This window comes from Arthrobacter sp. NPDC080082, from assembly GCF_040686595.1.
Classification (GTDB): domain Bacteria; phylum Actinomycetota; class Actinomycetes; order Actinomycetales; family Micrococcaceae; genus Arthrobacter.
In genome coordinates, this window is the sequence record NZ_JBFBKQ010000003.1 from 111718 (window position 1) to 330277 (window position 218560).

Consider the following 218560-nt stretch of genomic DNA (forward strand, 5'->3'; position numbering starts at 1 on the left):
CCGTCATCTACAAGGTGGCCAGCGTGGAGGAAGCGATCGACCTGGCCAACGGCTCGCCCTACGGCCTCGGCGGATCGGTGTTCAGCGCCGACCCTGCGAAGGCCCAGGACGTCGCCGACCAGCTGGACACCGGCATGGTGTTCATCAACTCGGTGGCCCAGACCCAGGCTGACATGCCCTTCGGCGGCGTGAAGCGTTCCGGCGTCGGCCGCGAGCTGGGCCGCTTCGGCATGGACGAGTTCGTCAACAAGAAGCTCATCCGCACCCCGCGCTAAACGCCGACGGCGCCGCCGGCCGCCGTGCGAAAAGCTTCGGCGCGACCGGCCACTCACGGCCGCGGACGGGGCAAGTGCCTCCGTCCGCGGCCGTCGCCGTGCCCGATGCGGGCGTGGCCTAGTCTTTAACCTAGGACGACGTTCAGCACCCTTATGGTTTATGAGAGGCGATGATGGCCAAGCGCAGCAACCCGGCGATGAAGATTGCCCAGCAAGCCGCCCACAGCGCGATGTTCGACGCCGAGGGCAAGCCCAAACCCGGCGTGCACAACGTGCTCCTGCGGGCCGTGGAGATCCAGCGGCCGCTGGTCCTGGCGAACCTGCGGCGGCTGCAGAAGAAGCACCCGAACGCCAGTGCCGCGCAGCTCGCCGCGATCCTGGAACGCAACTACCTCATGGCCGTCACCGGGGGAGGTGCCCTGGTGGGCGGCTCGGCCGTCGTCCCCGGCGTCGGAACCGTGGCCGCGCTGGGGCTCTCCGCCGCCGCGACCGCCGGCTTCCTGGAGGCCACCGCCCTGTTCGCCACGTCCCTGGCCGAGCTGCACGGCGTGCGGCTGGAGGACCCGGAGCGCGCCAGCACCCTGGTCATGGCGATCATGCTCGGCGAGGAGGGCACCACGCTGCTCAGCTCCCTCAGCGGCCAGGCCGCGGGCCAAGGCAAGGGCCCCACCCAGGCGTGGGGTTCCCTGTTCGCCCGGCGCGCCCCGCTGGCCGGCTTCGGTTCGGTCCGCGAGCAGATCCAGCGGGCCTTCCTGCGTAACCTGCTCAAGCGGCAGGGCACCGCATTCCTCGGGCGGGCGCTGCCGTTCGGCGTCGGCGCCGTGGTGGGTGGCGTCGGCAACCGCATGATGGGCCGCGCCGTGATCGAGAACGCCAAGGAGGCCTTCGGCCCCATGCCGATCACCATTCCCGGCGACCTGCACTCTGCGGACCTGAACACGGGCGACCTCAACACGGGCGACGCCGGAACCGGGCTGAAAGGGGCGCACGGTGGATCTGAACGCTGACCTCGGGGAGTCGTTCGGCTCCTGGACCATGGGCGATGACGCCGCGATGTTCCCCCTGGTCACCAGCGCCAGCGTCGCCTGCGGGCAGCACGCCGGTGACCCGGTGACCATGCTGGACACCTGCCGCGCGGCCTACGAACTCGACGTCCGCGTCGGCGCCCACCTGGGTTACCCGGACCTGGGCGGCTTCGGCCTGCGCGCCATGGACATCAGCTTCGATGACCTGTTCGGCTCGGTGCTGTTCCAGCTCGGGGCGCTCGACGGCGTCGCGCACGCCGTGGGTGCCTCCGTGGACTACGTCAAGGTCCACGGCGCGCTGTACGACCGCACGGTCCACGACGAGGAGCAGGCCTCCGCCGTCGTCGCCGCCGTCCAGGCCTACGATCCGGGCCTGCCGGTCCTGGGGCTGGAGGGGTCCGCCCTGCTGCGGCTCGCCGCCGAGGCCGGCAGCCCGGTCTTCCACGAGGCCTTCGCCGACCGCGCCTACCGTCCGGACGGCACCCTGGTACCGCATCTGGAGAACGACGCCTTCATCGAGGATCCGGACGAGATCGTCCGGCGGGCGGTGCGGCTGGCGCTCAAGGGCGAGGTCGAAGCGATCGACGGGACCGTAGTGAAACGCACGCCGCACTCACTCTGCCTGCACGGCGACACCCCCGGCTCGGTGGCTGTGGCCGCCGCCGTCCGCTCCGCGCTGGAGCAGGCCGGCGTCGAGCTGGAATCCTTCGCATAAGTACGCCGTGGACTGTGTCGCCTCGGGCACGACCCCGGTCCGGACCGCCGACCTGACCTGTGCCGATGCCGCCGCTGTTGGCGGGCTGGTGGCCGCCTACCTGTTGCAGACCGAGCGGGAAAAGGCAGCCCAGCTCGGCGGAGCGCCGTTTTCCGGGGTACTTCCGGAGCGGTACCGCCGTGAGGTGGATGACCCGGCGGGAGCCTATGCCGGCGCGGAGGTCCTCCTGGCGGACGCGGGGACCGGACCGGCAGGCGTCATCACGGTTCACCGCGCCGGAACGGCCTGGGAGATCAAACGGATCTGGGTTAATCCGGCAGCCCGCGGCCTGGGGGTCGGTGCGGCATTACTCGACGCCGCGCTGGAGTTCGCCGACGGGGCCGGGCACGATCCCGTCCGGCTCACGGTGTGGGACTGGCGGGAGGACGCCATCCGGCTCTACCGGAGGCGCGGATTCGTCCCCGTCCCGTCCTGGGAAGTCAGACCCCGGCTCATCTGCATGGAGCGTTCCGCTGCACCCCGAGCTCAGCACTCGCTTGGCAGCTGCGAAGACGATTAAGAAGCCGGCCCGCGGGATCTAAACAGCGGATTCTCCGCTTGACCCCGAGGGGGTGTACCACTCCCACTCGCCGTCTTCAGTGATGCTGCCTCCCATTGCGCCGAACATCCAGGGCGTGATTCCCGTGGGATCGCCGCCGACACGGACAAACATCTCGCGTTTCGTACGGGCGCTGCTGAAGTGGGCGGGCAGATACAGGCCCACTCCGAGGCCGCATCCGAGCAGGAAAAACAGAATCGACAGAATGCCGACTGGGTGGCGGTCGGTGAGGAACACGTACGCAACCGCAGCCCCGACGCCGACCAGAAGGCCCCAAAAAACCGTCCAGAATGCCGCCCAGAACCGGAGGCTTCTATTGCTGGGCCGCTGGTTGGGATCGTTGTTGCGGTGCAGGCCGGAAGGTGTTCCCTCGGAACCGGCGTCGGACGTTCGCTTCACAGAAGCAGTCTAAACGGGCCGACTGCCCCGCCTGGTGAGGGTCCCGTGCGCCCGTTCGGCCCCGTTCCTACCCAAACACCAAACTCGCCACCGTAAAGATCGCCAGCCCGGCCAGCGCCCCCACCACGGTGCCGTTGATGCGGATGAACTGCAGGTCCTTGCCGACCTGGAGCTCGATCTTCTCCGAGGTTTCCTCCGCGTCCCAGCGCGCCACGGTGTCCGTGATGACGCCGGCAATGTCGGAACGGTAGTTGTTCACCAGGTACCCGGCGGCGTCGCCCACCCAGGCGTTGACCTTCCCGGCGAGTTCGGGGTCCACCGTGAGGCGGGTGCCGAAGTCGTGGACGGCCGCCTTGAACCGGATGGTCAGCTCGCTGTGCGGATCGTCGACGGCGGTCAGCAGCGCCGCCTTCACCGTGCCCCAGGTGCGGGAGGCGAGCTCGCGGACCTCCGGGTCGCCCAGGACCTGGGCCTTGACGCCCTCGGCCCGGGCAATCATCACCGGGTCGTGCTGCAGGTCATGCGCCAGCGACTTCAAGTAAGTGTCGATGGAGCGCCGGACCTGGTGCTGCGGGTCGGCCTGCACCGCGCGGGTGAACTTCAGGATCTCCACATACACCTTGTCGCCCACCAGGCCGTCCACGAAACTGGGCACCCAGGTGGGGGAGCGGTCCGTGACCACCCGGTTGACGGTCTCGTGGTTGTCCCGGACCCAGTCCACCGTGCGATCCACCAAGAGGTCCACCAGCGCGTGGTGGTGCCCGTCCTCGAAGATGCGCTCCGCGAGACGGCCCACCGGCGGCCCCCACGGCGGGGTCAGCAGATGCCGGCGCACCATGCCCTCGATGACGGCCTGGACGTCGTCGTCGTTCAACACCGTGAACGCGCCCCGGATCACCGCGGCGCCCTCCTTCGCCACCCGCTCGGCGCCGCCGGGGCCGGAGAGCCAGCCGCCCACCTTGCGGGCGACGTCGACGCTGGCCAGTTTCTCCTTGACCACCTGTTCGGAGAGGAAGTTGGTCTCCACGAACTCGCCCAGCGACGCCCCGATCTGGTCCTTGCGCCGGGGAATGATGGCGGTGTGCGGGATCTTCAGGCCCAGCGGGTACTTGAACAGCGCGGTCACGGCGAACCAGTCCGCCAGCGCACCCACCATGCCGCCCTCCGCCGCGGCTCGGACGTACTCCAGCGCCGGGTATTGCTTCTGCAGGGCGAACGCGACGACGAACACCACCGCCATCCCGATCAGGAGCGAGCCCGCCAGCATTTTCATCTTCCGCAGCGCGGCTGCCTTCGCGGCATCGGCAGGGGAGAGCCGGTGGTTCGCGCCCGCCGTTATGGCGCCCGCACGGGATGGTCGCTCAGAGTTCACCTGCATGTGCCCAGCCTAGCCGGGCCCCGGACCCCGGGTCCGCTAACGTGTTCGCATGACCATTGAGGAGTCCGCTGCCGCCCGCCCGCTCGTCTACGCCCACCGGGGAGCCAGCGGGGCCTTCGCGGAGCACACCCGCGCCGCCTACCTGCAGGCGATCGCCGACGGCGCCGACGGCGTCGAGTGCGACGTCCACCTGACCCGCGACCAGCACGCCGTGCTGCTGCACGACGCTACCCTGGACCGCACCTCCAACGGCACGGGCCCGGTGGCCGAACGCACCCTGGACGAACTCCGCGAGCTCGACTTCAGCTCCTGGAAGGGCGCCCGGATCCCCGAGGCGTATGGGGCGAAGTCCGAGCAGTTTCTGACCCTGCCCGAACTGCTCGACATCCTGCGCACCGCCGGCCGCGAGATCGGGCTGGCCATCGAGTTCAAGCACCCCAGCCCCTACCAGCTCAAGCTCGAGGACCGGGTGCTGGAGGTCCTCACCGCCGAGGGCTGGGACCCGGCCACCGGCATGCTGGAGAACATCCGCGTCTCATTCATGAGCTTCAACCCGGATTCCGTCCGGCACCTGCTGCAGACCGTCCCCGCCGAGGCCATCTGCCAACTGGTGGACGACGTCGACGTCGACGAAGTGCGGGAGAGGTTCAGCGTCGGCTCCATCACCGGCAACGCGATGGCCAACGTCATGAAGGCCGCCCAGCTCGAGGGCGAGGAACTGCTGGACCAGGGCGCCGTGGGCCTGGCCGGGCCCGGCATCGACTACGTCCGCGAATTCCCGGACACGGTCCGCCGCTGGCTCGAGTCCGGCCGCCGTTTCCGGGTATGGACCGTTGATGCCCCCGAGGATGTGGACCTCTGCCGGGAGGTTGGGATCCAGGAGATCACCACCAACCGCCCGGCCGAGGTCCTGGAGCGGATCTCCGTCAGCCTGTAGCGGCCGGTCCCCGTTCCACCGCCCCTAGCGGAACTGGGACAGAGAGGACAGGGCGGCGTCCACCGAGCGGTTCTCCCACGGCCGGCGCTGGCGCAGGGTTTTTCCCGGGAGGGCCTGGTCCCCCTCGGGGGTGACGGTGGCCTGGCGTGCGGTCTTGCGGGAGGTCCTCATGGTGCTGCTTTCGTTCGTAGCGGTTCTGTCAGCTCCAGTGAACAACCTCAAGTGAACTTGAGGTCAAGCCGGGCGCGTGCCAGACTGCACGGGTGCCTTCCGCCCCTGATTCCCTGCTCTCCGTCGGTGAGGTCGCGTCCCGCGCCGGGATCACCGTGCCGGCCCTGCGCTACTATGAGGACCGCGGCCTGGTGCAGTCCCAACGCACCAGCGGCAACCAGCGCCGCTACAGGCGGACCACCCTGCGCCGTCTGGCCGTGGTGGCGGCCGGCCAGCGGGTGGGGCTGAGCCTGGAGCAGATCAAAGCCGCCCTCGACGGCCTGCCCGCGGACCGGGCCCCGAACCAGGCGGACTGGACCGCCATCAGCCGGGACTGGGCGGGGCTGGTGGCGGAGCGGATCCGCGAACTGGAGGTTCTGGGGGAGTCCCTGGACAGTTGCATCGGCTGCGGCTGCCTGTCGTTGGGCCGCTGTTCCCTGATCAACCCGGGCGACGAGGCCGCCGCCGAGGGGGCCGGTTCCCGCTGGGCCCGGCGCGCCCGCCGTGCGGCCGGGGCCGACGCTGGTGCAGACAGAGGACCTGGACAGAACTAAGGCCTGGCCCGCAACCCCAGGCGAGCTTCGGCATCGGCTACGCCGCCAAGTCCCGCCGCCGCCAGCCCGCGTACCCCAGCACCGCCAGGGCCACGGCGACGGCGGTCAGCCACGCCATTGCGGGCACGGCGTCGGCGGTCACCGGCAGCAGCGGCGAATGCCGGAACGGGGAGGCATCCATCAGCCAGCCCGGGGCGTTCCAGAGCACACCGAACTCGCCCAAGGCCACGAATGCCAGCAGCAGCACCCACACCCCGGCGGCCAGCCGCGGCAGCCAGCCGAACACCGCCAGCGCCAGCCCGGCCAGCACCCAGGCGGCCGGGATCTGGGCCAGGGCCGCCACCGTGGACCGGCCCACCAGCGCCGGGTCCTGCACCGTCAGCGCCGCCCCGATGCCGATCGAGACCCCGGCCAGCACCATCAGCACGGCGGACCCGGCCAGAGCGAAGCCGAAGTGGCTGGACGCCCAGCGGGCCCGAGTCGCCGTCGTCGCCAGCAACGCCTCCGCATGGCCCGCGGACTCCTCGGCCCGCAGATGGTTCGCCGCGGAGACCGCATACGCCGCCGCCAGCAGGCCCATGATGCTGATCTCCGCGGCAAGGAAGGCGTCGCGCAGCGCGGCCGCCCCGCCCAACAGCCGGATCAGGTCCTGGGCGTTGGCCGAACTCAGCATCTCCGCGACGTTCCCGATCAGCGATCCCACCACCACCCCGAACACCACGAACGCGATCGCCCACGCCAGCCACACCTTGTACTGCAGCCGCACGGCCAGCGTCCACACCCCGGACACTGACCCCACGGCCGGCCCGGGGCGTTCGGCCCGCAACCCGGCGCCCAGGTCCCGCCGGGCCCGCAACGCGAAGGCCGCCGGAATGAGGACGGCACTGAGCAGGACCGGCAGCACCAGGACCCACCAGTGATCACCGGCGAAGGCCCGGATTTGCTGGTTCCAGCCGATGGGGGAGAGCCACGACAGGAACGAGGGTCCGGGTTCGGCCAGGTCGCCCACCGCGCGCAGTCCGTAGGTCACCGCGATCACGCCCACGCTGAATCCGTTGGCGGCCCGGGCGCCGGCCGTCAGCTGGGCGGCAACCCCGGCCACGGCGCTGAACGCGAGCCCGGTGGCGGCCCAGCCCAGCCCGAACGCCAGCGACCCCTCAGCGGGCAGCCCGCCTGCGGCCAGCCCCGCGGCGGTCAGCAACCCCACGCCCAGGCTGCCTGTGAGGGCAATGATGAGCGCGGCGGCCAGCGGGGCGTCACGGCCCAGCCGTCCGCCCCCGAGCAATTCCAGCCGTCCGCTCTCCTCGTCGGCCCGCGTGTGGCGGATGACCAGCACGGCCATCAGGACCGCCAGGATGGCCGTCATGAAAGCCGTGTACTTGATGAGGGAGAGCGCGCCGAGGGACGCCGGGTCGTAGATCCGGCCGAACATCGCCACCATCGAGGCGGTGGCGTTGAGCGCGTCCGCCGCCTCGACGCGGCTGCGCACGTCCGGGTAGAGCTCGGCGCCGGCCCGGGCCGTGGAATAGGCGACGACGGCGAAGCCCAGTACCCAGCCGGGCAGCAGCCAGCGGTCCCGCCGCAATCCCAGCCGCAGCAGCGTGCCGGTCCCCGCCAGGGTCTCAGGCATCGCCGGACCCCCGGCCGAAGGTCCCCGCACCGTAATGGCGCAGGAACAGGTCCTCCAGCGTCGGCGGCTGGCTGGTCAGGGACTTCAGGCCCGCGGCGGTCAGGGCCTGCAGGAAGGGTGCCAGTCCGGGCGGATCCACCTGCGCGCTGACCCGGTGGTTGACCACGGTGACGTCGTGGACCCCGGGCAGGCGGTCCAGTCCCGGCGGGACGGCCGCGACGTCGGCGGTGACGGCCGTCCGGGTCAGGTGCCGGAGCTTCTCCAGCGGACCGGTCTCCACCACCCGGCCGGCGCGGATGATGCTGACCCGGTCCGAGAGCGCCTCCGCCTCGCTCAGGATGTGGCTGCTCAACAGCACCGTCCGGCCCTGGTCCCGGAGCGCACGGACGCAACCGCGGAACGCCTCCTCCATCAGCGGATCCAGGCCGCTGGTGGGCTCGTCCAGCAAAAACAGCTCGGCGTCCGTGGCCAGGGCCGCCACCAGCGCCACCTTCTGCCGGTTGCCCTTGGAGTAGGCGCGGGTCTTCTTGGTGGGGTCCAGCTCGAATAATTGCAGGAGCCGGTCCCGCTCCGCCCGGTCCTGGCCGCCCTGCAGCCGGCCCAGCAGCTCGATCACCTCGCCGCCGGTGAGGTTCGGCCACAGCGAGACGTCACCGGGGACGTAGGCCAGCCGTCGGTGCAGGGACGCCACGTCCTTCCACGGGTCCAGGCCCAGCACCCGCGCCGTTCCGGCGTCGGACCGCAGCAGCCCCAGCAGGAGCCGCAGCGTGGTCGACTTGCCCGAGCCGTTCGGCCCCAGGAACCCGTGCACCTCCCCGGCGGCCACGGTGAAGTCCAGACCGTCCAGCGCCGTCACGGTTCCAAAACGCTTGACCACACCCGCCATTTCCACGACGTTGCCCATAGCAACCACGGTACTCCCGGAGGAAGCTCCCGGATCCCCTGCGGAAGGTCCCGTTTCGCGTGTCCGGCTCCCGTGCCGTGGCCATGCTCTGGCGCGGGCGCGACGCAGTCGGCGGGACCCGTTTTCGTTGGCGCCGCCGCGGTTGTGGTTGCATGGATGCATGCCTTTTCGCTGGTCCCCCGGGGCAACCCGAACCCTGTCCGCCACCGCCCTGAGCGGACTGTTGCTGGCCAGCGCCGCAAAGCACTTCCGGGATCCCGGCTTCTTCGCCCCGCTGGTCCCGTCTTACCTCTGCCGGGACGACTCCGGCGAGCACCGCAACGGCCCGCTGGCGGTCCTCTCCCGGGACGAATGGGTTGCCGCCACGGGACTGCTCGAGGGCGCCGCGGCCGCAGGCCTCCTTCTGCCCCGGACCCGCCGAATCAGCGCCGGCTGCGTCACCGCCCTGTTCACCGCGTTCCTGACCGCCCACGTTGACGCGCTCCGAACGGCCTTCGGACCGGAGGGGTCCCCGCGCGCCCGCAAAATCCACGGCATCCGGCTACCGCTGCAGGCGCCGCTGATCGCCTGGTCCTGGAGCCTGGCGAGGGCGCCCCGGCAGACACACCGGTGAGGACCGCCCTCACCCCGGCGGTCCGGATCGGGCTGTCCATCAGCGTCGCCACCGGGCTCTACGGCATCTCCTTCGGCGCCCTTTCCGTCGCCTCCGGGCTGGACTTCTGGCAGACCATGGCGCTGAGCCTGCTGCTGTTTAGCGGCGGCTCGCAGTTCGCCTTCATCGGCGTGGTGGCCGGCGGCGGCTCGGGACTGGCCGCCATGGGCGCGGCCACCCTGCTGGGCATGCGCAACGGGATTTACGGCATGCAGTTGAACGCCTTGCTGCAGCCCAAGGGCTGGCGGCGCTTCGCCGCGGCGCAGGTCACCATCGACGAATCCACGGCCACCAGCACCGGTCAGACGGATCCGGACGAGCAGCGCCGGGGGTTTTGGACCGCCGGCGTGGGGGTGTTCGTGCTGTGGAACATCTTCACCGCCGTGGGCGCGCTCGCCGGCAGCGCGCTGGGGGACCCCAAGCAGTGGGGGCTCGACGGCGCCGCGGTGGCCGCCTTCCTGGGGCTGCTCTGGCCGCGGCTGAAGGGCCGCGAACCCGTGGCGATCGCCTTCGTCTGCGCGCTTGCCACGGTGCTGGCCGTCCCGATGGTTCCCGCCGGGGTGCCCATCCTGGTGGCCGCGCTGGTGGCCGCCGTGTTCGGCTGGTTCAGTTCCGGCCCGCGTGACGAGGGCCTGGAGCCCGACGTCGACCCCTACCCCGGGCGTGAACACGGGCGCGGGCACGGCGCCGGGGCGGCCGCGGGGGAGGGCGCATGACGCTCTGGCTATGGCTGCTGCTCACCTGCGTGCTTGCCTATGCGTGGAAACTGCTGGGCTACCTGGTGCCCGCCGCCTGGCTGAAGAACCCCCGAATTTCCCGCGTGGCCGGGGTAATGACCATCGGGCTGCTCGCCTCCCTGACGGTGGTCAACGCGGTGGCCTCCGGGCAGGCGCTGGCCCTCGACGCAAGGGTGGGCGCGCTGGCCGCGGCCGCACTGGCCCTGCTGCTCAGGGCGCCGTTCCTGGTGGTGGTGCTGGCCGGCGCCGGTGCGGCGGCCGGGTTGCGGCTGCTCGGCTGGGGGTAGCGGCGCCTACTGGTGCGCGCACGCGTGCCCGGCCTTTAGCCCCTAGCCGGTGCCCGGCCGCCGGTGACAGCATCCAGTGATGACCACCAACGAGCCTGACAATGTCGCTGCCCGCGACCCGGAAGGCGCCGATCCGGAGCATTCCACCCCGGAAGGCGCCGATCCGGAGCATTCCACCCCGGAAGGGGCGCAAACGGAACCGGCACAGCCGGCGAAGGGCCACGACCGGGCGGCCGCGTCCCGCGCCGCCGGCGGGATCCCCACCGGAGCAGTGTCCACCCGCGACCTGCAGGAACTGGCGCGGCGCCGCCGCGAGGCCGAGGAGAAGCTCCAGCAGCACCTCGAGGAGGCCAAGCACAAGCCGGCCCACCACGACGGGGAGCAGCACCATGACGACGCAAGCCACTCCGGCGGGCAGCGTGACGACACCCACCACGACACCGGCGGTCCGGGCGGGGAGCCCGGGCACGGCTGAGGGCAGGCACCGGAAGACGGCACCTGCCCTCAGGTCACCCGCCCGTCCGGGCGGAAACGCTGTTACTCGCCGTCGACCGTGACGACGATCTTGCCCCGGGTGTGGCCTTCCATGTTGTCCCGGAAGGCGTCCGCGGTGCGCTCCAGCGGGTAGGTCTTGGCGACCTCCACGCGCAGGCCGCGGCTGTCCACCAGATCCGCGAGTTCCTGAAGCTGGGCGCCCACCGGGTTCACCCACATCCAGGTTCCGCCGTGCTGTTCGACCTCGGCGTCCGCGATCGAGGCGTGCTTGCCGCCCTCGGCCAGGACGGCCAGGGTGGCGTCGAGGACACCGCCGACGAAGTCGGCCACGATGTCGACGCCTTCCGGGCGGAGTGCGCGGACGCGGTCGGCAAGGCCCTCACCGTAGGTGACGGGTTCCGCGCCGAGGGAGCGGAGGAAGTCGTGGTTCTTCTCCGAGGCGGTGGCGATCACGGAGGCGCCGAGGGACTTGGCGATCTGGATGCCCAGGGAGCCGACGCCGCCGGCTCCGCCGTGGATCAGGACGGTCTTGCCTTCGCCCGTGCCGAGCCGGGTCAAGACCTGGTAGGCGGTCAGGCCGGCCAGCGGCAGGCCGGCGGACTCGTTCCAGTCCAGGGTGGCCGGCTTGCGGGCGAGGACCCGCTCCGGGAGCGCGATGTACTCGGCGAAGCTGCCGCCGTGGACGTAGTCCTTGCGGCCATAGGCGATGACCTCGTCGCCGGGCTGGTACTGCGGGGCGTCAATGCCCACGGATTCCACCACGCCGGCGACGTCCCAGCCGGGAATCGCGGGGAACTGCAGGTCCATCATGCCGTCGAGTCCGCCGGAGACGATCTTCCAGTCAACCGGGTTCACGGAGGCTGCCTTGACCTTGACCAGGACCATGCCGGGGCCCACCTTGGGCATGGGCTGGTCGGTCAGTTCGAGGACGTCGGGGGTGCCGTATTCGCTGTACGTGATTGCTTTCATGCAGGCGTCAACGGACGCATCCGGGCCGCTATTCCGCACCGCCGGGGTGAAAGCGGTCTCAGTGGGCGGCACCCATACCGGCGAGCTTCAGGATGAGCCCCAGGCCTTCGGGCGTGCCGGGCCAGTGCCGACGCACGGCGTCGGGGCCCGCCCGCTTGATCACGGAACGCAGCGCCAGGGCGACGATCACGACGTCGTCCGCGTAGCCGATCACGGGCAGGAAGTCCGGCACCAGGTCGATCGGGGAGAGCAGGTACAGCAGCAACAACACCAGCCGGACCCGCACCCCCACGGCGACGGTGCCGTCCGCGATCAGCCGTTTCACCAGCCGGAGCAGATCCGGCAGCAGCCGGAGAGCGTCCCTCATGGTCACGGTTTCGGGGTGCCGGCGCGCGTAATTCCACAGCAGGACCAGCAGCGCGGCGTAGACCAGCATCAGTCCGCCGATCACGCCGGCGAGGGTTTCCCAGCTCATGGTCTCAACGGTACGTTGCCCCCGAGGGCGACCCGAACCCCACGCCGAACGCCGTGCCGTACTGGGTCCCGGGCACCAGGGTCTGGGGCGGCAGCGGGCGGTCCGGCCGCTCGGCCCGGATGGCGTCCTCGAGCAGGGCCACCGGGCGGCGCCAGGCGTCCGAGCCGGCCTCCATGGTGTCCACCACGCCGATCAGCATGGCCAGCAGCCGGATCATGTCCGCCATGGAGATGTCGCTGCGCAGGGTGCCCTGCCCCTGGCCCCGTCCCAGCAGGATTGCGACCGACTCGATCAGGTCCCCGGTGATCCCGGTCAGCACCCCGCGGCGTCCGGCCACAGCTCCGAGGAGATTGGCCTCATCGCTGGCCACCGCCATCAGTGCTTCCACGATGCGGAACAGGCCCTCGGCGGCATCGGTCCCGGCCAGGGCATCGTCGATCACCGGGTTCACGCGCAGTTTCAGCTGCTGGTGCAACGCGGCGAGGACCAGTTCCTCCTTGTCCGCGAAGTTCCGGAACAGGGTGGCGGGGCCCACGCCGGCGGTCACGGCGATGGTCTGCAGCGGTACCTCCGGCCCGTGCTCACGGAAGCACTGGCGGGCCGCGGCAATGATCTTATTGACGTTGCGTGCAGCGTCCGCGCGGAGCGGCCTGCGGTCTACTGCCCGGTTCATTTGCTCAGGGTAGCAACGCCGGGGCGGCGCGAACCGGTTACCCGCGGGTTCACATATTTATGACGCGGAGGGCACACTGGAGCCATGCTGCTTGCCTTTTCTGTTGCCCCGTCCGGCCGTCCCCCATTCGCCCCCACCTCCGGTTCCGCTGCCGCCCCCGAGACGGCTCCCGGCGCGGACGACGCGTCGGTGCACGACGCCGTCGCCGCCGCGGTGCGGATCGTCCGCGAGTCCGGCCTCCCGAACCACACCGACGCCATGTTCACCACCATCGAGGGCGAATGGGACGAGGTGTTCGACGTCGTCAAGCGCGCCACCGAGGCGGTGGGCCGCTACGGCAGCCGCGTGTCCCTGGTGATCAAGGCGGACATCCGCCCCGGCTACACCGGCGAACTGACCGGCAAGCTGGACCGGCTGGAGCGGGCCCTGGGCGAGTAGGCCCCGCCCTAGTCTGCGTCAGGGTAGATGCTGCGACTCTCGGCGCGCTCATTCCGGGTACGGATCCACTCCGTGGGGTGGACCTTCGGGAGGACTTTCGCCAAGGCCAGGGCCGCGTACATCACGGTGTTGATGGCGACGAAGGTGGCGAGAACGGCGAACCAGTCGGTATGAAGGAGCGATTCCGGAAACAGCAGTCCCGCGGGGACGGCGGACGGGAACGAGGGACTCATGCCTGCTCCGCTTCTTCGGAGGCCCGTGCCGGCGCCGGGGTGAGGTGCTTCCACGTCGCCGTCCTGCCCAGGGCGATGTCCGCCACGCCCTTGAGGTAGACGATGTTGAGGAACATATCGAAGAACAGTTCGGGGAAGAGGGTTGCGGCCAGAAGCCGTGCCCGCCACCCGCCGGACCACACGGTGAGAACCCGCTCTGCCATGAACAGCAGGCCTAACCCGAGCCAGAAGGGGAACCAGATCCAGGCATCGAGGGCGAACACCATCAGGAAGATCAGGAGCAGGTAGGAACCCAGGGCGATCACGCCGTACCCGATTCCCAGTTGCTGGGCCCAGTACCGCATGGTTGGCGGGGTGACGCCGTAGGCTCCGATATTTTCCAGCGCACCGCGTTGCCAGCGGAGCCGCTGGGCCCACAGGGTCCGCCAACCGGGCATTAATTCGGTGACGACAGTGCACTGGGAGGGGGAAATCATCAGCCCGCCCAAGGACTTCAGCGCGATGGTTAATTCATTGTCCTCGGTCAGTGCGGCAGTGTCGTAGACGTCCCCCGGGGTGCCCGGGATCGTGACGCCGCGGCTGGCTGCCACGGTGCGCAGCGCCCGGGACCGGAAAAGCGAGGCGGTTCCGGTGAGCACGAAGACGCGTCCGCGGCGGCGGCTGATTTCGCGCCCGTAGCGCAAATATTCGTTGCGCTGGAACTGTCCGATCAGACCGTGGCCCTCCTCTCCATAGAAGAGCCCGCCGACCGCCATCAGGGCCCTGTCCGCGGTAAAACGATCCACGGCGGCCGCAAGAAAGCCGTCATCGAGCACGGTGTCGGCGTCCATGATCATGACCACGTCGTTGTCCCCGAGCCCCGGGAGCAGGCCGGCCAGGACCTGGTTCAGCGCGCCGGCCTTCTTGTGCGTGTTGCCGACCGATTCGATGACCTCCACACCGGCAGCCCGGGCCCGCTCGACGGTCCGGTCAGTGCAGTTGTCCGCGACGACGATCACCCGGTCCGGTGACCTCGACTGCTGCAGCAGGGAGGCGATGGTCTGCCCCACGGAAGCTTCCTCGTTGTGGGCGGGGATCAGGACCGTCACCGTGACCGGGCCGGCGAACTCACCGCGGGTTGCGGCCATCACCACCCGGGGAGCGAGCGGACCGGTGAGGGGGTCCAGCGACCGCCGGGAGCGGTTGACGATCCTCCGGTCAACGGTCGCAACGCCGGCCGCCAGGAGGAGGGCCATCGCCATGGCCGCCAGAAGCACGCGGGGGGCCGGGGCGTCGGTGTTGTAGAGGATGCTCCAAAAACCAAACACCAGTCCCTGGGCGGGGGATTCACTGAGCGCCGGGCCGCCGGCGGCCACGGCAAACCACAGGAGCGCCGCTGCTCCTCCGGCAATGACAGCGATGACAATCCCAACAGCTCGGTTCAGCCTTCCCGCACGCATGCGCACGATAGTACCAGTGGCCCCACCAGCAGCACCTGTCACATGGGGGGATTTGCGACTACGGTACCGGGACGCGGGAGCCCGGTCATGCAGATGGCGCCATCCCCGCCGATGGTAAGTAAGCTGAGATTCAATCGGGGGAAGGCGCAGCGGCGCTGGCCGGCTCCCCCGGAGCCAGCCACGAACCGTAAAGGACCCATGAACGCGACCCAGGACCCCCGCCCGCCCAAGGCCGTGCGGATCAGCTCCGGACCGGACGCGCTCGCCCGGCTGGATCCGTTCCTGGCCGACGTCGCGGCCGCCGTCGGGGACGTTCCCGCCCTGCTGTCCCTCACCGCGGACGCCGGATCATGGGCGCCGGCGCCCGGCGCCGGCCGCACCGCGTTCCTCTGGGAACTGCTCGCGTCCGTCACCGCCGTCGACGTCGCGGCCGGGCGCATCCTGGAACCGCACCTGGACGCGGCCGCGATCCTGCAGCAGGCCAGGGACGCGGGGGAGGCCGGCGCCTCCACGGACCTCGAGGGCACCTGGGGTGTCTTCGCCGCGGAGGCACCCGGCCTCAGCCTCACCGCCGCTGAAGAGGGCGGCCGGACTCTGCTGACCGGCGCCAAGCCCTGGTGCTCGCTGGCCGGGCAGCTGGACCGGGCCGTGCTGACCGCGCACCTGCCTGGCGGCGGCCGCGCCGCGTTCGCCGTCGACCTCCACGCTGACGGCGTGAGCGTCGCCGACCCCGGCTGGACCAGCCTGGGGCTGCGGGAAGTTCCCAGCGGCACCGTGAACTTCGACGCCGTCCCCGCCACCCCGCTCGGCGGGGGCTGGTACTACCGCCGCCCCGGCTTCGCCTGGGGCGGCATCGGCGTGGCGGCCTGCTGGCTGGGCGGCGCCGTGGCCGTGGCCCGCAGCTACCGGGACGCCCTGAAAGCCGCAGAGGACCGCGGCCGGGCCCCCGACCAAGTGGCCCTCGTGCACCTGGGCGAGATCGACCGCACCCTCGCCGGGCTCACCGCCTACCTGGCCCGCACCGCGGACCGGATCGACGCCGGTGACCTCTCCGGAAGCGGCGCCTGGCCCGAGGCGCTGCGCGTCCGCGGAGCCGTCGCCAGCGCCGTCGAACGCATCCAGGCCCTGGTCAGCCAGAACCTGGGGCCCGGACCGCTGGTCTTCGACGCCGCCTACGGCAAGCGCATGGCGGACCTCGCGCTGTACATCCGGCAGCACCACGCCATGCGCGACGACGCGCAGCTGGGCTCGTTGGTCTTCAAGGGCTTCGAGGGTGACGAGCCATGGTGAGCTTCACGCACCAGGACGCCGGCACCCCTGAAAGCGCCTGGGCCCGATCCGGCGCCGCGGCGCTGCCCGAGCTGCCGCTGAACGACGGCGAGCTCGCCGCCACCGCGTTCCTGGTGCTGGCCGCCCACCCCGACGACGAAACCCTTGGCGCCGGCGGCCTCATGGCCCGGCTGCACGCCCTGGGCGCGGACGTGCGGGTGCTGCTCTGCACCGCCGGCGAGGCCTCCCACCCGGATTCGCCCACAGTGACGCCCGAACGGCTGGCCGAGGTGCGGCTCCGCGAATTCGACGGCGCCCTGGGACACCTGCTGGGCGGACCCCGGCGCCGCTACCTGGGACTGCCCGACGGCCGGCTCGCCGAGCACCGGGCAGAGATCGCGGCGGCCATCCGGGAGGCGGCCGCGGACACCGGGAAGCCTGCCGAGCGGATTGTGCTCGTGGCGCCCTACCGGCACGACGGCCACACCGACCACGACACCCTGGGCCTGGCCGCCGCGGAAACAGCCGCCGGGCACGGCTACGGCCTGCTGGAATTTCCCATCTGGTACTGGCTCTGGGCCGCCCCGGAGGACGCGGCCTGGCAGGACTGGCAACGGTTCCCGCTGCGGCCGGAGGACCAGCAGGCCAAGGCCCGGGCGATGGCCGCCCACACCTCCCAGGTGGCCCCGCTCTCGGAGCAGCCCGGGGACGAGGTGCTGCTGCCGGCGGGCTTCCTGGCCCACTTCGAGCGGCACTGGGAAACCTTCGCCTGGCACCAGCCCCGCCCGCCCGCCGCCGGGGATGCCGCCGCCGGGGACAAGGGCGTCGCTGACGCGGCCGCCGGCTACGCCGCCGCCGACGCCGAACGGCTCTTCGACGCGGTCCACGGCCGCGACGAGGACCCCTGGGGCTACACCGGCACCTGGTATGAACAGCGCAAACGCGCCCTGACCCTTGCCGCGCTGCCGGAGCAGAACTACGAGGCCGGGCTGGAAATCGGCTGCTCGATCGGGACGCTGAGCGTTGAACTGGCCGAACGCTGCGGAACCTTCCTCGCCGTCGACGCCAGCAGCACCGCCCTGGCCCGCGCCGCCGAACGTCTGGAGCACCTGCCCGCCGCGCAGACCCGTCACCTCACCGTCCCGCACGGCTGGCCCGACGGCGGGTTCGACCTGATCGTCGTCTCCGAGGTGGGCTACTACCTCTCCCCGGACGAACTTGACGAGCTGTTCCGGCGGGTCGAAGCCTCGCTGCTGCCCGGCGGTACCCTGGTCCTCTGCCACTGGCGGCACCCGCTGGAGGGCTGGGTCCTGGACGGTGACACGGTCCACGCCACGGCCCGCGACCGGCTCCGCTGGGCCGGGGCCGGGCTCTACCGGGAACGCGACTTCGTGCTGGAAATCCTCCGGGCGCCGGAGCGGCAGCCATGACCGTCGCCATGACCGCCCGGCGGCGCCCCGCGATCGACACGGTCGCCGTCGTCCTTCCCGTCCACAACGAGGACCAGCACCTGGACCGCGCGCTGTCCGCCGTGCAGGCCGCCGCGGACCAGCTGGCCGGCGCCCGCCCGGAGGTGGTTGTCCTGGTAATGGTGGTGCTGGACTCCTGTACCGACGGGTCCGCGGAGATCGCCGGACGCTACGTTGACGCCGACCCGCGCTTCCAGGTCCTCCCCGTCGGGCTCCGCAGCGCCGGGGCCAGCCGGGCGGCGGGCATCCGCACCGCCGTGCTGGGCCGTCCGCGCCGGCATCCGGGCCAGCGCTCCACCCCCGTGCCCTGGCGCGGAAAGACCTGGCTGGCGAATACCGACGCCGACTCCCGGGTCCCGCCGCACTGGCTGGTCCGGCAACTGGAATTCGCCGACGCCGGGGCGGACGCCGTCCTGGGGTCGGTGGAACCTGACCCGGTGGGCATGGACCCGGACCTGCTGCGCCGCTGGCTGGAGCGGCACCCGTTCGAGGAGAACCACCCACACATCTACGGGGCCAACTTCGGCGTCCGGGCCTCCGCCTACCTCGCCGCCGGCGGCTTCCCCAAGCAGCAGTCGCACGAGGACCGCACCCTGGTCCAGGGCCTGCGCAGCCTGGCGTTCACCGTCCTGGCCACCGACAGCGTCCGGGTGCTCACCTCCGGGCGGACGCAGGCGCGGGCACCGCAGGGCTTCGCGGCGTACCTGCGCTCCCTGGGCCGGCAAGCGCCGCCGGCGGCCACCGGCAGCTAGGGCGGCCGGCGTCGCAGCCGGGGCCTCCAGCCCCCTCCGGAACAGCCGCGCGCCGGGGACTTTCGGCCCTAACCCACTGGGCGGGAGCGGGCGGATCGTCGAATCCATGACACGCCGGGGCGGAGCCGGATCACGGTGCTGCCGATGACGGGCTTGACCTCGGCGGAGGCGGCCCGGCGGTTGGAGCGCACCGGCCCCAACCGGCTGCCGGAGGCCCGGGCCGTGCCGGGGTGGCGGCGGCTGCTGGCAGAACTGACGCACTTCTTTGCCGTCATGCTGTGGGCGGCGGCCGTCCTGGCCTTCATCGCCGGGATGCCGCAGCTGGCCATCGCGATCGTGGTGGTGATTTTGGTCAACGGCGTCTTCGCCTACATCCAGCAGGAACGGGCCCAGCATGCCGCGGCGAAACTTCGCGAGCTGCTGCCGGCCATGGTCTCGGTGCGGCGGGACGGCCGGGTGGTCAAGGTGCACACCACGGAACTGGTCCCCGGCGACGCCGTCGTGCTGCTGGCCGGCGACCGTGTCCCCGCGGACCTGCGCCTCATCCTGGCCGCGGGCTGCTCGGTGGATGAGTCCATGCTCACCGGTGAAAGCGAACCGGTGCCCCGCGCCGCCGGGGAGGTGCTTTACGGCGGCACGTTCCTGGTGGTCGGCTCCGCCGAGGGGCTGGTGGAGGGCACCGGGGCCACCACCCGGCTGGCCGAGATCGCCTCCCTGACCGGCCGCGTCGAACCGCCGCCGAGCCCGCTGGCCCGGGAGCTGCAGCGCATTGTCCGGATCGTGGCCACCGTGGCGCTGGGGATCGGGGCGCTGTTCTTCCTGCTGTCCCTGCTGGTGGGGATCTCCTGGCGGGATGCCTTCCTCTTCGCGATCGGCGTCGCCGTGGCACTGGTCCCCGAGGGCCTCCTGCCCACGGTCACCCTCTCCCTGGCCATCGGGGCGCAGCGGATGGCCGGCCGCAACGCCCTGGTCCGGAACCTGCAGGCCGTCGAGACACTCGGCTCCACCACCTTCATCTGCACCGACAAGACCGGCACCCTCACCCAGAACCGGATGAACGCCGTGGAGGTCTGGACCCCCGCCGGGACCTTGGACGTCGCCGGCCAGGGCTACGAACCCGAGGCCCACATCAGCGCCGGCGGAGCCGCCCCCGCCGGCGAGGCGCTCCGGGCCGCGCGGCGTCTCGGCACCGCCGCGCGGGCGGCCTCCGTCGGCCGGGCCGTCCTTCACGAGGGCCGGTGGATCGCCGAGGGGGACCCGATGGAGGCGGCCATCGACGCGCTCGCCACCCGGCTGACGGGCGGTGGGATCGCCCTGACGGCCGAAGAAACGGACGGCGGCGGCGGCGCGGGCATCGGTGCAACGCCGACGCCGGACCGGCGCTTCGCCTTCGACCCCCGCCGGCTGCGCGAGTCCGCGCTCGCCGGGACCACCCTCTACGTCAAGGGCGCGCCCGAGTCCGTCCTGCCCGTCTGCCGCGGCGGCAACGGCGCATCCCGGGAACTGGTGGACCGGATGGCCTCCCGCGGACTGCGGGTCCTCGCCGTGGCCGAGCGGCGGCTGCCCCGCCCCGCCCCCGACGGCGCCACCGCCGATGAGCTGGAGCAGGACCTGGAGCTGCTGGGCCTGATCGGCCTGCACGACCCGCCCCGGGCGGAGGTCCGCGTGTCCCTGCAGGCCGCCCGCGAGGCCGGCATCAAGGTGGCCATGGTCACCGGCGACCACGCCTTCACCGCCGCCGCCATCGCGCGGGAGACCGGGCTGATCGGCTCCCCGGAACTGGTGCTGGAGGGCCACACCCTCCCGGAGGATGACGAGGTGCTCGCCGCGCTCCTGGACCGCGACGGCGTCGTGGTCAGCCGCGTCTCACCCGAGCAGAAGCTCCGCGTCGCCCGGCTGCTGCAGCGCCGCGGCCACGTCCTGGCCATGACCGGCGACGGCGTCAACGACGGGCCCGCCCTGCAGCAGGCGGACATCGGCGTCGCGATGGGACTCAGCGGCACCGACGTCGCCCGCGAGGCCGCGGACCTGGTGCTCCTCGACGACGACTTCGCCACCATCATCGCCGCCGTCGAACAGGGCCGCGCCACCTACGCCAACATCCGCCGCTTCCTGACCTACCACCTGACGGACAACGTCGCGGAGCTGACGCCGTTCGTCTTCTGGGCGCTGTCCGGCGGCCGGTTCCCCTTGGCGCTGAGTGTCCTGCAGATCCTGGCCCTGGACATCGGCACCGACCTGCTGCCCGCCCTGGCCCTGGGAAGTGAGGCCCCCAGCAAGGGCGCCCTGAAGCGGCCACCGGAGCGGCGGCACCTGATGGACCGGGCGCTGATGGTCCGGGTGTTCGGACTGCTCGGCCCGGTGGAAGCGGTTCTGGAGATGGCCGCGTACACCGCGGTGCTCCTCGGCGCCGGGTGGAGCCCCTGGACGCCGGGGGCCGTGCTGCCGCCGTCGGACGCGTTGATGGCCGCCTCAGGTGCCGCCTTCACCACCGTGGTGCTCGGTCAGTTGGCCAACGCCTTCGCCTGCCGCAGCGCCACCGTCCCGCCGTGGCGGCTGGGCTGGGCCAGCAACCGGCTGCTGCTGTGGGCGGTGCTCGCGGAGCTGGGGCTGCTCACCGTTTTCCTCTTTCTGGGCCCGGTGGCAGATCTGCTGGGCCAGGCGCCGCCGACACCGGGCGGCCTGGCCGTCGCGCTCGCCGCCATCCCCGCGGTACTACTGGCGGACTGGGCGTACAAGGCGTTCCGGCACCGCGAGTTCCGGCACCGCCGGGCCGGCGTCCGGGGGGCCCAAAGACTCTGACCCCGCGGGGCCGCCCACAGCAGGATCGGAGCATCGACGGACTACCACCGAGGAGCGACCGCATGCCCGGACACGTGTTGTGGTTTGAGGAGATCGGCATGGCCGATGTGCCCCGGGTGGGAGGCAAGAACGCGTCCCTGGGTGAGCTGATCGGGGCGCTGAAGACCCGCGGCGTGCGGGTGCCGGACGGCTTCGCCACCACGGCGGAGGCCTACCGGCTTTTCATCGACGCCAACGGCATCGAATCCGGGATGCGGGAACGCCTGGACGCCTTCCGCGCCGGGACGGCCACGCTGCGCGAGACCGGAGAGGCCATCCGCGAACTCTTCCTCGGCGGTGAATTCCCGCCGGACCTGGCCGAGGCGCTGCGCGACCATTACCGGGAGCTGGGCCGCCGCTCCGGGACGGACCGGCTCTCCGTGGCGGTCCGCTCCAGCGCCACGGCGGAGGACCTGCCGGACGCCAGCTTCGCCGGCCAGCAGGAGACCTTCCTCAATGTCGCCGGGGAGCGGGAACTGCTGGACGCCTGCCGCCGCTGCTACGCCTCCCTGTTCACGGACCGGGCCATCAGCTACCGCGAGGTGAAAGGCTTCGACCACCTCGACGTCGCCCTCTCCATCGGCGTGCAGCGGATGGTGCGCTCGGACATCGGCGCCTCCGGGGTGATGTTCTCGATCGACACGGACTCCGGCTTCCCCCGCGCAGCCGTGATCAGCGCCGCCTGGGGCCTCGGGGAAACGGTGGTGCAGGGCAGCATCAACCCGGACAAGTACCTGGTCTTCAAGCCGCTGCTGGGGGAGGCGTCCGCGGCCGCCGGCATCCGCCCGATCATCGAGAAGACCCTCGGCGCCAAGGAACGCAAGATGGTCTACAGCCGGGGCGGCCACGCCCGCACCCGCACCGTGGACACGTCCGAGGCGGAACGCCGCGCCTTTGTCCTGACGGACGAGGAGATCCTCACGCTGGGACGCTGGGCCGTGACCGTCGAGGAGCACTACGGCCGGCCGATGGACATGGAATGGGCCCGGGACGGGGAAACCGGCGAACTGTTCATGGTCCAGGCCCGGCCCGAAACCGTCCAGTCGCAGAAGACGGGGCCCCGTTTCACCCTGCACCACCTGCTGGAAACCGGCCCGGTCCTGGTCGCCGGCGCCGCGATCGGCGACTCAATCGCGCAGGGGACCGCCTGCGTGATCCGAAGCGCCGCGGACATCGAGGGCTTCCGCGACGGCGCCATCCTGGTCACCGAGATGACGGACCCTGACTGGGTGCCGATTATGAAGCGCGCCGCCGGGATCGTCACCGACCATGGCGGACCCACCAGCCACGCCGCCATCGTGAGCCGGGAACTGGGCGTGCCCGCCGTCGTCGGTACCGGGAACGCGACGGCGGTGCTCACGGAGGGTCTGGCCGTCACGCTGTCCTGCGCCGAAGGCGACCAGGGGCGTGTCTACGCCGGCAGCCTGGCGTTCGAGACCGAGGAGGTGGACCTTGGCGAGCTGCCGGCGACCCGCACCAGGGTGATGGTCAACATTGCCAGCCCCGCCGCCGCGTTCCAGTGGTGGCGGCTGCCCGCGGACGGCGTGGGCCTGGCCCGGATGGAGTTCATCATCAGCTCCCTGATCCGGGTCCACCCGATGGCGCTGGTCCACCCGGAACGGGTCACGGACCCCGGCGAGGCCGCGCAGATCCGCGAGCTCACGCGCGGGTATGCGGACCCCCGGGACTACTTCGTGGACACCCTGGCCCTGGGGATCGCCAAGATCGCCGCGCCGTACCACCCCCGGCCGGTGATCGTCCGGCTGAGCGACTTCAAAACCAACGAATACGCGCACCTGGTGGGCGGGGCGGCCTTCGAGGAGGCCGAGGAGAACCCGATGCTGGGCTTCCGCGGCGCCTCACGCTACTACGACGAGCGCTACCGCGAGGGGTTCGCCCTCGAATGCCGGGCGCTGAAACGGGTCCGGGAGCGGCTGGGCTTCGGCAACGTGATCGTCATGGTGCCGTTCTGTCGCACCCCGCAGGAGGCGGACAAGGTGCTGGCGGTGATGTCGGAGAACGGCCTGGTCCGGGGGGAGAACGGCCTGCAGGTCTACATGATGTGCGAGATCCCGTCGAATGTGGTGCTCGCCGCCCAGTTCGCCGCCCGCTTCGACGGGTTCTCCATCGGCTCCAACGACCTGACCCAGCTGGTCCTCGGCGTGGACCGGGACTCGGCGCGGCTGGCAGCGCTCTTCGACGAGCGGGACGAGGCCGTGATGGCGATGATCAGCGAGGCGATCCGCCAGGCCCACACGGCCGGAATCAAGATCGGCATCTGCGGCCAGGGCCCCAGCAACCACCCGGAGTTCGCACAGTTCCTGGTGGGGGAGGGGATCGATTCCATCTCACTGAACCCGGACAGCTATCTCAGGACCGTCCCGCTGATCGCCGAGGCGGAGCGGCGGCCCGCGGGTGGGTAGGGAGCGTTAGGCCTGGACAGGCCTACCGCGGGAGGTCGACCCCATAGGTCTCCGTCGCGATGCGGAACGCTGCCCAGGCTTTGGGCCATCCGGCGTAGAAGGCCGCGTGGGTCAGCACCTCGGCCATCTCGTCGGCCGTGACGCCGTTGGCCTTGGCGAGGCCGATGTGATGCTGGAGCGAGCTGTCCAGCACCCCGCTGGCCATCAGGGCCGTCACGGTGACGATGCTGCGGCTCCGCGGGGAGAGTTGTTCTTCGCGGGCCCAGACCTGACCGAAGAGGACGTCGTCGTTGAGCGCGGCGAACGTCGGGGCGAAATCACCGAGCACGTCCCGGCCGGCCGTTACTTTTTCAGGCATTGTGGGTCTCCTCTATTTTCCGGAGTAAACGGGGAACGCGGCGTGCTCGCCGTAGTTCTTTTCATCGAGGGTGCGGAGGGTTTCCATGTCCTCGTCCGAGATTGTGAAGGTGAGTTCGGCGTTTGACCGCATGTGGGCCGGGTTAGCGGTCTTGGGCAGCGACACGGCGCCCAGTTGCAGCGTGTAGCGGATGCACAGCTGTGGCACGCTCGCCCCGTATTTCTCGGCGATCGCCGCGATCTCCCGGTTCTTCAGGACCTGGCCGTGGGCGATCGGGGAGTAGGCCTCCACCGCGATGCCCCGCGACTGGCAGTAGTCGATCAGCTCGGTGGGGGTGTTTCCCGCGTGCACGAGGATCTGGTTGACGTGCGGGGCAACGGTTCCGTGGTTGAGGAGGTTCTCCAGATCGGCCTGCAGGAAGTTGGAGACTCCGATCGCGCGGATTTTCCCTGCCCGGTGGGCTTCCTCCAGGGCGCGCCAGGCGGCGAGGTTGCCCTCGGAGTAGTCGCCGCCACGGAAGTCGTCCCAGGGTTGCGGGGCGTGGATCAGCATCAGGTCGACATACTCAAGCCCCAGCTGCTCCAGGGACCGGTCGATGGCGGCGACGGCGCCGGGGTAGTCCTTGATTTCGGCGGCGAGCTTGGTGGAAACGAAGAGTTCGTTCCGTGCCACCCCTGAGGTGCGGACGCCGTCGCCGACTCCGCGCTCGTTTCCGTAGGCCTGGGCGGTGTCGATGTTGCGGTATCCGACCGCGATGGCCTGGCGCACGGCCTCGGCGGCCTTGTCATCGTCGATGAACCACGTGCCCAGCCCCAGGGTGGGGACCTCGACGCCGTTCGAGAGGGTAAGAGTTTCGTTCACTATGGTCATGCTGTTTCTCCGTTCTGGGACAGTCCGCCGTACACCTCGTCGGTCACCGGCTCGAGCCATTCGTTGCTGACGTCGTTGCCCGGGGTGATGAAAGCGACGTGGGAGAACCACGAGTCCGCCTTCGCTCCGTGCCAGTGTTTGGTGCCGGCGGGCACGTGGATGACCGTTCCCGGTTCCAGGCTGACGGGGTCCTCGCCGTCGGCCTGGTACCAGCCGCTGCCCGCGGTGCAGAGCAGGACCTGGTCGCCTCCACCGTCTGTGCCGTGGTGGATGTGCCAGTTGTTGCGGCATCCCGGCTCGAAAGAGACGTTGCTGACGGGGACCGGGCCCGAGGCGAGGGGCGCCAGATAACTCTGGCCGGTGAAGTACTGCGCATACGCGTCGTTCTTCTGGCCCAGCGGGAAGATCTGGCTAAATTCGGTGCCGTGCATGGTGTTTCCTTTCAGTGATGGGAATGCTCTGGAACGGGTGTTTCAGAGGACGGTCTTTCCGGGCCTGCCGGACGCGACGCACGGGGCAGCAGGACCAGGGCGGTCGCAGCTGCCAGGATGATCGCGGCGGCGGTCACCAGGCCCAGCGGGAGGATGCTGAGTGCTCCGGCGAGTCCGACCAGCGGGGCGGCGACTCCACCGAGAGCGAAGCGGGCGGCCCCAAGGAAGGACGAGGCGGCGCCGGCGATGGTCGGATAGCCGGCCAGTGCGATGGTGGTCGAGGGCGGGCTGGTGACCGCGGTCCCGCTCACCAGGAGAAGCAGGGAAACCATCACCGCGGGCAAGGGCAGGTGGATGATACCGGCGGTCAGGATTCCCCCGGCTCCGGCCGCGCACATGGCCAGGCCGACCATGAGGGTCCCGGTGATGCTCCACCGTTCGCTGGACCGGCCGGCGAGGTAGCCGAAAGCCATGAACCCCGCAGAATTCAGGCCGAAGGCCATGGCGTATTGCTGAGGCGAGAGGCCGTAGGCGCCCTGCAGGACGTAGGTGGCGCCGCTGAGATAGGCAAACAGCGCCGCATAGACAAACCCTTGAACCACGACAGCGCCGACGAACCCGCGGTCCCGGAACAAAACCCGCATATCGCGGCCCACCTGGCCGAACCCGCCCGGGGTGCGCGACCCCGCGGGCAGCGTCTCGCCAAACCCGACGACGACCCAGGCCAGAATCGCCGCACCAATGACCGCAAGGACCTGGAACAGTCCCCGCCAGTCCATCACCGCGGAGAGCGCACCGCCCACCAAGGGTCCCACGATGGCCGCAAAGCCGCCGATAACGGTCAGCCGGCCGTAAAAGCGGATCAAGCGGCCGCCGTCGTACACATCGCGGCCCGCCGCCTGGGCGATCACGATCCCTACGCCGCCGGCCACGCCCTGGACCAGCCGGGCGAGCACCAGCACCTCAACGGAGGGGCTCATCGCACACAGTGCCGACACGACGACGTACGCGGTCACCCCGATCAGGAGCGGCTTTCGCCTGCCAAAGCGGTCAGAGAGCGGGCCTGCGACCAGCTGCCCCGCCGCCAGCCCCAACAGGCACGCGGTGACCGTCAGCTGTGCCGTGGACGTCTTCGCGCCAAGCTCGGCGGTCAGGGCAGGGAGAGCCGGAAGATAGAGGTCCATGGAGATGGGTCCAAAGACCGTCAGCACCAGCAACAGCGCCGCCAACCACCGGCCATGGCGGCCCGTCTGGTTGAGGGTGGAGGAATCAGTCATGTATCCAGCAAAACCCTTATCGGCAGGCCGAAGAAGTCCCTGTCAAGAGGTGTACTGGCAGGGCATCCCTCCGCCGCGGGGATCGTCGTATCGTCATAAACATGGACAATCGAGCCGAGGTGCGCGAGTACCTCATGTCACGTCGGGCCAAACTCACCCCCGAGCTCGCCGGGATACCCTCCGGCCCGAACCGGCGAGTCAAGGGACTGCGCCGCTCGGAGGTGGCCATGCTCGCAGGCGTCAGCGTGGAGTACTACTCCAAGCTCGAACGCGGAACCATCGCAGGGGCCTCCGCCTCGGTGCTGGACGCCATCTCCGAGGCCCTGCAGCTGAACGACACGGAAAGGGCCCATCTATTTGACCTGGCCCGGGCCGCCGACGGGATTCCCACCTCGGGCCGTTCGCGGCGCCGCGGCATCACCCGGAATCCCGCCCTGCGCCCGAGCCTCCAATGGGCACTTCGTTCCATCACCGACGGTCCCGCCTTTGTCCGGAACGCGCACCAGGACATGGTGGCCACCAACGATCTGGGCCGTGCTTTCTACTCGCCCGTGATTGGCGACGGCGGACGCACACCCAACCTGGCCCGCTTCCAATTCCTGGACCCGGCCTCCAGGGACTTCTATCCCGATTGGGACCTCTTCGCCGACATGTGCGTGGCGATCATGCGGGCGGAAGCCGGCCGGGACCCGCACAACAAGCTCCTCCAGGACCTCGTCGGCGAGTTGTCCACCCGAAGCGACGTCTTCCGCCGGCTCTGGGGGGCCCATGACGTGCGCACCCACGGGTCGGGGACCAAACGCTTCACGCACCCGGTGGTCGGGGAGCTCACCCTGTCCTACGAGGAGCTCGCCGTCACGGCCGATCCCGGCCACGTGCTCCTTGTCTACTCGGCCGAACCCGGGTCACCCTCAGCGGAACGGCTGAGCCTCCTCGCCTCCTGGGCCGCCTCGCAGCCCATCGCCTGATAACCGGCGCTTTCTACGGTCCCTCCGTCCCCGTCCCCGTCCCCGTCCCCGTGCCCGTGCCCGTGCCCGTCCCCGTCCCCGGTGCCGGGTTCCGGCCCGTGCCCGTGCCGCCCGCACTCAGCGCCCGGAGCGCGTTCAGGATGGTGGCCAGGTCCACCACCTCCTGGGACAGGGCACCGGCGATCGCCGGGACGTAGCCCGCGGCGGCCGCCACCATCAGGGCCACGCTCATCGCGATGCCGATCCAAATGCTCTGCAGCGCCACCTTCACGGTGCGCTGGCCGATCCGCACCGCCGAGGCCACCTTGGACAGGTCATCCAGGATGATCACGACGTCGGCCGACTCGCCAGCCGCCGTCGAACCCCGCGCGCCCATCGCGATCCCGACGTCGGCGACGGCAAGGACGGGGGCGTCGTTGACGCCGTCGCCCACCATCATCACCGGCCGCAGCGGCAGGGACCGCACCGCCTCCACCTTGTCCGGGGGCAGGCACTCGGCCCGGACGTCCGTGAGGCCGGCCGCGTCCGCGATGTGCTCGGCGGTGGCCAGGGCGTCGCCGGTGAGCATCACGGTCTGCGTGACACCCAGGTGCTGGAGCTCGCCCAGGGTGCGGCGCGCCTCGTCCCGGAGCGGGTCGCTCATCACCAGGCAGCCGACGAATTTTCCGTCCACCCCCACGTAGATGCCCAGCTGCCCGGACACCAGTTCCGTCTCCACCACGCCCTCGGCCGATTCGGCCACAAAATTCGGTTTCCCCACCACCACGTCCCGCCCGTCCAGCCGGGCCCGGACGCCGTGCGTGGCGTACTCGGTGGCCTCGGAGGCGCTGTGGAAGCCCAGCACCCGGGCCCTCGCGGCGTCCATCACGGAGGCGGCGAGCACGTGGGAGGAGTACTGCTCCGCGGACGCGGCCAGGCGCAGCACCTCGTCCTCGTCCAGGGTGCCCGTGGTGCGGATTTCCACCAGCGCCGGCCGGCCGTAGGTCAGTGTACCGGTCTTGTCGAACGCGGCGGTGCGGATCCGGCCCAGCAGCTCCAGCACCCCGGCGTACTTGACGATGATCCCGCCGCGGGCGGCCCGGCTCATCCCCCCCAGGAACGCCACCGGCGCGGCGATCAGCAGCGGGCAGGGCGTGGCCACCACCAACACCTCGGCGAAGCGGGCGGGGCTGCCGCTGATGATCCAGCCGACGGCGCCCAGCACGTACGCCAGGCCCGTGAAGGGGACGGCGTAGCGGTCGGCCAGCCGGACCATTGGCGCCTTGCTTTCCGCGGCTTCCCGGACCAGGGCCACGATCCGGCTGTACTGGGAGTCCTCCATCCGGGCCGTGACGCGCATCCTGATGGCCGCCTCGCCGTTCAGGGATCCGCTCATCAGGTTTTCCCCGGCGGCCCGTTCCACGGGCAGGCTCTCTCCGGTGAGGGACGATTCGTCGAAGGTGCCGGAGTCGGAGAGCAGGACCCCGTCCAGCGGAACCACCTCGCCGGGGCGGACCAGCAGGATGTCGCCGATCCGTACGTCGGTGGCGGCCACATCCTCGTGCTGGCCGTCGGCCAGGCTGCCATCCCCGTGGGTGCCGTCCGCCGCCACACCGGCGCGCTCGCGGTGCGCCGTTTGCGGGACGCGTTCGAGGAGTGCGGTCAGTTCCGCCTTGGCCCGGCCCGCCGCGAAGTCCTCCAGCGCCGTGCCGCCGGCCATCATCAGCACAATGATCATGGAGGCGACGAACTCGCCCACCAGCACGGTGCTGACGATCGCGGTCACGGCCAGGATGTCGATGCCCCAGGTGCCGCCCATCAGCCGGCGGACCATGCCCACCGCCAGGTACGCGGCGACGGCCAGGGCGTAGAGGCTGGCGGTCCACCGGGCGATGCCCTCCTGGCCGGACACCAGCAGCAGGATCACGGCCAGCAGGACGGCCAGGGTGCCTGCCACCAGCGGGTACCGGAAGAGAGTTTTCACGGGGGTCCTGCCTTGCCTCAGCGCCGATTCCGGGATGTGCCTCTTCCAGCATCCTACTGCCCGGGGACGGCGGGTTTCCGGGGCCGTTGGAGGGGTCTTTGAGCCCTATCCCGGGCAGCGGATCCGGGGTCACGGTGGGGCATGTGGTCGATCCCCGTCGGCGGTCAGCGCCGGCTCCTGGCGGCGGTGCTCGCCGTCCTGCTCGTGGCGGCCGCGGTGGCCGGAGCGGTGCTGCTGGCCTCGGGGCCGCGGGGTTCGGGCCCGCAGGGCGGATCCCCGGCCACACTGTCCGTGCCGCCGTCGTCCTCCGCTTCCACGGAGTCACCGTCCGAGGCCACGACCACGGCGGCCCCGTCACCGGCCACGACGACGGCGGCCGCGCCTGAGCCGGGCGTACCGGCGCCGCCCGCCGCGGAGCCACCCGCGCCGCCCGTACCTCCCGCGCCACCGGCACCCCAGCCTTCCGCACCGCCCGAACCGGCACCTGAGCCACCGCAACCGCCCGCCCCGCCCGCGGACCCGTTTCCGGCCGCGCTCCGGGGCGCCGACGTCGAGGTCATCCCCGGCGCCGGGCCGGTGGTCGCCCTGACCTTCGACGCCGGGGCCAACTCCGCCGGGCTGCCCAGCATCCTGCAGACCCTCTCCGCGACGGGTGTGCGGGGGACGTTCTTCCTCACCGGCGCGTGGGCGTCCGGCAATCCGGCGTGGGTGGCCGCGATCGTGGCCGGAGGGCACCGGATCGGCAACCACTCGATGACCCACCCCGGCTTCACCGGCCTGACCGACGCCCAGATCGCCCAGCAGCTCGCCGGCGCGGAGGCCGCCATCAGCGCCGCCGGCGGGACCGCCCGGCCGCTGTTCCGGTTCCCTTTTGGCGAGCGGGACGCGCGCACCATCGCCGCCGTCAACGCCCTGGGCTACGTCGCGGTCCGCTGGACCGTGGACACGCTGGGCTGGAAGGGAACCAGCGGCGGCATCAGCGTCCAGACCGTGCTGGACCGGACCCTCGCCGGGCTGCGCCCCGGCGAGATTGTCCTGATGCACATCGGCTCCAACCCCGACGACGGCAGCACCCTCGACGCCGACGCCCTGCCGCAGTTGATCGCGCGGCTCCGGGCGGCGGGCTACGGCTTCACCACCCTCGGTGCCCTCCTCCGCTGACGGTGCCGATGACGTGCCCGCGGGCTGCGGTGCAGGCCTGTCGCGCGCCCGGGAAGGCTGGTACGAATAACGCATGACGGTCTCGCCCACAGTCGCCGCAGCACTGGCGCCGGTGGACGCCGTCGTCTTCGAACTCGACGGCGTGCTGCTGGATACCGCCGAACAACGCGCCGCGGCCTGGCGGATCCTGCTGGACGAGGTCCTGCGTGACCCCCGGCTGCCGCCCACCGCCCGGCGCGGCCCGCCCACCGGCGCCGACTTCACCGCCTATCTGGACGGCCGAACCCCCGCCGAGGGGGTGGCGGACTTCCTGGCCTCCCGCGGGGCGGCGCTGCCGGCCGGACACCCCGCCGACCCGCCGGGGGAGTGGACGGCGGCGGGGCTGGGCGCCAGGCAGGACCAGCTCTTCGCCGCGGCGCTGGCGGCCGACCCGCCACGGGCCTACCCCGGCTCCGTCGCCCTGCTGGAGCGGCTCCGGGCCGGCCGCGTCCCGGTGCTGCTGGCCACCTCCGCCCCGCACGCGTCGCCGCTGCTCGCCGCCGTCGGACTCGACGGCGCCTTCGACCAGATCGCCGACGGGCAGACCGCCGCGCACCGGGGCCTGCCCGGCAAACCCGCCCCCGCCCTCCCGCTGGAGGCGGTCCGGAAGCTGGACATCCCGCCCCGCCGGGCCATGGTGATCGAAGCCTCGGTGGCCGGGGTGCGGGCGGGACGCCGAGGCGGCTTCGGGCTGGTGGTCGGCATCGACCGGGACGGACGCCGCGCGGACCTGGAGGCCGCCGGCGCGGACATCGTGGTCGAAGACGTCAGCGAACTGGACATAGGCCTGGTCATCACCCACCCCTGGCTGCTGGTCTACGAGGGCTTCGATCCGGCGCACGAGGGGCACCGGGAAGCGCTGACCACCCTGGGCAACGGCTACCTGGCCACCCGCGGGACGGCCCCGGAACAGCGCGCCGGCCCCATCCACTACCCCGGGAGCTACTTGGCCGGTGTGTACAACCGGCTCACCAGCACGGTGGAGGGCCAGCGGACCACGGACGAGCACATGGTGAACATCCCGGACTGGCTGCACCTGGACCTGCGGATCGAGGACGGGCCGTGGTGGTCGGAGGGCGGGCTGCGGCTGCGCCGGGAACGGCGCACCCTGGACCTGAAACGCGCGCTGCTGACCCGGGAGGCGGAGCTGGAGGACGACGCCGGGCGGCGGCTGCGGGTGGTGCAGCGGAGGCTGGTATCGATGGCCGAACCGCACCTCGCGGCCCTGGAGACCGTTATCAGCGCGGCGGGCTGGAGCGGCCGGATCAGCATCAGCAGCGGCTGCGACACCGCGGTGCGCAACGCCAACGTCCCCGAGGACGCCGGCCTCGCCCAGCGCCACCTGACCGGGGTGCAGGCGGTGGAAAACCCCGCCAACGCACCCGGCCCGGGCGCCGTCGGCCTCGACGTGCAGGTCCGCACCAGCCGCAGCCGGATCGGGATCGCGCTGGCCTTGCGCACCGAGGCCTCCGGCCCGGCGAACACCGCCTACCACCAGTCCGCCGGCCTCTACGCCCACCGCCTGGAGGCCGCCGTGGGGGAGGGAGCCCCGGTCGCGGTCACCAAGACCGTTGCGGTGGCCACCTCCCGGGACCATGCGGTGTCCTCGCCGCTGGCGGGAGCGCAGGCGGTGCTGGCCCGCGCCGGCACCTTCGACCAGCTGCTGGCCGACCACGAGCGGGCCTGGTCCCTGCTGCTGACCCCGTTCATCATCGACTCGGATGCCCCCTCCCAGGCCCAGCTGATCCTCAACCTGCACGTCTTCCACGTGCTGCAGACCCTCACCCTGCACACCGCCGAGCTGGACGCCGGCGTCCCGGCCCGCGGCCTGCACGGGGAGGGCTACCGGGGGCACGTCTTCTGGGACGAGCTCTTCGTCCTGCCGGTGCTGAACTCGCGGCTGCCGTCCCTGGCCCGCGAGTTGCTGGACTACCGGTGGCGCCGGCTGGGGACGGCGCGGGACGCGGCCCGGTCGGCTGGCCTCTCCGGCGCCCTGTTCCCCTGGCAGAGCGGCAGCGACGGCACCGAACAGACTCCCAGCCTGCTGTACAACAGGCTGTCGGGCCACTGGCTGCCGGATTACTCCCACCGGCAGCGGCACGTGGGGCTGGCCGTGGCCTACAACGCCTGGCAGTACTTCGAGGCCACCCAGGACCGCGGCTGGCTGACCCAGCACGGCGCCGAACTGATCGTGGAGGTGGCCCGGCTGTTCGCGTCGATGGCCGAGCACGACCCCGCGGACGACCGCTTCCACCTGCGCGGCGTCATGGGCCCGGACGAGTACCACACCGGACCCCCGGAGCACCCGGACGCGGGCCTGGCGGACAACGCCTACACCAACGTCATGGCCGCCTGGGTCTTCGACCAGGCCGAATGGATTATGCGCTCGGTCAGGGGCTTTGACATGGAGGACCTGAAGGCCCGGCTGGGGATCACGACGGCGGAGATCACCCGGTGGGCGCGGCTGAGCCGGCGGATGTTCGTGCCCTTCCACGGCGAGGGCATCATCAGCCAGTTCGCCGGCTATGGCGAGCTCCGGGAGCTGGACTGGGCCGGGTACCGCCGCCGCTACCGGAACATCGAACGCCTGGACCTGATCCTCGAGGCGGAGGGGGACAGTCCCAACCGCTACCGGCTGGCCAAGCAGGCTGACGTGCTGATGCTCTTCTACGTCCTGGGCGAGGACCAGCTCACCGGGTTCCTGGCCCGGCTCGGTTACCCGGTCACCCCGGAGCAGTTGGCCGCCACCGTGGACTACTACCTGGCCCGTACCGCGCACGGCTCCACCCTCAGCCGGGTGGCGCACGCCTCGGTCCTGGCCCAGCGGGACCCTGAGCAGGCCTGGGCCACTTTCCGGGAGGCGCTCGACGCCGACCTCGACGACACCCAGGGCGGCACCACCAGCTCGGGCATCCACCTGGGTGCGATGGCGGGAACCATCGACGTCGTCCAACGCAGCTTTGCGGGCCTCCGGATCACCCGCGACGCGCTGACCTTCACGCCCCGGCTGCCGGTCGAGCTGCGCCGGCTCGGCTTCAAGGTCCGCTACCGGGACCAGCTGCTGGCCGTCCAGCTCGAACCGGGGCGGCTGGCAGTCACCGCCGCCCCGGGCGACGCCGCGCCCGTCCTGGTGCGGGTGGGGCAGCAGGAGGTGTTCCTGCAGGCCGGGCAGCGGCACGAGTTCCGGGCCGGGCCCTGACGCCGGGCACTCGGTGCGCCACGTATGAAACTCAGTCCCTCACCCGAATGACGGCGGCGCCGGTCACCCGGTCCGCGGCCAGGTCCCGGAGGGCCCGGCCGGCTTCCTCGAACGGGTAGGCGGTGGTGCTGGGCCGGAGCGGGATCTCCGCGGCGATCCGGAGGAACTCCTCCCCGTCGGCCCGGGTGTTGGCGGTGACGCTGCGCAACTGCCGTTCCTGGAAGAGCTCGGCGGCGTAGTCCAGGGCGGGGATGTCGCTGAGGTGGATGCCGGCGACGGCCAGCGTGCCGCCGCGGTCCAGCGCCCGCAGAGCCGGCGGCACCAGGGTTCCCACCGGCGCGAACAGGATGGCCGAATCGAGTGGATCCGGGGGCGGCTCGTCCGCGTCGCCGGCGAACACGGCGCCCAGCTCCAACGCCAGGGCGCGGGCCGCGGGGGAGCGGGTCATCACATAGACGCTGGCTCCCCGGTAGAGGGCCACCTGCGCGGCAAGGTGGGCGGAGGCACCGAAGCCGTAGATGCCGAGCCGGCCGCCCACGGGAAGGTCGGCCCGCAGCAGGGCCCGGTAGCCGATGATCCCGGCGCACAGCAGCGGGGCGGCCTCTTCGTCCCGGAAGGATTCGGGGAGCCGGTAGGCGAAGTCCTGGGCCACGGTCACCAGTTCCGCGTAGCCGCCGTCGCGGTCCCAGCCCGTGAAGGTGGGCGTTAGGCAGAGGTTCTCCTGCCCGCGGACGCAGAACCGGCACACCCGGCAGGTGCCCCCGAGCCAGGCGACCCCCACGCGCTCGCCGGGCTGGAACCGGTCCGCCCCGGGCCCGGACGCGACGACGTCGCCCACCACCTCATGCCCGGGCACCACGCCGGGCCGCCGCGGGGGCAGGTCCCCCTCGGCCAAGTGCAGGTCGGTCCGGCACACGCCGCAGACACGCACCCGGACCAGTACTTCGCCCCGGCCGGGGAGGGGGTCGGGCCGTTCGCCGGCCACCAGCGGACCGGTGTCCGCGGGCCCGGGGCGGCCTACCCACCAGGCGCGCATGGGTCTTTCCGGATGACGAGGACGTTGCAGGGTGCCTGCTGCAGAACCCCGGAGACGGTATTGCCCGGCCCGGTGCCGCGGCGGTGGGATCCCAGGACCAGGACGTCGGCCCCCGCCGCGGCGGCTGAGAGCTCCCGGCCCACGTGCCGCCCGGGAACCAGGGTTCCGGTGACGGCCAGTCCCGGGGCCAGCCTCCGGGCCTCCGCCACGGCGTCCGCCAGGAGCGCGGCTCCGCCCGTGGCCCGGCCTGCTCCATGCTCCGGGTCGACCGGGGCGACGTGGAGAATCTCGAGGCCGGTGCCCATCGCGGCGGCGAGGGCCGCGGCCTGGGCTACGACGGCGGTCCGTGCCGGGTCGGCGTCGACGGCGGCCGTCACCGGTTGGCCCGGCAGGGTGAGCCGCCTGACCACCATCAGTGGGCAGGGCGCGGAGGCTGCGAGGTCCGCGCAGACGGAGCCGGCGATCCGGCCCAGCACGCCGCCCAGTCCCCGGCTGCCCACCACCAGCAGTGCCGCCCCCCGGGCCGCGTCCTGCAGCACCTGGGCCGGAAGCCCCGGCAGCATCCGGGCGGTGACCGTCAGGCCGGGGGCGGCGGCTCGCGCAATGGCCGCTCCGGAGTCGCGGATGGTCTCTGCGGCGAGGCGAAGCCCGCTGCCGGAGACACCGCCGACCGGGCCCAGATTGGAGGTGAAAACCGGCCAGACCCAGGCGTGCACCACCTCGAGGCTGCGCTTCGTCGCGGCGGCGTGCCGGGCCGCCCAGCGAACGGCCAGCCGGGCGGAATCGGAGTCGTCATACCCGGCCACGACGGCGGCGCGCTGTCCTGGTGCGGCTGCCGGCATGGATCCTCCCGGGTAGGCGGACGGCACCCCAGCAGTGCGGCTTCACCCCAGTACAGGCGCCCGCCCGAGCGGAGGCTAGGGGCTTTGGTCCCCGCGCCGAGCGTCGGAAGCGTCACCGGCGCGGCGCTCCTCGCCGCGCTCCGCCGATGCGTGCCGGGCGTGCTCCTCGCGCAGCTCCCGGCCCCGGCGGATGTCCTCTTCCTCCTGGGCCTGCAGCTTGTCGCTCTTCTTGGTGTCCCGCGGCGGCAGCTGGATGGTTTCCTCGGCCTCGATCCCGGCCTGCAGTTCACGGCCGCGCTCAGTCTCGGCGTCGAACTCGGCACCGAACAGCAGCGACATGTTCAGGATCCAGAGCCAGAGCAGGGCCACGATGATGCCGCCGATCGCACCGTACGTCTTGTTGTAGCTGCTGAAGTTCGCCACGTAGAACCCGAAGGCCACCGAGACGAGCAGGAAGACCAGCAGGGCAATCGCCGACCCCATGCTCAGCCAGCGGAACTTCGGCTGCTTCACATTGGGGGTGGCGTAGTAGAGGATGGCGATCGCGACGATCAGCAGCACCAGCATGACCGGCCACTTGGCGATGTTCCACACCACCAGGAAGGCGCCACCCAGGCCGATCAGGTTACCCACGGACTCCGCCACCGGCCCGCTGAGGACCAGCATGGCGGCGATGACCACCACCAGCAGGAGGTTGACCACGGTGACGCCCAGCATGGTGCCGCGCAGCTTCAGGAACGGCCGGCCCTCGTCGGTCTCGTAGACCCGGTTCATGGCGCGGCCAAAGGCGCCCACGTAACCGGACGCGGACCAGATAGCCGTCAGGAGGCCGAGGACGAACGTCAGGCCTGCCGCGGAGGAGCTGGTCAGTTCCTGAATCAGCGGGCGGATCGTGTCCACCGTCTGCCCGGGGGCGAAGCCCTGAACGATGTCCAGCAGCGCGCCGGTGGTCTTCTGCGCGTCGCCGAAGAGCCCCAGCAGGGACACCAGCGCCAGCAGGGCCGGGAAGATCGACAGCACCGAATAGTAGGTCAGCGCCGCCGCCAGGTCCTGGCACTGGTCTTTAGTGAACTCGCGCAGGGTCTTGCGGGCGATGTACTTCCAGGACGGTTTGGTGACGTCGGTGGGGCGGTCCGGCTTGCGGGCGTCCTCCGGCGAGGGCGAGGTTCGGGCCTTGGCGGTGCTGCTGGTGGCGGTCTCGGCGTCGTCCATGGAGCCAGTGTGCGCCTGGGTGAGGTTCTTGGCCATCGGAATCTTCTTTCGTGGTTAAGCGCAGCGGCCGGCTGCCTCCGCGTCAGCGGGGGCAGCCGGCCGCCATCCGGGTCAGGCTAAGCCTGCTGGACATTGTCCTTGGCGTCGGCGGCGCGGTCCTTGACGTCGGCTACGGCCGTCTGGCCCTCGCCCTTGACGTTCTGGGCCGCGTCGGTGGCGGTGGCCTTGACGTTTTCCACGGCTGCCTGGGCGGGTTCCTTGAGACCCTCGGCCACGTGCTGTGCCGCCTGGCCCAGCTCCGTGGTGAGCGGCTCGGCTGCCGACTTCAGTGCATCGGCGGCCTCCCGTTCCTTCTGGCTGGCCGGGATCAGGGCGGAGACCAGGAGGCCGGCGCCGAAGGCGATGAGGCCTGCGGCGAGCGGGCTGCCCTGGGTCTTGGCCTTCACCTGGTGGGGTGCGTCGGAAACAGCAGAGCCGGCATCGCTGAAGTGCGCTCCGGTGCTGCTGCCGGCGTGGTCGGCTGCTCCCATGACTTTCTCCTTCGCTCCGAAGACTGCGTCTTTGACCTTGTCGGTCTGGCGCTGGACGATGTTGGACGGGGTGACCTTGTCCGCCACGGCGTCGACGTTGGTTCCGAGCCGTGCGCGGGTTGCTTCGATGTCGGCACGGATGGCATCCGGGTTCTGACTCATTGTCTTTCCTCGCTTTAGTGGCTGGGCTTGAGAGTGGGGGGAATTTCCTGGATGGTCTCGGCGGTCTGGGGAAGGCCCTTCATCGCCTTGAGCTCCTTGCGGCCCATGGAGGCCATGACGGCGCCGATGATGCCCCAGATGACGGCGACAATGACGCCGGACCATCCGAGTCCCATCAGGGTTCCGAGGCCCCACCAGAGGGCCAGGGAGAGGAACAGCAGGACAAAGTGGCCCGCCACTCCGGCGCCGGCCAGCAGGCCGCTGCCTTTCCCGGCCCGGCTGGTGGTCTGCTTCAGTTCCGCCTTCGCGAGCTCCAGTTCCTGGCGCATCAGGGTGGAAAGATCCCGGGTGACGTCCCCGAGCAAATCACCCAGGGAGGTGGTCTCCGCTTTCACGTGGGCGTCCGTGGCCTGGGCGTGGGCGCCCAGCGGCATCTCGGTGCTCATCGGCGTCCGCCGTCGAACGGGTCCTTACGGTCCGGGTCGACGCCGGGATCGACGCGGTACGGATCCGCCTCCAGCGGGTCCTCGGCCCAGCTCCCGGCGTGGGCGCCGGAGCCCTCTCCCTCCAGCGGGTTGGGCGGGTAGGTGTCCGCGTGGGCGGCCGTGGTGGCTTCCGGGTACTGCACCGGCGGCGGCGGAACCGCGACGCCGGCATCGGGCACCCGGGTGACGGGCTGCGGTGCGCGGGAGGCGGCGCCGGCGGAGCCGTTGGCGGACTGCTCCGGGGCACCGGCGCTGAGGTTGCGGCTCAGGCGTCCGGCCAGGATGCCGGCGCCGGCGGCTGCCAGCAGGAAGGCGCCGGGACGCTGGCGTGCAAAGGACTTGACCTCGGTCAGGAGCGAGCCCGGATCCCGGTTCTCGAGCCAGGTGGCGACGGAGGCGGAGCGCTCGGCGGCCTGGCGGACCAGGTCGGTGGCTACGCCGGGCTGATCAGAGGCGCGGGCCATGGTGTGGAGTTCGCTGGAGATCGAGTGCAGGCCCTGGGCTGCCTTCTGCTGCTGGTTGCCGGCCTGCTCGGTGAGGTCCGTTCGGGCCTGGTCCAGCAGGTTGCGGGCGTTGCTCTTGACCTCGGAGGCGACGTTGGCTGCCTCGGTCTTGGCGGTCTCGGCGACGTTCTGGGCCGAGTCAACGGCCTGGTCCTTGACCTCGGCGGCCTCATCCTTGGCCGCGTCGGTCTTGGACGACGTTCCGGTTCCGCCGGTGCTGTACGAGTCGGTGCTGTAGGAGTCAGTGTCGAAGGAGCCGGTGCCGGAGGACGCCTGTCCGCCAGCGTAACCGCCGGTGGTCCCTGCAGCCGGGTACTCCGTCGCGGGGTAACCCGTGCCGGCATGCTCCGTGCTGACATGCTCCGTGCCGGAGTTTGCCGCCGATGGGAACGTGGTGCGGGGGCGTAGCTCGTCCTGCGCGTCACCCGGCGTGCCGTAGGTGCCGTCCTGGGGCCATTGGTTCTCTGTCATCGTCGCTCTCTTTCCTTGAAGATCCGCTTTTAGATCTGAGGCCCGGCCGCCGTGCGGCAGCACCGGAACCCGAATAGTAAGCATGATTACTAACAAATAGTAAGCAAACTTTGCTTCCATTCACAAGGGCCGCCCGGGACTTGGTCCGGGACGGGCCGATAGGGTTGGGGCATGGGCGAGAGGGCTGACGGCTGATGGCGAAGAAGGGCAGGGCCGCCCGGCGCGGAGCCGCCGCGGCCGAGGAAACGCAGGGGCGGCAGGCCGGTTCCGGGGCCCCCGACACGGCAAGGGGGGCGGGTAAAACCGGGCCCGTGGCGGGTGTCTACACCATCGATACCGGAGACTGCGAACTCGCTCCGGACCAGGACAATTCCACCGGCTGGCTGCTGCGGATCAACGGCGTGATGAGCTCCCATATCGACCTGGCGGACCCGTTGTTCCTGGACTTCGAATACATGCGCTGGATTGCCGCCCTGGTCGAGTCCCGCTGGCCGACGGCGGCCTCGCCCCGGCTGCGTGCGCTGCACCTGGGCGGCGGGGCGTGCTCGCTGGCCCGTTACGTCCATGCCGCCTACCCGGAGGCCCGGCAGGTGGTGGTGGAGCTGGATGGCAAGCTGGCGGAATACGTCCGCGGCTGGTTCGACCTGCCCAAGGCCCCGCTGCTGCGGCTCCGGGTCGGGGAGGCCCGGGAGGTCACCGAATCGCTGACGCCCGAAACCCGGGACCTGATCATCCGGGACGTTTTCGCGGGCTCACAGACCCCGCGGCCGCTGACCACCGCCGAGTTCGTTGGCCATGCCAAGCGTCTCCTGGGCCCGGGCGGCGTCTACGTCGTTAACTCCGGGGACGCCCCTGCGCTGACCAACGCCCGCGAGGACGCGGCCGCCATCGCCGGGGCCTTCCGGCACACCGTCATCATCGCCGACCCGGCCATGCTCAAGGGGCGGCGTTACGGCAATATGATCATCGCCGGGAGCGACGAACCGCTCGGTGGGGATCCGGGCCTGGCCCGGCGGCTGCTGGGCGGCGGCGTGCCGGCTCACCTGTGGGACGACGCTCGGGTCCGCTCCTTTGCCGCCGGCGCGGCCGTCCGGCACGACGCCGCCCCCGCCTCCCTGGAGAATCCAGCCCAGCCGGAGAGCCCGGCGCAGCCCTAAGCCCGGCCCGTGCCGCGGCCCATCAGCGCGTCGTGGTGCGCGTCCGTCCCCTCGCGGAGGGCCTGGACGACGGCGGCCACCGCGGGCCGGCGGAGCGAATCGGGCCGCAGCACCATCCAGTAGGGCAGCATCTCGGCGACCTGGTCCGACACCAGCCGCACCAGGTCCGGGTGCAGGTCCGCGGCGAAGCAGGGCAGGAACCCCACCCCGGCGCCGGCCCGGGTGGCCTCGATGTGCACGAAAACGTTGGTCGAGCTGAGCCCGTCGCGCATGGTCGGCACCAGCCTGCGCGGGGCATCGAGGTCATCCACCTGCAGCATCGAGTCGACAAAGTAGACCAGCGGGTGGCTCTCCAGTTCGGCGAGCGAAGCGGGCGTTCCGTGCTCGGCCACGTAATCGCGGGAGGCGTACATCCCCAGCATGTACTCGCCCAGCCGCGAGGCCTCGGCGCGGTGCACCTGCGGTTCGCCCACCACCACCTCGATGTCCAGGCCGGAGCGCTGCTGCAGTGCCCGCCGGGTCACGGTGATGATTTCCACGCTCAGCCCGGGGTGCTGGTGGCGCAGCTTCGCCACCGCCGGGGCGGCGATGTAGGCGCTGAAGGCATCCGTCGCGGTCATCCGGACGACGCCGGTCACCGGGTCCGGCGTCTTCCCCGGTTCCTCGAGGGAGCGCACGGCGCCCTCCACCTCCTCGGCGACGGCGACGGCGGCGGCTCCCAGGTCCGTCAGCTCCCAGCCGCCCGCGGCGCGGGAGAGGACCCGCCCGCCCAGCGCCTTCTCCAGGGCGGCGATCCGGCGCGAGACCGTGGTGTGGTTCAGGCCCAGGGACTGCGCCGCCGTCGTAAATTTCGCCGAGCGGGACACGGCAAGCAGCACCAGAAGGTCGTCCGGATTGAGATTCATATCTGCAATTCTGCACACACATCGTGCCGCTTTGGCCATTGAGCGGCGGCGAATCTGCGGCGATACTCGATGAAGCCCATTTTCAGTGCCGTGCATCACAGCTGATTGCACCGCGACGGTAAGCACCACACACTGTGTCGCCGTGGACACCTAGGAGTTACTTATGAGCGTAGAACAGCGCTCCGCAACACCGCCTGCCGCCCGCAAGGGCGAGGGCCTCAAGAAAATCGTCGCCGCCTCCATGGTGGGAACGGTCGTCGAGTGGTACGAATTCTTCCTCTACGCCACCGCAGCCACCCTGGTCTTTGGCAAGTACTTCTTCCCGTCCACGGGCAACGACCTGGACGGCATCATCCAGGCCTTCCTGACCTACGCCGTCGGCTTCGTCGCCCGGCCGCTGGGCGGCATCGTCTTCGGCCAGATCGGCGACAAGCTGGGCCGCAAGCCCACCCTGCAGCTCACTATCGTCATCATCGGCGTGTCCACCTTCCTGATGGGCTGCCTCCCGGGCTTCGTCGACATCGGGTACCTCGCCCCGGCCTTGCTGGTCATCCTGCGCTTCATCCAGGGCTTCGCCCTGGGCGGTGAGTGGGGCGGCGCCGTCCTCCTGGTTGCCGAGCACAGCCCCAACGAGGGCCGCGGATTCTGGGCCAGCTGGCCGCAGGCCGCCGTGCCGGTGGGCAACCTGCTGGCCACCCTGGTGCTGTTCATCATGTCCAACACGCTCAGCGCCGCGGACTTCCTCGGCTGGGGCTGGCGCGTGGCGTTCTGGCTCTCCGCCGTGATCGTCTTCGTCGGTTACTACATCCGCACCAACGTTTCCGAGGCGCCGATCTTCCTTGAGGCCAAGGCGCAGCTGGAAGCCGAGCAGGCCGCCAGCTACGGCGTCCGCGAGGTCATCCGCAAGTACCCGAAGGGCATCCTGCAGTCCATGGGCCTGCGCTTCGCCGAGAACATCATGTACTACCTGGTGGTCAGCTTCTCGATCGTCTACCTGAAGACCGTGGACAAGTACGACACCTCGTCCCTGCTGCTGGCCCTGCTGATCGCGCACCTGGTGCACTTCCTGGTCATCCCGCAGATCGGCCGTCTGGTGGACAGCTGGGGCCGCAAGCCGGTGTACCTCGTCGGTGCCATCTCCGGCGCCACCTGGCCGTTCTTCGCCTTCCCGATGTTCGACACCAAGAACGCCGTCGTCATCGTCCTGGCCGTGACCATAGGCCTCTGCCTGCACGGCTTCATGTACGCCGGCCAGCCGGCCCTGATGGCCGAGCTGTTCCCCACCCGGATGCGTTACGCCGGCGTCTCCCTCGGCTCCCAGGTCACCTCGATCTTCGCCGGTTCGCTGGCACCGCTGCTGGCCACCGCCTGGCTGAAGGACACCAACTCCTGGCTGCCCACCGCCATCTACCTCGTGGTGGCATGTGTCATCACCGCGGCCACCGTGCTGACCCTGAAGGAAACCAAGGGCATCGCACTGGAGGACGTGGACCGGGCCGACGCCGAGCGTGAAGGCCTGGCCGTAGCCGCCGTCCGCTGACCCGGACAGCAGCACCCGCAGCACTCGTCAAATTCTGAACTGGAAGGCTGGGTATATGGAAAACTCACTCAACGGCCGCAAGGCCCTGGTCACCGGCGGAGCGAGCGGCATCGGCGCGGCTACGGTCCGCGCCCTGGCCGCCCGCGGCGCGAAGGTGGTGGTGGCCGACGTCAATGAGGCCGCCGCGACCGCCCTCGCGGACGAGGTGGGCGGCTCCGCTTGGGCCGTCGACCTGTTCGACACCGACTCTCTGCAGTCGCTCAGCCTGGACTGCGACATCCTGGTCAACAACGCCGGGATCCAGCGGATCAGCCCCATCGAGGACTTTGATCCGGCCGATTTCCGCCGGATCCTGACCCTGATGCTGGAGGCTCCGTTCCTGCTGATCCGCGCCGCGCTGCCGCACATGTATGCGAACAACTTCGGCCGGATCATCAACCTCTCATCGGTCCACGGGCTGCGGGCCTCGCCGTTCAAGAGCGCCTACGTCTCGGCCAAGCACGGCCTGGAGGGCCTGAGCAAGGTTACGGCGCTGGAGGGCGGCGCGCACGGCGTCACCTCCAACTGCGTCAACCCGGGCTACGTCCGGACCCCGCTGGTGGAGTCGCAGGTGGCGGACCAGGCCAAGGTCCACGGCATCCCCGAGTCCGAGGTGCTGGCCAAGATCATGCTGACCGAGGCGGCCGTGAAGCGGCTCGTGGAACCGGAGGAGGTCGCCTCGTTGGTGGCCTGGCTGTCCTCCGACGACGCCGGCATGGTCACCGGCGCGAGCTACACCATGGACGGCGGCTGGTCCGCCCGCTAGGGGCGGCCGGCTGACGGTTCCGAAAGAGGGAAGATCGGTGGGAATTCGTCCGGGCGCGATGCCCGGGCGGATTTCTGCCGTTAAGCGGGAGTGGGGGCGCCGGCGAGCCGGCAACCCCGCCCCGATGCCCCGCGTCCCGGGTCCCGGCGCGGGCCTCGCTAGGCTGGGCCCATGCGCAAGGATTTCAGCCCCTCGGACCTGTCCTCCGCCGAGTTCTACCGGCTGCTCACGGCCCTGGTGGTGCCGCGGCCCATCGCGTGGGTCTCCAGCACGTCCGCGGGGGGTGTGGACAACCTCGCGCCGCATTCGTTCTATACGGTGGCGTCGGTGACGCCACCCATCCTCCAGTTCACCTCGGTGGGCCGGAAGGACACGTTGCGGAACATCACGGAGCGCGGGGAGTTCGTGGTGAACTTCGCACCCGTCTCGCTCATGGCCGAGGTCAATGCCACCGGAACGAATTTTCCGGCCGACGTGAGCGAGTTCGACGCCGCCGGCCTCACCCGGGAGCCGGGCAGGACGGTCTCCGTGCCGCGTGTGGCCGAGTCGCCCGCGGCTTTCGAGTGCCGGCTTCACGCGACGCAGCCGATGGGGGATTGTGTCCTGATTTTCGGGGAGGTCACCCATGCCGTGGTGGCCGGGGACGTCCTGGCCGGTGACCATCCGCTGATCGACCGGCTAGGCCCCCTGTCCCGGCTGGGCCGGGACGAATGGGGCCTGCCGGGACCTGTTGAGGAACTCAAGCGGATCCGCCGGTCCGAGTGGCCGGGCTCTTTCCGCCGTCGCGACGAACGCGGCGCCTAGCCGGTTCTTCTGTGGTGGCGGTGAGCCGCCGTCAGCCTTCGCAATCGGTGCAGTAGGCGTGACCGTCCTTTTCGCGGGCGATCTGGGACCGGTGCCGGACCAGGAAGCAGGAGTAGCAGGTGAACTCGTCGGAGGCCTGCGGGATCACCTGGACGATCAGTTCCTCGCCCGAAAGGTCGGCGCCGGGGAGTTCGACGCCGTCGACCGTGTCGGCCTCGTCGAGTTCCAGCACGACGCTGCGGGCGTCGGGGGAGTTGGCGGACTTCAGGGCTTCGAGGGAAGCGTTGCGGGATTCGGCGACGTCGGGGCGTACTTCGTCGTAGTCGGTTGCCACGTGTGGTGTGCTCTTTTCTTTGCTGTCTGGTTGCTGGTTCAGGTACAACGCGCTCGACCCCCATTTTGTGCCCGCTCGCCGAAATCTCTTTCCCTGCCATCTCTTGGAGGCCGTCCGGGCCCATGCTCCCGGGCGCCCCCGGCCCGGATTGCCAGCGCTTGCAACATACCCCCGGGGGTATTATCGTTGTGTGTAGACCACCGGAGGATCCTCCTCCTGGACGCCAACGAAAGAGAGTCCCATGCTTATCGAGCGCATCTATGACGAAGACCTCGCCCAGGCCAGCTACTTCATTGGCTGCCAGGCAAAGGGCCGGGCCCTGGTGGTCGATCCCCGTCGTGATATCGCCGTGTACAAGAACCTGGCGGCGGCCAACGGGATGACCATCGTCGCGGTGACCGAGACCCACATCCACGCCGACTTCCTCTCCGGCACCCGCGAGCTGGCCGCCGCCACCGGCGCCACCGCGTACGTCTCCGGCGAGGGCGGGGCGGACTGGCAGTACGGCTTCGACGCCGAGCGCCTCAACGACAACGACGAGATCACCCTCGGCAACATCACCGTCAAGGCCCTCCACACCCCGGGCCACACCCCGGAACACCTCTCGTTCCTCATCACCGATGGCGCGTTCGCGGACCGGCCCGGCTACCTGCTCTCCGGTGACTTCGTGTTCTCCGGCGACCTAGGCCGCCCGGACCTCCTCGACGAGGCCGCCGGCGGCGTCGACACCCGCTTCGAGGGCGCCAAGCGGCTCTTCGCCAGCCTGCGGGACAAGTTCCTGACCTTGCCGGACCACGTCCAGGTCCACCCGGGCCACGGCGCCGGCAGCGCCTGTGGCAAGGCTCTCGGCGCCATTCCGTCTTCCACTGTGGGCTACGAGCGCCTCTACGCCTGGTGGGGCCCGTATCTGGCGGCCAACGACGAGGAAGGCTTCATCAACGAACTCCTCGACGGCCAGCCGGATGCGCACGCCTACTTCGCCCGCATGAAGCGCGAAAACCGTGAAGGCCCCGCCGTTATGGGCGAGCGTGCACCCCTGGCAGAGTTGGATACGGCCGACGTCGCCAAGGATCTCGCCGCGGACAAGGTCATCTTCGTTGACACCCGCGCCAACGCCCAGGTCCACGAGGGCACCGTCACCGGTTCGGTCAACGTCCCCGCCGGCAAGTCCACCGCAAGCTTCGGCGCCTGGGTGGTCGACCCCGAAAAGGACAAGGCCCCGCTAGTCCTGCTCGCCCCGGACCAGACCGCTGCAATGGAGATGTGGGACCACCTGGTCCGCGTCGGCATCGACAAGGTCGCCGGGTACGTCACCGGGCTCGAAGGCCTGCCGATCTCTGTGCCGCGTCTGATCCAGCCCGAGGAACTCGAGGGCTTCGAGGCCGCCATGGTGCTGGACGTCCGCAACAAGACCGAGCACGCGGCCGGCCACATCCCCGGCTCCTACCAGCTCAGCGGCGGCCGCATCATGTGGCACCTGGACGAACTCCCGGCGAAGGGCACCATCGTCTCCTACTGCCAGAGCGGCGTCCGGAACTCCGTAGCGGCCAGCGCCCTGCGCCGCGCCGGCTACGACGTCGTCGAACTCGACGGCAGCTACGCCGCCTGGGCGGCACAGCAGCAGAAGTCCGCCATCAACGCCGGCTGATCACTGCATAAATAGGGCGGCGGCCCGGGCAAAACCGGGCCGCCGCCCTTTTTGCGTGCCCGGAAACAACCCGCCCGTGGTCTTCCCTGGAGCCGCCGGGCCGGGCTTGTAGGCTTGCTGCCACTTGTCCCGTTACGGAAGGCGCCCTTCATGCACTACGTCGTTTTGCAGGTCATCCTCAAGGAAAAACTATGGGGAACCGGATCGGGAAACCTGACATCTCTCGAGAAGACCATCAATGACCAGGCGGCCAAGGGCTACCGGCTGCACACCATCACGACTGCGAGCAGCGGCAGCAAGGGACTCGCCGGCGGGGACCGGATTCAAGCGACGCTGGTGTTCGAGAGCCTGGGATAGCTTTCCGGCGGCCGGCTGAGTGGTCGGTAGAGGGGCCGGTTCAGTGGGCGGTGCCGGCTGGCTGGGCGGCGAGGCTGTCCAGCCAGGCCAGGGCTTCCGGCTCGGAGGTGAAGTAGGCGTGCGGGCAGTGGTCGTGACGGCTGAGGGCCGCCCCCATGATGGTGTCCACCACGCTGGAGCCGATCATCGCCACGGCGGAGGCGGCCTGGGCGTGGGCAAAGGCGGCCCGGGCCGGGTTGCTCAGGGTCACTCCGGCAATCTCCAGCAGCAGCGGCCGCGGGGTTGGGCTGAGGCTCCGCATCGCCTCGATGGAGGCACGGGCGTCGTCGGCGTCCACCTCGGACTCAGGGGCCCAGGCCAGGTGGAAGTATTGCCCGCGAAGGCCCAGCCGGCCCTTCCCGTCCGCGATCAGAATCTCGTTCATTTACGCCTCCTGCGCCCAACCTACCCCGGGCGGGTCACGATCAGCGGCGGGGGCACGAGAAAGCGCCGGACAACGGATTGCTGTCCGGTGCTTTCTCGGTGCTCCGATTCCGGTGATGCGGGGGATGCCCGTGTCGCCGCTAGGTGAGCAGGGCTTGGGCGGTGACGTAGGCGGCGACGGCCAGGACCAGGGTGCCGAAGCTGCGCTTGAGGATCCGGTCCGGGATGTTCGTGCCGAGCCGTCCGGCCAGCAGGGACGCGGCCATGGCGGCCATGGCGAAGGCGGCCGTGACGGCCCAGTCGATGTGCAGGTCGCCCAGGTGGGCGGCGAAGCCGGCAACCGAGTTGATCACGATGATCACCAGCGACGTCCCCACGGTGGCCGCCATCGGCAGGCCGAGGACCAGCGTCAGGGCCGGGACGATCAGGAAGCCGCCACCCACGCCCAGCAGGCCGGTCAGGAATCCCACGACGGCGCCGGTGGCGATCGCCTTGGGCAGGCAGCTGCGCCAGTGCACCCCGCCGCCGGGAAGGGCGCAGGACCCGCCGGCGGCCTTGGTCGGCATCATCATGCGGATGCCCGCGATCACCATGATGGCGGCGAACGCCAGGAGCAGGACCTCCTGGTCCAGCAGCCGGTTGACGTAGGCGCCCAGGTAGGCGGTGGCGGTACCGGCGGCGCCGATGATCACGGCCAGGCGCCAGTTCACGTTGCGGAGCCGAGGCACCACCGCGACGGCCGAGGAGGCGCCGACGACGACCAGCGAGGTCGGGATCGCCGCGGAGAGCGGGAGCCCGACGCCGTAGACCAGGGCGGGAACGGCGAGGATGGAGCCTCCGCCGCCGACCAGGCCGAGGAGGCCGCCGACGATCAGGCCGAAGGCCGCCGCGGTGATGATCATGACTTGGCGCCCAGGTTCTGCAGAGCCTGGTGGGCGGTGGGCTCGTTGGCGGAGCGGTTCCACGGCATCTTGGAGAGCATCTGGCCCATGGCGCAGCTGTTGGTCGCTGCGGAGAAGGTCAGGCCCGCGCCGATCCCGCCGGCCAGCAGGCCGAGCTTGGGGGAGAGGAGCTTGCTGCCGACGACGCCGGCGAGCACCAGCGAACCGGCCGTCATCCGGACTTGGCGTTCCAGGGCCCAGGTGTTCTTGCCCTTGACGACGGTGCCGCCGGCGGCGGCGTAGGCGGGCACGCCGCCTGTGAGGACACTGGCGCTGCCGAGGCCGACGGCGTCGAGGTGTTTGCGGGCCTGTTCCGCGCGGTTGCCGGACTGGCAGACCAGCACCACGCGGGTGCCCATCTTGGCGGCGAATTCCTCGGCATGTTCGCTCAGCAGGGGCAGCGGCACGTGGTACGAGCCCTTGATGTGCATCGAGTCGAATTCGGCGCCGCCGCGGACGTCGATCACCATCAGGTCATCGTGGTTGTCTTCCCAGGCCTTCAGCGTTGCCGCGTCGATGGACTTGGGGGCCGTGGCGGCGGGGGTGGGGACGTTCGTGGAAGTCATAATCTCTTTCGGTCTAGCAAGGGGTGGAGCGGGGTGGTGCCGACGGCGTGCCCGCGGAGGCGGGGACGACGTCGTCCGCCTGCCGGCTCCCGTGTGCGGCATGCCGGACACAGGTGGCGTGGCAGGTGGAAGCCCGGGCGGCGCAGTTGGGGGTCGGCGCCGCCCGGGCGGTCTGTGGGGATTACGCGGCCGGCAGGCCGTTGGCGGACCAGTCGAGCATGCCGCCGGTCATCGTGGACGCGGTGAAACCGGCGGCGGCGAGCTGGTCGGCGGCGGCGGCGCTGCGCCGGCCGCTGCGGCAGACGGCCACCACGGGGCGGGACTTGTCCAGTTCGGCAAGACGGGAACGCAGTTCGCCCAGGGGGATGTGCCGGGCGCCGGCGATCATACCCGCGGCGACCTCGTCGGCTTCGCGGACGTCGACGATCTGGGCGTCGCTGCCGTTGTTGATCTGGGCGTTCAGTTCGTTGGGGGTGATGTCCATGGTCTGGCCTTTCGAGGGTGCCGGGGGATTCGGGGTCAGGGGAAATTGGGGATGCGCGGGGTGTAAAAGCCCGTGCCGCGGCTCAGGTAAGGCGAAGAAAGAGTGTCTGGAGTTCCTCGAGCGTCGGCGGCGCCGCGGCGGCGGGGCCGGTGGCGTCCGTGCCGACGTCGGCGGCCATCGCGGCTGGCGGCGTCGTTCCGGTGTCGATGGCCGGGGCGAGGCAGTCGCGCATGGCGCTGGAGATGAGTTCGAAGCCGGCCTTGTCCAGGGCCCCGCGGACGGCCGCCAGCTGCGTGACGGCGGCCCGGCAGTCCGTGCCGGATTCGATCGCGTCGATCAGTGCGGTCAGCTGCCCGCGCGCCCGCTTGAGCCGGTTGACGGTCCGGTGCTGGGATGCTCCGGGTGACGGCGCGGCCACGGTGGCGGACATGCCTACCGTCCGGCCTGGTAGGTCACGGGGTGGCCGTTGCGGTACCACTCGGTGATGCCGCCCATGACGTTGACCGCGTCATACCCGGCCTCCGTAAGCGCCGCCGTCGCCCGCGAGCTCCGTCCACCGGACGCGCACATGATGTACACGGTCCGGCCGGCGGGGATGTCGCCCATGGACTGCTGGAAGCGGGAGAGCGGGACGTTCCTGGTGCCGGGCACGAAGGCCTCGGCGTACTCTTCGTTCTCGCGGACATCGATGATCGGGACGCCGGAACCCAAGGCAGCCAGGTCGTCCACGGAAATGCTCTTCATGTCCACAGTCCTTTCGTGGGGGGGGGGCGGAGGCCGCCGCGGTGGTCTCCATCTCCTTCCATGATTATACCCCCAGGGGTATAATTTAGACGCATGGCAACCATTGACATCACCGAACAGACCTTTGAGTCCACCATCTCCGGCAACGACATCGTGCTGGTCGACTTCTGGGCAGCCTGGTGTGGCCCCTGCCGCATGTTCGCCCCGACATTCGGCAAAGCCTCAGAAGCCCACCCCGACATCGTTTTCGCCAAGGTGGACACAGAGGCCGAGCCAGCCCTCTCCGCGGCGGCCCGGATCACCTCCATCCCCACCCTGATGGCGTTCCGCGAGGGCATCCTCGTCTTCTCCCAGCCCGGCGCGATGAACGCCAGCGGCCTTGAGCAGCTCATCACCGCCATCAAGGAACTCGACATGGACGACGTCCGCGCAAAGATGGCCGAGGCGCACGCCTCCTAGCGGGTTTCCTGGTTCTGCTCCTCGGCCTGCCGCTTCTCCTCGGCCTGGAGGATGCCGTCGCGGACCGCAGAGCGGACCACGCCGTGGAGGACGTAGAAGAAGATCGCCGCGAAGGTAACGGTCAGGACCAGGCCGTTCACTCGGGCGTCCCGTCGGGCCAGTAGGCCTGGGCGTCCACGGCCGCGTCGCGCAGGGCGGCCCCGTCCAGGGTGATGGAACTTTCTTCGATGCCCATCGCCGTCCACTGCGTCACGAGGCGCAGGTCTCCCGCCGGCGGCAATGGCCAGAGCCATAGTGTTCCGGTGCCGGAGAGGTCGTGGTCGCCGCCGTGGCCGCCTCCGCTCCTGAACGTGAACACCGGGCCCTCCGGTTCCTGCCCCATCGGCGGCCCCGCGTACTGGTCAACAGTCGAAATGCTGGCCCTGGTCCCGTCCGGGAGTTCGACGCCGAACAGGAAGATGTCCTTGCCCGAGACGGATGGACCCGGCGGCCCGAACCGGTTGAAAAAGCCGGCATTCATCACGGCCCATTCCTGGTCGTCCTCGTCGGTTCGGCGGATGGTCCAGGTCAGGTTGATCGTGCACCCGGTGGAATAGGCGCTGACCGACTCGACGGCGACGACGCGGCCTGCGGAGCGGTGGAGGAAACGGCCGACTGGGACGATGGCCGGCAGCTCGTAGCGCGGTGGCCCTGACCAGGGCGGCGGCACGAATTCGGGCATCCGCGGCCGTGGGGGCATGGCTGGAATGGGATAGTCCTGGAAGAAGGTCACGGGTGGTCCTTTGCGTCCGCTGGCTGTAACAGGCCGAGGGGCGCTGGGCGTGGTGGGCCCCGGATCCCCCAATCCGTCCTAGGCCGCCCAGTCTAGCCGCGGCGGTGGTAGCGGCTGCGGACCTGCCCTGCGGGAGTTGCAGCAAGTGAACCCAGCCGGAAGACTGCCGGGATGGGGCGGGAAGAAATTGCTGGCGATGAACTGCGCACCGGCATGCCGGTCAAATATCGGGCGGTGCTGGCCGTGATCGGGCTGCTGGCGGCCGCCGTCGTGACCCTGTCCACCGGTCAGGCGTGGGCGGGTGTGGCGATGCTGCTGGTCTTTGTCTCCGTGGGGAGAATGACCGCCCGCATCCGCTGCGACGGGACCGGAGTGCACCTCAAAGTCGCCGGGCTCTTCTCCACCACCGTTGCCTACGCTGACATTGTTGAGGTCACGGCCGGGCCGGAGACTGGGCTGCTCGAAGGGATGGGTCTGAGGGTCCTCCGTGGCGGCGGCACCGGCTATCTGGTGGGCGGCCCGACGCTGAGGATACGGGCCAACGGTGCCTGGGTCCTGGTTTCCTGCGCAGATCCGGACGCCGGTGTGGAACTGATCCGCGCGCGCGGCGGGCTGGCTCTTTAGCCCTGGGTGCCCTCTCCGCGCGCCACGGCTTCGAGGCGGTTGTAGTAGTTGCCCCACCAGGCCTGGTCTTCTGCGGGCAGGTTGCTGTAACCGTCCCGGTGTCCGGCGCTGCCGTCGGCCAACTCCCGCACGATATCGGCGTGCCCGGCGTGCCGGTGCGTCTCCGCCGTCACGTGCACCAGGATGCGGGCCAGGGTGACGGGATTGCTGGCTTCGCGCCACCACGGAACGAACCCGGCGGCCGTGAGCGGAAGCCGGGCGATGGTCTCGTCGGCATGGGCCCAGACGCGCCGATACAGTCCGATGATGTCCTCGCGGGTCTCACCGGGAGTGGCCCACATGTCAGCGTTCGGCTCGGCGTCGGGTGCGAGCCAGCTCAGTGTTTCCGGGAACGGCCGGTCGAACACCGAACCGAAGTACTCGGCCTCGACCCCCGCTAAATGCTTGATCAGCCCCAGCAGATTCGTGCCCGTGGGCGTGAGCGGCCGGCGGATGTCGTAGTCGGAAAGACCGTCAAGCTTCCAGACCAGTGCGTCACGGCCCTCCTGCAGGTAGCGGCACAGGTCCGCTTTCGCTCCATCGCTCATGACCGCGATCCTGTCCGCGATGCGGGGTGATTGCAAGTCAATGTCGGGCTTCAGCGCGTTTCCGGCTCCGGATCCAGCCGTGGTTCCTTCCTGAGGCGGTGTCCGAGGGCTACGGCTGCACCTATAAATGCCATTCCGGCGGTCGTCAGGAATCCCTCCCACCAGCGGTCCAACTGCTGGTCGAAGAAAATCCGCCCCGAGATGAACAGAACTCCTGCGGCGGCCACCAGCAAAATGCGTGACCTGACCCGCTTCCGCTGTGCCGGCCTCAGCGGGACGGGGGCATCCCGCTCCCTGTAGCCCTCCCGGTCGAAGAGAGTGAAGGGGATCGATGCGAACAGATTGGCGAACATCGTTTGCAGCATCATTTGGCGCGTGACTGCCCCGCCGCCGTCGTCGACGAAAGCCATGAGGTATACAAGGAGCCCGACGACCAGGGCGACCAGGAACCCGACGACGATGAGGCGCCTGCGGTCCCTGGTGAACACCAGGGCCTTGCCCTTGGAGCGGCCTCTGATCAGCCACGCCCCGCAGCAGGCCAGCGCGAACCCCCACGCGGACATCACCCACATCGAGAGTGAGTCGCCGCCGGACAGGCCGCCCACATAGCTGAGCCCCGAGATGACGCTCACCAGGCCAAGGCCCAGCGTCAGCGAACCGCAAAGAATGCGGAACGCGGCGGCTCGGCTCACACCGCGCCGGTGGCGGACTGACGGATGTATCCCTCCACCGCAGCCTGGGAGATGCGGTAGGAGCGGCCGAACCGGACGGCGGCCAGGGCGTGCGACTTGACCAGGCGGTACACGGTCATCCGGGACACGCGCATGATGTCGGCGACCTCGGCGATGGTCAGGTAGGCGGGGCGGTCGGCTGGAAGCATGGAACAGACTCCTTCTGGGACGCGGGAACGGAATATGCGGTACTCAGTCGGGCAGGCGGACATTGCGATGGTCGAAGAACACGAGCGTTCCTGCCGGCGTGCCGGGGACCCTGACACCCACATAGGGTGGCCGGATGACCGTCACCCGTCCCTCGCGGCGGCCGTTGAAGGGGTCATCCCCGATTACCACCTGGCCCACGCGGAAGCGGACCCGGGACGCGCCGAGCCGGCTAATCACGGCACGGAGACGGCGGTGTCCCTGGCCCGCGGCGGGGGCTGCCCCGCCGCGCGGTTCAGGGGGAGCGGACTGGAGGTGGCTGGCGGCGTGAACGCCCATCGGAGTGCTCCTTCCGGCGGATCGGAAACGTCTCCCCACGGTAGGCATCCGCACCCACCGTTCACACGAGTAACAGGTACCCCATCTTTCTCACGGACTACTTGCTTGCCGCCGACGGCGGAGCGCCCGCCGGGGGACGGCGGCGGCCGTGGTTCCGGTGGAGGTCTTATCTGGGATTACAGACACTGGAGAATCATGGGGTCCGCCGCTGGACTTCTGCCGATGCATTCTTAAGTACGGGATACCGGACATCCCCTGCCGAAGGACGGACATGACAACTGCACCGCACGCCCCCGCCACGCCCGCCGCCAGGGCTGCCTCCAAGGTTCCCGCCGCCGAAAACACCCTTCGGATCCTCAAACTGCTGGCCTCCAAGCGCGGGCCGATGGCGGCGTCGAACATCGCCACAGCGCTGGACCTGCCGCGCTCCAGCGTCTACCACCTCCTGGGAGTCATGGAGGCCAACGGCTTCGTGCTGCACCTGCACGAGGAACGCCGCTACGGACTGGGCATCAGCGCCTTCGAGCTCAGCTCTGCCTACTCCAGGCAGGAGCCACTCTCCCGTCTGGGCCGCCCCATGCTTGCCGCCCTGGTGGACAGGATCGGCGAAAGCGCCCACCTGGCCGTCCTGCACGGCCGCGACGTCCTCTACATCGTGGAGGAGCGCGCCAAAAACCGCCCCTCCCTGGTGACCGACGTCGGCGTCCGGCTTCCCAGCCACCTCACGGCCAGCGGCCGCGCCATCCTGGCCGCCCTGCCGAAGTCCCAGGTCCGGGCCCTCTACCCGAATGCCGCCGCGTTCAGCGTCCGGCACGAGAGTGAAACCGCTATCACCAAGTACTCGGCCCTCTCCTCGCACCTGGACCAAGTCCGGCAGCGCGGCTACGCCACCGAACACGGCGAGGTCACCCCCGGCTTCGGCTCAATCGCCGCCGCCGTCACGGACCACGCAGGCTGGCCGACGGCCGCCGTTGCCGTGACCTTCCTCGAGGACAAGCTGCCGGCCGAGCAATGGCCGGCACTGGCCGCGCGGGTCAAGAAGGCCGCCGACGATCTCTCGGTCCGGATCTACGGCCGCCCCAGCCCGACTCACTAGCGGGCCGTTGTGGGCCCTGAAAAAGGCTTTAGCTGCGAGTTGGTCAGGTCTGGTATTCCGGACAGCTCCCCCGTCAAAGCCCTGTGACCGGCGCCACCGGCAGGCTTTAGTAGATACAGAACCTCTCCCCGGAACCACCCCACACCACGAAGGAGCCCCTCATGGCACCCGCCGATTTCACCACCGGTGCCCGCCCGGTCAAGGCAGCCCGCGGCACCGAGCTCACCGCCAAAAGCTGGCAGACCGAGGCCCCGCTGCGCATGCTGATGAACAACCTGGACCCCGAGGTGGCCGAACGCCCGGACGATCTGGTGGTCTACGGCGGCACCGGCCGGGCCGTCCGGTCCTGGGCCGCCTTCGACGCCATCACCCGCACCCTGGAAACCCTCGAAAAGGATGAGACCCTGCTGGTCCAGTCCGGCAAGCCGGTGGGCGTCTTCCGCACCAACGAATGGGCCCCGCGCGTGCTGCTGGCCAACTCCAACCTGGTGGGGGACTGGGCCACCTGGCCTGAATTCCGCCGGCTCGAGGCCGAGGGGCTGATGATGTACGGCCAGATGACCGCCGGGTCCTGGATCTACATCGGTACCCAAGGCATCCTGCAGGGCACCTTCGAGACCTTCGCCGCGATTGCCCGCAAGCTCACCGGGGACGCAAACGGCACCCTCGCAGGCACCCTGACCCTCACCGGCGGCTGCGGCGGCATGGGTGGCGCGCAGCCGCTCGCCGTCACCCTCAACGACGGTGCCTGCCTGATCGTCGACGTCGACGAATCCCGGCTCCGCCGCCGTGCCGGGAAGCGCTACCTCGACGAGGTGGAAACCGACCTCGACGCCGCGATCGCCAAGGTCCTGAAGGCCAAGGAGGAGCGCCGCGGCTGGTCCGTCGGGTACGTCGGCAACGCCGCCGAGGTGTTCCCGGAGATCCTCCGCCGCCACAACGCCGGCGAACTCACCGTGGACATCGTCACGGACCAGACCTCCGCGCACGACCCCCTGAGCTACCTGCCCGAAGGGGTCAAGGTCGAGGAATGGCACCGCGAGGCTGCAGCCGATCCGGAGGGCTTCACCAAAAAAGCCCAGGCCTCCATGGCCCGCCACGTCCAAGCCATGGTCGAATTCCAGGACGCCGGCGCCGAGGTCTTCGACTACGGCAACTCCATCCGTGACGAGGCCCGCAAGGGCGGCTACGCCCGGGCCTTCGAGTTCCCCGGCTTCGTCCCCGCCTACATCCGGCCGCTGTTCTGCGAGGGCCTGGGCCCGTTCCGCTGGGTGGCGCTCTCCGGCGACCCCGAGGACATCCGCGTCACGGACGAGGCCATCAAGGAACTGTTCCCCGAGAACAAGCACCTGCACCGCTGGATCGACGCCGCCCAGGAACGGGTGGAATTCGAGGGCCTGCCCGCGCGGATCTGCTGGCTCGGCTACGGCGAACGCGCCAAGGCCGGCCTGCTGTTCAACCGGCTGGTCAAGGAAGGCAAGGTCAAGGCCCCCATCGTGATCGGCCGCGACCACCTCGATTCCGGCTCGGTTGCCTCCCCATACCGCGAGACCGAGGCAATGGCCGACGGCTCGGACGCGATCGCCGACTGGCCGCTGCTGAACGCCCTGCTCAACACCGCCTCCGGTGCCACCTGGGTCTCCCTGCACCATGGCGGCGGCGTCGGCATCGGCCGCTCTATCCACGCCGGCCAGGTCTCGGTCGCCGACGGCACCGACCTCGCCGCACAGAAGCTCGAGCGCCTCCTGACCAACGACCCCGGCATGGGCGTCATCCGCCACGCCGACGCCGGCTATGACCGCGCCGTCGAGGTCGCCAGGGAACGCGGCGTCCGCATCCCCATGCTCCCCACGGACTCCCTAGCCTCGCAAGCTCGGCCAGGGGACCCTGTCCGCGTGGGCCCAGTGTCCGCAGACTCCGCAGAAGCAACGAAGTAGGTACATCCGATGACCATTACCACCCACGAACCGCTCACCGTCACCCTCGGCGCCAGCGGAGTCACGCCCGAGGACGTCGTCGCTGTCGCCCGCCACGACGCCCGGGTGACCATCGCCCAGGACGCTCTCGACGCCGTCGAGAAGGTCCGCGCCCACATCGATGGGCTGGCCAACAGCGAGGTCCCGGCGTACGGCATCTCCACCGGCTTCGGCGCCCTGGCCAACCGGCACATCCCCGCCGAACGGCGCACCCAGCTGCAGAAATCGCTGATCCGCAGCCACGCCGCCGGCATGGGCCCGGCCGTGGAACGCGAGGTGGTTCGCGGCATCATGTTCCTGCGCGCCAAGACCCTGGCCTCCGGCCGCACGGGGGTCCGGCCCGTGGTGCTGCAGACCATGGTGGATGTCCTGAACGCCGGCATCACCCCCGTGGTCCGCGAGTTCGGCTCGCTCGGCTGCTCCGGCGACCTCGCGCCGCTGTCCCACGTGGCCCTTGTGCTGATGGGCGAGGGCGAGGCCACCGGCCCCGACGGCACCCGCTACGGCGGACGCGGCGAGGCCCCGGTCGCCGAGTTGCTGGCCGCCCACGGCATCGAACCCGTCACCTTGGCCGAGAAGGAAGGCCTGGCCCTGGTCAACGGCACCGAGGGCATGCTGGGCATGCTGCTGATGGCCATCGCGGACCTGCGGCTGCTGCTGACGACGGCGGATATCACCGCCGCGCTCAGCGTCGAGGCGCTGCTCGGCACGGACCAGGTGTTCCTGCCCGAGCTGCACGCCGCGCTCCGGCCGCATCCCGGGCAGGCAGCCTCCGCTGACAACATGCTGAGGGTCCTCTCGAACTCCCCGATCGTGGCCTCGCACCGGGTCAACGACACCAAGGTCCAGGACGCGTACTCCCTGCGCTGCGCACCCCAGGTGGCAGGCGCCGTCCGTGACACCGTGGACCACGCCGCCCTGGTGGCGTCCCGGGAGCTGGCCGCCGCCATCGACAACCCTGTGGTGCTCCCGGACGGCCGGGTCAGCTCCAACGGTAACTTCCACGGCGCCCCGGTGGCCTACGTCCTGGACTACCTGGCGATCGCGGTCGCGGACCTGAGCTCCATCGCCGAACGCCGCACGGACCGGATGCTGGACCCGGCCCGCTCGCACGGGCTGCCCGCGTTCCTGGCCTCCGACCCCGGCGTGGATTCGGGCCTGATGATCGCCCAGTACACCCAGGCCGGGCTGGTCTCGGACAACAAGCGGCTGGCCGTCCCGGCGTCGGTGGACTCGATCCCGAGCTCGGCCATGCAGGAGGACCACGTGTCCATGGGCTGGCACGCCGCGCGCAAGCTGCGGCGCGCGGTGGAGAACCTGCGCCGGGTGCTCGCGATCGAACTGGTCACCTCCGCCCGGGCACTGGACATCCGAACCCAGCTCTCCGACGGCTCCCTCGAACCCGGGCCGGCGGGCTCCGCCGTGATCGCCGCCCTCCGCGGCGTGGTGGAGGGGCCGGGAACGGACCGGTTCCTCTCGCCGGAACTGGAGGCCGCGGACCGGCTGGTGGGCTCCGGCGCCGTCCGTGACGCCGCCGAATCCGCCGTCGGAAATCTGGCCTGACGGCGCAGAAAATGCAGGGACGCCGGGCGTTTCGGGGACCCCCCGAAATGTTCGGCGCCCGGTCCGCCGAGGCGGGGCGGAATGTAGTAAAACTATGACCGGCGCCACACGGGTGCGCGCAGTGGATTCAGAGCATGGATTCACACCACAGATTCACACAGCGACAAGATCTACAAAGGGGTAGACGTTCATGAAAGCACGCGGGACGGTCCTGTCCAGGCGCTCGGCATTCGCGGCCACGGTCTCGGACTGGCGGAGCCTCACGGCGGGGGACCGGGTGGACATCCTTAAGCACGCCCAGCTGATCGCGGCCGGGTCCGTGGAAGAAGTCTCGGACAGCGGGAACGTCCTCTGGCTGGTGCCGGCGGCGCCGGGCGAGGCGCAGCTGTTCCTGAAGTCCGACGGCGTCCAGGTCCGGCGCAGCTAGCGCAGCACGCGCAGACTGCCCGGACCCGGACATGCGGAAGGCCGGTGAGGAGGTTCCTCACCGGCCTTCCGCATGTCCAGGAGTCCGCTACGCGGCGATGGCCTCGTGGCTCTCGTGGGTCTCGTGGGTCTCGCCGAAGGGCACGGTGTCATCGAGGGACACGGTGTAGGCGCCCGGCTGGTGCCGGGTGACCCGGATGCCGCAGCGTCGTTCGACGGCCGCCGAGGCGATCAGGGTGTTGACGGCGTTTTCGAGGCCGCTGTGGACTTCGCGCGCACTGTCAAACGAGAGGCTGATGGACGTGGCATCGGGGCCGACGGCCCGCATGGTGTGTGTGTTCATTACTGGTCTTTCGTTGAATCAGGCCGTTTGGCCGCCCTCTATTCTAGTCTGCGGGGCACGATGGGCCTGTCCGGAGCCGGTAGGGTGCAAGAAGCGGTACACGATTGAGGCAACGGCACCCTCCCCTGCGGGGGCCGCGCCCGGACCCCCGGCCCGGGCCCGCAATCCGGTTTCCACAGGAGGGCATGCGCATGTTTGAAGCTCCCAGCATCGTTTTTACCGCGGCCGGGATCGCCGTCTTCGTGGCCGCCATCCTGCCGAAGCTCCTGCGCAACGCGCCCCTGTCCATGCCGATGGTCTTCCTCGGCGGCGGCATGCTGGCCTTCACGCTCATCCCCTCGCTGCCGGACCCTGACCCGTTGCAGCACGGGGACTTCGTGGCCCACCTCACCGAGGTCTGCGTCATCATCTCGCTGATGGGCGCGGGCCTGGCGCTGGACCGTCCCGTCGGCCGGAAGGCGTGGTCCACCACCTGGCGGATGCTGGGCCTGGCCATGCCGCTGTGCATCGTGGGCCTGACCCTGCTGGGGCTCTGGTTCCTGGGCCTGGGACTGGGGGCGGCACTCCTGGTGGCCGCGGCCCTCGCCCCCACGGACCCCGTGCTGGCCTCCGAGGTCCAGGTGGGGGAGCCGGCGGACGAGGACGAGGAGACCGAACGCGAGGACGAGATCCGGTTCGGGCTGACCTCCGAGGCGGGGCTCAACGACGGTCTGGCCTTCCCGTTCGTGTACCTGGCCATCGCCATCAGCTTCGTCGGTGCCGCACCCTCGGCCTGGTTGGGCCACTTCCTGGCCGTGGACCTGCTGTGGCGGATCGTCATCGGCGTCCTGCTCGGCTTCGGCACGGGCAAGCTGCTGGGACGGCTCTTCTTCACCGCCCGGCACGAGACCATCCGGCTCTCCAACCACTCGGAAGGCTTCGTGGCCCTCGCGGCCACCTTCCTGGCCTACGGCGTCACCCAGCTGCTGGACGGCTACGGCTTCGTGGCAGTCTTCGTCTGCGCCCTCACCATCCGGGCGGCGGAGCGCACCCACGGCTTCCACCGGGTCATGCACTCCTACGTCGAACAGCTCGAGCGGCTGCTGACCGTGGTGATCCTGGTCCTGCTGGGCGGAGCGATTGCCCGCGGGCTGCTGGCCGGCATCGGCTGGACCGAGGTGCTGGTGGCGCTGGCGTTCCTGCTGATAGTGCGGCCGCTGGCCGGGTGGCTGGGGCTGGCGCGGGGCAAGACCGGCCCGCGGGAACGGATCGCCATCTCCTTCTTCGGCATCCGCGGCATCGGCTCGCTCTACTACCTGGCGTTTGCCGTGGCGCACGGAAACTTCGCCGCCCAGGCCCAGCAGCTCTGGGCCTTCGTCGGCCTGGTGGTGGCTATGTCGATCGTGCTGCACGGGGCCACCACGGCCCCGGTGATGAACCGGCTGGACCGGCTGCGGCAGCGCCGCGCGATCGAGGTCCACGGCGACGAGGACCACGCCCCGCACACCCCCATCTAGGCAATTCCCGGCCATCCAGGTAATTCCGGGCACCGGGCAGTGCCCCGCCCCGGCGTCAGCGGAGCAGCGTGTCGATCAGCCGCGCCGCGACCTTGGCGGTGCGCGCATCGACGTCGTACTCCGGGTTCAGCTCCGCGACGTCCACGTGGAACAGCTTTCCGCTCGCCGCCACCTGCCGGCAGACGGCCGCGATCACCGGCAGCGGCACCCCGTAGGCGGCCGGGGCGCTGACACCCGGCGCCACCGACGCGGGCAGCACGTCCAGGTCGACCGTCAGGTAGAGCGCATCCACCCGGTCCAGGAACCGTGCGACGAACGCCGCCGCGGCGTCCGCGGTGCAATCCTCGTCCAGCAGGTACTCCACACCCAGGCGATCGGCGGTGCGGAACAGGGCGGCGGTGTTGTTGGGTTCGGAGATGCCGACGACGGCGTACTCCAGTGCGCGCCCCGCGGCGGCCTCGGCGCGGGCCATCTGCAGGAACGGGGTGCCGGAACTGGGGACCGGCTCGTCCCGCAGGTCGAAGTGGGCGTCCAGGTTCAGCACCCCCACGCGCAGCCCGTCCCGGACCGCTCCGCTCCCGGCCACGCCCAGGTAGCTGGCGAAGGCGGTTTCGTGGCCGCCGCCCAGCACCACCGGCAGCGCACCGGCGTCGAGCAGGCCGCTGAGGATCCGCCCGGCCCGTACCTGGCCGGCTTCGAGTTCGTCCCCCTCGACGGTGATGTCCCCGGCGTCGTGGACGGGCCGGCCGGCGTGGAAGGCGAGGGGGCCTAGGGCGGCACGGAGGGCAGCCGGGGCCGCGGCCGCGCCGGGGCGGCCCTTGTTCCGCCGGACGCCGGCGTCGCTGGCAAATCCGAGCAGGACCGCGGCACGGGAATCCCCGGACGTGGGTGTGGGGGTGCCTCCTGCCCGGTCCGGGGAGGCTTCCGGGGAGGCCCCCGGATACGGCGTGACCGCCTGCCACCAGCGGCGGTGCTCGGCGCCGTCGCCGTCGAATCTTCCGGACCAGGGCTGGGGCGCGACGTCGGGGCCGGGGGAGATGGGAGGCATGCTCCAAGCTCACCGCAGCGGCCGGCGGAAAACCAGCGCACCCGCCGCCGTCCTGTCCGGAATCCCGGAAATCGCCCGGCGCCGGGGACAACTCGGGGCTTAAACGCCGGAGGGCACCCCGCCGCGGTGAAACACTGCGGCGGGGTGCCCTCCGGAAGAGTGACTGACTCCTAGTGGATGCCCAGCGCGGCCTCGATCGGGCCGATGCCGAAGAACAGCAGGAACGCGGCGGCCACGGCCCACATCAGCGGGTGGATTTCGCGGGCCCGGCCCTGGAAGAGGCGGATCAGCACGAAGGAGATGAATCCGGCGCCCAGGCCGTTGGCGATCGAGTAGGTGAACGGCATCAGGGTGAAGGTCAGGAAGGCCGGAATCGCGATGCCCCAGTCCTGCCAGTCGATCTTGCCCACCTGGGAGACCATCATGAAGCCCACCACCACCAGCGCGGGGGCCACGGCCTCGAACGGAACCAGGTTGATCAGCGGGGTGAAGAACATGGCCACGAGGAACAGCAGGCCGGTGACCACGGAGGCCAGGCCAGTGCGTGCGCCCTCGCCGATGCCCGCGCCCGACTCGACGTAGATCTGGTTGGAGGAGACGGACGCGCCGCCGCCCACGATCGCGCCCAGCGCGTCGATCTGCAGGACGCGGTCAACGTTGGGGATGTTGCCGTCCTTGTCGATGGTGCCGGCCTCGGTGGCCAGGCCCACCATGGTGCCCATGGCGTCGAAGAAGATGCTGAGCAGGATCACGAAGGCCAGCAGGGTGGCAGCGACGACGCCGAGGTGTTCGAAAGCGCCGAACGGGTTGGCCTTGCCGATCAGCGAAAGGTCCGGGGCGGCCCATTCGGTGAACTTCGGTGCCACCAGGGACCAGCCCTGCGGGTTGTGGGTCTTGCCGTCGAAGCTGGGGCCGATGTGCAGCGTGAATTCCAGGATCACGGAAAGGATCGTGGAGGTGATGATGCCGATCAGGATGGCGCCCTTGACCTTGCGGACCACCAGGGCGATGGTCAGGATCAGGCCGAAGACGAACACGAAGGTGGGCCAGCCGAGCAGCTTGCCGTCGAAGCCCAGGCCAACGGGAACGGTGGTGCCGGCGACGTCGGGGATGCGGCGGACGAAACCGGCGTTGACCAGGCCGATCAGGGCGATGAACAGGCCGATGCCCACCACGATCGCGGTCTTGAGGCCCTCCGGGACGGCCTTGAACACGGCGGTCCGGAAGCCGGTGAGGACCAGGATCAGCATGGTGACGCCGGAGAGCACCACCAGGCCCATCATGTCCGGCCAGGTCAGGCCCGGGTTGGTGGCGACCGTGACGGCCACGAAGGCGTTGACGCCGAGGCCCGTGGCCAGGGCGAACGGGTGCTTGGCCCAGGCGCCCATCAGGATGGTCAGGATGCCGGCCACAAAGGCCGTGACGGCGGCGACGGCGGGGAAGCCGAGGGTGCCGCCGGATGAGTCCGCGCCCGAGAGGATCAGCGGGTTGAGAACCACGATGTAGCTCATGGCGAAGAACGTGGCGAACCCGCCGCGGATTTCACGGGAGAAGTTCGACCCCCGTTCGGAAATCTTGAAATACCGGTCGAGTGCAGAGCCCTGCTTAAGCATTGGTCCTCCGGGAGGGAAAAGGGTGTTGGCTAAATCCTATTAGGAGTGACGGCGCCCACCTGCCAGATTCGCCTAGTCTGTAAGGAAGCCAACACTCAAGGAGTCGTTCCGTCATGCCTTCTTACCGCTACACTCCCGCTTCCGCCCTGGTCCGTTACCTGACCGCGGCGCTGCTCTTCGTCGCGGCCGCGCTGGGGCTGGCCGTCCTGGGGGCAGCGCCCGCGTCCGCCCATGACTCGGTGGAATCCACCAGCCCGACGGCCGACGCCAGCCTGCCCGCCCCGCCGCAAAAGGTCTCGATCACCCTGAGCAACCACCCCCTGGCGATCGGCTCGCAGATCAAGGTCAACGACGCCGGCGGCACCAACTGGGCGGACGGCGGCGTGCAGATCGTTGACAACGTCGCCTCCCAGCCGCTGAAGCCCGGCGCCCCCGCCGGTCGGTTCACGGTGCAGTGGCGCGTGGCCAGCTCCGACGGCCACCCGATCGAGGGAACCTTCGGCTTCACCGCGGCGGCCGCGGCCCCGGGGGCGGGCACGTCCGTATCCCCGGGGGCGACGCCGGCCGCGGGCGCCAACACCGTCCCGACCATGGGTACCGCCGAGCCGGGCACGACTATCGCCCCGACGCCGGTGAAGGACGCGTCCGAGCCGTTTCCGTGGAGCATCGTGATTTTCGTGGCCGTCGCCATCGGCATCCTGGTGGCACTTGGCCTGATGGCGAAGCGCCGGCTGCAGGCCGGCGACGACGACCGGCCGTAACCCGGCCTGCGTTGTCGCCTGGCGGTTCAGGCGGGCAGTGCCAGCTGGCCGCCGAGCAGGGACGGCAGGCCCTCCGGGTGAACCTTGGCCGAGATGGCCTGGCCGACGACCTTGGCCTGCCGCAGCACTTCCTTCGGCGTTGGGGTGATCAGCTCGCCCACGCCCACAAGATACATGCCGAGGGCGTGCATGGCGGCCATCAGGTTCTGGCCGACGGCGACGCCGAGCTCCACCAGCATGCGCCGCAGCTGGCTGTGCGCGCAGCGGGTGAGCACCAGGTGGTCTGCGTAGAGAATTCCGCCCGGGGTCCGGACCGCCCAGCCCTGGGCCGGCGCCACGGCGTACTCGGGGCCGGACGTTCCTGCCAGGCAGGCTGGGCCCGCGGCGGTGCCGTCGGCCATCAGCCGGTCCAGCTGCAGGGCGCGGACCGAGCCGCGGACGTCAAGGTTATGGCTGGCGGCGTAGTTGCGGAGGTGGCGGAGGATTTCGTTGCGTTCCCGCAGCGTGGCCGCGTCGGCCGCGTCGCAGCGCTGGAGGGACGAGGTGTTGGCCGGGTTGCCGGCCCCGAGAAGATCCAGGCCGTCCACCACAATGGCGCCGACGCCGCGGCGCTGCAGCTCGCTGGCCACCGCCAAACCGGACAGACCCGTTCCGATGACCACAGTGCTGGTCCGTTCGATTCCGCCGTTCACAGGCATGCTCGACACTGCAGGGTCCCTCCTCAAATAATGCCGGATCCGGGCCCGTGCCCGGACAGCTTTCCGGACCCGCCACAGGGCATCCCAGGGGGATGATCAGATCTGAAAGACGAGTCTCGGTTCAGCAATGCCTCAGAGGATACCCAACAATTCTGACCGTGAACAGACCCGCGTTAAAGACTTTGACGCAATGCCCGCGGACGGGCGTGCGGGCCGGCCGACGGCGGTCCGCGGAGGTGCGCGCCGCCGCCCCTGCGATCTGGCAGAATAGCCGCAACACAGCCACATTCGCGAGGAGGCGGACCCCATGGCCGAGGAACAGACGCACCCATACCGCGACGGCGATTCCGGCGGGGAACGCCCCGCCGTGCGCGGCATCGTCGTCGGCGTCGACGGCTCCGAGCACAGCCACTGTGCCCTCGTGTGGGCGGCCAGGGAAGCCGAACGACGGCAGGAACCGCTGCACATCGTCACCGCCTACTCGGTGCCCGTCTTCGCCGCCTCCGGACTCGACGGCGGCTACGCCACCGTGGACGACTCCGTCATCCGCGAGGGCGCCGAGGCCATCCTCAAGCAGGCCATGGACAAGGTGGCCGGCTACTCGATCGACGTGGACGCCTCGGTGGAGAACGGCGACGCCTCCGGGGTCCTGCTGGAGATGACCGAGACCGCGGACCTGCTGGTCTTCGGCACCCGGGGCCGGGGCGGATTCGTCGGCCGGCTGCTCGGGTCGGTCAGCAGTGCCCTGCCCGCCCACGCCAAGTGCCCCACCGTGACCGTGCCGCTGGTCTGCGGCGACCGGCTGGGCGAGACCACCGAGGACCGGCACGTCCGGGCGGAGCGCGAGAAGTCGGGCCACCAGCCGGTGGAGAACGTCGTGGTGGTGGGCGTCGACGGCTCCGACCAGGCCCGGGTGGCCGTCCTTGAGGCCGCCGCCGAGGCGGAGCGGCTCGCCGCGAAGCTGCGGATTGTCTGCGCCGTACCGCAGTACAGCGGCTCGCTCGCCTGGGTTCCCGCCCCGATGGACCGGGAGGCCCTGTTCGCCGACATCCGGGTCCAGCTCGACGCCGGGGTCGCCTGGGTGAAGAGCCACTTCCCCAACCTGGAGGTGGAGACCAGCCTGGTGGACGGCTCGCCGGTGGACGTCCTGGTCGAAGCCAGCCGCCACGTGGAACTGGTGGTGGTGGGCACCCGCGGCCGCGGCGGCTTCGCCGGAATGCTCCTGGGCTCCACCTCGGACGGCATCCTGCACCACACCAAGGGACCGGTCATGGTGGTCCCGGACCGGGAGGATCCGCGCCTGGCGGACCGGGCCAACTTCGGGCCGGTGCTCGGCCGCTCCTGAGCGTGATGCCCGTCACCGGCGGGCGTAGAGTTAATACATGAACTGCCATGCAGGAGCGCGGTCGTCATGACCCGCACGTGGCTGCGCTGGATGCCAGCCGCCGTCGTCCCCGCCGTGATCGCCGCCGGAGTCCTGGCGGGGTCCGTCCCGGCCAGCGCCAAGGATCCGCTGCCATCGAAGACCCCGGCCGAGGTGATCGCCCTCATGGCCGGGCAACACCAGGCCGCGTTCTCCGGCACGCTGGACCAGGCCTCCAGCCTGGGCCTTCCCCAACTGCCCACCACCGGGCCGGGAAGCTCCCCGGAGACCGCCTGGCTCGAGCTGCTGACCGGACCGCACACGGCGCGCGTCTACCGCAACGGAACCGAGAACCTCCGCGTGCAGGTGCTGGACCGGCTCGCCGAACGCGACGTCATCCGCAGCGGCAACGATCTCTGGCTCTACTCCTCCAAGGACAACTCCGCCGCCCACGCCGTCATCCCCGCCGACGCCGGACATCAGGGCATGGGCAAGGGCGCCGGATCCGGGACCGACGCCGGGGCGGTCCCCACGCCGGATGCGCTGGCAGCGAAGCTCCTGGCCGCGCTCGAACCCAGCAGCGATGTGGCCGTCGCGCCGGACGTCGACGTCGCCGGCCGCTCTGCCTACCAGCTGGTCCTCACCCCGAAGAGCCCGGACACGCTGATGGCCTCGGCGGCGATCATGGTGGACGGCCAGACGGGGCTGCCGCTGGGCGTGGAACTGAAGGCCCGCGGCCAGGCGGACCCCGCTTTCCGGGTGGCGTTCAGTGCCATCTCGCTGACCGCCCCGGAGGACGGAATCTTCCAGTTCACCCCGCCGGCCGGCGCCAGTGTCAAGGAACTTCCCGCCCGGGATCCCTCTGGGCAGGATCACTCCGGCCAGGCCGCCCACAAGCCGTCCGGAACCGGCAAGGACCCGCAGGCCGGGAAGCGCAAGGTCAGCGGCAGCGGCTGGGATTCCGTGCTGGAACTGCCCGCCGGCACCCTGACGCCCCCGGCATCCGGCGCCGCCGGTGCCACGCCGGGCAATGCGGCGGCCCTGCTCCAACAGGCCGCGGTCCCCGTGGCGGGTGGCCGGCTGTTGTCCACGGCACTTCTGAATGTCCTGATTCTCGACGACGGACGGGTGTTCCTGGGGTCCGTGCCGCTGGCGCGGCTGCAGGCCGCGGCCGGCGGCCAGTGACCGACCGCTCCGGGCGTGCCGGGAACCCCGTCTCCCCGGTGCGGGAGACGCCTCCGGGGAGTGCGGCGGCCCCGGCGCGTGTGGCCTCCCCGGGTCCCGGGCCGTCCGGCCTCAGCATCGAGACCCGCGGCCTGAGTAAACGGTTCGGCCGCCAGCTGGCGGTCGACGGCGTCGACCTGGCCGTCCCCACGGGCTCCGTCTTCGGGTTCCTCGGCCCCAACGGCTCGGGGAAGACCACCACCATCCGGATCCTGCTGGGCCTGGCCGCGGCCTCCGCCGGAACCGTCCACGTCCTGGGCGAGGAGATGCCGCGGCAGCTGCGCTCCGTGCTCCCACGAGTCGGCGCCCTGGTCGAGGGCCCCGCCTTCTACCCGTTCCTCTCGGGCACGGCCAACCTGCTGCGGTTCGACGCCGCGGACCCCGAGGCCCCGGCCCGGACCCGGCGCGCCCGGGTCCACCGGGCGCTGGAACGGGTGGGACTGACCCACGCCGCGGACAAGCCGGTCAAGGCCTACTCCCTGGGCATGAAGCAGCGGCTGGGCATCGCCAACGCGTTGCTGGCCCCGCGCGAGCTCCTGGTCCTGGACGAGCCCACCAACGGCCTGGACCCGCAGGGTACCCGCGAGGTGCGGCACCTTGTGCGGTCCCTCGCCGCGGACGGCACCACCGTCTTCGTCTCCAGCCACCTGCTGGCCGAGGTGGAACAAATCTGCACACACGCCGCAATCATGAGCGCCGGACGCGTGGTGGCCCAGGGGACGCTGGCGCAGCTCCGGCAGGACGGCCACGCCCGGGTGCGGCTGCGTACCCCCGACCCCGACGACGCCGTCCGGGTCCTCCGCGGCCTGGGCCTTGCCGCCGGGGCCGGACAGGACGGGGAAGTCACCGCGCCGCTGCCGGAAGGCCCCGCCGTGGCGCCGCAGCCCCCGCCGGAAAATCTGGTCTCCGCCCTGGTGGCCGCCGGCGTCAGGGTGCGGGGCTTCGCGGTGGAGCAGGGCAGCCTGGAGGACCGCTTCGTGGAACTGACCGGGGAGGGCTTCGATGTCGCCCGCTGAACCGGCGCCGCAGGAGACGCCTGCATCCGAATCGGGGCCTGCGGACCAATCCCGGTCCGAGCGCCAGCCCAGGACAGCGTCCCGGCCGTCGGCATCGCCCAGTCCCGCGCCGGTGCTCCGGCTGCTCGGCTCGGAACTGGCCGTGCTGTTCCGCCGCCGCCGCACCTGGGCCATGCTGCTGGCGCTCGCCGCGATCCCGGTCCTGATCGCCGTCGCCGTCCGGCTCTCCTCTGCCGTGCCGCCGGGGCGCGGCCCCGCCTTCCTGGACCGGATCAGTCAAAACGGACTGTTCGTCGGGATCACGGCCATGGTCGTGGCCGTCCCGTTGTTCCTGCCGCTGACGGTGGGAGTGGTGGCCGGGGACACCCTCGCCGGCGAGGCCGGCCAGGGCACCCTGCGGTATCTGCTGGCGGCCCCGGCCGGACGCGGCCGCCTGGTGCTGGTGAAGTACCTTGCCGCGGCGGCGTTCGCCGTGGCCGCCCCCGCCGCCGTCGCCCTGGCCGGCGCGGGGATCGGCGCCCTGCTCTTCCCGGTGGGGCCGGTGACGCTGCTCTCCGGGGACACCATCGGCGTCGCCGAGGCGGTGGGCCGGCTGCTCCTGACCGCCGCGTACCTGGCGGTGTCCCTGCTGGGGCTCTCCGCCGTCGGGCTGTTCGTTTCTTCCCTCACCGACGTGCCGGTCGGGGCGATGGCGGCCACCGTGGTCCTGGCCGTGGTCTCGCAGGTGGCGGACGCGCTGCCGCAGCTGGACTGGCTCCATCCCTGGCTGCTCAGCCACCGCTGGCTGGACTTTGCCGACCTGCTCCGGCAGCCGGTCGGCTGGGATTCGTTCGGCGCCAACGCGCTGCTTCAGGCCGGGTATGTGGCGGTGTTCGGCGCCTTGGCCTACGCCCGGTTCGCCACCAAGGACGTCCTGTCCTGACGCCCGGACCGCGTCAGTAGCGGGCCGCGTAAGGGTAGAGCTGCATGCCGGACATCGCGGCGATGTCCGTGACGGTGATCCCGGCGTCCGGGTTCAGGGCTTGGACCACCCGGCCGCCGCCCAGGTAAATGGCCACGTGGTAGAAGCCTGGGGCGGAGCCCCAGACCAGCAGGTCGCCCGGCTGGGCGGCGGAGAGCGGAACCTTCACCGGCGCCTGGGCGAACTGGTCCGCCGCGGTGCGCGGGAGGCGTTTGCCGGCGGCGGCGAAGGCGTTCTGGACCAGCCCTGAGCAGTCGAAGCCGTAGGCTCCCGTGCCGCCGTACTGGTAGAAGTAGGGCGCGCCCACCTTGGCCAGGGCCGAGGAGATCGCCACCTGGTTGGAGCCGCCGGTGGACGGCGGCAGGACCGGCGCGGGGGCCGGCTGTTCCGGGGCGGGCTGGACGGGAGCCGGCTGGACCGGTGCGGGCGCGACCGGCGCCGGCGCGGCGGCCGGCGGTGCCGGCTGGGCCGGAGCGGGTGCGGGCTGTTGAGCCGCTGGAGAGTTCAACTGGGTGTTTCCGGTGGTGTCGGCCGGCTGGTTCCCGGATTGCGGCGCGGACGGGGCGGTGCCCGCCTGTCCCGGCTGCGGGGCCCTGGCCGCCGCTGCCGTCACCGCGGCCAGCTGCGCCTCCTGGCGCTGGCGTTCCAGCCCGTCCACCCGCTCGGTCTCGAGGGCGGCGGTGGTGTTGCGGAGGGTGGCGAGCTGGCCCACCAGCACGGTCTTCTGCGCCGCGGCCTCGGTCACGGCCCGCTGTCGCTCGGTGTTGGCCCGCTCGGCGTCGGACTTGCGGGATTCCGCGGTGGCCGCGGCGTCATCGGCCGCGCGGCGGGCCTCGGCGGCGGCGTCTTTGGTGGAGGCGGCTGCCGCGGCGGCGGTTTCCGCGGCCTGGAACGCCCGGGTGCGGCTGGCCGCGACGGATTCCAGCGTGGCGGCCTGCTGCAGCGTCTCGCCGTTGCCGCCCACCAGGCTGCCCAGGCCCGGAGTCATGCCGCCGTTGCGGTACAGGTCGCCGGCGAGCTGCCCGATGACCTTGCGGGCCTTGGCCTGCTCGGCCTCCGCGGCGGAGGCCTTCGCGTCCGCGAGCGCGGCGGCATCCTTGCGGATCTGCAGCTGCACCAGCGCATCGGTGTAGGCGTTGTTGGCGGCCAGGGAGGCGGCCATGCCGGTGTCGCGGGCCACGGAGGCGTCGGCAAGGAGGCCGTCGATCCGGTCCACCTCGGCGGCGGCAGCGGCGGCGTCGGACTTCGCGGCGGCGATCTCCTCGGGGGACGGCAGCTCGGGCGAGGCGGGGACCCGCTGGACGGTGGCCGGGGCGGCGGTGGCCGCGTGCGCCGGGAGCGCGGCGGCACCCAGGAGGACGACGGCGGTACACAGGGCCGCGGCCCTGCCGCCGGTTCCGGACCAGATCATGGGAAAACCTCGCTGCAGTCAGGCTGGCGCGAGCGAGGGGAGGAGTGATGGCAACGAAAAAAGACCCTCTGCGGATCGCCCAGCAGGCTTGAGGCTACGTGCCAAAAGCCACTTTGGCAACAGAGGTCACATGAATAACATAAACAACACGAGTGTCATTCGGAAGCGATTGCTCCGGCGTGTCGCGGCGTCGGCTCAGCCCCAGCCGAGCTCATGCAGCCGCGCGTCGTCGATGCCGAAGTGGTGGGCAATCTCGTGCACCACCGTGACCGTGACCTCGTGCACCACCTCCTCGCGGGAGGCGCAGAGATCCAGGATGGGGCCGCGGTAGATGGTGATCCGGTCCGGCAGCGATCCTGCGTCCCACCAGGAGTCCCGCTCGGTCAGGGGCACGCCCTCGTAGAGGCCCAACAGGACCGTCTCCGGGTCCTCGCCGGGCTGCGGGACGTAGTCGTCTTCGATAAAGACGGCCACATTGTTCATCGTCGCGGCCAGCCGCGGGGGGATCCGGTCCAGGGCGTCAGTGACCGCCGTCTCGAAGTCGTCCGCCGACATCGCGAACCCGGCGCCGCCGTCGTCGTCGTTTCCGGCGGGTACGATCGGCAGTCCGGGCGGCAGGGACGCGGTCATGGGAAAACCCTACGCCGGGCGCGGACGTGACCGGCGGCGGGTCAGCGCGACGCCCGCCAGGCAGATCACGCCGCCCACCAGTCCCCACACGGTGGGGATCTCACCCAGCAGCAGCCAGGAAATGAGGATGGTGGTGCCCGGCACCAGGTAGGTGGTGGCGGCCAGGCGGCCGGCGTCGATCAGGGACAGCGCATAGGCCCAGGTGGTGAACGCGATGGCGGTGGGGAAGACGCCGAGGTAGACCAGCCCCAGGGTGGCCGGCAGCGGGGCGGCCTGGACCTCCGTGACGAGCTGGCCCGCGAAGGGCAGGCAGCACAGCGCGCCCACGAGGATGCCGAACCAGGTGGCCTGGGCCGCGGGGACCTTGCGCAGCACGGGTTTCTGGACGATGACGCTGACGGCGGCGAGGGCGGCGGCCAGCAGGCAGAGCAGCACGCCGGCCACGTCCCCCTTCGACTGTTGCCCGGAACCGAGCGCGATCACCGCCACGCCGCCGAAGGCCACCAGGCTGCCGATGATCAGCCAGCGCGGGAAGCCTTCCTTGAGGATGATCCCCGCCATCACCGCCACCAGGATGGGGTTGACGTTGATCAGCAGCGCGGCCGTCCCGGCGTCCAGGAGGTGCTCGGCGGCGTTGAGGGCCACGTTGTAGCCGCCGAACCACATCACCCCGTAGGCCAGGATGGGCCACCATTCACGGCCCCGCGGGATGATGCCGGTGCGGCGCAGTTGCGGCAGCACCACCACGCCGAGCGCGACGACGGCCACGGCCAGCCGGCCCAGGGTGAGGCTGCCGGGGGAGAAGCTGGGGCCGACGGCGCGGATTCCCACGAAGGCCGACGCCCACAGCAGCACGGTGACGACGACGGCGGCGATGCCGCGGCCGCTGACGGCGGGCGGCGTGCCCGGGGTGCGCGGGGGCTCAGGGAGGGCGGGATCCGCGGGTGCCGTGAGGTTGCTGTGCTGGGGGAGTCCAGTGCCGTTGCCGGCCGTTGTTGCCATAGTGCCAATCTAGCTCCCGCCGGAGCGTCCCGGCTGGCGGAAATCGGCCACGTCTCGTCGAGTTCCTGCCAGGCCGGGGTGGGACCCGCTCAGTGCAGGACGCTGGCGGCGGCCCGGATGGCGTCTGCGACCCCGGTCAGGGCGGCGGACCCCTGCCGCCACTGCTGCCAGTAGAGGGTCACGTCCACCGGGGTCCCGGGGGAGAGCAGGCCGAGGCGGCCGGACCGGAGGTCCCCGTCCAGCTCCAGGTCCGGCATCAGGCCCCAGCCCAGGCCCTGCCGGATGGCGTCGGCGAACTCCTGCGCGGCGGGGATGTAGTGCCGCGGCGGCCGGGATCCGGAGGACTGCATCGAGGCCAGCCACCGGTCCTGAAGGTCGTCCTTGCGGTCGAAGGCCATCATGGGCGCCTGGTCCAGGGCGTAAGCGGAGAATCCATCCGGGAACCAGCGGCGGGCAAAGTCCGGGGTGCAGGCCGCCAGGTACCGCATGGTCCCGAGTCGCCGGGAGGTGCAGCCGGGCACCGGTTCAGCGGTGGCGGTCACGGCCGCGGCGGCCGCCCCGGACCGGAGCAGGTCCAGCGAATGTTCCTGGTCCTCGCGCAGGATCTCCAGCCGGGCCGCGGCACCGGCCGCCACCACTCCGGGCAGTGCCCACGTGTGCAGGGAATCGCTGTTGATCACCAGTGTCAGCCGCGGGGCGGTATGGGGCCCGGCCGGCTGGAGTTCCTCGGCCAGGTCCGCGGTGAGCAGTTCCAGCCGCCGGGCGTAGCGCACCACCACGTGGCCGGCGTCGGTCAGCGCCGGCGGACGGCCCCGGGTCAGCACGGGCCGTCCGACGGCGGTCTCCAGGGCGCGGATCCGCTGGCTTACGGCGGAGGCTGTGACGGACAGCCCGTCCGCGGCCGCCTCGAAGCTCCCCTCTGCCACGATGGCCGCCAGCGTGCGGGCCTGCTCCGGCGTGATATCAATCATTAGCCCAGCTTATGTTGCCGCAGAATCATTAACTGGTTTCAATCTTCCGCGCGGCCTACGGTGGCAGGGTGATCCTTCCGCTGCTCACCGGCCTATCCGCCGGGCTCTCCCTCATTGTCGCCATCGGCGCGCAGAACGTCTTTGTCCTCCGGCAAGGCATCCAGCGCTCGCATGTGGGCTTGGTGGTGGCCGTGTGCGCCGCCTCGGATCTGGTGCTGATCCTGGCCGGCGTCGCCGGGATCGGGGTGCTGCTGGACCGGGCGCCCGCCGCCATCACCGTGATCCGGTGGGCCGGGGCCGCGTTCCTCCTTGCCTACGGGCTGATGGCGGCGCGGCGGGCATTCCGGGGCGAGCGGATGGAAATTTCCGGCGGCGGCCAGCCCCGGCCGCGGCTGGCGATCCTGGGCGCCTGCCTCGCCTTCACCTGGCTCAACCCGCACGTATATCTCGACACCGTGCTGCTGCTTGGCTCGCTCGCCGCGGCCCAGGGCGATCCCGGCCGGTGGTGGTTCGGCGCCGGCGCCGGCCTGGGAAGCATCCTCTGGTTCACCGCGCTGGGCGTCGGCGCGCGGTACCTCGCGCGGCTCTTCCGGCGCCGCGGGGCCTGGCGGGTGCTGGACGCGTGCGTCGCCGTCGTCATGGTGGCCCTGGCGGTGGCCCTCCTGGCCTGAGGTGCGGGGCGGCGGTGCGCTACCGCCCCCGCCCGGCCCACTCCAGGAGCCGCTCCACCGGCCAGGTGGTGATGATCCGGTCCGCGGGGACCCCGTTGCTCTCCGCCCGTTCCGCCCCGTACTGGAGGAAGTCCAGCTGGCCCGGGGCGTGCGCGTCGCTGTCGATGCTGAACAGGCAGCCTGCCTCGAGGGCCAGCTGGACCAGCTCGTCCGGCGGGTCCTGGCGTTCGGGGCGGGAGTTGATCTCCACGGCCACGTCGTGTTCGGCGCAGGCGGCGAAGACTGCCTTCGCGTCGAAGTCCGACGGCGGCCGCGTCCCCCGTGATCCGGAGAGCAGCCGGCCGGTGCAGTGGCCCAGGATCCGGGTGTGCGGGTCCCGGATACCCCCGAGCATCCGGGCGGTCATGGTCCGGGTGTCCGCCCGGAGCTTCGAGTGGACACTGGCCACCACCATGTCCAGCCGGCCCAGCAGTTCCGGGCTCTGGTCAAGGGTCCCGTCCTCCAGGATGTCCACCTCGATGCCGGCCAGCAGGCGGGTCCGCACCCGGCCGTCGTCGTCCTGGTCCGCCTCGATCCCCGGCAACAGGTCCAGTTGCTCACCCAGCCGCTCCGGGCTCAGGCCGTTGGCCACCTTGAGGTTCGGCGAATGGTCCGTGAGTGCTAGGTATTCCCGGCCCAGGGTGCGGGCCGCGTCCAGCATGGCCTCGATCGGGGATCCGCCGTCGGACCAGTTGCTGTGGCTGTGCAGGTCCCCGCGCAGCCGGGCCGCCAACTCGCGACCGCCCTCGGCCAGCGGAGTTGCGCCGCGTTCCCTCAAGTCGGCGAGGTAGTCGGGCACCCGGCCGTCCACCGCCTGGGCGATCACCTCGAACGTCCGGTCACCGATGCCCTTCATCCGCTTCAGCCGCCCGTCCGCACGGCGGGCCGCGAGCTCCTCGGGGGAGAGGTCCGCGACGGCGGCCGCCGCCTTACGGAAGGCCTGCACCTTGTACGTCCCGGCGAGCTCGCGCTCCAGCCAGAAAGCGATCTCGTTGAGGGCTGCGACGGCGTCCATCCGACCATCATCCACACACCCCGGCGGGCCCTGTCCAGAGCTTATTCCCGAATCGGACAACCGATTTTGGAGTTTCCGGAACTTGGCCCTATAGTTTTAGAGGTCCAGTTCGGAGGAACCCGGCGGGCGCAGGAATCACGGCTTCGGCGTGTGGCTTTTGTCCCGGCATCAATGGTTTGCCGGACGGCGTCCTGGCCCCCATCGTCTAGCGGCCTAGGACACCGCCCTTTCACGGCGGCGGCACGGGTTCGAATCCCGTTGGGGGTACGCAGGGAGCTGGTCAAACCGGGTGAAAAAGTCTGGTAAGCTAGAGTCCTTGAAAAAGTGCGGTAGCGATACGGCACGGGCAAGTAAACGCAGTAATAAGCAGTAACGCAAGGCCCTGTAGCGCAGTTGGTTAGCGCGCCGCCCTGTCACGGCGGAGGTCGCGGGTTCAAGTCCCGTCAGGGTCGCTTTGGTTGCCAGAAGAAATTCCGGCGGTCATGGTGACATGTCACCTAGGCTCTGTAGCTCAGTTGGTAGAGCGTTCGACTGAAAATCGAAAGGTCACCGGATCGACGCCGGTCGGAGCCACCACTGGGAAGCATCAGTCCGTTTCGGACTGGTGCTTTTCTTCTTTTAAGCCCCTTCCAGGGCCGGGTCGCCCGTTTGGGGACACGCCGGGACCCCGGGCTAGACTCGCACGCTGGGGAAGAACGCCAAGGCCACGGCCGGTCCTGCGGACCCCGTGGCGCAATCTCGACCAGAAGAGTGACCGTGAAGAACATCCTGCCCGCCGTTGCCCGCCCGCTGACCCTCGCCGCCGTCGTCTCCGCCCTGGCGTTGACCGCCTGCTCGGCCCCCGAAGCCTCCGCCCCGGCGTCGTCCGCTCCCGCGCCGGCCACGGCCTCTGCCACCGCAACGTCCAGCGCCACCGCCTCCTCCGGCCCGTGGGGCGACTTCCCGTCGGCCGCCGAGGCCTGCAAGACCATCTCCGAGCAGGCCACTGGCGCCTCGCTTCTGCCGATGTCCGCCGCGCAGGGCAAGACTGCCGAGCTGGAGCAGTACAAGGCGGAGCTGAGCCGGACCGCGGAGCGCGTGCCGGACAGCCTCAAGGCCGCCTTCAGCAAGCTGAACCAGGTGGCCGTGGCCGGCCTGAGCGACCAGACCGTGTACAGCAGTGGCAAATTCCAGACCGCCATGGCCCCCGTCACCGGCTGGATCGCCGCCAACTGCAAGTAGCCCGGCGGCCGGTTCCTCCCGCCTCATCCCCATCGTCGGTCCCACGGGCTAGGGTGGTGGAAAAGAGAAGGGAGTGCCCCATGGACCACCAGGATTCCCACCCGGCCGCTGCCGACGGCGCGCTGGTTCCGGCCGCGGCGTCCGCCGCCTCCGGCCGCACCGTTATTTCCGAGACCGCCGTCGCCAAGGTCGCCGGGATCGCCGCCCGCTCCGTGCCCGGCGTCTACTCGCTGGGCAGCGGCCCGTCCCGTGCCCTCGGTGCCATCCGCGACGCGGTAGGCAGCGTGGACCACGCCGCGGGCGTCCGCGCCGAGGTGGGCGAGACCCAGGTGGTCGTGGACATCGACCTGGTGGCCCTCTACGGCACGCCCCTGCACCCGCTGGCAGACCAGATCCGCGCCGCGGTATACGCGGCCGTGGAAGAACTTGTCGGCCTGCAGGTCATCGAGGTCAATGTCGAAATCCACGACGTGTTCGTCCCCGGCCCGCCCAAGCCGGCGGCCGCGGACGCCCGTCCCACGCGGGAGGTCCTGCAATGAGTCCCACCATCGCCGGTATTGCCGCCGGAGCGTTCCTGGCGTTCATGTCCTTTGCGTTCGGCGCCTGGGGCTTCCTTGGTTCCCTGCTCTTCATGGCGATCGGCGGGCTGCTGGGCCGCGCGGCGGAAGGGAAACTGGACCTTCGCGGAGTCCTCGACGCCATCACCGGCCGGCGCTCGTCCTCATGAGCGTGGCCACCGGGCGGCAGCTGGCCGGACACAACCGGATCAACACCCAGGCGCTGACGTCGGTGGCGCGCGCCGCGGCGGCCGAGGCGCTGGGCGTCCCGGCGCAGGACGTGCGCGCTGACTGGACGGACGACGACGGCCTGCTGGCCCTCTCGCTCGTCACCCCCATCGCCATCCCGTCGCTGACCAGCGTGCTGCGCGACCCGTCCCGGGTGGCGTCCTTCGGCGGACCCATCCAGGACCGTGCCGTCGCGGCCAAGGCGCAGATCCTGCGCCGGGTCACGGAGCTCAGCGGCGCGCAGCTGAGCCGCGTCGACATCCGCATCAGCGGCGCCTCCATCACCGACGGAGGGCGGGTCCGGTGACACACGCAGCGCAGCGGAACGACGTCCCCCCGGGCCCCCTGTCCGAGGGGCCCGGAAACCCCGCAACCTTTACCAATCCCGAATCCCCCGGCGAGGCCGCCAGGCAGCGGATCCTGGCCCGCGAGACCACCTCCTCCCGCGCCGGTGCCGCCGTGGTGGCGGCCATCCTGGTGATCGCCGTCTGCGGTTACGCGCTACTGGAAACGGCGGTGCGCGCCGTGGGCCAGCCGCCCTGGCTGATCGACCCGCAGACCGCGGCGGACCAGGTCACCGCCCTGCCCGCCGGGGTCCCGCCGGTCCTGCTGGGCACTGTGGGGGCCATCCTGCTGGCCGCGGGAGCGTGCTTCGTCATGGCCGCCGTCCTCCCCGGCCGCCGCGCCCGGCACGTCCTCGCCGACCCGCGCGCCGCCGTCGTCGTGGACGACGAGGTGATCGCCTCGGCCCTGGCCCGACGCGCCCGGCTGGCAGCCAATGTGACCCAGGAACAAGTCATGGTGGTGGTCTCCCGCCGCGAGGTCCAGGTCAATGTCCGGCCTACCTCCGGCGTCCTGCTGAGTGCCGGGGACGTCCAGGCCGCGGTCGAGGCCGAACTGCGCGACATGGCGCCCGAACCGATGCCCGCCGTCCGGGTCAACGTGGCCTCCTCGGGGGTGATCGGCGCATGAATGGCACTCCGCGCGTCCTGAACCGGATCCTGATCGGCGTCTTCGGCCTGGTGCTGCTGGCCGTCGGGCTGCTGCTGGTCCTGCTGGCCGCCGTGCCCGCCGTCGCCGCCTGGTGGCAGGGCTGGTCCGCTAACGTCTGGACCCACATCCGGTCCCTTTCCGAGAGCACGCGCATCCCCGGCCAGTCCGAGAGCTGGCTCTGGATCGTTATGGTCCTCCTGCTGATCGCCGTGATCGTGGCTATGGTGGCGTGGCTGGCGCAGCAGGGCAAGGGCCGGTCCAATATTCTCGTGACCGAGGACGACGCCGGCGAGGTCCCCGGCTACGTCCGGATCGGCGGCGGAGTGGCCGAGCAGGCGCTCCGAGCCGCCCTCGCAGGCCGCCCGGACCTGGCCGGCGCCACCGTGGCGACGTACGACTTCAGGGGCCGGCCCGGCCTCCGGATCCGGGTCCAGCCCCGCCAGGGCGTGGCCCCGCACCTGCTCGCGGCCGAGGTTTCGGCGCTGGTGGAAGCGCTGGACGCGGTGATCGGACGGCGGACTCCGGTGCTCATCCACATCGGTTCCGGGGCCCGCTCCAGGTTCGCCCGCGCCGAACGGGTGCGCTGACACCTGCTTCGTGTCGCGTTTGTGAAACTCTTCCGCAACTCGTGATGTAAACGCTTGCATTTTATTGGTAAGGCTGATTACTGTGATCGGTACCACATGAATGCATCACCGGTTCCACCGGTACTCAGCGAGGAGCACCTGTATGAAAACCCGTAAGTATCTACTTCCCGTGGCCGCGGCCGGTGTGCTGGCCCTCTCCCTGTCCGCCTGCGGTGGCGGCGGCAGCTCCAGCGGCGGCGGAGGCGGCAACTCGGGTGGCGGTGACGCGGCCGCAAACATGGACGGCCGGGGTCCCATCACGTACGTCCAGGGCAAGGACAACAGCAACGTCGTCCGCCCGCTGATCGAGAAGTGGAACGCGGCGCACCCGAACGAGAAGGTCACGTTCAAGGAGCAGACTGACCAGGCAGACCAGCAGCACGATGACCTGGTCCAGAACTTCCAGGCCAAGAACGCCAACTACGACGTGGTCAGCGTCGACGTCGTCTGGACCGCGGAGTTCGCCGCCAAGGGCTGGCTGCAGCCGCTCAAGGACAAGATGGCGCTGGACACCTCCGGCATGCTGAAGCCGACCCTCGACGCCGCCTCCTACAAGGGCACCCTCTACGCGGCCCCCGAATCCTCCGACGGCGGCATCCTGTACTACCGCAAGGACCTGGTCCCCACCCCGCCGAAGACCTGGGACGAGATGATGAGCATGTGCTCGATCGCCAAGTCCAACAACATGGGCTGCTACGCCGGCCAGTTCTCCAAGTACGAGGGCCTGACGGTGAACGCCTCCGAGGCGATCAACTCCGCCGGCGGTTCCGTCCTGGACAAGGACGGCAAGCCGAGCCTGACCACGGATGATGCCAAGGCCGGCCTCGGCAACCTGGCCAAGGCCTACGCAGACGGCAACATCCCGAAGGAAGCCATCACGTACAAGGAAGAGGAATCCCGCCAGGCATTCCAGGACGGCAAGCTGCTCTTCCTGCGCAACTGGCCCTACGTTTACAACCTGGCCACCACCGAAGGTTCCTCCAAGGTCAAGGACGTCCTGGGCATGACCGCCCTTCCGGGTAAGTCCGGCCCCGGTGCCTCCTCCCTCGGCGGCCACAGCGCCGGCATGAGCGTCTACTCCAAGAACAAGGCCACCGCGCTGGACTTCATGAAGTTCCTCACCACCGAAGAAACCCAGAAGTTCTTCGCCACCCAGGGTTCGCTGGCCCCGGTCCTGACCAAGCTGTACGACGACAAGGACCTGGTCGCCAAGCTGCCGTACCTGCCGGTGCTGAAGACCTCCATCGAGAACGCCGTCCCGCGCCCCGTGACCCCGTTCTACCCGGCCGTCAGCAAGGCCATCCAGGACAACGCATACTCGGCCATCAAGGGCGAGAAGGCTGTTGACGCAGCACTGTCCGACATGCAGAAGTCCATCGAAACCCAGTCAAAGTAGTCCATCATGGCAACCGAACTAGGCCCGACGCCGGTTAAGAAACCGGCGTCGGGCGGGGCCGCCCCGCAGCGGGCCCCGAAGAAGGGCGTGGGGGAGGACAACGTCATCGCGAGCCAGGGCAAGTGGGCTTCGTGGTTGCTCGCCCCCACCATCCTGGCGCTCTCCGTGGTGATCGTTTATCCGATCATCAGCGCCATCGTGATGTCCTTCCAGGCCGACGCCGGCCTGGACCCGGCCACCGGCCTCTTCACCGAGGGCGGCCCGGCCGGTTTCAGCAACTACGTCAACTGGATCGCTCAGCAGTGCTCCGCGCCCAACGGCGGAACCGTGGCCTGCCCGCCCGGTACCCTGGGCTCGCAGTTCTGGTCCGCGACCGCCACCACCTTCTTCTTCACGGTGGTGACGGTGGCCCTGGAAACCGTCCTCGGTTTCTGGATGGCCATGATCATGGCCCGCACCTTCAAGGGCCGCAGCCTGGTCCGCGCCGCCGTCCTGGTCCCGTGGGCCATCCCGACGGCCGTGACCGCCAAGCTCTGGCTGTTCATCTTCGCTTTCGAGGGCATTGCCAACAAGCTGTTCAACACCACCATCTTGTGGACCGGAAGCGAGTGGCCGGCCAAGTGGGCGGTTATCATCGCCGACGTCTGGAAGACGACGCCGTTCATGGCCCTGCTGATCCTGGCAGGCCTGCAGATGATCCCCGCCGAGGTGTACGAGGCGGCAAAGGTGGACGGTGCCACGGCGTGGCAGCGGTTCCGGATGATCACCCTGCCGCTGGTTCGCCCGGCGCTGATGGTGGCGATCTTGTTCCGCACGCTCGACGCGCTGCGCATGTTCGACCTGCCCTACATCCTCACCGGCGGCGCGAACAACACCACCACGCTGTCCATCCTGGTGATCAACCAGATCAGGCAGGGCTTCAACGTGGCGGCCGCGCTCTCCACCATCACCTTCATCATCATTTTCCTGGTTGCGTTCATCTTCGTCCGGTTCCTCGGAGCCAACGTGGTTGAGCAGCAGACCGGTGCCACGAGGGGGAAGAAATGACCGCCGCCGCCACCGAGCTGCGCGCGCAGCAGGACCGTGGGCGGCAGGCCGCCCAGAACCGGGAGAAGTGGGCACAGGGCCGTACCTACATCAGCGCGCTGGTGATCCTCATCTGGTGCCTCGCTCCGGCCTACTGGATGGTAGTGACGGCCTTCCGCGAGGTCGGGTTCACCTACGACACCTCGATCCTGCCCTCGCACGTGACGCTGGATAACTTCAATACCGCGTTCGACACCTCGTTCGGCAACCACTTCGGCCAGGCCCTGCTGAACAGCGTGTTCATCGGCGTCGTCGTCACCGTGGTGTCCCTGTTGATCGGCGTGTTCGCGGCCTACGCCCTGGCCCGGCTGAATTTCCGGTTCAAATTCCTGGTCCTGGGCTTCATCCTGGGCGCCTCGATGTTCCCCGGCGTGGCCCTCATTACCCCGCTGTTCCAGCTGTTCACCAACATCGGCTGGATGGGTACCTACCAGGCGCTGATCATCCCGAACATCTCGTTCGTGCTGCCGCTGACCGTCTACACCATGACCTCGTTCTTCCGCGAAATGCCGTGGGAGCTCGAGGAATCGGCCCGGGTGGACGGCTGCACGCAGGGACAGGCGTTCCGGAAGGTGATCATGCCGCTCGCGGCACCGGCCATCTTCACCACGGCGATCCTGGCGTTCATCTCCTCCTGGAATGAATTCCTGATCGCCAGCCAGCTCTCGTCCGACGCGACCCAGCCGGTCACCGTCGCGATCGCGAGCTTCGCCGGGGCCCAGCCGAACCAGATCCCGTACACGGCCATCATGGCCGCCGGCACCATCGTCACGATTCCGCTCGTGATCCTGGTGCTGGTGTTCCAGCGCAAGATCGTCGCCGGCCTCACCGCCGGCGCGGTCAAGTGATCCCGGGAACGGGGTCCTGATGGCAACGCCCGGAAACCAAGGTCAGGTTCGCGGCGCCAACCGCCGCGTCCGCTCCGGCGAGGACTTCGACATCATCATCGGGTTCCTTGGTTTCTGGGCCGTGGTCCTGCTGGCGGTCACCGTCTGGATGGAGGTGACCGCCCAGCCGGCCCTCGGCTGGGCGCTAGGCCTGCTGGTGACGCTGCTGGCGCTGTACGGAATGGTACGGCTGCGCCGGCGGCTGCCGGAGCGCACCGGCTCCCGCCGGCGCTGACCCCGGCGCTGACACGCAGCCGGACCCCGGACCCGGTCCGGGAGCCGCTTCAGGAGCCTGCCCGGCAGCGCGCAGGATCAAGAATTGAAACGGGCAGCCGCGAGGCTGCCCCGCCGGACGCCCGCGCGGCCGGACGACAAGGGGAAATGGTGGGACGGACAACAGACAGGGCGCAGCGCGGCGGCCATACCGGCGTCAGCATTGAGGACGTCGCGGCCGCGGCCGGCGTCTCCACCGCCACCGTCTCCCGCGCCGTCCGCGGCCTGCCCCGCGTCTCGCCCGCCACCCGGGAGAAGATCCTGGATATCGCCGAGACCCTCGGCTACGTGGCGTCGTCCTCGGCGTCGGGCCTGGCCACGGGCCGTACCCGCACCATCGGTGTCCTCGCCCCCTTCGTCAGCCGTTGGTTCTTCTCCAAGGCCATCGAGGGCGCGGACCGCGAACTCCACGGCCGGCAGTACAACCTCTCGCTGTTCAACCTTGGCGGCCACGGCAGCCGGCGCGAGCGGCTCTTCAGCAAAACCATGGTCTACAAGCAGATCGACGCGCTGCTGGTGCTCTGTATGGCGCTCAGCGAGGACGAACTGGACCATCTCCAGAAGATCGACATCCCGCTGGTGGTGGTGGGCGGCCACGTGGAGGGCTGCCCTTACATCGGGATCGACGACTACGCCGCAGCCTCCACCGCGGTGCGGCACCTGATCGACATCGGCCACCGGGATATCGCCCTGCTGCACGGCGACGACGAGACCGACCTGAACTTCGATGTCCCCCGGGTCCGCATCCGGGCCTTCCACGACGTCATGGCCGAGGCCGGCCTGCCGGTCCGGTCCGAATGGGACGAATGGGGTGACTTCACCGTCCGCAGCGGCCAGGAAGCCTTCCAGCGGCTGTGGCACCGCCCCGGCCCCAAGCCCACCGCCGTCTTCTGCGCCAGCGACGAGATGGCCATGGGCCTGATGTTTGCCGCGAACCAGTCCGGCGTCCGGATCCCCGAGGACCTCTCCGTGGTGGGCATCGATGATCACGAATTCTCCGCCAGCGTCGGGCTCACCACCGTCGCCCAGCACCCGGACGACCAGGCCGAGCTCGCCACCCGCATGCTGCTGGACGAGCTCGACGGCGTGGCCGGGGCGGTGCGCTCCACCGTAGCGCCGCACACGCTGATCGTCCGGAGTTCGACGGCGCCGCCCCGCGCGAAGGCGTAGGGCACGGGAACAGGTCCGGACGTGTTGCCCCGCCGCTAGGAGGCGCGGGCCAGCTGCCGGATCGGGATCCAGCGGGAGGCCAGCCGCCGGTAGGCCGCGGCGGCGCCGGTCATGTCCCCCTCGGCCAGGCACTCGATGCCCAGCCGCACATCCAGCGGCGATTCGTCCGGGTAGACCTTGTCCGCCACGGCGCCGTAGTCCAGCTCCACTACCGAGTCCGGGTGGAACAGCTCCAGCCATTCGGTGAGCTGGGTCAGGTCCTCGAGCATGTCCAGTTCCGGGGCGGCCAGCGCCAGGTGCGCGACGGCGGTCCGAGCCCGGTCCGTGGCCGCGGCCAGGGATGCCCGGATCCGCACGGTGACGATTCGCCCGTCGGCTTCGACGACGTCGGTGGGATCGGATTCCTGGAACAGGCAGAACCAGCTGAACGGGATACCCCAAGTGGAGGCCCGGGTGTGCACGCGGACCGAGCCCTCGCGGGCCTTGACCTGGTCGATCCGTTCCTGGTGCCGGTCGCGGACGTCCTCAGGGATCAGCAGCTGGGCCAGCTGGCCGTGGATGCCTTCCATCAGGGCGTTCGCGGCGAGGCCGGCCCGCAGCACCAGCTGGCTGGGGCAGTACAGCAGCCGCGCCGGCGCCGTCGCGGAGTGTGGAGCCGAGGCGGCGGAGGCGGCCGCGGCGCCGCCGTCGAGGCTCCCGGCGCCGCGGGGCGCGGCACCGGAGGCGGTGACCGCCAGCACGCGCACCAGGTCCGTCTGCCCGGTGGGGAAGGGATCCCCGTCGGCCCGGGTGATCCGCCCCAGGGAGGCCTGCAGTTCGGCGTTTTCCACCGCCGCACGGGTCTCGCCCCGCTCGCCGGCCTGCTGCAGGGCCTCGCGCTGCGCGGCGGGGAAGGCCTCCAAGGGCTCGTAGACGCGTAGCGCCGAGGAGAACGGCAACCCGGCCTGGCCGCGGTAGAGGTTGCCCGTCATCGCTGTCCCGCGGTTCCCCGGCGCCCGGTCATCAGTCGGCCAGGTCCACGAGCACGGGCGCATGGTCGGAGGCGCCCTTGCCCTTGCGTTCCTCGCGGTCGATCGCCGCGCCGGTGACGCGGGCGGCCAGCGCGGGGGAGGCCAGGACGAAGTCGATCCGCATGCCTTCCTTCTTCGGGAAGCGCAGCTGCGTGTAGTCCCAGTAGGTGTAGACGCCCGGGCCGGGGGTGTGCGGGCGGACGACGTCGGTGTACCCGGCGTCCTCGAAAGCGCGGAACGCGGCGCGCTCGGGCTCGCTGACGTGCGTGAGACCCGCGGAGCGGAAGTAGTCGATGTCCCAGACGTCCTCATCGCGCGGGGCGATGTTCCAGTCACCCATCAGGGCGATCTGTGCGGCCGGGTCCGCCTTGACCCAGCCCTCGGCGTGGGACCGGAGCGTGTCCAGCCAGCTGAGCTTGTAGGGCATGTGTTCATCGTCGAGGGCGCGGCCGTTGGGGACGTAGAGGCTCCAGACCCGCACGCCGCCGCACGTGGCGCCGATCGCGCGGGCCTCCTGCGTCTCATCCTTGCCGCCCTTGCCGAAGGCGGGCTGGTCCATGAAGGTGCGTTCGACGTCGTCCAGGCCCACCCGGGAGGCGATGGCCACGCCGTTCCACTGGCTAAGGCCGAAGTGGGCCACCTCGTAGCCCATGCGCTCAAAGAGCTCCCAGGGGAAATTCTCGTCCTTGCACTTGGTTTCCTGGATGGCCAGCACGTCGCAGTCGTTGCGCTGCAGCCAGGCCTCCACACGGTCGGCGCGGGCACGGAGGGAGTTCACATTCCAGGTAGCAATCTTCACAGACCCTAACTTACCCAATGCGGCCGACGGCGGGGGCGGGGCGGGGCGCCCGACGACGCCGCAGCGCGGCCCGCGGAGGCTCTGGAGATTACTAGGAAGTCCGAGTATATTCGGGTTCGAGATGATCTAGGTCACATGCAAAGGAGCATTCCCTCATGGTTCGTGAGCTTTCCCATTACGTCGGCGGCCAGCACGTCGACGGCACGTCCGGTCGTTTCAGCGACGTCTACGATCCCTGCACCGGCGAGGTGCAGGGCCGGCTGCCGCTGGCCAGCGCGGAGGAGGTCCGCAACGTCGTGGCCAACGCCGAGAAGGGCCAACTGGAGTGGGCGGCCATGAACCCGCAGCGCCGGGCCCGGATCCTGTTGAAGTTCGTGGACCTGGTGAACGAGAACATGGACGAACTGGCCACCCTGCTCTCCTCCGAACACGGCAAGACCTTCCTGGACGCCAAAGGGGACATCCAGCGCGGCATCGAGGTGGTGGAGTTCTCCGCCGGGGCCCCGCACCTGCTCAAGGGCGAGTTCTCCGACAGCGCCGGCACCGGCATCGACGTCCACTCGCTCCGCCAGCCGCTCGGCGTCGTCGCCGGGATCACCCCGTTCAACTTCCCGGCCATGATCCCGCTCTGGAAGTCCGGCCCCGCCCTCGCCGCCGGCAACTCCTTCGTCCTCAAGCCCTCCGAACGGGACCCTTCGGTGCCGCTGCGGCTGGCCGAACTCTTCACCGAGGCCGGGCTGCCCGACGGCGTGTTCAACGTGGTCAACGGCGACAAGGAGGCGGTGGACGCGCTGCTGGAGGATCCGCGCGTACAGGCCATCGGCTTCGTCGGCTCCACCCCGATCGCCCAGTACATCTACGCCACCGCCGCGGCGCACGGCAAGCGCGCCCAGTGCTTCGGCGGCGCGAAGAACCACATGGTGATCATGCCGGACGCTGACCTGGACATGGCCGCGGACGCCCTGATCGGTGCCGGGTTCGGTTCCGCGGGCGAGCGGTGCATGGCCATCTCCGTCGCCGTGCCCGTCGGCAAGGAAACCGGCGATGCACTGGTAGCCAAGCTGCAGGAGCGGATCGCCGATCTGAAGGTGGGCCACAGCCTGGCCAAGGACTCCGACTTCGGGCCCGTCGTGGCCGCCTCCGCCAAGGAACGGATCGAGGGCTACATCGCCGCCGGCGTCGAATCCGGCGCCACCCTGCTGGCCGACGGCCGCGGCCTCGCGGTGGAGGGCTACGAGGGCGGCTTCTGGGTGGGCCCCACCCTGTTCGACAACGTCACCAAGGACATGTCGATCTACAGGGAAGAGATCTTCGGACCGGTCCTCAGCGTGCTCCGCGCGGAGAGCTACGACGAGGCGCTGCGCCTCTGCAGCGAGCACGAGTTTGGCAACGGCGTGGCCATCTTCACCCGCGACGGCGACGCCGCCCGCGACTTCGCCAGCCGCGTCCAGGTGGGCATGGTGGGCATCAACGTCCCCATCCCGGTCCCGATCGCGTACTACACCTTCGGCGGCTGGAAGGCCTCCGGTTTCGGCGACCTCAACCAGCACGGCGCCGACGCGTTCCGCTTCTACACCAAGACCAAGACAGTCACCACCCGCTGGCCCTCCGGCATCCGCCAGGGCGCCAGCTTCGTGATGCCGGAAGGCAGCTGATGGCTGAGCAGGCGGCCGCCGGGGCAACCACTGAGCCGGCCGCAGAGGTCCTGTTCGAGCGCCGCGGCCGGCTCGGCGTCGTCACCCTGAACCGGGCCAAGGCCGTCAACGCACTCACCGCCGGGATGGCCGCGGCCATGCTGGAGACGCTCACCGACTGGGCGACGGACGACGACGTCGCCGCCGTCCTGGTGCGGGGCGCCGGTGACCGCGGACTTTGCGCCGGCGGGGACATCGTGGCCATCTACCGGGACATGGCCGACGCCGGCCGCGCCACCGCGGAGTTCTGGGCCGTCGAGTACCGGCTCAACCTGCTGATCGCGGAGTACCCCAAGCCCTACATCGCGTTCATGGACGGCCTGGTCCTGGGCGGCGGCGTGGGCATCTCCGCGCACGGTTCGGTCCGGATCGTCACCGAGCGGACCCGCACCGGCATGCCGGAGACCACCATCGGGTTCGTCCCCGACGTCGGCGGGACGTTCCTGCTCTCCCGCTCGCCGGGGGAGACCGGTACTCATGCGGCCCTGACCGGGGCCCACCTGAACGGGGCTGACGCGATCTTCCTGGGCCTTGCGGACACCTTCGTCCCGTCGGACCGGCTGGACGAGCTCGCCGCCGCGCTGGAAACCGGGCCAGTGGCCGACGCGGTCGCCCGCGTCGCCGAGCCTGCACCGGCCTCGGTGCTGGCCGCGCAGCGCGAGTGGATCGACGCGTGTTACGCCGGGAACGACGCCGGGGAGATCGTCCGCCGGCTTCGCACCGTCGGCGGGGAGGCCGTCGACGTCGCGGACACCATCGAGACGAAATCCCCGATGGCCGTCAAGGTCACGCTCGCGTCGCTGCGCCGCGCCGCCGGACTGGACCTGGCGGGCGCGCTGGAACAGGAATACCGGGTGGGCCTCCGTTTCCTGGACGGACCTGACTTCCGCGAGGGCATCCGGGCCCAGGTCATCGACAAGGACCGGACCCCGCACTGGCAGCCGGCCAGCCTGGACGAGGTGAGCGACGCCGACGTCGACGCCTGCTTCGCCCCGCTGGGCGACCGCGAACTGGAACTGACGAAGGAGCGCGACAATGTCTGAAACACCGACCGGCGGGGTGCAGCCAGGCGCGCCCATCGGCCCCATTGCCTTCCTGGGCCTTGGGCACATGGGCGGCCCGATGGCGGTGAACCTGGTCAAGGCCGGGTACACGGTGACAGGCTACGACGTCGTCCCGGCCGCCCTGGAAGCGGCGCGGGCGCACGGCATCGCCACGGCGGACACCGCGGCGGACGCCGTCGCCGGGGCCGCCGTCGTGCTGACCATGCTGCCCAGCGGCAAGCACCTCCTGGACGCCTACCGGGGCACCCCTGACGGACCGGGACAGCCGGGGCAGGACGGTCTCCTGGCCGCGGCGGCGCCGGGGACCATGTTCCTGGACTGCTCCACCATCAACGTCGACGAGGCGCGGGAAGCCTCGGCCCTGGCGGTCGAGGCCGGCCACCGGGCCGTCGACGCCCCCGTCTCCGGCGGCGTCGTGGGCGCCGAAGCCGGGACGCTGACCTTCATGGTGGGCGCCGACCCGGATGACTTTGAGGCCGTGCGGCCGATGCTCGAGGTGATGGGCAAGCGGGTGGTGCACTGCGGTGCCCACGGCGCCGGCCAGGCCGCCAAGATCTGCAACAACATGATCCTGGGCATCTCCATGATCGCCGTCAGCGAGGCCTTCGTCCTCGGGGAGAAGCTCGGGCTGACACACCAGGCCCTCTTCGACGTGGCGTCAGCGGCCTCCGGGCAGTGCTGGGCGCTCACCACCAACTGCCCGGTGCCCGGCCCGGTGCCCACCAGCCCCGCCAACCGGGACTACCAGCCCGGATTCGCCGGAGCGCTGATGGCCAAGGACCTGAAACTGGCCCTGAACGCCCTCGAGAGCACCGGCGTGGCCGCCCGGCTGGGACCGATGGCCTCCGAAATCTACGATACTTTTGCCGCGGAAGGCGGTGCCGGGCGGGACTTCTCCGGCATCATCACCGACATCCGGGACAAATCAGAACAGCCGAGGGGACAGGCATGACCGACTACGCAAACATCCTGGTGGAGCGCCGCGGCCGCGTGGGCCTCGTGACGCTCAACCGGCCACAGGCGCTCAATGCCCTGAACAAAGCCACCCTGGACGAGGTCGTCGCGGCGGTTTCCGCGATGGATACCGACCCGGAGGTCGGTGCCGTCGTGCTCACCGGTTCCGCCAAGGCCTTCGCCGCCGGCGCCGACATCAAGGAGATGCAGTCCAAGGACTACATGGACATGTACGCCTCCGACTGGTTCCGCGGCTGGGAGGACCTGACCCGGCTGCGGATCCCGCTGATCGCCGCCATCTCCGGCTTCGCGCTCGGCGGCGGCTGCGAATTGGCCATGATGTGCGACATCATCATCGCCGGGGACAACGCCAAGTTCGGCCAGCCGGAGATCAATCTGGGCGTGATCCCGGGGATGGGCGGCTCTCAGCGCCTCACCCGTGCGGTCGGCAAGGCCAAAGCCATGGATATGGTCCTCACCGGCCGCATGATGGATGCCGCCGAGGCCGAACGCTCCGGGCTGGTCTCCAGGGTGGTACCCGCCGACGACGTCGTGGCGGAGGCCCTGAAGGCCGCCGAGGTCATCGCGGCGAAATCCAAGCCGGTTGCGATGGTGGCCAAGGAGGCGGTCAATGCGGCTTTCGAGACGGGCCTGGCCCAGGGCGTCCTGTTCGAACGCCGCATCTTCCATTCCCTCTTCGCCACGGCAGACCAGAAGGAGGGCATGGCGGCGTTCAGCGAGAAGCGCCAGCCGGACTTTACCCACCGCTGACGCTCCACACCTGACTCTCCACACCGCGACTCTCCACACCGCGGTCGAAGCCGCCCCGCAGCCCACGCGGGGCGGCTTTCGCGTTCCCGGACACGCGCGGGCCGGCACGGTCTGGAACACGCGGCCGATCTCGGATACCATCTATTCCTTAGACTGTCGTACATCTAGGCGATCAAGGAATTTCGCAATGAAACCTCTAGGTACCGGAGAAGGTTACTGGTACCCGCCCGACGAGAGCCGACGAGCCACCGCCGTGCGGGTCTTGAATGCGCTCAGGGAATACCGGGCCTCCGAGACGGCCATGCGCCGCCGGACCCGCTCCTCCATGGCCATGGGGGAGACGGACCTGCTGGCGCTGCGCTACCTGCTCGACGCCGAAAAGGCCGGACATGGCATCCGCCCCAAGGAACTTGCCGCACGCCTGGGCATGACGTCGGCGTCCATGACGGCTTTGGTGGACCGGATGGTGAGCGGCGGGTTCGTCACCCGTGAGCCGCATCCGGTGGACCGCCGGGCCATTATCCTGAGGCCCACTCCCGGGGCCGACGAAGAGGTGCGGCACACGCTCAGCCAAATGCACCAGCGCATGATCGAGGTGGCCGAATCGCTGACGCCGGAACAGGCCGAAGCGGTCACCTTCTTCCTGCAGCGGATGCGCGAGGCGGTTGATACGGTGGATGCCGAACACCCCGATCTCGTCTCCGCTGGACAAAGTTAGAAAACTAGATAGTCTAGCTAGGTAATTAGCTAGCTATCTAGAGGCGATGGATCGAATGACTGCTGTAATCGAACGCAAGACCTCCGAAGAACCGGACTCCGGCCGCGGCGCAGCGGCAGACGGAACGGCGTCGGCCCCGAAGGCCACCCAGGCCCCGGTGGCTGACTTTACCGTGAACCTGGATGAGTCCTTCGCCGGGCATGGCACCCCGAAGGACAAGGAGCGCACCGCCTCGTCCGTAGCCCCGTCGCACTGCGGCGCTGAGATGACCATGTCGCCTGATCCGGATGCGTCCCTGCCTTGGGCGCAGTTCCACACCGGCCTGGGCGAGTGGGTCTGCCCGTGCGGCTTCCGCCAGGACGTCGCCCCGGTTGCGGATCCGCTGGCCGCCGTCCGCGCCGCCTCCGGCCGGCTGGAGAGCCTGCAGTGGGAGATGGACGCCGCTCAGGCGGCCCTCGCCACCGCCGTCCGTGCCGCGGACCAGGCCGGTGCCGAGCGCTCAAGCCTCGGCGTCGCCGCCGCCATCAGCGCCGCCGAGCTCGAAGACATGCTGGCCTAAACGCCCTAACACCACGTATCCGGCCTGACGGCCCGTCGCCATCGATGGGGTCAGGCCGGACCGCGTTGGTGAACGTTTTCCGAACCCGGCCGCGCCATTCCGGAAATCTTGCCTATATGTGACAAGATTGCCGCAACTTTTGGGTTGGAGGGGACGTCATAGCTATGGTCAGGCAGCCGGATCAGGTGCACCACCGGTCACGGCCGCAAACCCGGATGGGGCTGCCGCCCGGTGCGTGGCTTGGCCTCATCGTGACCATCGACCTGGTCCTGGCCCTGGCGGTACGCATTCCCTCCCTGCTGGGTATTGAGCCGCTGGGGGACACGGAGCGCTGGCAGTGGGTCCTCGACGCGGTGATGCTTTCCTTCGTGCCGATCGTCGTCTACTCCGCCGTCCGCCTGACCCGCCAGCGGCGCACCGAGCGTCTGCAGGCCAGCCGCAGCTCCCGGCAGGTCCACACAATGCTCAGGGCCAGCCGCGAATGGCTCTGGGCCGTCGACAATACCGGTTCCATCACCTTCTCCAGCCCGATGTGTGAACAGCTCACCGGCTACGCACCGGAGGAGCTGGTCGGCAGCCCCATTGGGCTGGTCCTGGACCCGTCGGAGTTGGCCGCCGCGTTGCGCACCCAGCCGTCGGCCGGGGACGACAGGACCTTCACCGGGCTGGTGCTGGTCTGCCGGCATCGCAACGGCACCGGCGTCCTGATGGAGGTCACCGGGGAGGCAATCCTCGACGACGACGGTAACCTCGCCGGCTTCGAAGGCATGGCGCGCGCCGTCGAGGACCTGCCATCCACCGCGTACGAGACCGAACAGGTCCGCCGCCGGGTCTCCGAGCAGCTCGCCGCGGCCCGCCTCGTCACCGCCTTCCAGCCCATCCGCTGCCTCGCCTCCGGCCGGGTGATCGGCGTCGAGGCCCTCAGCCGCTTCCCCGCCTCCGAAGGAACCTCACCCGAGGCGTGGTTTGTCCAGGCCTCCTCCGTGGGGCTCGGCGTGCAGCTGGAACTGCTGGCGCTGCGCACCGCGCTGCGCGCCTCCCGGCGCCTCCCGGCGGAGCTGTACGTGGCGCTTAACCTGTCCCCGGAAGCCTGCCTCGACCCCGAGGTGCACGAGGTCCTCTGGCAGGCGCCCATCGCCCCCGCACGGGTGGTGATCGAGGTGACCGAGCGCCAGGAGGTCAACGACTACGCCGCGCTCTCCAACGCACTCGCCCCGCTGCGGGCGGCGGGACTGCGGGTGGCCATCGACGACGCCGGCTCGGGCTTCGCCTCGATGCGGCACATCATCAAGCTCACCCCTGACCTGATCAAGCTGGACCGCGCCATTGTGCGGGACATCGACACGGAGACCGCCCACCGTGCCCTGGGCGCCGCGATGGCGGGGTTCGCGGCCGAGATTGGAGCATCCCTGCTGGCCGAGGGGGTGGAGACGGACGCCGAACTGCGGACCGTCACCGCACTCGGCATGGCTGCCGCCCAGGGCTACCATCTGGGCAGGCCGTCCGTGAATCCGGGGGACTGGGAACAATGGAGCGGCTCGTCCGGGCGAGACGCCGGGGACCGTGGCTCCGGTGACTCAGGCTCCGGGGACCTCGGGCCCGGCGGCGCACTGTCCCGCTGACCTTGCCCGCAAGGTCTCAGGGCCTCCGGCGCGCGCGCAGCACCGCATCGTGCACCGTTACCGGCGTGCCCTCGGCGTCGGAGGCCGCCCGGGCCCGGGCCGCGCAGGTGACGACCTCCCAGTCCTCCCCGTCCAGTTCCGCGGCGATCTGCTCGGCGGTGAACAGCAGGCCGGGCAGGGACGGCCGGCGGACGGTGGTCTCCAGGTCGGAGGGGTGGTGGCCGACGATCAGCAGGGTCCCGCGGGGCGCCACCGACGCCGCGAGGCGCTGGTACACGTCCGGGCGCTGCTCCGGCGGCAGGTGAAGGTACTGGGCGGTGACCAGATCAAACGTCCCGGCCGGCGGCGGGGCCACGGTCAGGTCCGCGTGCTGCCAAGTGATGCGGGACGCCGCGGCCGGATCGTCCCGCACGGCGTCGGCGGCGCGGGAGAGTGCCACGGAGGAGATGTCGACGGCGGTGACCCGCCAGCCGCGCCGGGCCAACCAGGCGGCGTCGGCCCCCTCACCCGCCCCGACGTCGAGCGCTGACCCCGGTTCCAGCCCCGCCACCTCGGCGACGAGCTGGGGATTGGGCTGCCCGCTCCAGACCGAACCGTGGAGGCCGTGCTGCCGGTACCGTTCGTCCCAGAACGATTCGTCGTAGTCCATGCGGCTCTCCTTGGGCTGCTCGTCGCGGGGGCGGAATCCGGTGGTCAATCCAGTGTAGGGGTCCGCGGCACTACCTCTTTTAGGAGGTAGTTTGCGGTCCGCAAATCTTCTTACAGTGAGCCAGGTCACAACAGCGTGCCTCGAGGCTGACATCAAAGGAGATTGCCATGACCTCAGCAACACCCATTTCCCCGGCGGGACGGCAGGCGGCGCCAAGCCGCAAGACACTGCGCCGGGTGGCGTTCGCGAGCTTCGCCGGAACCACTATCGAGTTTTACGACTTCTTCATCTACGGCACCGCCGCGGCGCTGGTCTTTCCGGTCGTCTTCTTCCCCGCGCTCGGGGCCGCGGCCGGCACCGTCGCCTCCTTCGGCACCTTCGCCGTAGCCTTCTTCGCCCGCCCCCTCGGCGCCATCGTGTTCGGCCACTTCGGCCACTTCGGCGACCGGATCGGCCGGAAGAAGACCCTCATCACCACCCTGCTGATGATGGGCACCGCCACCGTGTTGATCGGCTTCATCCCGGACGCGAGCACCATCGGCGTGGCCGCCCCGATCCTGCTGGTGGTGCTCCGCTTCGTGCAAGGCCTCGCCGTCGGCGGGGAGTGGGCCGGCGCCACCCTCCTGGTGGCCGAGTACGCCTCGCAGGGCAAACGGGGACTCTTCGGGTCCTTCCCGCAGATCGGCCCCTCGGTGGCCTTCTTCCTGGCCAGCGGCACCTTCCTGCTGACCAACCTCACCCTGGGCGACAAGTCCGAGGCCTTCATCTCCATCGGCTGGCGGGTCCCGTTCGTCCTCAGCGCCGTCCTGGTCCTGGTGGGCCTCTGGGTCCGGCTGAGCATCGAGGAGACCCCCGTCTTCAAGAACGCGGCCCGCGCCAGTGCAACCACCACACGCCTGCCCGTCCTTGAGTCCCTGCGCCGCCAGCCGCGGGAGATCCTCCTGGCCGGCGGCGCCCTGACGCTGCTCTTCGCCTTCTTCTACATGGGCACCGCCTACCTCACCAGCTTCGCCACCAGCCCCGCCGGCATGAAGCTGGGCCGGGTGGAGGTCCTCAGTGCCGGCATGGTCGCCTCCGTGTTTGTCGCCGCCGCCACCCTCGCCTCGGGCATCCTCTCGGACCGCTTCGGCCGCAAGAAGGTCATCGCCGCGTCCTGCCTGCTCGCCGTGCCGTGGTCGCTGGTGCTCTTCCCGATTCTCAGCGCCAACACCGTGCTGGCCTTCGGCGTCGGGCTGACCGTCACCCTGGTGATCTTCGCCGTCGCGTACGGTCCGGCGGGGGCGCTGCTGCCCGAGCTCTTCGAGACCCGGTACCGATACACCGGCGCCGGCATGGGCTACAACCTGGCCGGCGTGGTGGGCGGCGGCATCGTGCCGCTGGTCGCGGCCCAGCTGGCCGGGACCTCCGGGGCCTGGTCCGTCGGGGTGCTGCTCGCCGGGATCGGCGTGTTCAGCGTCCTCTGCAGCCTCGCCCTGCCCAACCGGGAGAACCGTGGACTGGAGGGCGCCACGGTACACGCCGCGGCGGAACCCGCGACGGCGGCGGACGCGGCCCCTGCGGCTCGACGTTAGGAACCAGAACCCAAGGGGGCTGACGGCGGACGCCGGCAGCCCCCTTTCTCACGGGATGAGGCCGAGCCGGCGGGCCGCGGACACGGCCTCGAGCCGGTTGTGCACGGAGAGCTTGGCCATCGCGTTCTGCAGGTAGCTCTTCACCGTGGCGGGCTTGAGCCCCAGCCGGTCGGCGGTCTCCTGGTAAGAACAGCCCAGCGCCAGCAGGGACAGCACGTCCAGCTCCCGGCGGGCCAGCCTGGCGCCCACCGGGAGCGCCCGGGCCGCCGCAGGGGGTGAGAGGTAGTCGCCGATGATCTCCAGCTGCCGGGCCAGGTGTGGGTCCGCGACGGTTCCGGCCAGCGAGCGGAGCTCGGCGTGCGCCTCGCGGACGTGCTCCAGCCAGCTGGGGTCCTGCGTCGGGGCGGTTCCGGTTCCGGCGCTCGCGATGATCGAGACTCTGCGGTCCACCTCATCCCGGACCCGGAGTTCCTCGGCCATCCCGGCGGAGGCCTCCATCGCCTCCCGGACGGCGCGTTCGCCCAGCGGGGAGCTGTCCCGGCTGGCCAGGTACAGGACGGCCCGCGACGTTCCCCTGACCACGACGGGCACGGCCGCCACCGAGGACAGGCGTTCCCGGCTGACGGCGACGTCGTACTCGTGGGTGATGCCGTCCGAGGCAAGGTAGTCAGCGACCAGGAACGGCCGCTGCTGGGCGAAGACCCGGCCGCCGAGGCCCGCGCCGGGAACCACCACCACCCGATGCAGGCTGGAGGTCGCCGTACCGAGGAAGTCCGTCAGCTGCAGCCGCTCACCGCTGGCCAGCCCGGCGAAGAGCACGGCCGGCCGGAACCTGCCCGAGAGCGCTCGCAGGGAGGCGCGGAGCAGCTCCCGGTCGTCCGGCCGCGAGTAGGGGTTCGGCTGCATGAGTCGTCTCCTGGTGCCGCGCCGGCTGCCGCCGCGCTCTCATGGGGTTGTGTGGTCGATGGTGTGTGGCTGGTTGCCACCGGGGCGGCGGTGCGGCCTAGTCCGCCTCGTCCGCGAAGTCTCCGGCCCCGCGCCGGAAGTCGCCCAGGATCCGGATCAGCGCGTCCACGTCCTCGGTGCCGAAGCCTGACTGCGCGAACACCTCGCCGTTCAGTGCCGCCGTCGCCCGCTTCGCCAGCGTCCGCCCGCCCGAGGTGAGCTCGATCAGGGTGGTACGCCCGTCGGTGGGGTGCGGTGAGCGGAGTACCAGGCCGGCTTCCTGCAGCCGGTCCACGGCGTTGGTCACCGAGGTGGGGTGGACCTGCAGCAGGGCGCTGGCCTTGTTCATGGGCAGCGCCCCGCTGCGGGCGAAACTGAGCAGGGCCAGCAGCTCGTACCGGGCAAACGTCAGCCCGAACGGCTTGAGTACTGCCTCGATCCGGGCCAGCAGGATCTGCTGGGTGCGCATGATCGCGGTGATCGCCGCCATGGGAGCGGCGACGTCGGACCAACCGTGCCGCTCCCAGTTCCGCCGGGCGTCGGCAATCGGATCGCGCGGCAGTGGGGCGCCCACCACGGCTAGCCCTTCAGCCCCGGGAAGTCCGCCTCGGAGTACTCCGTGCCCAGTCCCTCCGGCGGCGTCCCGTTGCCGTGGCGCAGTTCTTCGCTGTGCCGCAGCTCCACCCGACGGATCTTGCCGGAGATGGTCTTGGGCAGCTCGGCGAACTCCAGCCGACGGATCCGCTTGAAGGGGGCCAGGTGGTCGCGGCAGTAGCGCAGGATGTCCTCGGCCAGCTCCGGCCCCGGCTCGTGGCCGGAGGCCAGCACTACGAACGCCTTGGGGACGGAGAGCTTGAGCGCGTCGGGGGAGGGGACGACGGCGGCCTCGGCCACCGCGGGGTGTTCGATCAGGACACTCTCCAGCTCGAACGGGGAGAGCCGGTAGTCCGAGGATTTGAACACGTCGTCGCCGCGGCCGACGTAGGTGATGATCCCGCGCTCGTCCCGGCTGGCCATGTCGCCCGTGTGGTAGTAGCCGTCGCGGAAGGCCTCGGCGGTCTTCTCGGGGTCGCCGTAGTAGGCCTTCATCAGGCCCACCGGGCGGGGATCCAGGCGCAGGCAGAGCTCGCCGTCGTCGCCCTCCTCGCCGGTGGCCGGGTCGACCAGGACGACGTCGTAGCCCGGCAGCGGCTTGCCCATGGCGCCGATCTTGATCGGCTGGCCGGGGGTGTTGGCGATCTGCACGGTGGTTTCGGTCTGGCCGAAGCCGTCCCGGATGGTCTGGCCCCAGGCCCGGTTGACCTGGTCGATGACCTCGGCGTTGAGCGGTTCGCCCGCGGAGACCACCTTGGTGGGCGGGTTCTGCAGCAGGGTCAGGTCGGCCTGGATCAGCATCCGCCAGACCGTGGGCGGCGCGCAGAAGCTGGTGACCTTCTCGCGGTCCATCTGCTCCATCAGGGCCTTGGCGTCGAAGCGGTCGTAGTTGTAGATGAAGACGCAGGCCTCGGCGATCCACGGGGTGAAGACGTTGGACCAGGCGTGCTTGGCCCAGCCGGGGGAGGCGACGTTCAGGTGCACGTCGCCCGGTTCCATGCCGATCCAGAACATGGTGGACAGGTGCCCCACCGGGTAAGAGGTGTGGGTATGCTCTACCAGCTTGGCCTTGGAGGTGGTGCCGGAGGTGAAGTAGAGCAGCAGCGTCTCGTCGGCCCGGGTGGGGGCGTCCGGGGTGAACTCCAGCGGGGCGCCGTCGGCGTCGGCGTACCGCAGGACGTCCTTCTTCCCGTCGTCGGTGGTCCCGTCGCCGGTGCCCGTGCCTGCCGTGCCCGCGCCGATCTCGATGAGCCGGTAGTCCCCGGGGACGCCGTCGAACTTGCCGATGTTGGCGCTGCCGACGGCGGCCCAGCCGGCCCCGCCGCGCTCCACGCGGTCGCGCAGGTCCGCCGGGCCCATCAGCGTCGTGGTGGGGATCATGACGATCCCGAGCTTGATCCCGGCCAGCATCAGCTCCCAGAGCTCCACCTGGTTGCCCAGCATGATGATCATCCGGTCCCCGCGGCGGATGCCCTGCGCCCGGAGCCAGTTGGCCACCTGGGCGGAGCGGGCCGAGAGGTCGGCGAAGCTGCGGCGGGTGGCGGAGCCGTCCTGTTCCACGATCACCAGCGCCGGCTTCGCGCCGCGCTCCGGGTCCGCGGCGATCTGGTCGAACCAGTCCAGGGCGAAGTTGAATTCCTCGAACCGTGGCCATTCGAACTCGTCCCGGGCGGCCTCGTAATCCCCGCGCAGGGCGAGCAGCCTGTCCCTCGCGGCCCGGAATTCGTCAGTCACGGTCATGGGTGCACCTTTCACAGCCGGTTGCGGCCCGGCGGTCCAGTGGCGGCCGCCGTTGGCCGGGCATATCCACCGCCACCGGGAGGTCCGTGATTGCCGGCGCCCCCTAGTGACGAATATCACTGTGCAATATACTAGGACATCCAAGGGTTTGGAAGAGCCTGCGCCGCCGCCGGCGGCACCCGACGAAGGGATACCTGCCCGTGCAGCCACAACGAAGTGTCGACGGACCAGCCATCGGAGCTCCCCCGTTTCCGGACGCGGACCTGATGTACATCGCTGACCTCCTGCCCCCGGCGGAACGGAGCCGCTACGAGGAGATCCGGGAGTTCCTGCAGACCCGGATCCGGCCCGCGTCGATCGACTTCTGGAACCGGGAGGAGTTCCCCTTCGGCTTGCTCTCCGAACTGGGCAAGCACGGCCTCGGCGGGATCCAGACGGACGGGACCTCGAAGCTGTTCAAGGGCCTGATGTACGTGGAGGTGGCCCGGGCGGACGTCTCGCTCTCGGCGCTGGTGGGCATCCACAACGAACTAATCGTGGGGATGATCGACGAGCTCGGCTCTGAGGAGCAGAAGGCCCGCTGGCTGCCCGGGCTGACCGCCTTCACCCAGCTGGGCGCGTTCGCCCTGACCGAGCCGGACCACGGCTCGGACATCGCCGGGGGACTGGCGACGACGGCGCGGCGGGACGGGTCCGAATGGGTGATCACCGGCGCCAAGCGCTGGATCGGCGCCGGCACAATCGCCGACTTCGCGCTGGTCTGGGCCCGGGACGAAGCGGACCAGCAGATCAAGGGCTTCATCGTCGAGACGGACCGGCCCGGGTACACGGCCACCAAGATCGCCAACAAGATCGGCCTGCGGATCATGCAGAACGCGGACATCGTCCTCGACGAGGTCCGTATCCCGGCCGAAAACCTGCTGCCCGGGGCCACCAGCTTCTCCCGCGCCAACGACCTGCTGCGCGACTCACGGGCCTGGGTGGGCTGGCAGGGCGCCGGCATCCAGCTCGCGGCTTTCGACATCGCGCGTGCCTACGCGCTGGAGCGGTTCCAGTTCGGCCGCGAACTGGCCCGGTTCCAGCTGGTCCAGCAGCAGCTGGCCGAAATCCTGGGCAACGCCAGCGTCTCGCTGGCCCTGATGGCGCAGCTGGCGCGGATCCAGCAGGACGGGAAGCTGGAAATGGTACAGGCCGCCATGGCCAAATCCACCACCACCCGCCTGGCCCGCGCCTCCGTGGCGATGGGGCGCGCGCTGCTGGGCGGCAACGGCATCACCACCGATTTCGAGATGGCCAAGCTCTTCGGCGACGCCGAGATCCTCTACACCTACGAGGGCAGCTACGAGATCAATTCGATGATCGTGGCCCGGGCCGTCACCGGGAAATCCGCGTTCGTCTAACGCCTGCTGACGACGGCGGGCCGGCGGTCAGCCGGCCGCGCCGTAGCGTTCGCTGCGGTCGCGGCCGGCGTGCTTGGCCGCGTACAGTGCCCGGTCCGCGCAGGCCAGCAGGCCCCGGCTGCCGGCGTCGGACAGTTCGCAGACGCCCGCCGAGACGGTGATGTGCCCGACATCGCCGAACGGTTCGGAGCCGATCGCCACCCGGGCCCGTTCCGCCGCCAGCAACGCCTCCACCCCGTCGGTTTCCGGGAGCAGCCAGACGAATTCCTCGCCGCCGAAGCGGGCCACGATTTCATCCTTTCGCGCCACCGCCCGGAGCCGGGCGGCGACGTCGGCCAGCACCACGTCGCCCATCAGGTGCCCGAAGGTGTCGTTGACATTCTTGAAGTGGTCAATGTCCAGCACGATGGCGCTGAGGTGGGTGCCGCGGGCGGCGGCCCGCTCGATCTCGTGGGCCAGGTGCTGCTCCAGGGAGCGGCGGTTGGGCAGCCCGCTGAGCTCGTCCGTGGTGGCCTGGCGCTCCAGTTGGGCCCGGGCCTCGGTGTTTCCGATGGCGATTTCCACCAGTTCCGCGAACTGCGCCAGCCGCTCCAACATGGCCGCGGTGACGCCGGTGCTGGACTTGGACGTCAGGCTCACCACGCCCCAGAGGCTGCCGTGCACCCGGATCGGGGCGGCCGCGGCGGATCGGAAGCCGCCGGCGAGCATCTGCCCCTCCGCGACGCCACCGCTCTTGGTGCCGTACACAACCAGGGCGGGCTTCCCCGTCACCGCCACCCGAACGGTGGCGGAATTGTCGGTCAGAGCGAAGACATGCTCCCGGCTCAGCGTCGAGGGCATAGCCGGGGCCATGGCCACGATCTCGGCCGACAGGGGCCCGGTGTAGCGGACGACGGCGGCGGAGTCGACGGCGAAGAGGTCCCTGAGGATAAACGCGAGCTGCACCGAGATGTCCTCCGGCGCCGCGTTGCGGGCCACGGCCGTGGCGATCTCGTGCAGCGCCTCCCAGGTCTGCTCCTGCTGCAGCCGCTCGGTGACGTCCACGGCCACCACCATTCCGGCGGTGGCACCGTCGGAGTTGACCGGCCCGGCCTTGAGCCGGTAGGTGCGGGGGCCGATCCGCCGGGTCCAGGCGACCTCCTCGCCGGCCAGGGCCGCCCGGTAGCGTGGTTCCAGTTCCTCGGCCAGCCAGCCCTCCAGCACATCGTGGATGCGGCGGCCCTCCAGCTCCTCCGGGCGGTAACCGAAGGCGTGCAACTCCTGGCCTTCGGCGATCAGATAGCGGAGATCCGCATCGAAGAGCAGGACGAAGACGCCGGGGATGCTGCCGGCCAGGGCGCGGTAGCGGTCCGTGTCGCGGCGCTGCCGGTGCTCCGCGAGGACCCGATCCGTGACATCGGTGATCATGACGAAGAAGCCCAGAACGGCGCCGTCGCGCTCATCGGGCATGTAGGAGACCTCGGCGTGGCGGGTGCCGCCGCCAGCGTCGTTGAGCGTGCGCTTGAACAGTTGCGGCTCGCCGCCAAGAACCTTGTCGATGTACCCGCGGTTCGCCGCGTAGACGTCCTCGTGCAGCAGCTCGCGGATGTGCATCCCGTACAGCTGCTGAGCCTCGACGCCGAACCAGGACAGGTAGGCATCATTGGCCAGCCGGTTCCTCAGCTCCGCGTCCCAGTAGGCCACCATCGCCGGAATTCCATTGAGCACCGCGCGCATCTGGGCGGGGACCTCCGGCATCGCCGGCGGATGGTTCGCGTTCTCACGGTCGAGAGCGCTGTGAATATTCATTGCCCAAGTATCTATGGCGGTGCGGTCCCGCGAAAAACCGGCACAACGAAAACGGGTGAAGGAAAGTTCCGGGACGACCATCCCGGCATGGTCGTTGGCCTCGCCGCGCAGCCCGGGCCGGGATGGGCATCCCGCTCCCCGCCGATGTCGCCGGTGCAGCCACGGGGTTTGGCCGGGTAGCGGCTATCCCCGCAGGGGAGGAGCGACGGCGTCGGCGGCTTCGCGCATCCGCGTCAGGAACCGCTTGACCGTCTCGGCTTCCTGCTGGGTCAGCTCCGCCGCGGCACGGATCAGGAGCGGGTGGATGTTTCCCAGGGCTTCCCGGACGACAACCCTGGCGGAAGGCATCGGCAGGAGGTTGACCGCCCGGCGATCGGCCGGATCCGGTTCGCGGGTGATGTGCCCGGACCTGACGAGGCGGTCCACCAGCGAGGTAGCGGCGGCGGAACTCATTCCCAGGCGAACGGCGAGGTCCTTCTGCCGCACCTGGGCGCCGTCCGCCTCGGCGTCCAGAAGATGCCGGAGGGCAAGGAGATCCGATTCGTTCATGTCCCTGGTCGGGCGGGTCCGGCGCTGCATGGCGGCCTCGGCAACCCGGTACTCCCTCAGTGCCTCGAGAACGCTGAGTGCGCGGGGACCCGTGTCACCAGCGGGTACGGGAACGGAACTGGGGCCTGCGTCGTGCGTATCCATCGGAATCCCTTGGTAGCGCACTGGCAAGCATGCGTAGGCCCTAAACGTATCACCCGGTCCGGTGCCTACGGCACGAACCGGTAGCCGATCCCCGCCTCCGTAAGCAGGTGCCGCGGGGCGGCAGGGTCCGCCTCAAGCTTGCGCCGCAGCTGCGCCATATAGACCCGTAGGTAATTGGTCTCCTTCGCGTACGCCGGGCCCCAGACCTCGGAGAGCAGCTGCTGCTGCGGGATCAGCTTCTCCGGGTTCCGGACCAGCACCTCCAGCATCTTCCACTCGGTGGGGGTCAGGCGGATGTCCTCCCCGCCGCGGGTGACCCGGTGCTTGCCGAGGTCCACGGTGAACGTCTCGGTGGCGACCACCGGCTGGACATCGACGTCGGCGGTGCGGCGCAGCAGGGCGCGGAGCCGGGCCAGCAGCTCGTCCAGCCCGAACGGCTTGGTGATGTAGTCGTCCGCGCCGGCGTCGAGCGCCTCCACCTTGTCCTCGGAGCCGTGCCGGGCCGAGAGTACCAGCACCGGCGCCTGGCTCCAGGTGCGGAGCTCGCGGAGGACCTCGGTACCGTCCAGGTCCGGCAGGCCCAGGTCCAGGATCACCAGCGCCAACGGGTGCTGGGTGGCGGCCAGTAGGGCGGAGTGCCCGTCCGCGGCGGTGGTGACGTCGTAGCCGTGCGCCTGCAGCGTGATGCGCAGTGCCCGGAGCAGGTGCGGGTCGTCGTCGACGACGAGGACGGCGGTCATCCGGCCTCCGTCCGGTTCGGGGCGGCGGGCAGGCGGTGTGCCCGGTGGTCCAGGGTGGACTGCGGTTCCAGCGGGGCCTGCCGGTGGCCGGGCTCGAAGGGGGCGCCGGTAGAGAGCGGCAGCCGGATCACCATGGTCAGGCCGCCGCCGGGGGTCGGTTCGGCGGTAAGGCTGCCGCCCATCGCGTCGGTGAAGCCCTTCGCCACGGCCAGGCCCAGGCCGATTCCGGTGGCCTGCGGGGCGTCGTCGAGCCGTTGGAAGGGCCGGAACATCTCCAGCACGCGTTCGGCCGGGACGCCGTGGCCGTGGTCGATGATCCGCAGCTCCCCGGCGGGCCGGCCGCCCAGGGCCACCGGGCTCAGTCCGCCGCCGGCGCCGACCAGGACGATGTCCGCCTCCGGCGCGTATTTCACGGCGTTCTCGACGACGTTTGCCACCACACGCTCCAGCATGCCGGGGTCGGCGTCGACCTCGGGCATGTTCGGCGGCAGCTCCACCCGGACCCGGCCCGGCGGAACGGCGCGCAGCGCCCCGGGAATGACGTCGAACCAGCGGACCGGGCGGAGCAGGGGGTGGGCGGCGTCGGCGCTGATCCGGGACATGTCCAGCAGGTTCCCCACCAGGGCGTCCAGGCGGTCCGAGCATTCCTCGATGGTGGCCAGCAGTTCTTCCCTTTCCTCGGGGCGGTAGCGGTCCGCGTCGTGGCGGAGGCCGCCGACGGCCAGCTTGATGCCGGCCAAAGGCGTGCGCAGGTCGTGGGAGACGGCGCGCAGGATGGAGGTGCGGATGGTGTTGCTCTCGGCCAGGCGCAGCATCTGCCGCCGGCTGGCCACCAGCTGCTGGCGTTCCAGCTGCGCCTCGAGGTGGACGCCGAACGCGGCCAGCAGCCGCCGGTCGCTCGCCGGGAGCACCCTGCCGTAGAGCACCAGCCGGGCACCGGAGCCGACTTCCTCGACGTTGTCGCCGGCCGCACCGCCGTCGGCCGTCTCGGCGCTTCCCGGCGATCCGGCCGTCGCGATCAGCTCCCACTCGCCCGAGCTTCCGCCGCCCTCCGCGGGTGCGGGCCGGACGTAGAGCGCCGCGGCGCGGACCTGGAAGACGCTGAGAGCCTGCTCCAGCAGGGCCGCGAGCGTGTCCTCCGAACCGGCGGCGTTGCGGGCCAGGTCGCCCAGGGTGGTGGCCTCGGCGCGGGCCCGGGCGGCCTCCTTGGAGCGGCGGGCGGAGACGTCGACGACGACGGCGACCGCGGCGGAGACCCCGACGAACACCAGCAGCGCCAGCAGGTTCTGCGAGTCGCTGATGGTCAGGGTGCCCACCGGCGGGGTGGAGAAGTAGTTGACCAGCAGGCTGCTGAGCACGGCGGCGAGGATCGCCGGCCACAGGCCGCCCACCAAGGCGACGGCCACGGAGCCGCTGAGCTGGACCAGCATGACGGTGGCGACGTTCCGCTCCGGGTCGAGCACCAGCAGCGCCTGGACCGCCGGCGGCAGCAGCAGCGCCAAGGCGAAGCCCACCAGCACCCGGATCCGGCCCAGGTCCCGGGGCCGGACCGGGCGGGCGCCGCGGCCCACCAGCGGGTGGGAGACCATGTGAACGTCGATGTCGCCGGAGTCGCGGACCACCCGGGTGCCGACGCCGCCGCCCAGCAGCCAGCCGGCGAGGGAGTCGATCTTCCGGCGCCGGGAGATCCCTACGACGATCTGGGTGGCATTGACGCTGCGGGCGAAGTCCAGCAGCGCCGCGGCCGGGTCCTCCCCGGCGACCGTGTGGTAGCTGCCGCCCAGGTCCTGGATCAGGTGCCGCTGCGCCTCGAGGGCCTGCGGGGATTCGCTGGCGACGCCGTCGGCCACCCGGACGTGCACGGCCAGCAGGTCCCCGCCGTTGACCCGGTTGAGGATCCGGGCGCCGCGGCGGATCAGTACCTCGCCCTCTGGGCCGCCGGTCAGTCCCACGACGATCCGTTCCCGGGCCGGCCAGCTCTCCTCGATGCCCTGTTCGGCCCGGTATTTGGCCAGCCCCTCGTCCACCCGGTCCGCGAGCCAGAGCAGCGCCAGTTCCCGCAGCGCGGTCAGGTTGCCCACCCGGAAGTAGTTCGAGAGCGCCGCGTCGATCTTCTCCGGGGCGTAGATCTTGCCGTCGCCCAGCCGCTGCCGCAGCAGCTCCGGAGAGATGTCCACGAGGTGGATCTGGTCCGCGCGGCGGACGACGTCGTCGGGCACCGTCTCGGCCTGGCGGACGTCGGTGATGGCGCTGACGACGTCCCCGAGCGAGGCCAGGTGCTGGATGTTGACGGTGGAGAGGACGTCGATGCCGGCCTCCAGCAGCGCGTCGACGTCCTGCCAGCGCTTCGGGTTGCGGCTGCCGGGGATGTTGGAGTGGGCGTACTCGTCCACGATCGCGGTTTCCGGGGCGCGGGCCAGGACCGCGTCCAGGTCCATTTCCTCGAACTCGGTGCCGCGGTAGGGGAGGCGGCGCGGCGGCACGATTTCCAGGCCGTCCAGCAGGGCACGGGTCTCGCTGCGGCCGTGGTCCATGGCGAAGGCTACGACGACGTCGATGCCGCGCTGCGCCAGCCGGTGGGCCTCTTCGAGCATCTCGTAGGTTTTCCCGACGCCGGGCGCGGCCCCCAGGAAGATCCGCAGCGTTCCTCGTGCCATGCCGTCATTCTCTCACTTGGTTCGGCCCGGCTGCGCCGCCGCGGCAGCGTCCGCGACGGCCAGGTTCAGGGCGGTGACATTGACCGAGGGCTGGCCGAGGAACGCCGTGACCCCGCCGCGGGTGTTTCCGCGGACCAGCTCCTCAACGGCGGCCGGGTCCAGCCCCTGCGCGGCGGCAACCCGGGCCACCTGGAGCTTCGCGTAGGCCGGGGAAATGTCCGGGTCCAGGCCCGAGGCCGAGGCGGTGACGGCGTCGGCCGGGACCTGGTCCACGGAGACATGCTCCGCCGCCGCCACCGCGGCGCGGCCCTGCTGCACGGAGTCCAGCAGTTTAGCGTCGTTCGGACCGAGGTTGCTGGCCGAGGATGACGCCGGGTCCCACGCCACCGTTGAGGGCCGGGCATGGAACCAGCGCGGGTCCTGGGCCCCGCCGTCGCCGGCGGAGGCCTGCGCGATCAGGGCCGAGGCCGCCGGGCGCCCGGCGCTGTCCCGGAGGATGGAGCCGTTGGCCTGGTCGGGGGCGATCAGCTGCCCGGCGCCGAACACGGCCAGGGGGTAGGCGAAGCCGAGCACCAGGGTGGCGGCGACGAGAAAGCGCAGGGCGGTGCCGGCCTGCCGGAGGTATCCGAAGATGGTGGTCATGGGGTGTTCCTAGCCGATTCCGGGGATGAGGGAGATCACGAGGTCGATGATCTTGATGCCGATGAAGGGTGCTACCAGGCCGCCGAGGCCGTAGATCAGCAGGTTTCGGGACAGCGCCCGGTTGGCGGTGACGGCGCGGTACTTCACGCCGCGCAGCGCCAGCGGGACCAGGGCGATGATGATCAGGGCGTTGAAGATCACCGCCGAGAGGATCGCGGAGGCCGGCGTCGTCAGGCCCATGATGTTCAGCAGGCCCAGGCCCGGGAATGTGGCCGCGAACAGTGCCGGGACGATCGCAAAGTACTTGGCGACGTCGTTGGCCACCGAGAAGGTGGTCAGCGCGCCCCGGGTGATCAGCAGCTGCTTGCCGATGCCCACGATGTTGATCAGCTTGGTGGGGTCCGAGTCCAGGTCCACCATGTTGGCGGCGTCCTTGGCCGCCGGGGTCCCGGAGTTCATCGCGACGCCGACGTCCGCGGCGGCCAGAGCCGGGGCGTCGTTGGTGCCGTCCCCGGTCATGGCCACCAGCCGGCCGGCGGACTGTTCCTTTTTGATGACGGCGAGCTTGTCCTCCGGGGTGGCCTCGGCCAGGAAGTCGTCCACGCCGGCTTCGGCGGCGATCGCCTTGGCCGTGATGGGGTTGTCGCCGGTGATCATGACCGTGCGGATGCCCATCTGGCGCAGCTCGGCGAAGCGGGCGTGCATGCCGGGCTTCACGACGTCGGCCAGGTGGACGCAGCCGAGCACCTCGGGGCGTCCGTCGGCGGCCACCTCGGCCACCAGCAGCGGGGTGCCGCCGTGCGCGGCGATCTCCCGCACCCGGGCATCCACCCCCGCGCCGGTGCGGCCGCCATGTTCCTCGACGAAGGTGCCCACGGTGGAGGCGGCGCCCTTGCGGATCATCCGCCCGTCCAGGTCCAGCCCGGACATCCTGGTCGCGGCGCTGAACGGGACGACGGCGACGTCCCGGCTCCCGGCTTCCAGGGCGGCCAGGTCCGCCCCGGCGACGCCGCGTTCGGCGGCCAGGTCCACGACGGACCGGCCCTCCGGGGTCTCGTCGGCCAGGCTGCAGAGCCGGGCCGCCTCGATCAGCCGGTCCATGCCCACCCCGTCCGCGGGGTGGAATTCCACCGCGCGGCGGTTTCCGTAGGTGATGGTGCCGGTCTTATCCAGCAGCAGGGTGGTGATGTCCCCGGCCGTTTCCACGGCCCGGCCGGAGGTGGCCAGGACGTTGTGCTGGACCAGCCGGTCCATGCCGGCGATGCCGATGGCGGGCACCAGTGCCCCGATGGTGGTGGGGATGAGGCAGACCAGCAGCGCCACGAGGACGATCGGGGACGGGGTGGCACCGGCGAGGGCGGCAAACGGGGCCAGCGCCATGGTGACGATCAGGAAGACGATGGTCAGGGACACCAGCAGCACGTGCAGGGCGATCTCGTTGGGGGTCTTCTGCCGGACGGCGCCCTCCACGAGTTTGATCATCCGGTCCACGAAGGTTTGGCCGGCCTCTGCGGTGATCCGGATGACGATCCGGTCCGAGAGCACCCGGGTGCCGCCGGTCACCGAGGACCGGTCGCCGCCGGATTCGCGGATGACGGGGGCAGATTCGCCGGTGATGGTCGATTCGTCGACGCTGGCGACGCCCTCGATGATCTCGCCGTCGGAAGCGATCACGTCCCCTGCCTCGCAGATGATCACGTCGTTGAGCGACAGATCCGTGCCCGGGACGCGGCGGGTGCCGCCGTCGGGCAGCCGCAGCGTGGCCTCCACGCCCTGTCGGCTGGCGCGCAGGCTGTCCGCCTGGGCCTTGCCGCGGCCCTCGGCGATCGACTCGGACAGGGTGCCGAACAGGACGGTCAGCCATAGCCACGCGGTGACCGCGATGCCGAAGACGGAGGGTTTCAGCACGCAGATGACGGTGCACAGTGCGGCGCCCACCAGCACGGTGAACATCACCGGGGAGTGGACCATCTGGCGGGGGGCGAGCTTGCGCACCGCCAGCGGCAGGGCGGCGGCCACGGTGGCCAGGGTCAGCTTGGCCGGGGTCTTGGTGTGGTGCTTGTGTTCGCCGGGGGTGCCGAGGGGGTTGCCGTCGGCGTAGGTCCGGCTGGAGGTGTCCGCGGGGGACGGGGTCATCGGATCAATCCTTCTGCGAGGGGGCCCAGGGCGAGGGCGGGGAAGTAGCTGAGGGCGGTGAGGATAACCGTCACGCCCAGCAGCAGCACCGCGAACAGGGGGCCGTGGGTGGGGAGGGTGCCGGCGGAGACCGGGATCTTGCCCTGCCGGGCCAGGGAACCGGCCAGGGCAAGGACCAGGACGATCGGCAGGAACCGGCCCAGGAGCATGGCGAGGCCCAGGAGGGTGGAGAGCAGGGGCCCGGAGCTGGTGATGCCGCCGAACGCGGAGCCGTTGTTGTTCGCCCCGGAGGTGAAGGCGTACAGGACCTCGCTGAACTGGTGCGGTCCGGTGGCCGGGGCGTTGGCGACGGCGTCGGGCAGCAGCACGGTCACCCCGGCGAGGGCCAGGACCAGGGTGGGGGTGACCAGGATGTACAGGGCCGCGAGCTTCATCTCGGTGGGGCCGATCTTCTTGCCCAGGTATTCGGGGGTGCGGCCCACCATCAGGCCGGCGATGAACACGGCGATGATCGAGAGGATCAGCAGCCCGTACAGCCCCGAACCGGTGCCGCCGGGGGCCACCTCGCCCAGCATCATGTTGATCATCGTCATCCCGCCGGCCAGGGGCGGCAGCGAGTCGTGGGCGGCGTTGACCGCGCCGGTGGAGGTCAGGGTGGTGGACGCGGCGTACAGCGCGGCCGGTACCGGGCCGAAGCGCTGTTCGAAGCCCTCCCCGAGCCCGCCGGCCGCCGCCGTCGCCGTGCCCTGCGCGGAGGACACCGCCCAGCCGGTCAGCAGGGTGGAGGCCAGCCAGAGCGTGCCCATGACCGCGGCAACGGTGAAGCCCTGCCGCCGGTCGCCCACCAGCCGGCCGAAGGTGTACGGCAGCGCGGAGGGGATGAGCAGCAGCAGGAAGACCTGGAACAGGCTGACCGCGGCGTTGGGGTTCTCGAAGGGGTGGGCGGAGTTGGCGTTGAAGTAGCCGCCGCCGTTGGTGCCAAGGACCTTGATGGCCTCCTGCGAGGCGACCGGGCCGCCGGGGATGGTCTGGTTCACGCCCATGGCCTGGTTGGCGACGTCGGTGGACCAGAAATTCTGCACCACCCCGCCCAGCACCAGCAGGACGGCGGAAACGAACGCCAGGGGCAGCAGCACCCTGTAGGTCACGCGGGTCAGGTCCACCCAGAAGTTGCCCAGCCGGTCGGTGCGCACCCGCACCAGGCCGCGGATGAGGGCGACGGCGACCACGATGCCGACGGCGGCGGAGAGGAAATTCTGCACCGCCAGCAAGCCCATCTGCACGAAGATGCCCACCGTGGCCTCCGGGGCGTACGCCTGCCAGTTGGTGTTGGTCACGAAGGAAATGGCCGTGTTCATGGCCACCCAGGGGTCCACGCCGGTCAGCGGTCCGGTGCCCGGGATGACGCCCTGGAGCCGCTGTAGCGCGAAGACCAGCAGGATCGAGACGGCGGAGAAGGCCAGCACGCCGCGCAGGTACACCGGCCAGGTCTGCTCCGTGCCGGCGTCGACGCCGGTCAGCCGGTAGAGGAGGCGCTCGGCGCGGGCGGTGCGGGTGCCTGCGACCACCCGGGCCAGGTAGAGCCCCAGCGGCTTGTGCACCGCGGCCAGCGCCACCAGCAGGGCGCCGGCCTGGAGCAAGAAGGAGAGAGTGTTGAAGGTCATTGGGCGGTCACCACTTCTCGGGGTTGATCAGGACGGCCAGGAGGTAGCCCGTCAGGCCCAGTCCGGCCAGGAACAGGACCACCCACATCACGGCCTCGGCGTTCACCGTCCACCTTCCGTCCGCCCGGCGTCGTCGCCGAGCACCCGGGCCAGGCGTTGCCCGACCCACATCACGAACCCCATGGAGACCATGAGGATTCCGATCACAGCCGCGTCGGCCATCACAGGTTCCTTTCATCTGCGCCCCGTCTGCGGGGCCTGAGACCAGTGAAGACCCTCGCCGGGGCTCCGCGGCAGGTGCTAACGGTTCCTTGATGCGGGCGGGGCGGATCTTGACGGATCCTTGACGCGGGGGTCCCCGGCCGGCACGGAGGGTGCGTCAAGGATTCGTCAAGATCCGCGGATTTGGCCGGATCCGGGCTCCGCCCGGTGCTACGTTTGCGGGTGATCGCAATGCGGTGCGCCGCGGCGTGCCGCGAGGAAAGGCACCCCATGACCACCCTGAGCAGGCCCCCGGCCGACCCCTCGGCACCCCGGCCGGCCCGCAGCACAGCACTCCGGAAGTGGCTCCTGGTGGGGCTGCAGGACAGCAAGGGCGCCCACCAGGGTCCGCACGGCGTGCGGGCCGCGGAGGAAAAGAAGCACACCTGGTGGCAGGTGATGTGCCTGACCGGCGTCGACTACTTCTCCACCCTGGGCTACCAGCCGGCCATCGCGGCGCTCGCCGCCGGCGTCATCTCGCCGCTGGCCACCCTGGTCCTGGTGGCCATCACCCTGTTCGGCGCGCTCCCGGTCTACCGCCGGGTGGCCGGCGAGAGCCACCGCGGCGAGGGATCGATCGCCATGCTGGAGCGGCTGATGCCGCGCTGGGGCGGCAAGCTCTTCGTGCTGGTGCTGCTCGGCTTCGCCGCGACGGACTTCATGATCACCATGACCCTCTCCGCCGCGGACGCCACCGCCCACCTGGTGGAGAACCCCATCAGCCCGGGCTGGATGCAGGGCCAGAACGTCGCCATCACCCTGTTTCTCTTGGCCCTGCTGGCCGCCGTCTTCCTCCGCGGCTTCAAGGAGGCGATCGGCGTCGCCGTCGCGATTGTCGGGGTCTACCTGGCCCTGAACGTCGTCGTCGTCGGCGTCTCACTCTGGGAGGTGCTGACGCACCCGCTGGCCGTCGGCAACTGGTGGGCGGCGATCGCCACATCGCATGGGAATCCGCTGCTGGCCGTCGGTTTCGCGCTGCTGGTCTTCCCCAAGCTGGCCCTGGGCCTCTCCGGCTTCGAGACCGGCGTCGCGGTGATGCCGCAGATCCAGGGCCACCCGGACGACACCGAGGAGAACCCGGCCGGCCGGATCCAGGGCGCCCGGAAGCTGCTGACCACGGCGGCCCTGATCATGAGCACGTTCCTGATTATCAGCAGCTTCACCACCGTGGTGCTGATCCCGGAAAACGAGTTCCAGCCCGGCGGACAGGCCAACGGCCGCGCCCTGGCGTTCCTCGCCCACGAACAGCTCGGCATCGGCTTCGGCACCGTCTACGACATCTCCACCATTGCCATCCTCTGGTTCGCCGGGGCGTCCGCGATGGCCGGGCTGCTGAACCTGGTGCCCCGCTACCTGCCCCGCTACGGCATGGCCCCCGGTTGGGCCCGTGCGGTGCGTCCGCTGGTGCTCGTCTTCACCCTGGTGGGCTTCCTGATCACCTGGATTTTCGACGCCGACGTCGATGCGCAGGGCGGCGCGTACGCCACCGGCGTGCTGGTGCTGATGACCTCCGCGGCGATCGCCGTCACCCTGTCCGCCCGCCGGAAGCGGCAGCGCAAGCGCACGGTGGGCTTCGGCGTGATCGCCGTGGTCTTCGTGTACACCACGGTGGCGAACGTCGTCGAACGCCCCGAGGGCATCCGGATCGCGTCGATCTTCATCCTCGGGATCATCGTCATCTCGCTGCTGTCCCGGGCTCGGCGGTCGTTCGAACTGCACGCCACCCACGTCCACCTGGACCGGCAGGCGCTGGAGTTCCTGTCCGCCGAACTGGACGGCCCGCTGAGCATCGTGGCGCACGAACCGCTGCGGCTCAGCCCTGAGGCGTACAGGGAGAAGCTGGAATCCGCGATCGAGGTCAGCCACCTGCCGCTGGATTACCAGGCCGTGTTCCTCGAGGTGGTGGTGGACGACTCCTCGGACTTCGAAACCGAACTCGAGGTCAAGGGCATCACCCGCCACGGGTACCGGATCCTGGAGGTGCACGGGCCGGTGGTGCCGAACACGATCGCCTCGGTGTTGCTGCACATCCGCGACGTGACCGGGCTGATGCCGCACATCTACTTCCGCTGGACCGAGGGCAACCCGGTGACCAACCTGCTCCGCTTCCTGGCGTTCGGCGAGGGCGAGATCGCCCCGGTGACCCGTGAGGTGCTGCGGGAGGCCGAGCCGGACGTGACCCGGCGGCCTTGGGTGCACGTGGGCTGATCCGCCGGGTTTGCGGGGCCGGGTGCCTGGCGCCTCCCGGCCGGGGTGTTAGCGCTGCACGTCGGTGGCGCCGGCGACGATGTCCTTGGCGAGCACGGCAACCTTTCGGTTCGTCTCCGAGCTCAACTTGCTCATCAGCTCGAACGCGTCCTCGGCGCTGACGCCGGTGCGGCCCATCAGGATGCCCTTGGCCTGTTCGATGACGGCCCGGGTGCGGGACGCTGCGGCGACCGATTCGTTGGCGAGCCGATGCCGGTCCGTGTGGATCGACTGGGTCAGATCCACCACCACACCCCAGACACCGACGGGGACGTTCCCGTCCATAATGTAATCCGCGGAGTACAGCAGCTTGTGCTGCCGGTTCTTCTTGTCCCGGATCGAGAGGTAGAGGGAGGACGGACCGCCGCGCGAGGCCACCCGTTCCCAGTACGCCAGCACACGGGGCCGATCTTCGGGCTCGATGTGGGGCATCACCATCTCCATCGAGGGGACCACCTCGCCCCGCTCGTAGCCGTAGATCCGGTAGAGGCCGTCGGACCAGCGGAAGATCCCGTCGGCGAAGTAGTGCTCCACCAATCCGGTGGGGCAGTCCAGGAATCCATCCTGGGCGTCCCCGCCCGAAAGGGGTCCGCGATGGTTGTGGTTCACAGACATGGGCGGGGCCGATCGACGTGCTGCGCCCGGCGTCACCGCGCCAGGGCCTGAAAAGACAAGAATATCCGTCCGCCACGCTCAGTGGAAAGCATGGAGTGCCTAAGCCGGATCCCCGGATCTGTTACCCGGCGGCGGAGTCCCGGGGGAGTTCGAGCAGGAGGGTGTCCGAGCCGCCGTTGCGGCCCACCTTGCGGAATCCCACCCGCTCGTGGAGGCCGAGCTTAGGCGGGTGCGGTACCGTCCGTCCGATCCAAACGGCCGGACGGCAAAACAAAGCCCCTCCGGGAGACCCGAAGGGGCTTGTGTTTTCTAGGAGAAGCAGTCCGGCTGGCCGGGCTTTCCCGAAAGCTTAGAGCGGGCGAATGTTCTCGGCCTGCGGGCCCTTGGGGCCCTGGGTGACGTCGAACTCGACCTTCTGGTTCTCGTCCAGCGAGCGGTAGCCGCTGGTGGCGATTGCCGAGTAGTGGGCGAAAACGTCAGCGGACCCGTCATCCGGGGCAATGAAGCCAAAACCCTTTTCGGCGTTGAACCATTTAACTGTGCCAGTAGCCATGCTTTATCCTTCTGAAATGCTGATCTCCGGCGGCCACGCAAGGCCAACGGCTGCGGAGACATTCGTCCGCTGTCCCCAACGTACGGGGCGCGGGGCCAGGGTGCAAGAGCCACGCGGGGCAGTTCTGCCCGGCCCGAGGCTATAGTCTGCCCACCATGGCAACCATCACGGTGGTGATCCCCACCCGCAACGACGCCGGGCCGCTGGCCGTGTGCCTCGCCGCCCTCTCCCGCCAGAGCCGCCGTCCGGACGCAGTAATCGTGGTGGACAACGGCAGCACTGACGGGACCGACGCCGTCTGCGCCGCCGCCGGGGTGCACCGGATCCCCGCCGATGTCGCGGGTATCGCGGCCGCCACGGCCCTCGGTTTTGACGCCGCGGACACGGACATCATCGCCCGCCTGGATACCGACTCAATCCCGCCGGCTAACTGGCTGGAGCGGGTCGAAACCCTCCTCGCCGGGGCCGCCCCGCCCGCCGCCGTCAGCGGCCCGGGCGACTTCTACGGCGGCACGGCGCTGGCCCGGTGGGCGGGCCGGAGCATCTGGATCGCCGGGTACCACCGCGTGGTGGGGCTGCTCCTGGGACACCCGCCGCTCTTCGGCTCCAACTTCGCGATGCATTCGGCGGCGTGGGCGCTGATCCGGGACACGGTGCACCGCGGCCTGCCGGCCGTGCATGACGATCTCGACATCTCCTACCAGCTCCCGCCCCAGGTAGCCGTGATCTGGGAGCCGACCCTGCGGGTGGGGGTTTCCGCCCGGCCGTTCGAGAGCGCCGGGGCGGTGGGGCGGCGTCTGGCGATGGCGTGGACGACGTTCGCCGTCGAATTCGCGGCGGACCCGCCGCTGGCCCGACGACGGCGGCGGCGCGACTACCGGCGGGGGCTCACCCGGCCGAACTGAAGAGGGCGATCAGGTCCCGGCTCATCTGGTGCGGGGAGGTCTCGCTGGGGCTGTGGCCGCCGCGATAGACGGCGATCTTCGCGCCGATCGCCTGGGCGAACCGGCGGTGCAGGGCCAGCGGCCAGAGATCGTGCTCCCCGACGGCCACCAGCTTGGGCAGCGTGGCCGCCGCCAGGACCGGCCGGAGGTCCGGGGCGTGCTGCATCAGGCCGAAGATATCCCGGACCGACTGCCGCCGGGTGAGCCGGAACCGGGAGCGGACAAAGCGGATCCGGTTCGGGGCCACCTTGACCACGTTGCTGCGGATGCCCCAGATCATCAGTGCCGCGCCCACCCGGGGGCTGGCCAGCCCGCTGAACCGGCCGATCCGCTGCACCCCGCGGAAGCTGTTCCCCGGTTCCGGCGGGCAACTGAGCAGCGTCAGCGTGCGGAACAGCTCCGGCCGCCGCTCGAAGGCCAGCTGCGCGACAATCGCGGCAAAGGAATACCCGACCACGTGGGCCGGCCCCCCGCCGGACTCCAGCAGGGCGAGCAAGTCGTCGGTGAAGAGGGCGTAGTCGTAGTGTTTGCGCGGCGGTACGAGGTTTTCCGGGCCGGCCCCGGCGGACTCGTACTGGCCCGCGATGTCACAGCTGAGCGCGTAATAGCCGGCCTCGGCAAGCTGGGGAAGCATCAGGGCAAAGTCTTCCTTGGACCCGGTGGCGCCCGGGATCAGCAGTACTCGTGGAGCGTCAGGGTTGCCCATGGCAAGGGTGGCCAGGGTTCCACTTGGCGCCTCGAAGACCCCGCGGACGGCGCCGGGCGGCGGGACGGACCAGTCGACGTCGGGCTGCGCGGCGTCCAGGCGGGCGGCCTCGTCGACTAGCCCGGAGCCAAAGACTCCTGGGTCCGGTTCGGGAACGCCGGGGTTCCGGCGGCCGGTTCTCGCCATGGGTCAACGATAGCCCCCAGCCCGGCCCGGCCGGCTGAACCGCTGCTAGGTTCCGGCCACCCGCGCCACGAAGGCGTGCAGCCGGCGGTAGACCTCCTGGGACTCGGGGAAGCGGGCGTCCTGCTGCCAGGTGTGCTCGGCGTTGGCGGCCTCCCAGCCGTAGACCAGCGCATCCGCCGGGACCCGGTGCTGCCGAAGCCGGTCGAGGAAGTTCAGGTTGGCGGTGTAGAAAAAGTCGCGCTCCGAGGTGGTCACGAACACGGGCGGGTGCCGCGAATCCAGCCATTCGATGGGGGACAGGTGGCGGGCCGCCCGCCGCAGCGACTCTGCGCCCGGGCCGGCGCTGCGGGGGAGCAGCATCCTCACGAACGCAAGGCTGAGGACGAAGCCGCGCTCGAAGAACACGGAGAAGTCCACCACGCTGCAGTGCTGCACGAGCCCCCGCAGGCTCGCGGCGGGCGCCGCGGGTTCCAGCCCGTAGTGCTCCGCCAGGTCGGTGTGGAACGTCGACGCCGTCAGCAGCGCGGCGATCTGGCCGCCGGCGGAGTCCCCGCCCAGCACAATCCGGTCCGGGTCCCCGCCGTACCCGGAAATGGTGGCCCGCACCCAGGCCAGCGCGGCGTTGGCATCCTGCAGGACGTGGCCCATGTGGAAGCGCGGGGCGTGGCGGTAGTTCACGTTGACCACCACCATGCCGGCGGCGGCCTGGCTGGCGCAGTATTTCGTCAGCGCCGCCTTGTCCCCGGAGGTCCAGCCGCCGCCGTGGAAGTAGGCGTAGACGGGTAGCCCGGAGTCTGTGGATCCGGTGGTTTCGGCCGTTCCGGCGGGGGTGATCACGTCCAGCCGGTGCGCTCGGATGCCGTCACCGGCGAAGTCGATGTCGTGGAAGTAGTCGACGCCGGTCACCGGGTCCGCATTGAACCGGGCCTTCTCGGCGGGGCCGACGATCCTCATCAGGGCGCGCCACGCCCAGACCGGTACACGGCGCAGGACACGCCGGGCGCGCCGGGCGAGGCCGAACGCTCCGTGGCCCGACCGGGGCCGGGAGGCAGCCGCCGAAGTCATCCCTCCATTCTACTGGCACGCCCGTGCTAGAACCGCCGGGTGCCCGGCCCCGTCGCCCCGAAGACGGCCGCCCCGCCGACTGCGGCCGCAGCCTCAGTTCGGCACTACCCGGACGGTGCCCGCGGCGCCGTCGACCGTCACCAGCTGCCCGGTCCGCAGCCGGGTGGTGGCGTCCGGGACGCCCACCACCGCGGGAATGCCGTACTCGCGCGCCACCACCGCCCCGTGGGAGATCACCCCGCCCATCTCCATCACCAGCGCCCCGGCGGTGAGGAACAGCGGCGTCCAGCCCGGGTCCGTCGACGGCGCCACCAGGATTTCCCCGGGTTCCAGCCGTGCCCCCACCGGGTCCAGGACCACCCGGACCGTTCCCGTGGCGGAGCCGGCGGACGCGGGGGTGCCGGCCAAGGCGCCCGACGGCGGCGCCGCGGCCAGGGCGGCCGCCTCCACGTCCGTGCCGTCGGAAAGCAGCAGGCGGGGGATGTGGCGGCGCCTGAGTTCGACGTCGTACAGGCGGCGGCGGGCGGCCACTGTCTCCTGCAGCCGGGCCCCGCGCAAGCCGGTCCGCAGCTCGCCGAAGTCCAGGAAGAACACGTCCCCCGCGGCGGCCACGGCGCCGCGGCGCACCAGGTCCTCGCCCACCAGCAGCAGCTGGCGGTGCACCTCGGCCAGGATCCGGACGATGTGGAACTTGGGCAGTTCGCGCAGGCCGGCCAATTCCCGGACCTCGCGAAGGGCCAGCCCCAGCAGCCGGGCCCGCCAGCGCCCGTGGGCGGCGGCGCGGTCCACCAGGCTCCGGATCCGTTCCTCCGCGTGCGCGGCCGCCAGGCCGAACTGCCGGTCCGGCGCCTGGTCCGGATCGTCCAGGCGCAGGTAGTTCGAGATCACGCCGAGGATGTGGTCGGGCTCCTCGGCCCAGCGCGGCATGCCGAGGTCGATCTCGGCCACGGCGCGGTGTCCGTAGCGGGCCAGGAAATCCCGGACGGCGGACTGGGCCGTGTCCGGCAGCGTGCCGGCGCGGTACCTGGCGGCGAGGGTGGCCGGCCCGGTGGCCAGGAAGGCGTCCCGGGACTCGGGATCGTCCCGGAGTGTGACGGCCAGCCGCCAGAGTTCCAGGTCCATCTCGGTGGTCACGTTGTGCGGCAACCCGCGCAGCACCGCCTCGAGCTCCCGCGGCGGGGCGATTCCGCGCAGCAGCCGGCGGGCTGCGGCCAGCATCAAGTAGCCGGCGGAGAACCCGGGCAGGGTGGCCTTGAGCAGCCCCCCAGTGGTGCGCAGTCCCAGGTTTTCCGCGAAGTGCAGGCGCTCCTCTGCCGTCGCCGGGCCCGGCAGCTGCACCACGGCGTCGAGCCGGCGGGCGTAGGCGTCGGTGCGGCGCAGCTCGCCCCGGGGATCCAGGATGGCGCGGGCCAGCCGGGGGAGTTGGTCCGCCAGCATGCCCAGGCTGGTGCCGACCCGGGCGGGGCGTTCTGCCGGAGTTGGTCCCTCTCCCGGGGCCGGGATCTCTGCCGGGGCGGACCGGTCCATGCGGGGATGGTCGGCGCGACCGCGTCCGGGCAGGAGGCGCCGGGCAACGCGGCCCACGTCAGTACCCGCGGAAGGGCCCTCCCCGGGGGCGAATCGCGGGTCGGCGAGCAGGCCGGGGACGAGCGCCGCGGACCGGCTGTCGGCCAGCGGCAGCACCCGGGTCAGGTAGCGGCGCCCCCACCGGCTCCGGGTCAGGGGCGTCAGGTCCACGAACATCCGCAGGCCGGGATTCACGTAGCGCCAGAGTCCCTGCTGGTTCCGGAGCAGTTCCAGCGCGGTCAGGCCCATCGGGGTGATGGGCCGGGTCAGGCCCTGGAGCAGCGTCCCGCAGAGGTAGACCCGGGTTTGTCCCTCCGGCGGAACCGGCAGCGGCTCGCCGGTCATCGGGTCCTCCAGCGGGTACAGCGTGGTGATCGGCCGGGATTGCGTCAGCCAGGTCCTGCCGGCGGCGTCGACCACCCATTCCACGTCCTGGGGCGAACCGAAAAGCCTCTGGACGGACGCGCCCAGCCGGGTCAGCTCGGCGAGCCCGGCGTCGTCCAGGCTCCAGCCCCGGTCCGGGTCGTCGTCGCCTGCCACCCGGTGCAGCACCTCCGCCGTCGCCGTCTGCACGGTGAACTGGTCCGGGTTCACGGCGCCGGAAACCACCGCCTGGCCGGCGCCCGGGCTGGCGTTGACGAGCATTTCGGTGCGGGTCCCGGTGACCGGGTTCGCTGTGAACAGGACTCCCGCCGTGGCCGCCTCCACCATGTCCTGGACGACGACGGCGAGCCCCACCCCGGTATGGCTGATGCCGTTCGCGGTGCGGTAGGCGACGGCGCGGTCGGTCCAGAGGGAGGCCCAGCAGCGGCGGACCGCGTCCAGCACCGCGTCCGCGCCGACGATTCCGGTAAACGAGTCCTGCTGGCCGGCGAAGCTGGCGAAGGGAAGGTCCTCGGCGGTGGCGGAGGACCGCACCGCCACGGGCGTGTCCGGCCCAAGGTCCGCGTAGGCGGCGCGTACCGCGGACTCGACGGCGGGCGGGATCGGGGCGGCGCCGACCAGGTCCCGGGCCCGAGCCGCCTGCGCCGCCGCCTCCATCCGGGTGTCGGGCCCGGCCCCGGTGTCAGGAGCGGACTGGGAGAGTCCGGCCCGCGGGATTCCGGCGTCGAGCGCGGCCGACAGGTCGGCCAGCTCCGGCGGGGCAGCCAGGCGGTAGGCGTCCGTGGTGAGGCAGAAACCGCGGGGCACCGGCAGTCCCGCGGCCACCATCCGCCCCAGGTTCAGGGCCTTGCCGCCCACCAGTGACAGCGGTGCGGTGGCCGCCTCCACCAGGTCCAGGGCGTGCCCCCCGGGTGCGTGCGGCTCCGGGGCAGGTCCGGGCGCGGACGGTGAGGCCATGACGGCTCCTGGATACGGGAGGGCGATGCGGGCGGGTGCGGGCGGGCTGCCCGTGGGCACACGCTAGCCCCGGCGGTTCCGGTGCGGCAAGGGCCGGTCGGCCCCCGCCGCGGATCGGGATGTTACGGGGTGAGGAGCACCTTGATGGCGCGGCGTTCGTCCATGGCGCGGTAGGCCTCCGGTGCCTCCTCCAGTGGCATGACGGCGTCGAACACCCGGCCCGGATTGATGCTGCCGTTGAGCACGTCGGCCAGCAGTTCCGGGATGTAGGTGCGCGCGGGGGCCATGCCGCCGCCGATGGTGATGTTGGTGTCGAACAGGTAGCGGACCGGGATTTCGGCGCCCCCGGTGGGGACGCCGACGAAGCCCATGGCGCCGCCGGGACGGACGCTGCGCAGCGCCTGGTCCATCGATTCCTTGGTGCCGACGCATTCGAGCACGGAGTCCGCCAGGACGCCGCCCAGGAGTTCGCGCACCTTGGCGATGCCCTCGTCCCCGCGCTCGGCCACGATGTCCGTGGCGCCGAATTCGCGGGCGATCGCCTGCCGGTCAGCGTGCCGGGACATTGCGATGATGCGCTCGGCACCCAGCCGTTTGGCGGCCAGCACGCCGCAGAGGCCGACGGCGCCGTCGCCCACCACCACGACGGTCCGGCCGGGGCCGGCCTGCGCCGCGAGGGCGGCGTGGTGGCCGGTGGCCATGACGTCGGAGAGGGTGAGCAGGCTGGCGCGGAGGGCGTCGTCGGGTTCGGTGATGCCGGGGACCTTGACCAGCGTGGAGGAGGCCAGCGGGACGCGGACGGCCTGGCCCTGACCGCCGTCGACCGGGTGGCCGGCGTCGTCGGTGCCGCCCCAGCCGGCCAGCCGGTCGCAGGCGACGGTCACTCCGTTGCGGCACTGCGGGCACTCGCCGCAGCTGATCACGAACGGCGCAATGACCAGGTCGCCCACGGCGAGGCCGGTGACCTCGTCGCCCAGGCTCTCGATGGTGCCGATGAACTCGTGGCCGATCGCGGAGGGCTTGTGGGTGGGCTTCACGCCACGGTAGGGCCAGAGGTCGGAGCCGCAGACGCAGGCTGCCGTGACCTTGACGACGGCGTCGGTGGGCTGCTGGACGGTGGGGTAGTCGCGGTCTTCGACCCGGATATCGCCCGGACCGTGGATGATGGTGGCGCGCATGGGATTCCTTGCTCTGGGTGTGATGGGGATGGACCGATTTTAGTCCCGGCCAGCGGTCCGTGGTCCGTCGAGGAGACGCCCGATCCGGGTCCGGACGTCCAGCTCCGCGGCGGATTCGTGGTTGAACAGGATCCGGTAGATCACCGGGGCGACGACGGCGTCAACGATCTCGCGGGCGTCCGGCGCCGTCTCCCCGCGCGCCCGGGCCAGCCTGCGCAGCTCCTCGACGTGGCCCTGCATCAGGGCGAAGTAGTCCCGGGTCACCGCACCGTCGGCCAGCATGTCCAACAGCACCTGCCGGCCCAGTTCGGAGGAGAACTCCTCCACGTACGGGATGAACCAGGCCTCCATGTCGCCGCGGAGCGAACCGGTGTCCTCCACCTGCTCGGGGAGCATCTGGTTGGAGGCGACGGCGGCGAGCAGCCGGGGGAGGTCCCCCCAGCGGCGGTAGATGGTGGAGGAGTTCACGCCGGCCCGGTCCGCCACCAGCGGGACCGACAGCGCGGTCCGGTCGCCCTCGTTCTCCGCCAGCAGGGAGCGCACGGCCTGGTGCACGGCCTGCTGGACGCGGGCGCTCCGGCCGCCGGGGCGGGGGGTCGCTGTCGTCATCATCACACCAGCCTAAGGCAAATTATCCGCTTTAGCGGGTATAGCCTCTTAATGCACAGATTGTGCGTTTGGTTGTTTCGAGTAGGCAGGATCAGTTGTGAAGAACACCGGTACCGCGTTCTGGCTTCACGCGGCGCTCTTGACGGTTTTCATCGGCGCCTCGTCGGCGCCGTCGCCGTTGTACGAGTTTTACGCCCGCGAGTGGGGCCTCGGCTCCGCGGCGGTCACGGTGATCTTCGCCGTCTACGCCGTGGCCGTGCTGCTGACCCTGCTGGTGGTCGGCTCGCTGGCCAACCACCTCGGCACCCGGCCGGTGCTCCTGGGAGCGGTGGCGCTGCAGATCGGCGCGATGATGACCTTCGCCTTCGCTCCGGGGCCGGAGGTGCTGCTGGCCGCCCGGGCACTCCAGGGCGTGGCGACCGGCGCCGCGATGGGTGCCGCGGGCGCCGCGCTGCTGGCGTTCGAAGGCCCGAAGCGCCGCGGCCGCGGGTCCCTGGTCAACAGCGCCGCCTCGCCGATCGGGCTCTCCATCGGCGCGCTCGGGTCCGCCTCCGTCGTCAGGTTCCTCCCCGAGCCGACCAAGACCGTCTACTTCTTCCTCGCCGCGCTCCTGTTGGTCCTCGGTGTGGCGCTACTCCGGCTGCCGAGCGCCGGGCAGGTGGCCCCGGGCTGGCTGCGGTCCCTGATGCCCGAGGCCCGGATCCCCGGCTCCGCCCGGAAAACCATGGCCGCCACCATGCCGGTGGCCGCGGCCACCTGGGCCCTGGCCGGGTTCTACCTCTCGCTGGGCCCGGCCTTGGCGCACGCCATTACCCGGGACAACTCGGTGCTGGTGGGCGGCCTCGCCCTGTTTGCCCTCTTCGTTCCCGGCGCCCTGGCCATCCTGGTGGTCCGCCGCCGCTCGGACCGGACCACGCTGCTGACAGGCGTCGTCTCCCTGATCACCGGCATCTCCCTGACCGTGCTGGCCGTCCAGCTCGGATCCGCGCCGCTGTACTTCGCGGGCACCGTCGTGGCCGGCGTCGGCTTCGGCAGCGGGTACTTCGGCGCGATGCGGATGACCCTGCCGCTCTGCGGACCGCACGAGCGGGTGGGCATGCTCTCGAGCATCTACCTGATCTGCTATCTCGGCTTCAGCGTCCCCGCCGTGGCCGCCGGGCTGCTGGTGGCCGTGGCCGGCATGAAGGGAACCACGCTGATCTACGGTGCGGCCCTGGTGCTCGCCGCCATTCCGGCCCTGCTCCGCACCCTCCGGAAAAACCCCGCCCACCGTCCCACCCTCGCTGCCGGTTCCCCGGCAGCATCCTGAAAGGAAACGCCATGACCTTCACCCTCCCCGCCGACACCGCCGTCCGGCCCATCACCGTCATCGGCGGCGGCACCCTGGGCCGCCGCGTGGCCCTGATGCTGTCGCTGCGCGGCGCCGACGTGCGCATCTTCGACCTCAACCCGGCCGTGGGCCGGGCCGCCGTCGACTTCATCGAGGCCGAGCGCCCCGCCGTCGCGGCCGAGCACGGCGCCGCGCCGGCCGGCCGGATCACCTCCGGCGACGATCTCGCCGCAGCCCTGGACAACGCCTGGCTGGTGGTCGAGGCGGCGCCCGAAAAGCTCGAGCTCAAGCGCGGGATCTTCGCCGACCTGGACCGGCTGGCCCCGGCGGATGCCCTGCTGGCCAGCAACTCGTCGTCGTTCGCGTCCTCGGAGTTCATCGGCGGCGTGGCCAGCCCGGAGCGGGTCCTGAACATGCACTTCTACATGCCGCCTGCCGTCCGCTCGGTGGAACTGATGTCCTGCGGCCGGACCGACCCGGCCGTCCTGGACCTGCTGATGACCGAACTGCCCGCTTACGCGCTGGCGCCGCACCTGGTCCGGAAGGAAAGCACCGGCTTCATCTTCAACCGGGTCTGGGCCGCGATCAAGCGCGAGGCGCTGCTGGTGGTGGCCGAGGGCGTGGCCGAGCCGGAGGACGTGGATGCCCTGTTCGTGGACGTCTTCAAGGCGGACACGGCACCGTTCCGCTTCATGGACCAGGTGGGCCTGGATGTGGTGCTCGACATCGAGAACCATTACTGCGAGCTGGCCGGCATGGAGAACAAGTCCGCCCCGCTGCTGCAGGAATACATCGGCAAGGGCTGGCTCGGAATCAAGTCCGGGCGCGGCTTCTACAGCGACTACGCCTGAGCCGCCTGTTCGGTTGTGAACGGACAGGTCTGTCTGGTACCTTCGATGTCGTAACAGACAGACCTGTCTACTGAGAGAAGCACCCCCCTCCATGAGCACGCACCGCACCCTCGTCGTCGTCGCCCACCCCGACCTGGCCACATCCGGAATCAACGCGCAGCTGGCCGCGGCGATCAGGGACATCGACGGCGTGACCGTCCGGGAGATCGCCTCCGTTTATCCGGACCGGCGCGTCGACGCCGCCGCGGAGCAGGAACGCCTGCGCCGGCACGACACCATCGTCCTGCAGTTCCCCTGGCACTGGTACTCCGTCCCCGGAGTCCTGAAGGAGTGGATGGACCAGGTCCTCACCTACGGCTTCGCCTACGGTGCCGGCGGGGACGCCCTGCACGGCAAGCGCCTGCAGCTGGTCATCTCCACCGGCGGCCCCGAGGCTGCGTACACGCCGACGGGGCACAACCGCTTCACCATGGCGGAGTTGCTTCGTCCGCTGGAGGCCACCGCACATCTTTGCGGGCTGGAGATGGCCGAACCGCTGGTCCTGCACGGGGCGCCGCGGGCGACCCGGGAGGACGTGGCGGACCATGCCGCCCGCTACCGGGAGCTCCTCTCCGCCGTCCCTGCCGCCGCCAACTGACCTAAGGGGCTGGCGGGGGGACTGCACGGGGATGGCCGTCACGGCTCCGGCCGGAGACCTATAAATGGGGTGGGGCACCGCAACGTTGCGATAGGTTGACGATCCGGGTGATCGTCCGGTGCCCCACCACCAGCCTGTGGGGTTCCCGCCTCAATGGTTGGCGGGGGCATCGGGGTTCGCGCACCAGATCTGGGTGCCGTCGGACTTGAACAGCATGGTGCGCTCGCCCGTGGACTGGTAGCGGACCCAGAGGATCTTCCCGTCCGGGGTGGCGAGCTCCACGGTGGCGGGGACCGGCACACCGCCGGGCCGGAGCACCATCACGGGTGCCCCGGCCGGCAGGCCCAGCCAATTGGTGGCCCAGACCAGTTCGGCGGGCGCCGGCTTAGACGGCTTCAAGCACGCTGACATAGTTCGCAATGCCGACGCCGCCCATGTTCTGTACCGCTGCCCGGCGCGGCGCCGCCAGCTGCATGTCCCCGGCCGTGCCGGTGAGCTGCATCGCCGCGATGACGTGCTGGGACACGCCGGTGGCGCCGACCGGGTGGCCCTTGGCCTTGAGGCCGCCGGAGACGTTGACCGGGAACTTGCCGTCCTTGAAGACCCAGCCCTCCTCGATCGCCCGGGCGCCCTGGCCCGGCTCGGTCAGGCCCATCACTTCGTACATCAGCAGCTCGGCGATGGTGAAGCAGTCGTGCACCTCGGCGAAGTCCAGGTCCTCCAACCCGACGCCGGCCATGCCGAGGGCCCGCTGCCAGGAGGCGCGGGTCGCGGCGAACGCCGTCGGGTCCCGGCGCTCGGCGGGGAAGAAGTCGTTCGCCTGCCCGAAGCCGGCAAGCCGGACCGGGGCGGTGGCCCCGCCGGTGGGGGCGACGGAGAGCACGACGGCGGCGGCGCCGTCGGAGACGGGGGAGCAGTCGGTGCGGCGCAGCGGATCGGCGACCATCGGGTTCTTATCCGACACGGTCCGGCAGAACTCCTCACCGAGGTCCTTGCGGAGCTGGGCGTAGGGGTTATCGACGCCGTTGCGGTGGTTCTTCGCCGCGATGGTGCCCAGGGCGTCGGAAACAGCGCCATAGCGCTTCTCGTAGTGCTTGGCGACCTCGGCGAAGAGCCCGGTGAAGCCGGTGGTGGAGGGCTTGCCGGCCATGTCGTAGTCGGCGCCCAGCAGGGCGGCGCCCACGACGTCGGCCCCGGCGTGCGTCATCTTCTCGGCACCGATCACCAGGACGGTCTTGGCGGTGCCGGCCAGCAGCGACTTGGTGCCCTGCTGGAAGGCGGCCGAACCGGAGGCGCAGGCGTTTTCCACCCGGGTGGAGGGCACATTGGCGAGCTGCTCGGAGACCTGCAGAGCCAGCGAGGACGGGAACGCCAGCGGCATCATGCCGGAGTTGAACTGGCCCAGGTAGACCTCGTCGATCTGGCCCGGCTCGATCCCGGCGTTGCCGATCGCCTCGGTGGCGACCTGCACGATCAGGGACTCCAGGGTCTCCTCGGTCAGCTTGCCGAAGCGGCTGTGGCCCCACCCGGTGAGCAGGACGTCCTTGCCGAACTGGTCCTTCAGGCTCATGCCCGGGCCTCCTCAAGCGCGTCAGTGGTCTCTTCCAGGGCGGGATCGACGTCGAACTCCGCCTCGGTCTTCCCGCGGATCTCCTCGACCGTGACGCCGGGGGCGAGGCGCGTGAGCGTGAGCCGGCGGCTACCGGTGTCTTCGTTCTTTACCAGGTCGAAGACGGCCAAGTCGCTGATGATGCGGTCCACGCAGCTCAGGCCGGTCAGCGGCAGCGTGCATTCCTTGACGATTTTGGCGGTGCCGTCCTTGGCGTTGTGTTCGGTGAGGACGACGACGCGCGGGGTGCCGGCCACCAGGTCCATGGCGCCGCCCATGCCCTTGACCATCTTGCCGGGGATGGTCCAGTTGGCCAGGTCGCCGGCACCGGAAACCTGCATGGCGCCGAGGATGGCGACCTTGACGTGGCCGCCGCGGATCATGCCGAAGGAGGTGGCGGAGTCGAAGATGCTGCCGCCGGGCAGGACCGTGACGGTCTGCTTGCCGGCATTGATCAGGTCCGCGTCCTCGTCACCTTCGTAGGGGAACGGGCCCATGCCGAGCAGGCCGTTCTCGCTCTGCAGCACCACCCGCACGCCCTCGCGCAGGTTGTTGGCCACGAGGGTGGGGATGCCGATGCCGAGGTTGACGTAGTCGCCGTCGTTGAGTTCTTCGGCCGCGATGGCGGCCATGTCGTTGCGGGTCCAAGCCATGGTGAGTCTCCTGGAAAAGTGTCGGTGGGGCGGATCAGACCGCGGCGGGGGCGGCTTCGGCGCGGGGCCGGACGGTGCGCTGTTCGATGTCCTTGACCCGGTCGGTGGCCTGGACCAGCCGCTGGACGAAGACGCCGGGGGTGACGATGTGGTTCGGGTCCAGCTGGCCGGGTTCGACGATCACCTCGGCCTCGGCGATGGTCACGGCGCCGGCGGTGGCGACGACGGGGTTGAAGTTCTGCGCGGTGTAGCGGTAGATCAGGTTGCCGTCGGTGTCCGCGGTGTGCGCGTGGACCAGGGCGACGTCGGCCTTGATGGCGCGCTCCTGGACGTACGTTTCGCCGTCGAACTCCGCGAGCGGCTTGCCTTCGGCCACCAGGGTGCCGACGCCGGTCTTGGTGTAGAAGGCGGGGATGCCTGCGCCGCCGGCGCGCATCCGCTCCGCGAGCGTGCCCTGCGGGGTGAATTCGACCTCCAGCTTGCCGGCCAGGTACTGCTCGGCGAAGAGCTTGTTTTCGCCCACGTAGGAGGCAATGACCTTGCGGACCTGGCCGGCCTCGATCAGCAGGCCCAGGCCCTTGCCGTCCACGCCCATGTTGTTCGAGACGACAGTGAGGTCCTTGACACCGGAGTCCCGCACGGCCTCGATCAGGTCCGCCGGGATGCCGCTGAGGCCGAAGCCGCCGACGGCGAGCGTCATGCCGTCCCGCAGGACATCCTGCAGGGCGGCGGCTGCGCTGGTTCTGAGCTTGGACATGGCATCTCCTCGTTGAGCGTTCGAGCTGTTGGCGGCCGGCGGGGCCGAAGCCGCCATCCACTTTGTGGACTGGTGACCTGATGAAGGAGCTTAGAGTGTGGCGTGGAACACTGTCAACGCGGGAAATTCCCGGAATTCCGTGGACTTCTACAGTGTGGACGGTAGGCTATGAGCTGTCCATATTGTGGATGATTAGGATGCTTTTGAGCGGTTGGAGGGTTCAGATGAGTGCTGTTCCGGTGCAGGGCGCGCAGGTGGTCAGCCGGGTGGCGGCGCTGCTGCGGATCGTCGGGCGGAAGCCGGAGGGGTCCGGGCTGGCCGAGCTGGTCCGCGAGTCCGGGCTGACCCGGCCCACCGTGCACCGGCTGCTGAGCTCGCTCGCCGCGGAGGGGTTGCTGGATCAGGATCCGGTCAGCGGTCACTGGGTGCTGGGCCCGGAGATCCTGCTGCTTGGGTCCGTGGCCTCGGCCCGGTTCCCGCTGGAGGACATCGCCCGGCCCAGCCTGCGCCGGCTGGCCGAGGAGACGGGGGAGAGCGCCTTCTTCTCTATCCGCCGCGGCGCCGAGACCGTCTGCCTGCTCCGGGAGGAGGGCAGTTTCCCGGTGCGGTCCTTCGTCCTGCACGAGGGGGTCCGCTTCCCCCTGGGGGTGGCCTCCGCCGGGACGGCCATCATGGCGTTCCTGCCGCACGAGGAGCAGGAGGAGATCCTGTCGGACTGGGAGGCCCACGCGGGCAGCTTCGCCGCCGGGCACACGGAGGAACGGGTCCGGGCCAACCTGGAGCTGACCCGGTCCACGGGCTACTCGGTCAATCCCGGGCTGGTCCTGGAGGGCAGCTGGGGGATGGGCGCGGCCGTGTTCGACCGGCGGGGCCGCCCGGCCTGGGCACTGTCCCTGACCGGCATCGAACCGCGCTTCCGCGGCGAGCGGGGCGAGCAGCTGGGCCGCCTGCTGCTGGACGAGGCCCACCGGATCTCGCTGCAGCTACAGGGAGCCTAGGAGGCTATTACTTCCACCAGGTGTCGAAGATGGAGACGGGCACGGTCCGCTTGTGCCGGGTCTGCAGGTAGCGCTTCTCGATCGCCTCGGCTGCCGCCTCGGGGACGTCCCGGCCCTCGAGGTAGTCGTCGATCGTGTCGTAGCTCAGGCCCAGCTCGTCCTCGTCGGTGCGGCCGGGCGTGTTGTCGAGCAGGTCCGCCGTCGGCACCTTCTCCCAGATCCGCGCCGGGGCGCCGAGTTCGGCCAGCAGGGCCCGGTTCTGGCGCTTGTTCAGGCCGAACAGCGGGAGGATGTCCGCGCCGCCGTCGCCGAACTTGGTGAAGAAACCGGTGACGGATTCGGCGCCGTGGTCCGTGCCGATCACCAGGTAGTTGCGCTCGCCGGCCAGGGCGTACTGGGCTGTCATGCGGGTGCGGGCCTTGGTGTTGCCCTTGTGGAAGTCGGAGATGCCGTCGCCGGTGGTCTTCTCGAACTCGTCCTCGAAGCCGTCGACGGCGGCCGAGATGTTGAAGGTCCACTCGGTCTTGGCCCGGATGAAGTCGAGTGCGGCCTGGGCGTCTTCCTCGTCGTGCTGGACGCCGTAGGGCAGCCGCACCGCCACGAAGTCGGCCTCCGTGCCTTCGTCCTCGAGCTCCTCGACCGCCAGCTGCGCCAGCCGGCCGGCCAGCGAGGAATCGAGTCCGCCGGAGATGCCCAGGACGAAGCCCTTGGTGTGGCTGGCCTTGAGGTATTCCTTCAGGAACGTGACGCGTTTGCGCACCTCCCCGGCCGGATCGATCCGGGGCTGCACGCCCATTTCCTCGATGATCTTCGCCTGGAGTTCACGCATGTCCCTCAGCCTAGTCAGCGGCGTCCCCCGGGCTCAACTGTTGCCGCCTACTTGAGCTCCCGGCGCGGTCTCCGCGGAGCTTCCGGACCGGTGCGCCGCGGACCCGGGGTGCGCCGGTCCGTTTCCGCCGCGGCGGTCCGGAACCGGCGCGGAAATGCGCCCGTTAAGGCCCTGCCGCCAGGGTCCGGACCGGCGTAGCGTATGGCCATGGAGTCCACGGGATGTGTGGTGGCGGGCGGCGGTCCGGCCGGCCTAATGCTGGGCCTGTTGCTGGCGCGGGCCGGCGTGCGCGTGACGGTGGTGGAAAAACACGCAGACTTCCTCCGCGACTTCCGCGGCGACACCGTCCACCCCTCCACGGTCCGGCTGATCGACGAACTGGGACTCGGCGAGGAGTTCCGCCGGCTGCCACAGAGCAAGCTGCGGAGCGTGGTCCTGCCGGTACCGGGCGGGCCGCCGGTGACCCTGGGCGACTTCGGACTGCTGAAGCCCCCCTATGACTACATCGCCATGATGCCGCAGTGGGATTTCCTTAACTTCCTGGCGGCCGCCGCGGCCGAGGAACCGGGCTTCACGCTGCTGATGAGCCACTCCGCCACCGGCTTGATCCGCGACGGCGGCCGGGTCCGCGGCATCCGCCTGCGCCGCCCGGACGGTGTCGAGGAGGATTTGCGGGCGGACCTGGTGGTGGCGACCGACGGCCGGCATTCGGCACTCCGGGCCGCGGCCGGGCTCGCCCCCGTGGAGTTTCCCGTCCCGTTCGACACCTGGTGGTTCAGGCTCCCGCGCCACGCCGAGGAAGCCGGCGAGGTGGCAGGACTGATCCCGGCGCTCGGCCCCGGCGAGGCCCTGATCGCCCTCAACCGCACCGATTACTACCAGATCGCGTACCTGGCCCCCAAGGGAGCGGACGCGCGGATCCGGGCCGAGGGGGTGGAGGGCTTCCGACGGCGGATCGCGGCGCTGCGGCCCGACCTCGCCGACCGCGTGGATGCCATCGGTTCCCTCGACGACCTGCACTGGCTGGACGTCCGGCTGGACCGGCTGCGGTCCTGGCACCTGAACGGGCTCCTCTGCATCGGCGATGCGGCCCACGCGATGTCCCCGGCGGGCGGCGTCGGCATCAATCTCGCCATCCAGGACGCCGTCGCCGCCGCGAAACTGCTGGCCCCCGCCTTGCTGCGGGGAACCGTCAGTGCCGAGGACCTGGAGAAGGTGGAACGACGGCGCCGCCCGCCCACCGTGATCGTGCAGACCGCGCAACGCCTGATGCACCGGGCGATTTTTGGGCCGGTGATGGCCGGGAAACGGACCCGGATCCCGGGCATCGTGATCCTGCTGGCCCGCCGGCTCCCGGCCATCCGCGGCCTGATGCCACGGCTGATCGGCTTCGGACCGTTGCCCGAGCATGCCCCGGCGTTTGCGCGCCGCGCCGGGGCAAGCCCGCAGGCCCGGACCTAGCGCCTAGAGGGTCGGCAACAGCCCCTGCATCTCCTTGATCTCGGCCTCCTGGGCGGTGACGATGCTCTTCGCCAGTGCCACCGCGTCGGCGTTCTTCCCCTGGGCGATCTCGGTCTTGGCCATCGTGACGGCGCCCTGGTGGTGGGCGATCATCTGGGTTAGGAACAGCTTGGCCGCCTCGGTGCCCTGGGCGGCCTTCAAGCCGTTCAGGTCGTCGTCGCCCATCATGCCCTCCATGGTGTGGCCGGGCGCCATGGTGGCGGACTCGTTCCAACCCTTGAGCCAGCCGGTCATGGTGGCGATCTCCGGGCCCTGGGCGGCCTTGATCCTGGAGGCGAGGTCCTTGACCGGCGCGGGGATGCCGCTCTTGCCCAGCATCAGGTCGCTCATCTCCACGGCCTGCTGGTGGTGGGGGAGCATGCCTTGGGTAAACATCGTGTCCGCGGCGTTGTGGTCCGAGGCGGCTGGCGCGGTGCTGGCGGGTGCGCTGCCGGACATACTTCCGTGATCCATGCCGTTCATGGAATTCATCGGGGCGGAGCCTGTACTGGAGCCGGAAGCGCAGCCGGCGAGGGCAAGGGCGGCCGCGACGGCGGTGGCGGACAGGGCAAGGTACTTCTGGGCTTTCATCGGGGTCCTTCGGATCGTTTCGGGCGCTCGGGCGCCCGCGGAAGAGGTACGCGTCGTTGACGCGCCGGCCAGGCCCTATGGGTGGCCGGCGGGGCGGGCGCCGGGGGCTTCACGGCGCGCTCTCTTCTTTTACGTGCGACTGATGCAAAGGTCCCCGGGGGATGGGCTCCCGGGAAGATAGGACCAGCGCGGGGCCGCCACGAAGACGCCGGACGGCGGGGTGGCGACGGCGACACCGGTGCCCGGCGGCGGGGCCGCGAAAGACGCCGACGCCGCGGCAGGAGTGCAGGAGGGATCCATGGTGTGCATGCCGGTACCGCCGTGCGGGCCGGTGCAATGGTCGTCGGGTGCCGTCCCCGGCTGCTGCTGGCCACCGTGATTGTGGTCGGGCATTGCGGCGCTGTGGACCCCGGCGGAGGCCTCCGCCGGGGTGCCGTGCCCGTCCATCGGTGCGAGCGACATGACGTGCATTCCGAGGATGCCGGCCATCAGGGCCACGGACAGCAGGACCATCCGGGCACGGTGCAGGACGGCCATCATGCTGGCGGCCCGTCCGGTCACGGCGATCATCCCTCCTGGTGGAAGCTGCTGATCCAAGGCTACCTTTACCACCGGCGGCTATCTCGCCGGGGCCGGGCTCAGGGGACGGTGAGCTGGGTGTACATGCCGGCCTCGTAATGGCCGGGGAGGTTACAGGCCAGCTCATACCGGCCCGGCGGCAGAGTGAGGGTCACCCAGCCCGAGGTGCCGGGCAGGATTCCCTCACCGGAGCCTTCGGAGCAGCTGGCGGAGACCTCCCCGAGGCTGCCGCTTTCGTCGATTGTGCCGTCCGGCCCGACCGGACGGGTTCCGGGGACCTGGTTGTCGGGCAGGGGGAGGATCACCATCTCGTGGCTGATGCTCCCGGCGTTCGTCACCAGGAAGGAGACCGTGCCGTGGGTGACGGTGCCGCGGTCGGCCCGCAGCCGCATCGCCCCGCCCATCATGCCGTTCCGCGGGCGCATGACCGGTCCGCCCATGTTCGTCAACGTGACGTTGATCTGGGTTCCGGTCAGGGCCGGGACGGTACAGCCGGCCGCGGGCCGCCCGCCGGGGCCGTGCCCGGCCGGGGTGCCCAAGAGTCCGACGGCCAAAAGGCTCAGCACGGTCAAGAGGACGACGGCGGCGCCCGCCACAAGGTTCTGGCCCCGCCGGGAGAGCCCGCTCACTCCCGGCGCCTCAGGGCCGCCCGCCGCGCGGTGAGCTCCTGCTCGTCGATTTCCCCTCGGGCGAAGCGCTCGTTGAGGATCCGCTCGGCGTCATCGTGCGCGGGCTGTTCCGGGAAGCCGCGCTCCGGGAAGCCGTGGCCGGGGTGGTGGGGCCGCCGCAGGAGGAGCACCACCACCGTGATCACGCCGCCCCAGAAAATCAGCATCAGCAAGGCCATGACGATCCAGCCGCCGAGGCCCCACCCGTTTCCGTACCAACCATTCATCATGACAGTGCCTCTCTATCCCTACCCGTGGCTGCCGAGGTAGCCGACCAGTCCGTCCACCGTGGCGACGGCCGGGTAGTCGCGCTCGGGGATGTCCACCCCGGTGTCCGTGTCGATCACTTCCACCAGCCGGAGGAAGTCCAGCGAGTCCAGCTCCAGGTCCTGGCGCAGCCGTGCGCCGCCGTCGACGTCGTCCAGTTCGACGTCGGGCGCCACCTTCCGCAACGCCGCGCGGACCGCCTCCCGGGCGTCCTGTTCGTTCATGGCCTCTCCGTTCCAGCTCGTGGTCAAAGCTCTTCGGGCGTTTGCAGCAGTTCCCCTATCCGGGCCAGGTAGCGGCCGCCGCGAAGGCCGTCGCTGACCCGGTGGTCGGCCGAGAGGGTGGCGGTCACCGCGTGCCGCACGCCCAGCATCCCGTTCTCCGCCCACGGCTGTTCCTGCACCCGGCCCAGTCCCAGCAGCGCCACCTGCGGCGGGTAGATCACGCCGAAGACGCTGTCGACGCCGAGGTCGCCCAGGTTGGTAACGGTGAGCGTGGGGTCCGCCATTTCGGCCCGCTGCAGCCGCCCGGCCCGGGCCCTGCCCACCAGGTCGCGCAGCTGGGCCATCAGTTCGTCCAGGGTGAGGGTGTCCGCGTCGTGCAGGGCCGGCGCCACCAGGCCGCCCTGCCGCAGGGCAACCGCCACGCCCAGGTGAACCGCGGGGCTGCGCCGGAATTCGTCGTCGACATAGAAGCCGTTGACCTCCGGTACGTCCCGGGCGGCGAGCGCCGCGGCCTTGAGCAGCAAGGCTGAGGGGACCAGCCGGGCCGCCACGGGCCGTTGCGCGTTGACGTGTTGCATCCAGTCCATGGCCGCGCGCAGGTCCAGCGTGGCGCTGAGGTAGTAGTGCGGGATGGTCTGTTTGGAGCGTGACATCAGCGAGCCGATCGCCCGCCGGAGCGCCGCGGTCCGGTCCGTCGCCGGGGTTTCGGTGCCGGACTGTGCGGAGGCGGCCGGCTCCGGCACGGCTTGTAGCTGTCCGCCTTGTTCGGGAGCGGCGGGCGCCGCGGGCGGCTCCGGCGGGGGAGCAGCGGGCGGTGTCTGCCGCGCTTGGACGGCGCGTTGAATGTCTTGGGCGGTGATGGCGCCGTCCGGGCCGGTCCCGGCGAGCGTGGAAAGGTCGACGCCGAGCTCCGCGGCCAGGCGGCGGGCGCGGGGCGCCGCGCGAACCCGGCCGGACTCCTCCCGGTCAGGCTCCGCCCGGCCACGCCGCACCGGGCCGGCCGTAGCTCGGGCAGGGCCGGGTCTTGCCGCTGCGGCGTGTTCGACGTCGGCCCGGGTGATGGCGCCGTCCCGGCCGGTCCCGTGGATCCGGTCCGTGTCCACGCCGAGCCGGTGGGCCAGGTGCCGGACCGGCGGCGCGACCGGTGCCGGGGCCGGCGGCCTAGCGGCAGGTACCGGTTCCGTGGAAGAGCGGACCGGCGGCGTTGAGGGGGGTGGTATCACAGCGCCAGGCCGGGCCACGGACGCCGGGGGAGCCTCCGGCGTCGGCCCGGGGACCTCGGCCGGGGTCTGGGTGATCCGGGCCACGGGTGTTCCCACCGGCACGGTCTGGTTCAGCCCCACCAGCAGCTCCGACACCACCCCCTCCTGGAAGGACTCGATGTCCATGACGGTCTTGTCCGTGTCCACCACGGCCACCAGGTCGCCGCGGCGGACGTAGTCCCCGGGCTTGACCAGCCATTCGACGATCTTCCCGTGGTCCATGTCCGCCCCCAGGGAAGGCATCAGGAAGTCACCCACGCGCCCCCACCGCCCCGCGCGCGGCCGCCACCACCCGCTCGGCCGAGGGGAGGGCCGCCAGTTCCAGATGCTTGGAGTACGGGATGGGCACCTCGGCGCTGCACACCCGGGCCACCGGGGCGTCGAGCTCGTAGAAAAGCTGCTCGCCAAGCCGGGCGCAGATCTCCGCGGAGATGCTGCCGCTGCGCCAACCCTCATCGACGACGACGGCGCGGCGGGTCCGTCGCACCGCGGCGAGGATGGTGGCCTCGTCCAGCGGGCGGAGGGTGCGCAGGTCCAGCACCTCGGCGTCGATCCCGTCCCCGGCGAGCCGGTCCGCCGCCTCCAGGGTCAGCGGCAGCGTCCCGCCGTAGGTGATGAGGGTGATGTCCGTGCCGGGCCGACGGACGGCGGCGGTGGTGATGTCGACGGCGCCGGCATCCTCGGCGAGCTCGCCCTGGACGTTGTAGAGCGAGCCGTGTTCGAAGATCAGCACCGGATCCGGGTCCCCCAGCGCGGTCCAGAGCATGCCGAAGGCGTCCTCCAGGGTGGCGGGGGCGAGGATCCGCAGCCCCGGGATGTGCGCGTACCAGCCCTCGAGGCTGTGCGAGTGCTGGGCGCCGAGCTGCCGGCCCGCCCCGGTGGTCATCCGGACCACCAGCGGGACGTGGAACTGCCCGCCGGACATGTGCAGCAGCGAGGCGGCGTTGTTCATCAACTGGTCCAGGGCCAGCAGGCTGAAGTTGACCGTCATGATCTCGACGATCGGACGCATCCCGCCCAGGGCCGCCCCGATCCCGGCGCCCACGAACCCGGACTCGGAGAGGGGGGTGTCCCGGATGCGCTCCGGCCCGAACTCCTCCAGCAGGCCCAGGCTGACGGCGAACGAACCGCCGTACGCGCCCACATCCTCACCCATCAGGAACACCCGACTGTCCCGCTGCAGCGCGTCCCGGATTCCGGCGCGGAGGGCCTCACGGTAGCTGGACTTCATGGCCGGCTCCCGGAAGTATCGGCGCCGGAACTCCCCGAAGCGCCGGCTTCGGAACCCCCGGAAGCGCCGGCCTCGCTGTAGACAAACCGTTCCAGGTCCGCGACCGGTTCGGGCGTCCCGGCCTCCGCGAACGCGACGCCGGCTGCGATCTCGGCGTCGGCGTCGGCCTGGAGCTGCTCCCAGTCCGCGTCGGGAAGATCGCCGGAACCCGCCAGGGATGTGCGCAACAGTGTGATCGGGTCCCGCTCCTGCCACCGCGCCACCTCGGCCTTGTCCCGGTAGCGTTCCGGGTCGAACATCGAGTGGGCCCGGAACCGGTAGGTGCGCAGCTCCAGGAAGTGTGGCCCGCCGCCGGCCCGGACCGCGTCCACCGCGCGGCGGGCGGTGTCCTCCACCGCCAGCACGTCCATCCCGTCCACCGCCCAGGCGGCCATCTCGTAGCCGGCGGCCTTGAGTGCGATGTCCGTCTGCGACTCGGAGCGGCCCAGCGCGGTGCCCATCGCATAGAGGTTGTTCTCGCAGCAGAACAGTACCGGCAGCTGCCAGAGCGCGGCGAGGTTCATGCTTTCGTGGAATTCTCCCTCCGCGACGGCGCCCTCGCCGAAGAAGCAGGCGGTGACGCGGGGCCGGCCGGCCAGCTTGTCCGCGAGCGCCAGGCCCACCGCCAGGGGCAGCCCGCCGGCCACGATCGCGTTGCCGCCGTAGAAGCGGGTGGCGGCGTCGAACAGGTGCATGGACCCTCCCCGGCCCCGGCAGCAGCCCTCGACGTTGCCGTACATCTCGGCCAGGATGGCGCCGGCGGACACCCCGCGCAGGAGGGCATGGCCGTGCTCGCGGTAGGTGGCGACGACGGCGTCCTCCGGACCCAGCGCGGACAGCACCCCGGCGGCCACCGCCTCCTCGCCGATGTAGACGTGCAGGAACCCGCGGATCTTGGCGGCACTGTAGAGCTCGACGCATTTCTCCTCGAGCCGGCGCACCCGGAGCATCTGCCGCAGCAGCTCCACGGCGTCCGGGCCGCTCACGCCGGGTCCCTGGACGCCGGACCGGACTCGATGGTGGAGGTGTCGCCCTCCGGCAGGCCCAGCTCGCGGGCCTTCAGCAGCCGGCGGAGGATTTTGCCGCTGCGGGTCTTCGGCAGCGCCGTGGTGAAGTCCAGCAGCCGCGGCGCCACGGCCGGCCCCAGCCGCTTCCGGGCGAAGGCGATGATGTCCAGCCGCAGCTCCTCGGAGGGTTCGACGCCGGGGCGGAGCTCCACGAACGCCTTCACTACCTCCCCGGCCACCGGGTCCGGGACGCCGATCACCCCCGCCTCGGCGACGGCGTCGTGCTCCATCAGCGAGCTCTCCACCTCGAAGGGGCCGATCAGGTGCCCGGAGGACTTGATCACGTCGTCGCCGCGGCCCACGAACCAGTAGTAGCCGTCGGCGTCGCACCGGGCCAGGTCGCCGGTGAGGTACCAGCCGCCGGCGAAGCACTTCCGGTACCGCTCCTCCTCATTCAGGTAGCCGCGGAACATCGAGGGCCAGCCCGGCCGCAGCGCCAGTTCGCCCATGGTATCCGGGTCCGTGACCAGCACCGCGGCCCCGTCCCGGACCACCGGCCTGTCCGCCTCGTCCCTGAGCACCAGGGCCGCCTCGATGCCCGGCAGCGGCCGCCCCATCGACCCGGGCCGGATCTCCGTCGCGGCGAAGTTGGCGATCATGATCCCGCCGGTCTCGGTCTGCCACCAGTTGTCGTGCACGGGCTGGCCGAAGGCTTCCCGGCCCCAGAGGACCACCTCCGGGTTCAGCGGCTCGCCCACGCTGGCGACGAACCGCAGCGCGGACAGGTCATGGCCGGCGGCGCGCTCCGCCCCGGCCTTCATCAGCATCCGCAGGGCCGTGGGCGCCGTGTACCAGACCGAGACGCGCTCGCCGGCGAGGATCCGATACCAGCGGTCCGCGTCCATTTCCTCCTCGTCCACAATGCTCGTCACGCCGTGGCTGAGCGGGGCGAGGACGCCGTAGGAGGTGCCGGTGACCCAGCCCGGGTCCGCGGTGCACCAGTAGATGTCCTCCGGGTGCAGGTCCAGGGCGAAGGTGCCGGTGGCGTGGTGGGCGGTGACGGCGTCGTGGACGTGGATGGCACCCTTGGGCGTTCCGGTGGTCCCGGAGGTGAAGTGCAGCAGCGCCATGTCCTCCGGCTGCGTGGCGGCGATCTCCTCGTCCGCGGGCGCCTCCGCCAGCAGCGCGGCCAGGTCCAGCGTGCCCGGTTCCGGGTGGCCGTCCGCGTCAGCGAGCAGGACGTGCCGCAGCTCCGGCAGTGCGTCCCGCTGCGGGGCGATCTTCCGCCGGTACAGCGCCCGGGTGGTGACCAGGGCGCGGGCACCGCCCAGCTGCAGGCGTTGCCGCACCGGTTCGGGGCCGAACGCGGAGAACAGGGGGCAGAAGACGCTGGCGTTCTTGAACGTGCCCAGCATGGCGGTATAGAGGGCGGGGCTGCGGCCCAGGAGTGAGAAGACGCGCTCGCCGCGGCCGACGCCGAGTCCCCGCAGTGCCGCGGCGAACCGGTTGCTCCGCTCGGCCAGGTCCGCGTAGGTCAGCGCGTGGGCGCCGCCGTCGGCCCGGATGAACCGCAGCGCCTCCCGGCCGCCGAGCCCGGCCGCCACGTGCCGGTCCGCCGCCTCGTACGCGATGTTCAGGCCCCGGCCGCCCGGCAGCCCCGAGAGCTGCCGCCGGGCCTCGTCCCAGCTGAACGCGGCGCGGGCGGCATCGTAATCGGCCAGATGGGGGCGGACCCGGAAGCTGTCGGGATCTTTCCCGATGGCCGGCCAGCGGAGCGAGGGCGCGGTTCCTGCCGTCATGGTTACATCGGACGCCCGCTCCCCGCCGGTGCCAAGAGCCGTTAGTCCCGGCGCCAGAGCGGGGGCCGGGAGCGGACAATGCGGGGGCCGAGCGGCGCCGCGTGGGGCCGGTCGGGGCGGCACGTCCGAGCCTGTACTGCCACTAAACTGGGTGCCATGACAGCCTCCACTGACACCGCGGCCGACGCCGCCGCCGCCCGCGCCCGCCTCCTGGAACTGATCAAGGAACTCGCCGTCGTCCGCGGCAAGGTCATCCTCTCCAGCGGCGCCGAGGCCGACTACTACATCGACCTGCGCCGCATCACCCTGCACCATGAGGCCTCCCGCCTGGTGGGCCAGGTCATGCTGTCCCTGCTCGACGACGCCGGCATCGACTTCGAGTGCGCCGGCGGCCTGACCATGGGCGCAGACCCTGTGGGCACCGCGGTGATGCACGCCGCCGTCGACGCCGGCCGCCCGGTGGACGCGTTCGTGGTCCGCAAGGCGCAGAAGTCCTACGGCATGGGCCGCCAGGTGGAAGGCCCCTCCGTGGAGGGCCGCAATGTCCTGGTCCTGGAGGACACCTCCACCACCGGCGGCTCCGCGCTGACCGCGGTCGAGGGTGTGCGGAAGGCTGGCGGCAACGTGGTGGCCGTCGCCGTGATCGTGGACCGGGCCACCGGTGCCAAGGAAAAGATCGAGGCCGAGGCCGGCGTGCCCTACCTGTTTGCCTTCGGCAAGGACGAACTGGGCCTGGACTAAGGGTTTTCCCTGCAGCGGAATCCTCTGGACCGGGTTTGGGGCCCGACTTATCATTTCCTCAACACCCGCGCCGGCATGCCGGCGCCTGCAGCCGGAGAACACCGCCCATGCCCCCTTCCCATGACCACACCCAGACCGACCTTGGAACGCTGGTAGACCAGGTCCAGGACCTCATCCTCGACAGCAGTGACTTCGAGGAGTTCCTGAACGACCTGGCGCGGTTCTCCGCACACCAAGTGGCCGGCGACGGCGAGGACGCGCTCTGCGGGATCACCCTGCTGCGCGACCGGAAGGCCGCCACGATCGGCTGGAGCAGCGACGACGCCCGGGCGATCGACGAGATCCAGTACCGGCTGGCCCAGGGTCCCTGCCTGACGGCGGCGCAGGAGGAACGCGAGGTCTACGTCCCCGACCTGCTGGACGAGGAGCGCTGGGGCCCCGAATACGCCGACGCCGTCGCCTCGTTCGGCCTGCGCTCGGTGCTCTCCGTCCCGTTCCACCTGCAGGGCGAGGCGCAGGCGGCGCTGAACCTCTACTCCGACGTCCCGCGCAAGTTCGACGGCGAGGCAGCCGACAAGGCCCGCCACTACACCCGGCAGATCAGCCAGGCGCTGCGCATGGCCGTGCGCTGCTCGCTGCATGCGGACAGCGCCAGCAACCTGCGCGCCACCCTGGAGTCCCGCACGGTGATCGACATGGCCATCGGCATCGTCATGGCCCAGAACCGCTGCGACCAGGAGACCGCGGTGCGGATCCTGACGGACGCCTCCAACCACGGGAACATCAAACTCCGTGAGGTGGCGACCTCGCTGGTGAAGTCCGTGGGTGGTTCCGGCACCCGGACCCACTATCAGGAGCCGGGCCGGCAAGCCGCGGGCTGATCCGGGAACTTGTGCCGCTAGTATTCGGCCGATAGTCTGAGCGAGGTTGAGCCGTCGGCCAAAGATACCTTCTTTGGAGTACCTATGGACCAATCCCTGAACGCTCACGTAAAGCTCGACGTCGGTCTCGACATCGTCCGGATCGATGTTATTGGCACCCTTAACCGCGAAACCCGTCCGGCCCTCCTGCAGCTGATCCAGCGCATCCGCCGCTCCGGTTTCACCTGGCACATCCGCGTGGATCTCTCCCGCTCGCCCTTCGTCGAATCCGCCGCCCTCGCCGGCCTGCGCCACGACCTCAACGCCATCGACGGCCAGAGCCGCCAGCTGGACCTCTCCGGCGCGCCGCCCCTTTCCGCCGGGGTCTCGCTGGAACTGCAGTGCTCAGCCGACGCGTCCGGCAGCGTCTTCGAGGACCTGGACTTCGCCGCCGCCGACTTCCACGCCGCCAAAATCCGTCCGCTGGGCCGGTACTCGGACGCCGAACTGCTGGCGGCCTCGGACGACGCCTTCAGCAAGCTCGACGATCCCGCCCGCGGCGCCGCCTCCGAGCTGCTGGCCCACTACGAGGACATCCGGTTCGAGATGTCCCGCCGCGAATTCGACCGCGAAACCGAAACCCTCTGACCTGTCCGGGCGCCGCGGACCCGGCGGCGCCGCACTCCCCGAACCGGAGCATTTTCCCGTGGAAGCCGCAGTGGTTACGGTTGTGGTGTGCCGCGTGAGACCGAAGTGACGGAGGGCGGAACCGCGAAGGCGGATGCCCGGCTCCTCCGGCACGCCGCCGAACTGGAACGGTTCTCCCGGCGGAACTTCCTGATCGGCGCCGGCACCGCGGGACTCCTGGCCGCGGACATGCTCTTCACCCGCCGCGTCCAGGCCGAGCGCCGGGTGAACAAGATCCTGACCGTGCCCGACGACGTCGCCGAACGCTACTACCCGCGCGCCAGCTGGATCCTCTTCCCGGGCTTCAAGACCAGCTGGGAGGAGGCCCAGTGGATCCTGAACTCCCTGCGTGGCGCCATGAACAAACGCGGCCAGCTGGCCGCCGTCGGCTACTCCAACGTGGGCCTGGAGATCGACAAGATCGTGATCGCCGTGATCGAGCACGTGCGCGCCCACAAGCTGGAGACCCTCTACTTTTACGGCCACAGCTTCGGCGGGATGGTCGCCGTGCAGGTGGCCGCCCGGCTGCTGGAACTGCACGGCGTCAAGGTGGCCTTCATCCTGCTGGACTCCAGCCCCGCAACCCGCAGCGACGTGCTGGACCAGAGCTGGTTCGAGGGTGTGGTGTTCCTCTACGAGAGCGGCGTCCGGTTCCCCACGGTGCTGCGCGGCGGCTACGAGCTCGGCGAACGGGTGCTCAACAAACACGAGCGCACCTGGGGCCAGATCGTTGACCAGACACTCGAGCAGCTTTCCCCGATCGCGCCGTCCAGCGTCCTGATCCAGAGCGAGTCCGCCTACATCTACCACTTCGATCCGGGCCGGTACGTGGGCAAGCTCGGCGACGCCAGAATGGCGTTCATTGGCAACCCGGCGGACCAGACCGTCAGCTACGAGACGGCCCGGGACTCCTGGATGCTGCGGTTCGCGGGCAACATGGTCTCCGACTCGCTGCAGACCGACGGCGCCCGGCCGGCCCACGCCAGCCCCCAGTGGAACCCGGGGATCTACAAGCAGCTGGTCGAGCAGCTCCAGGACCAGATCCTGCCCCTTCCGGCCGGCGGCGGCCGGAAGGTGGCGTTCTAGCGGCCTAGATCTGGTTCTTGAGGTCCGCCACCGAGTTCAGGATCTGGTTGGGCCGGAACGGGTAGGCGGCGATGTCGTCCTTGTGGGTGATGCCGCTGAGCACCAGCACCGTGTGCAGGCCCGCCTCCATGCCGGCGATGATGTCCGTGTCCATCCGGTCCCCGATCATGGCCGTGGTCTCCGAGTGGGCGTCGATCTGGTTCATCGCGGATCGGAACATCATGGGGTTCGGCTTGCCGACAATGTAGGGTTCCCGGCCGGTGGCCTTGGTGATCAGGGCGGCGATCGCCCCGGTGGCCGGCATGGGGCCGTCCTTGGAGGGGCCGGTGGCGTCCGGGTTGGTGGCGATGAACCGTGCCCCGCCCAGGATCAGCCGGATGGCCATGGTGATGGCCTCGAAGGAATAGGTGCGGGTCTCGCCGAGCACCACGAAGTCCGGATCCTGGTCGGTGAGGATGAAGCCCGCCTCGTGCAGCGCCGTCGTCAGGCCCGCCTCGCCGATCGTGTAGGCGCGGTTGCCGGAGTCGGAGCCGCGGACCTGGTCCTTGAGGAACTGGGCCGTGGCCAGCGCCGAGGTCCAGATGTTCTCCTCGGGGATCTCCAGGCCGGAGCTGCGCAGCCGGGCGGCGAGGTCGCGCGGAGTGAAGATCGAGTTGTTGGTCAGCACCAGGAAGCGCCGGGAGGTGTCCACCCAGCGCTGGATCAGTTCGGCCGCGCCGGGGATGGGCTGGTTCTCGTGCACCAGCACGCCGTCCATGTCCGTCAGCCAGCACTCGATGTCCTGGCCGCTGCGGTACACCGACGCGGTGGAACGGGTCTCGTCCGCGTCCTGCCGCTGCTCTGAGTGGTGCTCTGACTGCTCCGCCATGGTGCCCTCCGCCGATAGTGTTCCGCTACTGCTCCCAGTCTAATGTTGAGAAGTGACCCAGCCAGAAGTAACGCCAGCAGCAGAGCCTGAACCCGGGCAGGAACCGGAGATCGGCGTCGGGCCCTGGAGCGGGCCGCTGCCCGAGGGGGACCACTGGGACCCGGACCTGCTGGCCGACGGGGACCGCCGCAACGTCCTGGACAAGTACCGGTACTGGAAGCACGAGGCGATCGTCGCAGAGCTGGACTCGCGGCGCCACAACTTCCACATCGCCATCGAAAACTGGCAGCACGACATGAACATCGGCACCGTGGTCCGGACGGCGAACGCCTTCTTGGCCAAGGAGGTGCACATCATCGGACGACGGCGGTGGAACCGGCGCGGCGCCATGGTCACCGACCGCTACCAGCACGTCCGCCACCACCCCACGGTGGAGGACTTCGTGGCGTGGGCGCAGGGGGAGGGCCTCGCGATCATCGGGATCGACATCTTCCCGGACTCGGTGCCGCTGGAGACCTACGAACTCCCGCGAGACTGCGTGCTGGTGTTCGGCCAGGAAGGTCCCGGCCTGACCCCCGAGGTGCACGCCGCCGCGGTGGACACCCTCTCCATCGAGCAATTCGGCTCCACCCGCTCCATCAACGCCGCCTCGGCCGCCGCGATCGCGATGCACGCCTGGATCCGCCGGCACGTCTTCAACCAGCTCCCCGGCTAGGCCGGCAGTAAGGACCGTTCTTTAGATCGGCCGGCCCGCGGCGAACACCGCCGTGACGGCCAGGTCCTCATCCAGCAGGACCGCGTCCGCCTGGTACCCCGGCGCCAGCAGCCCCAGGTCCGTGCCCCGGCCGATCGCCCGAGCCGGCGTCCCGGTCAGCGCCGTCACCGCATCGGTCAGCGGGATGCCCGCGTCCCGCACCGCCCGGCGCAGGGCCTCGTCAAGCGTCAGGGTGGACCCGGCGATGCGGCCCTCCGCGTCCCCGGTCCCGGCCAGTCGCGCCACGCCGCCGCGCACCGTGACGGGCAGCGTGCCCAGCCGGTAGCTACCGTCCGCGGCGCCGGCGGCGGCCATCGCGTCGCTGACCAGCGCCACCCGGCCGGGGGCTCCGGTGAAGGCCAGCCGCACCATCTCCGGGTGGACGTGGACGCCGTCATTGATCACCTCAAGGGTCACGCCGGGGGAGCGGAACGCCGCGGCAACGGGCCCGGGCTCGCGGTGGTGCAGCCCCGGCATCGCGTTGAAGGCGTGCGTGAGGATGGAAGCGCCGGCGTCGAACGCGGCGAGGGCGGCGTCGTACCCGGCGGCGGTGTGCCCGACGGCGACCGCGACGCCGGCGTCCACCAGGGTGCGGAGGGCCGCCATGGCGCCGGGAAGTTCCGGGGCGAGGGTCCACTGCCGGAGCGTGCCGCGTCCCGCCGCCAGCAGCGCAGCGACGTCCTCCGGGTCCGGGGCGCGGAGCAGGGCGGGGTCGTGGGCGCCGCGGAATTTGTCGGCGAGGAAGGGTCCCTCCAGGTGGGCGCCCAGGATAAGCGGGTCTGTTTCGGCCGCGTCGGCGACCGCGACGAGCCGGGCTTCCAGGTCCGGCCTGGCTGCGGTGACGAGGGAGAGGACCAGCCGGGTGGTGCCGTGCCGGTGGTGGGTGGCCAGGGCCCGGCCGATCGCGGCCGCCCCGCCGTCGCCAGCCCCGGCGTCGAACGCGGCGCCGCCCCCGCCGTGGCAGTGCAGGTCGATGAAACCCGGCACCAGCCAGCGGCCGGCCGCGTCCGTGACGGCGCACCCGGCGCCCGGAGCATCAAGACCGTCCCCGGCCCCGTTGTCGGCAAGGGCGCAGCCGGCCTTCGGCACCAGCTCCCGCCAACCGTCCCCGGACCCGACGGCCGCGACCGCGGTCCCGGCGAACGCCACCCAGGCGTCAGCGGTGATGGACCCGCCGGAGACGAGGCGGGCCGAGTGGATGATGCGGGTGGGCTGACCGGGCATGATGCTGCCACCCTATCCGCTCCGGTCCGGGGCAGTGTTACAGCCGGGAGTGAGCGGAACCACTGCCGTCCGGCGGGAATGGCTAGGATGGTGCGTAGCCGACGAGGTTCACCCCAGGGGTCAGCCCAGCCCGCAGACGAAACTCACCTAAGGAGTCAGCATGCCCATTGCAACCCCAGAGATTTACTCCGAGATGATCGACCGCGCGAAGACGGGCGGTTTCGCTTTCCCCGCCGTCAACGTGACCTCCTCCCAGACCCTGAACGCCGCCCTCCGCGGCTTCGCCGAGGCCGAGTCCGACGGCATCGTCCAGGTCTCCACCGGCGGTGCCGCCTACTGGTCCGGCGCCTCCACCAAGGACATGGTGGCCGGCTCCCTGGGCTTCGCCGCGTTCGCCCGCGAGGTGGCCAAGAACTACGGCGTCAACATCGCCCTGCACACGGACCACTGCCCCAAGGACAAGCTGGACGGCTTCGTCCTGCCGCTGCTGGCCGCCTCCGAGGCCGAGGTCAAGGCCGGCCGCAACCCGCTCTTCAACTCCCACATGTGGGACGGCTCCGCCGAAACCCTGCAGGAGAACCTCAAGATCGCCCGTGACCTGCTGGCCCGCACCGCGGCCGCCAAGATGATCCTCGAGGTCGAGATCGGCACGGTCGGCGGCGAGGAGGACGGCGTCGAGAACGCCATCAACGACAAGCTCTACACCACGGTTGAGGACGCCCTCGCCACGATCGACGCCCTCGGCGCCGGCGAGAACGGCCGCTACATCACCGCCCTGACCTTCGGCAACGTGCACGGCGTGTACAAGCCCGGCGGCGTGAAGCTGCGCCCGGAGATCCTCAAGGACATCCAGGAGCAGGTGGGCGCCAAGATCGGCAAGGCCAACCCGTTCGACCTGGTCTTCCACGGCGGCTCCGGCTCCTCCGAGAAGGAAATCGCCGACGCGGTCTCCTACGGCGTGATCAAGATGAACATCGACACCGACACCCAGTACGCCTACACCCGCCCGGTGGTGGACCACATGTTCCGCAACTACGACGGCGTCCTGAAGATCGACGGCGAGGTCGGCAACAAGAAGATGTACGACCCGCGCGTCTGGGGCGCCTCCGCCGAGGCCGGCCTGGCCGCCCGCGTGGTCGAAGCCGCCCAGCAGCTCGGCTCCACCGGCAAGACGTTCTAACCGTGTCGGACGAATTCCGGAAGAACCTGCTGGGCCCCGAACCCACCCTCCTGCCCGCCGAGACCGAGGTCACCGCGGGCCTGGAGGCCGGGCACGAGGCCCTGGACCTGGTGGAGAAGCACCCGACGTCCTCGCTGCTCTGGGCCGTGCTGGCCGAGGAAGCGTGGAAAGAGGGTCGGACCATCGATTCCTACGCCTACTCCCGCGTCGGCTACCACCGCGGCCTGGACGCCCTCCGGCGCAACGGCTGGCGCGGCGCCGGCCCGATTCCGTGGGAGCACGAGCCGAACCAGGGCTTCCTGCGGGCGCTGTACTCGCTCGGCCGGGCCTCCGCAGCGATCGGTGAGGCCGAGGAGCCGGAGCGGATCGAGAAGTTCCTGGCCGAGTCCGATCCCACGGCCAAGGCCGCCATCGAGGCGCGCGGCTGACCCTGCGCCGCCCCGGCTGACCCGGGACCAGACGACGACGGCGGGTGCCCACCGAAAGGTGGACACCCGCCGTCGCGGTTTAAGCTGGGCCCACGCCCGCAGGGTTCCCTGGCCGAGCTTGCGAGGTTAGGGAGCGGGTGGGGACGATCAGGCCTTCGCCAGGCCGGTGCGGGCCATCGCGTCCGCGTAGGCAACGCGCATGTCCTCAAGGTACTGCTCCTGCCGTGCAGGGGTGCCGGCGAAGGCGCGGCCGCTGAGCGAACGCACCTTGTAGGTCTTCAGGCCGCGGCGCCAGATCATCGGCACCTCGGTCTTCAGCAGCAGGTTGGCCAGCCGGTTGGCCTCGGTGCCGTGGGCGACGATCACGGAGGCGCGGGGGACCAGGGCCAGGAACTTCAGCAGCGGCTTGAGTCCGGCGGCGATCTGGTCCGGGGTGAATTTGCCGTTGGGCTCGCCCTCGACGTGCCACGGGTGGACATTCCACGGCATCACGAACTCGGGGCGCAGGCCCAGCTTCCACTGGATGCCCAGCAGGCGGGTGGCGGCGTCGGAATCGCCGGCGGTGATGAACCCGGACGGGTCCGCGGTGCCGATGTTGGAGAACAGGCTCACGATGCGGCATTCGTCCACGTCGTGGGCGGGATCGACGTAGGGGACGGTGGTGCCGGCCTTGGCGGTCTGGAGGGCGTCGCACAGCTCGTTGACCGGGGCGACATTGGCCTCGTAGCGGCGGTTAAAGAGCTGTTCGCGGAAATTTTCAGTGGCCAGGGCTGTCATGTGGTGCTGGGTCTCCTGCGGGATTGGTAACGCCGCCAGACCGGCCGCGGGCGCGCCAAAGGAAGGCGCGCCGCGGCCGATGTGGTGTGGAAATGTGGTGTGGGCCGGAAACTTGTCCGGCCGTTACCAGTCTACCAAGATCCCGCCGGCCGGCCGCCGGTCACCAAAGTCGCTTGGTGGCCCGCCGTGCTCCCTCGCCCAGCGCCTCAAGCTTGGCGAAGGCGATCTGCGGGTGGACGCGGCCGCCGAGGCCACAGTCCGTGGAGGCAATCACGTTCTCGCGGCCCACCAGTTCGGCGAACCGCACGATCCGGTCCGCCACCAGGTCCGGGTGCTCGACGACGTTGGTGGCGTGGGAGACGACGCCGGGGATGATCGACTTGCCCTCGGGAAGCTTGGTGTCTTCCCAGACCCGCCACTCGTGCTCGTGCCGGACATTGGCAGCCTCGAAGGAGTACGCGCCGGCGTTGACCTGCAGCACCGAGCCGATGATGTCCTGGAACGGGATGTCCGTGGTGTGCGGGCCGTGCCAGGAACCCCAGCAGACGTGCAGCCGGATCTGCTCCTGCGGCAGGTCCCGGAGCGCCCAGTTGGTGGCCTCCACCCGGAGCTGGATGAACTTCAGGTAGTCCTCCAGGCTGGGCTCGGGGTTGATCTGGTCCCAGCTCTCGGCCAGCGACGGGTCGTCCAGCTGGACGGTCAGGCCGGCGTCGATGATGGCCTTGTACTCCTCGCGCATGGCGTCCGCGCAGGCGTAGAGCAGTTCCTCGTCGCTCTGGTAATACTCGTTGGCCACCCGGGCGCAGGACCCGGGGGAGAGGGAAGCGACGAAGCCCTCCGTCAGGCCCGCCGCGGCAAGGCCGGTCTTGAGGTTGGCGACGTCGGAGGCCACCAGGTCCTGGCCCGTGTAGGTCAGCGGCCCGGCGATCTTGGGCTGGGTCACGGACTTGCGGTGCGAGAGGATGCCCGAGGACGGGTCGTTGTAGGCCTCGTTGAACTTCTGCCGGTCCCGGCGGTCCGGGAAGGACGTCAGGACGATGTGGCCAGGCGAGGAGCGGTGCACCTGGGCGTCGGCCCAGCGGTCCACATTGGTCGGTTCCAGGCCGCCGAGGCGCGAGAAGGAGTAGTTCCACCAGGCGCCGTAGTCCACGGAGCTGGACATGGTGTGGCCGTACTCGCCGTCGTTGGCGATGTCGATGCCCAGATCGCTTTGGCGCTGCACCACGTCCTTGACCGAGGTTTCCAGCAGGTCCAGGAACTCGGGGGTGATCCCGTCCTTTTCCTTGGACTCGTTCGCGGCGATCAGTTCCGGGGTGCGGGGCAAGGACCCGGCGTGGGTGACGCGGATGTGGTCGGTGTTCTGGGCGGAGGTAGGGGTCATGGCTCGTTTTCCTTTCCATCGGTCCTGGCGGTAGCACCGTGGCCGGCCGCGGCAGCCGCCCTAGGGGGCTGTCCGGGTCCGGCGGGGTTGCTGCGGCGTCAACGGTCCAGGTCCCTCGGCCGCTCGGGATGGTCACTCCCACTACATTCCACCCGGGCGCCACCCGCAAGTTGTGCCCATAATGTGTCACGGGCCCGTGGTGGCGGCCGAAAACGCGCCGCCGGCTCCGTCGTCGGCTAAACTTGGGTGGTAAGAGCCCCTGACTGCCCGCAGCGGTAGAGCCGGGGCATTCTCATGAACGGTGCCGGACTGCGGAACCACCTGGTGGACCGAAGCGCGGCCCGAACGAATGGGGGAGGATCCCATGCCAGCAATCGTGATCGTCGGAGCCCAGTGGGGCGACGAGGGCAAAGGTAAAGCCACCGACCTTCTCGGCGGCCGTGTCGACTACGTCGTCAAGCCCAACGGCGGCAACAACGCCGGCCATACCGTCGTCGTAGGCGGTGAGAAGTACGAGCTGAAGCTCCTTCCTGCCGGCATCCTCAGCCCCAACGCCATCCCGGTAATCGGCAACGGCTGCGTGGTGAACCTCGAGGCGCTGTTCCAGGAGATCGACGGGCTCGAGGCCCGCGGCGCGGACACGTCCCGGCTGCGCGTCTCCGCCAACGCCCACCTCGTGGCGCCCTACCACCAGGTGCTGGACAAGGTCACCGAGCGGTTCCTCGGCAGCCGCGCCATCGGCACCACCGGCCGCGGCATCGGCCCGGCCTACATGGACAAGGTGGCCCGCCTCGGCATCCGCGTCCAGGACGTCTTCGACGAGTCCATCCTGCGCCAGAAGGTCGAGGGCTCGCTGCGGCAGAAGAACGAACTGCTGGTCAAGGTCTACAACCGCCGCGACATCGAGGTGGACGAGATCGTGGACTACTTCCTCTCCTTCGCCGAGCGCCTCCGCCCCTTGGTCGTAGACAGCACCTTCCTGCTGAACACGGCGCTGGACGAGGGCAAGGTGGTCCTCATGGAGGGCGGCCAGGCCACGTTCCTCGACGTCGACCACGGGACCTACCCGTTCGTGACCTCCTCCAACCCGACCGCCGGCGGCGCGTCCGTGGGCTCGGGCATCGGCCCCACCCGGATTTCCCGCTCGATCGGCATCATCAAGGCGTACACCACGCGCGTCGGCGCCGGACCGTTCCCCACCGAGCTGTTCGACGAGATGGGCGTCTACCTGCAGAAGACCGGCGGTGAGTTCGGCGTCAACACCGGCCGCCCGCGCCGCTGCGGCTGGTACGACGCCGTGCTGGCCCGGCACGCCTCCCGCGTCAACGGCTTCACCGACTACTTCGTCACCAAGCTGGACGTGCTCACCGGCATCGAGCAGATCCCGGTCTGCGTGGCCTACGACGTCGACGGCGTCCGGCACGATGAGATGCCGATGACCCAGACCGAGTTCCACCACGCGAAGCCGATCTTCGAGTACTTCGACGGCTGGACCGAGGACATCACCGGCGCCCGCACCCTGGACGACCTGCCGGAGAACGCCCGCAACTACGTGCTGGCGCTCGAGAAGCTCTCGGGTACCCGGTTCTCCGCGATCGGCGTCGGCCCGGACCGCGACCAGACGATCGTGGTCAACGATCTGATCAACGACTGACCTGATTAAGGGCTAACGCCCTTCGAGCGCCCGACGGCGGCGTCCCACCCGGAACGGTGGGGCGCCGCCGTCGCCGTTTAACCCCGGGGCAACCCCGGAAACCTCCAGAAAAATCGCGGCAATCCGGGGCGGAACGGTCCTGGGAAAAAGAAACAAAAGAATTTTCCGGATCCCCGTAACCTTTTCGGCCCTCCCGGCGATTACCCCTATGTAAGCGCCGCATGGGACCTGGACCCCAACCACGTTCCGCGGCGCGGCCGCGAAGCTACCGCACGGCACCCGCCCCCATCGGGCGCCGCGGGCTTCGCCGGAAGGATCCGACGGGCACCTGCCCCCATCAGGTGCCGACGGGATCCCCACTGTAAGAGCCGGCGGGCGCCCGCCCCCATCGGGCGCCGCCGGCCCTCCACAACCAAAGGATGTAATTTTCATGAAGAGTGTTAGCAAGACCACCAAGATTGCTGTCGGCGCCGCCATTCTCGCGGTCGGAGGCTTCTCCGGAATCGGCCTGGCCAACGCGGCCCAGGTCTCGAACACCCAGCAGGCTGAAGTGAGCAACGCTACGCCCGCCACCCCGGCCGTTCCGGCGACCCCGTCGCTGCCCGCCGTTCCGGCTACCCCGGCCGTTCCGGCTGTGCCGTCTGCTCCCGCCGTTGACGGTGCCGCCAAGGGCGACGCCTCCGTCAAGGGTGCCGACGAGTCCGCCGAGGGCTCCGTCTCCGCCGACAAGGACGGCGTAACCGTCGACGGCGCCGCCAACGCCAAGGGCGCCGCAGAGGCCCAGGCTCACGCCGGCGTCACCGTGGCCACCCCGGCCGTCCCGGGTGCCAAGGACCTCCCGGCTACCCCGGCCGTCCCGGCCGTCCCGTCGGTGGATGTCCCGCAGGTGAAGAAGTAAGCACTGCCCATCTCCTTTCGGAGGTGACGGGGTGCGGCCGCTAAGATCTTGGGGGCCGCACCCCACAGCAGTAAACGGAAGGAAAGCCTCTTGGCAGACCAGCTGAGCGATGACGAACTGTCAGCCGCCTTGGCTGGCGACCCGTCAGGATTCAGCGCCGTTTACACCGTGATGTCCCCGGCAGTGCTGGGCTACTTCCGGGCCAAGGGCGTCGACGATGCCGAGGCCCTCACCCAGGACGTGTTCGTGGACATCCTGCCCCGGCTCGGCGGCGTCACCGGCGGCCACAAGGGGCTGCGGACCTTTATCTTCTCCGTGGCCCACGCCCGCCTGGTGGACCACTACCGCCGCTCGGAGCGGGCCCCGCACCACACCCCTTACGACCCCCTGACGGATGACCGGCACACGGTCTCCGCGGAGGACGAGGCACTCGGATCGCTCGGGGGCCTGACCCACACACTCTCCCTGCTCAACGAGGAGCAACGGGAAGTCCTGGTCCTGCGGATCGTCGCGGACCTCGCCATCGACGAGGTGGCCAGCATCATGGGCAAGAGCCCGGGTGCCATCAAACAGCTTCAGCGGCGCGGGCTCAGTGCCCTGCGCGAACTGGTAACAGAAAAGGACCACGCAGCATCATGACCGGCACCCGCAAACCCCAGCAGGATGGCAGCATCCAGGCGGTGCTCCGTGATGCCGGCCTGGAATCTGCCGCCGAACTCCGCGGCGCCCTGGAAAACCTCCAGGCCCTGGTCCCGGACCAGGCCCCCGCCCCGCGGGCCGACCTCGCGGCCCTGCTCGCCGCCGGCGCCCCCGCAGCAGCCGCCTCTTCCGAAGAATCCGCCTCCTCCGTCGAGGAGCCCCCGCTCCCCGCGGGCGTTGCCAGCCTGGCGGCACACCGCCGCAGCCGGGGAAACCGGCGCCGGATGGCTTTGGTGGGCGGCGCCGTCGTCGGTGCCATGACCCTCGGTGCGGGTGCCGTGGCTGCCGCCAGTCAGGACTTCCGCGACAGCGTCGGCCACACCGTGGGCAGTATTTTCCAGCCCGCCGGCAATGCCCCGGCCCCCGCTCCGTCCTCGGTCCGCCCGTCGCCGTCGGACCTGCCGGCGCTTCCGGCACCGGCCCCCGCGCCGGCCGGCACGGTGACGGCACCGACCCTTCAGGCAACGGCCCCGGGCGCGGTCCCCGAACCGGTCCGGCCCAGCACTTCGGCCACGCAGCCGGGCCTCGGCCGCGACGTCGGCCGGACCGGCGTGCTGCCGACCCCGCCGCAGCGGCCGGTTACGCCCGTGGTCCCCGGCGCCGACGGCCGGGGCATCCCGGTCAGCCCGCTGCCCACCGTCCCGGCCATCCCCGAGGTTCCGGACGGGACGGGGCAGCGCTGATCCCGGCTTAGGCCAGGACCTGCCGCTTCGAGGAGATGACTCCGGTGTCGAAGCCGGCCAGATGCAGGCCGCCGTGGAAGCGCGCGTGCTCGATCTTCACGCACCGGTCCATCACCACGTTCAGCCCGGCCGCCTCGGCCTCCTTGGCCACGTCTTCGTGCCAGGACCCTAACTGCAGCCAGAGCGTCTTGGCGCCCGCGGCGATCGCCTCGTCCAGCACCCCCGGCAGGTCATCGTGCTTGCGGAACACATCCACAATGTCCGGGCTCTCCGGCAGGTCCGCCAGCGACGCGTAGCTCGGCTGGCCCAGGATCTCCTTCACCACCGGGTTCACGAAGTAGACCTTGTACCGGGTGGAGGACTGCAGGTACGTCGCCACGAAGTAGCTGGCCCGGGACGGCTTGTCCGAGGCGCCCACAATCGCGATGGACTTCGCCTGCCGGAGCAGGTTCAGCCGCTCCGGCGCGGACGGTCCGGTCCAGGTGCGGGTTTCTTCAGTCATCAGTTCGCTCCAATCGTGCACGCTTCGGCGGGCAGTTCGTGCTGGGCTTCCCCTGATGCACCGTCGGCCGGGGCCTCCGACGCCGCGGCCAGGGCCTGGTCCAGGTCCCAGAGGATGTCCTCGATGTCTTCCAGGCCCACCGAGATCCGGACCAGGTCCTCCGGCACGCCCGCGGATTCGAGCTGCTCCGGGCTGAGCTGCTGGTGGGTGGTGGAGCCCGGGTGGATCACGAGGGTCCGGGAGTCGCCCACATTGGCCAGGTGCGAGGCCAGCTGCAGGGCCTCGATGAACTTCTGCCCCGCGGCCCGGCCGCCCTTAACGCCGAACGAGAACACCGACCCCGGGCCCAGTGGCAGGTAGGTGCGGGCACGTTCGAAGTGCGGGTGCGAGGGCAGGCCGGAGTAGTTCACGTACGCCACCCGCTCGTCGGCTTCGAGCCATTCGGCCACGGCCTGGGCGTTCTTGAGGTGCTCGTCCAGCCGCTGCGGGAGCGTCTCGATGCCCTGCAGCAGCTGGAACGCGGACTGCGGTGACAGGGCCGGGCCGATGTCGCGCAGCTGCTCGCAGCGCAGCTTGGTGAGGAACCCGTATTCGCCGAAGTTCCCCCACCAGGAGACGTTGCCGTAGGAGGCCACCGGCTCGGTCATGGTGGGGAACTTGCCGTTGCCCCAGTTGAAGCGGCCGCTTTCGACGACGACGCCGCCCAGGGTGGTGCCGTGGCCGCCGAGGAACTTGGTGGCGGAGTGGATCACGATGTCCGCGCCGTGCTCGATCGGCCGCACCAGGTACGGGGTGCTCAGGGTGGCGTCGACGACGAGTGGAATGCCGGCGTCGTGCGCCACCTTCGCCAGCCCGGCCAGGTCCTGGACCTCGGAGGAGGGGTTGGCAACGACCTCGACGAAGATCGCCTTGGTGTTCTCCCGGATGGCCGCGGCGTAGTCCGCCGGGTCCGTGCCGGGGACGAAGGTGGTGTCCACGCCGAAGCGGCGGAGCGTGACGTCCAGCTGGGTCACGGTGCCGCCGTAGAGCTGGGAGGAGGCCACGAGGTGGTCCCCGGCCTGGGTGAGCGCGGCGAAGGTGACGAACTCCGCGGCCATGCCCGAGGACGTGGCGACGGCGCCGATGCCGCCCTCCAGGGAGGCGACGCGCTCCTCGAACGCGGCCACCGTGGGGTTGCCGATCCGGGAGTAGATGTTGCCGTACTTCTGCAGCGCGAAGAGGTTGGCCGCGTCCTGGGTGTCCTTGAAGACAAAGGACGTGGTCTGGTAGATCGGCACGGCCCGGGCGCCGTGTTCGGCGTCGGGAGTGCCGCCGGCGTGCAGGGCGCGGGTGCGGAATCCGAAGGTACGGTCGGCCATTACGCGTTCACCTCAATCTTGGTGGCAGGGGTGGAAAGTTCGGTGCCGTGCTTGCGGGCCAGGTCGGCCTCGAGCTCGCGCACGATCGGCAGGATGTCCTTGCCGAACGCGGCCACCTCCTCCTGGAAGTGCAGGTAGCAGGTCAGGAGCAGGTTCACCCCGATCTTCTTGTACTCGACGATCCGTTCCGCGATCTGCTCGGGGGTGCCGATCAGCTGGGTCTTGAAGCCGTCGTTGTACTGGATCAGGTCCTCGAAGCTGGAGTCCGCCCACATGCCCTTGCCGTCCCTGGTGGACGCCCCGGCCTCCTGGACGGCGTCGCGGAAGCCCTCGACGGCGGGTTTGTGCGCTTTCGCGACGATCTCGCGGAGGGTCTCGCGGGCCTCCTTCTCGGAGTCGCGGGCGATCACGAAGCCGTTCAGGCCAAACCTCGGGAAGTCGAGGGCGCCTTCGGTCCCGCGCCGGACTTCGCCGGCGGCCGCAACGACGCCGGCGATGTTCTCCTTGAAGCCCTCCAGGTCCTTGCCGTTGGAGAAGTACCAGTCCGCCACGCGGCCGGCCGTGGCCTGTGCCGCGGTGGAGTTGCCGCCGAAGAAGATCTCCGGGTGCGCGCGGCCCGGGACGTCCACCGGGCCCGGCTGCAGGGTGAAGTCGGTGATGTTGTAGTACTTGCCGGCCTGGCTGAAGTTCTTCTCCGTCAGCAGGCCGCGGAGCACCCGGATGAACTCCTCGGTGCGGACGTAGCGCTCGTCGTGCTCCAGCCACTCGAGGCCGAAGTTTTCGAACTCGGCCTTGAGCCAGCCGGAAACGATGTTCACGGCGGCGCGGCCGTTGGAGATGTGGTCCGCGGTGATCAGGTACTTCGCCAGCACGCCCGGGTGCCACATGCCGGGGTGGACGGCGGCGATCACCTTCAGCCGCTCGGTGGCGGCCAGCAGGCCCAGGCTGAACGAGGTGGCCTCGTGCTGCTTGTCCGCGCCGTAGGAGGCGGCGTAGCGGGTCTGGGTCAGGGCGTACTCGAAACCGGAATCCTCGGCGATGCGGGCCAGCTTCTTGTTGTAGTCGAAGTCCCAGCCGGTGCGCTGTTCGATGGTGGAGACCACCAAGCCACCGGAGACGTTGGGGACCCAGTAGGCGAACTTGAGCGGTTCGGAGAGACGGGCGACGGTGCTGTTCTCGGTCATGGTGTTCCTTACTTCCGGGTTGGTTCTGTGCTGCGTTCGCGGAGGGCCTGCTGAATGCCGGCGATCGAAGGTTCGTTCTGCAGCGACGTGGTGTCGCCGAGTTCGGTGCCCTCGAACAGCTGGGTCAGCAGCCGTCGCATGATCTTGCCGCTGCGGGTCTTCGGCACGTCCGGGACCACGACGACGTCGCGCGGTTTCGCGATCGGCCCAATCGCCTTCGCGACGTGGTTGCGCAGTTCCTCGGTGGACGGGGCCCGGCCGGCGTCGCCGCCCTTGGGGACGACGAACGCGACCACCGCGTGGCCGGTTTTGGGGTCGGGGACCGGGCAGACGCCGGCCTCCACCACGTCCGGGTGCGAGACCAGTGCCGATTCGATCTCGATGGTGGAGAGCAGGTGCCCGGAGACGTTGAGGGTGTCATCCACCCTGCCCAGGATCCAGATGTCGCCGTCGTCGTCGTATTTGGCGCCGTCGCCGGCGAGGAACCAGCCCTGTTCCGCGTACTGGCGCCAGTAGGAGTCGTAGTAGCGCCGCGGGTTGCCCCAGACGGTGCGGGCGATCGCCGGGCCGGGGGCGTCCACCACGATGAAGCCCTGCACCCCGGGCGGTACCGGGGCCCCGGCCTCGTCCACGATCCGGGCGCCGACGCCGGGCAGCGGCCGGGCGGCGCAACCGGGCTTGAATGCGGTGTCGGTCGGGGCGGGGGAGAGGATGGTGGCGCCGGTCTCGGACTGCCACCAGGTATCCACCACTGGCGCGGTGCCGGCTCCGACGTTGTCCCGGAACCAGCGCCAGGCCTCCGGGTTCACGGCCTCGCCCACGGTGCCGAGCAGCCGGATGGAGGACAGGTCGAACGAGGCGGGGATGCCATCCGGGAACCAGCCCATCAGCGAGCGCACCAGGGTGGGTGCGGTGTAGTACTGCGTGACGCCGTAGCGTTCGATGATCTCGAAGTGCCGGCCCGGGTGCGGGGTGTTTGGCGTGCCCTCGAAGATCACCTGGGTGGCGCCGTTGGAGAGCGGGCCGTACAGCTCGTAGGTGTGCGCGGTGACCCAGGCGAGGTCCGCGGTGCACCAGTGGACGTCCCGGTCCCGGAGCGCCGGGTCCGGGTTGCTGAAGAGGTGCTCGAAGCTCCACGACGCCTGGGTCAGGTAGCCGCCGGAGGTGTGGACCAGGCCCTTGGGCTTTCCGGTGGTGCCGGAGGTGTACATGATGAACAGCGGCGTCTCGGCGTCGAACGCCTCGGCGACGTGGACGTCGGAGGCGCGCCCGACGGCGTCGTGCCACCACACGTCCCGGCCCGGGACCATCGGGACGGTGCCAAGGTCCTCCGGCGCGGTGGTCCGGTTGACCACCAGGACGTGTTCGACGGCGTTGTCCCCGGCGACGGCGGCGTCTGCATTGGCCTTCACCGGCACCGCGGCGCCGCGGCGGAACTGCCCGTCCGTGGTGACCAGCAGCTTCGCGCCGGTGTCCTCCACCCGGAACTTCAGCGCGTCGGCGGAGAACCCGCCGAACACCAGGGAGTGGATGGCGCCGATGCGGGCCACGGCCAGGGTGATGATGACCGTTTCGGGGATCACCGGGAGGTAGATTACCACGCGGTCGCCCTTGGTGATGCCGAGGTCCAGCAGGGCGTTGGCGGCCCGGGATACTTCGCGTTGCAGGTCCGCGTAGGTGAGGGTGCGCCGGTCGCCCGGTTCGCCCTCGAAATACAGCGCCACGGTGTCACCGCGTCCCGCCGCTACATGGCGGTCGACGCAGTTGTAGGCGACGTTGAGCTTCCCGCCCTCGAACCAGCTGATCTGCGGACCGGTTCCGGCCGCCGGGTCCGCGGGGACGCGGCGGTGCGTGGTGTGCCAGGGCAGCCCCGCACCAGCGGACCCGGCGGGTTCCCAGTCCAGGCGCAGCGCGGCCTGTTCCCAGAATGCGATGCGTTCGGCCTCGGTCAACGGAGCCTGTGTCTGTGGTGCCACGGTGCCTTGGCCCAGGGTCTGGGGGCCCGGGGTCTGTGCCGTGGTCTCTGCTGCCGTTACGCCCACCGGTTCACCGCCCACTTCTCGGCCAGGCCGAGCAGCGCGTCGGTGATCTTGCCGATCACGGCCAGCAGCACGATGGCCAGCAGCAGCCGGTCCGTGCGGCCGTTGTTCTGCGAGTCGGTCAGCAGGAAGCCCAGGCCCATCGAGGAGGCGATGAGCTCGGCCGCCACGAGGAACAGCCACGCCTGCGCCAGGGCCAGCCGCAGACCGGAGAACACGGCGGGCACGACGGCGGGCAACTGCACCGTGGTCAGCAGCTTCACGCCCTTGAGCCCGAAGGCTCGGGCGGCCTCCACCAGGTTCCGGTCCACGTGGCGCAAGGCCAGCGAAACGGTGGTGAAGACGGGGAAGAACGCGCCGATCATGATCAGGGTGACCTTGGAATCCTCGCCGATCTTCATCCAGAGGATCAGCAGCGGCACCCAGGCCAGGGACGGAACGGCCCGCAGCGCGCCGATGGTGGGGCCCAGCAGGGCGTCCGCCACGCGGGAGAGCCCCACCAGGGAGCCGAGGAGCAGACCCAGGGCGGCGCCGGCGGCGAATCCGATCAGCACCCGCTGGGTGGAGATGGCGACGTGCAGGCCCAGCTGCCCGCGGCGGAGCAGGTCGAGGCCGGCGTCGAACACCATGGCCGGCGGCGGGAGCTGGACCACGCTGAAGAGTCCCGCGGCGGTGGACAGCTGCCAGGCCGCCAGCACCGCCGCGGGGACCAGCAGTCCAAGGAGCAGACGCGCCCAGCCGCGGGCCAGGAACCCGGCGGGGGACCATCCGTTCGCCGGGGTGCCGTGTCCTCCCGTGACGGGGGAGGCCGGCCGGGCGGCGTCTGCCGGAGCTGCGGGGGCGGCTGCAGCGCGCCCGTCCGCAACGGTGGTGCCGGTGAAGGGGGAATCTCCGAGGCCGGCCATCAGGAGTCCTTGATGGCGGAGGCGTCCGCCTTCTTCACCAGCGAGTCATCGAGAAGCGAGCCGACGGCGTCGTCGATCTGCTTCTGGCTCGCCACGTCCCCGGTCTCCACGAAGGTGGGACCGATCTTCGCGAGGACCGTGCGCTGGGCTTCGCCCGGCGCCGGGTTGACGTTGAGGTTGCTGCGCTGCAGCACCACGGTCTTGGCCACGGCCAGGTCCAGGCCGGCGGCCTCGGCCAGGATCTGCGCGGTCTCGTCCGGGTTCGCGGCCGCCCAGGCGCGGGCCTTCTCGTAGGCGTTCACCACGGTCTGCGCCTGCTGCGGCCGGTCCTTGAGGAAGGACTCGGTGGCGTTGAGGAAGCCGTAGGTGTTGAACGAGAGGTTCCGGTAGAAGAGCTTGGCGCCCTTCTGCTCGGCGCCGGCCATGATCGGGTCCAGCCCGGACCAGGCGTCCACGGATCCGTTCTCCAGGGCGGTGCGGCCGTCCGCGTGCTGCAGGTTCTGCACGGTGACGTCCTTGGGCGAGAGGCCGGCCTCGGACAGCGCCTGCAGCAGGAAGAAGTACGGGTCCGTGCCCTTGGTGGCCGCGACCGACTTGCCCTTCAGGTCCGCCACCGTGCTGATGCCGGAGCCGGGCTTGGTGACCAGGGCGGCCCATTCGGGCTGGGAGAAGATGTCGATGGTCTTGATCGGGGAGCCGTTGGCCTTGGCCAGGAGCGCGGCCGAACCGGCGGTGGAGCCGACGTCCACCGCGCCGGAACGGAGTGCCTCGTTGGCCTTGTTGGAGCCGGCCGACTGGACCCACTTGACGGTGACGCCCTGGTCCTTAAGGGCGGCCTCCAGCCAGCCCTTCTTCTTGATCACTAGGCTCAGCGGGTTGTAGGTGGCGAAGTCGATGGTCAGCGTGCCGCCGCCGTTGCCGCCGGCGGCCGCGGCGGCTGCGGGCTGGCTGCCGGAGCCTTCCCCGGCGACGCACCCGGTGAGGGCCAGGGCCGCGGAGGCGGCGACGGCGGTGAGGACGAAACGGCGGGACGTGGTGCGGGTGGGAGCCATGGAAGTTCCTTTACGGGCGGTGCGAGCGATGCGAAAGAGACAGGAGAGTGATGCGGGTGGCCGCCGGCGCGGGGAGCGGGCGGCTCGCCGGTCCGGTGCTGTGGTACCGGCGGCGCTGCCTGCCGGGAGCGGACGGACCGTTCAGGCCGTGACCGGGGCGGCGGGGGCGGGGCCGTTAGTGGCCGTCGACGCCGAGGCTGGCCAGGAGCGAGGTGCGCATTCGGGCCAGTTCGGCCGAGGCGCGGTCCCGTGGCCGTCCGCCGGGGACGGCGAGGGTGCGCACGATCGTGGCGCCGGCCGGGGACGATTCGGTGTCCTCCCGGCCGAGGACGATGATGCGGTCCGCCAGTTGCAGGGCCTCGTCGACGTCGTGCGTCACCAGCAGCACCGTGGTGGGTTCGGCGCGGTGGACCTCCAGGAGCAGGTCCTGCATCTTGATCCGGGTCAGTGCGTCGAGGGCGCCGAAGGGCTCGTCGAGGAGCAGCACGCCGGGGTTCCGGGCCAGGGCACGGGCCAGCGACGCGCGCTGGGCCATGCCGCCGGAGACCTCCCGGGGGCGGTGTTTGGCGAAGTCCTGCAGTCCCACGAGTTCCAACAGGCGGGCCACTTTGGCCTTGCCGTCGCGGGCGCTGACGCCGGCGGGCAGGCCGATGGCGATGTTCGCCTGGAGGGTATGCCAGGGCAGCAGCCGCGGCTCCTGGAACGCGAAGGCGCAGCGGTCGTCGACGCCGCGGACCGGTTCGCCGTCTATGGCGACGCTGCCGGAGGTGGCGGCGTCGAGTCCGGCGGCGGCCCGGAGCAGGGTGGACTTGCCGCAGCCGGAGGCGCCCAGGATGGCGAGCACCTCGCCGGGGACAACGTCGAAGCTGACATCCCGGAGGACGGTGTGCGCGGCGGGGCCGGTCCCGAAGGCGCGGCCCAGGCCGCGGAAGGACACCGGGAGGGCGGGGGTGCCGGAGCCGGGCCGGGCGTCGGCCCGGGGCTGGGACGGGTGCAGGACAGCAGTCATAGGGTTACTCCATCGGTCCTGGCAGTAGCACCCTACGGAAGCAGCCTTTGGCCCGGGTAGTCAGTCCGGACCCTTCCCTCGGCGTGCGTCCTCGTTATCGGCGGGCTCCGGGGTGGAGGTCCGTCGACCAGGGTTGCTGCGGCGTCATCGATCCAGGTCTCTCGGCCGCTCGGGATGGTCACTGTCTACTAAAACCGAACGGCGGATTTTCGCCAAATGGGCGCGTAATATTCGGAAACCTGCGGACGTGAGGTGTCTGGCCCGATTAGAAATTCGGCACAGTGCCCGGGGTGGGATTCCCTACTGCGGGGCCGCTGCCGGCGGACGTAGGCTGGCCGCATGAGCCACGTGAACGATCCCGCCGTCGTCGAACGCCTCCTGCGCACCAAGGGCCGGTGGGCCATCGTGGGCCTGAGCACCAACCAATGGCGTGCTGCCTACGACACGTCGCTGTTCATCCGCGACCGCCTGGGCATGGACATCATCCCGGTCAACCTGCCCGGCGACGACGTGCACGGAGAGGCCGGCTACCGCTCGCTGGCGGAAATCCCGGCGGAGAAGCGGCCCATCGACGTCGTGGATTGCTTCGTGAACTCCGGACGCGTCGGCGACGTGGTGGACCAGGCGATTGCCGCCGGCGCCGGCGCCGTCTGGCTGCAGCTGGGCGTCATCGACGAGGCCGCGGCCGAACGCGCCAAGGCCGCCGGGCTGGACGTCGTCATGAACGCCTGCCCGGCCAGGGAAGCGCCGCTCCTGGGCCTTTAACCGGGACTGACGGGAGCTTTACGGCGTGTGACGCGCCGCTTTCACCTCGGCCGGGCGTGTGCCAGATTCGTGGGGTAACCATCCCGAGCGGCTGAGAGACCTGGCTCCGTGACGCCGCAGCAACCCCCTCGATGAGGACGGTGCTACCGCCAGGACCGATGGAGAACCACTGTTCCACGGACCCGAGAGGCCGCGCTTTGCGCTGCCCCGGCGCCGGGGGATGAGGCTTTCCTCGGGCGAGCCCCGGAGGAATCATGAACACCACAACGACGGCAGCGCCGGCCCGGATCGCGGGCGGTCTGCTGTGATCGAGATCCAGAACGTCAGCACCTCGTTCCCGTCGAAGGACGGCCGGTTCACCGCCGTCGACGACGTCACCCTCACCGTGGAGCGCGGCCGGATCCAAGGCATCATCGGGTTCTCCGGCGCCGGCAAATCCACGCTGCTGCGCAACATCAACCTGCTCGAACGCCCCACTTCGGGCCGGGTCCTGGTCGACGGCGTGGACCTGACCGCCCTAAGCGAGCCGGAACTGCGCAGCAGCCGGCACGGAATCGGCATGATCTTCCAGCACTTCAACCTGCTCAACAACCTCACCGCGCAGGAGAACGTGGAGCTCTCACTGAAGTTCGCCGGGGTGGGGAAGGCCGAACGCCGGCGCCGGGCGGCCGACGCCCTGGCCATCGTGGACCTCGCGGACAAGGCCGCCAGCTACCCCGCGAAGCTCTCCGGCGGCCAGAAGCAGCGGGTGGCCATCGCCCGGGCGCTGGCCACGGAGCCGAAGGTCCTGCTCTGCGACGAACCGACGTCGGCCGTGGACCCCCGGACCACCGCCTCCGTGCTGCAGTACCTCGCTGACGTCAACGCCGAATTCGGCATCACGATCGTGGTGGTCACGCACGAAATGAACGTCATCAAGGCCATCGCGGACAACGTCGCGGTCATGGAGGACGGCCGGATCGTCGAGCAATTCGACCTGGCCGAGCTCGAACGCCCCGGCTTCCACCCCGCCACCTCGATCGGGCGGTACCTGGTCTCCGACGCCATCGAGCTGAACCGGCCCCACCGGGCAGCCGCCCCGGCCGGCCCCGCCCCGAAAGGCCTGATCCATGCTTGAGCGCATCCTCTCGGTCCTGCCCGAAATCGGCGCCGCCATGGGCCAGACCCTGGCCATGCTGCTGGTCGCGATCCCGCTGGCCGTCCTGATCGGCACGCCGCTGGGCGTCTGGCTCTACACGATCGGCCCCGGCGGGCTGCGGCACCGGCCCCGGCTCCACCGGGTCCTGGACGGCCTGGTCAACCTGGTCCGGTCCTTCCCGTTCCTGATCCTGCTGATCGCCATCATCCCGGTGACCCGCTTCATCGTGGGCACCACCATCGGCACGGCCGCGGTGATCGTCCCGCTGAGCATCAACGCCATCCCGTACTTCGCCCGCTTCGTGGAACAGAACCTCAGCCAACTCGGCAGCGGGGTGGTGGAGGCCGCCCGTTCGATGGGAGCCAGCCGGTCCCAGATCGTCCGGGACGTGCTGCTGGTGGAGGCCCGGCCGGGACTGGTCAGCTCCATCACCATCATGACCGTCAGCTTCATCTCCTACTCGGCAATGGCCGGGCTGGTGGGCGGCGGCGGGATCGGCGACTTCGCCATCCGCTACGGCTACTACCGCTACGAAACCCCGCTGATGATCACCGCGATCATCCTGATGATCCTGCTGGTCACCCTCGTCCAGTTCGGCGGCTCCCGCCTGGCCCGCCGCCTCGACAAGCGGCTCTGACCGCGGCCCCGGCACCCCACTTCGGAAAGCAGAACCATGACTTCACCAGCCAGCCCCCGCTTCGACGGACCCCGCCCCCGCCTGCTCCTCAGCGCGTTCGTCATGAACACCACCAGCCACATCATGGGCGGCCAATGGCGCCGCCCCGAGGCCCAGCAGCACCGCTTCAACGAACTGCAGCTCTGGACCGACCTGGCCCGGCAGCTGGAGGACGCGAAATTCGACGCGATCTTCTTCGCCGACGTCGTGGGCCTCTACGGCGACTACGACGGCGGCTGGGCCTCCCACCTGAGGAAGGGCCTGCAGGTTCCCTCCAACGACCCGCTGATCCTGCTTTCGGCCCTGGCCGCCGCCACCCGGGAGATCGGCTTGGCCGCCACCTCCTCCGTGATCCAGAGCCACCCCTTCCAGTTCGCCCGGCAGATGTCCACCCTGGACCACATCAGCAACGGCCGGGTGGGCTGGAACATCGTCACCAGCGTGCTGGAAAACTCGCACCGGAACTTCAACTCCACCGAGCTGACCAAACATGACGAGCGCTACGACTGGGCGGACGAATACGTCGAGGCGGCCTACAAGCTGTGGGAGGGCTCCTGGGCGGACGACGCCCTGGTCCGGGACAAGGAGGGCGGCCTCCACGCGGACCCCGAAAAGGTCAGCAAGATCTACCACAGCGGGCCCCGCTACTCCATCGACGGGCCGCACCTCGTGGCGCCGTCGCCGCAGCGCACCCCGGTGCTCTTCCAGGCCGGCAGCTCCGGCCGCGGCCAGCAGTTCTGCGCCGCCAACGCGGAGGCGACCTTCACCCTGGCGCCCAGCACCGCGATCGCGGGCGCCTACACGGCCGCCGTTCGCGAGCAGGCGGTGGCCGCCGGCCGTCGTCCCGAGGACGTGAAGTTCCTCCAGGGCATGCACTTCGTGGTGGGCGGCACCGAAGCCGAGGCGGCCCGGAAGGCGGCCGAGCTGGAGGACAGCCTGGACATCGAGGCCCTGCTGGCCCACGTCGGCGGCGGATTCGGCGTCGACCTGGGCGGGCTGCCGCTGGACACCCCGCTGGGTGACATCCAGACCGAGGGCAGCCAGGGACACCTGGAGGCCATCCGGGCCTCCACCCGCGGCGGCAACCCGACGCTCCGAGACATCGCGCTGTACCGCAGCCGGGCCAACCGGGTGGTGGGAACACCGGAACAGATCGCGGACCGGCTCGAAGAGTGGCAGGACGCCGGCATCGACGGGATCAACATCATCAACCAGACCATCCCGGGGTCCTACACCGATTTCATCACCGGGGTGCTGCCCGAACTGCGGGACCGCGGCCTCGCCCAGACCGGCTACGCGCCGGGAACCCTGCGCGAAAAGCTCTTCGGTGACGGCCCCCGACTCAACGGCCGGCACCCCGCCGCCGCCTTCCGCGGCGCCTTCACAGCGTTCTCCGCGGCCGCCGAAAACACTCCCGCCGCCGTCGGCGTCTAACCCCCCACGACAAAGGACACCCGCCATGCACCGCAGAAATTTCCTCAAGTTCGCCCTTGCCGGAGCCGGCGCCGCGTCCGCCACGGCCCTCACCGGCTGCGGCCTGGTCAACCCCGGCGGCGCCAACGCCGCCTCGGGCGGGAAGACCATCAAGATCATCGTCACCGAGTCCGCGCCGTACCAGGAGCCAACGAAGATCGCTAAGAAGCTCCTCGAGGCCAAGGGCTGGACGCTGGAGCCCACCTACGTCACGGACATCATCCAGCCCAACCTGGCGGTGGCGAACGGTGAATTCGACGCCAACTTCTTCCAGCACAATGCCTACCTGAAGCAGTTCAACCAGGACAAGGGCCTCTCCAACGTCGGCCTGTTCTACGTCTACAGCGCGCCCGGCGGGATCTGGTCGGACAAGTACAAGTCCCTCAGCGAGCTCCCCGACGGGGCCAAGATCGGCATCCCCGTGGACCCGGCCAACAACGGCCGCGCCCTGTTCATGCTCCGCGACGCCGGGCTGCTGGAGCTCTCCGACGCCACCGTCATCCACACCTCGCAGAAGAACATCACCGCCAACCCGAAGAAGCTGCAGTTTGTGGAAGTGGACCAGCAGTCCCTGGCCAAGACCCTCCCGGACGTCGACGCCGGCTTCCTGATCGCCCGGATGGCGGCCGACGCCAAGCACACCCGGGCCGACGCGCTGGCCTTCGAGCCCGACGCCAACCAGGTCCCCTTCCGGATCGTCGTTGCCGGGCGGCCCGAGTTCGCCGGCACCGAGAAGGCGGCCGCGCTGAAGGAGGCCTACCAGTCGCCCGAGGTCAAGGCCTGGTTCGCCGGCTACCAGAACGGAATCCTGCCCACGCCGTGGGATCAGGACCCGGCCGCCGACGCGGCGAAACTCTAGCCGGCCCGGGGAACAGGAGACGCGATGAGCACCTCAACAGAAACAACGACGACGGCGGCGGGCGCCACCACGGAGCACGGCTACCAGGCCCTGGCCGGGCGGTTCCGCCCGGTCTTCGCCCGGATCGCCGAGGGCGCCCTGGACCGGGAGCGGGACCGCGTCCTGCCCTTCGAGCAGGTCCGCTGGCTCAACGAGGCAGGGTTCGGCCGGCTGCGGGTCCCCGTGGAGCACGGAGGGGACGGGATCGGCTTCGAGCCGTTCTTCCGGCTGCTGGTGGAACTGGCCGAGGCCGACTCCTCGGTGGCGCACCTGTACCGCTCGCACTTCGCGTTCGTGGAGACCGTGGGCCTGGAGGGCCCCGGCTTCCAGGACCGCTGGTACCCGCGGGTGGTGGCCGGCGAAATCTTCGGCAATGCGGCCACCGAGCAGTCCGGCAACGTCCTCGGCGCCACCGGAACCACGCTGACCCCGTCCGGACCGGACTGGGTGCTCAACGGCCGGAAGTTCTACACCACCGGGACCATCTTCGCCCGGTGGATCGCCGTCACGGCCAGTACCGCGGGCCGGGAGGGCCGCCAATACGCCGTCGTTAGCACCACGGCGCCCGGGGTGGAGATTCTCGACGACTGGGACGGGTTCGGCCAGCAGCTCACCGGGACGGGCACCACAATTTTCCGCGACGTCGCCGTGCCCGCGGAGCACATCATCCAGCGTTCGGTGTCCACCACGCACGAACCGGCCTTCTTCCAGCTTGTCCTGCTGGCGGTGCTGGCCGGGATCGGGCGGGCGGCCCTGGCGGATGCGAGGGCACTGGTCCGGGACCGGAAACGCACCTTCAACACCGGCTCGGGCGAGCTGTTCCGGCACGACCCGCTGATCCTGCAACTCGTGGGGCAGCTCTCCGCCAAGGTCTTCGCCGCGGAGTCCGTGGTCCTGGCCGCCGCCCGCGAGCTCGACGCCGCCGCCGATCCGGGCCTGGACCTCGCCCCCGCCGAGCGGTACAGCAGGGGAGAGGCGGCCGTGGGGAAGGCGCAGCTGCTGGTCCCCGAGCTGGTGCAGTCGGCAGCCCAGCAGCTCTTCGACGTCACCGGCGCCTCCGCCACCTCGAAGGCCAAGGCACTGGACCGGCACTGGCGGAACGCCCGCACGGTCGCCACGCACAACCCGGCGGTCTTCAAGGCCCGGATCCTGGGCGACTACGAGGTCAACGGCACCACACCGGAGGGGCTTCACAGCATCGGCGACGCGCCGAAGGCGCCGGCGGCGGGGGAGTAGCGTCCATCCAGCCGCGCCGCTTCAGCACACCGGGGCGGCTTAGCCTCACCGCGGAGACCTAGCCTCCCGGGTCCGGGCTGCCCGCTGTCCGGCCCCGGACGTAAGCTCGGACCATGGATGCGGCCGCACTGCGAGAAATCTGCCTGGGCTTCCCCGGCGCCTTCGAGGACTACCCGTTCGGGCCCGAGATGGCCGTGTTCAAGGTCCGCGCCGCCATTGCCGGCGGGGCCCGGCACCAGGCGAAGGTCTTCGCCCTGTCCGCCATGGACCCGGAGGACTTCAGCGTGAGCCTCAAATGCGAACCGGCGCTCGCGGAACAGCTCCGGCAGGTGCACCCGGAGATCACCGGAGCCTGGCACCTGAACAAGCGGCACTGGAACGGCGTCCGGCTGGACGGTGCGCTCCCGGACGACATGATCCGGGACATGGTGGAGGATTCCTACGACCTGGTGGTGGCCACCCTGAGCCGGGCCCAGCAGGCGCAACTGGGCTGGTCCCGGCTGGCACGGGGTGGGGACCGGGGCAACGACCGGATCGGGGACCGGCCGTGAGGGGCGGGGACCGGATCGCCGCGGGCGAGCTTACCTATTCCGGCGTCGGTGCCACCGAGAGCGGCCGGCTTCCCGCGGATGGCAACGGCATCGTCACCCGGGCCCACATCGGCGACGGGGAGGCGGCCTACCGCCGGGCGGTGCACGGCCTGATGACCTGGCAGCTGCACCGCGGCGCGGGGCTGCGGGTCCGGGCCGAATCCGACGTCGCCTCCGGCGTCCGGGTGGTCAGCGGCTTCGGCGTCGGCCCGTTCCGCGTCGACGCTCCCTGCGAGGTGGTCTGGGTGCACCCGCCCCGCCCCGGGGCCGGCCCGCAGTCGGCCGGATTCGGTTACGGCACCCTGCCCGGGCACCCCGTCCGGGGCGAGGAGTCCTTCGAGATCTCGCTGGATGAGGCCGGCCGGGTGCTGATCACCATCACCGCCTTCGGTGTCCCGTCCACCTGGTTCTACGCCGCCGGCCGTCCCGTCACGGACCGGGCGCGCCGGCTGGTCACTTCCCGGTACGTTAGGAGTGCACAGGAACTGGCCGCCGGCGTGAACCGAGCAGGAGTGAGTGGATGCTGAACCAACAGAACCTGGACCTGATCTGGAACTTCGACAATCCCGGGCTCTCCGAAGCCCGCTTCAGGGAGGCACTGGAGGACCCGGCATTCGACGCCGATGAACGCGCCGAACTTGCCACCCAGCTGGGCCGGGCGATCGGGCTGCAGGGCCGGTACGAGGAAGCCGACGCACTGCTGGACGCGGTCGACGCCGACGAACCCACCGTGGCGGTGAGGGTCCTGCTCGAGCGCGGCCGGGTGCTCAACTCCGGCGGCCACCCCGAGATGGCCGTTCCCCTTTTCGAGCAGGCCGCGGAACTCGCGGACCACCTTGGCGAGGACTTCCTGGCCGTGGACGCGCTGCACATGCTGGCCATCGCGGACACCGCCCACGCCGAAACCTGGACCCGCAGCGCCCTCGAGTACGCCTCCACCGCCGGCGACGAACGCACCCGGCGGTGGCTGGTGGCACTGCACAACAACCTCGGCTGGTCGCTGCACGAGGCGGGCCGCTGCACCGAGGCCATGGTCGAATTCCAGCTGGCCGAGCAGTGGGCCGAACGGGTCGGCACGCCCCGGCAGCAGGAGCTCGCCCGGGCCGCCATCGGCGCCTGCTGACCGGCTGACCGGCAGCGGGCAGACCGGCCCAACTGAAATACTGAAAGACCGTATCCGTACCGAAAGGGACCGTCCATGATCTTCATCGTCGTCAAATTCAAGGTCAAGCCCGACTGGTCCGAGCGCTGGCTCGGCCTCGTGGAGGACTTCACCTCCTCCACCCGCAAGGAAGCCGGCAACCTCTGGTTCGAGTGGTCACGCAGCGTCGAGGACCCGAACGAGTTCGTCCTCGTCGAGGCCTTCAAGGACGACGCCGCCGGAGACCACGTCAACAGCGCCCACTTCAAAAAGGCCATGGAGGACATGCCCCAGGCCCTGGTGGAGACGCCCCGGATCATCAGCCGCCAGATCGACGGCGACGGCTGGGACCGGATGGGCGAGCTCACCATCTAGCCCGGGCGTTACGCTGGGGCCATGTGGATCGGCTGGATCGAGTTCGACCTTCTGCTGGGCGACGTGCACAGCCTGAAGGAAAAACGGTCCGTGGTCCGGCCGCTGCTGGCGGAGCTGAAGCGGCGCTTCGACATCTCCGTCACGGAGGCCGGCTACCAGGACCAGTACCGCAGGGCCCTGGTGGGCGCCGGACTGGTCGCCGCGGACCGCGCCCACCTCATCGAGGTGCTGGCCGCCGTCGAACGCTTCGTCGCGGCCCGGCCGGAGGTCGAACTCCTCAGCGCCCGCCAGCGCGAACTCCGCAGCGACGACTAGGCCCGGCGCGCGGCCCCAGGGCGCGGGGCCTCAGGGCGCACGGCCTCAGGGCGCGGGGTCCCGGGAAGGCAGGCCGCCGCCGTCGGGTTCCCGGTCCTCCGCCTCCAACAGGGCGGCCAGGGCGGCCAGTGCCGGAAGTGCGTCCTCGATGGCCTGCTGCGAGGATTCGGGCAGCCGCCGGAGGGCGTCGCCCAGGCGGCGGTCATTGGCGTCCTGCCAGGCGGCGAGGACCGCGGCGCCCCGCTCGGTAAGGGTCAGCGTCACCGAACGCCGGTCGCCCGGCCGGGTCAGCCGCTCCACCAGCCCCGACACCACCATCTGCTGGACCAGGTTGCTCACCGTGTTGACGGCCAGCCGCTGCCGCGAAGCCAGCCCGCTCACGCCGATTCCCGGTTCCTCGGCCAGCCGCTGCAGGACCTCCACCTGGGCCATCGGCAGCGCTTCCCAGGGAAACTCCTGCCGCACGCTGGAGCGCAGCACCCTGCGCAGGCGGGTGATCACGCCGGTCAGGGACCACGCGCCGGAGTCCCGGCGGGCCGCTGCCTCCGGTGCGGATTCCACGGCCCTCATCATCCGCCCAGTTTAGCCGGATAGAGTCAGACCTAGAATAGTTCTGTGGCAGAACCAATTACCGTGCCGCGCACTTCTTAGACAGGACCGCCATGACCGCCGGAGATTCGTTTTTCCCGTCCCCGACCGTCAGCGCCTTCCACGTGGGACCGCTGACCATCCACTTCTACGCCCTCTGCATCCTGGCCGGCATCGCGGTGGCCATCTGGCTGGGGTCCCGCCGTTGGATCGCCCGCGGAGGCCTGCCCGGCCAGGTCCTGGACATCTGCGTCTGGGCTGTCCCGGCCGGGATCATCGGCGGCCGGACCTACCACGTCATCACCGACCCGGAGCTGTATTTCCTGCCCGGCCGGAACCCCTGGAATGCTTTCGCCATCTGGGACGGCGGCCTGGGCATCTGGGGAGCGATCGCGCTCGGCTGCGTGGGCGCCTGGATCGGCTGCCGCCGGGCCGGGGTGTCCTTCGTGGCCTTCCTGGATTCCGTGGCGCCCGGCGTGCTCTTTGCCCAGGCCCTCGGCCGCTGGGGCAACTGGTTCAACAACGAACTCTACGGCGACCCCACCACCCTGCCGTGGAAGCTGCAGATCCACCAGATGGACGCCGCCGGAAACGCGGTCACCGATCCCTCCGGCGCCGCCGTGGTGCTCGGCTACTTCCAGCCGACCTTCCTGTACGAGTCACTCTGGTGCGTCGCCGTCGCCCTGCTCATCCTCTTCCTGGACCGCCGCTTCAAGCTCGGAGCCGGCAGCGTGTTCGCCCTCTACGTCGCCGGATACACGGCGGGCCGCTTCGCCTTCGAACTGATGCGCTCGGACTACGCCAACCTGATCCTGGGGCTCCGGGTCAACACCTGGGTGGCCGCGCTGATCTTCCTTGGCGGCGTGGCGGGCTTCCTGCTGACCTTCCGCCGGAAGCCTTCGGCGGCGATCCCGGGCGCCGCGCCCGACGGCGGTGACGAGCCTCCCGCCGCCGACGCACCTCCCGCTCTTGACACCCCCTCTACCGTCGACGCCCCGTCCGCTGGCGACGCCCCCTCCGCCGTCGACGCCAAGACCGCCGGCGACGCCGAGACCGCCCCCGCGACCCGGGAACATCCCGATGCCCGCTAGGCGATCCCTCTGGCGTGCGGTCCTGGCCTTCATCGCGGCCGGGACCGTGTGCGGCGTGCTGGTGGCCGGTCTCTTTATCCCCGCCACCGCCATGGCGGGCGCGGTGGTCAGCGACTCGATCGGCATGTTCGACAAGCTCCCCGATGACCTGAACCTCAACGCCCCGCCGGCCACCTCCACCGTCCTGGCCAACGACGGTTCCGTCATCGCCTCCTTCTACGCGGAGAACCGGGCGCCGGTCAGCCTGGACAAGATGTCCCCCTTCATCAAGGACGGCATCGTCGCCATCGAGGACGCCCGTTTCTATCAGCACGGCGGCATCGACACCACCGGCATCCTGCGCGCCCTCGTCGCCACCGCGCAGGGTGGCCGCCAGGGCGCGTCCACCCTCACCCAGCAGTACGTCAACAACATGATCATCGAATCCCTCGTGGCGCAGGGGAAGAGCGAGGACGTCAAGCTCGGCTACGCCAAGACGGTGGGGGACAAGCTGCGGGAGATGAAGCTCGCGATCGCCCTGGAGAAGACCTACTCCAAGGACCAGATTCTGCAGGGCTACCTCAACGTGGTCTACTTCGGCAACGGCGCTTACGGGATCGACGCCGCCGCCCACGAATACTTCAACGTCAGCGCCGCGCAACTGACCCTGCCGCAGGCGGCGGCGCTGGCCGGCGTCGTCAACAGCCCGGTCTACTACGACCCGCTCACCCAGCCGGACCACGTGGTGTCCCGCCGCAACGAGGTCCTCGACAAGATGCTCCAGCAGGGCAAGATCAGCCAGGCCGACCACGACGCGGCGGTCAAGGCACCGATCGGCCTCAACGTCCACCCGGCCAGCCAGGGCTGCGCCGGTGCCGTCTCCGCGCCCTACTTCTGCGACTACGTCCAGCGGCTGATCCTCAACGACCCGGCCTTCGGGCCCGACGAGGACGCCCGGAAGAAGCTGCTCTACCTGGGCGGCCTGACGATCCGCACCACCCTGGACCCGGCGCTGCAAAAGGTGGCCCAGGACCAGGTCAACGCCTCCATGTCCGCCACCGACCCGCTGCAGCGCGGGGCGTCCCTGGTCAGCGTCCAGCCCGGCACCGGCAAGGTGCTGACCATGGCGCAGAACACCAATTACAACCCCACGGCGGGTCCGGGCAACTACACCGGCAACTTCGCGCTGCCCGAACGGGACGCCAACGGCCAGCCCCTCGATGGCGCCGGCGGCTTCCAGATCGGCTCCACCATGAAGCCGTTCGTCTTCGCCGAGTGGCTGCGCGCCGGCAAGTCCATGGGCACCGTCCTGGACGGCGCGGTGCGCCTCTACCGGCCCGGCTACCCCTGGCAGAACTCCTGCGGCCGCACCACCGGATCCTATGACCCGGCGGCAGGGACGCACCTCCTGCCCAACGACGACGCGAACCACTACGTCAGGATGAGCGTCCTCCAGGGCCTCTACCAGTCGATCAACACCATCACCTTCCAGTCCGCCGCGCAGCTGGACTTCTGCAACATCCAGAAAATGGCGACGGCGGCCGGCGTCGCCGACGGACACACCAACAAGCCCTACGACGTTTCCAGCATCGCCAGCCTGATCGGCACCCAGGACGTCGCACCGCTGACCATGGCCGACGCCTACGCCACCTTCGCCGCCGGCGGCGAGCACTGCGACCCGATCGCCCTCGAATCGGTCACCGGCCCGCACGGCAAGACGTACCCGGTCCCGGACGCGCACTGCCAGCAGGCCGTCGATCCGGACGTCGCGGCCGGGGTGACCTACGCGCTGAAGAACGTGCTGACCCGGGGCTCCGGCTACAACATCCCGGTTTCCAAGGCCACGGACATCTTCGCCAAGACCGGCACCACGGACGGCAACACCATGACCTGGACCGTGGGCGGCACCTCCGGGATCACCACGGCGTCCTGGTTCGGCAGCTACCAGGGCATCGGACCGCGCTGGGTGAACCAGGACATCACCATCAACGGCCGCTACTACGTGGGCGTGGACGGCGCGGACATCGCCGGCGGCCAGTGGGGCCGGCTGATGGACGCCGCGGCGCAACGCTATCCCGGCGCCCCATTCGCCATGCCTCCGGCGTCGATGACCCGCTGATGCCGGGTACCGCCTGAAGCGCGACCTTGATTAAAACCGAACGGCCGCCCCTCCAGTGGAGGGGCGGCCGTTCAGTTCAGGCGGTGGGTGAGCGTCAGCCGAAGTACTTCGGCAGTGTCCCCTCGTGCGCCTCGCGGAGCGCGTCCAGGCTCAGGGTGTCCACGCCGTTGATCTCCAGCGTGCCGCCCTCGGCGTCGACGACGCCGATCCGGACGTGCGCGAAGCCGCGGGCGGTGCACATGTCCTTGAAGCGGATCTCCTCCGAGCGGGGCACGGCCACGACGGCGCGCGCCTGCGACTCGGAGAACAGCGCGGTGAAGAGGTCCACGCCGTCGCGGTCCATGACGTCCTGCAGCGAGATCCGGGCGCCGACGCCGTAGCGCAGCGAGGATTCCACCAGGGCCGCGGCGAGGCCGCCCTCGGAGACGTCGTGGGCGGAGTCCACCATGCCGTCGCGGGAGGCGTTGATCAGGATCTGGCCCAGCTCGCGCTCGGCGGCGAGGTCAACCTTCGGCGGCCGGCCGCCCAGGTGGCCGCGCATGTTGGCCCATTCGGACCCGTCCAGTTCGGAACCGGTGGTGCCGAGGAGGTAGATCGCCTGGCCGTCCTCACGCCAGCCCGACGGCGTGCGGCGGGCGACGTCGTCGAGCTTGCCCAGCACCGCCACCACGGGGGAGGGGTGGATGGGGGTGGTGCCGGTCTGGTTGTAGAGCGAGACGTTGCCGCCGGTGACCGGGATGCCGAGCTCCATGCAGGCGTCGGAGAGGCCGCGGATGGCTTCGGCGAGCTGCCACATGACGTCCGGGTCCTCGGGGGAACCGAAGTTCAGGCAGTCGCTGACGGCCATCGGGATGGCGCCGGAGGTGGCCACGTTGCGGTACGCCTCGGCCAGGGCCAGCTGCGCGCCCTGGTACGGGTCCAGGTAGGTGTAGCGGCCGTTGGCGTCGGTGGCCAGGGCCACGCCCAGGCCGGTCTCCTCGTCCACCCGGACCACGCCGGCGTCGTCCGGGAACGCCATGGCGGTGTTGCCGCCGACGTACCGGTCGTACTGGTTGGTGATCCAGGCCTTGCTGCACATGTTCGGCGAGGCCACCAGCTCGGTGACGGCCGCAGCGAGCTCGGACGGGGCGGCCGGGCGGCCGGCGTCCTGCACGGAGCCGGTGAAGGCATCCGCCTGGACGGAGTCCTGCCACTCGGGACGGGCGTAGGGGCGGTCGTAGACCGGGCCGTCGTGGGCGACGGTGCGCGGGTCGACGTCGACGATCACTTCGCCGTCCCAGGTGATGATCAGGCGGCCGGTGTCGGTCACCTCGCCCAGCCAGGAGTACTCCACGGCCCACTTGTCCATCACGGCCTCGAACGCCTCGACGTTCTCGGGGGTGACCACGGCCATCATGCGTTCCTGCGACTCGGACATCAGGATTTCGCCCGGGGTCAGGGTGGGGTCGCGCAGCAGCACGGAGGTCAGCTCGACCTGCATGCCGCCGTCGCCGTTGGACGCCAGTTCGGAGGTGGCGCAGGAGATGCCCGCAGCGCCGAGGTCTTGGATGCCCTCCACCAGGGAACCCTTGAAGAGCTCCAGGCAGCACTCGATCAGGACCTTCTCCGCGAACGGGTCGCCCACCTGCACGGCCGGACGCTTGGAGGGCTTGGTGTCGTCGAAGGACTCGGACGCCAGCACGGACGCGCCGCCGATTCCGTCGCCGCCGGTGCGGGCACCGAACAGGACAACCTTGTTGCCCTTGCCGGAGGCGTTGGCGAGGCGGATGTCCTCATGCCGCATGACGCCGACGGCGAGGGCGTTGACCAGCGGGTTGCCCTGGTAAACGGAGTCGAAGACCATCTCCCCGCCGATGTTCGGCAGGCCCAGGGAGTTACCGTAGCCGCCGATGCCGGCCACGGCGCCGTGCATGACGCGGGCGGTGTCCGGGTGGTCGATCGCGCCGAAGCGCAGCGGGTCCATGACGGCCACGGGGCGGGCGCCCATCGAGATGATGTCGCGGACGATCCCGCCGATGCCGGTCGCGGCGCCCTGGTAAGGCTCCACGAAGGAGGGCGAGTTGTGCGACTCGATCTTGAAGGTCACGGCCCAGCCGTCGCCGAGGTTGGTGACACCGGCGTTCTCGCCGATGCCCACTAGCATGTCCTTCTTCATCTCCTCGGTGACCTTCTCGCCGAACTGGCGCAGGTGGTTCTTGGAGGACTTGTAGGAGCAGTGCTCGCTCCACATGACGGAGTACATGGCCAGCTCGGCGCCGGTGGGGCGGCGGCCGAGGACCTTGACAACCTCGTCGAACTCGTTCTGCTTCAGGCCCAGCTCGGCCCAGGGCAGCTCGGTGTCCGGGGTCCTGGCCGCGTTCTCCACCGTGTCGATGTTGAACTTCTTGCCGGACTCCGCGGGCTTGGCCACGGCGGGGGTCTCGGTCATTTGTTGTCTCCCACGATCTTGTTCAGGACAGAGGTGAAAAAGCCCAGGCCCCCGGTGCCGGAGCCGTTCTCCGGACCGAAGCCCGCCTCGATGGCGTGCTCGGGGTGCGGCATGAGGCCCACCACGTTGCCCGCCTCGTTGGTGATGCCGGCGATGTCGCGGCGGGAGCCGTTCGGGTTCCAGCCGACGTAGCGGAACACCACGCGGTTCTCGGCTTCCAACGCGTCGAGGGTCTTCTCGTCCGCGATGTACTGGCCGTCCTGGTTCTTCAGCGGAACGGTGATTTCCTGGCCGGCGGTGTAGTCGCCGGTCCACGCCGTGGCGGTGTTCTCCACGCGGAGGACCTGGTCGCGGCAGAGGAACTTCAGGTGGTCGTTCTTGATCATGGAGCCGGGCAAAAGGTGCGACTCGGTGAGGATCTGGAAGCCGTTGCAGATGCCCAGGACCGGCAGGCGGGCCTCGGAGTTGGCGGCGTCGATGATCTTCGACATGAGCGGGGCGAACCGGGCGATCGCGCCGGCGCGCAGGTAATCACCGTAGGAGAAACCGCCGGGGATCACGACGGCGTCGACGTCGGCCAGGGTGGTGTCCGCGTGCCAGAGGGCCACGGGGGTGGCGCCGGCCAGCCGGACGGCGCGGGCGGCGTCGCGGTCATCGAGGGTGCCGGGGAAGGTGACGACGCCGATCTTCGCGCCAGCGAGCCGGGGCTCGGCAGCGATCGCGACGGCCTCGCCGATCAGGGGTTGTTCAGTCATTTCAGGCCTCGACGACCTCGACGTTGACGACATCCTCGATCACCGGGTTGGAGAGCAGGGTCTCCGCGGCGTTCCGGGCCTGGGCCAGGATCTCCTCGGTCACCTCGCCGTCGACGGTGAGTTCGAAACGCTTGCCCTGGCGGACGCCGCTGAAGGCGGTGAATCCGAGGCGGGGCAACGCTCCGACGATCGCCTTCCCCTGCGGGTCCAGAATCTCGGGCTTGGGCATGACGTCGACAACGATCCGGGGCATCCGGCAACTCCTGTGCGTGAGCGTTGGGTAAGGGCGCAGCGGAGTGGTGCCGTCTCACGCCGGTCCCGCTGTGATGAAACAGGAATGTTCCAGGACGGCGTGGTTCGGGCGCTCCGCGAGCTTGCACGCTTATTCTACCGGGCCTGCTCCGCCGGGCGTATTCGTGACCGCTGGAGCCTGGCTGGCCCTGTGCGCGCGGATGTCCGGGGACGCCATGGGGCGTCCCCGGACAGCTCACAGGACGGTTAGTCCTTTACTGGGGCCGTTGCTTAGGCCGACCACTTGAGCCGCATACCGAGCAACATCAGCAGTCCCGCGCCGAGGAACAGGCCCGCGAGCCACAGTGCGTTGGCGTTGGCTCCGGTGTAGGCGAGCGTGGTGGCCCCGGCGGGGACACCTGACGGCGCTGAAGCGGCGGACACGATGCCATGCGAGGTGCCGGTGGCGCCCTGGTTTCCGGGCTGGACGGCTGCAGGCGACTCCGCCGCCGGGGGAGTAACCAATGGCGGTGTGACGACCGGCGGGGTAACCATCGGGGGAGTCACGACCGGCGGGGTGACCGTGGGCGGGTTGCCCGTCGTGGCCGCAGAGCCGCCACCGACGCCCACCGAGGTGGCGCCGAGCGAGATCGGCGCGCTGATGGGCGCGGTGATCTGGGTGCCGGAGAGAATCCCGCCGGAGCCGGTCGTGGCAGGACTCGATGTGGGGCCCGCTGCTGCCTGGCCCGTGTTGCCGGAACCCGTGGTGGCAGTGGAGTCACCCAGTGCTCCCACGGAGGTGGCGCCGAGGTTGATCGGGGCCGTGACCGGTGCGGTGACCTGGGTGCCGGAGAGGATTCCGTCCGCCCCGGTGGTTGTCGGACCCGCGGAGGTGGATTCGGCCGGTGCGGTCCCGGCGGTGGTCCCGCCGGTGGTGGCGGTGGAGTCGCCCAGTGCGCCCACGGAGGTGGCGCCGACGGTGATCGGAGCCGTGACCGGCGCGGTGACCTGGGTGCCGGAGAGGATTCCGTCCGCCCCGGTGGTGGACGCGGACCCGGACGGCGTGGATCCGGTGGGTGCGGCCGGTGCGGTCCCGGTGGTGGTTCCGCCGGTGGTGGCGGTGGAGTCGCCCAGTGCTCCCACCGAGGTGGCGCCGAGGTTGATTGGTGCGCTGATGGGCGCGGTGACCTGGGTGCCGGAGAGGATTCCGTCCGCCCCGGTGGTTGTCGGACCCGCGGAGGCGGATCCGGCGGGTGCGGTCCCGGTGGTGGGTCCGCCGGTGGTGGCGGTGGAGTTGCCCAGTGCGCCCACGGAGGTGGCTCCGAGGTTGATCGGGACCGTGACCGGTGCGGTGACCTGGGTGCCGGAGAGGATCCCGCCTGCGCCCGTGGTGGAGGTGGATCCGGCCGGCGCCGCAGGCGCGGTACCGGTGCTGGTCCCGCCGGTAGTGGCGGTGGAGTCGCCCAGCAGTCCCAGGGACGTCGCCCCGAGATTGACCGGAATCGAAATCGGCGCGGTGACCTGGGTGCCGGAAAGGAGTCCGTCCGAGCCGGTGGTGGTCGTGTCGGCCGCTGAGGCCGCCGTGCTTCCGAGGGCCAGCATGCCGCCGGCGAAGAGTGTGCCGAGCAGGCCTCGGCGAAGGTTTTGATGCATGACAAAGTCTCCTGAAAAGAGTGGTTGAGCGGCCGCTGGGGCCGTGGATGCCGTGGCCGCGCCTGGGCGCGGCAGGGCTCAACTAGTCAGGAGACGACCCCGGGTCAAAGGACACCGGGGAGGGCGGCGCGAGCAGGTCCCCCTGCGCCGGAATGTTGAGGGCGCCCGCGAGGTGCAGGCGGAAGCTGGAGAGCCAGGCAGGGTTGGCGTTACCGCCGGAGGGTGCGCCGGATCCTGAGCCGCTGCCGGGAACCCCCGGTGCGGGGTCCGGGGCGCCCGGCGCCCACTCATCGGCCGGATCATCGGCGAGGGACATCATTGGGGTTTCAGCGTGGTTCGGCGCCGCAGGCTGCGTGCAGGGTATCGCGGAGACCGTCGCCGCGACGGCGTCCCCGGCTGCGGCCGAAGCGGCAGGGGCAGGCTCTATGTCCGCAGAGGGGCTCTGGGTGCTGCCCGAAACGGCTTCGGCCGGAGGGTCGAGGGTTGCCGCCACGGCAGCCCCGCCGGGCAGTTCCGATGGGAGGGCCGGCAGTTCCGACGGGACGGCGGGCAGCGCCGGAGGCGTGACGACGGCGGCAACCGGCCCGGTCACGGCGCCGAGGACCGGCCCCACGCCGTCGACGACGGACGCGACGGCAGAGTCGGCGGAGACCACGACGGCGGACACGGCACTGTCCGTAAGGCCCAGGACAGGGTCTGTGACCGGAGTCAGCGGCGGGAGCATGAGGGCCGAACCGACCACCGGAACGTCGGCCACCGGGACTGTTGCCACCAGGGCATCCGCCCGGGACGTCACCCCACCGGCCAGGGGCTGCAGCTTCGGCACCACAGAGAGGAGCCCCGGTGCGGGAGCGTCACCGTTGGGCCGGGAAGCCAGCGGGAGTTCGACGGCCACATCGGGAGCGGCGATCGCCGTTACGGTGGACAGGACCTGCCCGGCGAGCGGCCCTCGGTCGGTGGGGGAGTCGGCAGAGGCTGCCGTGGCCGAGATGGCAAGCCACGAGGTCGCGGCGGCAGCCGCGAGGAGCACGGGCCGGACCACGCGCCACAAGGGCCGTGAACTTTCCATCTCAATACACCTCCCCCACGGAGCAGCGATATGCAAGTGAACCCAGCATACGGATGATGAAGGAGTAATTTCCAGAGATTTCTGTAGAAAGTCTGGCAAATGGATTAAAGGCAGTGAGCACTCCTCTTCCGCCCGGCGAGGCACCTTCGTCCAGTCAGGGCGGGGCGGTGAAATGACGCTCGCGCCGAATGCTGGCCGAGGCACCCCGGGAAGCCGTCGCGGACCAGGCATGAACAAAACCGGGAGGCGTCCCCCAAGGACGCCTCCCGGTTTACTGCAGTGGTGCGCTGGTTAGCCCTTGAACGCGTCCTTGACGTTTTCGCCGGCCTTCTTCACCGAGGCCTTCGCCTGGTCGGCCTGGCCCTCGGCCTCGAGCTCTTCGTTGTGGGTGGCCTTGCCCACCGTTTCCTTCAGCTTTCCGCCTGCGGATTCAGCTGGGTTCTGGATCTTGTCTCCGATACCCATGATGTACACCTTCCTTGTTCGTTGCTGCGGTTACGTACTTCTGTGCATTCACCCCGGCGGGGGATTTCTGTGTGCAGACCTACTTAGCGGCCTGTGCGGCCCGACGTGCGGCCTAGCGGCGCGCAGGGGGCTGTGTGCCCCCGCGGCGGCCCAGCCGTCCCCTGAGCCAGCCGGCCAGCGCCGTGACAACTGCTGCAATGATCTTGTTGCGCATGGTTCTCTCTTCCGTGGTCGGGAGAGCGCCGGAGTGAATCGCTCTACATAGGTAAAGACGCGCCCCGGCGGCGGATCGTCACGGTCCGGTCCTGACTTTTCTGGAGAAAATTTGCCGTGACCTTGACGGGGCCGATCAGTAGGATGAGCGCATGGCTCAGAATCCCAGGTCCGTGGTCCTTCCCGTGGTCGCCGCCGCCGTCTTTGCGGGCCTCGGCCGGATGGTCCTGCAGAAGGTCCTGGCCGACCGAGCCGCCCGCGAGACGAATGTTGCCGGGCCGCTGGATGAGAAGACCAGGGCCTGGATCAGCGAGGTTGTGCGGACGCCCCGCCAGTAGCGGATCGGACCACCCCAAGACCCTCCGCGGAGGGCACAAAGAGACTGCCAATACCGAAATCCGGACGGTCGCAGACCGCCCGGATTCCGCGCGCCCCAACCGCGACAAGAGTTGTCGAATCGTTTGACGAAAGTTAATTCGTTACCTGTGGTCTATGTCATATCCGGCTCTCAGTCTGTACTGTGTGAAACGGCTGGTATCCGCCGGGCCGCATGTGACAAGAGTTGCTCCAGCGCCCGTTCCAGACCACAGTCCCCGGCCTCCGCGCCGGGACCGTTCCTTCTGAAAGGTTCAAAACACTCGTGAAATCACCAGGAAAGAGCTTCCTTCGAAGCGGGGGACTCCGGAGGGCCGCGGCACTGACCCTGGGCTTGCCGGTTCTCCTTTCAACCGTTGCCATCGCGCCCGCCACCGCGGCCACGGCACAAGGCGCCACCGTCGCCGGCGTCGCCCAGAAGAATCTGGACCCGGCCAACTACCCGGACGGCCGCTACATCGTCATGCTGGCCGAGCAGCCGGCGGCCAGCTACGAGGGTTCCACTCCCGGCCTGCCAGCCACCAAGCCCGCGCCGGGCAAGAAGCTTGACCCCAGCAAGGGCGAAGTCAAGAACTACCGCGCGCACCTGGAGCAGAAGCAGGCCGAGGTCGCCGGCAAGCAGAACGTCAAGATGGGCCGTCAGTTCTCTGCTGCGGTCAACGGCTTCAGCGCCAAGCTGACCACGGACCAGGCGATCAAGCTCGCCAAGGACCCCAGCGTCCTGGCGGTGGCTCCGGACACGGAGAACGCCCCGGACTACTCCACCACCGACTTCCTCAAGCTCAGTGGTCCCAACGGCACCTGGAACACCACCTTCGGTGGCCAGGACGGCGCCGGCAAGGGCGTCGTCGTCGGCGTCATCGACACCGGGTACACCCCGGACAGCGCCTTCTTCGCCGGCGACCCGGTCAAGCCGCTCTCCGGCGCCCCCGTGGTCGGCGTCCCGTACCGCGCGGCGGATGGCAAGATTGCCATGCTCAAGGCCGACGGCGAGACGTTCACCAGCGACTGCCAGAAGGGCGTCGACTCCGGTGCATCCTTCGACGGCACCGCCTGCAACTCCAAGGTCCTTGGCGCGCACTACTTCGCGGACGACTTCCTTAGCTACGTGGCCCCGGGTGACCGGTCGCCGCTGGAGCAGCTCTCCCCGGTTGACGTGGCCAGCCACGGTACCCACACCGCCAGCACCGCGGCCGGCAACGCAAACGTCGAATCCTTCGTGGACGGCCGCAGCTTCGGCCTGACCAGCGGCATCGCCCCGGCGGCCAAGCTCTCCATCTACAAGGTCTGCTGGGAAGACACCGATCCCAACACCGGCGGCTGCTACAGCTCCTCCTCCGTCGCCGCCGTCGAGCAGGCCATCGAGGACGGCGTCGACGTCCTGAACTACTCCATCTCCGGTTCCGCGACGTCCGTCATCGACCCGGTCTCCATCGCGTTCCTGAACGCGTCGGCCAGCGGCATCTTCGTCGCCGCCTCCGCCGGCAACTCCGGCCCCACCGCCAGCACCGTCAACCACGGCGCCCCCTGGGTGACCACCGTGGCGGCCAGCAGCTTCTCCCAGGAACTGCAGGGCACGGTTGAATTCGGTGACGGCAGCAAGTTCCGCGGAGCCAGCATCATGAACCGCGAGGTCAAGGATGCCGGCGTCGTGCTGGCAGCCAACGCCGCAGCGGCCAACGCACCCTCCTCGCCCGCCCTCTGCGGCCCCAACACGCTGGACGGGACCAAGGTCGCCGGCAAGGTCGTCGTCTGTGACCGCGGCGTCGTGGACCGCGTCGCCAAGAGCGCCGAGGTTGCCCGAGCCGGCGGCGTCGGCATGATCCTGGTCAACCTCACCAACTCCTCCCTGGACGCGGACCAGCACGCGGTGCCCACGGTGCACGTGAACCCGCCCGCCACCCAGACCATCAAGGACAAGGTCGCGGCCAACCCGGGCATCAAGGTGTCCCTGGTCAACAAGGACACCACCGGCCTGCCCCTGGAGGCGCAGCCGCAGATCGCCGGGTTCTCCTCCCGCGGACCGCTGCTGGCCACCGATTCGGACCTGCTGAAGCCGGACGTCACCGCCCCCGGCGTTGCAGTCCTGGCAGGCGTCTCGCCGATCGGTGAAAACGGTGCCAAGTTCGGCTTCATGTCCGGTACCTCGATGGCTTCCCCGCACGTGGCCGGCTTCGGCGCGTTGCTGCTGGGCAAGAACCCCACCTGGTCCCCGGCCGCGGTGAAGTCCGCCATGATGACCACCACCTCCGACGTCAAGCTCGCCGACGGCACCAAGAACACCGACGTCTTCGCCACCGGCGCGGGCGAGGTGGACCCGGCCCGCATGGTCGACCCGGGCCTGGTGTACGACGCGAACACCCAGGACTACCTGAAGTTCATCCAGGGCACCGGCGTGGACCTGGGCCTGAAGTCCAGCACCAAGGCGCGTGACATGAACGTCCCGTCCTTCGCCCTGGGTAACCTCACCGGGAAGATCGAGGTCACCCGAACGGTGACCGCCTTGACTCCGGGTGTCTACAAGGCCAGCGTCAACGTCCCCGGCATCAAGGTCAGCGTGGCCCCGGCGGCGCTGAACTTCAAGGCCGCCGGCGAACAGCGCACCTTCAAGGTCACCTTCGAGAACCAGGGTGCCCCGCTGGGCCAGTTCGCCATGGGCTCGCTGTCCTGGCAGGGTGCGGGCAAGACCGTCACCTCGCCGATCTCGGTCCGCCCGCAGTCCGTGGTGGCTCCGAAGGACGTCACCCTGACCACCAACCAGGGCACCGGCTCCGGTGACATCAAGGTGGTCTCCGGCACGAACAACCCGACCAACATGACGCTGGACGGCCTCTCCAAGGCCGACGCCACCGCCGTCGAACTGGTCCCGGGTCCGTTCACCGCCACGGCCGACGCCTCGACCTATATCAAGACCGTCCAGGTTCCGGCCGGCGTGCCGCTGGCGAAGTTCTCCGTGATCTCCTCCGATCCCGCCGCCGACTTCGACATGTACGTGGTTACCCCGCGCGGCGTGGAGCAGGTCGCCACTTCGTCCTCGAGCGAGACCCTCTCCATCCCCAACCCCGCCGCCGGTAAGTACACGATCTACGCGAACCTGTACGCCAGCCCGGGAGGCAAGGCCACCAAGGCCTCGGTTGAGGCGGCGGTGCTCGGCGCCAACGTCGGCAACGCCTCCGTCTCGCCGAACCCGCTGAAGCTGACCAACGGCAAGGCCGGCAAGGTCACGCTGAATTGGAAGGACCTCGCAGCCGGTTCGTACATCGGCCGGATCACCTTCGAAGGTTCCAGCGACCCGACCTTCGTCACCGTCATGGTGAGCCCCGACGGCACCACCGCCGTGGCCCCCACCGCCGAGGACCAGGCCAGCAACACCGGCCCGGGCGACGAGGCGGGCACCGGTGACGCGGCCCAGCTGGAGAAGGGCGCCCAGGTCAAGAAGGAACAGGCCAAGGTGGTCCCGCAGGATCCGGACAGCCCGAACAACGCTATCTAGCGGTAGCGCGTAACACCTGAACACAGCAGTGGCCGGCGGTCTTACCGCCGGCCACTGCTGTGTTCTTCTGCTGTTTGTTCAGTGTGCCTTGGCGCCTTGGCGCCTTGGCGCGTTGGGGCCCAGGGCTCGGCGCCGGGCGCCCGTGCACCGGTCCGCCCCTGCGGCGCTTAGACCGCGCCGGTGGAACCGGCCGTCCCGCCCAGGAGCGGGGCCATGGACTTCCACCGGGAGATCTCGCAGCCGTCGGTCCGGCTGAAGCGGGCCTCGACGCCGCGGCCCCGGTACGTGCCGGTGACCACCGCGACCTGCGGGCCGCCGTACTGCTGGGTGCAGAGCTTCGGCGGCCCGGGCACGGGGAAAAAGATGGCCTCGCCGTGCTGCCGGACGGCTGCCAGCGCGGCGGCGGCGTCGGGGAGCGTGGATTCAGGGCCGGGCTCCTGGCCGTCCGCGACCAGCCGGAACACGTACTCCGGGCCGCCCGGCGCCTCGGTCAGCGTGATGGTGAGGTCCACCTCGGGATTCGTGGTCCGGTCGTGGGGTGAAGCTGCCGGCTCGCCGGCGCCATTGGTGGCGGTCATGGCGTTCCTTCCTGGGCTGCGGTGCGGGACTCCTGGCGGGCGGCGGCCGTGAGCAGCGGGTCGAGTTCCCGCAGCAGGCGGCCCCGCAACTCCTTGGCGGCGTCCGCGAAGCCGCGCTGCCGGTCCACATAGTCGGCCTTGCCCCCGGCGGTTTCGATCCTGATGGGCGGGTAGCCCCACTCGCTGAGGTCGTAGGGGGAGGCCTGCATGTCCATGGCCCGGATCTGCCAGGAGAGTTCGAAGCAGTCCATCACCAGTTCGCTCGGCAGCGCGGGCGCCAGCTTGTAGGCCCACTTGTAGAGGTCCATGTTGGCGTGCAGGCAGCCGGGCTGTTCGAGGTCCCGCTGGTTTTCCCGGCTCGGCGAGAGGCTGTTCAGCGGCACGGCATCCGGGGTGTAGAACCGGAAGGCGTCAAAATGCGAGCAGCGGATCCTGTTCTCCTCCACCACCTGGTCCGTGCCCGCGGAGCCCAGCCGCAGGGTGAGGTATTCGTGGCGGAGCGCAAACTTGTCCTGGCGGTAGACCATGGCCCATTCGTGCAGGCCGAAGCAGCCGAACTGTGCCGGCCGGGCCGCCGTGCCGGCCAGGATGATCCCGGCGAACTGCACCGCCTCGCGCCGTTCGGCCAGGAAGCGCTCGACGTCGACGGTCACCGCCGGGACGCCGTCGGGCACGCCCGCGGCGGCGCGTTCGGCGTCGTCGGCGGCGCGGTAGTACTTCCAGTCAGTGCGCGCGGTGGCGGCCGGGCCGGAGAGCACGACGCCGGCGCCCGGGTGCCAGCGCAGCAGCTGCCCGGGTTTCTGGGTGTAGTAGGTGAAGAGGAAATCCTCCACCGGGTGCTTGCGTCCGGCCGACCGCCGTGCCAGGTAGGGGTCGGCGTAGGTCCGGACGCGTTCCTGGTGGGCGGCCTCCCGCCGGGTCCACTGTTCGTCTGTCAGGTGTTGCAGTTTAGCCAGCCCCGCCGCTCGAGCCCAGGACGTCCTTGGCGGCGTTCCATTGGGCGATTTCGCAACCGTCGCGCAGGCTGAAGGTGGCTTCGACCGGCCGGTCGTCCACCGAGCCGGTGACAGTGGCCTCCTGCGGGCCGCCGTACTGCTGGGTGCAGGCCTTGTCCGTGGGCCGCGGCGCCGGGCTGAGCAGGGCGGCGTTGGCCTTCAGGGCGGCGCAGGCGGCAGCGGCGGAGGGGTGCTGGCTTTCCGCCGCGGGGACGCCGTCGCGGCAGACCAGGGTGTAGTTGGCCGGCTGGCCGATGCCGCCGGGCTTGACCATGATGGAGAGCTCGGCGTTGCCGGCGCCCGGGCCGGGCGTGGGTGCCGGGGCCGAGGGGGACGGTGCCGCCGCGGTGGTCTCGGCGTCCGCGGACGGGGTGCCGCTGGTACCGCTTGAGGGGGTGCCGGAACTGCCGGTGGAGTTGGAGCTGGAGCCGGCGGGGGACGAGCCTGTCGGGCCGGGGCCGCCGGAGCCGCCCGGCGAACAGGCGGCCAGGGCGGTGGCCGTGGCCGCGATCAGCAGCACGTGCATCAGGGGTTTGCGCATGGCGGACCTCCTCGGGTTGGTGTCCAGTCTATCGCCGGGTGGCCGCGATCAGCCGGGTCATAGCGGCATGGAGTTCGGCCACCTGGTCCCGGCTCAGTCCCAGCCGGGCCATCATGGTGCCGGGAATCGCCGTCGCGTCCCGGCGAAGCGCCGCGCCGGACGGGGTGAGCCCGACGGCGAGGCTGCGTTCGTTGCCTTCGGCCCGTTCCCTGGTCACGTAGCCCACGGCCTCGAGCCGGCGAAGCAGCGGGGAGACCGTGGCCGGGTCCAGGTCCAGGGCATCGCTGATCTCGCGGACGGTGCGCGGGCTGGATTCCCAGAGGGTCAACATCACCAGGTACTGCGGGTGGGTGAGGTGCAGCTTGTCCAGGACGGGTTTGTAGGCGGCCACCACATTGCGCGAGGCGACGGTGAGGGCGAAGCAGAGTTGGTGTTCCAGCAGCAGGTCTTCGTCGATGAAGTCGGGGCTGGCGGTGGCGCTGTCGGTCATGGAACTCCTCGGGGCACAAGACGATTAGTGCACTAATCATTAGCGTACACTGGTGGCATATCCGTTGCGAAGGAGTGGTGATGGCGAAGGAATCCGCCGCCGAGCGGTTCATGCGGGCAACCGGGAAGTTGCGGGCCGTGTTCGGTCCCGCCAGCCGCGGCTCTCTGGGTCACGACATGACCGAGCAGAACCGCCGGCTGCTGGCCCAGCGGGAGGCAGAGACCCGGCAGTGGGAGACCGTCCGCCGCTTCGACGGCAGCACCTACGTGGTGCCGCGGGACCCCGGGGACAAATCGCTCCGCTAGGCGGGAAGCCCCGGCTCATTTCCCGCCGTCGGGCGTAAAATTGAGGCACCGGCGGCCCCGGTCCGCTCGCTGGGAACGACGTCCCGGCCGACGCGTCGCCCTTCCGCTCATCCTGTCAGCAGGGGAGGAGGTGGAAACCATGGCACATGCACTGCGCAGGGCCGCCCACAGCGGCCGGCTGCACCCGTCCACCTGGGTGCGGTTCGTCTTCGGCCCGGCCTCACGCGGAGACTACGCCGCCCCGGTGGTGCACCGGCACGACGCCTTCGAACTCGCCTCCGAGCAGGATCTCGCGGGCTTCGAGATCGAGACGGATGCGGCGGGGCATCACTACGCCGTCCGCCGCGAAGACCTTCCCAAGGAACAGGTCTGACCCGCTGTTTAAACGCGAAAGGGAGCGGCAGGCTGCCGCTCCCTTTCGTATGTCCCGCGTGAAGTGCCTTAGCGTCCGGTGCCGCCGTAGACCGTCGCCTCGTCCTCGCTGTCGAGGTCGAAGGCCTTGTGGATGGCCCGCACGGCGTCATCGAGCAGGTCCGCGTGGGTGACCACGGAGATGCGGATCTCGGAGGTCGAGATCATGTTGATGTTGATTCCGGCCTCGGACAGGGCGGCGAAGAACCGCGCCGAGACGCCCGGGTGGGAGCGCATGCCCGCACCGATCAGCGAGAGCTTGCCGATCTTTTCGTTGTATTCGATGTTCTCGAAGCCGATCTCGGCCTGGGCGGCGCGCAGGGCGGCCAGGGCGTCGGCGCCTTCGACGATCGGCAGGGTGAAGGAGATGTCCGTCCGGCCGGTCCCGTGGGTGGAGACGTTCTGGACGATCATGTCGATGTTCGAGTGCGCATCCGCGATGACCTGGAAGATCGCCGCCGCCTTGCCGGGGATGTCAGGGACGCCGACTACGGTGACCTTGGCCTCGGAACGGTCGTGTGCAACGCCGGAGATGATTGGCTGCTCCAAGGCAACTCCCTCTTGAATCGTGATCTTGTCGTCGGCGCTGGGCAGCACCCAGGTGCCTTCGTGCTGGCTGAATGAGGAGCGGACGTGCAGCGGGACGCCGAAACGGCGGGCGTACTCCACGCACCGCAGGTGCAGGATCTTGGCCCCGGAAGCGGCGAGCTCCAGCATTTCCTCGCTGGAGATGCTGTCGATCTTGCGGGCGGAAGGGACCACGCGCGGGTCGGCGGTGTAGATGCCGTCAACGTCGGTGAAGATCTCGCAGACGTCGGCGTCGAGGGCGGCCGCCAGGGCCACCGCCGTCGTGTCCGAGCCGCCGCGGCCCAGGGTGGTGATCTCGTTCGTGGTGCGGCTCATGCCCTGGAAGCCGGCGACGATCGCGATGTGGCCCTTGTCCAGCGCGGTGCGGATCCGGTGCGGGTCGACGTCGATGATCCGGGCCTTGCCGTGAATGCCGTCCGTGATCATGCCGGCCTGGGAGCCGGTGAAGGACTGGGCCGATGCGCCGTATTTGTTGATCGCCATGGCCAGCAGCGCCATCGAGATGCGTTCGCCGGCGGAGAGCAGCATGTCCATTTCGCGGGCCGGGGCGGAGTCGGTCACCTGGGCGGCCAGGTCGAGGAGTTCGTCGGTGGTGTCACCCATGGCGGAGACGACGACGACGACCTCGTCGCCGGCGTTGTGCGCGTCCACGACGCGGCGGGCGACCCGCTTGATGCCCTCGGCATCGGCCACCGAGGAGCCGCCGAACTTCTTCACGACGAGGTGTTTGGTGGCGCCCGGGATCACCGGCAGCCCCTGCGGCTGCGGTCCGGGGTGGACTTCGGTAGTGGGCAGACTCATGCGCGCACCCTCACTGGATCATCGGGGTTCTGGGTGAAGCAGCCAAACGGCGCGACCGAGTGGTGCGACGGCGGCTTCAGCCCAAGTTTATCGCCGCGGCCGGTCCGGCGTTCAATTGTGACCGGCGGGCGGACCCGCCGCCGGTGGCCGGTCCAGCCGGTAGCGCCAGGAGGGGAGGCCCTTCCCGGCGCGGTCCTGGGCCGCCGTGAAGTAGTGGTCCGGGAAGAATCCCAGCGTCTCAAGCAGCCTGCGGGAGGGGAGGTTGGGTTCGTAGACGCCGGCCAGGACCGTGCCGATGCCCCGGTCTTCGAACAGCCAGCGCACCAGGGCACCCGCCGCCTCCCGCCCGTAGCCGTGGCCGTGATGGTCAGGGTGGATCAGGTAGCCGAGGGCGGCGGCGCCGGCCGGGATGGGTCCGGGGGCGGGCGGCGCCTCGGCGGTCCAGGTCCGGGCATCGCCGATCACCTCGCCGGTGGCGCGCAGGACCACGGCCCAGCAGAGATCGAACTGCTCCGGGGTGGAGGCCTCGGCCCGGGACAGCATGGTGCGCAACCGGGTGGAGTTCTCGGCGGGACCCAGCGGGGCGTGCGAGAGATACCGGGTGACCTCCGCGTTGCCGCGGAACCGCAGCAGGGCGGCCTCGTCCCCGGCCGTCAGGGGCCGGAGAGTCAGCCGTTCGGTGGGGATGGGGTCCGGGATCATTGTCCGGAACTCTACCGCCCTGCCTGCCGCCGGTCTGTTCCGGCCGGCGGCAGGGGTGCAATACTGGCCCGAAAGTCCGAACCGCACTGTGGGGGTTGCTATGAGCCAGAGGCCAGCGTTGAGATTGTCCGGCGTCGTCCTTGACGCCCCCGATGCCCGCGAGTTGGCGGACTTCTACCGCGGCCTCCTGGGCTGGGAGCTCGGTCAGGATGAGTCCGAATGGGTCACGCTGGTCTCCCCGGACGGCGGCGCGGGGCTCTCATTCCAGAGCGACGCCGGGTACGTGCCGCCGGTCTGGCCCGCCGGGCCCGGGGCGCAACAGATGATGATGCACCTGGACATTGCCGTCGCGGATCTGGCCGAAGCCTCCACCCACGCGCAACAGGCCGGCGCGACACTGGCCGACTTCCAGCCCTAGGACGACGTGCGGGTGCATCTTGACCCGGCCGGACATCCGTTCTGCCTGTTCCTCGACGCCTGAGCCGCGGCGGACACCGACGGTGCGGGCCTCACGGAAGGCGCTGAGGACGTGGGGTAGGAAACACCCGTACCTCGGTGCGTTGATCGGCCTGGTGGTGATAGCCATCGTGAGCACCTCCGCCTGGCTGGCCCTTTCCGGGCGGGAACCAGGACCCGTCATCTTTAGCGGCCTTTCAAATGTTGTCGTCTATTGGCTGATCACCGTGGTCTATCTGCGCGCGACGCGGAAGGAGCGAAAGGAACTCGCCGGGAAGGGACAACTGCGCGCCTTTCTTCGCTACCCGGATTCTCTGCCGGGTTCCCTGAGCGGGATCTGGAATCCCGGCATCGTCACCCCCACCGAGGGAGCGCTGCGGTTCCAACCCGCCGCCTACGAGACCCGTGAATCGTCCGGGCGCTCGACGAACTTCACGGTCGCGGACGTCTCGGAGCGCTGGACGATCACCGGCAAGGACCGGAAGTACCTGCCGGCGTCGGCCGGCTACGAAGCGGTCACCCTGGCCACCGAAAAGGGGAGGGTGGAGCTCGCGGCGAGTCCGGAGTCGCTGGACCTGTTGGCAGTGATCCGCCCACCCATCGGACAGGACAATCCCGGGCCGCGCGGACACTGACCCGGGTGAGCCCCTTTCCGGTCCTGCTTCGGGCTAGCTGAGGGCGTTGCGGCGGCCCTCGAAGGCGCGGCCCAGGGTGACCTCGTCGGCGTATTCGAGGTCGCCGCCCACGGGCAGGCCGGAGGCCAGACGGGTGACAGTGATGCCGATGGATTTCAGCATCCGCGCCAGATAGGTGGCCGTCGCCTCGCCCTCCAGGTTGGGGTCCGTGGCGATGATGATCTCCTGGATCGCGCCGTCGTTGAGCCGCGTCAGCAGCTCTCGGATCCGCAACTGTTCCGGGCCTACCCCGGCGATCGGATTGATGGCGCCGCCCAGCACGTGGTATCGGCCCCGGAAGGAACGGGTGCGTTCGACGGCGAGGACATCCTTGGACTCTTCCACGACGCAGATGACCGACGGATCACGCCTCGGGTCACGGCAGATGTTGCACATCTCCTGTTCCGTGACGTTGCCGCAGACCGTGCAGAACTTCACGCGTTCCTTCACCGTGGTGATCGCCTCGACCAGCCGTTTCATGTCCTGCGGGTCGGCCTCGAGGATGTGGAAGGCCAGGCGCTGGGCGGATTTCGGCCCGACGCCGGGTAGCCTGCCGAGCTCATCGATCAGCTCCTGGACTGCACCTTCGTACACAATTTCCTCGTTCGTTGGGGGTGGCGCCGCTCAGGGCGCCGGGAGGGTTAGAAGCGCGGGGCCAGTGGGCTGCCGTCGAGGGAGCGCTCCTCGAGCAGCTTGCCGCCCAGGATGCGTTCGACGGCGGCGCGGCCGAAGACCCCCGACTCCTCGATGGTTTCATCGTCGGCGCTGGGGATGTCCTGCTCATAGGTGGCGGCGGCCGCGACGGCCCGGGCGGGCGCCTTGGCGCGTCCGGCCTCCGCCTCCGGGCTGTTCGACAGGCGCTGGTAGAGGCTCTGCCGGCCACCGGCCGGGGCGCCGACGGGCGCGGGGGCCGTCACCGGCGGGGCCGCCGTGAGGACGGCCGAGCCGCCGGTTGCCGCGGCTCCCTGCGGCGCGGCGTGCGGGAGGCTCCCGGAGGCTGGGGCCACCGGCGCGGGCGTGCTCTGCCGTGCAGGGGGCTGTGCCGTCGCGGGTTCGTAGCGGCGCGGTTCGGGTTCGGTGACGTGGAGTTCGGGTTCGGGCGTCGCTGCGGGACCGGCCACGTTGTGCCGACCCACGTTCAGCTCGGTGCCGACGGTCCACACGCCCGGGGACTGTTCGACGGCGCGGGCCCATGGATCCTGGGCGGGATCGGGCTTGGCCGTTCCGGCACCTGTACCCGCGTCCGCGGTCGTCGGAGTGGGGGCGGCAACGGGGGGGCGCTCGGCGGCCGGCGCCCGGCCGGGTGCCGGGTTGCCGCCGCTCACGGGCGTCGCGGTGGTCTGGACAGAGCCTGACGGCGACGGAGTCCAGTCTATCGGCGGCTCTTCGTCCAGCGGGGGAGCGTCCTCGTCGCGGGGCGGTCCCCAGTCGTCATCCGGGTCCGCGTACGAGCCGCTCCAGCCCTGGTCCGTGGGCGCCGGGGCGGAAGCGGGCGGCGGCTCGGGGGCGGCGGGTGCCGCGGGGGTCGATGCGGCTGAAGGTGCGGATGCCTCCGTCGAAGCGGCGCCGCGGTTTGCGGCGGGTGCAGCCGGAGCCGGCTGAGCGGGAGCGGACTGGATCGGTGCGGACTGCGAGTGCGCAGCCTGCGCCAAAGCGGAATGAGCCGGCGCAGCAACGGCGGCTTCGGCCGTCACAGGCGCTGCGGCGGCGGGCACCGGGGCAGCATCGCGTGGGGTTGCGGAGGCCGTCGCGGGCGCGGTGGCCGGGGCGGCCGCGGGGGCGAGGCCCCACGCTACATCGGCCGAGCTGGGGCCAGCAGCCTCGGGCTCAGTAGGCGCTTTTGGGTTTGGCTCAGAGCTCGCTGGGCTCTTGGACCCGCCGGCGACCGCGGTGATCTGGCAGTCGATGCCGATCGTCTTGTGGATCGCCTGGCGGAGGTTTTCGGCGTGGTCTCCGCGGCCGAAGGCCCCAGCCAGCCCGGCGGTGCTGAAGAGCAGCGTCAGGACGTGGCCCTCGACATGGCCCACCTGGGCGTTCGGTTCCACCAGGGCCCAGGTGCTCCGCTTGATCTTGGTCAGGGTCTGCAGGATTTCCGGCCAGGCGCGGCGCAGCACCTCCACATCGGGGCCCGAACCGGAGCCGGGTCCGGAAGCGGCGGGAGCGGCAGCCGGGGCGGCCTCGGCGGGCCGGGTGGCCCCCGGCGCGGCCGTCCCGGCGCGCACGGGAGCCGGGGTAGCTGCAGGTGTTGGCGCGGGAGCCGACGCCGGTGCCGGAGCCTGCGCCGGAGCCGCGGCGTTGTCGGCGCCGTCGTGGGCGGAATCCGCAGCGGCTGCCTGGCTCGGGGCCGGGGACTGGCGCGGCGGCTCGGCCGATACTGCCGAAGCAGGCACGGGAGCGGTCGACCGGGCGGCGGCGGGAGGCACCGCCTGGGTCGGGGCGGGGGCGGCCGGTTCCGGTGCCCGAACTACGGGGGCCTGGCTCTCAGCGGGTGCCTGGGCCGCGGGCGCCACTGCGGGAGCGGCAGCAGGCGGGTGTGCCGCGGCAGCGGGCACGGCTGCTGGGACGCCGCCGTCGGATCCGGCGTAGTTGAGGCGCCGCTCCACGCGGTCGATCCGGGCGGCGATGCCACGTTCGGTCTGCTCCGCGCTGGGCAGCAGGATGCGGGCGCACAGCAGTTCAAGGTGCAGCCGCGGGGAGGTTGCCCCGGTCATCTCCGTGAGCGCCGTATTGGTCACGTCCGCCGCGCGGGAGAGCTCGGCCGCGCCCAGGTTGTGCGCCTGGCTCTGCATCCGGGCGATCTGGTCCGCCGGCATGCCCCGAAGGATGGACTGGGCGCTCTCCGGCATCGCCTGGACGATGATGAGGTCGCGGAAGCGCTCCAGCAGATCCTCGACGAAGCGGCGCGGGTCGTGGCCGGTCTGGATCACGCGGTCCACGGCGCGGAACACCGTGGCTGCGTCGGCGGCGGCCACGGCCTCGACGACGTCGTCCAGCAGCGAGGCGTGCGTGTACCCCAGCAGGGCCACGGCCAGCTCGTAGTCCAGACCGTTGGGGCCGGCACCGGCCATCAGCTGGTCGAGGACCGAGAGCGAGTCACGCACCGAGCCGCCGCCGGCGCGGATCACGAGCGAGAGGACGCCCGGCGCCACCGGGACGTTCTCCTGCTGGCAGAGCTGCTCCAGGTACGCCATCAGGGGCTCCGGTGGAACCAAGCGGAACGGGTAGTGGTGGGTGCGGGACCGGATGGTGCCGATCACCTTGTCCGGCTCGGTGGTGGCGAAGATGAACTTGATGTGTTCCGGCGGCTCCTCGACGATCTTCAGCAGCGCGTTAAACCCTGCCGAGGTGACCATGTGGGCCTCGTCGATGATGAAGATTTTGTAGCGGTCCCGGACCGGCGCGTAGGTGGCCCGTTCACGCAGGTCGCGGGCGTCGTCCACGCCGCCGTGGCTCGCCGCGTCGATCTCGATGACGTCCAGGGAACCCGCGCCGCCGCGGGCCAGTTCCACGCAGCTGGGGCACACGCCGCAGGGGGTGTCGGTGGGGCCTTCGGCGCAGTTCAGGCAGCGGGCCAGGATGCGGGCGGAGGTGGTTTTGCCGCAGCCGCGCGGGCCCGAGAAGAGGTATGCGTGGTTGACGCGGTTCTTGCGCAACGCCGTCATCAGGGGGTCGGTGACGTGCTCCTGCCCGATGACATCCGCGAACGAATCAGGCCGGTAGCGGCGGTACAGGGCGGTAGTTACGGTCACGCTTAAACCCTACCAATCGGCACAGACATAAAAGACCCCTCATGCACCCGCCAGAGCCCGTTTACCCTTGCTACCTTCCGGTCCTGGGGGAGTTCAACAGGATGACGCCACATGAGGGGCCGTCGACTACTTTACCCGAGATCCCGGCCTGCCCCGAATTCGCTCCCAGGCAGGGGCCATTCACGCCCATCGGCACCCCGATTGGTCGACGGGCGGAAGTTCGGGTAGTCTAGTATCTGCTTTTGATTCAGAAGCAACTGGAGAATTCGCCTAGCGGCCTATGGCGCACGCCTGGAACGCGTGTTGGGTTAACGCCCTCGGGGGTTCAAATCCCCCATTCTCCGCGGTTGGCCCCGGTCCTATGGACCGGGGCCTTTTTGCGTCCTGGCTCCGGACCTGTCAGGCCCGGAATCCGAGACGGCGGAGCCGGGAGCGGGCGGCCAGTTCGCTCGGACCCGTCCGGCCGAGGGCCAGATGGACGACGCCGAGGGTGGCGCGGGTGATCAGCTTCACCGGCAGCGGCAGGGGCCCCAGCCGGGCGGTCCGCAGCCCGAGCAGCTCGCGGTACTCAGGTTCCAGGCTGGCCACCGCGGCGGCGAACAGCACGCGGTAGCCCGGCCGGAGGACCGGGTGCAGGGGAGGGTGGCGGATGAAATGCACGGTTTCGGCAACCATCGGCCCGGAGGTGAGCGTCCCGCCGTCGTACCAGTCGCGGAGCTCACGGCGCATCTGCCCGGCACTGACCGGGGGCGACTCAACCCCCATCAGTTCCCCGGCCTGAGCCCATTCGCGGACGTAGGCGTCCGGGCCGCCGGGAATCGCGGACCCGAACATGGTGTGCGCCGAGAGGAAAGCATCGGTGAAGGCGATGTGGATCCAGCGCAGCAGTTCCGGGTCGCTGGCCGCGTAGGACTTCATCTCTCCGGCGGCGTCCCGGTAGTCGCCTCGGACCGGTTCGTGCAGGCGCTGGACCCAGGCCGTGGCCTCTTTCGCCGCCGTCGTCGACCCGTAGGTGACGGTGAAGATCCAGCGGATGGTGCGGGCCAGGCGCCCCAACGGGTCCTCGCGGAAGTGTGAATGCTCGTGCACGCCGGTCAGGGCGCCGGGGTGGAGTGACTGCATCAGCAGTGCCCGGATCCCGGCCACGATTGCTGGCATGCCGCCGTGCACCGTCCAGACCGCCGAGCCTGGCAGGTGGTAGCCGGCGTCGTCGCCCTCCTCGAGACGGGCCACCCAGGGCGGCGCCACGTCCCGTGACCCGGTGAAGGTATGCCGGAGTTCGGCCTGGAAATTCTGCAGCATAGTGCGCATGGTCCATTCTGCGCCCGGATCCCGCCCTGCGGTACTTGGTGTTCGGCCCGCGACTACTGAGGTGCTACCCGAGTTTCAAGAAGGGTAGTTCGGACGGTTCACACCCCCTGCCGATTGTGGTCCCATGAAAAAGGTCAGCCCGCGTTATCGGCGGCTGAGGATGTGGGGTTTACATCGTGGGAAAGCACTGGGGAAACACGACCAGCGAACCAAAAACAAGAAAACGCGTCGTGGCGGTGCGCTGCCTGTCGGGAGGGTTTTGCCTCTCGCTGGCCGTGCTGACGTTCGGGGTCCATGGAGTCACCGGCGCGGGAACCGCCGTGGTCTCGGTCGGCGTGCCGGACAGGGATGTGGCGGTCAGCCCCACGTTGCGGCCCGGGGCAGTGTTCACCGCCGCGGCGGGAACGACGGCGGCCACGACGGGCGCGGCGCAGGCAGCGGCCGCCGGGGCGGTCACGGCCGCTGGCGACCCAGCCGCGGGCTTCACCACGGATCCCCGGGCGCTGGTGGCGTACTCGCGCTCCGCCGTGCTCACCGGTACCAAGGACGGCACGCCGGGGGAGCTCAACGTCGCGTCTTCCGGGTTGAAGCGGCCCGCGGAGGGCTTCCTCATGGCACCCCTCGAGGTCCTGAACCCGTCGTCGCCGTTCGGCCTGCGGACCAGCCCGCTATCCGGGGTGGCGGGGGAGTTCCACTGGGGCCAGGATTTCGCGGCGGCCTGCGGGACGCGGGTGTACGCCGCAGACGCCGGGGTGGTGCGCGCCGTGGGCTGGCACCCCTGGGGCGGCGGAAACCGGGTGGAGATCGACCACGGCAACGGCCTGATCACCACCTACAACCACCTGGAGGGGATCGCCGTGAAGAAGGGCGACTCGGTCCGGGTGGGTGAGGTGATCGCCAAGGTGGGCACCACCGGGTCCTCGACCGGCTGCCACCTGCATTTCGAGACCATCCTCAACGGAGTGCACAAGGACCCCCGGGACTGGACGTTCCTGCCCATCACGCAGACCGATCCGCTGGGCCCCCTGGAGATGACCAGTTACGCGCCCGACGCCGGGCTGCCCTCCAATGCCTCGCTGGGTTGGGCTATCCCGGTCTCCGACGATGGCCGGCACGAGGTCGCAAACGGCGCCCAGGAGATCCCCGCCGCCCTGCTGCCGCAGCTGCCCGGCTACACCGCCTCCTACTCGCCCTCGCCCTCACCGACGGCGGATGCCCTCTCACCCACGCGACCGCCACCGTCCGCTGCCGGGCAGGCGCCCGGCACCTCGGCGCCGGTGACCTCCGAGCCGGTCACCGGGGCTCCGCCGGCGACCGGCACCACGACCGGGTCCCCGACTACGAGTACGCCGCCTGCAAGCACCACGCCGCCGGGGACAACGCCCCCGCCCACCACCCCTCCGCTCGGCTCGGAGCCGCCGTCCACACCGCCGCCGGTGACCACGCCGCCTGCGCCCCCGGCGACTACCCCGGCCCCGCCGCCGGTGACGGAGGCCCCGCCGCCTGTGGTGACCCCGCCGCCGGTCGTGGAGGTCCCCCCTCCGCCGCCGCCGGTGGTCGAGCCGCCTCCGCCGCCACCGCCCGTCGTCGAGGTGCCCCCGCCGGCCCCTGCGCCGCCGCCGGTGGTCACACCGCCGCCGGTGACCTCGCCGGCCCCGGAACTCACCGCCCCGCCCGTCACCGCGGATCCCGCGCCGAGCGGCACTCCGGCCCCCACCGGCACGGTCACCCCCTGACCGCCTGACTCCCGGCCCCTTGGCCCTCCGGCGGACGGCCACCCATACCGCCGCCCGTCGGCGTCGAATTACGGTTGTGACCACGCCGGGCTATGCTTCCGGCACGCCGACTCGACGCCCGGGAGGACCCCGCCATGACCGACCTTTTCTCCGTTCCGCTCACCCTCAACGACGGCACCGAAACGGACTTCGGCCGCTACCGTGGGCAGGTGGTGCTGGTGGTGAACGTTGCCTCGCAGTGCGGCTTCACGCCCCAGTACGCCGGCCTGCAGGCCCTGCACAACAAGTTCGAGGACGAGGGGTTTACCGTGCTGGGCGTGCCCTGCAACCAGTTCGCCGGCCAGGAACCGGGCAGTGACGCGGACATCGCCGAGTTCTGCGATCGGAACTTCGGCGTCACCTTCCCGCTGACCGCCAAGGCCGACGTGCGGGGCAAGAACCAGCACCCGCTTTACGCCCGCCTCACCAAGTTCAAGAAGGGCCTGCTGCCGGGCTTGGTGAAGTGGAACTTCGAGAAATTCCTGATCAACCGCGACGGCGAGATCGTCGCCCGGTTCGCCCCCACCGTGGAACCGGATGCCCCGGAGGTGATCGAGGCGGTGCAGGCCGCGCTCGCCTAAGGCACCGGTCGGGACCCTCGGCCCGCAAGGGCCCGAGGGGCCTATCCTTACGCGTCATCCCGTCCTAGACTGGCCGGACCCTCCGACGTTCGGGCCGGTTCGCGGCTTTCTTGCGGCGCCCGCCGGCAGCGTTATCGACGCTGGCCAGGAGGGTGCATCAGAACGCTTCGTGAATCACAACTGGGCACTCAGCATTGGGGTCCGTGAAACCAGGAGGAAAGTGATGACAGGAAACAAAGCCGTTGCCTACAAGGGGCCAGGAAAAGTCGAACTCATCGACATTGACTACCCCACTTTCGAACTCAAAGACGGACCAGGCGTCAATCCGGCCAACGTCGGCCGGCAGGTGCGCCACGGCGTCATCCTCAAGACCGTCGCGACGAACATCTGCGGATCGGACCAGCACATGGTCCGCGGCCGCACTACCGCCCCCGCCGACCTGGTGCTGGGCCACGAGATCACCGGCGAGGTCGTCGAGGTCGGGCCCGACGTCGAGTTCATCAAGGTCGGCGACATCTGTTCGGTGCCCTTCAACATCGCCTGTGGACGCTGCCGCAACTGCAAGGAACGCAAGACCGGCATCTGCCTGAACGTCAACCCCGACCGGCCCGGAAGCGCCTACGGCTACGTGGACATGGGCGGCTGGGTGGGCGGCCAGGCAAACTACGTCCTCGTCCCGTACGCGGACTGGAACCTGCTGAAGTTCCCGGACCGGGACCAGGCCCTCGAGAAGATCATGGACCTGACCATGCTCTCGGACATCTTCCCCACCGGCTTCCACGGCGCCGTGACCGCGGGCGTCGGCGTCGGATCCACCGTGTACGTCGCAGGCGCCGGGCCGGTGGGCCTCGCAGCCGCCACCAGCGCGCAGCTGCTCGGCGCCGCCGTCGTCATCGTCGGCGACATGAACGAGGACCGGCTCAAGCAGGCCCGGAGCTTCGGCTGCGAGACGGTCGACCTGTCCAAGGGCGGACCGGCCGCGCAGATCGAGCAGATCCTGGGTGTCCCCGAGGTGGACTGCGGCGTGGACGCGGTCGGCTTCGAGGCCAAGGGCCACGGACACGACGCCAAGGAAGCGCCGGCCACGGTGCTGAACTCCCTGATGGACATCACGGCCGCCGGCGGCGCGCTCGGCATCCCCGGGCTCTACGTCACCGGCGACCCGGGCGGCATCGACGAGGCGGCCAAGAAGGGTGCGCTCTCGCTCAGCCTCGGTACTGGCTGGGCCAAGTCGCTGAGCTTCACCACCGGCCAGTGCCCGGTGATGAAGTACAACCGCGGCCTGATGATGGCGATCCTGCATGACAGGGTCCACATCGCCAAGAACGTCAACGCCAAGGCGATCGCCCTGGAGGACGCACCGAAGGGCTACGCCGAGTTCGACGCCGGCGCCGCCACCAAGTACGTGCTGAACCCGAACGGCTACCTCAGCTAGGGCCCGTCCCACCGGGTGATCTACGGTCCGGCGGCCTCCTTCCTGCACCAGGGTGCGCAGGTAGGAGGCCGCCGGATTACTTAATCCGCACGCGTAGCCGTGCCCGTTTTCAAAGCTGCCTACCTGAGTTTGCCCACGTCCAGCCGGAAATCTGGTTGGATAGAAGGTACTGAGAGGGATCGCTGGGGGGACCGCCTCCACCCAACCAGGAAGGTTGCAATGGAGCTCATCGAGGCCGAGCACCCACGGCCACGCCATTTCCTACTCCACGTCAGTGACGCGCACCTGCTGGGCGGTTCCGACCCGCTGCACGGCGTCGTCGACAGCGAGGCCCACCTGCGCCAGCTTTTCGAGGAAGTCCGAGCCTCCGGCGCGCGCCCGGAGGCGGTGATTTTCACCGGTGACCTGGCCGACCGCGGGGAGGCCGACGCCTACGCCAAGCTGCGCCGGATCGTCGAACCCGCCTGTGAGGCCATGGGCGCGAAGATCATCTGGGCCATGGGCAACCACGACGACCGGGCCAACTTCCGTACCGGCCTGCTCGACGAACCCGCCCACGACGCCCCGGTGGACCGCAGCTACTTCCTGGACGGGTTGCGGATCATCACCATGGACACCTCGGTGCCCGGCTTCCACCACGGCGCCCTCAGCCCCGAACAGCTCGACTGGCTCGCCGCGGAGCTGGCCACACCGGCTCCGGACGGCACCATCCTGGCTTTGCACCACCCGCCCGTCCCGTCCGTGCTGGACCTGGCGGTGCTGGTGGAACTGCGCGGCCAGGCGGCCCTCGCCGCGGTGCTCCGGGGCACGGACGTGCGCACCATCCTTGCCGGGCACCTGCACTATTCGACGTCGGCCACGTTCGCCGGCATCCCCGTCTCGGTGGCCTCCGCGACCTGCTACACCCAGGACCTGAACGTCCCAGTGGGCGGCAGCCGCGGCCGGGACAGCGGCCAGGCGTTCAACCTGGTCCACGTCTATGAGCACACCATCGTGCACTCGGTGGTCCAGCTGGGCGAGGTGCTGCCGCCGGTGGGAGAGTTCGTCACGGCGGAGGAAGCCACCCGGCGGATCGCCGCGGCCGGCATCCGCATCCCGGACCAGGGCCGGCCGGAGAACCCGTCGTCCTCCGGGGACCGGAGCATGACGTTCCTGAACTAGGCCTCCGCCCCAAGGTCAGCCGGTCCGGGAACGTCCCGGTTACTTCTCCCAGGGGGCCTTGATCGGGAAGTACTTCTCCAGGAAGTCCGTCACGATCTCGGCGCGCTCCTCGGCGGGGACCTCCGGGAAGCTGCCGTCGTTGAGGCAGAAGAAGTTCATATTCCGCTTGGAGAGGAGCTTGGGCAGGTAGTTCAGTCCCGCCCGGGCGGTGGTGTCCACGTACCGCACCTTGGCCGACGTCTGGGTCACGGCCCGGCCGGTCAGCAGCGCGTAGTAGTGGTAGAACGAGTTCGTCACCGAGATGTTGTCCGCGGCACGGAACCGGCTGGCCGCCGTACGGGCGAACTCCTCCGGGAACTCCTGCTCCATTTGGGCGGTCACGCTGCGGCGCAGCGGCGCGGCCGTGTGCTCCAGGTGGCGCGTGGTGATCCGGCCGAAGCGGTTCCACAGCAGCTTCCGGTTCACCCGGGCCGCGTTCTCGAACCCGCTCCGCTCGGCGTCGTTGTCGCCCAGGCCGATCCGGGTCTCCGCCTCGATGAACTTGGTGATGCCGCCCGGGGTGAAGAACATGTCCGGGCCCACGGTCCGGCCGAAGAACATGTCGTCATTGGAGTACAGGTAGTGCTCGGAGAGGCCCTCGATGTGGTGGAGCTGGCTCTCGACCGCCTGCGAGTTGTGCGTGGGGAGCACCGACGTGTCGGCGAAGAACTCCTCGCTGCGCACGATCGTCACGGCGGGGTGGTCGGCCAGCCATTCCGGGGCGGGGGAGTCCGTGGCGACGAAGATCCGCCGGATCCACGGGGCGAACATGTACACGGACCGGAGCGCGTACTTCAGCTCGTTGATCTGCCGGAAGCGTGCCTCGTGGTCGTCGCCCTCACCGACGACGACGCCGGCCATCCGGGCCTTGCGCGCGGCGATGTACTCCGGGGAGGAGCCGTCCACCCAGGAGAAGACGATGTCGATGTCGAAGTTGATGTCGCTGGCGTGGTCGGCGAACATGTTCTCGATCGTGGGCCAGGTGTGGCCGTAGCGTTCGACCGTGCCGCGCACCGCGTCCTGGGCCAGCAGGGTCCGGCGGGTCAGGGAGTTCTCGATCGGCAGGATCAGCTGGTCGCCCTCGAAGCTCCAGAGTTCCAGCTGCACGCCCGCGGAGGCGCCGAATTCGAGGCCGCCGTTGGGTTCCACGCAGGGCCGGTAGAGCCGGAAGATCCGGGCCTGGCGGTTCGGCGAGAGCTCGCCGTCGGCCACCAGGACAGAGGACTTCTTCTTGGCGTCCACGGTCATGGAGTAGAACGGCTCGTCCCGGCAGGCCTCCACCAGGGCGGCGCGCAGTTCCCGGCGGTTCTTCCAGTCCACGGCGATCACCGGGCGGTGGTTGTTGCCCCGGACCAGCAGGTAATCGATGTCGGCACGGACCAGCACCTCACGGACGAACAACAGGTCCTCGACCATCGACTGGTACGGGGTGCGGTTTTCATTGATCAGCGCGTAGCGGCCGTGCCTGCGGACAATGTCGCTGCGCGTTCGGAACCTGGCGACGGCTGCCGCTGATGTGACCTCGGCGTGGGCGTGGTCGTCCTCGGTGGCCTGGCTGCCGTAGTAAATCTCGTCCTGGATCAATGCGTCGGTGATGTCGATTCTCCGTTTTCCTGACTGGTCTTCGTGCTGGCCGCTTTGCTACTCGCATGATATCGCGGGCCGCCAAAACGGGCCGTCACACCGGCTCCGTATCAGCCGGCCAGGGCGGCCCGCCAGTGCCGCAGGAAGGCCGCGCCGGCGTCGTCGTGGATGACGTCCGCGCCCAGCCCGAGGTCCGCCGCGGTGAGCACCTCGTAGGGCTTGACCGGGATGCCGTCCGCCGGCCGGACATCCACGTGCTTGACCGGGTGGTCGTTGTGGAAGAGCCAGTCGGCCATGGCGTAGTCGGTCCGGGAATCGCCCACGGTCCGCCACGCCTGCGGGGTGATGCCCTGGGCGGCCAGCAGTTCGACGGCGCGGCTGGCGCCGAGGTCTTTGCCGAGCCGGACGGACTCGATGTCGGTGGAGATGATGGTGGGGTCGACGCGGTAGTCGATCGCGTCGTCGCTGTCCGGGACGTGGCGGTCCAGCCGGACGACGCCGAGGCCGTGCCGCTGCATCAGGTCCATGGCGTCGGCGTCGAACAGCGCCTGTTCGGCGCGGTAGTCGGCGTTGGCGACGTCGACGTGCTGCTCCACCGAGACCATGGCGCGCTTGGTTTCGTCGAAGAACATGTGCGCCGCGTAATCCTCGGCCACGAGCCGACGGACGTCGTCGCCGAACGCGGCCGGGACGGCGAGGGCGTCATCGACGTGGACGGTGCCGGGGCCAGCCGCCGTGTAGCTGAACCAGACGGCGCCCTTCTCGCAGATCGCGTGGACGGTCAGGCCGGCGGGCATGCCTGCGGCGAGCATCGGGTCCATGACCTGCTCGCGGATGAAGGCGTCCGAGCGGCCGGTGTTGAAGATGACGGGGATGCCGGCGGCGGCGAGGGCCAGCAGGTCGGCGATGATGCCGGGGGTGACGGTGCGGGTGACGGGGCTTGCGATGGGGCCGTCGACGTCGAGCAGCAGGGCCAGCGGCGGGGTGGAAGCCTCGGAATCTCTCATGCCTTCATTCTCTCAGCCGTGCAGGGGGCCGCGGATGGTCACTGTTTGGCCACAACCTCCGGCGCCGGGGCTCCTTGGATTCCCCTGACCCGGGTTGTTCCATAGGCTTGCATGGTGATCTTCAAAGCTGTGGGCGAGGGACGCCCTTACCCCGACCATGGTTTCCATACGCCCAAGGACTGGGCGGCACTGCCGCCGCGCCCCGTCCGGCTGGACGAACTTGTGACCACCAAGCGCACCCTGGACCTCGAGGCCCTCTTGGCCGAGGATTCCACCTTCTTTGGCGACCTTTTCCCGCACGTCGTGGAGTTCCGCGGGGTGCTGTACCTCGAGGACGGGCTGCACCGGGCCGTCCGCACCGCGCTGCACCAGCGCACCGCCATCCACGCCCGTGTCCTGGTGGTCAATGGCTAGGAAGCCGCAGGACCCGACGGTTCTGCATGGGCATCATGTGGTGACGGGCTCGGACCTGCGGGCCACGTTTGTCGAAGAGGACGAACTCGAGAACCCGGACCGGATGCGGCGCCGGATCCTCCACGGGGTGGTCCTGGTGCTGCTGGTGGGGCTGCTGGTTGCCGCCGTGGTGGTGGCGATGGCCATCCAGAACGGCCAGATCAAGATTCCGACGGCGGAGCGGAGCCACGCCGCGGTCTCGGCCTGCCCCGAGGCCACCTACGACTACGTTCCGCACGAGAAGATCCGGCTTAACGTCTATAACTCCACCAACCGGCCGGGGCTGGCGAAGACCGTGGCGGATGAGCTGGTGGCAAGGAAGTTCGCCGTCGGTACGGTGGGCAACACCGAGTCCGGCTTCCACGGGGTGGCGCTGGTGGTGTCGGGCGCGGCGGGCCAGTCCTCGGCCTTCAGTGTCCAGCGGAACCTGCCCGGCTCCGACTACGTCCAGGACGGCCGCACCGACGCGACCGTGGACGTGATCCTGACCGGTGACTTCAAGGACCTGGCCAAGCCGGAGCTGGTCGACCAGACCCCGGGCAAGCTCAGCTGCCCGCGGGAGACCCGTCGCGAGGCGGATGCCCCGGCGACGCCGGTGGTCCCGTCCGTCGTGCCGGCCAGCCCCAACCCCTAGCGGGATATCGCCAATTTCACTGGACCGTCGAACCCGCTGAACTGTCAGGCCGAGACGCGCACGGGCTGCCCGGCGTCGTCGAACCGCGCGCCCGCGCCGAGCTGGACGAACCGAACCGTCCGCGCGATCCGTGCTTCCGCCTCGGGATCCGCCCCGGCCCCGTCGCCGCGGGCGGCGCTGGAGGAGAGCGTTCCGTGGATCAGCTGGGCGAGCTGCCCGATGTCCGCGTCCGGAAGGTAGTGCTGGGCGACGCCGTCGCGGAGGATGTCCTGCAGCAGGACGCTGAGTTCGCCCACGTGGTCCGCCAGCTTCGCGAAGGATGCGGGGGAGAGGACGGCGGCCATCGCCGGGCCCGGCGGCAGGTGCCGGCGGCTGAGGTCCGCCACCTGCGCGCGGACGTATAGCGCCAGGCGGTCCACCGGGTTGTCCAGGCCGGCCAGTGCCTCGCGGAGCTCCACCAGGAAACGCTCGGTCTCGTCCAAGGCGTAGGCGATGAGGAGCTCTTCGATGTCCGCGTAGTAATTGTAGACGGCGGTGCGGCCGATCTGGGCGTGCCGGGCGACGTCGGTCATGGTCAGCCCGGGGAGCCCGTGCGTGAAGAGGAGCTCGCCGAAGGCGGTGAGGATCCGCCGCTGGGTCTCGGCGCGTTGGGCGGCGTTGCTCGCGGCCGTAATCCTGGGCATACGGACACTTTAGCGCGATCTGTCAGTAAAGTTCCGGCGGGCTGCTCGTCAGCCCTCCCACCCCGCCGTCGGCCCTCTGCTCGTGACGCGGAAATATCACTTGCCGGAAACGCCGCCGAAACGTGGGCGGGGCAAGCTGGGGACCATGGGAGCCCCGACGGCGGGGCGGACGCTGGGGAGGAGCATTTTTATGGAGGACAACGGGACGGCCGTGACGACGTGCGCGGAGCTGTCGGTGGGGGACGACGTCGAGGCCTGGCACAACGGCAGGCTTTTCCACCGCGGTCGGGTGACCCAGACGGTGCCCCTGATGGAGCTCTTCTGGATCCTCGATTCCCGGACCGGGGCGCGGAAGCTGCTGGACGTCGAGGCACTGGACATCATCCGGTGCGTACCGGATGCGGCGGGCCGCGCCGTGGATCTGGCACAGCCCGCCTGAGGGTCGCTTAGCCTGACGGTTGCTTAGATTGCGCAGCCGTCCGGGCCGCAGACCGCACCGTCGGCGCCGGCGGCGTCAACCATCACTAGCGGCTGGCTCTCCTGCCAGGCCTGGTCAAGGGCCGCGCTGAACGTCTCGGCCGGCTGGGCGCCCGAAATTCCGTACTTCCGGTCGATCACGAAGAACGGCACGCCGCTCACGCCCAGAGCCCGGCCCTCAGCGATGTCGTTGCGGACGGCGTCGGAGTACTTATCGGTGGTGAAGAGTTCGTCGACCTCGGCGGCGTCAATCCCGAGCTCGAGGCCCAGCGAGGTGAGGTAGGACCGGTTGCCGATGTCCTGGCCGTGCTCGAAGTGGTCGCTGAGCAGCCGTTCCTTGGCGACATCCTGCTTGCCGTGGGCCGCCGCGAGGTGGATCAGGCGGTGGGCCGCAAAGCTGTTGGCCACCACCACGTCGCCAAACTTGTAGTTCAGCCCTTCCCCGGCGGCCTGCGCGGCCACGTGGTCGAACATGCCGGCGACCTGCTGCGGGTCCAGGCCCTTCCGGGTGCTCAAGTAGTCCAGCTCGGTGCCGTCATAGTGCTCCGGCAGACTCGGGTCCAGCTGGAAGCTGCGCCACTGCACCTCCACGGAATCGCGGTGCGGGAAGGCGGCCAGGGCGGTTTCGAAACGACGCTTGCCGATGTAGCACCAAGGGCACGCGACGTCGGACCAAATCTCAATCTTCATGCTCTCGACAACCGCGATGCCCCTCGGGGCATTCCCGGACGACGACGGCGGAGCGGCTCAGTCCGCGAGCGGACGCTCCAGCACGAAGTCGTGTTCCACAGTGTCGCCCAGGCGGAAGGACTTGGTGCCTACCTGCCGGAAACCGGACTTTTCGTAGAACCGGATGGCCCGTGCGTTCTGGCTGTTGACCCCCAGCCAGAGCCCGCGGGCACCGGTGGCGGCCGCGGCGGCGACGCTGGCCCGCATCAGCTCGGCGGCCGCGCCGACGCCGTGGTGGTCCGGGTGCACGTAGCACTTGCTGAGTTCGGCGGCCGGGGTGAGGCCCAGGGCGGAGGCCACGTCCGGATCCTGCGTCGGCCGGTCCACCAGCAGGCTGTAGCCGCGCAGGGCGCCGTCGACGTCGAGGACCAGCACCGTCACGTCCGGGTCGGCGAGGTAGTCCCGGAAATTCCGCTCGCTCAGGGTGTTGGCAATGTGCGCCGCAATGTCCTCCGGCCGCGACTCGGGCGGGCAGGCGAGCGGGAAGGTGACGGCGGCCAGCCCGGCCAGGGCGCCGGCGTCCGCGGGGATGGCTTTCCGGATCAGGTGGGTCATAGCAAAACCCTAGTCCCGGTGTCGGGCGATGAGTCAGTCGAACGGGTACGGCCGGTGCCGGGTGCGTCATCTGGCCGCGGCGGGGGCCCGGCACCGGGACGCCGTGATAGCAATGGGATTGATGAAAACATATTTCAGCCGGCCCGTCACGGCTCCGACCGAAGGTGCCCGCCCCGGGCGGGTGCTGTCGTGATGGCCGCCGCCAGACAGCCCAAGGCCTGGCTGATCATGCTGGCGATCGGACTGATCGCCCTGAACATGCGCGGCCCGTTCGTCGCGGTCGCCCCCGTGGTGCAGAACATGCGTACCGACCTGGGCTTCTCGCCGGTGGAAATCGGCTTCCTGACCGGCATCCCCGTGCTGTGTTTCGCCCTCGCGGCCCCGCTGGCCTCGCTGACCGGGCGGAAGCTGGGGCCCGAGTTTGCCGTGACACTGACCCTGCTGGGTGTGCTGCTCGGCGTCGTCGTCCGCTCCTCCGGCGGCGGCGCGCTGGTGATGCTCGGCACCGTGATCCTGGGCATCGCCATCACGATCGGCAACATCGTGGTGCCGCTGATCATCCGCCGCGACTTCAGCCCCGCACGGCAGGGTGCCGCCATGGGTACCTACACCGCGGCCCTGAACATCGGCTCTTTCGTGACCTCGATGGTGACCGCCCCGCTGGCCGAATGGCTCGGCTGGCGCCCGGCAATCGCGGCCTGCGCGCTGTTCGCCCTCGCCGCCGCCGCGGTCTGGGCGCTCGCCGTCGGGCGCCGCTCGATCCGCCCGGAAGCGATCCCCGGCTCGGACCCCGCCAAGGCAACCGGCGCACCGGCCTCACCCTGGATCACCGTGGCCCTGACGGCGGGCTTCGCCGGCCAGGCCTTCTCCTACTACGGCGTTACCGCCTGGCTTCCCAGCCTGCTGGCCGACGAAATCGGCCTGGCCCCCTCCGCGGCCGGCGCCGGCTCCTCGCTGTTCCAGATCCTGGCGATTGCCGGTGGCCTGGGCGTGCCGCTGGCGGCGCGATTCGCGTCGACGACGACGGTGGGGCTCACCCTGGGCGCCCTGTGGCTGACCGTTCCCGTGGGTCTGCTGCTGGCCCCGCAGCTGTGGTGGCTGTGGTCCGCCCTCGGCGGCGTGGCCCAGGGCGGCGGCATCACCCTGATCTTCATCGCCATCATTCAGCTGGCGCGCGACCAGGCCTCCGCGGGCCGGCTCTCCGCTATCGTCCAAGGCGCCGGCTACTCCTTCGGCGCCGTGGCCCCCACCCTGATGGGCTTCGTCCACGGCGTCTCGGCCTCCTGGACCGGACCGCTGCTGATGATCCTCGGCTCCGTGGCCATGTTCAACATCGGCTGCGCCCTCTCCCTGCGGCACATCCCGAAGGCCGCGCACTAGGAACCAACACGTCAGGCCCACGACCCGGGTTCGGGTCATGGGCCTGACGTATCCGTTCGACGCCGTTGTCGGGCGGGAAGGGGTTCCGTTGCCGGGCTGCCGCCCCGGATTTCGGGGGGCCTGTTGCGAAGGGCGTGGCGGCCCGGCGGACGGAATTCTGTGCGGGCGATCCTGTGCGGGCCCGCAGGTTAGGCGGCCACCAGGTCCGCTGCCTTGATGGCCGAGTCGGCACCGTCGCGGGCCTCGTGCAGATACCGGTCGTAGGCGGGCAGGGTCAGGAAGGCCGGGAACTCGTTGCTGAGGGTGACCTCCTCGAAGATGTCGCGGGCGTCGGCGAACCGGTCCCCTTCGAAGCGTTCCAGCTTCGCGAATTCCTCGTCCAGCATGTCCTCGATCCAGTCGCGGGTGATGACGTCGCCCTGGTCCGTGATGGCCCGGGAGAAGATCCACTGCCACAGCTGCGAGCGGGAGATCTCGGCGGTGGCGGCGTCCTCCATCAGGTTGTGGATGGCCACTGCGCCGTTACCGCGGAGCCAGGATTCGATGTAGCGGATGCCCACCTCGATGTTGATCCGCACGCCGCGTTCGGTGATGGTGCCGGTGGTGGAGGCGATGTCGATCAGGGCGCGGTCGTCGGGGGTGACGTCCTCGCGGAGCCGGTCCAGCTGGTGCGGGCGTTCGCCGAGGACGCCGTCGAACACCTCGCGGCACACCGGCACCAGGTCCGGGTGCGCCACCCAGGAGCCGTCGAAGCCGTCGGCAGCGTCGCGGGTCTTGTCGGCACGGACCTTCTCCAGGGCGATGGCGTTGGCCGCCTCGTCCTTGCGGTTGGGGACGGCCGCGGCCATCCCGCCGATCGCCACGGCGCCGCGCTTGTGGCAGGCGCGCACCAGCTGTTCGGTGTAGGCCCGCATGAACGGCTGGGTCATGGTGACCTGGTCACGGTCCGGCAGGACGAACCGCGGGCCCCGGGTCCGGAAGTTCTTGATCAGCGAGAAGATGTAGTCCCAGCGGCCGGCGTTCAGCCCGGCGGCGTGCTCGCGCAGTTCGTAAAGGATCTCCTCCATCTCGAAGGCGGCGGTGATGGTCTCGATCAGCACGGTGGCGCGGATGGTGCCCTGCGGGATGCCCAGCAGGTCCTGGGCCAGGATGAAGATGTCGTTCCAGAGCCGGGCCTCGAGGTGGTTTTCGATCTTCGGCAGGTAGAAGTAGGGGCCCTTGCCCTGGGCCATTAGCCGCCGGGCGTTGTGGTAGAAATGCAGGCCGAAGTCGACGATCCCGCCGGCCACCGGCACGCCGTCGATCAGCATGTGCTTCTCCGGCAGGTGCCAGCCGCGGGGACGGACCACGATGGTGGGCAGTTCCTCGGCGGGGCGCAGCTTGTACTCCTTGCCCTCGGGGGAGGTGAAGTCGATCCGGCGCTCCAGGACGTCGGTGAGGTTCAGCTGGCCCTGGATGACGTTGCGCCACGACGGCGTGGAGGCGTCCTCCATGTCCGCTAGCCAGACCTTCGCGCCGGAGTTCAGCGCGTTGATGGCCATCTTCTTGTCCACCGGGCCGGTGATTTCGACGCGGCGGTCCTCCAGCCCGGGTGCCGGGGGAGCGACCCGCCACTCGGGGTCGTTGCGGATGGCGGCGGTTTCCGGGAGGAACCGGGGATCCTGGCCGCGGGTGATCTGCTGGCGCCGGTCTCGCCGGGCCTGCAACAGCTCCTGCCGCCGCTCCGCCGTCGCCCGGTGCAGCTTGGTGATGAAGGCCAGCGCGTCCGGCGTCAGGACCTCGCTCTGCCGGCAAATCGGCTGGGCGGTCAACGTGATGCCGTTGATGGTGAAGTTGTCAGTGAAGCTGTTCATTTCATTTGCTCCTCAATGCAAGAAGGAAGTTCGACGGCGGTTGGTGACGTACGCACGAGGTCGAAGGTGCCGGTGTTGCGGCAGCCTGCGTAAAAGGGGCCCTGCGGCCGGCGTCGTCCTCGCTCAGCGAGGTCGAGGCCGGCCGTGGGGAATAGCAGGCAGAGCAACGCCGGACCGAAGGCCGGACGCAAGCGCCGCCGTCGTAAGCGTTAGTGGAACTGGCCTTCTTCGGTGGATCCCACCAGGGCCAGGGTGGATGCGTTCGGGTTGAGCGCGGTGGCGATGTCGTCGAAGTATCCGGTGCCGACTTCGCGCTGGTGCTTGGTGGCGGTGTAGCCGCGTGCTTCGGAGGCGAATTCCTTCTCCTGCAGCTCGACGTAGGCGCTCATGCCTTCCCGGGCGTAGCCGTGGGCGAGGTCGAACATCGAGTAGTTCAGGGCGTGGAAGCCGGCCAGGGTGATGAACTGGAAGGTGAAGCCCATGGCGCCGAGTTCGCGCTGGAACTTGGCGATGGTGTCGTCGTCGAGGTGCTTGCGCCAGTTGAACGACGGCGAGCAGTTGTAGGAGAGCATCTGGTCCGGGAACTCGGCCTTGACGGCCTCGGCGAACTTGCGGGCCAGGGCGAGGTCCGGGGTGCCGGTCTCCATCCAGATCAGGTCGGAGTACGGGGCGTAGGCCTTGGCGCGGGCGATGCAGGGTTCGATGCCGTTGCGGACCTTGTAGAAGCCCTCGGCGGTGCGCTCGCCGGTGATGAATTCCTGGTCCCGCTCGTCGACGTCGGAGGTGATCAGGGTGGCTGCCTCGGCGTCGGTGCGGGCGATGACGACGGTGGGGGTGCCGGCGACGTCGGCGGCCAGGCGGGCCGCGTTCAGGGTGCGGACGTGCTGCTGGGTGGGGATGAGGACCTTGCCGCCGAGGTGGCCGCACTTCTTCTCCGAGGCGAGCTGGTCTTCCCAGTGCACGCCCGAGGCACCGGCCTGGATCATGGACTTCATCAGCTCGTAGGCGTTCAGCGGGCCGCCGAAGCCGGCCTCGGCGTCGGCGACGATCGGGACCATCCAGTCCTCGACGGTCTGGATGCCCTCGGAGAACTCGATCTGGTCGGCGCGGAGCAGGGCGTTGTTGATGCGACGGACCACGGTGGGAACCGAGTTAGCCGGGTACAGCGACTGGTCCGGGTAGGTGTGGCCGGAGTTGTTGGCATCCGCGGCGACCTGCCAGCCTGATAGGTAGATGGCGCGGAGGCCGGCCTTGACCTGCTGCACGGCCTGGTTGCCGGTCAGGGCGCCGAGGGCGTTGGTGTACTTGCCTTCCTTGTGCTCCCCGGTGAGCTGCTTCCACAGCTTCTCGGAGCCGCGGCGGGCCAGGGTGTGTTCTTCGGAGACCCGGCCGCGGAGGCGGACGACGTCGGCGGCCGAGTAGTCCCGAGTGACACCTTCCCAGCGCGGGTTGGCAGCCCACTCGAGCTCCAGGGCGGCAGCCTGCTCGGTGGCGGAGTCCTGGGCGGACGGCTGCTGGTTGGGCTCAAATGCTGCGGTCATTACTGATCTCCTTTGATGGCCCGGGCCGGTGGGGCCGCCTCTTCGCGGGGACCCGCCGGATATTCCGGAGCGGTGAAACTTTCTGTGGGATCTACTTTTCTGCAGTTCCAAGAGGCTTTCTAGACGAAACCTCTGGAAAGAAATGCAGTTCTTCCCGTATTCTCAAAAAATGCATCCGAGCAGCTGGAACCGGCAGACCGCAGCCCCCGCCCTCCCCGCCGAACCCGAGGTGGACGTGATCAGCATGGGCCGCCGCGTCCGGCACCTGCGCAAGGCGGCCGGCCTGACCCTGGACGACCTGAGCGCCGCCGTCGGCACCGCCCCCAGCCAGCTGAGCCTGATCGAAAACGGCAAGCGCGAACCCAAGCTGGGGCTGCTGCAGCACCTGGCCTCGGCGCTGGGCGTCAGCATCGACGAACTGCTCGGCGCGGAGCCGCCCAACCGGCGCGCGGCCCTCGAAATCGAGCTGGAACGCTACCAGCGCAGCCCGCTCTATGAATCCCTGAACCTGCCCAAAATCCGCATCAGCTCGCGGCTGCCGATGGATGTGCTGGAGTCGATGGTGGGCCTGCAGCACGAGCTGGAGCGACGGCTCAACGAGCAGGTGGCCACCCCCGAGGAGGCCCGCCGGGCCAACGGCGAACTGAGGGCCATGATGCGGGAGCGGAACAACTACTTCCCCGAGTACGAGGCGGAGGCGCAGAAGGTCCTCGCGGCCGTGGGCCACACCTCCGGTCCGCTGTCCCACCACGTCATCGCTGACATCGCCGCGCACCTGGGTTTCAGCCTGCACCACGTCGGTGACCTGCCGCATTCCACCCGGTCCGTGACGGACCTGAAGAACCGCAGAATTTACCTCACGCAGAACGCCCGCAGCGATCACGACCCCCGGTCGGTGCTGCTGCAGGCCCTGGGCCACTACGTCCTGGGCCACCAGACGCCCACCAACTACGGGGACTTCCTGATGCAGCGGGTGGCCACGAACTACTTCGCCGCGGCGCTGCTGCTGCCGGAGAAGGCCACGGTGGAGTTCCTGCAGCGGGCCAAGCAGGCCAAGGAAATCGCCGTCGAGGACATCCGGGATGCCTTCGCCGTGTCCTACGAGACGGCCGCGCACCGCTTCACCAACCTCGCCACCGAGCACCTGGACCTGCGCACCCACTTCCAGAAGACCCACAAGAGCGGCATCATCTACAAGGCCTACGAGAACGACGGCGTGACGTTCCCGCAGGACCACACCGGCGCCATCGAGGGCCAGCCGTCCTGCCGGAACTGGACCTCGCGCGTGGTGTTCGATGTCCCGGACAAGTTCAGCGCCTACAACCAGTACACGGACACCCCCGCCGGGACCTACTGGTGCACGGCCCGGACCGAGCGCTCCGCAAACGGCGAATTCTCGCTCTCCGTGGGGGTGCCCTACGCGCAGGTGAAGTGGTTCCGCGGCCGGGACACCACCGAGCGGTCCAAGTCCACTTGCCCGGACGAGAGCTGCTGCAAGCGCCCGCCCGCCGCCCTGGCCTCGGAGTGGGCCGGCAACGCCTGGCCCTCGGCCCGCGCCCACTCGCACCTGCTCGCCGCCATGCCGCCCGGCGCCTTCCCCGGCGTGGACGAGACCGAGGTCTACTCCTTCCTGCAGGCCCACTCCGGTTCCTGACGCTCCCAGCCCTCCTCCCGACGCTCCCTCACGTTCGGGGAAGGTTTGTCGGCGGGGCGACTATTGTGGCCAGTGTCAGCTCATCGACTTACACCCCGGGAGCGTGCACTATGGCCAAGGAACTTGCCACCCAGCTTGTCGAACAACTCCAGGCTGCCGGCGTGCAGCGGATTTACGGGATCGTGGGCGACAGCCTCAACCCGATTGTGGACGCCGTCCGGAAGACCGGCGGGGCCGCGAAGGGCGGCATCGACTGGATCCACGTCCGGCATGAGGAGGCCGCCGCGTTTGCCGCCGCGGCCGAGGCCCAGCTGACCGGCAAGCTTGCCGTCTGCGCGGGCTCCTGCGGCCCGGGCAACCTGCACCTGATCAACGGACTGTACGACGCCAATCGCTCCGGCGCTCCCGTCCTGGCCATCGCCTCGCACATCCCGAGCAAGCAGATCGGCAGCAGCTTCTTCCAGGAGACCCACCCGGACCGGCTCTTCAACGAATGCTCGGTCTACTCCGAACTCATCAGCACCGCCGAACAGGCCCCGCGGGTGATGCACAGCGCCATCCAGCACGCCACGGCCCTCCGCGGCGTCGCCGTCGTGACCCTGCCCGGTGACATCGCCGGGCTGGAGGTGGCGGCCGAGACCCCGGCCCCCGCGGCGTTCCGGCCGGCGGTGATGGTCCCGGACCCCGCCAGCGTGCGGGAGCTCGCTGACGCCATCAACGACGCCGGCAAGGTCGCGATCTTCGCCGGCGCCGGCGTCGAGGGCGCGCACGACGAGGTGATCGCCCTCGCGGAACTGGTGAAGGCGCCGATCGGCCACTCGCTGCGCGGCAAGGATTTCATGCAGTACGACAACCCCTACGACATCGGCATGACCGGGTTGCTGGGCTACGGGGCGGCAGCGGAGGGAATCGAAGACGCGGACCTGTTGATCCTGCTGGGCACCGATTTCCCGTACGACCAGTTCCTGCCCGGGACCAGGACGGCGCAGGTGGACCGGGCCGCCGAAAACCTGGGCCGGCGCACCGACGTCGACGTCGCGGTCCACGGCGACGTGCTCCCCACCCTTGCCGCGCTGATGCCGCTGGTCACGCCGAAGAAGAGCCGCCGCTTCCTGGATGCGATGCTGAAGAAGCACGACCGGCTGATGAACAAGGCCGTCGGGGCGTACACGCGCAAGGTGGAGAAGACCCAGCCCATCCACCCCGAGTACGCGGCGTCGCTGCTGGACCAGATCGCGGCCGAGGACGCCGTCTTCACCGCCGACACCGGGATGTGCAACGTCTGGACCGCCCGCTACATCAACCCGCTGGGCACCCGGCGGCTGATCGGCTCCTACCTGCACGGCTCCATGGCCAACGCGCTGCCGCACGCCATCGGCGCGCAGCTGGCCTACCCCGGCCGCCAGGTGGTCTCGGTCTCCGGCGACGGCGGCCTGTCCATGCTGCTGGGCGAGCTGATCACGGTGGCCGCACACCGGCTGCCGGTCAATGTGGTGGTCTTCAACAACTCCACCCTGGGCATGGTGAAGCTGGAGATGCTGGTGGACGGCCTGCCCGACTTCGGCGTGGACGTCCCGGACGCCAACTACGCGCAGGTGGCCCGGGCGCTGGGCTTCCACGCCGTCCGGGTCACCGATCCGGCGAAGATCGCCGACGCCTACCGGGAAGCGTTCGCCCACCCCGGCCCGTCGCTGGTGGAGCTGATCACGGACCCGAAGGCACTCTCGATCCCGCCGAAGATCAAGGGCGCGCAGGTGCTGGGCTTCGCCACCGCCATGTCCAAGGTGGTGCTCAACCGCGGCGCGGGCGAGGCCGTCAGCATGGCCCGCAGCAACCTTCGGAACATCCCGCGACGGTAAGGCGGCTGCTGCGGCTGCTGCGGCGGGGCCGCGGGCGGCATCTTCGCCCGGTTAGCGCGGGCCGCCCTGCCAGAGGGCGTCGAACGGGGCGCCGGAGGCCACCCGGTTGCGGATGCCGGCGGTGACGAAGTCCTTCGCGGCGCGGGCTGCCTCCAGCGGGGCGGCGCCCTTGGCCAGTTCGGCGGTGACCGCTGCGGCCAGCGAGCAGCCGGCACCGGACACGGCGACGTCGCCGACCTTCGGCGCGGAGAGCACCTCGAGGGTCTCGCCGTCGTAGAAGACGTCGACGGCGTCGGGTCCGGCCAGGCGCACGCCGCCCTTGGCCAGCACGGCGGCGCCGCTGAGTTCGTGGATGCGCACGGCCGCGGCCTTCAGGGATTCGACGTCGGTGATCTCCAGCCCGGAGAGCGACTCGGCCTCGAAGTGGTTCGGCGTGACGAAGGTGGCCAGCGGCAGGATCTGGGCCTTGAGCGCCTGGTCGGTGTCCAGGGCGTGGCCCGGCTCCTGGCCCTTGCAGATGAGCACGGGGTCCAGCACCACGTTGCGGAAGGCGCCCTCGGACAGGGCGGTGGCGACGGTGGAGATGGTGTCGGGGCTGCCCAGCATGCCGATCTTGACGGTGTCCAGCACCGACGGCGCGCCGGACCCGGCGCCGTAGGCCGCCGTCGTCGCCTCCAGCTGGTCGGCGATGACCTGCTGGTCCACCGGCACGAAGCGGTGGTTCCAGTTGTCCTTCGGGTCGAAGGAGACGATGCAGGTGAGGTTCACGATCCCGAAGACACCGAGTTCCTGGAAGGTCTTCAGGTCCGCCTGCGCGCCGGCGCCGCCGGTGGCCTCGGAACCGGCGATGGTCAGGGCGACGGCGGGGGTGGTCTGGGTGTCCACGGCGTTGGAAGTCATGGCTCCATCCTGCCACTGCCGAAAAGTGCTCCGCATTGTGCGCATGACCAATATGAACTAAACGGGAGTGTTCTGGATCACGGGACGTAAGGTGGCGGGCGGCGTTGCTCGCTGGCGGCGCCGAATCCAGGAAGGTTCATCGATGAGCACCCAACCGACCGAAGCGGCCCAGACCCGGAAGGCCGTCGGCAACATCCTCAAAGGCTCCGCGGGCAACCTCGTGGAATGGTATGACGTCTACGTCTACACGGCCTTCGCGGCCTATTTCCAGTCCCACTTCTTCAACTCCAAGGACGACCTGCAGGCCGGGCTCGAGGCCATGGCCGTCTTCTCGACGTCGTTCCTGATGCGCCCCATCGGCGCCTGGTTCTTCGGCCGCTACGCCGACCGCAAGGGCCGCAAGGCGGCGCTGACCCTGAGCGTGACGATGATGTCCGCCGGGTCCTTCGCCATCGCCATCCTGCCCACCCAGCAGGTAATCGGGCTGTGGGCCATGATCCTGCTGGTCCTGATCCGCGTCCTCCAGGGGTTCTCCGTCGGCGGCGAATACGGCACCAGCGCCACCTACATGTCCGAGGCCGCCACCACCAAGCGCCGCGGCTTCTTCTCCAGCTTCCAGTACGTCACGCTGATCGGCGGCCAGATGCTGGCCCTGCTGGTCCTGGTGGTGCTGCAGAACGTCATGCCCAAGGCCGACCTCGGCGAGTGGGGCTGGCGGATCCCGTTCGCTATCGGCGGCGTCGCGGCCCTGGTGGTGCTGTGGCTGCGCCGTTCCATGGAGGAAACCGTCTCCGAGGAGCAGATCAAGGCCGCCAAGGTCCCCGCCGTTCCGGGCCAGGCCCAGCCGGGCACCATGAAGCTGCTGTTCACCAGCTACTGGAAGCCGCTGTTGGTCTGCATCGGCATCACCCTCGGCGGCACCGTGGCGTTCTACACCTACACAAACTTCATCCTGAAGTTCATGAATGACACCTCCGGCATCGCCAAGACCGACACCTCGGTGATCAACTTCTGGGCGCTGTTCATCTTCATGCTGCTCCAGCCGGTCTACGGCATCATCTCGGACAAGGTGGGCCGCAAGCCGCTCCTGCTCTGGTTCGGCATCACCGGCGTGCTCTTCACCTGGCCACTGCTCTCCACCCTCGCGGGCACCAAGAACCCGTTCACGGCCTTCCTGCTGATGATGGGCGGACTGCTGATCGTCGGCGGTTACACCTCGATCAACGCCCTGGTGAAGGCCGAGCTGTTCCCGGCCTCCATCCGCGCCCTCGGCGTCGGCCTGGGCTACGCGATCGCCAACTCGCTCTTCGGCGGCACCGTCCCGCTGATCGGCGCGGCGCTGCAGAAGGAGGGCCGGGAAGACCTGTTCTTCACCTACGTCACGGTGGCCATCGCGATCTCGCTGCTGGTCTACATCTTCGCGCTGAAGAACAAGAAGTCCACGCACCTGGACCACGAACAGGGCCACGCCTGGGACCAGCCGGCGGCCGTGGGCGCGGGCGTTGCCGCCTCACCGGAGCGGGACGACGACGGCGTCCTGGACACCCCGCGGCGATAGTCCGCCACTTCGACGGTTCCCTGCCGGATCGACGCCTCTAGACGTCTAATTGGCAGGGAACCGTCGAAACGGGCAAGGTGCGGCCGAGGGTTCGCCCCGGCTAAGAGTTGGATAAGTACGGCGACGGTGCGGAGCCGGCTCCGGGATCAGACCCCAGGAGCCGGCGCCGCGCCGTCGTCGTTCCTGATGCGGGCCAGGCGCCAAACGCTGAACCGGCCCAAGGCCGCGGCGGGGACCATCGCGATCGTGGCCAGAGGCATGGGCGGGTCCTCGAAGACCCCAAACGGCAGCGTGATGATTGCGCCGAGCACGGCGAATGCGCCCACATGCCACCACTGGTTGCGAACCGGTTGCAGCAGGACGCCCAACGGCAGCCCGAGAGCCCACCCAACGACGACGGCGGGTATGGCCCCAAACATCATTGCGGCAAGGAAAAGGGACCCTGCGTCGAGTGCTGAAGGCGGCAGGAACAGAGTCTCCAGGCTGAAGACTAGGCAAAAGGCGACATGGGTGACCAGAATCCCGACCCAGACGGCACTCGGGACCAATTCCACTCGGATCGGGCGGTTCATCCCTGACGCCCGCGGCTGGCGTTCAGGGCCCTATCGAGTGTCGGGTAGCGGTAGGTGAAGCCCGCGTCGAGGAGCTTGCGGGGCTCGACCCACCGGCTTTTCAGGACCAGCTCGGTTTCGGTGCGGATGACGATCGCGCCAACCTTCAGCAGCCAGGCGGGCGTGGGCAGCCCCAGGGGCATCCTGTAGGCGCGGCGCACCGACCGCATCAGCTCGCGGTTGCTGACGGCGGCCGGCGCGGCAACATTGACCGGCCCTTCCAGCTCTTTCCGGAGGTGGAGGAAGCGGATGGTCCGGTACAGGTCCTCGACGTGGATCCAGCTGAACTTCTGGGCGCCGACGCCCATGCGGCCGCCGAGACCCAGCCGGGCCAGAGTCGCGAACGGCCGCATCACGCCGCCGCCCGGGCCTAGGACAATGGCGATCCGGAGGGCCACCTTCCGGGTCGCGGGCGCGGGGGCTTCCGCCAGGGCCGTTTCCCAGGCGCGGGCCACGTCCACGGAGAATCCCTCGCCGAGCTCCCCGTCGTCTTCGGTTTGTGGCCGATCGCGGGCGTCTCGGTAGATGGTGCCGGTACTGGCGTTGAGCCAGGTCCGCGGCGGAGCGGAACACCGGGAGAGAGCTGTTCCCAGGGCGCCCGTCGTGGAGACCCGGGACTCAAGGATCTCGGCCCGGTTGCGGCGGTTGTACCGGCAGTCCACCGTGCGTCCGGCGAGGTTGACCAGCAGGTCAGCTCCTTCCAGCACCGTCGTGATTGCGGTGTTGTCGCCCCACGCCGCCGACGCTCGCTGGGACCGGCCAATGGTCCTGACGTTCCACCCGTCCTCGGCGAAGCGACGGGAGACGTAGGTCCCGATGAAACCGGATGCCCCGGCGATGACTACTGTCGTGCTCTCCATGAATCCCCCAATTCGGTGATGATGCGTCAGTCGGTGCGGAGCGCGCGGGCGAGGCCCATCGCGTCGTCCAGGATCTTTCCCACTCCGGGGATGCGGGCCAGTGAGACCCCCCGCGCCACCAGCGGGGCGATGCCGTCCACCATAATCCGGGTCCGGCGTTGGCCCTCCGAGGTGTCGTAGACCCAGAACAGGGTGACTCCCATGTAGGCCATCCAGAGCAGGCCGGGCAGTTCGGATCGCAGGCGGCGCGGCGGTGCGGGTGTGGCTCCCTCGACGACCTCGACGAAGATCTGCTGCGCTGCCTTTCGGGCATCGGACGAGGCCGGGTTGAAGGGGTTGGTCGGGGACGTGGGGCGGATTGCGGTGGCGATGAATTCGGCGCCGAAGCGATGGTAGGGCGCCATGGTGTCCAGTCCGGCATGCAAGGTGGCCTTGAGCCGGTCGCGAAGGTCGTGGATCCCGTCGAGGGCCTCCGCCGCCCGGGCGGCGTGGTCGGCCTGGATCCGCTGGTAAAGCTCCTGGACGAGTTCATCCTTCGAAGCGAAGTAGTAGTAGGCGTTTCCGACCGACACTCCGGCTTCAGCCGCGATGGCGCGCATGGTGGTCTGCTCGAAACCGATCTCACGGAACATCCGCAACGCGGTCTCGGCCACACGCTGCCGGGTCTGTTCG

Annotated in this window: 223 protein-coding genes, 4 tRNA genes, 1 other RNA gene and 1 riboswitch (2 of these 229 running past the window's edge); of the genes, 110 read left to right on the forward strand and 118 right to left on the reverse strand. The window is 70.2% G+C overall.

Annotated elements, in window-relative coordinates:
* The 4 genes from AB0O44_RS07315 to AB0O44_RS07330 form a co-directional block, all read left to right on the forward strand.
* Nucleotides 1–275 carry the 3' portion of an NAD-dependent succinate-semialdehyde dehydrogenase gene (locus AB0O44_RS07315; protein WP_364136069.1) on the forward strand. 1099 nt of this gene lie to the left of the window's left edge, so 275 of the gene's 1374 nt are visible here — the last part of the coding sequence; the start codon falls outside the window, past its left edge; it ends in the stop codon at nt 273–275.
* A 173-nt stretch (nt 276–448) separates the two neighbouring features.
* On the forward strand, nt 449–1282 hold the full coding sequence (locus AB0O44_RS07320) for a hypothetical protein (RefSeq protein ID WP_364136677.1): 834 nt from the start codon (nt 449–451) through the stop codon (nt 1280–1282).
* Nucleotides 1266–2015 carry a 5-oxoprolinase subunit PxpA gene (locus AB0O44_RS07325; protein ID WP_364136072.1) on the forward strand — a complete coding sequence of 250 codons (750 nt, stop codon included), beginning with the start codon at nt 1266–1268 and terminating at the stop codon, nt 2013–2015. Before AB0O44_RS07320 ends, AB0O44_RS07325 begins: the two co-directional genes overlap by 17 nt.
* 7 nt (nt 2016–2022) lie before the next feature.
* Nucleotides 2023–2574: a GNAT family N-acetyltransferase gene (locus AB0O44_RS07330; protein WP_364136075.1), complete on the forward strand. Its 552-nt coding sequence runs from the start codon at nt 2023–2025 to the stop codon at nt 2572–2574.
* 18 nt (nt 2575–2592) lie between these two features.
* Here the strand turns inward: AB0O44_RS07330 and AB0O44_RS07335 are convergent, their stop codons facing one another.
* On the reverse strand, nt 2593–3012 hold the full coding sequence (locus tag AB0O44_RS07335; RefSeq protein WP_290256930.1) for a hypothetical protein: 420 nt from the start codon (nt 3010–3012) through the stop codon (nt 2593–2595).
* Nucleotides 3013–3079: 67 nt separating this feature from the next.
* Nucleotides 3080–4285, reverse strand: coding sequence for a DUF445 domain-containing protein (locus AB0O44_RS07340; RefSeq protein ID WP_364136679.1), 1206 nt, complete (start codon nt 4283–4285; stop codon nt 3080–3082).
* Nucleotides 4286–4439: 154 nt separating this feature from the next.
* Here AB0O44_RS07340 and AB0O44_RS07345 point away from each other — a divergent pair, with 154 nt between their 5' ends.
* Nucleotides 4440–5327: a glycerophosphodiester phosphodiesterase family protein gene (locus AB0O44_RS07345; RefSeq protein ID WP_364136079.1), complete on the forward strand. Its 888-nt coding sequence runs from the start codon at nt 4440–4442 to the stop codon at nt 5325–5327.
* 24 nt (nt 5328–5351) lie between these two features.
* On the opposite strand, the gene AB0O44_RS07350 is transcribed toward AB0O44_RS07345, so the two are convergent.
* Nucleotides 5352–5498, reverse strand: a complete 147-nt coding sequence (locus AB0O44_RS07350; RefSeq protein ID WP_290256928.1) for a hypothetical protein — start codon at nt 5496–5498, stop codon at nt 5352–5354.
* Between the two features lie 92 nt (nt 5499–5590).
* Between AB0O44_RS07350 and soxR the strand changes: the two genes are divergently transcribed.
* On the forward strand, nt 5591–6091 hold the full coding sequence (soxR, locus tag AB0O44_RS07355; RefSeq protein ID WP_364136083.1) for a redox-sensitive transcriptional activator SoxR: 501 nt from the start codon (nt 5591–5593) through the stop codon (nt 6089–6091).
* Nucleotides 6092–6128: 37 nt separating this feature from the next.
* On the opposite strand, the gene AB0O44_RS07360 is transcribed toward soxR, so the two are convergent.
* Nucleotides 6129–7721: an ABC transporter permease gene (locus AB0O44_RS07360; protein WP_364136085.1), complete on the reverse strand. Its 1593-nt coding sequence runs from the start codon at nt 7719–7721 to the stop codon at nt 6129–6131.
* Nucleotides 7714–8625 carry an ABC transporter ATP-binding protein gene (locus tag AB0O44_RS07365; RefSeq protein WP_364136088.1) on the reverse strand — a complete coding sequence of 304 codons (912 nt, stop codon included), beginning with the start codon at nt 8623–8625 and terminating at the stop codon, nt 7714–7716. The genes AB0O44_RS07360 and AB0O44_RS07365 overlap by 8 nt, the downstream gene beginning before the upstream one ends.
* Nucleotides 8626–8785: 160 nt before the next feature.
* Here AB0O44_RS07365 and AB0O44_RS07370 point away from each other — a divergent pair, with 160 nt between their 5' ends.
* The 4 genes from AB0O44_RS07370 to AB0O44_RS07385 all read left to right on the forward strand — a co-directional run bounded on the left by AB0O44_RS07370 (nt 8786) and on the right by AB0O44_RS07385 (nt 10776).
* Nucleotides 8786–9238 carry a hypothetical protein gene (locus AB0O44_RS07370; protein ID WP_364136091.1) on the forward strand — a complete coding sequence of 151 codons (453 nt, stop codon included), beginning with the start codon at nt 8786–8788 and terminating at the stop codon, nt 9236–9238.
* Complete coding sequence (locus tag AB0O44_RS07375; protein WP_364136094.1) at nt 9235–9993, forward strand: AzlC family ABC transporter permease; 759 nt, start codon at nt 9235–9237, stop codon at nt 9991–9993. The genes AB0O44_RS07370 and AB0O44_RS07375 overlap by 4 nt, the downstream gene beginning before the upstream one ends.
* Nucleotides 9990–10301 (forward strand): AzlD domain-containing protein, encoded by a 312-nt coding sequence (locus AB0O44_RS07380; RefSeq protein ID WP_364136097.1) that lies wholly within the window; start codon nt 9990–9992, stop codon nt 10299–10301. Before AB0O44_RS07375 ends, AB0O44_RS07380 begins: the two co-directional genes overlap by 4 nt.
* A 79-nt stretch (nt 10302–10380) precedes the next feature.
* Nucleotides 10381–10776, forward strand: coding sequence for a hypothetical protein (locus tag AB0O44_RS07385; protein ID WP_364136100.1), 396 nt, complete (start codon nt 10381–10383; stop codon nt 10774–10776).
* Nucleotides 10777–10838: 62 nt separating this feature from the next.
* Here the strand turns inward: AB0O44_RS07385 and AB0O44_RS07390 are convergent, their stop codons facing one another.
* The 3 genes from AB0O44_RS07390 to AB0O44_RS07400 are packed head-to-tail and all read right to left on the reverse strand — an operon-like array spanning nt 10839 to nt 12913.
* On the reverse strand, nt 10839–11765 hold the full coding sequence (locus AB0O44_RS07390; protein ID WP_364136103.1) for an NADP-dependent oxidoreductase: 927 nt from the start codon (nt 11763–11765) through the stop codon (nt 10839–10841).
* A gap of 58 nt (nt 11766–11823) precedes the next feature.
* Entirely contained in the window at nt 11824–12240 is a 417-nt protein-coding gene (locus AB0O44_RS07395; protein ID WP_290256918.1) for a DUF1232 domain-containing protein, read from the reverse strand.
* A gap of 4 nt (nt 12241–12244) precedes the next feature.
* Nucleotides 12245–12913: a helix-turn-helix domain-containing protein gene (locus tag AB0O44_RS07400; RefSeq protein WP_364136106.1), complete on the reverse strand. Its 669-nt coding sequence runs from the start codon at nt 12911–12913 to the stop codon at nt 12245–12247.
* 84 nt (nt 12914–12997) lie between these two features.
* Here AB0O44_RS07400 and AB0O44_RS07405 point away from each other — a divergent pair, with 84 nt between their 5' ends.
* Entirely contained in the window at nt 12998–13351 is a 354-nt protein-coding gene (locus AB0O44_RS07405; RefSeq protein WP_364136109.1) for a thiamine-binding protein, read from the forward strand.
* 8 nt (nt 13352–13359) lie between these two features.
* Here the strand turns inward: AB0O44_RS07405 and AB0O44_RS07410 are convergent, their stop codons facing one another.
* Together AB0O44_RS07410 and AB0O44_RS07415 are read right to left on the reverse strand one after the other, a co-directional pair.
* Nucleotides 13360–13584 (reverse strand): hypothetical protein, encoded by a 225-nt coding sequence (locus AB0O44_RS07410; protein WP_290256913.1) that lies wholly within the window; start codon nt 13582–13584, stop codon nt 13360–13362.
* Nucleotides 13581–15023, reverse strand: a complete 1443-nt coding sequence (locus AB0O44_RS07415; RefSeq protein ID WP_364136112.1) for a glycosyltransferase family 2 protein — start codon at nt 15021–15023, stop codon at nt 13581–13583. The genes AB0O44_RS07410 and AB0O44_RS07415 overlap by 4 nt, the downstream gene beginning before the upstream one ends.
* Before the next feature lie 198 nt (nt 15024–15221).
* Between AB0O44_RS07415 and AB0O44_RS07420 the strand changes: the two genes are divergently transcribed.
* The 5 genes from AB0O44_RS07420 (at nt 15222) to ppsA (ending at nt 23777) form a co-directional block, all read left to right on the forward strand.
* Nucleotides 15222–16313: an acyl-CoA dehydrogenase family protein gene (locus AB0O44_RS07420; protein ID WP_364136115.1), complete on the forward strand. Its 1092-nt coding sequence runs from the start codon at nt 15222–15224 to the stop codon at nt 16311–16313.
* Nucleotides 16307–17722, forward strand: coding sequence for a bifunctional PIG-L family deacetylase/class I SAM-dependent methyltransferase (locus tag AB0O44_RS07425; RefSeq protein ID WP_364136118.1), 1416 nt, complete (start codon nt 16307–16309; stop codon nt 17720–17722). Before AB0O44_RS07420 ends, AB0O44_RS07425 begins: the two co-directional genes overlap by 7 nt.
* The gene (locus tag AB0O44_RS07430; RefSeq protein WP_364136121.1) at nt 17719–18513 is read left to right on the forward strand and encodes a glycosyltransferase family 2 protein; all 795 of its coding nucleotides are present in this window, start codon (nt 17719–17721) and stop codon (nt 18511–18513) included. The genes AB0O44_RS07425 and AB0O44_RS07430 overlap by 4 nt, the downstream gene beginning before the upstream one ends.
* Before the next feature lie 144 nt (nt 18514–18657).
* Nucleotides 18658–21315: a cation-transporting P-type ATPase gene (locus AB0O44_RS07435; RefSeq protein WP_364136124.1), complete on the forward strand. Its 2658-nt coding sequence runs from the start codon at nt 18658–18660 to the stop codon at nt 21313–21315.
* Nucleotides 21316–21377: 62 nt separating this feature from the next.
* Nucleotides 21378–23777 carry a phosphoenolpyruvate synthase gene (gene ppsA, locus AB0O44_RS07440; RefSeq protein ID WP_364136127.1) on the forward strand — a complete coding sequence of 800 codons (2400 nt, stop codon included), beginning with the start codon at nt 21378–21380 and terminating at the stop codon, nt 23775–23777.
* 22 nt (nt 23778–23799) lie between these two features.
* Here ppsA and AB0O44_RS07445 read toward each other — a convergent pair whose 3' ends face one another.
* From AB0O44_RS07445 to AB0O44_RS07460, 4 genes are read right to left on the reverse strand one after another with little or no spacing between them, the layout of a single operon-like run.
* Entirely contained in the window at nt 23800–24135 is a 336-nt protein-coding gene (locus tag AB0O44_RS07445) for a carboxymuconolactone decarboxylase family protein (RefSeq protein ID WP_364136130.1), read from the reverse strand.
* Between the two features lie 12 nt (nt 24136–24147).
* Entirely contained in the window at nt 24148–25005 is an 858-nt protein-coding gene (locus AB0O44_RS07450; protein ID WP_364136133.1) for an aldo/keto reductase, read from the reverse strand.
* Nucleotides 25002–25436, reverse strand: a complete 435-nt coding sequence (locus tag AB0O44_RS07455; protein ID WP_364136136.1) for a cupin domain-containing protein — start codon at nt 25434–25436, stop codon at nt 25002–25004. The genes AB0O44_RS07450 and AB0O44_RS07455 overlap by 4 nt, the downstream gene beginning before the upstream one ends.
* A gap of 11 nt (nt 25437–25447) precedes the next feature.
* The gene (locus AB0O44_RS07460) at nt 25448–26713 is read right to left on the reverse strand and encodes a multidrug effflux MFS transporter (RefSeq protein ID WP_364136139.1); all 1266 of its coding nucleotides are present in this window, start codon (nt 26711–26713) and stop codon (nt 25448–25450) included.
* A gap of 101 nt (nt 26714–26814) precedes the next feature.
* On the opposite strand from AB0O44_RS07460, the gene AB0O44_RS07465 reads away from it, so the two are divergent.
* Nucleotides 26815–27681: a helix-turn-helix transcriptional regulator gene (locus tag AB0O44_RS07465; RefSeq protein WP_364136142.1), complete on the forward strand. Its 867-nt coding sequence runs from the start codon at nt 26815–26817 to the stop codon at nt 27679–27681.
* A 13-nt stretch (nt 27682–27694) separates the two neighbouring features.
* On the opposite strand, the gene AB0O44_RS07470 is transcribed toward AB0O44_RS07465, so the two are convergent.
* The gene (locus AB0O44_RS07470; protein WP_364136145.1) at nt 27695–29644 is read right to left on the reverse strand and encodes a heavy metal translocating P-type ATPase; all 1950 of its coding nucleotides are present in this window, start codon (nt 29642–29644) and stop codon (nt 27695–27697) included.
* Between the two features lie 141 nt (nt 29645–29785).
* On the opposite strand from AB0O44_RS07470, the gene AB0O44_RS07475 reads away from it, so the two are divergent.
* Complete coding sequence (locus tag AB0O44_RS07475) at nt 29786–30805, forward strand: polysaccharide deacetylase family protein (protein WP_364136148.1); 1020 nt, start codon at nt 29786–29788, stop codon at nt 30803–30805.
* Nucleotides 30806–30878: 73 nt separating this feature from the next.
* A complete protein-coding gene (locus tag AB0O44_RS07480; RefSeq protein ID WP_364136151.1) occupies nt 30879–34043 on the forward strand; it encodes an HAD family hydrolase in 3165 nt (1054 codons plus the stop codon).
* Nucleotides 34044–34074: 31 nt separating this feature from the next.
* Here the strand turns inward: AB0O44_RS07480 and AB0O44_RS07485 are convergent, their stop codons facing one another.
* From AB0O44_RS07485 to AB0O44_RS07510, 6 genes are all read right to left on the reverse strand, one after another.
* Nucleotides 34075–35079, reverse strand: a complete 1005-nt coding sequence (locus AB0O44_RS07485) for a zinc-dependent alcohol dehydrogenase family protein (protein WP_364136154.1) — start codon at nt 35077–35079, stop codon at nt 34075–34077.
* Nucleotides 35061–35921, reverse strand: a complete 861-nt coding sequence (locus AB0O44_RS07490; RefSeq protein ID WP_364136157.1) for a universal stress protein — start codon at nt 35919–35921, stop codon at nt 35061–35063. The genes AB0O44_RS07485 and AB0O44_RS07490 overlap by 19 nt, the downstream gene beginning before the upstream one ends.
* A gap of 75 nt (nt 35922–35996) precedes the next feature.
* On the reverse strand, nt 35997–37169 hold the full coding sequence (locus AB0O44_RS07495; protein ID WP_364136159.1) for a YihY/virulence factor BrkB family protein: 1173 nt from the start codon (nt 37167–37169) through the stop codon (nt 35997–35999).
* A gap of 80 nt (nt 37170–37249) precedes the next feature.
* On the reverse strand, nt 37250–37825 hold the full coding sequence (locus AB0O44_RS07500) for a DUF3618 domain-containing protein (protein WP_364136162.1): 576 nt from the start codon (nt 37823–37825) through the stop codon (nt 37250–37252).
* A gap of 14 nt (nt 37826–37839) precedes the next feature.
* Nucleotides 37840–38271 carry a phage holin family protein gene (locus AB0O44_RS07505; RefSeq protein WP_364136165.1) on the reverse strand — a complete coding sequence of 144 codons (432 nt, stop codon included), beginning with the start codon at nt 38269–38271 and terminating at the stop codon, nt 37840–37842.
* Entirely contained in the window at nt 38268–39284 is a 1017-nt protein-coding gene (locus tag AB0O44_RS07510; protein WP_364136168.1) for a hypothetical protein, read from the reverse strand. Before AB0O44_RS07510 ends, AB0O44_RS07505 begins: the two co-directional genes overlap by 4 nt.
* 194 nt (nt 39285–39478) lie before the next feature.
* On the opposite strand from AB0O44_RS07510, the gene AB0O44_RS07515 reads away from it, so the two are divergent.
* Nucleotides 39479–40441, forward strand: coding sequence for a fused MFS/spermidine synthase (locus AB0O44_RS07515; protein WP_364136170.1), 963 nt, complete (start codon nt 39479–39481; stop codon nt 40439–40441).
* Here the strand turns inward: AB0O44_RS07515 and AB0O44_RS07520 are convergent.
* Nucleotides 40438–41346, reverse strand: a complete 909-nt coding sequence (locus AB0O44_RS07520) for a LysR family transcriptional regulator (protein ID WP_364136173.1) — start codon at nt 41344–41346, stop codon at nt 40438–40440. The genes AB0O44_RS07515 and AB0O44_RS07520 overlap by 4 nt on opposite strands.
* 163 nt (nt 41347–41509) lie before the next feature.
* Here AB0O44_RS07520 and AB0O44_RS07525 point away from each other — a divergent pair, with 163 nt between their 5' ends.
* The 3 genes from AB0O44_RS07525 to AB0O44_RS07535 all read left to right on the forward strand — a co-directional run bounded on the left by AB0O44_RS07525 (nt 41510) and on the right by AB0O44_RS07535 (nt 44495).
* Nucleotides 41510–42886, forward strand: a complete 1377-nt coding sequence (locus AB0O44_RS07525; protein WP_364136174.1) for an MFS transporter — start codon at nt 41510–41512, stop codon at nt 42884–42886.
* A 55-nt stretch (nt 42887–42941) separates the two neighbouring features.
* A complete protein-coding gene (locus tag AB0O44_RS07530; protein WP_364136176.1) occupies nt 42942–43691 on the forward strand; it encodes a 3-hydroxybutyrate dehydrogenase in 750 nt (249 codons plus the stop codon).
* Between the two features lie 171 nt (nt 43692–43862).
* Entirely contained in the window at nt 43863–44495 is a 633-nt protein-coding gene (locus tag AB0O44_RS07535) for a flavin reductase family protein (protein ID WP_364136178.1), read from the forward strand.
* A 31-nt stretch (nt 44496–44526) separates the two neighbouring features.
* On the opposite strand, the gene AB0O44_RS07540 is transcribed toward AB0O44_RS07535, so the two are convergent.
* Nucleotides 44527–44829 (reverse strand): DUF4193 domain-containing protein, encoded by a 303-nt coding sequence (locus AB0O44_RS07540; protein ID WP_290256887.1) that lies wholly within the window; start codon nt 44827–44829, stop codon nt 44527–44529.
* A 241-nt stretch (nt 44830–45070) separates the two neighbouring features.
* Here AB0O44_RS07540 and AB0O44_RS07545 point away from each other — a divergent pair, with 241 nt between their 5' ends.
* Both AB0O44_RS07545 and AB0O44_RS07550 read left to right on the forward strand, forming a co-directional pair.
* On the forward strand, nt 45071–46477 hold the full coding sequence (locus AB0O44_RS07545) for an MBL fold metallo-hydrolase (protein ID WP_364136180.1): 1407 nt from the start codon (nt 45071–45073) through the stop codon (nt 46475–46477).
* Between the two features lie 150 nt (nt 46478–46627).
* A complete protein-coding gene (locus AB0O44_RS07550) occupies nt 46628–46834 on the forward strand; it encodes a DUF4177 domain-containing protein (RefSeq protein WP_290256885.1) in 207 nt (68 codons plus the stop codon).
* 40 nt (nt 46835–46874) lie between these two features.
* Here AB0O44_RS07550 and AB0O44_RS07555 read toward each other — a convergent pair whose 3' ends face one another.
* The 6 genes from AB0O44_RS07555 to AB0O44_RS07580 form a co-directional block, all read right to left on the reverse strand.
* Nucleotides 46875–47258: an STAS/SEC14 domain-containing protein gene (locus tag AB0O44_RS07555; protein ID WP_290256884.1), complete on the reverse strand. Its 384-nt coding sequence runs from the start codon at nt 47256–47258 to the stop codon at nt 46875–46877.
* Between the two features lie 139 nt (nt 47259–47397).
* Nucleotides 47398–48159, reverse strand: a complete 762-nt coding sequence (locus AB0O44_RS07560) for a sulfite exporter TauE/SafE family protein (RefSeq protein ID WP_364136183.1) — start codon at nt 48157–48159, stop codon at nt 47398–47400.
* The gene (locus tag AB0O44_RS07565) at nt 48156–48764 is read right to left on the reverse strand and encodes a rhodanese-like domain-containing protein (protein WP_364136185.1); all 609 of its coding nucleotides are present in this window, start codon (nt 48762–48764) and stop codon (nt 48156–48158) included. The genes AB0O44_RS07560 and AB0O44_RS07565 overlap by 4 nt, the downstream gene beginning before the upstream one ends.
* A gap of 181 nt (nt 48765–48945) precedes the next feature.
* The gene (locus AB0O44_RS07570; protein ID WP_364136187.1) at nt 48946–49248 is read right to left on the reverse strand and encodes a rhodanese-like domain-containing protein; all 303 of its coding nucleotides are present in this window, start codon (nt 49246–49248) and stop codon (nt 48946–48948) included.
* Nucleotides 49249–49330: 82 nt separating this feature from the next.
* A complete protein-coding gene (locus AB0O44_RS07575) occupies nt 49331–49678 on the reverse strand; it encodes a metal-sensitive transcriptional regulator (RefSeq protein WP_364136189.1) in 348 nt (115 codons plus the stop codon).
* Between the two features lie 2 nt (nt 49679–49680).
* Complete coding sequence (locus AB0O44_RS07580; RefSeq protein WP_364136191.1) at nt 49681–49992, reverse strand: rhodanese-like domain-containing protein; 312 nt, start codon at nt 49990–49992, stop codon at nt 49681–49683.
* Nucleotides 49993–50085: 93 nt separating this feature from the next.
* On the opposite strand from AB0O44_RS07580, the gene trxA reads away from it, so the two are divergent.
* Nucleotides 50086–50451, forward strand: a complete 366-nt coding sequence (gene trxA / locus AB0O44_RS07585) for a thioredoxin (RefSeq protein ID WP_364136193.1) — start codon at nt 50086–50088, stop codon at nt 50449–50451.
* On the opposite strand, the gene AB0O44_RS07590 is transcribed toward trxA, so the two are convergent.
* Both AB0O44_RS07590 and AB0O44_RS07595 read right to left on the reverse strand, forming a co-directional pair.
* Entirely contained in the window at nt 50448–50591 is a 144-nt protein-coding gene (locus tag AB0O44_RS07590) for a hypothetical protein (RefSeq protein ID WP_290256877.1), read from the reverse strand. The genes trxA and AB0O44_RS07590 overlap by 4 nt on opposite strands.
* Entirely contained in the window at nt 50588–51223 is a 636-nt protein-coding gene (locus tag AB0O44_RS07595) for a hypothetical protein (protein WP_364136195.1), read from the reverse strand. Before AB0O44_RS07595 ends, AB0O44_RS07590 begins: the two co-directional genes overlap by 4 nt.
* A gap of 171 nt (nt 51224–51394) precedes the next feature.
* On the opposite strand from AB0O44_RS07595, the gene AB0O44_RS07600 reads away from it, so the two are divergent.
* Nucleotides 51395–51847 carry a hypothetical protein gene (locus tag AB0O44_RS07600; protein ID WP_364136197.1) on the forward strand — a complete coding sequence of 151 codons (453 nt, stop codon included), beginning with the start codon at nt 51395–51397 and terminating at the stop codon, nt 51845–51847.
* Here AB0O44_RS07600 and AB0O44_RS07605 read toward each other — a convergent pair.
* The 4 genes from AB0O44_RS07605 to AB0O44_RS07620 are packed head-to-tail and all read right to left on the reverse strand — an operon-like array spanning nt 51844 to nt 53651.
* Nucleotides 51844–52434 (reverse strand): DinB family protein, encoded by a 591-nt coding sequence (locus tag AB0O44_RS07605; RefSeq protein WP_290256874.1) that lies wholly within the window; start codon nt 52432–52434, stop codon nt 51844–51846. The genes AB0O44_RS07600 and AB0O44_RS07605 overlap by 4 nt on opposite strands.
* Before the next feature lie 50 nt (nt 52435–52484).
* Nucleotides 52485–53066 carry a hypothetical protein gene (locus tag AB0O44_RS07610; RefSeq protein ID WP_364136199.1) on the reverse strand — a complete coding sequence of 194 codons (582 nt, stop codon included), beginning with the start codon at nt 53064–53066 and terminating at the stop codon, nt 52485–52487.
* A 56-nt stretch (nt 53067–53122) separates the two neighbouring features.
* A complete protein-coding gene (locus tag AB0O44_RS07615; RefSeq protein ID WP_290256872.1) occupies nt 53123–53314 on the reverse strand; it encodes a helix-turn-helix domain-containing protein in 192 nt (63 codons plus the stop codon).
* A gap of 43 nt (nt 53315–53357) precedes the next feature.
* A complete protein-coding gene (locus AB0O44_RS07620) occupies nt 53358–53651 on the reverse strand; it encodes a hypothetical protein (RefSeq protein ID WP_364136201.1) in 294 nt (97 codons plus the stop codon).
* A 271-nt stretch (nt 53652–53922) separates the two neighbouring features.
* Here AB0O44_RS07620 and AB0O44_RS07625 point away from each other — a divergent pair, with 271 nt between their 5' ends.
* The 4 genes from AB0O44_RS07625 (at nt 53923) to AB0O44_RS07640 (ending at nt 58713) form a co-directional block, all read left to right on the forward strand.
* Nucleotides 53923–54747, forward strand: coding sequence for an IclR family transcriptional regulator (locus AB0O44_RS07625; protein WP_364136203.1), 825 nt, complete (start codon nt 53923–53925; stop codon nt 54745–54747).
* A 161-nt stretch (nt 54748–54908) separates the two neighbouring features.
* A complete protein-coding gene (locus AB0O44_RS07630) occupies nt 54909–56684 on the forward strand; it encodes a urocanate hydratase (RefSeq protein ID WP_364136205.1) in 1776 nt (591 codons plus the stop codon).
* Nucleotides 56685–56693: 9 nt separating this feature from the next.
* Nucleotides 56694–58286, forward strand: coding sequence for a histidine ammonia-lyase (gene hutH, locus AB0O44_RS07635; protein ID WP_364136207.1), 1593 nt, complete (start codon nt 56694–56696; stop codon nt 58284–58286).
* A gap of 190 nt (nt 58287–58476) precedes the next feature.
* Nucleotides 58477–58713, forward strand: coding sequence for a hypothetical protein (locus AB0O44_RS07640; protein ID WP_290256867.1), 237 nt, complete (start codon nt 58477–58479; stop codon nt 58711–58713).
* An 87-nt stretch (nt 58714–58800) separates the two neighbouring features.
* On the opposite strand, the gene AB0O44_RS07645 is transcribed toward AB0O44_RS07640, so the two are convergent.
* Nucleotides 58801–59055 carry a hypothetical protein gene (locus AB0O44_RS07645; protein ID WP_364136209.1) on the reverse strand — a complete coding sequence of 85 codons (255 nt, stop codon included), beginning with the start codon at nt 59053–59055 and terminating at the stop codon, nt 58801–58803.
* Nucleotides 59056–59246: 191 nt separating this feature from the next.
* Here AB0O44_RS07645 and AB0O44_RS07650 point away from each other — a divergent pair, with 191 nt between their 5' ends.
* Entirely contained in the window at nt 59247–60551 is a 1305-nt protein-coding gene (locus tag AB0O44_RS07650) for a cation:proton antiporter (protein WP_364136211.1), read from the forward strand.
* Nucleotides 60552–60606: 55 nt separating this feature from the next.
* Here the strand turns inward: AB0O44_RS07650 and hutG are convergent, their stop codons facing one another.
* Together hutG and AB0O44_RS07660 are read right to left on the reverse strand one after the other, a co-directional pair.
* Entirely contained in the window at nt 60607–61599 is a 993-nt protein-coding gene (gene hutG, locus AB0O44_RS07655; protein ID WP_364136213.1) for a formimidoylglutamase, read from the reverse strand.
* Between the two features lie 170 nt (nt 61600–61769).
* On the reverse strand, nt 61770–63212 hold the full coding sequence (locus AB0O44_RS07660; protein ID WP_364136215.1) for an NCS2 family permease: 1443 nt from the start codon (nt 63210–63212) through the stop codon (nt 61770–61772).
* Between the two features lie 113 nt (nt 63213–63325).
* On the opposite strand from AB0O44_RS07660, the gene AB0O44_RS07665 reads away from it, so the two are divergent.
* Nucleotides 63326–63973: a copper resistance CopC family protein gene (locus AB0O44_RS07665; RefSeq protein WP_364136217.1), complete on the forward strand. Its 648-nt coding sequence runs from the start codon at nt 63326–63328 to the stop codon at nt 63971–63973.
* A 26-nt stretch (nt 63974–63999) separates the two neighbouring features.
* Here AB0O44_RS07665 and AB0O44_RS07670 read toward each other — a convergent pair whose 3' ends face one another.
* Entirely contained in the window at nt 64000–64671 is a 672-nt protein-coding gene (locus tag AB0O44_RS07670; protein WP_364136681.1) for an FAD-binding protein, read from the reverse strand.
* Nucleotides 64672–64978: 307 nt separating this feature from the next.
* On the opposite strand from AB0O44_RS07670, the gene AB0O44_RS07675 reads away from it, so the two are divergent.
* The 4 genes from AB0O44_RS07675 to AB0O44_RS07690 all read left to right on the forward strand — a co-directional run bounded on the left by AB0O44_RS07675 (nt 64979) and on the right by AB0O44_RS07690 (nt 69196).
* On the forward strand, nt 64979–66016 hold the full coding sequence (locus tag AB0O44_RS07675; RefSeq protein WP_364136219.1) for a universal stress protein: 1038 nt from the start codon (nt 64979–64981) through the stop codon (nt 66014–66016).
* A 66-nt stretch (nt 66017–66082) separates the two neighbouring features.
* A complete protein-coding gene (locus tag AB0O44_RS07680) occupies nt 66083–67219 on the forward strand; it encodes a hypothetical protein (protein WP_364136221.1) in 1137 nt (378 codons plus the stop codon).
* A gap of 80 nt (nt 67220–67299) precedes the next feature.
* Nucleotides 67300–68274, forward strand: coding sequence for an ABC transporter ATP-binding protein (locus AB0O44_RS07685; protein ID WP_364136223.1), 975 nt, complete (start codon nt 67300–67302; stop codon nt 68272–68274).
* Nucleotides 68261–69196 carry an ABC transporter permease gene (locus tag AB0O44_RS07690; RefSeq protein WP_364136225.1) on the forward strand — a complete coding sequence of 312 codons (936 nt, stop codon included), beginning with the start codon at nt 68261–68263 and terminating at the stop codon, nt 69194–69196. The genes AB0O44_RS07685 and AB0O44_RS07690 overlap by 14 nt, the downstream gene beginning before the upstream one ends.
* Nucleotides 69197–69209: 13 nt before the next feature.
* Here the strand turns inward: AB0O44_RS07690 and AB0O44_RS07695 are convergent, their stop codons facing one another.
* From AB0O44_RS07695 to AB0O44_RS07710, 4 genes are all read right to left on the reverse strand, one after another.
* The gene (locus AB0O44_RS07695; protein ID WP_364136227.1) at nt 69210–70646 is read right to left on the reverse strand and encodes a C40 family peptidase; all 1437 of its coding nucleotides are present in this window, start codon (nt 70644–70646) and stop codon (nt 69210–69212) included.
* A gap of 195 nt (nt 70647–70841) precedes the next feature.
* Nucleotides 70842–71276, reverse strand: a complete 435-nt coding sequence (locus tag AB0O44_RS07700; protein WP_364136229.1) for a metallopeptidase family protein — start codon at nt 71274–71276, stop codon at nt 70842–70844.
* Between the two features lie 9 nt (nt 71277–71285).
* Entirely contained in the window at nt 71286–72278 is a 993-nt protein-coding gene (locus AB0O44_RS07705) for a DMT family transporter (protein ID WP_364136231.1), read from the reverse strand.
* Between the two features lie 89 nt (nt 72279–72367).
* Nucleotides 72368–73249 (reverse strand): ArgP/LysG family DNA-binding transcriptional regulator, encoded by an 882-nt coding sequence (locus AB0O44_RS07710; RefSeq protein WP_364136232.1) that lies wholly within the window; start codon nt 73247–73249, stop codon nt 72368–72370.
* Nucleotides 73250–73317: 68 nt separating this feature from the next.
* Between AB0O44_RS07710 and AB0O44_RS07715 the strand changes: the two genes are divergently transcribed.
* A complete protein-coding gene (locus AB0O44_RS07715) occupies nt 73318–73920 on the forward strand; it encodes a LysE/ArgO family amino acid transporter (protein WP_364136234.1) in 603 nt (200 codons plus the stop codon).
* Between the two features lie 19 nt (nt 73921–73939).
* Here AB0O44_RS07715 and AB0O44_RS07720 read toward each other — a convergent pair whose 3' ends face one another.
* Entirely contained in the window at nt 73940–74974 is a 1035-nt protein-coding gene (locus tag AB0O44_RS07720) for a PHP domain-containing protein (protein WP_364136236.1), read from the reverse strand.
* A gap of 194 nt (nt 74975–75168) precedes the next feature.
* Here AB0O44_RS07720 and AB0O44_RS07725 point away from each other — a divergent pair.
* The 14 genes from AB0O44_RS07725 (at nt 75169) to AB0O44_RS07790 (ending at nt 83411) form a co-directional block, all read left to right on the forward strand.
* Nucleotides 75169–75241, forward strand: a tRNA-Glu gene (locus tag AB0O44_RS07725).
* A gap of 111 nt (nt 75242–75352) precedes the next feature.
* A tRNA-Asp gene (locus tag AB0O44_RS07730) sits at nt 75353–75426 on the forward strand.
* 48 nt (nt 75427–75474) lie between these two features.
* Nucleotides 75475–75550 (forward strand) — tRNA-Phe (locus tag AB0O44_RS07735).
* 180 nt (nt 75551–75730) lie between these two features.
* Nucleotides 75731–76195: a hypothetical protein gene (locus AB0O44_RS07740; RefSeq protein WP_364136238.1), complete on the forward strand. Its 465-nt coding sequence runs from the start codon at nt 75731–75733 to the stop codon at nt 76193–76195.
* 80 nt (nt 76196–76275) lie between these two features.
* Nucleotides 76276–76734, forward strand: a complete 459-nt coding sequence (locus AB0O44_RS07745) for an Asp23/Gls24 family envelope stress response protein (RefSeq protein WP_364136240.1) — start codon at nt 76276–76278, stop codon at nt 76732–76734.
* Nucleotides 76731–76922, forward strand: coding sequence for a hypothetical protein (locus tag AB0O44_RS07750; protein WP_290256848.1), 192 nt, complete (start codon nt 76731–76733; stop codon nt 76920–76922). Before AB0O44_RS07745 ends, AB0O44_RS07750 begins: the two co-directional genes overlap by 4 nt.
* A complete protein-coding gene (locus tag AB0O44_RS07755) occupies nt 76919–77287 on the forward strand; it encodes a hypothetical protein (RefSeq protein WP_364136242.1) in 369 nt (122 codons plus the stop codon). Before AB0O44_RS07750 ends, AB0O44_RS07755 begins: the two co-directional genes overlap by 4 nt.
* On the forward strand, nt 77284–77952 hold the full coding sequence (locus tag AB0O44_RS07760) for a hypothetical protein (protein ID WP_364136244.1): 669 nt from the start codon (nt 77284–77286) through the stop codon (nt 77950–77952). Before AB0O44_RS07755 ends, AB0O44_RS07760 begins: the two co-directional genes overlap by 4 nt.
* Nucleotides 77949–78560 (forward strand): hypothetical protein, encoded by a 612-nt coding sequence (locus AB0O44_RS07765; RefSeq protein ID WP_364136246.1) that lies wholly within the window; start codon nt 77949–77951, stop codon nt 78558–78560. Before AB0O44_RS07760 ends, AB0O44_RS07765 begins: the two co-directional genes overlap by 4 nt.
* A 142-nt stretch (nt 78561–78702) precedes the next feature.
* Nucleotides 78703–79995, forward strand: a complete 1293-nt coding sequence (locus tag AB0O44_RS07770) for an ABC transporter substrate-binding protein (RefSeq protein ID WP_290256844.1) — start codon at nt 78703–78705, stop codon at nt 79993–79995.
* A 6-nt stretch (nt 79996–80001) separates the two neighbouring features.
* Nucleotides 80002–81042: a sugar ABC transporter permease gene (locus AB0O44_RS07775; protein WP_364136248.1), complete on the forward strand. Its 1041-nt coding sequence runs from the start codon at nt 80002–80004 to the stop codon at nt 81040–81042.
* The gene (locus AB0O44_RS07780) at nt 81039–81929 is read left to right on the forward strand and encodes a carbohydrate ABC transporter permease (RefSeq protein ID WP_364136250.1); all 891 of its coding nucleotides are present in this window, start codon (nt 81039–81041) and stop codon (nt 81927–81929) included. The genes AB0O44_RS07775 and AB0O44_RS07780 overlap by 4 nt, the downstream gene beginning before the upstream one ends.
* A 19-nt stretch (nt 81930–81948) precedes the next feature.
* Entirely contained in the window at nt 81949–82203 is a 255-nt protein-coding gene (locus tag AB0O44_RS07785) for a hypothetical protein (RefSeq protein WP_364136252.1), read from the forward strand.
* A gap of 149 nt (nt 82204–82352) precedes the next feature.
* Nucleotides 82353–83411 (forward strand): LacI family DNA-binding transcriptional regulator, encoded by a 1059-nt coding sequence (locus tag AB0O44_RS07790; RefSeq protein ID WP_364136683.1) that lies wholly within the window; start codon nt 82353–82355, stop codon nt 83409–83411.
* Between the two features lie 35 nt (nt 83412–83446).
* Here the strand turns inward: AB0O44_RS07790 and AB0O44_RS07795 are convergent, their stop codons facing one another.
* Both AB0O44_RS07795 and AB0O44_RS07800 read right to left on the reverse strand, forming a co-directional pair.
* Nucleotides 83447–84382: a hypothetical protein gene (locus tag AB0O44_RS07795; protein WP_290256839.1), complete on the reverse strand. Its 936-nt coding sequence runs from the start codon at nt 84380–84382 to the stop codon at nt 83447–83449.
* Between the two features lie 31 nt (nt 84383–84413).
* Nucleotides 84414–85220, reverse strand: a complete 807-nt coding sequence (locus tag AB0O44_RS07800; RefSeq protein ID WP_364136254.1) for an exodeoxyribonuclease III — start codon at nt 85218–85220, stop codon at nt 84414–84416.
* 155 nt (nt 85221–85375) lie between these two features.
* Between AB0O44_RS07800 and AB0O44_RS07805 the strand changes: the two genes are divergently transcribed.
* The 7 genes from AB0O44_RS07805 to AB0O44_RS07835 all read left to right on the forward strand — a co-directional run bounded on the left by AB0O44_RS07805 (nt 85376) and on the right by AB0O44_RS07835 (nt 92602).
* Nucleotides 85376–86875: a CoA-acylating methylmalonate-semialdehyde dehydrogenase gene (locus AB0O44_RS07805; RefSeq protein WP_364136256.1), complete on the forward strand. Its 1500-nt coding sequence runs from the start codon at nt 85376–85378 to the stop codon at nt 86873–86875.
* The gene (locus tag AB0O44_RS07810; RefSeq protein ID WP_364136258.1) at nt 86875–87957 is read left to right on the forward strand and encodes an enoyl-CoA hydratase/isomerase family protein; all 1083 of its coding nucleotides are present in this window, start codon (nt 86875–86877) and stop codon (nt 87955–87957) included. The genes AB0O44_RS07805 and AB0O44_RS07810 overlap by 1 nt, the downstream gene beginning before the upstream one ends.
* Nucleotides 87950–88930, forward strand: a complete 981-nt coding sequence (mmsB, locus tag AB0O44_RS07815) for a 3-hydroxyisobutyrate dehydrogenase (RefSeq protein ID WP_364136260.1) — start codon at nt 87950–87952, stop codon at nt 88928–88930. The genes AB0O44_RS07810 and mmsB overlap by 8 nt, the downstream gene beginning before the upstream one ends.
* The gene (locus AB0O44_RS07820; protein ID WP_364136262.1) at nt 88927–89703 is read left to right on the forward strand and encodes an enoyl-CoA hydratase; all 777 of its coding nucleotides are present in this window, start codon (nt 88927–88929) and stop codon (nt 89701–89703) included. The genes mmsB and AB0O44_RS07820 overlap by 4 nt, the downstream gene beginning before the upstream one ends.
* A 187-nt stretch (nt 89704–89890) precedes the next feature.
* Nucleotides 89891–90421 carry a MarR family transcriptional regulator gene (locus AB0O44_RS07825; RefSeq protein WP_290256831.1) on the forward strand — a complete coding sequence of 177 codons (531 nt, stop codon included), beginning with the start codon at nt 89891–89893 and terminating at the stop codon, nt 90419–90421.
* A 55-nt stretch (nt 90422–90476) separates the two neighbouring features.
* Nucleotides 90477–90980, forward strand: coding sequence for a hypothetical protein (locus tag AB0O44_RS07830; RefSeq protein WP_364136264.1), 504 nt, complete (start codon nt 90477–90479; stop codon nt 90978–90980).
* 251 nt (nt 90981–91231) lie between these two features.
* Nucleotides 91232–92602, forward strand: coding sequence for an EAL domain-containing protein (locus AB0O44_RS07835; protein WP_364136266.1), 1371 nt, complete (start codon nt 91232–91234; stop codon nt 92600–92602).
* A 16-nt stretch (nt 92603–92618) separates the two neighbouring features.
* On the opposite strand, the gene AB0O44_RS07840 is transcribed toward AB0O44_RS07835, so the two are convergent.
* Nucleotides 92619–93299, reverse strand: coding sequence for a class I SAM-dependent methyltransferase (locus tag AB0O44_RS07840; protein WP_364136268.1), 681 nt, complete (start codon nt 93297–93299; stop codon nt 92619–92621).
* Nucleotides 93300–93418: 119 nt separating this feature from the next.
* Between AB0O44_RS07840 and AB0O44_RS07845 the strand changes: the two genes are divergently transcribed.
* On the forward strand, nt 93419–94822 hold the full coding sequence (locus tag AB0O44_RS07845; protein ID WP_364136270.1) for an MFS transporter: 1404 nt from the start codon (nt 93419–93421) through the stop codon (nt 94820–94822).
* A 48-nt stretch (nt 94823–94870) separates the two neighbouring features.
* Here the strand turns inward: AB0O44_RS07845 and AB0O44_RS07850 are convergent, their stop codons facing one another.
* The 3 genes from AB0O44_RS07850 to AB0O44_RS07860 all read right to left on the reverse strand — a co-directional run bounded on the left by AB0O44_RS07850 (nt 94871) and on the right by AB0O44_RS07860 (nt 98101).
* Entirely contained in the window at nt 94871–95728 is an 858-nt protein-coding gene (locus tag AB0O44_RS07850; protein WP_364136272.1) for a LuxR C-terminal-related transcriptional regulator, read from the reverse strand.
* A gap of 97 nt (nt 95729–95825) precedes the next feature.
* Nucleotides 95826–96341, reverse strand: coding sequence for a MarR family transcriptional regulator (locus tag AB0O44_RS07855; protein WP_364136685.1), 516 nt, complete (start codon nt 96339–96341; stop codon nt 95826–95828).
* Nucleotides 96342–96346: 5 nt separating this feature from the next.
* A complete protein-coding gene (locus tag AB0O44_RS07860) occupies nt 96347–98101 on the reverse strand; it encodes an AMP-binding protein (protein WP_364136274.1) in 1755 nt (584 codons plus the stop codon).
* A 266-nt stretch (nt 98102–98367) separates the two neighbouring features.
* Here AB0O44_RS07860 and AB0O44_RS07865 point away from each other — a divergent pair, with 266 nt between their 5' ends.
* Entirely contained in the window at nt 98368–99501 is a 1134-nt protein-coding gene (locus AB0O44_RS07865; RefSeq protein WP_364136276.1) for an acyl-CoA dehydrogenase family protein, read from the forward strand.
* 27 nt (nt 99502–99528) lie between these two features.
* Here AB0O44_RS07865 and AB0O44_RS07870 read toward each other — a convergent pair whose 3' ends face one another.
* The 8 genes from AB0O44_RS07870 to AB0O44_RS07905 all read right to left on the reverse strand — a co-directional run bounded on the left by AB0O44_RS07870 (nt 99529) and on the right by AB0O44_RS07905 (nt 109927).
* Nucleotides 99529–101289, reverse strand: a complete 1761-nt coding sequence (locus AB0O44_RS07870; protein WP_364136278.1) for a diguanylate cyclase — start codon at nt 101287–101289, stop codon at nt 99529–99531.
* Nucleotides 101290–101472: 183 nt separating this feature from the next.
* Nucleotides 101473–101982, reverse strand: coding sequence for a MarR family transcriptional regulator (locus AB0O44_RS07875; RefSeq protein ID WP_364136280.1), 510 nt, complete (start codon nt 101980–101982; stop codon nt 101473–101475).
* Between the two features lie 65 nt (nt 101983–102047).
* Entirely contained in the window at nt 102048–102722 is a 675-nt protein-coding gene (locus AB0O44_RS07880; RefSeq protein WP_364136282.1) for a response regulator, read from the reverse strand.
* The gene (locus tag AB0O44_RS07885; protein ID WP_364136284.1) at nt 102719–105379 is read right to left on the reverse strand and encodes a DUF4118 domain-containing protein; all 2661 of its coding nucleotides are present in this window, start codon (nt 105377–105379) and stop codon (nt 102719–102721) included. The genes AB0O44_RS07880 and AB0O44_RS07885 overlap by 4 nt, the downstream gene beginning before the upstream one ends.
* A 12-nt stretch (nt 105380–105391) precedes the next feature.
* A complete protein-coding gene (locus AB0O44_RS07890; protein WP_364136286.1) occupies nt 105392–106021 on the reverse strand; it encodes a potassium-transporting ATPase subunit C in 630 nt (209 codons plus the stop codon).
* A 9-nt stretch (nt 106022–106030) separates the two neighbouring features.
* On the reverse strand, nt 106031–108157 hold the full coding sequence (gene kdpB / locus AB0O44_RS07895; protein WP_364136288.1) for a potassium-transporting ATPase subunit KdpB: 2127 nt from the start codon (nt 108155–108157) through the stop codon (nt 106031–106033).
* Nucleotides 108154–109821, reverse strand: a complete 1668-nt coding sequence (gene kdpA, locus AB0O44_RS07900; RefSeq protein WP_364136290.1) for a potassium-transporting ATPase subunit KdpA — start codon at nt 109819–109821, stop codon at nt 108154–108156. The genes kdpB and kdpA overlap by 4 nt, the downstream gene beginning before the upstream one ends.
* Before the next feature lie 7 nt (nt 109822–109828).
* Nucleotides 109829–109927 carry a potassium-transporting ATPase subunit F gene (locus AB0O44_RS07905; RefSeq protein ID WP_290256816.1) on the reverse strand — a complete coding sequence of 33 codons (99 nt, stop codon included), beginning with the start codon at nt 109925–109927 and terminating at the stop codon, nt 109829–109831.
* 386 nt (nt 109928–110313) lie between these two features.
* Here AB0O44_RS07905 and AB0O44_RS07910 point away from each other — a divergent pair, with 386 nt between their 5' ends.
* Entirely contained in the window at nt 110314–112290 is a 1977-nt protein-coding gene (locus AB0O44_RS07910) for an amino acid transporter (protein WP_290256815.1), read from the forward strand.
* 48 nt (nt 112291–112338) lie between these two features.
* Here AB0O44_RS07910 and AB0O44_RS07915 read toward each other — a convergent pair whose 3' ends face one another.
* Entirely contained in the window at nt 112339–112944 is a 606-nt protein-coding gene (locus tag AB0O44_RS07915) for a PAS and ANTAR domain-containing protein (protein WP_364136292.1), read from the reverse strand.
* Between the two features lie 349 nt (nt 112945–113293).
* The gene (locus tag AB0O44_RS07920) at nt 113294–113497 is read right to left on the reverse strand and encodes a cold-shock protein (RefSeq protein WP_009357211.1); all 204 of its coding nucleotides are present in this window, start codon (nt 113495–113497) and stop codon (nt 113294–113296) included.
* 155 nt (nt 113498–113652) lie between these two features.
* Here AB0O44_RS07920 and AB0O44_RS07925 point away from each other — a divergent pair, with 155 nt between their 5' ends.
* Nucleotides 113653–114402 (forward strand): glycosyltransferase, encoded by a 750-nt coding sequence (locus AB0O44_RS07925; RefSeq protein WP_364136294.1) that lies wholly within the window; start codon nt 113653–113655, stop codon nt 114400–114402.
* Here AB0O44_RS07925 and AB0O44_RS07930 read toward each other — a convergent pair.
* The 5 genes from AB0O44_RS07930 to AB0O44_RS07950 form a co-directional block, all read right to left on the reverse strand.
* Complete coding sequence (locus AB0O44_RS07930; protein WP_364136296.1) at nt 114386–115333, reverse strand: alpha/beta hydrolase; 948 nt, start codon at nt 115331–115333, stop codon at nt 114386–114388. The two genes, AB0O44_RS07925 and AB0O44_RS07930, sit on opposite strands and share 17 nt — an antisense overlap.
* A 45-nt stretch (nt 115334–115378) precedes the next feature.
* Nucleotides 115379–116398, reverse strand: a complete 1020-nt coding sequence (locus AB0O44_RS07935; protein ID WP_364136298.1) for an alpha/beta hydrolase — start codon at nt 116396–116398, stop codon at nt 115379–115381.
* Nucleotides 116399–116491: 93 nt separating this feature from the next.
* The gene (locus tag AB0O44_RS07940; protein ID WP_364136300.1) at nt 116492–119305 is read right to left on the reverse strand and encodes a PEP/pyruvate-binding domain-containing protein; all 2814 of its coding nucleotides are present in this window, start codon (nt 119303–119305) and stop codon (nt 116492–116494) included.
* Between the two features lie 122 nt (nt 119306–119427).
* Nucleotides 119428–120483, reverse strand: a complete 1056-nt coding sequence (locus tag AB0O44_RS07945; protein ID WP_364136302.1) for a zinc-dependent alcohol dehydrogenase family protein — start codon at nt 120481–120483, stop codon at nt 119428–119430.
* Nucleotides 120484–120522: 39 nt separating this feature from the next.
* Nucleotides 120523–121095: a TetR-like C-terminal domain-containing protein gene (locus AB0O44_RS07950; RefSeq protein ID WP_364136304.1), complete on the reverse strand. Its 573-nt coding sequence runs from the start codon at nt 121093–121095 to the stop codon at nt 120523–120525.
* 94 nt (nt 121096–121189) lie between these two features.
* On the opposite strand from AB0O44_RS07950, the gene AB0O44_RS07955 reads away from it, so the two are divergent.
* From AB0O44_RS07955 to AB0O44_RS07965, 3 genes are all read left to right on the forward strand, one after another.
* On the forward strand, nt 121190–122401 hold the full coding sequence (locus AB0O44_RS07955) for an MFS transporter (protein ID WP_364136306.1): 1212 nt from the start codon (nt 121190–121192) through the stop codon (nt 122399–122401).
* Nucleotides 122402–122412: 11 nt separating this feature from the next.
* The gene (locus AB0O44_RS07960) at nt 122413–123273 is read left to right on the forward strand and encodes a 3-hydroxyacyl-CoA dehydrogenase family protein (RefSeq protein ID WP_364136308.1); all 861 of its coding nucleotides are present in this window, start codon (nt 122413–122415) and stop codon (nt 123271–123273) included.
* 91 nt (nt 123274–123364) lie between these two features.
* Entirely contained in the window at nt 123365–123910 is a 546-nt protein-coding gene (locus AB0O44_RS07965; protein ID WP_364136310.1) for an NAD(P)H-dependent oxidoreductase, read from the forward strand.
* A 150-nt stretch (nt 123911–124060) separates the two neighbouring features.
* Here AB0O44_RS07965 and AB0O44_RS07970 read toward each other — a convergent pair whose 3' ends face one another.
* The 4 genes from AB0O44_RS07970 to AB0O44_RS07985 are packed head-to-tail and all read right to left on the reverse strand — an operon-like array spanning nt 124061 to nt 126929.
* The gene (locus AB0O44_RS07970; protein WP_364136312.1) at nt 124061–124309 is read right to left on the reverse strand and encodes a hypothetical protein; all 249 of its coding nucleotides are present in this window, start codon (nt 124307–124309) and stop codon (nt 124061–124063) included.
* Nucleotides 124296–125480: an acetyl-CoA acetyltransferase gene (locus AB0O44_RS07975; protein WP_364136314.1), complete on the reverse strand. Its 1185-nt coding sequence runs from the start codon at nt 125478–125480 to the stop codon at nt 124296–124298. Before AB0O44_RS07975 ends, AB0O44_RS07970 begins: the two co-directional genes overlap by 14 nt.
* A complete protein-coding gene (locus AB0O44_RS07980; protein ID WP_364136316.1) occupies nt 125477–126172 on the reverse strand; it encodes a CoA transferase subunit B in 696 nt (231 codons plus the stop codon). The genes AB0O44_RS07975 and AB0O44_RS07980 overlap by 4 nt, the downstream gene beginning before the upstream one ends.
* A 34-nt stretch (nt 126173–126206) precedes the next feature.
* Complete coding sequence (locus AB0O44_RS07985) at nt 126207–126929, reverse strand: CoA transferase subunit A (protein ID WP_290256799.1); 723 nt, start codon at nt 126927–126929, stop codon at nt 126207–126209.
* 224 nt (nt 126930–127153) lie between these two features.
* Between AB0O44_RS07985 and AB0O44_RS07990 the strand changes: the two genes are divergently transcribed.
* Entirely contained in the window at nt 127154–127927 is a 774-nt protein-coding gene (locus AB0O44_RS07990) for an IclR family transcriptional regulator (protein WP_364136318.1), read from the forward strand.
* Nucleotides 127928–127934: 7 nt separating this feature from the next.
* On the opposite strand, the gene nadE is transcribed toward AB0O44_RS07990, so the two are convergent.
* Nucleotides 127935–128756 (reverse strand): ammonia-dependent NAD(+) synthetase, encoded by an 822-nt coding sequence (nadE, locus tag AB0O44_RS07995; protein WP_364136320.1) that lies wholly within the window; start codon nt 128754–128756, stop codon nt 127935–127937.
* Nucleotides 128757–128963: 207 nt separating this feature from the next.
* Between nadE and AB0O44_RS08000 the strand changes: the two genes are divergently transcribed.
* Complete coding sequence (locus AB0O44_RS08000; protein ID WP_364136322.1) at nt 128964–130217, forward strand: FAD-dependent oxidoreductase; 1254 nt, start codon at nt 128964–128966, stop codon at nt 130215–130217.
* A gap of 3 nt (nt 130218–130220) precedes the next feature.
* Here the strand turns inward: AB0O44_RS08000 and AB0O44_RS08005 are convergent, their stop codons facing one another.
* The 9 genes from AB0O44_RS08005 to acsA all read right to left on the reverse strand — a co-directional run bounded on the left by AB0O44_RS08005 (nt 130221) and on the right by acsA (nt 137923).
* Nucleotides 130221–130847, reverse strand: coding sequence for a DUF305 domain-containing protein (locus AB0O44_RS08005; protein ID WP_364136324.1), 627 nt, complete (start codon nt 130845–130847; stop codon nt 130221–130223).
* A 129-nt stretch (nt 130848–130976) separates the two neighbouring features.
* Complete coding sequence (locus AB0O44_RS08010; protein WP_364136326.1) at nt 130977–131417, reverse strand: DUF6153 family protein; 441 nt, start codon at nt 131415–131417, stop codon at nt 130977–130979.
* A 68-nt stretch (nt 131418–131485) separates the two neighbouring features.
* Nucleotides 131486–132055 (reverse strand): sulfocyanin-like copper-binding protein, encoded by a 570-nt coding sequence (locus AB0O44_RS08015; protein WP_364136328.1) that lies wholly within the window; start codon nt 132053–132055, stop codon nt 131486–131488.
* Nucleotides 132052–132324 (reverse strand): SHOCT domain-containing protein, encoded by a 273-nt coding sequence (locus AB0O44_RS08020; protein WP_290256792.1) that lies wholly within the window; start codon nt 132322–132324, stop codon nt 132052–132054. Before AB0O44_RS08020 ends, AB0O44_RS08015 begins: the two co-directional genes overlap by 4 nt.
* Nucleotides 132325–132342: 18 nt before the next feature.
* Nucleotides 132343–132585, reverse strand: a complete 243-nt coding sequence (locus AB0O44_RS08025; RefSeq protein WP_364136330.1) for a phosphopantetheine-binding protein — start codon at nt 132583–132585, stop codon at nt 132343–132345.
* A 23-nt stretch (nt 132586–132608) separates the two neighbouring features.
* Nucleotides 132609–134090, reverse strand: coding sequence for a 2-oxo acid dehydrogenase subunit E2 (locus tag AB0O44_RS08030; RefSeq protein ID WP_364136332.1), 1482 nt, complete (start codon nt 134088–134090; stop codon nt 132609–132611).
* Between the two features lie 7 nt (nt 134091–134097).
* Entirely contained in the window at nt 134098–135078 is a 981-nt protein-coding gene (locus tag AB0O44_RS08035) for a pyruvate dehydrogenase complex E1 component subunit beta (protein ID WP_364136334.1), read from the reverse strand.
* On the reverse strand, nt 135075–136103 hold the full coding sequence (pdhA, locus tag AB0O44_RS08040) for a pyruvate dehydrogenase (acetyl-transferring) E1 component subunit alpha (protein WP_364136336.1): 1029 nt from the start codon (nt 136101–136103) through the stop codon (nt 135075–135077). The genes AB0O44_RS08035 and pdhA overlap by 4 nt, the downstream gene beginning before the upstream one ends.
* Nucleotides 136100–137923, reverse strand: coding sequence for an acetate--CoA ligase (gene acsA / locus AB0O44_RS08045; protein ID WP_364136338.1), 1824 nt, complete (start codon nt 137921–137923; stop codon nt 136100–136102). Before acsA ends, pdhA begins: the two co-directional genes overlap by 4 nt.
* Before the next feature lie 156 nt (nt 137924–138079).
* On the opposite strand from acsA, the gene pyrE reads away from it, so the two are divergent.
* The 4 genes from pyrE (at nt 138080) to AB0O44_RS08065 (ending at nt 141297) form a co-directional block, all read left to right on the forward strand.
* A complete protein-coding gene (gene pyrE / locus AB0O44_RS08050) occupies nt 138080–138664 on the forward strand; it encodes an orotate phosphoribosyltransferase (protein WP_364136340.1) in 585 nt (194 codons plus the stop codon).
* Between the two features lie 107 nt (nt 138665–138771).
* A complete protein-coding gene (locus AB0O44_RS08055; RefSeq protein WP_364136342.1) occupies nt 138772–139545 on the forward strand; it encodes a GAF and ANTAR domain-containing protein in 774 nt (257 codons plus the stop codon).
* Nucleotides 139546–139629: 84 nt separating this feature from the next.
* Nucleotides 139630–140172, forward strand: a complete 543-nt coding sequence (locus AB0O44_RS08060) for a hypothetical protein (RefSeq protein WP_364136344.1) — start codon at nt 139630–139632, stop codon at nt 140170–140172.
* 87 nt (nt 140173–140259) lie between these two features.
* Nucleotides 140260–141297 (forward strand): thioesterase domain-containing protein, encoded by a 1038-nt coding sequence (locus tag AB0O44_RS08065; protein ID WP_364136346.1) that lies wholly within the window; start codon nt 140260–140262, stop codon nt 141295–141297.
* Nucleotides 141298–141301: 4 nt separating this feature from the next.
* Here the strand turns inward: AB0O44_RS08065 and AB0O44_RS08070 are convergent, their stop codons facing one another.
* Nucleotides 141302–142165 carry an HAD-IIA family hydrolase gene (locus AB0O44_RS08070; protein WP_290256781.1) on the reverse strand — a complete coding sequence of 288 codons (864 nt, stop codon included), beginning with the start codon at nt 142163–142165 and terminating at the stop codon, nt 141302–141304.
* Between the two features lie 52 nt (nt 142166–142217).
* On the opposite strand from AB0O44_RS08070, the gene AB0O44_RS08075 reads away from it, so the two are divergent.
* Nucleotides 142218–142880 carry a TrmH family RNA methyltransferase gene (locus tag AB0O44_RS08075; RefSeq protein WP_364136348.1) on the forward strand — a complete coding sequence of 221 codons (663 nt, stop codon included), beginning with the start codon at nt 142218–142220 and terminating at the stop codon, nt 142878–142880.
* 21 nt (nt 142881–142901) lie between these two features.
* Here the strand turns inward: AB0O44_RS08075 and nagA are convergent, their stop codons facing one another.
* Nucleotides 142902–144143 (reverse strand): N-acetylglucosamine-6-phosphate deacetylase, encoded by a 1242-nt coding sequence (nagA, locus tag AB0O44_RS08080; protein ID WP_364136350.1) that lies wholly within the window; start codon nt 144141–144143, stop codon nt 142902–142904.
* Between the two features lie 160 nt (nt 144144–144303).
* Between nagA and fbaA the strand changes: the two genes are divergently transcribed.
* Together fbaA and AB0O44_RS08090 are read left to right on the forward strand one after the other, a co-directional pair.
* A complete protein-coding gene (gene fbaA / locus AB0O44_RS08085) occupies nt 144304–145323 on the forward strand; it encodes a class II fructose-bisphosphate aldolase (protein WP_290256778.1) in 1020 nt (339 codons plus the stop codon).
* Nucleotides 145324–145325: 2 nt separating this feature from the next.
* Complete coding sequence (locus tag AB0O44_RS08090; protein WP_364136352.1) at nt 145326–145751, forward strand: DUF3151 domain-containing protein; 426 nt, start codon at nt 145326–145328, stop codon at nt 145749–145751.
* 147 nt (nt 145752–145898) lie between these two features.
* Here the strand turns inward: AB0O44_RS08090 and AB0O44_RS08095 are convergent, their stop codons facing one another.
* Together AB0O44_RS08095 and AB0O44_RS08100 are read right to left on the reverse strand one after the other, a co-directional pair.
* Nucleotides 145899–146528, reverse strand: coding sequence for a uracil-DNA glycosylase (locus AB0O44_RS08095; RefSeq protein WP_364136354.1), 630 nt, complete (start codon nt 146526–146528; stop codon nt 145899–145901).
* Between the two features lie 160 nt (nt 146529–146688).
* Nucleotides 146689–147909, reverse strand: a complete 1221-nt coding sequence (locus AB0O44_RS08100) for a cobalamin-independent methionine synthase II family protein (RefSeq protein ID WP_364136356.1) — start codon at nt 147907–147909, stop codon at nt 146689–146691.
* A gap of 364 nt (nt 147910–148273) precedes the next feature.
* On the opposite strand from AB0O44_RS08100, the gene AB0O44_RS08105 reads away from it, so the two are divergent.
* The 4 genes from AB0O44_RS08105 (at nt 148274) to AB0O44_RS08120 (ending at nt 151843) form a co-directional block, all read left to right on the forward strand.
* Nucleotides 148274–149563 carry an adenylosuccinate synthase gene (locus AB0O44_RS08105; RefSeq protein WP_364136358.1) on the forward strand — a complete coding sequence of 430 codons (1290 nt, stop codon included), beginning with the start codon at nt 148274–148276 and terminating at the stop codon, nt 149561–149563.
* 430 nt (nt 149564–149993) lie between these two features.
* A complete protein-coding gene (locus tag AB0O44_RS08110) occupies nt 149994–150461 on the forward strand; it encodes a hypothetical protein (RefSeq protein ID WP_364136360.1) in 468 nt (155 codons plus the stop codon).
* A 90-nt stretch (nt 150462–150551) separates the two neighbouring features.
* Complete coding sequence (locus AB0O44_RS08115) at nt 150552–151100, forward strand: RNA polymerase sigma factor (protein WP_364136362.1); 549 nt, start codon at nt 150552–150554, stop codon at nt 151098–151100.
* Nucleotides 151097–151843, forward strand: coding sequence for a hypothetical protein (locus AB0O44_RS08120; protein ID WP_364136364.1), 747 nt, complete (start codon nt 151097–151099; stop codon nt 151841–151843). Before AB0O44_RS08115 ends, AB0O44_RS08120 begins: the two co-directional genes overlap by 4 nt.
* A 7-nt stretch (nt 151844–151850) precedes the next feature.
* Here AB0O44_RS08120 and AB0O44_RS08125 read toward each other — a convergent pair whose 3' ends face one another.
* The 7 genes from AB0O44_RS08125 to AB0O44_RS08155 all read right to left on the reverse strand — a co-directional run bounded on the left by AB0O44_RS08125 (nt 151851) and on the right by AB0O44_RS08155 (nt 159892).
* Complete coding sequence (locus tag AB0O44_RS08125; RefSeq protein WP_290256769.1) at nt 151851–152345, reverse strand: CoA-binding protein; 495 nt, start codon at nt 152343–152345, stop codon at nt 151851–151853.
* A complete protein-coding gene (locus tag AB0O44_RS08130; RefSeq protein WP_364136366.1) occupies nt 152345–153703 on the reverse strand; it encodes an O-acetylhomoserine aminocarboxypropyltransferase/cysteine synthase family protein in 1359 nt (452 codons plus the stop codon). Before AB0O44_RS08130 ends, AB0O44_RS08125 begins: the two co-directional genes overlap by 1 nt.
* Nucleotides 153703–154887, reverse strand: a complete 1185-nt coding sequence (gene sfnG, locus AB0O44_RS08135) for a dimethylsulfone monooxygenase SfnG (RefSeq protein WP_364136368.1) — start codon at nt 154885–154887, stop codon at nt 153703–153705. Before sfnG ends, AB0O44_RS08130 begins: the two co-directional genes overlap by 1 nt.
* Before the next feature lie 8 nt (nt 154888–154895).
* On the reverse strand, nt 154896–156863 hold the full coding sequence (acs, locus tag AB0O44_RS08140; protein ID WP_356902891.1) for an acetate--CoA ligase: 1968 nt from the start codon (nt 156861–156863) through the stop codon (nt 154896–154898).
* Between the two features lie 56 nt (nt 156864–156919).
* Nucleotides 156920–157831, reverse strand: a complete 912-nt coding sequence (locus AB0O44_RS08145) for an ABC transporter permease (RefSeq protein WP_364136370.1) — start codon at nt 157829–157831, stop codon at nt 156920–156922.
* The gene (locus AB0O44_RS08150; RefSeq protein ID WP_364136372.1) at nt 157831–158883 is read right to left on the reverse strand and encodes an aliphatic sulfonate ABC transporter substrate-binding protein; all 1053 of its coding nucleotides are present in this window, start codon (nt 158881–158883) and stop codon (nt 157831–157833) included. The genes AB0O44_RS08145 and AB0O44_RS08150 overlap by 1 nt, the downstream gene beginning before the upstream one ends.
* Nucleotides 158884–159058: 175 nt before the next feature.
* On the reverse strand, nt 159059–159892 hold the full coding sequence (locus AB0O44_RS08155) for an ABC transporter ATP-binding protein (protein ID WP_364136374.1): 834 nt from the start codon (nt 159890–159892) through the stop codon (nt 159059–159061).
* A gap of 339 nt (nt 159893–160231) precedes the next feature.
* Between AB0O44_RS08155 and AB0O44_RS08160 the strand changes: the two genes are divergently transcribed.
* From AB0O44_RS08160 to AB0O44_RS08210, 11 genes are all read left to right on the forward strand, one after another.
* Complete coding sequence (locus tag AB0O44_RS08160; protein ID WP_364136376.1) at nt 160232–160657, forward strand: CoA-binding protein; 426 nt, start codon at nt 160232–160234, stop codon at nt 160655–160657.
* A gap of 75 nt (nt 160658–160732) precedes the next feature.
* A riboswitch (SAM riboswitch) is annotated at nt 160733–160822 on the forward strand.
* Nucleotides 160823–160961: 139 nt separating this feature from the next.
* On the forward strand, nt 160962–161774 hold the full coding sequence (locus AB0O44_RS08165) for an ATP-binding cassette domain-containing protein (RefSeq protein WP_364136378.1): 813 nt from the start codon (nt 160962–160964) through the stop codon (nt 161772–161774).
* Nucleotides 161767–162432 carry a methionine ABC transporter permease gene (locus AB0O44_RS08170; protein WP_364136380.1) on the forward strand — a complete coding sequence of 222 codons (666 nt, stop codon included), beginning with the start codon at nt 161767–161769 and terminating at the stop codon, nt 162430–162432. The genes AB0O44_RS08165 and AB0O44_RS08170 overlap by 8 nt, the downstream gene beginning before the upstream one ends.
* 36 nt (nt 162433–162468) lie before the next feature.
* On the forward strand, nt 162469–163905 hold the full coding sequence (locus tag AB0O44_RS08175; protein WP_364136382.1) for an NtaA/DmoA family FMN-dependent monooxygenase: 1437 nt from the start codon (nt 162469–162471) through the stop codon (nt 163903–163905).
* 25 nt (nt 163906–163930) lie between these two features.
* Nucleotides 163931–164803, forward strand: coding sequence for a MetQ/NlpA family ABC transporter substrate-binding protein (locus tag AB0O44_RS08180; RefSeq protein WP_364136384.1), 873 nt, complete (start codon nt 163931–163933; stop codon nt 164801–164803).
* A 24-nt stretch (nt 164804–164827) separates the two neighbouring features.
* Nucleotides 164828–166078, forward strand: a complete 1251-nt coding sequence (locus AB0O44_RS08185) for an acyl-CoA dehydrogenase family protein (protein ID WP_364136386.1) — start codon at nt 164828–164830, stop codon at nt 166076–166078.
* Between the two features lie 113 nt (nt 166079–166191).
* Nucleotides 166192–166629 (forward strand): MmcQ/YjbR family DNA-binding protein, encoded by a 438-nt coding sequence (locus AB0O44_RS08190; RefSeq protein ID WP_364136388.1) that lies wholly within the window; start codon nt 166192–166194, stop codon nt 166627–166629.
* On the forward strand, nt 166626–167195 hold the full coding sequence (locus AB0O44_RS08195) for a DUF1990 domain-containing protein (RefSeq protein WP_364136390.1): 570 nt from the start codon (nt 166626–166628) through the stop codon (nt 167193–167195). The genes AB0O44_RS08190 and AB0O44_RS08195 overlap by 4 nt, the downstream gene beginning before the upstream one ends.
* Nucleotides 167189–167791 (forward strand): hypothetical protein, encoded by a 603-nt coding sequence (locus AB0O44_RS08200; RefSeq protein ID WP_290256754.1) that lies wholly within the window; start codon nt 167189–167191, stop codon nt 167789–167791. The genes AB0O44_RS08195 and AB0O44_RS08200 overlap by 7 nt, the downstream gene beginning before the upstream one ends.
* Nucleotides 167792–167866: 75 nt before the next feature.
* Nucleotides 167867–168184, forward strand: a complete 318-nt coding sequence (locus AB0O44_RS08205) for a putative quinol monooxygenase (RefSeq protein WP_290256753.1) — start codon at nt 167867–167869, stop codon at nt 168182–168184.
* A 21-nt stretch (nt 168185–168205) separates the two neighbouring features.
* The gene (locus tag AB0O44_RS08210; RefSeq protein ID WP_290256752.1) at nt 168206–168499 is read left to right on the forward strand and encodes a DUF503 domain-containing protein; all 294 of its coding nucleotides are present in this window, start codon (nt 168206–168208) and stop codon (nt 168497–168499) included.
* 45 nt (nt 168500–168544) lie between these two features.
* Here AB0O44_RS08210 and AB0O44_RS08215 read toward each other — a convergent pair whose 3' ends face one another.
* Nucleotides 168545–169072, reverse strand: a complete 528-nt coding sequence (locus AB0O44_RS08215) for a MarR family transcriptional regulator (RefSeq protein ID WP_364136392.1) — start codon at nt 169070–169072, stop codon at nt 168545–168547.
* 89 nt (nt 169073–169161) lie between these two features.
* On the opposite strand from AB0O44_RS08215, the gene lgt reads away from it, so the two are divergent.
* The gene (gene lgt / locus AB0O44_RS08220) at nt 169162–170178 is read left to right on the forward strand and encodes a prolipoprotein diacylglyceryl transferase (protein WP_364136394.1); all 1017 of its coding nucleotides are present in this window, start codon (nt 169162–169164) and stop codon (nt 170176–170178) included.
* Complete coding sequence (locus tag AB0O44_RS08225; protein WP_364136396.1) at nt 170168–172276, forward strand: transglycosylase domain-containing protein; 2109 nt, start codon at nt 170168–170170, stop codon at nt 172274–172276. The genes lgt and AB0O44_RS08225 overlap by 11 nt, the downstream gene beginning before the upstream one ends.
* A 94-nt stretch (nt 172277–172370) precedes the next feature.
* Here the strand turns inward: AB0O44_RS08225 and purL are convergent, their stop codons facing one another.
* The 6 genes from purL to AB0O44_RS08255 form a co-directional block, all read right to left on the reverse strand.
* Entirely contained in the window at nt 172371–174704 is a 2334-nt protein-coding gene (gene purL, locus AB0O44_RS08230; protein ID WP_290256748.1) for a phosphoribosylformylglycinamidine synthase subunit PurL, read from the reverse strand.
* Nucleotides 174701–175459, reverse strand: a complete 759-nt coding sequence (gene purQ, locus AB0O44_RS08235; protein WP_364136398.1) for a phosphoribosylformylglycinamidine synthase subunit PurQ — start codon at nt 175457–175459, stop codon at nt 174701–174703. Before purQ ends, purL begins: the two co-directional genes overlap by 4 nt.
* A gap of 1 nt (nt 175460) precedes the next feature.
* A complete protein-coding gene (gene purS, locus AB0O44_RS08240; RefSeq protein WP_290256746.1) occupies nt 175461–175712 on the reverse strand; it encodes a phosphoribosylformylglycinamidine synthase subunit PurS in 252 nt (83 codons plus the stop codon).
* A gap of 269 nt (nt 175713–175981) precedes the next feature.
* Nucleotides 175982–177343, reverse strand: coding sequence for a chaplin family protein (locus AB0O44_RS08245; RefSeq protein WP_364136400.1), 1362 nt, complete (start codon nt 177341–177343; stop codon nt 175982–175984).
* An 82-nt stretch (nt 177344–177425) separates the two neighbouring features.
* The gene (locus tag AB0O44_RS08250) at nt 177426–178412 is read right to left on the reverse strand and encodes a hypothetical protein (RefSeq protein ID WP_364136402.1); all 987 of its coding nucleotides are present in this window, start codon (nt 178410–178412) and stop codon (nt 177426–177428) included.
* A 291-nt stretch (nt 178413–178703) separates the two neighbouring features.
* Nucleotides 178704–178877, reverse strand: a complete 174-nt coding sequence (locus AB0O44_RS08255) for a CsbD family protein (RefSeq protein WP_364136404.1) — start codon at nt 178875–178877, stop codon at nt 178704–178706.
* 365 nt (nt 178878–179242) lie between these two features.
* Here AB0O44_RS08255 and AB0O44_RS08260 point away from each other — a divergent pair, with 365 nt between their 5' ends.
* Together AB0O44_RS08260 and AB0O44_RS08265 are read left to right on the forward strand one after the other, a co-directional pair.
* Nucleotides 179243–179428, forward strand: a complete 186-nt coding sequence (locus AB0O44_RS08260) for a hypothetical protein (protein WP_290256742.1) — start codon at nt 179243–179245, stop codon at nt 179426–179428.
* A gap of 371 nt (nt 179429–179799) precedes the next feature.
* Nucleotides 179800–182958: a S8 family serine peptidase gene (locus tag AB0O44_RS08265; RefSeq protein ID WP_364136406.1), complete on the forward strand. Its 3159-nt coding sequence runs from the start codon at nt 179800–179802 to the stop codon at nt 182956–182958.
* 167 nt (nt 182959–183125) lie between these two features.
* On the opposite strand, the gene AB0O44_RS08270 is transcribed toward AB0O44_RS08265, so the two are convergent.
* Genes AB0O44_RS08270 through AB0O44_RS08285 form a run of 4 tightly spaced genes read right to left on the reverse strand, consistent with a single transcriptional unit; the run spans nt 183126 to nt 185562 of the window.
* Nucleotides 183126–183536 carry a serine protease inhibitor gene (locus AB0O44_RS08270; protein WP_364136408.1) on the reverse strand — a complete coding sequence of 137 codons (411 nt, stop codon included), beginning with the start codon at nt 183534–183536 and terminating at the stop codon, nt 183126–183128.
* Nucleotides 183533–184492 carry a 3-methyladenine DNA glycosylase gene (locus tag AB0O44_RS08275; RefSeq protein WP_364136687.1) on the reverse strand — a complete coding sequence of 320 codons (960 nt, stop codon included), beginning with the start codon at nt 184490–184492 and terminating at the stop codon, nt 183533–183535. Before AB0O44_RS08275 ends, AB0O44_RS08270 begins: the two co-directional genes overlap by 4 nt.
* Nucleotides 184485–185072, reverse strand: coding sequence for an SSI family serine proteinase inhibitor (locus AB0O44_RS08280; protein WP_364136410.1), 588 nt, complete (start codon nt 185070–185072; stop codon nt 184485–184487). Before AB0O44_RS08280 ends, AB0O44_RS08275 begins: the two co-directional genes overlap by 8 nt.
* A gap of 28 nt (nt 185073–185100) precedes the next feature.
* Nucleotides 185101–185562, reverse strand: coding sequence for a MarR family transcriptional regulator (locus AB0O44_RS08285; RefSeq protein WP_364136412.1), 462 nt, complete (start codon nt 185560–185562; stop codon nt 185101–185103).
* A gap of 80 nt (nt 185563–185642) precedes the next feature.
* Here AB0O44_RS08285 and AB0O44_RS08290 point away from each other — a divergent pair, with 80 nt between their 5' ends.
* The gene (locus AB0O44_RS08290) at nt 185643–185867 is read left to right on the forward strand and encodes a hypothetical protein (RefSeq protein WP_364136414.1); all 225 of its coding nucleotides are present in this window, start codon (nt 185643–185645) and stop codon (nt 185865–185867) included.
* 139 nt (nt 185868–186006) lie between these two features.
* A complete protein-coding gene (locus AB0O44_RS08295; RefSeq protein ID WP_364136416.1) occupies nt 186007–186240 on the forward strand; it encodes a hypothetical protein in 234 nt (77 codons plus the stop codon).
* A gap of 68 nt (nt 186241–186308) precedes the next feature.
* On the opposite strand, the gene AB0O44_RS08300 is transcribed toward AB0O44_RS08295, so the two are convergent.
* Nucleotides 186309–187667 carry an aspartate kinase gene (locus tag AB0O44_RS08300; protein ID WP_290256736.1) on the reverse strand — a complete coding sequence of 453 codons (1359 nt, stop codon included), beginning with the start codon at nt 187665–187667 and terminating at the stop codon, nt 186309–186311.
* A 111-nt stretch (nt 187668–187778) separates the two neighbouring features.
* Nucleotides 187779–188369, reverse strand: coding sequence for a GNAT family N-acetyltransferase (locus tag AB0O44_RS08305; RefSeq protein ID WP_364136418.1), 591 nt, complete (start codon nt 188367–188369; stop codon nt 187779–187781).
* A 100-nt stretch (nt 188370–188469) separates the two neighbouring features.
* On the opposite strand from AB0O44_RS08305, the gene AB0O44_RS08310 reads away from it, so the two are divergent.
* Together AB0O44_RS08310 and AB0O44_RS08315 are read left to right on the forward strand one after the other, a co-directional pair.
* Entirely contained in the window at nt 188470–188787 is a 318-nt protein-coding gene (locus tag AB0O44_RS08310; RefSeq protein ID WP_364136420.1) for a VOC family protein, read from the forward strand.
* A 169-nt stretch (nt 188788–188956) separates the two neighbouring features.
* Nucleotides 188957–189460, forward strand: coding sequence for a hypothetical protein (locus AB0O44_RS08315; protein ID WP_364136422.1), 504 nt, complete (start codon nt 188957–188959; stop codon nt 189458–189460).
* 33 nt (nt 189461–189493) lie between these two features.
* Here AB0O44_RS08315 and recR read toward each other — a convergent pair whose 3' ends face one another.
* The 3 genes from recR to ffs all read right to left on the reverse strand — a co-directional run bounded on the left by recR (nt 189494) and on the right by ffs (nt 193372).
* Nucleotides 189494–190093 (reverse strand): recombination mediator RecR, encoded by a 600-nt coding sequence (recR, locus tag AB0O44_RS08320; protein ID WP_364136424.1) that lies wholly within the window; start codon nt 190091–190093, stop codon nt 189494–189496.
* Between the two features lie 47 nt (nt 190094–190140).
* Nucleotides 190141–193248: a DNA polymerase III subunit gamma and tau gene (locus AB0O44_RS08325; RefSeq protein WP_364136426.1), complete on the reverse strand. Its 3108-nt coding sequence runs from the start codon at nt 193246–193248 to the stop codon at nt 190141–190143.
* Between the two features lie 27 nt (nt 193249–193275).
* Nucleotides 193276–193372, reverse strand: an RNA gene (ffs, locus tag AB0O44_RS08330) — signal recognition particle sRNA small type.
* A 135-nt stretch (nt 193373–193507) separates the two neighbouring features.
* On the opposite strand from ffs, the gene AB0O44_RS08335 reads away from it, so the two are divergent.
* A tRNA-Ser gene (locus AB0O44_RS08335) sits at nt 193508–193592 on the forward strand.
* A 55-nt stretch (nt 193593–193647) separates the two neighbouring features.
* Here AB0O44_RS08335 and AB0O44_RS08340 read toward each other — a convergent pair.
* Complete coding sequence (locus AB0O44_RS08340) at nt 193648–194559, reverse strand: oxygenase MpaB family protein (RefSeq protein WP_364136428.1); 912 nt, start codon at nt 194557–194559, stop codon at nt 193648–193650.
* 275 nt (nt 194560–194834) lie between these two features.
* Between AB0O44_RS08340 and AB0O44_RS08345 the strand changes: the two genes are divergently transcribed.
* The 4 genes from AB0O44_RS08345 to AB0O44_RS08360 all read left to right on the forward strand — a co-directional run bounded on the left by AB0O44_RS08345 (nt 194835) and on the right by AB0O44_RS08360 (nt 199511).
* Nucleotides 194835–196295, forward strand: coding sequence for a M23 family metallopeptidase (locus AB0O44_RS08345; RefSeq protein ID WP_364136430.1), 1461 nt, complete (start codon nt 194835–194837; stop codon nt 196293–196295).
* A gap of 134 nt (nt 196296–196429) precedes the next feature.
* On the forward strand, nt 196430–196915 hold the full coding sequence (locus AB0O44_RS08350; RefSeq protein ID WP_290256728.1) for a glutathione peroxidase: 486 nt from the start codon (nt 196430–196432) through the stop codon (nt 196913–196915).
* 223 nt (nt 196916–197138) lie between these two features.
* Nucleotides 197139–198350: a formaldehyde dehydrogenase, glutathione-independent gene (fdhA, locus tag AB0O44_RS08355; RefSeq protein WP_364136432.1), complete on the forward strand. Its 1212-nt coding sequence runs from the start codon at nt 197139–197141 to the stop codon at nt 198348–198350.
* A 219-nt stretch (nt 198351–198569) separates the two neighbouring features.
* On the forward strand, nt 198570–199511 hold the full coding sequence (locus AB0O44_RS08360; protein ID WP_364136434.1) for a phosphodiesterase: 942 nt from the start codon (nt 198570–198572) through the stop codon (nt 199509–199511).
* A gap of 39 nt (nt 199512–199550) precedes the next feature.
* Here the strand turns inward: AB0O44_RS08360 and AB0O44_RS08365 are convergent, their stop codons facing one another.
* Both AB0O44_RS08365 and AB0O44_RS08370 read right to left on the reverse strand, forming a co-directional pair.
* On the reverse strand, nt 199551–200966 hold the full coding sequence (locus AB0O44_RS08365) for a stealth family protein (RefSeq protein ID WP_364136689.1): 1416 nt from the start codon (nt 200964–200966) through the stop codon (nt 199551–199553).
* Between the two features lie 278 nt (nt 200967–201244).
* Nucleotides 201245–202141: a hypothetical protein gene (locus AB0O44_RS08370; RefSeq protein ID WP_364136436.1), complete on the reverse strand. Its 897-nt coding sequence runs from the start codon at nt 202139–202141 to the stop codon at nt 201245–201247.
* Between the two features lie 114 nt (nt 202142–202255).
* Between AB0O44_RS08370 and AB0O44_RS08375 the strand changes: the two genes are divergently transcribed.
* Entirely contained in the window at nt 202256–202555 is a 300-nt protein-coding gene (locus tag AB0O44_RS08375; protein ID WP_290257291.1) for a type II toxin-antitoxin system VapB family antitoxin, read from the forward strand.
* Entirely contained in the window at nt 202548–203228 is a 681-nt protein-coding gene (locus AB0O44_RS08380; RefSeq protein ID WP_364136438.1) for a LytR C-terminal domain-containing protein, read from the forward strand. The genes AB0O44_RS08375 and AB0O44_RS08380 overlap by 8 nt, the downstream gene beginning before the upstream one ends.
* A gap of 44 nt (nt 203229–203272) precedes the next feature.
* Here the strand turns inward: AB0O44_RS08380 and AB0O44_RS08385 are convergent, their stop codons facing one another.
* Nucleotides 203273–203911, reverse strand: coding sequence for a TetR/AcrR family transcriptional regulator (locus tag AB0O44_RS08385; protein WP_364136440.1), 639 nt, complete (start codon nt 203909–203911; stop codon nt 203273–203275).
* Nucleotides 203912–204101: 190 nt separating this feature from the next.
* On the opposite strand from AB0O44_RS08385, the gene AB0O44_RS08390 reads away from it, so the two are divergent.
* The gene (locus AB0O44_RS08390) at nt 204102–204350 is read left to right on the forward strand and encodes a hypothetical protein (RefSeq protein WP_364136442.1); all 249 of its coding nucleotides are present in this window, start codon (nt 204102–204104) and stop codon (nt 204348–204350) included.
* 23 nt (nt 204351–204373) lie between these two features.
* Here AB0O44_RS08390 and AB0O44_RS08395 read toward each other — a convergent pair whose 3' ends face one another.
* Together AB0O44_RS08395 and AB0O44_RS08400 are read right to left on the reverse strand one after the other, a co-directional pair.
* The gene (locus tag AB0O44_RS08395) at nt 204374–205078 is read right to left on the reverse strand and encodes a DsbA family oxidoreductase (RefSeq protein WP_364136444.1); all 705 of its coding nucleotides are present in this window, start codon (nt 205076–205078) and stop codon (nt 204374–204376) included.
* Between the two features lie 57 nt (nt 205079–205135).
* Complete coding sequence (locus tag AB0O44_RS08400; protein WP_364136446.1) at nt 205136–205672, reverse strand: GNAT family N-acetyltransferase; 537 nt, start codon at nt 205670–205672, stop codon at nt 205136–205138.
* Between the two features lie 192 nt (nt 205673–205864).
* Here AB0O44_RS08400 and AB0O44_RS08405 point away from each other — a divergent pair, with 192 nt between their 5' ends.
* The gene (locus tag AB0O44_RS08405; protein WP_364136448.1) at nt 205865–207052 is read left to right on the forward strand and encodes an MFS transporter; all 1188 of its coding nucleotides are present in this window, start codon (nt 205865–205867) and stop codon (nt 207050–207052) included.
* A 188-nt stretch (nt 207053–207240) separates the two neighbouring features.
* Here the strand turns inward: AB0O44_RS08405 and aceB are convergent, their stop codons facing one another.
* Nucleotides 207241–208905 carry a malate synthase A gene (gene aceB / locus AB0O44_RS08410; RefSeq protein ID WP_364136450.1) on the reverse strand — a complete coding sequence of 555 codons (1665 nt, stop codon included), beginning with the start codon at nt 208903–208905 and terminating at the stop codon, nt 207241–207243.
* 209 nt (nt 208906–209114) lie between these two features.
* On the reverse strand, nt 209115–210446 hold the full coding sequence (gene aceA, locus AB0O44_RS08415) for an isocitrate lyase (protein ID WP_364136452.1): 1332 nt from the start codon (nt 210444–210446) through the stop codon (nt 209115–209117).
* Between the two features lie 142 nt (nt 210447–210588).
* Here aceA and AB0O44_RS08420 point away from each other — a divergent pair, with 142 nt between their 5' ends.
* Together AB0O44_RS08420 and AB0O44_RS08425 are read left to right on the forward strand one after the other, a co-directional pair.
* Nucleotides 210589–212100: a helix-turn-helix domain-containing protein gene (locus AB0O44_RS08420; protein WP_364136454.1), complete on the forward strand. Its 1512-nt coding sequence runs from the start codon at nt 210589–210591 to the stop codon at nt 212098–212100.
* Between the two features lie 110 nt (nt 212101–212210).
* Nucleotides 212211–213959 (forward strand): pyruvate dehydrogenase, encoded by a 1749-nt coding sequence (locus AB0O44_RS08425; protein WP_364136456.1) that lies wholly within the window; start codon nt 212211–212213, stop codon nt 213957–213959.
* A gap of 51 nt (nt 213960–214010) precedes the next feature.
* Here AB0O44_RS08425 and AB0O44_RS08430 read toward each other — a convergent pair whose 3' ends face one another.
* Entirely contained in the window at nt 214011–214859 is an 849-nt protein-coding gene (locus tag AB0O44_RS08430; protein ID WP_364136458.1) for a hydroxymethylpyrimidine/phosphomethylpyrimidine kinase, read from the reverse strand.
* 142 nt (nt 214860–215001) lie between these two features.
* Here AB0O44_RS08430 and AB0O44_RS08435 point away from each other — a divergent pair, with 142 nt between their 5' ends.
* Nucleotides 215002–216417, forward strand: coding sequence for an MFS transporter (locus AB0O44_RS08435; RefSeq protein ID WP_364136460.1), 1416 nt, complete (start codon nt 215002–215004; stop codon nt 216415–216417).
* 146 nt (nt 216418–216563) lie between these two features.
* On the opposite strand, the gene AB0O44_RS08440 is transcribed toward AB0O44_RS08435, so the two are convergent.
* The 3 genes from AB0O44_RS08440 to AB0O44_RS08450 all read right to left on the reverse strand — a co-directional run.
* On the reverse strand, nt 216564–216839 hold the full coding sequence (locus tag AB0O44_RS08440) for a hypothetical protein (RefSeq protein WP_364136462.1): 276 nt from the start codon (nt 216837–216839) through the stop codon (nt 216564–216566).
* A gap of 146 nt (nt 216840–216985) precedes the next feature.
* Nucleotides 216986–217888: a TIGR01777 family oxidoreductase gene (locus AB0O44_RS08445; RefSeq protein ID WP_364136464.1), complete on the reverse strand. Its 903-nt coding sequence runs from the start codon at nt 217886–217888 to the stop codon at nt 216986–216988.
* Between the two features lie 26 nt (nt 217889–217914).
* On the reverse strand, nt 217915–218560 hold the 3' portion of the coding sequence (locus AB0O44_RS08450) for a TetR family transcriptional regulator (RefSeq protein ID WP_364136466.1). Its footprint extends 14 nt past the window's final position; the window shows 646 of its 660 coding nt (coding positions 15–660); its start codon lies off the right edge, out of view; it ends in the stop codon at nt 217915–217917.

Excerpts from the sequence above, each read along its gene's own strand:
- AB0O44_RS07320 (WP_364136677.1), top strand. The coding sequence starts at position 449 with ATGGCCAAGCGCAGCAACCCGGCGATGAAGATTGCCCAGCAAGCCGCC.
- AB0O44_RS07340 (WP_364136679.1), bottom strand. The coding sequence starts at position 4,285 with ATGAAAATGCTGGCGGGCTCGCTCCTGATCGGGATGGCGGTGGTGTTC.
- AB0O44_RS07345 (WP_364136079.1), top strand. The coding sequence starts at position 4,440 with ATGACCATTGAGGAGTCCGCTGCCGCCCGCCCGCTCGTCTACGCCCAC.
- AB0O44_RS07350 (WP_290256928.1), bottom strand. The coding sequence starts at position 5,498 with ATGAGGACCTCCCGCAAGACCGCACGCCAGGCCACCGTCACCCCCGAG.
- AB0O44_RS07360 (WP_364136085.1), bottom strand. The coding sequence starts at position 7,721 with ATGCCTGAGACCCTGGCGGGGACCGGCACGCTGCTGCGGCTGGGATTG.
- AB0O44_RS07365 (WP_364136088.1), bottom strand. The coding sequence starts at position 8,625 with ATGGGCAACGTCGTGGAAATGGCGGGTGTGGTCAAGCGTTTTGGAACC.
- AB0O44_RS07370 (WP_364136091.1), top strand. The coding sequence starts at position 8,786 with ATGCCTTTTCGCTGGTCCCCCGGGGCAACCCGAACCCTGTCCGCCACC.
- AB0O44_RS07380 (WP_364136097.1), top strand. The coding sequence starts at position 9,990 with ATGACGCTCTGGCTATGGCTGCTGCTCACCTGCGTGCTTGCCTATGCG.
- AB0O44_RS07385 (WP_364136100.1), top strand. The coding sequence starts at position 10,381 with ATGACCACCAACGAGCCTGACAATGTCGCTGCCCGCGACCCGGAAGGC.
- AB0O44_RS07390 (WP_364136103.1), bottom strand. The coding sequence starts at position 11,765 with ATGAAAGCAATCACGTACAGCGAATACGGCACCCCCGACGTCCTCGAA.
- AB0O44_RS07395 (WP_290256918.1), bottom strand. The coding sequence starts at position 12,240 with ATGAGCTGGGAAACCCTCGCCGGCGTGATCGGCGGACTGATGCTGGTC.
- AB0O44_RS07400 (WP_364136106.1), bottom strand. The coding sequence starts at position 12,913 with ATGAACCGGGCAGTAGACCGCAGGCCGCTCCGCGCGGACGCTGCACGC.
- AB0O44_RS07405 (WP_364136109.1), top strand. The coding sequence starts at position 12,998 with ATGCTGCTTGCCTTTTCTGTTGCCCCGTCCGGCCGTCCCCCATTCGCC.
- AB0O44_RS07410 (WP_290256913.1), bottom strand. The coding sequence starts at position 13,584 with ATGAGTCCCTCGTTCCCGTCCGCCGTCCCCGCGGGACTGCTGTTTCCG.
- AB0O44_RS07415 (WP_364136112.1), bottom strand. The coding sequence starts at position 15,023 with ATGCGTGCGGGAAGGCTGAACCGAGCTGTTGGGATTGTCATCGCTGTC.
- AB0O44_RS07420 (WP_364136115.1), top strand. The coding sequence starts at position 15,222 with ATGAACGCGACCCAGGACCCCCGCCCGCCCAAGGCCGTGCGGATCAGC.
- AB0O44_RS07425 (WP_364136118.1), top strand. The coding sequence starts at position 16,307 with ATGGTGAGCTTCACGCACCAGGACGCCGGCACCCCTGAAAGCGCCTGG.
- AB0O44_RS07430 (WP_364136121.1), top strand. The coding sequence starts at position 17,719 with ATGACCGTCGCCATGACCGCCCGGCGGCGCCCCGCGATCGACACGGTC.
- AB0O44_RS07435 (WP_364136124.1), top strand. The coding sequence starts at position 18,658 with ATGACGGGCTTGACCTCGGCGGAGGCGGCCCGGCGGTTGGAGCGCACC.
- ppsA (WP_364136127.1), top strand. The coding sequence starts at position 21,378 with ATGCCCGGACACGTGTTGTGGTTTGAGGAGATCGGCATGGCCGATGTG.
- AB0O44_RS07445 (WP_364136130.1), bottom strand. The coding sequence starts at position 24,135 with ATGCCTGAAAAAGTAACGGCCGGCCGGGACGTGCTCGGTGATTTCGCC.
- AB0O44_RS07450 (WP_364136133.1), bottom strand. The coding sequence starts at position 25,005 with ATGACCATAGTGAACGAAACTCTTACCCTCTCGAACGGCGTCGAGGTC.
- AB0O44_RS07455 (WP_364136136.1), bottom strand. The coding sequence starts at position 25,436 with ATGCACGGCACCGAATTTAGCCAGATCTTCCCGCTGGGCCAGAAGAAC.
- AB0O44_RS07460 (WP_364136139.1), bottom strand. The coding sequence starts at position 26,713 with ATGACTGATTCCTCCACCCTCAACCAGACGGGCCGCCATGGCCGGTGG.
- AB0O44_RS07465 (WP_364136142.1), top strand. The coding sequence starts at position 26,815 with ATGGACAATCGAGCCGAGGTGCGCGAGTACCTCATGTCACGTCGGGCC.
- AB0O44_RS07475 (WP_364136148.1), top strand. The coding sequence starts at position 29,786 with ATGTGGTCGATCCCCGTCGGCGGTCAGCGCCGGCTCCTGGCGGCGGTG.
- AB0O44_RS07480 (WP_364136151.1), top strand. The coding sequence starts at position 30,879 with ATGACGGTCTCGCCCACAGTCGCCGCAGCACTGGCGCCGGTGGACGCC.
- AB0O44_RS07485 (WP_364136154.1), bottom strand. The coding sequence starts at position 35,079 with ATGCGCGCCTGGTGGGTAGGCCGCCCCGGGCCCGCGGACACCGGTCCG.
- AB0O44_RS07490 (WP_364136157.1), bottom strand. The coding sequence starts at position 35,921 with ATGCCGGCAGCCGCACCAGGACAGCGCGCCGCCGTCGTGGCCGGGTAT.
- AB0O44_RS07495 (WP_364136159.1), bottom strand. The coding sequence starts at position 37,169 with ATGGCCAAGAACCTCACCCAGGCGCACACTGGCTCCATGGACGACGCC.
- AB0O44_RS07500 (WP_364136162.1), bottom strand. The coding sequence starts at position 37,825 with ATGAGTCAGAACCCGGATGCCATCCGTGCCGACATCGAAGCAACCCGC.
- AB0O44_RS07505 (WP_364136165.1), bottom strand. The coding sequence starts at position 38,271 with ATGAGCACCGAGATGCCGCTGGGCGCCCACGCCCAGGCCACGGACGCC.
- AB0O44_RS07510 (WP_364136168.1), bottom strand. The coding sequence starts at position 39,284 with ATGACAGAGAACCAATGGCCCCAGGACGGCACCTACGGCACGCCGGGT.
- AB0O44_RS07515 (WP_364136170.1), top strand. The coding sequence starts at position 39,479 with ATGGCGAAGAAGGGCAGGGCCGCCCGGCGCGGAGCCGCCGCGGCCGAG.
- AB0O44_RS07520 (WP_364136173.1), bottom strand. The coding sequence starts at position 41,346 with ATGAATCTCAATCCGGACGACCTTCTGGTGCTGCTTGCCGTGTCCCGC.
- AB0O44_RS07525 (WP_364136174.1), top strand. The coding sequence starts at position 41,510 with ATGAGCGTAGAACAGCGCTCCGCAACACCGCCTGCCGCCCGCAAGGGC.
- AB0O44_RS07530 (WP_364136176.1), top strand. The coding sequence starts at position 42,942 with ATGGAAAACTCACTCAACGGCCGCAAGGCCCTGGTCACCGGCGGAGCG.
- AB0O44_RS07535 (WP_364136178.1), top strand. The coding sequence starts at position 43,863 with ATGCGCAAGGATTTCAGCCCCTCGGACCTGTCCTCCGCCGAGTTCTAC.
- AB0O44_RS07545 (WP_364136180.1), top strand. The coding sequence starts at position 45,071 with ATGCTTATCGAGCGCATCTATGACGAAGACCTCGCCCAGGCCAGCTAC.
- AB0O44_RS07550 (WP_290256885.1), top strand. The coding sequence starts at position 46,628 with ATGCACTACGTCGTTTTGCAGGTCATCCTCAAGGAAAAACTATGGGGA.
- AB0O44_RS07555 (WP_290256884.1), bottom strand. The coding sequence starts at position 47,258 with ATGAACGAGATTCTGATCGCGGACGGGAAGGGCCGGCTGGGCCTTCGC.
- AB0O44_RS07560 (WP_364136183.1), bottom strand. The coding sequence starts at position 48,159 with ATGATCATCACCGCGGCGGCCTTCGGCCTGATCGTCGGCGGCCTCCTC.
- AB0O44_RS07565 (WP_364136185.1), bottom strand. The coding sequence starts at position 48,764 with ATGACTTCCACGAACGTCCCCACCCCCGCCGCCACGGCCCCCAAGTCC.
- AB0O44_RS07570 (WP_364136187.1), bottom strand. The coding sequence starts at position 49,248 with ATGGACATCACCCCCAACGAACTGAACGCCCAGATCAACAACGGCAGC.
- AB0O44_RS07575 (WP_364136189.1), bottom strand. The coding sequence starts at position 49,678 with ATGTCCGCCACCGTGGCCGCGCCGTCACCCGGAGCATCCCAGCACCGG.
- AB0O44_RS07580 (WP_364136191.1), bottom strand. The coding sequence starts at position 49,992 with ATGAAGAGCATTTCCGTGGACGACCTGGCTGCCTTGGGTTCCGGCGTC.
- trxA (WP_364136193.1), top strand. The coding sequence starts at position 50,086 with ATGGCAACCATTGACATCACCGAACAGACCTTTGAGTCCACCATCTCC.
- AB0O44_RS07600 (WP_364136197.1), top strand. The coding sequence starts at position 51,395 with ATGGGGCGGGAAGAAATTGCTGGCGATGAACTGCGCACCGGCATGCCG.
- AB0O44_RS07605 (WP_290256874.1), bottom strand. The coding sequence starts at position 52,434 with ATGAGCGATGGAGCGAAAGCGGACCTGTGCCGCTACCTGCAGGAGGGC.
- AB0O44_RS07615 (WP_290256872.1), bottom strand. The coding sequence starts at position 53,314 with ATGCTTCCAGCCGACCGCCCCGCCTACCTGACCATCGCCGAGGTCGCC.
- AB0O44_RS07620 (WP_364136201.1), bottom strand. The coding sequence starts at position 53,651 with ATGGGCGTTCACGCCGCCAGCCACCTCCAGTCCGCTCCCCCTGAACCG.
- AB0O44_RS07625 (WP_364136203.1), top strand. The coding sequence starts at position 53,923 with ATGACAACTGCACCGCACGCCCCCGCCACGCCCGCCGCCAGGGCTGCC.
- AB0O44_RS07630 (WP_364136205.1), top strand. The coding sequence starts at position 54,909 with ATGGCACCCGCCGATTTCACCACCGGTGCCCGCCCGGTCAAGGCAGCC.
- hutH (WP_364136207.1), top strand. The coding sequence starts at position 56,694 with ATGACCATTACCACCCACGAACCGCTCACCGTCACCCTCGGCGCCAGC.
- AB0O44_RS07640 (WP_290256867.1), top strand. The coding sequence starts at position 58,477 with ATGAAAGCACGCGGGACGGTCCTGTCCAGGCGCTCGGCATTCGCGGCC.
- AB0O44_RS07645 (WP_364136209.1), bottom strand. The coding sequence starts at position 59,055 with ATGAACACACACACCATGCGGGCCGTCGGCCCCGATGCCACGTCCATC.
- AB0O44_RS07650 (WP_364136211.1), top strand. The coding sequence starts at position 59,247 with ATGTTTGAAGCTCCCAGCATCGTTTTTACCGCGGCCGGGATCGCCGTC.
- hutG (WP_364136213.1), bottom strand. The coding sequence starts at position 61,599 with ATGCCTCCCATCTCCCCCGGCCCCGACGTCGCGCCCCAGCCCTGGTCC.
- AB0O44_RS07660 (WP_364136215.1), bottom strand. The coding sequence starts at position 63,212 with ATGCTTAAGCAGGGCTCTGCACTCGACCGGTATTTCAAGATTTCCGAA.
- AB0O44_RS07665 (WP_364136217.1), top strand. The coding sequence starts at position 63,326 with ATGCCTTCTTACCGCTACACTCCCGCTTCCGCCCTGGTCCGTTACCTG.
- AB0O44_RS07670 (WP_364136681.1), bottom strand. The coding sequence starts at position 64,671 with ATGCCTGTGAACGGCGGAATCGAACGGACCAGCACTGTGGTCATCGGA.
- AB0O44_RS07675 (WP_364136219.1), top strand. The coding sequence starts at position 64,979 with ATGGCCGAGGAACAGACGCACCCATACCGCGACGGCGATTCCGGCGGG.
- AB0O44_RS07680 (WP_364136221.1), top strand. The coding sequence starts at position 66,083 with ATGACCCGCACGTGGCTGCGCTGGATGCCAGCCGCCGTCGTCCCCGCC.
- AB0O44_RS07690 (WP_364136225.1), top strand. The coding sequence starts at position 68,261 with ATGTCGCCCGCTGAACCGGCGCCGCAGGAGACGCCTGCATCCGAATCG.
- AB0O44_RS07695 (WP_364136227.1), bottom strand. The coding sequence starts at position 70,646 with ATGATCTGGTCCGGAACCGGCGGCAGGGCCGCGGCCCTGTGTACCGCC.
- AB0O44_RS07700 (WP_364136229.1), bottom strand. The coding sequence starts at position 71,276 with ATGACCGCGTCCCTGCCGCCCGGACTGCCGATCGTACCCGCCGGAAAC.
- AB0O44_RS07705 (WP_364136231.1), bottom strand. The coding sequence starts at position 72,278 with ATGGCAACAACGGCCGGCAACGGCACTGGACTCCCCCAGCACAGCAAC.
- AB0O44_RS07710 (WP_364136232.1), bottom strand. The coding sequence starts at position 73,249 with ATGATTGATATCACGCCGGAGCAGGCCCGCACGCTGGCGGCCATCGTG.
- AB0O44_RS07720 (WP_364136236.1), bottom strand. The coding sequence starts at position 74,974 with ATGGACGCCGTCGCAGCCCTCAACGAGATCGCTTTCTGGCTGGAGCGC.
- AB0O44_RS07745 (WP_364136240.1), top strand. The coding sequence starts at position 76,276 with ATGGACCACCAGGATTCCCACCCGGCCGCTGCCGACGGCGCGCTGGTT.
- AB0O44_RS07750 (WP_290256848.1), top strand. The coding sequence starts at position 76,731 with ATGAGTCCCACCATCGCCGGTATTGCCGCCGGAGCGTTCCTGGCGTTC.
- AB0O44_RS07755 (WP_364136242.1), top strand. The coding sequence starts at position 76,919 with ATGAGCGTGGCCACCGGGCGGCAGCTGGCCGGACACAACCGGATCAAC.
- AB0O44_RS07765 (WP_364136246.1), top strand. The coding sequence starts at position 77,949 with ATGAATGGCACTCCGCGCGTCCTGAACCGGATCCTGATCGGCGTCTTC.
- AB0O44_RS07770 (WP_290256844.1), top strand. The coding sequence starts at position 78,703 with ATGAAAACCCGTAAGTATCTACTTCCCGTGGCCGCGGCCGGTGTGCTG.
- AB0O44_RS07775 (WP_364136248.1), top strand. The coding sequence starts at position 80,002 with ATGGCAACCGAACTAGGCCCGACGCCGGTTAAGAAACCGGCGTCGGGC.
- AB0O44_RS07780 (WP_364136250.1), top strand. The coding sequence starts at position 81,039 with ATGACCGCCGCCGCCACCGAGCTGCGCGCGCAGCAGGACCGTGGGCGG.
- AB0O44_RS07785 (WP_364136252.1), top strand. The coding sequence starts at position 81,949 with ATGGCAACGCCCGGAAACCAAGGTCAGGTTCGCGGCGCCAACCGCCGC.
- AB0O44_RS07795 (WP_290256839.1), bottom strand. The coding sequence starts at position 84,382 with ATGACGGGCAACCTCTACCGCGGCCAGGCCGGGTTGCCGTTCTCCTCG.
- AB0O44_RS07805 (WP_364136256.1), top strand. The coding sequence starts at position 85,376 with ATGGTTCGTGAGCTTTCCCATTACGTCGGCGGCCAGCACGTCGACGGC.
- AB0O44_RS07810 (WP_364136258.1), top strand. The coding sequence starts at position 86,875 with ATGGCTGAGCAGGCGGCCGCCGGGGCAACCACTGAGCCGGCCGCAGAG.
- mmsB (WP_364136260.1), top strand. The coding sequence starts at position 87,950 with ATGTCTGAAACACCGACCGGCGGGGTGCAGCCAGGCGCGCCCATCGGC.
- AB0O44_RS07820 (WP_364136262.1), top strand. The coding sequence starts at position 88,927 with ATGACCGACTACGCAAACATCCTGGTGGAGCGCCGCGGCCGCGTGGGC.
- AB0O44_RS07825 (WP_290256831.1), top strand. The coding sequence starts at position 89,891 with ATGAAACCTCTAGGTACCGGAGAAGGTTACTGGTACCCGCCCGACGAG.
- AB0O44_RS07830 (WP_364136264.1), top strand. The coding sequence starts at position 90,477 with ATGACTGCTGTAATCGAACGCAAGACCTCCGAAGAACCGGACTCCGGC.
- AB0O44_RS07845 (WP_364136270.1), top strand. The coding sequence starts at position 93,419 with ATGACCTCAGCAACACCCATTTCCCCGGCGGGACGGCAGGCGGCGCCA.
- AB0O44_RS07850 (WP_364136272.1), bottom strand. The coding sequence starts at position 95,728 with ATGCAGCCGAACCCCTACTCGCGGCCGGACGACCGGGAGCTGCTCCGC.
- AB0O44_RS07860 (WP_364136274.1), bottom strand. The coding sequence starts at position 98,101 with ATGACCGTGACTGACGAATTCCGGGCCGCGAGGGACAGGCTGCTCGCC.
- AB0O44_RS07865 (WP_364136276.1), top strand. The coding sequence starts at position 98,368 with ATGTACATCGCTGACCTCCTGCCCCCGGCGGAACGGAGCCGCTACGAG.
- AB0O44_RS07870 (WP_364136278.1), bottom strand. The coding sequence starts at position 101,289 with ATGAATATTCACAGCGCTCTCGACCGTGAGAACGCGAACCATCCGCCG.
- AB0O44_RS07875 (WP_364136280.1), bottom strand. The coding sequence starts at position 101,982 with ATGGATACGCACGACGCAGGCCCCAGTTCCGTTCCCGTACCCGCTGGT.
- AB0O44_RS07880 (WP_364136282.1), bottom strand. The coding sequence starts at position 102,722 with ATGACCGCCGTCCTCGTCGTCGACGACGACCCGCACCTGCTCCGGGCA.
- AB0O44_RS07885 (WP_364136284.1), bottom strand. The coding sequence starts at position 105,379 with ATGGCACGAGGAACGCTGCGGATCTTCCTGGGGGCCGCGCCCGGCGTC.
- AB0O44_RS07890 (WP_364136286.1), bottom strand. The coding sequence starts at position 106,021 with ATGACCACCATCTTCGGATACCTCCGGCAGGCCGGCACCGCCCTGCGC.
- kdpB (WP_364136288.1), bottom strand. The coding sequence starts at position 108,157 with ATGACCCCGTCCCCCGCGGACACCTCCAGCCGGACCTACGCCGACGGC.
- kdpA (WP_364136290.1), bottom strand. The coding sequence starts at position 109,821 with ATGACCTTCAACACTCTCTCCTTCTTGCTCCAGGCCGGCGCCCTGCTG.
- AB0O44_RS07910 (WP_290256815.1), top strand. The coding sequence starts at position 110,314 with ATGACCACCCTGAGCAGGCCCCCGGCCGACCCCTCGGCACCCCGGCCG.
- AB0O44_RS07915 (WP_364136292.1), bottom strand. The coding sequence starts at position 112,944 with ATGTCTGTGAACCACAACCATCGCGGACCCCTTTCGGGCGGGGACGCC.
- AB0O44_RS07920 (WP_009357211.1), bottom strand. The coding sequence starts at position 113,497 with ATGGCTACTGGCACAGTTAAATGGTTCAACGCCGAAAAGGGTTTTGGC.
- AB0O44_RS07925 (WP_364136294.1), top strand. The coding sequence starts at position 113,653 with ATGGCAACCATCACGGTGGTGATCCCCACCCGCAACGACGCCGGGCCG.
- AB0O44_RS07930 (WP_364136296.1), bottom strand. The coding sequence starts at position 115,333 with ATGGCGAGAACCGGCCGCCGGAACCCCGGCGTTCCCGAACCGGACCCA.
- AB0O44_RS07935 (WP_364136298.1), bottom strand. The coding sequence starts at position 116,398 with ATGACTTCGGCGGCTGCCTCCCGGCCCCGGTCGGGCCACGGAGCGTTC.
- AB0O44_RS07940 (WP_364136300.1), bottom strand. The coding sequence starts at position 119,305 with ATGGCCTCACCGTCCGCGCCCGGACCTGCCCCGGAGCCGCACGCACCC.
- AB0O44_RS07945 (WP_364136302.1), bottom strand. The coding sequence starts at position 120,483 with ATGCGCGCCACCATCATCCACGGTCCGGGCGATATCCGGGTCGAAGAC.
- AB0O44_RS07950 (WP_364136304.1), bottom strand. The coding sequence starts at position 121,095 with ATGATGACGACAGCGACCCCCCGCCCCGGCGGCCGGAGCGCCCGCGTC.
- AB0O44_RS07960 (WP_364136308.1), top strand. The coding sequence starts at position 122,413 with ATGACCTTCACCCTCCCCGCCGACACCGCCGTCCGGCCCATCACCGTC.
- AB0O44_RS07965 (WP_364136310.1), top strand. The coding sequence starts at position 123,365 with ATGAGCACGCACCGCACCCTCGTCGTCGTCGCCCACCCCGACCTGGCC.
- AB0O44_RS07975 (WP_364136314.1), bottom strand. The coding sequence starts at position 125,480 with ATGAGCCTGAAGGACCAGTTCGGCAAGGACGTCCTGCTCACCGGGTGG.
- AB0O44_RS07980 (WP_364136316.1), bottom strand. The coding sequence starts at position 126,172 with ATGGCTTGGACCCGCAACGACATGGCCGCCATCGCGGCCGAAGAACTC.
- AB0O44_RS07985 (WP_290256799.1), bottom strand. The coding sequence starts at position 126,929 with ATGTCCAAGCTCAGAACCAGCGCAGCCGCCGCCCTGCAGGATGTCCTG.
- AB0O44_RS07990 (WP_364136318.1), top strand. The coding sequence starts at position 127,154 with ATGAGTGCTGTTCCGGTGCAGGGCGCGCAGGTGGTCAGCCGGGTGGCG.
- nadE (WP_364136320.1), bottom strand. The coding sequence starts at position 128,756 with ATGCGTGAACTCCAGGCGAAGATCATCGAGGAAATGGGCGTGCAGCCC.
- AB0O44_RS08000 (WP_364136322.1), top strand. The coding sequence starts at position 128,964 with ATGGAGTCCACGGGATGTGTGGTGGCGGGCGGCGGTCCGGCCGGCCTA.
- AB0O44_RS08005 (WP_364136324.1), bottom strand. The coding sequence starts at position 130,847 with ATGAAAGCCCAGAAGTACCTTGCCCTGTCCGCCACCGCCGTCGCGGCC.
- AB0O44_RS08010 (WP_364136326.1), bottom strand. The coding sequence starts at position 131,417 with ATGATCGCCGTGACCGGACGGGCCGCCAGCATGATGGCCGTCCTGCAC.
- AB0O44_RS08020 (WP_290256792.1), bottom strand. The coding sequence starts at position 132,324 with ATGATGAATGGTTGGTACGGAAACGGGTGGGGCCTCGGCGGCTGGATC.
- AB0O44_RS08025 (WP_364136330.1), bottom strand. The coding sequence starts at position 132,585 with ATGAACGAACAGGACGCCCGGGAGGCGGTCCGCGCGGCGTTGCGGAAG.
- AB0O44_RS08030 (WP_364136332.1), bottom strand. The coding sequence starts at position 134,090 with ATGCCTTCCCTGGGGGCGGACATGGACCACGGGAAGATCGTCGAATGG.
- AB0O44_RS08035 (WP_364136334.1), bottom strand. The coding sequence starts at position 135,078 with ATGAAGTCCAGCTACCGTGAGGCCCTCCGCGCCGGAATCCGGGACGCG.
- acsA (WP_364136338.1), bottom strand. The coding sequence starts at position 137,923 with ATGACGGCAGGAACCGCGCCCTCGCTCCGCTGGCCGGCCATCGGGAAA.
- pyrE (WP_364136340.1), top strand. The coding sequence starts at position 138,080 with ATGACAGCCTCCACTGACACCGCGGCCGACGCCGCCGCCGCCCGCGCC.
- AB0O44_RS08055 (WP_364136342.1), top strand. The coding sequence starts at position 138,772 with ATGCCCCCTTCCCATGACCACACCCAGACCGACCTTGGAACGCTGGTA.
- AB0O44_RS08060 (WP_364136344.1), top strand. The coding sequence starts at position 139,630 with ATGGACCAATCCCTGAACGCTCACGTAAAGCTCGACGTCGGTCTCGAC.
- AB0O44_RS08070 (WP_290256781.1), bottom strand. The coding sequence starts at position 142,165 with ATGGCGGAGCAGTCAGAGCACCACTCAGAGCAGCGGCAGGACGCGGAC.
- nagA (WP_364136350.1), bottom strand. The coding sequence starts at position 144,143 with ATGCCCGGTCAGCCCACCCGCATCATCCACTCGGCCCGCCTCGTCTCC.
- fbaA (WP_290256778.1), top strand. The coding sequence starts at position 144,304 with ATGCCCATTGCAACCCCAGAGATTTACTCCGAGATGATCGACCGCGCG.
- AB0O44_RS08095 (WP_364136354.1), bottom strand. The coding sequence starts at position 146,528 with ATGACAGCCCTGGCCACTGAAAATTTCCGCGAACAGCTCTTTAACCGC.
- AB0O44_RS08100 (WP_364136356.1), bottom strand. The coding sequence starts at position 147,909 with ATGACCCCTACCTCCGCCCAGAACACCGACCACATCCGCGTCACCCAC.
- AB0O44_RS08105 (WP_364136358.1), top strand. The coding sequence starts at position 148,274 with ATGCCAGCAATCGTGATCGTCGGAGCCCAGTGGGGCGACGAGGGCAAA.
- AB0O44_RS08110 (WP_364136360.1), top strand. The coding sequence starts at position 149,994 with ATGAAGAGTGTTAGCAAGACCACCAAGATTGCTGTCGGCGCCGCCATT.
- AB0O44_RS08120 (WP_364136364.1), top strand. The coding sequence starts at position 151,097 with ATGACCGGCACCCGCAAACCCCAGCAGGATGGCAGCATCCAGGCGGTG.
- AB0O44_RS08125 (WP_290256769.1), bottom strand. The coding sequence starts at position 152,345 with ATGACTGAAGAAACCCGCACCTGGACCGGACCGTCCGCGCCGGAGCGG.
- AB0O44_RS08130 (WP_364136366.1), bottom strand. The coding sequence starts at position 153,703 with ATGGCCGACCGTACCTTCGGATTCCGCACCCGCGCCCTGCACGCCGGC.
- sfnG (WP_364136368.1), bottom strand. The coding sequence starts at position 154,887 with ATGACCGAGAACAGCACCGTCGCCCGTCTCTCCGAACCGCTCAAGTTC.
- AB0O44_RS08145 (WP_364136370.1), bottom strand. The coding sequence starts at position 157,831 with ATGGCCGGCCTCGGAGATTCCCCCTTCACCGGCACCACCGTTGCGGAC.
- AB0O44_RS08150 (WP_364136372.1), bottom strand. The coding sequence starts at position 158,883 with ATGGCTCCCACCCGCACCACGTCCCGCCGTTTCGTCCTCACCGCCGTC.
- AB0O44_RS08155 (WP_364136374.1), bottom strand. The coding sequence starts at position 159,892 with ATGACTGCTGTCCTGCACCCGTCCCAGCCCCGGGCCGACGCCCGGCCC.
- AB0O44_RS08160 (WP_364136376.1), top strand. The coding sequence starts at position 160,232 with ATGAGCCACGTGAACGATCCCGCCGTCGTCGAACGCCTCCTGCGCACC.
- AB0O44_RS08170 (WP_364136380.1), top strand. The coding sequence starts at position 161,767 with ATGCTTGAGCGCATCCTCTCGGTCCTGCCCGAAATCGGCGCCGCCATG.
- AB0O44_RS08175 (WP_364136382.1), top strand. The coding sequence starts at position 162,469 with ATGACTTCACCAGCCAGCCCCCGCTTCGACGGACCCCGCCCCCGCCTG.
- AB0O44_RS08180 (WP_364136384.1), top strand. The coding sequence starts at position 163,931 with ATGCACCGCAGAAATTTCCTCAAGTTCGCCCTTGCCGGAGCCGGCGCC.
- AB0O44_RS08185 (WP_364136386.1), top strand. The coding sequence starts at position 164,828 with ATGAGCACCTCAACAGAAACAACGACGACGGCGGCGGGCGCCACCACG.
- AB0O44_RS08190 (WP_364136388.1), top strand. The coding sequence starts at position 166,192 with ATGGATGCGGCCGCACTGCGAGAAATCTGCCTGGGCTTCCCCGGCGCC.
- AB0O44_RS08200 (WP_290256754.1), top strand. The coding sequence starts at position 167,189 with ATGCTGAACCAACAGAACCTGGACCTGATCTGGAACTTCGACAATCCC.
- AB0O44_RS08205 (WP_290256753.1), top strand. The coding sequence starts at position 167,867 with ATGATCTTCATCGTCGTCAAATTCAAGGTCAAGCCCGACTGGTCCGAG.
- AB0O44_RS08210 (WP_290256752.1), top strand. The coding sequence starts at position 168,206 with ATGTGGATCGGCTGGATCGAGTTCGACCTTCTGCTGGGCGACGTGCAC.
- AB0O44_RS08215 (WP_364136392.1), bottom strand. The coding sequence starts at position 169,072 with ATGATGAGGGCCGTGGAATCCGCACCGGAGGCAGCGGCCCGCCGGGAC.
- lgt (WP_364136394.1), top strand. The coding sequence starts at position 169,162 with ATGACCGCCGGAGATTCGTTTTTCCCGTCCCCGACCGTCAGCGCCTTC.
- AB0O44_RS08225 (WP_364136396.1), top strand. The coding sequence starts at position 170,168 with ATGCCCGCTAGGCGATCCCTCTGGCGTGCGGTCCTGGCCTTCATCGCG.
- purL (WP_290256748.1), bottom strand. The coding sequence starts at position 174,704 with ATGACCGAGACCCCCGCCGTGGCCAAGCCCGCGGAGTCCGGCAAGAAG.
- purQ (WP_364136398.1), bottom strand. The coding sequence starts at position 175,459 with ATGACTGAACAACCCCTGATCGGCGAGGCCGTCGCGATCGCTGCCGAG.
- purS (WP_290256746.1), bottom strand. The coding sequence starts at position 175,712 with ATGCCCCGGATCGTTGTCGACGTCATGCCCAAGCCCGAGATTCTGGAC.
- AB0O44_RS08245 (WP_364136400.1), bottom strand. The coding sequence starts at position 177,343 with ATGCATCAAAACCTTCGCCGAGGCCTGCTCGGCACACTCTTCGCCGGC.
- AB0O44_RS08250 (WP_364136402.1), bottom strand. The coding sequence starts at position 178,412 with ATGGAAAGTTCACGGCCCTTGTGGCGCGTGGTCCGGCCCGTGCTCCTC.
- AB0O44_RS08255 (WP_364136404.1), bottom strand. The coding sequence starts at position 178,877 with ATGGGTATCGGAGACAAGATCCAGAACCCAGCTGAATCCGCAGGCGGA.
- AB0O44_RS08260 (WP_290256742.1), top strand. The coding sequence starts at position 179,243 with ATGGCTCAGAATCCCAGGTCCGTGGTCCTTCCCGTGGTCGCCGCCGCC.
- AB0O44_RS08270 (WP_364136408.1), bottom strand. The coding sequence starts at position 183,536 with ATGACCGCCACCAATGGCGCCGGCGAGCCGGCAGCTTCACCCCACGAC.
- AB0O44_RS08280 (WP_364136410.1), bottom strand. The coding sequence starts at position 185,072 with ATGCGCAAACCCCTGATGCACGTGCTGCTGATCGCGGCCACGGCCACC.
- AB0O44_RS08285 (WP_364136412.1), bottom strand. The coding sequence starts at position 185,562 with ATGACCGACAGCGCCACCGCCAGCCCCGACTTCATCGACGAAGACCTG.
- AB0O44_RS08290 (WP_364136414.1), top strand. The coding sequence starts at position 185,643 with ATGGCGAAGGAATCCGCCGCCGAGCGGTTCATGCGGGCAACCGGGAAG.
- AB0O44_RS08295 (WP_364136416.1), top strand. The coding sequence starts at position 186,007 with ATGGCACATGCACTGCGCAGGGCCGCCCACAGCGGCCGGCTGCACCCG.
- AB0O44_RS08300 (WP_290256736.1), bottom strand. The coding sequence starts at position 187,667 with ATGAGTCTGCCCACTACCGAAGTCCACCCCGGACCGCAGCCGCAGGGG.
- AB0O44_RS08305 (WP_364136418.1), bottom strand. The coding sequence starts at position 188,369 with ATGATCCCGGACCCCATCCCCACCGAACGGCTGACTCTCCGGCCCCTG.
- AB0O44_RS08310 (WP_364136420.1), top strand. The coding sequence starts at position 188,470 with ATGAGCCAGAGGCCAGCGTTGAGATTGTCCGGCGTCGTCCTTGACGCC.
- AB0O44_RS08340 (WP_364136428.1), bottom strand. The coding sequence starts at position 194,559 with ATGCGCACTATGCTGCAGAATTTCCAGGCCGAACTCCGGCATACCTTC.
- AB0O44_RS08350 (WP_290256728.1), top strand. The coding sequence starts at position 196,430 with ATGACCGACCTTTTCTCCGTTCCGCTCACCCTCAACGACGGCACCGAA.
- fdhA (WP_364136432.1), top strand. The coding sequence starts at position 197,139 with ATGACAGGAAACAAAGCCGTTGCCTACAAGGGGCCAGGAAAAGTCGAA.
- AB0O44_RS08360 (WP_364136434.1), top strand. The coding sequence starts at position 198,570 with ATGGAGCTCATCGAGGCCGAGCACCCACGGCCACGCCATTTCCTACTC.
- AB0O44_RS08365 (WP_364136689.1), bottom strand. The coding sequence starts at position 200,966 with ATGGTCGAGGACCTGTTGTTCGTCCGTGAGGTGCTGGTCCGTGCCGAC.
- AB0O44_RS08370 (WP_364136436.1), bottom strand. The coding sequence starts at position 202,141 with ATGAGAGATTCCGAGGCTTCCACCCCGCCGCTGGCCCTGCTGCTCGAC.
- AB0O44_RS08380 (WP_364136438.1), top strand. The coding sequence starts at position 202,548 with ATGGCTAGGAAGCCGCAGGACCCGACGGTTCTGCATGGGCATCATGTG.
- AB0O44_RS08385 (WP_364136440.1), bottom strand. The coding sequence starts at position 203,911 with ATGCCCAGGATTACGGCCGCGAGCAACGCCGCCCAACGCGCCGAGACC.
- AB0O44_RS08390 (WP_364136442.1), top strand. The coding sequence starts at position 204,102 with ATGGAGGACAACGGGACGGCCGTGACGACGTGCGCGGAGCTGTCGGTG.
- AB0O44_RS08395 (WP_364136444.1), bottom strand. The coding sequence starts at position 205,078 with ATGAAGATTGAGATTTGGTCCGACGTCGCGTGCCCTTGGTGCTACATC.
- AB0O44_RS08400 (WP_364136446.1), bottom strand. The coding sequence starts at position 205,672 with ATGACCCACCTGATCCGGAAAGCCATCCCCGCGGACGCCGGCGCCCTG.
- AB0O44_RS08405 (WP_364136448.1), top strand. The coding sequence starts at position 205,865 with ATGGCCGCCGCCAGACAGCCCAAGGCCTGGCTGATCATGCTGGCGATC.
- aceB (WP_364136450.1), bottom strand. The coding sequence starts at position 208,905 with ATGAACAGCTTCACTGACAACTTCACCATCAACGGCATCACGTTGACC.
- aceA (WP_364136452.1), bottom strand. The coding sequence starts at position 210,446 with ATGACCGCAGCATTTGAGCCCAACCAGCAGCCGTCCGCCCAGGACTCC.
- AB0O44_RS08420 (WP_364136454.1), top strand. The coding sequence starts at position 210,589 with ATGCAGTTCTTCCCGTATTCTCAAAAAATGCATCCGAGCAGCTGGAAC.
- AB0O44_RS08425 (WP_364136456.1), top strand. The coding sequence starts at position 212,211 with ATGGCCAAGGAACTTGCCACCCAGCTTGTCGAACAACTCCAGGCTGCC.
- AB0O44_RS08430 (WP_364136458.1), bottom strand. The coding sequence starts at position 214,859 with ATGACTTCCAACGCCGTGGACACCCAGACCACCCCCGCCGTCGCCCTG.
- AB0O44_RS08435 (WP_364136460.1), top strand. The coding sequence starts at position 215,002 with ATGAGCACCCAACCGACCGAAGCGGCCCAGACCCGGAAGGCCGTCGGC.
- AB0O44_RS08440 (WP_364136462.1), bottom strand. The coding sequence starts at position 216,839 with ATGATGTTTGGGGCCATACCCGCCGTCGTCGTTGGGTGGGCTCTCGGG.
- AB0O44_RS08445 (WP_364136464.1), bottom strand. The coding sequence starts at position 217,888 with ATGGAGAGCACGACAGTAGTCATCGCCGGGGCATCCGGTTTCATCGGG.